Raw genomic sequence first — 230686 nt, 5'->3', positions numbered from 1 at the left:
GCCAAAGCTTTGAGTATGTCGGCGGCCTCCTGGTAGGCCTTGAAGTTGTTGTCCATCAATGCGCATCACCTCGCGTTTTTATATGTATCATTATATCGCAATATTACGATATAACAATATTGGATTGAGCAACTTTTTTTCATCTGCATCCGTCGGTAGTTTTGAAGGAGAATTCTGGAAAAGTAATGGAGGGGTTTAGTTGTTAGCGCGAAGTTCTATTATACCTATGCTTCTTTTGGCACTGCTCATGGCGCTGCAGGGCAGGGATCTCCAAGGGCAAAATGATCTCTTGGGCAAGTCCTATCCCGAGCAAATGTCGGCCCGAGAAGAGGACGACTTCCTAAAAGTGGAGGGCAGAGCCGTATTAAAAGAAGAGGGTACAAGTTATGAGCTGGAAGTTACGATCACTAACAAAACGGACACCATGGTTGACATCCTTGCCGATTGCGGCAGTTTTGTTACTTATGCCCCCGAATCGCCACCTCGAGAAGACTCGATGTGTGCGGCCGTTCATTCCATGGGAATCCGCAAAAATGATTCGGTAACGGAACAATATGACATTCCCCGCGAACATGTGCAAAACGGCACCTTAACCATCAAAGTAAGATATGAAGATGAAGGTGTTCGGGGGACCATCGAACTGCTTCTTAAATCGTCCGCGTCTCCGAAGATATAGTCAAACGGATAAATTTGAGAAAAAGACGACTATTGTGTGCGATCCCGCTTACAACTAGTCGTCTTTTTATTAAAGTCTGCAGCCTCAGATTTACGCCTACTTCGGCAGCTTTGCGGCCGCGGAGCTGATCGTTTGCGAGATTTTCTTCTCCCATTCGTATACTTTTCCCTGGGAAGCGTGAATTTTGTTCGTCTGATCGTAAGCCTCCTTAAGGCCGCTTACGGCCCCGATCGCGTCGCCGAGCTTAACGCTTGCTTTATAGCGTTTGTTCGCGGTTGTAACCGATTTTTTTGCCGCGGCAATCGTTTTGTTTTCCGCGGCAATCTGTTTTTTTAACGTCTGCACTGGGGCCAACGCTTCCTTCACGATTTTGGCTTTGGAGCTGGCCGCTTTTTTGGCGGCCGTCAACGCGTCTTTTTTGGCTTTGATTTCCGCTTTGGCCGACGTGGCCGATGGCTTGATTTTGTTGCGTTTTAATTTAAGCAAATCGGCGGTTTTTGTATTTTTGGCTTTGCCCGCGGCGGTAATCTGCTTGCCGAGATTGGAATACTGCTCGAGCAGTGCAGCGTGCTTACGCTGGACCGTTTCGGCTTCGGCGGACAAGCGGCTGATCAGGGTCTTGTCGATCGCTTTCACTTTGGCGTTCACCGCCTTCAACTCTGTGTTATTTTTCTTGCGAAGCTCGGTGATCGATGCGCTTTCCTGCTTAACGACGGCCTGCACCGCGGTGAGTCCGTCATAAACCGCGTCGATGCCGGACCAGGCCGCATCCCAGGAATCGGCCGCTTGGACCTGTACATTCCCCAAAAACATGAAGTGCAGGATCATGATCACAAGCAGCAGGCTACGCATTTGTTTCCGCATTTTCATACCTCATCAGCTCCTTAACTTTTTAATCATCTCCAGACACGCAAAAAAGCACCTCCAAGAAAGGCAGCAATTGCCTGTCTTGCGAGGTGCTTCACTCGCGAAACCTAATTCGATTTGGTGTATTTACTATAACCTTCCAGATGAAGAATGTCAACCTCTTTTTGCGAACTGGTGTTCCTGAACTACTGCTATTGAACGATATGGTGCTTACATCAGCCAGATTGAGGCCGATTTGGAATCAACACGGATGGAGGTGACATACTAAACCTAAACAGGGAAGGCTGGTGTACATCATGCTGCGCACAAACCTGAAACGTTTGCTGTTTGTCATTGGCGTTTGCTTGTTAACGATAAGCTGCCAAAGGCAGGAGGGCCCGAAAGAGCAAGATTTGCTCCGCATCCAAACCGCCGGAGAGCGGCAAGCTGCTCCGAAAAAAATCATTTTCTTTATGGTCGATTCCCTAATGGCACAGGCGATTGACCGCGGGATCCGGCAAAATGAGCTTCCGACCTTTCGATATTTAATTAAACATGGGCAGTATTTCAAAGATATGGTCAGTTCTTTTCCGACGATGTCTGTGACTATAGACAGCACCTTGCTCACCGGAGCCTACCCCGACGAGCATCGTTTGCCCGGATTAACCTGGTACCCGCAAGGCGGCGAAAAAGCGATCGGCTACGGCTCCGGACCGCTGGAAGTGCTGCTTCGAGGGACGCGGCCGGTGTTGATCAACACCTTGATTGAGATGAACGGGCGGCATTTGAACCCCTCGCTGCCGACGATTTACGAAGATTTACAGCGGCGAGGCGTGACCACCGGTTCGGTAAACGGCCTGATTTACCGGGGACTGTCGGAGCACCGTCTGACGCTGCCTGCTCCCGTATCGGGGCTAACCTCCTTGCCCAAGGAAATAACGGTTAAGGGACCGGATTTCCTGACATTTGGAGCTTTGTCGAACCCGCTGGCAGGACAGCTCTCTTTACCCGACGGACCGGCAAACCTGATGGGCTTTAACGACCGTTACGCGGTCGAAACCGTCAAGTATTTGATCCGGACGAAGCAGTTGCCTGACTTTTTGCTCGTTTATTTGCCGGAGCTTGATAGAAAGGTGCATAAACACGGACCGGCGGACCTAAGCGGGATCAGGGATACGGATCGCGAGCTGCGATCTATGCTGGAGGCTTTCGGGAGCATCGAGCAAGCGCTCAAGGAGGCGGTCGTTATCGTGGCCGGAGACAACGGGATGAGCCAGGTAGTGCCGAAGGAACAAGATCCGGCGATAGATCTGCCCAAGCTGCTAAGCCGATTTGAAGTGCTGCCTACGGGCGGAACCGTATCGGGGTCAACCGAGGTTGTTTTAGGCGTCAACGACATGATGGCCTATGTGTACAGTTTAAAGCCGGGGGCGACTTTAAAGGGGATCGCCGATGTTATAAGGTCGGACAAGCGGATCGATGCGGTAGCCTGGGAAGAGAACGGCCGGACGGTTGTTTATCAGGGCGGTTCGGCAAAAACGCTGGAGTTCCGGCAGGGAGGAGAGCTGACCGATCCTTACGGACAAACGTGGACCGTGAAAGGCGACGAGGATATCCTCGATCTGAAACGGGTGGACTCAGGCTCCGGGAAATCCAGGCTTACCTATGGAAAATATCCCGATGCGTTAAGGCGGCTGCGAGGCGCTCTGAACTCGCATCAGGGCCGTTTTCTGGTCGTCACCGCAAAACCGGGTTATGAGCTGACGGAAGCCGGTTCGCCGACGCATCCCGGAGGAGGAGCGCACGGCGGGTTTGATCAAGCGACCTCGCTGGTGCCGTTGATCATTTGCGGAACGGATAAGCGGCCGGAGCATTTGCGGATCATTGATTTGAAGCCCTTTTTGCTGGAACTGTCGGGTCAAGGAGGACGCGGCCGCCAGCGATAGGGAAAGCCATCAAGCCTTAAAACCTGCCGTCCCCCTCGTAAACGTAATGGCTTTCTTAAGCGGCGAAGTCTGCTATAATAGGAAAGATCAATCAAAGTTACGGGGTGTGTTATAGATGCGAAAATATTTGGACTTATTGGAAGATGTATTGAAGAACGGCACGCCAAAGGAGGACCGGACCGGGGTAGGGACCGTCTCCGTTTTCGGACGGCAGCTGCGGTTTGATTTAAGCGATGGTTTTCCGCTCGTGACGACGAAACGCATCCATTTGAAATCGGTTGTCCATGAGCTGCTATGGTTTTTGAAAGGCGATACGAACATTGCATATCTTAAAGAGAACGGCGTGAGGATCTGGGATGAGTGGGCCGACGAGAACGGCGATCTCGGCCCGGTTTACGGCTCGCAATGGCGCTCCTGGGAAGCGCCGGACGGGCGGAAGATCGACCAAATAGCCGCCGTGGTCGAGGCGATCAAGAAAAACCCGGATTCGCGCCGCCATTTGGTGAGCGCCTGGAATGTGGCGGAGGTCGACCGGATGAAGCTTCCTCCATGCCATTTTGTGTTCCAGTTTTATGTGGCGAACGGAAAGCTGTCCTGCATGCTGACCATGCGCTCCGTGGATACGTTCCTCGGATTGCCTTTTAATATTGCCAGCTATTCGCTGCTGACGCATATGATCGCCCAGCAATGCGATCTGGAGGTAGGCGAGTTCATCTGGTCCGGCGGGGATGTTCACATTTACAGCAACCATGTGGAGCAAGTCAAAACCCAACTGGAGCGCGAGCCTTTTCCGCTGCCGAAGCTGGTGATCAAACGCAAGCCGGATTCGATTTTCGACTACGTTTACGAAGATTTCGAATTTGTCGGCTACCAGCATCATCCGGCGATCAAAGCTCCGGTGGCCATATAGATTAGGAGGCAGGACGCGTATGAGCATAACGTTGATTTGGGCGATGGCCCAAAATGGAGTGATCGGCCGCAACAATCAGCTGCCCTGGCGATTGCCGGCCGACCTGAAATTTTTCAAAGCGCAGACGATGGGCAAAACGATGGTCATGGGCCGAAAAACATGGGAATCGATGGGGAGCAAACCGCTGCCGGGCCGCCATAGCGTGGTGTTGACGCAGGACATGTCTTATCGGGCCGAGGGAGCGGATGTCGTGCATACCGTCGAAGAAGCGCTGGGTTATGAAAAGGAAGGCGAAGAGCTTATGGTGATCGGCGGCGCAGGCGTATTTCGCCTCTTTTTTCCTATCGCCGATAAGCTGTTCGTGACCCGCATCAACGAGGACATTGAAGGGGATGTGCTTTTTCCTTCGCTGAATTGGGAGGATTTTGATTTAGTGCATGAACAGCAGGGGATTCGTGATGACAAGAATCCTTATGATTACCGTTTTTTGACTTACGAACGCCGCAAGTGATGTGAAGAATAATGCAAATTATCATATGATTAATCCATTAATATCGTTTCCCCCGGGTGCTAACATCAAGATACACTGACACGGAGAGTTAAAAAGTCCGCATTGATCAGTTTCAGGCTGTGAATAGCGGACTTTTTCAAGTCATAGCATCATTAGATAAGAACACGGATGGGGGAACGTATAGATGTCTACACCAACAGGATTCATGGAGTTCAAACGCGAGCTTCCGGGGGATCGCAGCCCGTCCGAACGGGTCCGGGACTGGGAAGAATTCCATAAACATATGTCAGAGGAAGAACTGCAGACGCAAGGCGCCCGCTGTATGGACTGCGGCACGCCTTATTGCCATACGGGCATCGACATGGCCGGCGGCACTTCGGGTTGCCCGGTGCATAATTTGATCCCGGAATGGAATAACCTCGTTTATCGCGGTTTGTGGAAGGACGCGCTGGATCGTTTGCACAAAACGAACAATTTTCCGGAATTTACGGGACGTATTTGCCCCGCGCCTTGCGAAGGTTCCTGCACCGTCGGGCTGATCGGTCAGCCCGTGACGATCAAAACGATCGAGCAGGCGATCATCGACAAAGGTTTTGAGGAAGGCTGGGTCGTTCCCGAACCTCCGGAGAAACGGACAGGCCGTAGAGTCGCCGTCGTCGGCTCCGGGCCGGCCGGATTGGCCTGCGCCGCGCAGCTCAACAAAGCGGGCCATGAAGTGACTGTGTACGAGCGTTCGGACCGCATCGGCGGTCTGCTGATGTACGGCATTCCGAGTATGAAGCTCGACAAGGCGGTCGTGCAGCGCCGCGTTGATCTGCTCGCCGCGGAAGGCGTGAAATTCGTCACCAATACGGAGATCGGCAAAGACATTAAAGCGCAGCAGCTTGTTGACGAATACGATGCGGTCGTGCTGTGCGGCGGCGCTACGAAACCGCGCGAATTCAACATCGAAGGCAGCGATTTGAACGGTGTTCATTACGCGATGCCTTTCCTGAACGGCACGATCAAGAGCTATCTGGATTCGGGCCTGCAGGATGGACAGTATCTGTCCGCCAAAGACAAGGACGTTATCGTGATCGGCGGCGGCGACACGGGCTCCGACTGCGTCGCCACGGCACTGCGCCACGGCTGCCGCAGCATCACGCAGTTCGGCACGCATGCCAAGGCGCCGCTGGAACGCGATCCGATCAACAACCCTTGGCCGCAGTTCCCGAACGTATACACGCTAGACTATGCGCAGGAGGAAGCCAAGGCGCTGTACGGCAGCGACCCGCGCGAGTTTTCGATCATGACGACGCGGTTTGTCGGCGATGAGAGCGGCAACTTGAAGGAACTGCACACGGTGCAAATCCGCCGAACCGTTGACGAAACCGGCCGCAAAATCTATGAGCCGATTCCGGGTACGGAGCGGGTATTCCCGGCGCAACTGGCGCTGATTGCCATCGGGTTCGATGGACCGGAATCGACAATCATAGGTGAGCTTGGCCTGGAAAAAGACCGCCGCACGAACGTAAAGGCGAAATACGGCCAATTTAAGACGAACGTCGATAAGGTGTTTGCCGCCGGCGACATGCGCCGCGGACAAAGCCTGGTCGTCTGGGCCATCAACGAAGGCCGTGCCGCCGCCCGCGAGGTCGATAAATATTTGATGGGCTCGACTGTTTTGGTGTAACTGGAAAATCTAGATTCTATTACGAGCAATAGTTGTGATATAATAGTAAAAGCTTACAAGAGCTGCGCGAAGCGCGGCTCTTTTTTAGGTGCTGCCCGTTTTCTTGTGTGGTGCGCGCTGAAATAACGGTAAAAAGTGTCGCTATCAGTGGAGAAGTTGCTTTTTTAAACGGCTTAAGGGAATTTTATGGCGTTATTTTTGAAGCCAATTGGGAAATAACGGCTTTTAAAGATGCGGCCGAAGAAATAAGGACATTAAATTCCTCTATTTCCTGCGGATGTGGCCAAAACAGTAAAATAACGTCATAAAATGCCGTTAACTCCCGATGCGGAGGTGATCATCCCACCACAAGCTTCGCTTATGATTTATGGTTGAATGGGCGAAAGTCAAAGTAGGGGACACCTGTAGAAAAAGAGACGGAAAGACAGAGAAAGAGGGACGTTCAAGCATGAAAACGCTCGTGATTGCCGAAAAACCGGATATGGGGCGGACGATCGCCGCCGTCATCGAACCGAAAGCGAAAAATAATCGATCCTATCTGGAAGGGGAACGGTACATCATCACGTGGGCGATCGGCCATCTGCTCGAACTTGCCGAACCTGATGCCTATGACGACAAGTATAAACGATGGAATTTCGGCGATTTGCCGATCATGCCGGAACGGTTTAAAATCGTGCCGAACCCGAGAACCAAAGATCAATTGAAGACGATCGGCGAACTGGCCAAACGCTGCGGCCAGATCGTTAACGCGTGCGACGCCGCGCGCGAGGGGCAGTATATTTTCGCTTTGATCCAGCAGCAGCTGCGCTTGTCCCAGCCGGTCAAACGGCTGTGGATCTCCGATTTGACCAGCGAGAGCATCGCCAAGGGTTTCGCGGAGCTGCATGAGGCTGCGGAGTTCGAAAACTTGACGCTCGCCGCCAGGGCGCGCAGCGAGGCCGATTGGCTAATCGGCATGAACGCTACGCGGGCGTTCACAACAAAGCATCGCGAGCTGTTGTCCGTCGGCCGGGTACAGACCCCGGTGCTGGCGCTCATCTATGACCGGCAGAAAGAGATCGAAAATTTCGATTCGCTGACGTATTACGAAATCAAAGCGGAATTTGAGCAGGAAACCCGTAAATACACGGGAACATGGCAAGGAGACCGCCTCACCGACGCGGAGAAAGCGGCGAAGATCGCGGACAAGGTGCGGGGGAAAACGGGCCGCGTCGCCGAATACGAAGTCAAAGAAACGAAAGAATATCCGTATAAGCTGTACGATCTGACGCTGCTGCAGCGGGAAGCCAACGCCAAATACGGCTATTCCGCCAAAAAAACGCTCGATCTGGCGCAGGGGCTGTACGAGCGGCATAAAGTCATTTCTTATCCGCGGACAAGCTCCAACTATGTGACGGAACAAAATATCGACGGCATGCACAAAGTTTTGCATATGCTCAAATCGACGCCGTATCAAACATTGGCCGAGGGCGGCAATCCGAAGCTGGTGCATGTGGGCAACAAATCCGTCTGCAACCCGGCCCGCGTGGAAGATCACCATGCGATTTTGCCCACGTTAAGACGGCCGGGCAATTTAAGCAAAGAGGAGCAAAATGTGTACGACCTCGTTGTCCGCCGGTTTCTGGCGCATTTTTATCCGCCGGCCGAGTACAAGCAGCATACCGTGTTGACCGAGGTGGAGGAAGAGACGTTCAAAACGAACGTAAAGGAGCTGCTTTCCCTGGGGTGGAAAGTGTGTCTTCCCGGCGACGAGGCCTCCAAGCCGAGCGGGCGCGGCAAGAAAAAGGACGAAGAGGAAGAGGCCGAGGAACTGGTCAGCGAGCCGTTTCAAATCGACCGGAACAAGCCGGCTCACTGCGCGGAAGCACAGGTTAAGGAGAAGGCGACCCAGCCGCCGAAGCACTATACCGAGGGGACGCTGCTCAAAGCGATGGAAAGCGCGGGCAAGCAGCTTGAGAACGAGGAGCTGCGCGAAGTGATGAAGGATGCCGGGCTCGGCACGCCGGCCACCAGGGCGGCGACGATTGAGCGGCTCAAAAAAGTCGGCTACATCACGATGCAGGGCAAAAAAATCACCGTTACGCAAAAAGGCCGGACGGCGGTGGAACTGATCCGCCGCGCCGGCGTCGAGCTGTTGACTTCTCCGGAAATGACCGGCCAATGGGAGAGACGGCTGTACCAAATTTCCCGCGGGGAAGCCACTCCGGACAAGTTCATGGACAATGTGCGGCGGTTTACGGTGTCGATCATCGATAAGGTGCGGACGCAGCAAAAAGCGGACGCCGCCTTGTTCGGCTCGGAAGACGAGGGTAAAACTGCGGGGCGCGGGCGCGGTAAAGCCGCAAAATCCGGCGCGGCAACCCGCTCCGCCAAGGCGGCGGGCGATCCGGCGAAAACGGCGGCTGCGCCAGGCTCCGCGGCCAAGCAGGCGGCCGGTCCGGGTCTGCAGCCGCTCGCCCCATGCCCGCGCGAAGGCTGCGGCGGCCAGATCATCGAAGGCCGCAAAGGCTACGGCTGCACGCATTACAAGCAGGGCTGCGGCTTCGTTATTTGGAAGGAGTTCAGCGGGAAGAAGATTTCCGCTTCCATGCTAAGCGCGCTCCTGACCAAAGGCCAGACCCAGCTGTTAACGTTCAAACAAGCGGGCGGAGAGGTAAAGGCGAGGATCGCTCTCGCCGACCGCAATACCGGAAAGCTCGCGCTGGAGCAGGCCGATAGTACGGCGGCCTCATCCGGTACATGAAGAGAAAAAACGCGACGAATAATGCCCTTCAGTTTAAAAGAACTGAGGGGCTTATTTTATGCACCTAGAAAACCAAACGGCAGTTTGCCTGATGTTACATTTATGCTTCCAGTAACTAGCAGTCCTCTTTATAAATACGGTTTAGGCTACGAGATTAGTGCTTGACAAAATAAATTATGACTTTGGACTAAGGTGGCTGTCTATAGCGTCCGTGTCTTGGTGTCCCTGTCTGCTTCCTTTGCACGATTATCCCTCTCGTTCAGGGGGGCAGGGGTTTGGGGCTAGTGTAAGGGATAAAGAAAAAAGAGATTTAGGAAAAGAGATGCGGAAAAAATGAGGCGGTTCAGGTGAGATTTATGGTTTGATCAGGGAACATATGTGCTTAAATTCTTGATTCAGGGGCGAGCGGACATGGAAGTCCATACCGTAACGGAGTCGGGCGAGCCGGAGCAGATCAAGATCCGCTTGGTGCCGCATAAACGGGGAAGCGAAAAAAGGGAAAACCGTCACGATCTAACCTCGTTCCTCAACGAGCATGTGGATGTCCGTACATCGGAGGTGCAGTCGTTCGCTCAAGCCTTTCGGCTGTGTGCGCTCGGTGCAGCCTGAATCCGTTTGCAGCAAGCACCTGCTGATTAAACGGGATAATCGTGCAAAGCGTCCGGACAGCGGATGTTGATCTGTCGACCAACCAACCTGCCTCCCCTGTCCTCTAATCAAAAGTGAAAACTTTATTTTGCAGGTGAACGGAATGAAGCAGGCGAGGCGGCCCACCGCCCCGGTTGATGTTTCCGGCAAAAACGGTTAGTGTATGCATGGAGAGTATTGAATGTACAGGAGAGGTAGAACCATGTCAAAAACGATTCTGCTTGTTGAAGATAAGCTGCTCTTGCGGGAGATTGTTAAAGATTATTTCCTTAACGAAGGATACGGCGTGCTGGAGGCCGGCGACGGGAAACAGGCGCTGGCGTTGTTCGGGGAGCATAAAGTGGATTTGATCATTCTCGATATCATGCTGCCGGAATTGGACGGCTGGTCGGTGTGCCAGCGGGTCCGCAAGGTGTCGGATGTTCCGATCATCATGCTGACGGCCCGTTCGGACGAGGACGATACCTTGCTCGGCTTCGAGCTGGGCGCGGACGATTATGTCGTCAAGCCGTGCAGCCCGCCTGTGTTGCTGGCGCGGGCCAAACGTTTCCTGGAACCCCGCAGCATTCCCGGACAAGAGAGGAACCTAATGTCGGGCGCCGGGATCACCGTGCACATTCCGTCCCGCTCCGTGACGATCGATGGGACGAGCCGCAGCCTCACATACACGGAATTCGAAATTTTGGCGTATCTCATGAAAAACAAAGGGATGATCGTGACCCGGGAGCAGCTGATGGCGAAAATATGGGGATACGATTTTCCCGGCGACGAACGCACGATCAACAGCCATATGCGCAATTTGCGGGCGAAATTGGGCGAAAAAGCCCAATGCATCGTGACCGTCATCCGCGCCGGGTACAAGTTTGAGGAACAGCCATGTTAAAGGGGATCGTCCTCAAGCTATTTTTGCTGACGACGGCGCTCTGCTTGTTTATGGTGGCGATAATTTTTGCCGTGCAAACCGTGTTTTTCAAACAATTTTATGTGCATCAAAAAGTGTCGGACGTTAAGGCGGACGTTCAAATATTCGAGCAGGATTACATGAAAACGGACGGTGAACCGAAAGCCGTGGCCGAACTGGAGCAGGAATTTTACCGGATGCATAACACCTGGATCGCGGCGTTGGACGAAATGGGCAATTTGCTGTACTCCGCCGATTTTGAGCTGGAGGTGCGGCTGGAACAGGGGGAAGGCGTTCCCGGACTCTCCGGCCAAACGCTGACGATTCCGCTTTACACCGTGGCTAATGTAGAGGATTTTAGTGCCGACAATCCGCTGTATGCTTTCGGCGGAACTTGGGTCCAGGAAGGCCAGTCGATCGCAATCGAGGGCCTGATGATGAAGGGGCGTTTGATTCCGCTGCGGGCGGCTAGGGGCATTTCCAATTTAAGAGAGGAAAATCGCTTGGAAAATACTCTTCTAATCAACAAGGAATACGAGGTTGTCCCTCGTTTCGAGAGTCCGGTGCAATATCATGAAAAGTATCCTTCGGCGCTGGTCCAGGGGACCATCACGAAACTTACGCTCCCTGAAGGAGGCGGCGTCTCCCGCTATACGAACCGTTTGTTTCTGGAGCGGGTCAAAGCTTTTCAGGCGAACCTGATGTACGGAGACTTCGCTCTTAATGGGGAGGGCGAGGTGATGGATTTTGCGGAAAACGACGTGAATTATAAGTTGTTCGTGGAACGTATCCAAGATCGGGAGGGTAAACCGTCTTACATCTTCGCCATGACGTCACTCCAGCCTGTCAGCGAAGCCGCAGCGGTAATGCGGAATTATTATGTTTATATAGTGATCGCCGCATTGCTGCTCGCAGTGCTGGCCTCATTGTATTTTTCCACCCGGATTGCCCGGCCTTTGCTGCGCATCAACCGGACCACGCAAAAAATTGCCCGCCTGGACTTCTCGGAGAAATTGCCGGTGAGCAGCAAGGATGAAGTGGGACAACTGTCCGGCAGCATCAACGAACTGTCCGAGCGGCTCAATTCCCATATCCTGCAGCTGGAGCGGGACATCGAAAAGGAGAAGCAATTGGAGCGCACGCGGAAGGAGTTTATCGCCGGGGTGTCGCATGAGTTGAAAACTCCGCTGAGCGTGATCCAAAGCTGCTTGGCCGCGCTGAAAGACGGGGTGGCCAGCCACAAACGGGATTATTATTTTGCGGCGATGGAAGAAGAGGTAAACCACATGATCGTGTTAACCGCGGATATGCTGGAGCTGGCGAAATACGAGTCGGGCACGTACAAAATGCAGCAGGAACCGTTTGAAATCAGCCAGGCTATTGAGCGGGTTTGCGGCAAGCTGGCCCCGGAGCTGGCGGCCAAGCGGCTGCAGCTGTCAACCCGGTTGGCGCAGGCCGAAGTCGTGGCGAACCGGCACCGCATTGAACAGGTTTTGGTCAATTTCCTGACCAATGCGATTCGTTATACGCCGGAAGGGGAATCCATCCTCATCACGGCTGACGTGGAGGATGATATCGTAAAGGTTAGCGTCGAAAACCGCGTGGCCCATATTCCGGACGAGCAACTGGAAAAAGTGTGGGACCGCTTCTACCGCGGAGAGCCTTCCCGGAATCCGGCGAGCGGCGGAACCGGGCTGGGCCTGGCGATCGCCAAAAAAATCCTGGAGCTGCACGGTTTGCCCTTTGGGGTGACGAATACAGCGGATGGAGTCGTTTTTTACTTTTACTTGCGTAAACAAGCGTAGAACTTCGGTTCTGCGCTTTTTTTAACTTATATTGATTGGGTCTGCACTTGATCTGCATTTCTCTCAACTATCCTATCTACGTGTGGAAGTCACAAAAGAACTGCAGAGGGGAAAGTGAACGAAAATGAGAAAGATGCTGGGCATACTGCTGACCGGGATTGCCGCCTTATCGCTTGCGGCGTGCGAGCAACAAGAAGGAGGATGGGAACCGGTTTCCGCCGGCCCGGCTCCGGCCGGACAAACGCAAGGGGGGATTGCCGCGGGTGCAACGCAAGCAACGTCCGCTTCGCTGTTTCAAAACAGCGTATTTCTGGGGGATTCCATTACGGAAGGCTTATCGTACCATGATGTGCTGGAGGAAGAAAACGTGCTGGCCGGGGCGGGAAAAACGGCGGAATTCGCGATGGAGGATATCGGCGAGTTGGCCCGGAGGAACCCGGAGCATGTGTTTATCCAACTGGGTTCGGATGATATCTTATGGCCGACTGACAACCCGCAGGAATATTCGCTTAAAAATTACGCCGCCTTGATTGAAGCGATCAAGAAAAAGCTCCCGCACGCCGATATCACAGTGCTGTCGGTAACCCCGGTTACGGACGAGGCGCTAGCAAAGGAACCTCGCTACCAAAACATCGGCGACTATAACGAAGGGCTAGAGGAACTGGCCGCTAAGGAGCAAATCATTTTTGCCGATCTGACGCCGGTCCTCACGGACCATCCGGAGCTGTACGATACGGACGGCATTCACTTTAAGCCGGAGTTCTATAGGCTGATGCTGGACGTTTTGAAGGACCGAGTGGAGTAATGGTATTTAGCAGCCTGATTTTCCTGTTTTATTTTCTGCCGGCTGCGATGCTTATCTATTATTTGTCGCCCAAACGGTTGCGAAACGCTGTCCTGCTCGCGGCAAGCCTAGTGTTTTACGCCTGGGGCGAACCGTTATATATCTTTATCATGATCTTTTCGACCGTGTTCGACTATGCCAATGGCTTGCTGATCGAGAAGTACCGGGGGCGTACAGCGCTCGCCCGGGCGATATTTATCGGCTCCATTGCCGGCAATTTAGGGCTGTTGTGCTTCTTCAAATACGCCGGTTTTGCCGTGGACAACCTGAACCAATTATTGCATATCCGCCTGCAGACGGCCGATCTTCCGCTGCCGGTGGGCATCTCCTTCTATACGTTCCAAACGATGTCTTACGTCATCGACGTCTACCGCGGCAAAGTTCCTGTGCAGCGAAATCCGATCGCTTTCGGCGCTTACGTGGCGATGTTCCCGCAGCTAGTGGCCGGCCCGATCGTCAAGTACGGCGATATCGCCCGGCAGCTCATTTCTCGCCGCATGACGCTTGGCCGGTTTGGCGCAGGAGCGGAGTTGTTTATCCGCGGTCTCGCCAAAAAAGTGCTGCTGGCCAACAATATCGGCCTGCTGTGGACGAATGTCAAAACGGCGCCGCCGGGAGAACTGAGCGTGCTTTCCGCCTGGCTCGGGATTACGGCATTTGCCCTGCAAATTTACTTCGACTTCAGCGGGTATTCCGATATGGCTCGCGGTCTCGGGAAAATGTTCGGGTTTGAGTTTATGAAAAATTTCAATTATCCGTATATATCCCGGAGCATTACGGAATTTTGGCGCAGATGGCATATTTCCTTGGGCTCCTGGTTCCGCGAGTATGTCTATATTCCGCTCGGCGGCAATCGGAAGGGCCTCTCGAAGCAGCTGCGCAACCTGCTTACGGTGTGGTTTTTAACCGGGTTATGGCATGGAGCGAGCTGGAATTTCATCGTATGGGGTCTTTATTTCGGCTGTCTGGTTACGTTCGAAAAGCTGTTTTTGCTAAAAGGGCTGCGCCGGCTCCCGCGTTTTGCCGGGCATGTCTATACGCTGGCGGCCGTTATCATCGGCTGGGTGTTTTTCGAATACGAAAACCTGGGGACCGCCGCCCATTTCATCGGGACGATGTTCGGATACGGCGCGCACGGTTTTGCCGATCGTCAGGCGCTTTACGCTCTGTCCGCCTATTCCGTCTGGCTGCTCGTGCTCACGTTATGCGCAACGCCGTTTCCGCGCCTTCTACTGCTGCGTTTCAGGAAAAGACGAGCGCGAGCGGGGGCCGCCGCAGCTTTGGGGACGTACCTGCTGCTGCTGTTTTTATCAACGGCGTATTTGGTCAATGAAACCTATAATCCGTTTTTATATTTTCGTTTTTAGCGTCGGGAAGGGAGGCGGAGAAACCTGAAATGGTATAAACAAGCCATGGCTGTTCTGCTGCTGGCATTTATATGTGCGTTGCCGGTCCTGAACTTTCTCACGCCGGACCGTGAGTTCTCCGCAGCGGAAAACCGGATGCTGGAACCGCGGCCCGATCTTTTGCTGCACCATCTGGCGTCGGGGAAGTTTATGGCCAATTACGAGAAATACGTGTCCGACCAATTTCCTTTTCGGGATTTCTGGGTTGGCGTGAAATCCGATACGGCCCGGGCGATGGGACGCAAAGAAAGCAATGAGGTCTATTGGGGGAAGGACGGCTACCTGATTCAGCAATTCAATCCACCGGCGGAAGGGGAGGTGGAGGAGAACGCGGAGGCGCTCCGTTCGTTTGCCGCTGCGGCGCCAGATCTGCAAACCTACGTCTTGCTTGCGCCTACTTCTTTAACGCTGAACCAAGACAAGCTTCCGGCATTCGCTCCGGCCGGCAACGAACTTGCCTTTTTGGACAAAATGCGGAAATCGCTCGGCCGCTTCATGCGCTTTGTCGACGTTTATCCGGCACTGTACGCCAAACGCCATGAGTATCTTTTTTACAAGACAGATCATCATTGGACGACCTTGGGCGCTTATTACGCTTACCGCGAGTTGTGCAAGCAAATGGGAATGGCCCCTCAAGCGGCGGATGGCTTCGATATCCGGCATGTCGCCGATGAATTTTACGGTTCGCTGTATTCGAAGAGCGGCTTCCGGCATATACCGCCGGATCAAATCGAGCTTTGGCTGCCGAAAGATCAAGAACACTATACCGTAGAATATACCGGCGAGCAGCAGACCGCGGATTCCTTATATGCGCTGGAGAACTTGAGCAAAAAGGACAAGTACGCCGTCTTTATGAACGGCAATCATGCGCTGGTGAAAATAACGTCGGCTCATCCGGCGGGGAAGAAGCTGCTGATCGTCAAAGACTCGTACGCCAATAGCCTAATTCCTTTTTTGACAGGGCATTTTAGCGAGATTTATGTGGTGGACCTGCGGTTTTATGACGGCGATTTGCTTGCGTTGATCCGGGGCCAAGAAATTCATGAGATGCTGGTGCTTTATAGTATCAATACGTTTTTTTCGGATCCATCCATCAAGAACTTATCGGAGATGATTGAATGAATAGATTAGGGCAAAGAAAAAGACCGTATGTGGCCGTTTTGCTGGCGCTCATCGTCTTGATGGGCATTGTGGCGGGATGTGCCGGCAGGGAAGGAGGAGCAGGGAACCTGACGGCGGCCAATGTGGGCGAGCGAATCCGCCAAGCGGCGAACTTGGAGAAGATGAAGCAAGGAGATGCCGAGAAGCTGCAAAAGCTGTATCATATCTCCAGCGAAGACATCGCGGATTTTGTGCTCTACACGGCGTCATCGAATGTGAGAGCGGACGAATTGCTGGTCATCCGGCTTAAGGATGAAGCTCAGGCGGACCGCGTCACGGCGAAAATCGAGGAGAGAATTGCCGCGCAATCCGCCAAATTCAAGGACTATCGTCCGGAGCAATATTACCTGCTCGAAAAGCATGTGCTGAAGACGAATGGCCGGTTTATCCTTTTTGCTGTCTCGGCCGGGGGTGAGCAAATGGAGTGGGCTTTCGACGCGGTGACTGACACCTGAGGACAACAAGGCAAAGGAGAGTGATTCCTTGCACTGCCAGAAGTAACGGTATAAAAGGGCCTTATTTGGGGATATCCGTGACTATAGGAAAAATAAGGGGCTTTTGGGGCCTTATTTTGGGGTGGAGGCGGAAAAAGCAGGGAATTTTATGGTTCCCAAGGAAAATAAGGACATTTTGTTCCTCTATATTTATCAAAAACACACAATTGGCCCAACTAAGGCCCAAAATTACCTTTATTTCGGTGGGTGATCAGGGACCGGGTGGCTGAGACTCGTTTCTGAACCGGCAACAACGGACCTTGTTATAGGGTCCGTTGTTGCCGGTTCATCTGATGGATGTGATCAAAAATGATTCGCGGCACTTCCTCGAGCGAGGACACCGTATGCATGTCCGAATTGCTCTCCTGCTGCAGCTCAACGATGTTATACAGCCATTCATTTGGAATTTTGATGTAAACGGCGTTGATTCCGGCGGATAGGGCGGGCATCACATCCGTGCGCAGACTGTTCCCGATCATCCAGGTGCTGGTCCGGTCGATAACGCGCGAGCGCAAAATTTCCTCCAGTGCTTCCGCGTTTTTGTGCTGGCGGATATAGATGCGGTCTTCAAAAAACTCGGCCAGCTTCATCTGGTCGATCTTCCGCTGTTGAATCGCGGCCTCGCCTCCGGTGTACAACAAGAGTTCATGCCCCTGGCTGCGGAGCAGATTCAGCGTTTCGACCATACCGGGATAAGGCTCGACCGGATATTCGTATACGCTGAGCCCCAGCTTCATCAGCCGCTGTTCTTCTTCCGGCAACGCCTTGCGGTCATAGATGCGGGAAAAGTAGCGGTACGTTTCGACAAGCGACTCCGGAAAATGGGAGCTGGCAAAGCCGATTTGATGCACGCCGGCCACATCGATTTCGATCTGTTTGTCGCGGATTTCCGCGGCGGTGACGGGGCTATCGTTAAACCAATCGGCGAGAAGCTCGGCAAATTGCTCCAGGATCAAATCGAAATATTTATTGCAATAAATCAAAGTATCGTCAAGATCAAAAATAAGGTGCTGACGCTTGGTCCGCGTGTTCACAGCAGGTCACTCCTTTATCCAATCAAACTCTCTCCGCTGCCGCCTGCATTACAAACGGATATAAGACTCCAGGAAAATCTGCAGCTCGGCGGCGCCGTCCGGGCGGATGCTGAACTTCTCGATATCCTGATCGACCAGATGGATGCGCAGCAGTCCGGCCACCCGAAGCCGCATGAGGTCATGCATCAAATCCTCTTTGCTTTCGTTTAAGTCATGCAGCATTTCATAGATCGATTTCGGTTCGTCCGCCACGTAGCGGAGAAGCCGCAGCCGCTCCGGCTTGGCGAGCGCCCGGGTCAGCCGCTTCAGTACGACCGGCGGCTCATCCTCGTCCACTTCCGGGATGTCCAGCGGGTATTGAATGAACAGGACATCGCGGTAGAAGACGTATGTATTGATCGGCCGGAAATGCGTCGACGGCGTCAGAACCACTTGGGAAACCGGCTTTTGCGGCTCCAGCACAAGACCGCCGGAAGCGTATTCGATCAGCGCGTCGGTGTCCATTTTTTCCAGAAGCGCGTTTTTCTCCGCCGCGTCTTCTTCCAGGAGCGGGAGCAGTTGCGGCTGCACGTCACTGAAATAAACCTGGTGCCACGTTTTTAACAAAGGGATATAATTGTCGCGAATCCGCACGATTGTCTCACAAGTCACATCGGGAATATAGGATTTTGTTCTCTGCCATAGCGCATTTACATCGGCTTCGGCCAAATCGTTCAAAAAGGCAAGGACATCATCCGCCGTCCCGCGTTCCAAAATCCAAACGAACAACACGTCGTAATCGGAAAAAGGGAATCCGGCGGCTTCCGCGAACTGTTGTCTGACCTCCGGCTTGAAGCGGTTCTGAATCTCTTCGATCCATTCCGCTCCGACATCGAGATTGTTCACCCATTTTCGCGTCGTATATATCATAAAGCTGCTGAGCAGTTCGTAGACCAGAGAGTAATCTACCTTCACATCATATGCCATGACAAGATACCTCCCAGAAATCTTTGCATACAAATTCATTATGGCTTGTTTGACGGGGGATTGTCTACTATAATGTTTAAGGATTCTTGAACAAATCAGCAAAACGGTGCGTAATCGTCAATTATTATTGGCGATTTTTCTTTTGTTTACAAATATTAAGATGCTGTAATGGATTTTCGTTGGCTTTTCCAATACACTTAAAGGTAGAGAATAAGCTAATGGCACTGTTCAAAAGGAGAATCGGACAATGATCAGAGTGAACCACTTGCACAAATCGGTGGATGGCAATAAGAAAAAAGTGCTTCGCGACATTACCGTCCAGTTTGAAGCCGGGGAAATGATCGGCGTGGTGGGGTCCAGCGGCAGCGGCAAAAGCACCCTGCTGCGCTGTTTGGCGCTGCGGGAGCGCTGGAACCGCGGGAATTATACGTGGGACGGCGACCCGGTCATTAGCGGCGGCGGCGGCGGTTCGCAAAAGTACCGTTCCAAATGCGCTTATCTGGAGCAAAACCCTTCGCTGTTTCCCGAGAAAACGGCGCTTAAAAACGTCCTGATCGGACAAGCCGGGCAAACGCCGCTGCTGCGCCGCCTGACCGGTATGGTGCGTTCGGACGATTATATGGGCGCGATGGACGAGCTGGAGAAGTTCGGCCTGCTGGACAAAGCCCATGTGAAAGCCGGTAAGCTGAGCGGCGGGGAACGCCAGCGCGTGGCCATCTGCCGGGCGCTCGTGCACGGCGCCGGTTTTATCGCGGCGGACGAGCCGGTTGTCGGGCTCGATCCGAAGTCGGCCGAACGCGTATTGGACACGCTGAAGGGGCTTTGCAAAGAGCAGGACAAAATCGTCGTGGCGGCGCTGCCGCTGGACTTGGCCGAACGCTTCTGTACCCGTATCTGGGGCATTCGCGATGGAGAGCTTAAAATCGACGTTTCCGGAAGAAGGCTTCTGCCGGATGAGAAAAGGTTGATCGATTTGGCATGAAAAGAGTGATATGATGTTGGCAAAACGATGGAGCGCCGTTTTTACGGGATTATTTTTGCTTATAGTTTTGAGCGGCTGCAGTTTTATCAGCGACCCGAAATCGCTTATGCAAACGCCGCAGTTGACTTCGGATAAGGCGTCCCTGATCAGCGTCATCAAATCGGAGCTGAAAGGGGGAGAAATCATCTCGCCCCGGGACGTCCGCAACAACAGCTCAATCCGCACCCCCGATCTGAACAATGATGGAGTCAAGGAGGCGGTGGTGTTCTACCAGACGCCGGATGAAGCCGTGCGGATTCACGGCATGATCCTGGAGCGCGAGGGGGATACCTGGGCGCTGAAGGCCCGCTTCGACGGCGAAGGCCAGGTATTGGAGACGTTTGACATCCTGGATTTGAACGGGGACGGGAACCTGGAGATTATCGCCGGCTTTTCCAGAGGGGGAGATGGCGATGAACAGCAAAAGGGATTAACCGTATATTCTTACAATGCCGGGAACGTTGAGAAATTGATGGCTTTGCCGTACGACTATTTCATGGTTGACGATCTCAATCAGGACGGTCAACCGGATATTACGGTGGTGAGTCTGAAGCGCGAGCAGTTCGCCACGGTGACGACTTACCAGTATGCGGACGGGTCCTTTCAGCAGCTCAGCCAGTTGGAGCTGGACGATCCGGTCAGCGAATACTACAACGCGGTGAGCGGGAATATTACGCCGAAACTCAAGGGGGTTATTCTCGACGCGTCCGTGGGGACCCATTCGGCCTTTTCCACCATCATCGTGATGAAGGACGGCCAGCTCGTGAACCTGCTGCCGTCGCAGGATATGACGCTGAAGGGGTATCCGATTTTGAGCGGAGACGTGAATAACGACGGCGTGCTGGAAGTCGGCATGCTTGAGAAGCCGAAGGGCTGGGAGTACATCTCTTTTGATGACATCCCCTGGCTGGTTACCTATTATCAATGGGATGAAAAAGACGGTCTGAAATCCGTGATGCAGCAGTATATGGATATGGCCGGCCGCTTTTATTTCAATTTCCCGAAGGAATGGCGCGGCAATGTGACGATCGACACCAAATCGGATAAAAACGAGCATCTCTGGTTTATCAAAACCGATACGAACGAGGTCGTGGCGGAAATTCGCTTCTTTACGCCTTCCGAATGGGAGAAGAACAAAGCGGATTGGCAGTACCTGGCGCGGGAGCGGGATACTGCTAGAGTGATCGGCTTCCTTAGCCATACGGATTTGAAGGTGAACAAAGGCGAGACGGAAATCAAGCGTTAAGCCGTTTTCGGATAGAGAGGGAGGTATTACCATTGAGCAAGGTATTGATTTTGGAGGATGAAGAATCGATTCGCAGCTTTATCGTCATTAATTTGAAGCGGAACGGTTTCGAGGTGCTGGAAGCGGCGGACGGCCACGAAGCGCTGAGCAAGCTGCAGAGCGTGCCGGATATCGACATCGCGCTGCTCGACGTTATGGTTCCGGGCATCGACGGGTTTGAAGTTTGCCGCCGGATCCGCGAAACCAACGAACGGATCGGGATCATTTTCCTGACCGCCAAAGTGCAGGAACAGGACAAAGTTTACGCCTTGTCCGTCGGGGCTGACGATCACGTCAGCAAACCGTTCAGCCCCACCGAACTGATCGCGCGGATTCATTCGCTGCTGCGCCGGGTCAATGTGTACCGGGAGAGCAGCGCCAAAGTGATGTTTACGTCGGGGCCGTTCACGCTGGACCTGATTTCCAAGCAGTTTAAGAAAAACGGGCAGTTGATCGAGCTGACGCCTACGGAATTTTCGCTCATTCAATATTTTCTCGAGAAGGAGAACATGCCGCTGAGCCGGGATGCCTTGCTTGACCACGTCTGGGGCAAGGAATACATGGGCGATCCGAAAATCGTGGACGTGAACATCCGCAGGCTGCGGCAAAAAATCGAGAGCAATCCATCAGAACCGGCTTTCCTGCAGACCGTGTGGGGGCACGGTTATAAGTGGAAAGGCGAGGGACAATGATCAAGAAAGGGATCGGAAGGCAAATTGTTCTGCATTATTTTATCGTCGTATTCGTGACGCTGTTTATGGTGGAGATTATATTTACGCTGACCATCCGAACGTATTACTACGATACGATTTATAATCATATGTACACCCATTCCATATGGGCATCGGACTATTTCCAGAAATTCGCGCGCTCGAACTCCGAACGCGACCCGGATTATTTTACCGAGATGCTGCGTTCCTTCGAGCTGGACAATACGGAATTGATGATTTTGGACCGGAACGGCGAAGTCAAAGCGAGCACGAATGCCTTCCAGGCCGACAAAGCGATTCAGACGGGCGATGTCCCGGTAGCGTTGGCCGGCGGCGTAGGGAAATGGGTCGGCCGGCAGCCGAGCACCGGCGAGCTGGTGATGGCGGTCTCCCGCCCGCTGCAGATTCAGGGCCAGACGCAGTATATTGCCCGATTCGTGACGTCGCTGGAGAGGGTCAATTCCAAACTGCTGAATTTGACCTTTCTCTCCATTGCGGTGGCTGCCGCCGTGCTTGCGATCGTGACACTGTTTAGCATCGGACTCGCCAACTCGATCGTTAAGCCCATTAACAATATTCGCGACGTGTCCGCGCAGATGGCCCGGGGCAAATTCGACGCGCGGATCAGGGGCAACTACAAATACGAACTGGGCGAACTCGCGGCAACGCTCAATTATATGGCGGAAGAAATCGTGCGCAGCAATCAGATCAAGGATGAGTTTATTTCTTCGATCTCGCATGAGCTTAGGACGCCTCTGACCGGCATTAAAGGGTGGAGCGAGACGCTCACGTCCGGGGGGTTCGATCCCGAGGAAACGAAGCTTGGCATGGGAATCATCGCCAAGGAGACCAACCGGTTAATCGGGCTCGTCGAGGAAATTCTCGACTTCTCCAAGCTGCAGCAAAACGAAATGAAACTGGTCATCGGCCAGGTCAATTTGAAAGAGCTGATTCAGGAAACGATGCTGAACGTATGGGCCAAAGCGGAGCAGAAACAAATCCAGCTGAAGCTGGAGGACCGTACCGAGCAGCCCGTCATCGTCAGCGGGGACGGCAATCGCTTGAAGCAAGTATTCCTGAATGTCGTCGACAATGCGATCAAATTTTCCCACGAGCAGAGCTGGATTCATCTGGTAATCAGCCTGAAGGAGGATGGCCGGGCGATGGTGGAAGTGGCCGATACCGGGATCGGTATCAGCGAGGAGTATTTGCACAAAGTGAAGGATCGCTTCTTCCAGGTCAATCACCAGGGAGGCGGGACCGGGCTTGGCCTGGCCATCAGCCAGCAGATCGTGGAGCTGCACCATGGGGAGATGGGAATCCACAGCGAGCTTGGCGTCGGTACGACCGTGACGGTGACGCTTCCCGTCGCGGAAGACGCGGAGTTGCCTGACGCTTCCGCGTCCGCCGCGCCGCAAGGCGACTCGTCTTCCGGCAGCGAGAATGCTGGACGTCTCGACCCGGAAAAGGATGATCAAGCTTAGGCGACAAAGAGAGATAAAACATAAAAGGGGCATCCCCGCAAGTTCACTTTCGTGATCTCTGCGGGGACAGCCCCTTTTTTCATGACGCACTTGCTTTCAAAAGTCCGTCAGGACAGCAAGCCTTCCGCCCGCAACCGGGCCGTATTTTCGTAAACCTCCTGCAGCAGCCTGGATGGCTGAGGCAGGACAACGGGTTTCGCCGATACGGTTTCAAAGGGCCCGATCACCGCGATTTCCGGCGAATTTCCCTTCACGGCCGCACCATCCTTGATAATGGCGCCTTCGCCGATAATAGCCCGCTCAATCATCACGTTTCGTCCGATTTTTACGCCGGGCATGATGACACTGTCCTTAATTCGGGTATTCCGTCCGATTTCTGTTCCCCCGAAAATGACCGAACGTTCCGCGTTGCCTTCCATCAGGCAGCCATTGTGGATTAATGTTCCGTACGGATTGCTCCGTTTTTTTGCCGGAGTAGAGCTTCCCGGCAGTTCCCTCGTGTACATCGGCCAGTTGGCGTTATGGAGCTTCCAATCCGAGTTTTCCTCCAGCAAATCCATATGGGCTTCCCACAAGCTGTGGACGGTCCCCACATCCCGCCAGTATCCCTGAAATTCGTAAGCATGCAGCGGATCGGTGCCGGCGAGCATTTTCGGAATCAGATCCTTCCCGAAGTCATGGCTGGAAACGGAATCTTCGGCATCCTCCAGCAAATGCCGCTTCAAAAACTCCCAGTTAAACAAATAAATGCCCATCGAGGCCAGGTTGCTTCTCGGCTGCTTCGGCTTCTCGGCGAATTCGGTAATACGGTGGCGTTTGTCTTTGGACATAATGCCAAAGCGATGCGCCTCTTCCCAAGGAACCGTCATAACGGAGATGGTGGCCTTGGCCCCATGGCTTAAATGAAAATCCAGCATCTGGCGGTAGTCCATATGGTAAATATGATCCCCCGAGAGAATGAGGACATGTTCCGGACCATACCCATCCACGAACGCAATGTTTTTATAAATGGCGTCCGCCGTTCCCGCATATTCCGCCGCCCCGGCTTTGGAGGACGGGAGCAGGGAAATTCCGCCGCCATCCGATCGCGGGAGCATCCAGGGGCCGCCTTCCCCGATATGCTCATGCAGCGACTCCGCTTCGTATTGAGTCAGTACCCCGATCGTATCGATGCCTGAATTAACGCAATTGCTGAGAGGAAAATCGATAATCCGGTAATGCCCGCCAAACGGCACGGCCGGTTTTGCCTGCTTAGCGGTTAACGGGGATAATCTTCGTCCTTCCCCTCCCGCGAGCAGCATCGCAATACAGTCCTTTTTCCTCATTTCGTTTCCCTCCCGTATGTTTTTAACCGTGTAGTACATACATTAAAGGATATAATGTAGTTGAGATAAATTATGGAAATAGAAAGAAAATATTACATGAATTTTTGGAAAAAACTCATAATTTTTCTTTATCGGGAGTATGCCTAGTTTCGTCCGCAAAATGTGAATGGTGGTGATGTTATGTCTGAACCGTCCTGTCGTGAGGCCGTTTCAAAAACCGATGTGTATCTGTTCCATGAGGGCACCTTGTACCAAAGTTATCGCACGTTTGGCGCTCATCTCACCGAAGAGAACGGCCGGGCCGGGGTTCGTTTTACCGTATGGGCTCCCAATGCATGTCAAGTCGCCATCGTTTCGGATTGGAACGGATGGAAAGGAGACCGCGATGTACTATATAAGATACCCGATTCGGGAATTTGGACTCGTTTTTTTCCGGGAATCGCGGATGGAACATTTTACAAATTGGCGATAACGGCAGCGGACGGCACGACGTTTCTGAAGGCGGACCCTTACGCGTTTCATGCGGAAGTCCGGCCCTGTACGGCTTCTGTCGTCACCAGTCTGGACGGGTATGAGTGGGGTGATGCGTCATGGACGGAAAGCAGAAAGTCCCCTTACCAAACGCCGATCAGCATTTACGAGGTCCATTTCGGAACATGGCGGCAAGGGGAGGCGGGCCGGTTTTACACCTACCGGGAAATGGCCGATCTCCTGATTCCGTACGTAAAGGAAATGGGCTACACCCATATAGAGATTATGCCGCTCGCCGAGCATCCATACGATTTATCGTGGGGGTATCAGGCGACCGGTTATTTTGCCCCGACCAGCCGCTACGGGAAACCGCTGGATTTGATGTATTTCGTGGATCGCTGCCACCAGGCGGGCATCGGCGTCTTGCTCGACTGGGTACCGGGGCATTTTGCCAAAGACGCGCACGGCCTGCGGCGGTTCGACGGAACGCCCCAGTTTGAATACGGCGATCCCGCCAAAGCGGAGAAACCGGGGTGGGGGACGCTCAGCTTCGATTTCGGCAAGCCGGAGGTACGGTCGTTTTTGATCTCGAGCGCGCTGTATTGGCTGGAGATGTTTCATTTTGACGGACTGCGGGTAGATGCGGTGACCAGCATGCTAAGGCTCGATTTTGAAAAAAGCGATGCCCCGCGCAACGAGTACGGCGGCACGGAAAATTTGGAGGCGATCGCGTTTTTGCGGCAGCTGAATTCGGTCGTATTCCGCTATTTCCCGCACGCGCTGATGATGGCCGAAGAGTCCAGCGCCTGGCCGATGGTCACGGCTCCCGCCCATGACGGGGGGCTCGGCTTCAACTATAAATGGAACATGGGCTGGATGAACGATACGCTGGATTACGTCGAGACGCCGTTTGCGGACCGTCCCGAACGCCATCATCTGCTGACGTTTCCGGTGTGGTACGCCTATTCCGAAAATTTCGCGTTGCCTTTATCTCATGATGAGGTCGTGCACGGAAAAAAATCGCTGCTGGACAAAATGCCGGGCGCCTATGAACAAAAATTTGCCGGGCTTCGCCTGCTGCTTGGGTATCAGTTCACTTTTCCAGGGAAAAAACTGATATTTATGGGCGGTGAATTCGGCCAATTTATCGAATGGCGCGATCAAGCCGAGCTCGACTGGCTTTTGCTCGATTACGAAGCCCACCGCCAGCTGCGCGGGTACAGCTCCGCCCTTAACCGGTTTTATTTGCGGGAACCGGCGTTGTGGCAGCTTGATCACGAACCGGAAGGGTATCAATGGATTAACCCGCATGATGCCGGGCAAAGCGTCATAAGTTATATGCGCAAAGGCAAACGGAAAGAGAATCAGCTGCTCGTATTGCTTAATTTTCAGCCGGAGGGGCGGCCCGTATACCGTGTCGGCATACCGCTGCCGGGGCGATACGAGCTTGTATTCAACAGCGATGACGCCGGCTTTGGCGGCTCCGGTTATCCGCTGAACCTGACGGCGGCCAGCGAACGGTCGCCCTGGCATGAACAGCCCTACAGCTTAGTCCTTTCGCTGCCTCCGCTCAGCATGACCGTGTGGAAGCGGAAGGTTTCGCCCAAACCGAAAAGGAGGGGAAGACGTTGAACATATGCTTTGCCGCCGCCGAAGCGGCCCCTTTTATAAAAACGGGAGGTCTGGCCGACGTGATCGGAGCGCTGCCCAAAGCTTTAACCGCCGCCGGGCATGACGTACGGGTCGTGCTGCCGAAATATCGGGACATCCCTGCGGAGTATAAAGAGCGCATGAAGCATCTTGGAGCGTTGGAGGTGCCCGTCGGTTGGCGCCGCCAGTACGGAGGGGTGGAAGCTCTGAATTGGGAAGGCGTGCCCGTTTATTTTATCGACAACGAATATTACTTTGGCCGGGAAGGCGTCTATGGCCATTGGGACGATGGCGAGCGTTTCGCCTTTTTGAACCGGGCGGTGCTGGAAATTCTGCCGCTGATCGGATTTGCGCCCGACATCATTCACTGCCATGACTGGCACACGGCGATGGTGCCGCTGCTGCTGCGGGAACATTATAAAGACAGCCTGTTCCACAAAGGCATCCGTACGGTATACACCGTTCACAATTTGCTGTACCAGGGGATATTTCCGCCGGAGGTGCTTGGCGATTTGCTTGACCTACCGCAGTCCTACCTGCATGCGGACGCCGTGGAATACTTCGGCAACGTCAGCTTTATGAAGGCCGGGCTCGTGTTTGCCGATCATGTGACGACGGTTAGCCCGACCTACGCCGAAGAGATTAAAACGGAGCATTACGGCTACGGCATGGACGGCCTGCTGCGCTCGCTGGGAAGCCGGCTGTCCGGCATCGTGAACGGGATCGACACGAGCGTCTACAATCCCGAAACCGATCTGGAGCTGTTTGCCCGTTACCGCAACAACCTGTCGCAAAAGCAGGCCAACAAGCCCGTGCTTCAACAGGAGCTTGGCCTGAACGTGGCGCCGCATATTCCCCTTGTCTCGATGGTGACCCGGCTGGTGGAGCCGAAGGGACTCGATCTCATCATACGGGTTCTGGACGAATGGCTGGAAAGGGATGAGGTACAGTTTGCCCTGCTGGGCACGGGGGATAAAGGATACGAGGATTGGTTCCGGGAAGCCGCACACAGGCATCCCGGAAAAATTTCCGCGCAGATCAAATTCAGCGACGCGCTGGCGCGCCGCATCTACGCCGGCAGCGATTTGTTTCTCATGCCTTCGCGGTTTGAGCCCTGCGGCATCAGCCAACTTCTCGCGCTTAGGTACGGGGCAGTACCCGTCGTGCGGGAAACGGGCGGGTTAAACGATACGGTGCGGGCTTACAACGAATTTTCCGGCGAAGGGAACGGGTTTACGTTCCGCAACTACAACGCGCACGATATGCTGTATACGCTGCGCAGGGCGGCGGCCTTTTACCGCGATCCGGAGCGCTGGAGCCAAATCGCCGCGAACGCGTTCGCCGGGGATTACAGCTGGAGCGCTTCGGCCGCCCGCTACGCCGATATTTACCGGCAGATAAAGGCGAATGATTAAGCCAACTGCTTTTTTCGGATTATTTTAAACGCCGGTACAAAATGCGGAAGCCATAAGGGTCGAGCGATACGTTCATGACCCCGCCCGCGGGCGCAACCGGCTCTTCGGTGAGTCCGTCGCGCCAATCGCTGGTCTGCATCGGATGGGTCAAGGTTCGCGGTTCGGGCGTATTGTTCATCCAAACCGTAAAATGCATCGTCTCGTCCAGGCGTTCATAAATGATGCACGGGTCCCCGGGTTCGGCGTGAAGAAAGCGGAAGCGGCCGTGCCGCAGAGCGGTGTGCTTTTTGCGGAGCGCGATCATCAATTTGTAGAAATCGTACAGCTCCCGGTCCTGCTTGCTGTGGTCCCATTCCATGCATTTCCGGCAATCCGGGTCCCCGTCGCCGGTCAGCCCGATTTCATCGCCGTAAAACACGCACGGCGTCCCGATGTAAGTAAACAAAAATACGACGCACAGCTTCAGCTTGCGTTTGTCGCCGCCGACCCGGGCCAGCAGGCGGGGGGTGTCGTGGCTGCACAGCATGTTGAACACGACTTCGTTCGTCTGCTGCGGATAACGCATAATCAGAGCGCCCATTTCATCCGAAAAAACGCAGCCGTCCATGCCCCCGGTAAAAAACTCCAGCACCTTGTCGGCAAACGGATAATTCATGACCGAATCGAATTGGTCGCCGAGCAGCCAGTTGAGCGAATCGCTCCAAACCTCGCCGATGAGGTAGGCGTCCGGATTGGCCCTTTTGACGACCTGGCGGAATTCCCGCCAGAAATGATGGTCGATTTCGTTGGCCACATCAAGCCGCCAGCCGTCCAGCTTGATCTCTTTGATCCAGTACTCGGCAACGCCGAGCAAATATTCCTTCAGCTGTGGATTGGCGGTGTTGAATTTCGGCATTTTTGGAAAAAAGCCAAACGTATCGTACGTAGGAACTCCGTTCTCCACGCGCGCCGGGAACTTGTTGACATGAAACCAGTCGGCGTAAGGGGAAGCGGCCCCGTTCTTCAGCACGTCCTGAAACGGCGGAAACTGCTCGCCGCAATGGTTGAACACGGCGTCGAGCACGACGCGGATGCCTCGTTCGTGGCAGCTTTCGACGACCTTTTTCAGCAGCGCGTTATCGCCGAAATGCGGGTCGACTTGTTTATAATCCATCGTATCGTATTTATGATTGGAGGGCGCGGCAAACAGCGGCGTGAAATAGATGGCCGTGATGCCGAGGTCGACCAGATCGTCGAGGTGATCGAGAACGCCCTGCAGGTCGCCGCCAAAGAAATTTTCCCGGGTCGGTTTTCCGCTCCAGGCCTCCACCGGCTTCGGATCGTTGGACGGATCCCCGTTGGCGAACCGCTCCGGCATGATTTGATAAAAGACCGCTTGTTTGGCCCATTCCGGAACTTTAAACACCTCGATCTCGTGGATATACGGAAATTCGAACAATTCGCCGGGCGGGGTGGGCTCCTCCGTTTGAATTCCCGAATCCTGCACGTACACCGTTTCGGCCCCGGACACCAGTTTAAAGGCGTATGACAGCCGCTTGAACTTCGGCCGGACGGACACCTCCCAATAGTCGAACATCCGGTCATGCGCCGCTTTTTCCATCGCCAGCTCCTGATAGGTGCCTTTCCAGTCGTATTTGTCGCCCGTGAGGGCGAAAACCCGTTCGACATCATCCCGTTTCGTGCGGAAGCGAAGATGAATCGTTGCCGGATCATAGGCGTAGGCCCATTTGTCCCGGGGGACATGGTAAAGCGCTTCAAGCAGCACGGATCGAGGCCTCCTCTTTCTCATCGAGTATTGGTTTCCATGGTCCCATTATTTGAACCGTTAATTAAATACGTTCAAAGGCTCCGTTTGTGTATGCGGAGTAAACGGGATAAGTCTGTCCTTTTTTAATAATCTTCATTTGCGCATAGAAATATGTAATCATGCAGAAAGGCAGCTCACTTTGCCTTTCTTTTTTTATTTTTATTTGACGGCGGCTTTCTTCAGCTAACCCTCTAATTCGAAAAAGGATGGGTCTAATGGCGGTCGAATATGATGCCCGGTTTGTCGAGATTCTCAAGCAGAAAACGGCAAATCAGCCCAATACCATCGTGATTCATCAAGATATTATGAAGATCCGCCTGCCAAAAGAAAAGTTTATTGTTGTCTCCAACATTCCGTATTCGATCACAACGTCCATTATGAAGCAGCTGCTGAACAATCCTGCGAGCGATGGTTCAATATGTGCCGCGCCATAAGTGGCCAAGAGTAAAGCGGTAATAATTGACCAAAGTATTATAAATGAAGGGGGCGCGGGAAAGCGGGGACCGGCTAAGTGTGAAAATCTGATGAATGGCATGAAAATCCTTTGCATATATATACAAACTGATTTATAATTAGCCCAGTAATGATCACCTTATAAATTGTGAAGAAAAGGACAGGAGAGAGACGAATGAAAAAATGGGGCATATTACTAACAGCTGTCTTGATGCTGACTTTCGTGTTGGCAGCCTGCGGACAGGGAAAAAATAACAGTGCAGGTCAGGCCGGCAATAGCGGAGGCCAAACCACACAAAACGGGGCGCAAGCGGCCGAACCGGATACAACCGAAGCTGACAAAACATTAACGATTGGCATGAGCGCGGATTTCCCGCCGTACGAGTTCCATATTAAAAACGAGCAAGGGGAAGATGAAATCGTCGGTTTCGACGTGGAGATCGCCAAGGAAATCGCCAAAGACATGGGCGCGAAGCTGGAGATTAAGGATTTGAAGTTCGATTCCCTGCTCAACGAGCTGGCGAGCGGCCGGGTGGATTTGGTCATTTCGGGGCTGAGCCCGACGCCGGAACGCGCCGAGCAAATCGATATGTCGAAAATTTACTACAAAGCCGAGCAGGCGGTAGTCACCCGTGAAGCGGACAAAGACAAATTCAGCACGATGGAGTCGCTGGAAGGCGCCAAAATCGGCGTGCAGCTTGGCTCCATTCAAGAGGAAATGGCCAAGAAGGTTCCGAACGCTAAACTGACTTCACTGGCCAAAATCAACGATATCATCATGCAGCTGAATACCAACCGTGTGGACGCGGCCATTCTGGAAGGCCCTGTAGCGGATTCGTTCGTCAAGAACGTCAAAGGGCTTGTCATAACCGACGCCAAACCGGAAAACGAAGACGAGGGTTATGTGATCGGCGTGAAGAAAGGCAACAAGGAGTTGCTGGATCAGGTGAATTCCACGCTGGACCGCCTGATCGGCGACGGCAGCATCGATAAATTCGTCGCTGAAGCGAGCGTGCTGGCCGAGAAATAATGGCGGATTGCAACCTGCAGAAAATAGCGAAGCCCATTTCGCTATTTTCTGTTTTTTTGCGTAAAGGTTTGAGGTAAACGAGGAGGAATGAAGGCCTTATGGATTTGATTTCGATGTTTATGGAGTATAAGGGCTACTTTTTGGCCGGCGTGCAGTATACGCTGCTGCTGGCGGCGATCAGCGTGGTCTGCGGTTTTTTCCTGGGGCTGATCATCGCCTTGCTGCGCATGTCGCCTTGGGGGATCGTGCGCTTTCTCGGCCATGCCTGGGTGGAATTCTTACGCGGCACGCCGATGATGGTGCAACTGCTGATCATTCACTATGGGTTTGCGTTTATGTTCGACATCAACTTTTCACCGATTCAGTCAGGGGCGATTACGCTGTCGATCAACAGCTCGGCTTATTTGGCGGAAATTTTCCGCGCCGGCATCCAAGGGGTAGACCGCGGGCAAGGCGAGGCCGCCCGTTCGCTCGGCATGACCAAAGGGATGGCGATGCGGCATATCATCATCCCCCAAGCGATCAAATCGGTGCTTCCCGCGATCGGCAACGAGTTCATCACGATCATCAAAGAGTCGTCCATCGTATCGATCATCGGCACGGCCGAGCTGATTTTCCAAGCGCAGTCGGTCGTGACCATTACGTACGACGGCATGACGCCGTATCTGATCATCGCGATCATGTATTTTATTTTGACATTCACGTTGTCCCGCATTTTGGGCGTGTTCGAAAGGAAGTTGAAGACCAGTGATCACCGTTAAAGGTTTGCATAAAAAGTTCGGCCAGCTGCACATTTTGAAGGGGATCGACCTGGAAATTTCCAAAGGCGAGGTCGTCGTCGTCATCGGTCCCAGCGGATCGGGGAAAAGCACGTTTTTGCGCTGCCTGAACCTGCTGGAGGTTCCGACCGAAGGCGAAATCCGGTTCGAAGGCGAATCGATTACCGGGAAGGGGCACAACATCAACAAAACCCGCGAGAAAATGGGCATGGTGTTCCAGCATTTCAACCTGTTCCCGCACAAAACCGTCCTCGACAACATTACGCTGGCGCCGATCCGCGTGAAAAAGCTCGACAAGGGCAAAGCCGAAGCGATCGCCGTGGATTTGCTGAACACGGTTGGTCTGGAGGATAAGCGGGATGCGTATCCTTCCCAGCTGTCCGGCGGGCAGAAGCAGCGGATTGCGATCGCCCGCGCGCTGGCGATGGAACCGCATGTGATGCTGTTTGACGAGCCTACTTCGGCGCTTGACCCGGAAATGGTCGGCGAGGTGCTGGACGTGATGAAGAACCTGGCGGAGCGGGGGATGACAATGGTCATCGTCACCCATGAAATGGGTTTTGCCCGCGAGGTCGGCGACCGGATTCTGTTCATGGATCAGGGCGTGATTCTTGAGCAGGGGACGCCGCAGCAGGTGTTCGGCGCGCCGCAGCACCAGCGAACGAAGGATTTTTTAAGCAAAGTGCTGTAGCGTAGATCGGTAATGCGATGTATTCAGGCCTTCCCTTAGCGGTAAAAAATGGTCTTATGGCCGGTCATTCATCGCTTCGGGTTGAAATAGCGGAATTTTTTGTACCTATTCTCGGGCAGATGCCGCCATAAGGCGGAATTTTCTTGCTCCGTTAAACAATAAGGACATAAATGCCCGCTATTTTTTGTTTGCCCGCCCATTTGGTAAAATAACGCCAAAAATGACCGCTATCCACCTCCAATTTTACCGATTTGTCATGATTTCTCAAACGAATTTACCGCATGGGAATGCGGGTTCACGCATTTTGGATACTATTTCCTGCTCAAATGGTTACAAAATTGTGATATATTCAGGTAAGCCAAAACCTGCCTCGGCAGGTGCGGGGGATGATTCACCGAAAAACGGAGCGTTTAACGGACGAGGCCGGGTTTCTTGGGGTGAAGCGCTGAAACAGGGCGCCGGGGATAATCCTTTTTCCCGAATCCGACAACTAACTCCGCAGGCGTATCAAAGGAGGACGAACAGATGAGAAATCGCATATTTACGAAGATCGCAAAAACAACGCTGGTGGCCGCAAGTTTGGCGGCGGTTTTGCAAACGGTACCTGTGCACGCAGAGGCGGTACATACGGCAGTGGAAGGAGATACCTTCTATCTTTTGGCCAAGAAATACAGGATCGGCTTGGAGCAGTTGATGAATGCCAATAAAGGGATTGATCCCGGCAATATATACGAAGGGTTGAAGTTGACGATTCCGGGAACGGAAGCTCCCGAACCGCAAGCTCCTGCGGCAAAGACGATGAAAGCCGAGGCGGTATCGGGGCCAAACGTATTGTCAACGGACAAAGTCGTCGAGGCCTGGGGCAAAACGTTTAATTATTCCCGCACGGTTCAAGTGAAAGCTTCAGCTTACTCGGCAGCTGCAGATGAAAATGGAAAATGGGGCGCGGTCGATTATTTCGGCAACCCGCTAAAGCTTGGCACGATCGCCGTTGACCCCAACGTGATTCCGATGGGAACGAAGGTGCTGGTCACCGGCTATGACCATGAAGGTTTGCCGAAGCAGGCGTTCGTGGCCACCGCCAGCGATCAGGGGGGCGCGATCAAAGGCAAGCGCATCGACATCTTTATTCCCGGCAGCAAGTCAGCCGTTATGACGTTCGGATTTCAGGATGTCACTCTCTACGTGCTGAAGTAAAGTTCATTTTTGGCAAACCAACTTAAAAAGCGCGAGCGCCAGGCCTATATGTCTGATGCTCGCGCTTTTTCATACTTTTTTACCTATACTTCACCGTATGCAGCAATTCGGCCAAATCGACAAACTGGTAGCCTTTGGCCCGCATCGTTTGAATAATGTCCGGCAATGCCTGAATCGTACCGTTTAAGTTAGATCCGACGCCGCCGCCGGCGTGGAAAAGAACGATCGAGCCAGGCCCTGCGGCGCCGAGCACGTTGGCTTCGACCTTGGCTTTGTCCAGCCCTTTCCAATCCAGCGAATCCACGTTCCAGTTGACGATGGTGCAGCCGTTTTTCTTAACCCATTGGATTTGGGTTTCCCGGATTTCGCCGTAAGGAGGCCGGATTAGCTTCGGCCGATACCCGACGGTTTGCTTAATGATTTTTTCCGTGCGTAAAATTTCCGTTTGAAACTGCTTAAGCGACCGTTTTCCGAAATTCGGATGGCTAAAGGAATGATTGCCGATCAGGTGGCCCTCATGGTGGATCCGTTTTACGAGTGCAGGGAATTTTTTTGCCCGGTTGCCAAGGACAAAAAAGGTCGCCTTCACGCCCTCCCTTTGCAAAACGTCCAAAACTTGCGGCGTAAATCTCGGGTCCGGCCCGTCATCAAACGTCAGCGCCACCTGCTTGACTTTAGGTCCGTGAAATTTGAAGGTTTCGGAATATTTGCGCTGGAGCTCTCCCAAATCGGCCGGCTTGGGCTTGGCGTTCGCCTCGATTTGTGCGGCGGCTGTGGCGCTTGCTTCCTTGTCGTTAGGCTGCAGCGCAGCTGCCGCAGCGTACGGGGTTTCGGAAGAAGCAGACACGATGGGCATATTTCCGCCCGATAAACCGGTCACCGCCAAAATGGAAGCGGAAATCAGCAAGTTTCTAAGCAGGGTAGACAACGAATTTTCCTCCTTCGTCCGGGTGTTGTTATGATTTGGTATGCCCATCTTTACCGGGATTTATCAAGACGTATGTTATGAAAAACATCACAGACGTTCTTCCCGAAAAATTGCATCCTTTGATGAAGCAGACGTAAGGAAGAGGTGGATTTGATGGCTATCGTGGTTAGCAACAGGCCGGTTGCCGGCGGTGTGTTTTTATTGACGGCGGAAGGCCGCTTTGCCGGGGAATCGGGCCAGTTTTATATGCTCCGCGCCGGTGAACGGTATCCTCTGCTGTCGCGGCCGATCAGCATTTTTGATTTGACGGAGGAGCGGATCGGGTTTTTGTACCAGGTTGCCGGCGAAGGAACAAGGCTGATCTCCCAGCTGAAGCCCGGTGATCCGCTCCAAATGGAAGGGCCATTTGGCAACGGCTTTCCCCCGCTAACGGGAAAAACGGCATTCGTCGGCGGCGGCATCGGCATCGCCCCGTTTTATTTTGCCCTGAAGACGGCGCCGCAGGCCGATGTGTATCTCGGCTTCAGCCGGGAAGCGTACATGGTGGAGGAGTTTCGCCAAGCATCTGCGGGCCGGACTTTCGTTGATGTGGGCGGAACGATACTCGACCGCGTCGATTTTGGCGCTTATGACACGATCATCGCCTGCGGACCGCATCCGATGCTGAAAGCCGTACAGCAAAAGCAGGCGAGCTCGGGAAGCCGGGCCAAGGTGTACGTGTCTCTGGAAAACCGGATGGCCTGCGGCATCGGCGCTTGTTTGGTGTGCAGCGTGAAATGCCGGGACGGCCGCAAAAAAGCGTGCACGGACGGCCCCGTTTTTCAGGTGGAGGAGGTGGTGTTTGCATGAGCGGGATCGACTTGTCTTGTTCCATCGCCGGAGTATTTTTTAAAAATCCGGTCGTCATGGCTTCCGGCACATTTGGTTTCGGGCGGGAGTACGGTTCGTTGTACGATATCAACCAGCTTGGAGGGATCTGCGGCAAAGGCTTGACCCTGCGCCCGAAGGCAGGGAACGACGGCCTCCGCGCGGCCGAAACGCCGTCCGGGATGCTCAACAGCGTTGGATTGGAAAATCCCGGAGTCGCCGCCTTTCTCCGCGAAGAATGTCCGTATTGGGAAAAGCTTGAATTGGCGCGAATCGCCAATTTGGGCGGGAACACGCTGGAGGAATATACGGAGGGCGCGCGCCTCATCGATGAGGACGCCGCCCGGCGCAAGCGGGAGGGGCGCCAGGCGGTCGATATGATCGAGTTAAATATCTCGTGCCCCAATGTGAAGGAGGGCGGGATGGCCTACGGGATCAAAACGGAGATCGCCCGCGGCGTCGTCCGCGAGGTGCGTGCGGCCACGAAGCTGCCGCTGATCGTCAAGCTGTCGCCCAATGCCGAAGACATCGCCGGGATGGCCGCGATGTGCCAGGAGGAGGGCGCGGACGGGGTCTCGCTGGTCAACACGTTTTCGGCGATGAAAATCGACATTCACCGGCGGCGTAGCGTATTCGACAATCTGTACGCCGGTTTGTCGGGGCCGGCGATCAAGCCGATCGCTTTGCGGATGGTCCACCAGGTGTGCCGGGCCGTTACGATTCCGGTGATGGGCATGGGCGGCATCAGCAGCGCCGAGGATATCATCGAGTTTATTATGGCGGGGGCGGCCGTCGTTCAGGTTGGGACCTACAATTTCGTGCAGCCGCGCGCGGGCGAGCAATGGGTTGCCGGGCTGACCGAGTTTATGCGCTCGGAAGGCATCCGAAATTTGGACGAAATCCGCGGAATCCTTTAAAATGTTGTTACATAGACAAAAGGAGGCTGCGGCATGTTGACATTTGACGACATCAAACTGGAGGCGATTCCGATGGGGCGCGATTTGCTGCTCACGATCGGCGGCGGTGAGGTCCATATCGGCGCGGCATCCACCGCTTATGTGGCGGAGGAGGGCATCGCGGTGCAAACCTCGGCCGTTCCCGGCCATAAAGAGCACACGCTTAGCGCGGATTTCGCCCGCCGGGCCGCTGCGGCGCTGAATCGGACGGTGACCGTGGTCATGGGAATCCATTATGATGATTTAAGCAAGGCGGAAATTTTGGCCGTTTCGCAAAAAGCCTCCGCTTTACTGGATGAATATTTGCAGGAGGTTAAACAATGACTACCGATTCAGGGCAAGACAAGTTTCGGCGCAAAGCGCTGCAGGTGCCGGACGCGCAAGCAAGGATTTTGCCTTATGCCCGCCGCCTGCCGGCAGAAATCGTTGCGCTGCCGGACGCGCAAGGACGTATTTTGGCCGAGCAGGTTACTTCTCCGCATCCGTATCCGCATTTTCGCCGCTCGGGGATGGACGGCTTTGCCATCCTCAGCCGGGATACGGCCGGCTGCGGCGCGAACCGCCCGGCACTGCTGGAAGTGGTGGACGAGATCCCCTGCGGCTTTTTGCCGTCCGTACCGCTAACGCCGGGAACCGCGGCGCGCATTATGACCGGGGCGAAGGTGCCGGACGAAGCCGATGCCGTGGTGATGTTTGAAATGACCGAAACGATCCGGCAGGACGGCAAAACGTATATCCGGCTTGTGCGGGAGATCGAGCCCGGCAAGAACATCACTCCCGTGGGGCTTGAGCTTGCCGCGGGAGAGGTGATTTTGGAGTCCGGACGTAAGCTTGGGGCTGGCGAGATTTCCGTGCTCGCAACGTTTGGGATCAACCAGGTAGCGGTGAGCAAACGGCCGCGGATCGCGATTTTTTCCACCGGTTCGGAGCTGCTGGGGATCGGCGAACCGCTGCAGGACGGAAGAATCCGCAACAGCAATGCGTATATGCTGGCCAGCCAGGTTCGGGAAGCGGGTGCGGAGCCGTTTATGCTGGAGGCGATTCCCGACGACCTGGAGCTGGCCCGCCAGCGGGTGCGGGCGGCATTTGCCGATTATGACGCGGTGATCACCACCGGGGGCGTCTCCGTCGGCGATTTTGACATAATGGCCGATCTCGTGTCCGGCGGCGAAGTCGAAATGCTGTTCAACAAAGTGACGATGCGTCCCGGCAGCGTAACGACCGCCGCCGTGAAGGACGGGAAGCTGCTGTTCGCGCTTTCCGGGAACCCCGGCGCCTGCTTTGTTGGCTTCGAGCTGTTCGTGCGCCCGGCGATTGGCCGGATGCTTGGCGCTTTGCAGCCGTTTTTGCCGGAAATGACCGCGGAGCTGGCTCGGCCGTACACAAAAATCAACAACTTTACCCGTTTCGTCCGGGGGAGACTGGAAGCGCGCGAGGGCAAGCTATATGCTTATCCGGCCGAGCTTGACGAATCGAGCGTGATGATCACGATCAAGGACAGCGACGCGTTGATCGTCATTCCTCCTTCCAGCGAACCGAAAGAAGCGGGGGAAATGGTCACCGTGTTGAAGCTTCCGGGCGGTTCTTTTTGAGCGTCCAGGACAAGGAGGGCAACGAAATGGCGCCGATCATCCAAATCGTCGGCTATAAAAACAGCGGTAAAACGACGTTAATCACCCGCCTGCTGGAGATGTTTCACGCCATGAATCTTCGCGTTGCCGTGATCAAACATGACGTCCACGGCTTTGAGGTTGACCGGGAAGGGACGGATACATACCGCCACCGTCAGGCCGGCGCTACCGCCGCCGCCATCGTCTCGCCATGGCGCACGGCGATCGTGGAAGAGCGGGAGACGCCGCTGGCGGGGCTGATCGGACATTTTCAGGCGTATGATCTTATCCTGGTTGAAGGGTTTAAGCGCGAGCCTTATCCGAAAATGGTGCTTATCCGCTCCGCCGAGGACGAGCATCTGCTGACGGAGCTTAGCGGGGTTTGCGCTGTGGTGCACAGGGAAGGGGAGGTCCCCGATCCGGAGAAATTAAAGCAGGCCGGGCTTCGCTGCTTTGAGCGGAACGATCTGGACGGGATTGCGGCGTTCCTGAAGCAAAATGTTCTAGGCTGAGCAAAAAAAGGACTCTCCAGCATAAATAAATGCGGGGAGTCCTTTTTGCGTACGGTGACCGGCGGCCGGCCTCCTTACGATCCGCCGCTAACCCGGCGCTCGATTGCTTCGGACATCGTTTTGTCGGTGAGATGGGCGTACACCTCGGTCGTTTCCGTCGAGGCGTGGCCGAGCTGCTCCTTCGTTTTATAGATGTCGTTTTGCAAATAATAGTCCGTGGCAAAGGAGTGGCGAAGCTTATGCACGGTCAGGTAAGGTTTGCCGAACCGCTTGGCGTATTTGATGATCATCGCCTGAATGGCCCGTTTCGTCATCCGCTTGCCTTCCTTTTGCCCGTTGGGGACGGCGACGAACAGCGCTTTTTCCCGTTTCGGCGTGCGGTAACGCGTGTACCGCAGCGTTAAGTAATGGGCGAGATCGTCTTTGGATTGCTCGCGGAAATAGACCGGCGTTTTGAACGTTTCGTCATTGTTCCCTTTGCGGTACACATAGACGAGCTTGTTGTTCAAATCCAGATCGTCGGCGTTCAGGTTCACGACCTCGGACACCCGCAGCCCCGAATTCAGGATCAGGCTGGCGATGCAGGCGTCGCGTTCTTTATTTTGCTCGTAAGCGTAAAGCGCCTGCTTATTACCCTCGATATCGTGGCCATACCCTTCGGCGATGTAGCCGATAAATTCGAGCAGTTCGTCCTCCTCGAGAATTTTCCCCTTGAGCTTGGCGGCCGTATCCTTCGGCTTGTGGATGCGTTTGATCTCCACCTTGGCCATAATGTTGCGTTTCAGCAGCGGGTAGAAATTTTCATCCTCGGCGATTTGGCTTAAATAATGGAACAGGGAGCGGAGTGACGACATTTTGCGCGATACCGTGATTTTCGAATTCGTCCCTTCGGTCCGGGTCGTCAAATGCAGACGGTAGCCGACGACGTCCTCCATGCGCAGCGTTTCCAGATCGGTCAGCGTGACTTCCCCGTTCGCTTCGGCCTTCGTTAATCCTTCGGCCCGCAGCCAGCCGAAAAACTGCTCGTAGTCCCGCACGTACTCCAGCAGCGTGGAAGGGGACAGGTCGGGCAGCTTATAATCGATGAACTGCTGCACAAACCAGGGCATAAGCGGCGTTTTTTCGTCCAGTTTTTTACGGTCGATCGCTTTTTGCACATTCACAGGCCGGCACCTCCAGCCCGCACCAGAAACACAAAGTCCGGATCGCCGTGGCTTTGCGGCACTTCCCGGATCTCCACGTTCCCGAAAAAAGCGTTCAGCCGCTCGGCGAACTCCGGCGAGGGGGTGGCGCTCCAAAAAGAAATGCATCCGTCCGGATTGATCCGCCGGCTGAGCGCTTGAAGTCCCTGGTTGTCGTACAATGACGCGTTGCCGTCGAACACCTTCCAGTCCGGGCCGTTATCGATATCGAGGCAAATCAGGTCAAATGTTTCGTCCGTCTCCCGAATCCAGGCGATCAGATCGGCGTGCACCAGCCTGGTTTTCGGATGCCGCAGGGCATCATCCGAAACCGGGGCCAGGACGGTCCGGTTCCATTCGATCACTTTCGCCTCGATCTCAACGACCGTAACCTCCCGTACCCGCTCGTCCCCCAGCGCTTCTTGCAGCGAAAAACCGACGCCAAGGCCGCCGATCAGCACTTTGCCGGGGGTTTTCGCTTGCTCCAGGGCGCGCCGCACCAGCAGGCGTTCCGACTCTCCGTTATAGGTGGCCATCAGAAACGTGCCGTTGCTGATGATTTCATAAAACTCGCCGCGCCGCTGCAGTTGGATTTCCCCGTGCGGAGTAGAGGCGCGTTCGATGATTTCGGCGGGATGATGGGTATCGTTCATAAATAACAACCTCCCATTTAGTTAACATAACAATAATTATGTATCTAGTTTTCGTTCAACTTTGAATGATCAAGTAGGGCCTGGTTAAATCTTTCCAAATACCGGCCAAATTGCTGGGTATCCTCGTCGGACCAATCTTTGAGCAGTTCGCTGATCCGATTTAACCGGCCCAGCTTGTAAGCAAGATACTCCGTGGTTCCCAGCTCCGTGATCTCCAAAAAATACGCCCGGCGGTCTTCGGGATCGGGCGTGCGCTTGACGTAGCCTTTCTGCTCCAGCGCGGCGGTCTGCCGGCTTACGGTGGAGATATCCAGTTGAAATTCGTCGGCCAACGCCTTGACGCCGATGGAGCCGAAGGAGCGGATGTGATGGAGCAGCAAATAGGCGGAGCGGTCCAGGTTGCCATTTTTTTTCGCCGCAGTCAAGAAGGTCATCCGGCGATATAAGATGGCGATTTCCAACTCGATCGTTTCCAGGGAATTTTGATCCATATTATGAATACCTCACAGCTTTTTAATATAATTTTATCGTAACATAACGATTGTGGAATTTGAAATGAAACCAGGCGGCGCAAGACTTGGGAGGGAATACGCGCGCCCGGCCGCAACCTTGACAAAATAACGAATAGTTGTATAATACAATTATATCGATTAGGGGGATTTGCATGCAAGCGCATGAAATTATGATCAAGCAGGTCTACAAAGTGAAAGAAAGCGATACGGTCCGTTCGGTGATCGAGCGGTTCATCGAGCATCGGATCAGCGGGCTGCCCGTCGTGAACGAACGAAACGAAATCGTTTCATATATCAGCGATGGGGATATCATGCGGTACATTGGCAAGCATCGCGATGTCGTCGTCGATTCGATCTATTATGTGGCCGTCTTCAAAGGGGACCAGGAAGCTTACGAGGAAAGAGCGCGAAGATTGCTTGACCTCAACGTCATGGAAATCGGCAAAAAGAAAGTCATTAAAGTTTCATGGGATGAAGAAATCGAGAACATTGCGGCGATATTGGGGAAAAAGCAAATCAAGAAGCTCCCCGTCGAGCGTAATGGGGTGCTCGTGGGAATCATCAGCCGCGGGGATGTCATCCGGCATTCCTTCAAATCTTTAATGTAAGACGAAAGGAAGATTGTATGCCATCATCTACATCATCGGCCCAAACCGCGCCGCTAAGCGGTACATCAAGTCGTTTGGAGCTTGGGGAACCAAGCTTGCTGAAACAACCTAAGTCCGTATGGGCTGTTTTTTTTGCCTCGATCATCGCTTTTATGGGACTCGGTCTCGTCGATCCGATCCTTCCGGCGATTTCGGCAAGCCTGAACGCTACCCCCAGCCAGGTTACCCTGCTGTTTACGAGCTATAACGCCGTGATGGCGGTAGCGATGCTGATCACGGGGGCGATTTCGTCCCGCATCGGCATCAAGTGGACGCTGCTCGCCGGCATCGTCGTCATCGCCGTCTTTTCGGCGCTTGGGGGGATGGCCGGCGATGTCTGGACAATCATCGGGCTGCGCGGCGGCTGGGGCCTCGGCAACGCCTTGTTCGTGGCCACGGCGTTGTCGGCCATCGTTACGCTGTCAAGCAGCGGCACGGGCAAAGCCGTCATCCTGTACGAAGCGGCGGTTGGCCTCGGCATTTCGGTCGGGCCGCTGCTCGGAGGGTGGCTCGGCGCCATATCCTGGAGAGGCCCGTTTCTCGGCGTCGCTGCGCTGATGGTCATCGCTTTCCTCGGCCTTATCCTGCTGATGCCCAAGGAGAAAAAAGGGGAAGCCACGCGCTCACGCACCTCGATCCTGGCCCCGTTTAAGGCGATGAAACACCGCTCCCTGGTCGTATTGGGGTTGACCGCTTGCTTTTACAACTTCGGCTTTTTCACGCTGATGGCTTACGCTCCGTTCGTCATGGGGCTCGATGAGCACGGGCTGGGCTACGTCTTCCTGGCCTGGGGCATTTTGCTGGCCATTACTTCGGTCGGCACCGCGCCCAAACTGCAGGAAAAATTCGGCACGCTCAAATCGATGTGCGCGATGTTGTTCCTGTTCTCTTTAGTGCTGCTGGCGATGGGCATTTGGACGGATTCGCCTTGGGTGATCATCGCCGCCGTTATTTTTGCCGGAGCACTGCTCGGCAACAACAACACCCTGATCACGACAGCGGTCATGAACGCCGCGCCGGTAGAGCGGTCCACCGCGTCCGCCGCATACAGTTTCCTGCGTTTTTTGGGAGGCGCGGTCGCTCCGTTTTTGGCCGGGAAGCTCGCCGAATGGTACAGTCCGCATGTTCCGTTCATCGTCGGGGCCGGTTTCGTTATGCTGGCGGTCGTGTTCATTGCGTTAAACCGCAAGCATGTCCAGCATGTCGACCAGGCGGAATCGGCGCACTAGCTGGATTCGTTTACCTTCGACAAAGCGTTTTCGCCGGTCAAGCTGCTGCAGCCGGAGCCATTTGAGGCGGTCGCGCAACGGATATTGAAGAAGAAGCCGGAAGAAGACGACAATTTGCCGTCTTTTTAAGGGGATAAAGAGAGTAATTAATTGGATGAACTATATTAATTAATCAAATTAAATGTCGAATACTGCAGGTTTAAAAAAGACCGCTCAACCGTTTCAATCAATCCACGGTGGGCGGTCTTTCCGTTTTAGAGCTCCAGGTTGGCGATTTCCGATTTCAGCTTGTTGGCCGAAGCTTGGAACTGTGTCAATTCCGCATCGCCCAACTGCAAATCAAGCACCTGGCGTACGCCGGTACGATCCACAATGCTCGGTACGCCGAGATATACGTCCGAAACTCCGTTGTAATCGGTTAGCAAGGTGGAGACGTTCAGCACAGAGCCTTCGTTTTGCAATATCGACACGATAATCCGGTCCAAAGCCAACGCGATCGCGTAGGAGGTGGCGCCTTTGGCGTTAATGATTTCATAAGCAGCGTTTTTGGTGCTGTTAAAAATCTCCTCGCGCTCTTGTTCATTAAACTCCAGGCCAATGCCGGCCACGTTCGCCAAGCTCCACAGCGGCACCTCGGAATCGCCATGTTCCCCGATAATGTGCGCGTGGATGCTGCGAGGGTTGATCTTTTTGTTCTGTCCGATCAAATAGCGGAAACGGGCGCTGTCAAGCAGCGTGCCGGAACCGATGACGCGGTTTGTCGGAAACCCGCTCTTCTTCAAGGTTACGTAAGAGAGGATATCGACCGGGTTGGTAGCTACCAGAATAATGCCGTGATTGTTGTACTTCACGATGTTTTGAATGATGCTGTCAAAAATGCCGGCATTGCGCTTGAGCAAGTCGATCCGGGTTTCACCGGGACGCTGGGAAGCGCCGGCGGCAATGACGATAATGTCGGCGTCCGCGCAGTCGCTGTAGTCGCCGGCCCACAGCTTGACTCCGCCGGTAAACGGCAGGCCATGGTTCATGTCGAGCGCTTCGCCAAGCGCTTTTTCCTTATTCGCATCGATCAGGACCAGCTCGGAAATCCGTTCCCTTAACAGGAGCGTGTACGCTGTCGTTGCCCCTACGGCACCGGTTCCGATAATCACGACCCGGCTGGAGCGCAGTTGTGTTTTCATCAAATCATCTCCTTATAATTTAGATTCCCGTTTTAGGATAGATTGCACCGAAGCCTGGCTTCTTAGACCCCCCTAAAGCGTATGTATCCATCCTCATTGTACATGAAATATCTAAAATTTAAAGAAAAATCTGCAGGGTTTTCATAAACTATAACTCAACTTTCGCAGAGCCAAAATCGGCTTAGCCGCTGATGATGTAAAGACGGAGTACGAATAAAACCTTGCCTTGACAAAAATAGCAAAACACCGCTGCCTATTTATTTCACCTGGTCGGAAGGCGGGCAAAAGATGCTTGACGGGCTTGGCTCTGACCATTAATTGCAAATCATACAACTAACCTTATATCCATTTACCCAATTATTCGTTTAATTGCATTTCATACAACTATCTCCTTGTCTTTTCGCCTTTTCTTCGAAAGATAGCGGAGTAATTGCAGGTTTTACACTTAATCAAGCGCTGTAGCAGCATTTCCGGATAAGTAACTGTACATTTTGCAACTATTCCATTCAACAATGGACCAAGAAACAAGAAAGCTGGAGTAGGAAGCATGTACGCTCGGGTGGGGCGATCGCTCAAATGGCCTCATTTGAAGACCGATAACGGCAGGTGAGTCCGTTAGAGCGGGAAATATCCGGGAAATGGACGATTAAGGTCATTCAGGTCCGTTAGGGGTTACACCAAGTCAAATTGGGTTAAGGCCTGCTGCCGAGTTTACTGTTTTTATGGAAGAAGGACGCCCGATGGGAGTAACTGCAAAAGTGCATTCTATTATCCGTAAACTGCCATTTTAGAGCGATTGAAATGCAAAAGCCCCACGGCCCCCTAATTGCATTGGAGTCCTGCCCTACAATATATTATTGTATTTCTAAGGGAGGACGAACAGTATGCGACGATCAAGCAAGCTATACGAGGAAGTGCGTATCGAAGTGGTGCGTGAAGCCATGTCCGGGATCAAGGTGGGGGTGTTGGCCCGGAAGTATAATCTCCACCCGGAAACGATTCGCAACTGGATCCGAACGTATCGGGATGAAGTGGACATCCACGAACTACCGCCGGCGGATCATCAGCTTCAAGAGCTGAAACGGCTTCAGGACGTGGAAGTGAAATATGAAAAAGCGATGAAGGTGCTGGGTGAAAAGGAACTCGAAATCGAGATCCTGCGAGAACTCCTAAAAAAGAAGAACCCTGCTTATCTGAAAAATTTGAAATAGCCGACCGCTTTATTAAGCAGGGGAACACCACAACTCTTGTGTTGCGTATATTAGGTCTGGCAGAATCCACCTACTACGAGCGCCTCAAACGCACGAAACAGTCCACAGGGACTTCTAACAACACGGGAAGAGGCCGCCCTTGTCCAGGGTACTCCTTGACGCTACAAGGTCGTAAAGTCAGCGACGAGCAGATCAAAGAGTGGCTGCTGGAGCTCATCGAAGGCGAAGAGCACATCTACGGCTACAAGCTTTTGGCTCAGTGTTTGCGCGACAAATACGACCTGGTTCTAGGAAAGTCAAAGGCCTACCGCCTCTGTAAAGAGCTAGGCATTCTTCAAAAGCAGAGAAAGCCCAAGTCCAAGCATCCACGAAGACTGGCTAGAAACCGTCTTGTCACCGGCCCAAACCAATTATGGCAGGCGGACATCAAGTACGGATATGTTCCCGGCCGCGATCGTTTTTTCTTCGTCTTTAGCATCATCGATGTGTTCGATCGCGTCATCGTCGCCTATTACAGAGGCACTGTTTGCGAAGCGACACATATCTGTCAGGCCTTGGGGCGGGCCATCTGGAGTCGATTGCAACCCGGAGAGACCATGCCCGTGATCCGCACGGACAACGGCCCTCAATTCCTGAGTGTGCTGTTTGGCGATACTTGTGAAAGCTGGGAGATGCTCCATGAACGAATCCCGCCAAAGACACCAAACATGAATGCGTACATCGAGTCGTTCCACAGCTCGATGGAACGCGACCTGCTCACCAAAGAATCGTTTGAGACCATGGAAGACGCGTATGCGGCTATTGACTGGTATATGGACTTCTACAACAACCGCAGAATGCACGGGAGCTTGAAACGCAAAGCGCCCACAGTGTTCAGCGAATGGGTCAAGCAACTGAAGGAAGAAGATCAAGCCAAATTCCATAGAACGCTGTAATTTGGTGAAAAAGTGAGCAATCGTACGACACACATTATTTTGACGGTGTGGACTCCGGAATTAGGGGGCCTAGCCGAAAGTACATCTTATTTGAGGCTATCCGATAAAAAAGCAGCTTTTGACCGGAAATGAACTGCAAATTTACATTTGAGCCACGGGTTTAGAGGAGTTTCGACAAAAACCGCCTGCACTTTTGCATTTCGCGGGGGTTCCCTCGATAAATAAACGTAACAATTGTTATGTTAACTTAATGATGTTAATCCATAAAATTCTGTAATGACTTTGTAACCTGCGATTAACGATTCTGTAAGGACGAATCGCTCATTTTATATTATTCTAGTAATAATGAAATGAGAGAGGACTTATTCATATGCCGTACATCAACAGAAGCACACAAAAGCATTCCACCCGCACCGCACGCGCCAAATCCATGCGGAAAACGAAATGGATCAAGGTGAGCGCGGTGTCGCTTTCCGTCGTATCTTTAACTTTAACGGGGGTTGCCGCATATTCGTATCTGAACCACCACAAGCCAAGCGCAGTAGTCAGACACTCCACAACAGCCGTCGTCTCCGCCAATCTGGCCGGCAAAAACGCAGACTCTGCCGTCCAGCCGTCGGGGCAAAAGCAGGAGCCGGCGACACCGGCTAAAACAACTCCGCAGGCCGCCACTGCAACCGACTCGAAGACAGCGAACCCTGAGGCCGTTAAACAGTCCGCCGTTAAGCAGCCGAAGGTGATTTATTTGACTTTCGATGACGGTCCGAGCAAGCACACAGAGGAAATTATGGATATTTTGGCTAAATATCAGATTCACGGCACTTTCTTTATGATCGGAAATCAGCTTTCAGGCCATGAACAAACCGTCAAGGACGCGGTTGAAGCCGGCAACTATGTAGGCCTGCACAGCATGAGCCACAACAAGAAAAAAATATACGACAGCGGAAATTCGGACAATTTCATCAAAGAATTCCAGCAGGAACAAAAGCTGATGGCCAAGATTACCGGAGTTTCGCCGACGCTGATCCGGGCGCCGTACGGCAGTAAACCGGAGGTCGGCAAACAATTCCGCGGCGATATCGCCGATGCGGGGTTTAAAATGTGGGACTGGACGGTCGATTCCCAGGATTGGCGGTATTCGGACAACCCCAAACGCATTTTGAAGGAGGTCAAACGCCAGGTACACCGGGATACCGAAGTGATTTTAATGCACGAAAAGGCGCAAACCGTGGAAATCCTTCCGGAGGTTATCGAATATTTGCAGAAAAAAGGGTACGCCTTTGCCGTCTACAAGCCCAATCAGCATGTCAGCGTCAATTTTGCCAAAGATCCGCGGCTATAATTCCGGTCCCTGAGGGCTTCGATCACGCTATGATATAATAAACTATCGGCATGTGGTTGAAAGTGAGGTTGTTTTTTTGAAATTATGGCGTTATGTTATCGTAGTTTCGCTATCCCTATGCCTGCTGCTGACGGCCTGTACGTCCGAGCAGCCTCCGGAAGTGAAGCAGGCGCAGCCGGAGCCGCCGGAAGAAAAAGGGCAGACGATCACCGTCATTAATCCCGATTCCTCCGAAAACCTGGGAGCGGAAACGAAAGCTCCCGCAGAGGATGGGAACAACAACAAATATCAAATTCAAACGCGCTTAACCGATTTTCAGTTGCTCAGCACGACTACCGGGCTGGCTTGGGGCTGCACTCAGAGCGAGCTGAGACTTTATCTTACTCGAGACAACGGGCAGACCTGGACGAATATTTCTCCGGCCGCTTCGGTGATGTTTCCGAGCACGCCGCGTTTCGGCAAAGAGATTTTTTTTATCGATCCGATGCACGGCTGGATTGTGCGCAATGCCGCCGGTTTGGATGACGCGATCGTCTTAAGGACGGAAGACGGGGGCGTCACTTGGAAAGTCTCTTCTTTTCCGCGAGCGGACCAGGTCGAGGGGATTTATTTTTCCAACGAGTCTAACGGCTGGGTATTAACCAGTAATACGAGCGACTCGGGGCGTAGTGAAAGAGTGCTCTACGCGACGGAAGACGGGGGAGCCACGTTTGATCCGATTATGGGGGCTCCGGACCCGAACAGCTTTGCGCTCAATCCACCAGCGCGATCAGGGCTGGGGCAGGGAACCCCAATGTCGATGGCCTTCGTCGATGAGCTGAACGGATTCGTCAGCGAGATTGAAGCAGGACAACCCGCACTGTATACCACGGATAACGGGGGAGATACATGGGCGAAAAAAGAGAGCTTCTTTGATGCCGAAAAATTCAAAACCTGTGATCGATTTATCGTTGGCAATGTCTCGCTCTTCGGGGATGGCAGTTCAGGCTGGGTCCCGGTCGGCTGCACCCGCGATGAAGCCACCAAGTTTAACGGTTACTTCACCCAAGATGCCGGAGCCACCTGGACGCTGGTCCCTTTCAATTTATCGTGGCAGACCGGATTCAATGAGGACTTGGCACCGACCTTTTTGACGCGAAACGAAGGCTGGACGATGATGGGCTCGACCGTTTACTATACTTCGGATCAAGGCAATCATTGGACGCCATTGCCGCGAAGCGCGAAGCTGGTTGATATCGTGGCCGATTATCCGGAAGTGGTGAAACTGCAGTTCTTTTCCTCCAGAGTAGGCTGGCTGCTGGTGGCCAAAGAAGATCAGAAACGTTCGTTGCTGCTGCAGACGAGAGACGGGGGAACGAGCTGGCATGTGCTGTAGGCCTGTCCGCGCCTAAGATGGCACGAATAACAAAAGTGAAAAAGTATGGCAATGTGGCCATGCTTTTTTATTTTTCATAGTTTGTGAAAATAATCACATATAAATTACGGACTTTGTGATAAATTTAACTTGCAAGGGAAACAGCAGCAAAACGGAGCGGCGCTCCAAATTCCATGGCAGGAGTGAATAGTGATGAAAACGACAACGCAAGACACGGTAACCCGCAATTATCTCCAATTTTGCTACACCTGCGAAGACGCTCATTTATGCACGACCGAAGAGATGTGCCGGGCTTGCTGGGCGGAGAAAGGGCTTTTGGATACCGAACCTGAAGCCGACGGCGCCGAAGAAACCCGCCAATTGCTGTTTGAATATTATGCTTGATTCTTATTCGCTGGCAGACCAGTTTGGCTAACCCTCCGGTTCGATTAACGAGCCGGAGTTTTTTTGTTATTTTGTGGGACAAGAGTGTCATAATTTACGCCGCAGGTGAATAACAAGTTTCAAGTTAAGCGGCATATACTTAGGAAAGAAAGGGGAGGGACAAAAGAAGCAGGCCATTGCCTCTATGAAGGAGGGCGAACCATGCAGTCATGGGTGGAGATGTTCGATATGATGGAAACCGCGCTGCCGATCCTGCTCGTTGTGCTTACGGCGATCGTCGTGATTTCGGCCGCGGGAGGGGTGTGGCGCTTTTTCGCCAGCAGCAGGCAACCCGTACTCAGCGTAAATTCGGTGATCGTCGGGAAGCGGACGGAGGTTTCCCATCGCCATGATACGGAAACATCGGTTAACCGGTCGGACACGAAATATTATGTTACATTTGAGGTCGAGAGCGGCGACCGGCTGGAATTTGCCGTCAGCGGCCTGGAATACGGCCAATGCGCGGAAGGAGACGAAGGGAAGCTGACGTTTCAAGGCCATCATTTCCACCGCTTTGAGCGGGTACGGAAAACGCATCGGACGGAAGTGCAGGAATTCCGGAAATACCGCAGTACGCTTTAAACTTTAAATCAGACCAGGAAAGGAAGTCGCCAGTTGAAAGGAAATACGTCAATAAAAAACAGAAGCAACGGAGCGCCATCATTCGGCTACTCGCGTTCGCTTCTGTTTTTGTTTCTGGTTCCTGCTAATGGGAATAGGCTTTAATCCGTACGGTATCCGCCAAAAGCGTCTGGGCTACGTTCCGCGCGCTGGAAAAAGCGCGTTCGGCGAGCTCGCCTTTGCCCGTGCAGCCGTCGCCGCAGAAGTAAAATGGCAGGCCGGCCAGGCGGTTCGGAAGCAGATTGTTCGTGTAGATGTTTTTGACGCTGGCCACCATCGCTTTTTTGGAAACGCGCTTGACTTCGACAAAATTCCGCCAATCCGGGTAATACGTGTCGAACAGGGCTTCCATCTGCGAGGTTTTCTGTTCCAGATATTGTTTCTTTTGCTCCTCATCCGTAAAGTCGTCATTCAAGTAGGCGATCCCCTGTAGCAACTGGCCGTGCGCCGGCGCCACCGTGTAGTCGGTTGCCGAGACGTCGCTGATGAATATTTTATGATCCATGTCGCTGATGTAATGGAAGGGGCGCGCGACAACTTTCGAGAAGCCGACGTCGTACACCAGCACCTCGGTAGAGGTGCACTCTTTATACGGCTCAAGCGCAGCGGACCAAGGCGAGTTTTCCAGCAGCTTGACGACCTGCTGTACCGGCATCGCAAAAACAACCTGATCGTATTCTAGCCGCTCCCGCGTTTTAGTGTTCAGCACAAACTTTCCGTCTTCCATCACAATCGACTCGACCGGTTCCTTCACGGAGATTTCCCAGTTTTCGTTGTCGCGGATCTTGTCGACCAACTGGCCGGTGATCGTCGCCCAACTGCCGAGAATATAGCTTACCGGCCGCTGGGAAAGGAACAGGTTATGATAGTACTCGGCGATGACCTCGCCAGGCACCTTCCTGGCTTCCTCCGGCGTAATGAAAAAATTGGAGCAGACCAGATGCGCCCACAGCTCTTTGACATCGGCGGAGGCGTGGGAATGCTCGAGATAATCGCCCAGCGTACGATGATGCTTCAACTGATGGATGTTGCCGATAACCGCGGCGATCTCGCTGACGAAACGCACCTTCTCCAGCGGAGTCAGGACACCCGTCTTGACGATGTTGACAAAATCGAGTGGAGCGGGCGTCAAACGCCCGTGCTTGGCGTACATCACTTTGCGTTTATCGACCTGTTTGCTTTGAAATTTAAGGTTTAGCTCTTCTTCCATATGATGGAGCGTGTGTCTGTCGATTCCGTAAACCGCATGCGCTCCGTAATTCAGCGTAAATCCCGATTTTTCATAAGTAAAAGCCCGGCCGCCAAGCTGTGGGCTCCGTTCAAACACCGTGCCGGCCGTCTCCTCGTTGCCCGATAAATATGCCGCTGCCGTCAACCCGGCCAAGCCGCCGCCAATAATCGCGATTCTCATGTGGGGAACCTCCTAAAAGGTGTTGTGAAGCAAAGCGTTTTATAAAGAAATCACCAAAACCATATAAAAAACATTTATTTACTTAACAGTATATGCTATTCGTGTAAGCGCGTCCATAGAAATAGCCACAAAATGTTCAATATTGTAATCGGATTCACAACGAAAAGTTGCCTTGAGCTATTGACAAGGCTATTTTCAGGGATTCTGACACCCGGATAGGCATTCGCACATACAATATAGCGTTAAGTAGGGAGGAAGGAGGGACGGGATTGGCGGTCATTAATACAAACTCGGAAGACGTCAAGCTGCTGGCGCGCCTGATGCGCGCGGAAGCGGAAGGCGAGGGAGTGCAGGGGATGCTGATGGTTGGGAATGTGGGCGTAAATCGGATATTGGGAAATTGCCTTGATTTTCGGGATATTCGCCTAATGAAACAGATGGTGTTTCAGTCGCCCGGCGGCTTTGAAGCGACACAAAAGGGATACTTCTACCAGAGAGCGCGCGACAGGGAGATCCGTCTAGCCCGGAGAGTGATAGGCGGGGAGCGGGTTTGGCCGGCGTCCAATGCGCTGTGGTTCTTCATGCCCGCCGGCAATTGCCCCGGGACGTGGTACAATCAGCAAAATACCGGGCGTTTCAAATCGCACTGTTTCTTTGCTCCCAGCGCGCAAGATTGCCCAGGGGTTTTTTAAGCATTAAGCATACTTAGGCACGGCAAAGAAAGCGAAACCTAAGCAAGTTAAATGAGGAGGAATCGATTCATGTTTACCCAATCTTACCGGCCGGCCGCGTACCCCGCCGGCTACAACGTCTCGCCTGCTCAAACCGGAGGGGCGGGTTTTATGGCTCCAATGGGAGGCGGGGCAGTCGTCCCGCCGCAAGTGCCAAGCGGCAGTCCGATGACGCTCGGCGGCACGGTAGTGCCATCGGCCATTCCAACGTTTGAGCAGTCATATATTGAAAATATTTTACGTCTTAATCTGGGAAAAGTCGGCACCTTTTATATGACATTCGAAAACAACCGCGAATGGAATGCCAAAATATTCAAGGGCGTTCTCGAAGCCGCCGGGCGCGACCATATCATCATCAGCGACCCGGCCACCGGCCGGCGGACCGTTCTGCTGATGGTCAACCTTGATTATGCAACATTTGATGAACCTTTGTTTTATCAATATCCCGGCACCATTGGCGCCCCGCCGCCTACCAGATAGACATAGGACTAGGACTCCCTCGCGAAAGGGGGTTCTTTTTCATTTTTGCGGCCGAATGTGCCAGTACCGCTGTCATACCGAAGCGTTTGACTGTGTAGTGTATAATAATATAATTAATAGTAAACACGGTTTATGCCGAAATATCCTGTAAGGGAGATGAATCCATTGGGAAGTTGACGCTGCACTATATAAATGAAAAATACAAAATGATGTACGATTCCATACCGCGAAGGAGGTGCACCTATTCACCGCTGGATAGGCGGGAATAGGAAACGTATTGAGTGACCCTTTACCGAGTCTTCTGCATGTAGGACTGATGGTGCTGCTGGTATTATTGAACGGATTTTTCGTGTCTGCCGAATTTGCGATCGTCAAGGTCCGAAGCTCTCGCATCGACGCGCTGGTGGAGGAAGGGCGAAGGCGAGCCGCGATCGTAAAAAGACACTTGAATCATCTGGACGGTTACTTATCGGCGTGCCAGGTAGGTATCACGCTCAGCTCGCTGGGGCTGGGGTGGCTGGGCGAACCGGTGGTGGCCCGGCTGCTGAATCCGCTGTTTGTATTGACGGGGTTGGGCGAAAAGCCGGCTTATCTCGTCTCGTTAACGGTTGCCTTTATTCTCATCGCCGTTCTGCATATCGTTCTGGGAGAGCTCTCTCCGAAAACGATCGCCGTCCACAAGGCGGAAACCATTACCTTATGGTTTGCCTGGCCTATGCTGCTGTTCTATCGCATCATGTACCCGTTCATTTGGATTCTGAACAACCTGTCATCCGGCCTCTTGCGTCTGTTTAGGATTTCGCCGGCTTCCGGGCAGGACTCCGTGCATACGGAGGAAGAAATCCGGGTCATGATGAAGGAAAGCAGCGAAAGCGGCTTGATCGACAGCACGGAGATGTCGCTGGTGGACAACATTTTTGAATTCGCCGATACGACGGCGCGGGAAATTATGATTCCCCGGACCGAAATGATTTGCCTGTATACCCAGCATTCGCTGGAGGAAAACCTGGAAATCGCCTTGGAAGGCACAAGAACCCGATATCCCGTATGTCATCAGGACAAGGACCATATCATCGGATTTATTCATATTAAAGATTTGATTCGCTCGAGTACCCGGAATTTACGCGACTTGATCCGGCCGATCATGGCGGTTCCGGAATCGACCCAAATCAGCGATTTGATGAAACGGATGCAGCGGGGAAGAACGCAGATCGCCATCTTGATCGACGAATACGGAGGAACCTCCGGCATGGTGACGCTTGAGGATATCGTCGAAGAAATCGTCGGCGAAATTCAGGATGAGTTCGACGAGGAACGCCCTGGAATCGAGCAGATTGAACCGGGTATCTATTCGGTGGACGGACTCATGCTGATCGATTCGATCAATGACCGGTTTGGTCTGGAACTCGACTCCGACGACTACGATACGATCGGCGGGTGGCTCTATTCCCGGATCGATATTTTACCGCCGCAGGTAGGCCAAACCGTGGAATACGGCGAATTTACTTACGTGGTGGAAGAAACCGACAACAAGAGAATTTCACGCGTCAAATTAATCCGGCAGCAGCTTCAGCCGCTGGAGGAGGCCGGCGCATAACATACACGAGGCTGCCCCTTTAGGTCCTTAACTTGACCTAAAGGGGCAGCCTCGTTTGTTTTCGTTACGTATGCCGGCTTCTTTCCCACTCGCGGTACAGCTTTTTCTTAATGCCTTCCCGGGTGCGAAACAGCCGCTGCCGGACGATATTTTCGCAAACTCCCAGCTTGTCGGCGATTTCCCTGTAGCTTAACCCAAGTCTCCAACGGTATTCGACCAGCATGCGGTACTCCGGCTTCAAGCGGCGCAAATACGAAACGATCGCTTCTTCCATCAGCTTCGTTTCCACCGAATCCTCAACCGAGCCGTCTTTCCAGGAGGATACGGCCAATTCGCCGATCGCGGAGGGCTGCTCCAGATTTTGCATATATTTTTTGTTTTTGCGCAAGTAGGTGATCGCCATATTGCGGGATACCGTTCTGAGCCAAGCCCGCATACTCGCTTCCGACTTAAAGGCGGGCTTCTTCAAAACAACTTTCAGAAAGGCTTCCTGGATGATGTCCTCCGTTGCCTGGTGATCTTTAACTATAAGATAGATGGTTCCATACACCCAATCATAAAAAGCTTCGTAAACTTGTTTTTGCTCATCCTCGTCCAGCTCCGAATAATTGGCGGATAGCAGGTACTGCAACCGGTTCTGCATGCGTTTCCCTCTCATCTCTACTAAAAACGATATTCTATGGATACTCTATTAATTTTACTCTATCAACGAAGGCATAGGAACTATTTACCATAAATAAAACAAACTTGTCATTTGTTCATGCTGCAGATGACGCCGCTTTAGGGAATCGATTACAATAGATGGAGTGTGCCCAAAAAATTTAACCTGCTCCGTAAGGACCGGGGCGGGGAAGCATCGTAATGCACGGAGGGAGAGAACATGAAACGATTAATATGGCTGGGATGCTGGTCTTACCTGCTAATCGGCCTGGCGCATGTCGTCGTCGGCTCTTTGATGCCGAATCTGCTGGAACAATACGGCAAAGATTACAGCGCGGGAGGCAGCCTTATTTTTGCCCAATTCGCCGGATTTTTGGTTGGCGTGCTCGTATCGCCGCTGCTGCTTGCCAAATTCGGCAAAATTTACGGACTGTTGATTGCGACGGGGATGCTATGTTTCGCTGAGGTTTGCTATTCGCTGCTGCCGCCTTGGGAATGGATGTACGCCATAGGGGCCGTGGCAGGGTTTGGATTCGGGATGATCGAGGCGGTGATCGGCACGATCATTCTCGTTGCGGTGACGGAAGGCACCGCGGTTGCCATGAGCCGGCTGGAGGTGTTTTTCGGGCTGGGCGCGCTGCTGATGCCGGTGGCTGCAGGATTTTTCATCCGCGCGGAGGTGTGGCGGTTTTCGTTCCTGGTCGTGGCGGGCCTGGCGTTCATTATGCTGTTTGCCTGGGGCAGGGGAAACTTCGGCGAATTCCGCGGCATGCTATATGCCAAAGGAAAGCAGCAGGATAAGAAGGGAGGTTGGCTGAAGCAGTACCAAGGCACCAGAGGACTAATGCTCGCCGTATTTATCGTGTTCTTCTTTTTTTATGTCGGCACCGAAATGAGCTTCGTCAACTTCCTGCCGTCGCTGCTGATTGAGAAGCTGGGCTTGGATAAACCGACCGCGGCGTTCAGCGTTACGCTGTTTTGGATCGCGATGACCTGCGGCCGCCTGGTTGCCGGCACACTTGCGGAAAAAATCTCATACAGCCGTTATGTGCTCTGGAGCTGCATCGTCAGCTTTGTGCTGATCGCGCTGTTTTCCTTGGCCGGCGGGCTGGCCGTTACGTATATTCTCATATTGCTGTTCGGTCTGTTTATGTCGGGGCTGTTTTCCATCGCGCTCGTATTCGCCAACAAGCTGCTGGTCGGAGCCGAGGAATCGACGCCAAGCCTTCTGATCGCGTCCGGAGGAGTAGGGGGAGCCGTATTGCCGTTGATCATGGGCAAAACGATGGATCTGGGCGGAGCTCACGCCTCGTCCTGGCTGCTGGCGGGCTTTCTTATGCTGCTCGCGCTCCTGAGCATCGTGGCTGTGCTCATTCAGCGAAGCCGGGGCAGCGCGCTGGCCGCTGCCGCATCGGCCGAAAGCAATGGATAGGGTTTTGCACAAAAAAAGCAGCCGCCGGCTGGAATGGATATTCCAATGGCGGCTGCTTTTTTGCGTACCCGGGTATTAAATGGCCCAGTTGCCTTTGGCGAAAATCGGTTCTTCTTTGCCGTCAGCGGTGATCCCGAAAATGTCCATCTCGGCCGATCCGACCATAAAGTCTTCGTGCGCCAAGCTGGAATTCAGGCCGCGCTGCTCCAACTCTTCCTTGGACATCGACTTTCCGCCCTCCAGATTGAAGGCATACGCGTTGCCGATCGCCAAGTGATTGGAGGCATTTTCGTCAAACAGCGTATTATAAAACAGAATGCCGGACTCAGAAATCGGGGAGCTGTGCGGCACCAAAGCCACCTCGCCCAGATAATGGGAGCCTTCGTCCAGCTCGACCAGCTGCTTCAATACGTCCTGGCCGACTTCCGCCTTGTAATCGACGATCCGGCCGTTTTCGAACGTCAGCGAGAAGCGGTCCACGATCGTGCCGCGATAGCTTAACGGCTTGGTGCTGGACACGGTTCCGTTGACACCGGTTTTGAGCGGAGCGGTGAACACTTCCTCGGTGGGCAGGTTGGCCAAAAACGTATGCCCCTTAGCGTTGATGCTTTCGGCGGCGACCCAGAGATGGCCTTCCGGAAGCTCGATGGTGAGATCGGTCCCGGGAGCTATGTAATGGAGCTTCTTATATTTTTTGGCGTTCAAATAATCGGATTTCTGCAGCAGATTGGCGATATGCTCTTTCCAGGCCGCGATCGGATCGGGACGGTCCAGGCGGACGGTGCGGAAAATAGCTTCCCAGAGCGCATCGACCTGTTGATCCGCGGGAAGATCGGGGAACACTTTGGCCGCCCACGCCTTGGAAGGGACCGCGACGATCGACCAGCTGAATTTATCGGACATCTGCATTTCCCGATATTTGCTCATCACTTTGCCGTAAGTTTTCTGGTGATTGGTTAACCGCTCCGTGGACACGCCGCTGAGCAAATCGGGATCCGAGGACATGACATGCAGGACGGCAGCGCCGTTCTCCACATATTCCAGCATCTCGCCCGCATACCATTTCGGTTCGTCCAGGAAAGATTCCTCCGCCGCCATATCGTATCTGAGGCGGGTGACGGTGTCGTCGCTCCAGTTGACCTTGACGAACCGGGCCCCGGTTTCGTAGGCTTTCTTCACGATCAGACGCACCAGCTCGGCGGAATCGATCGTGCAGTTAATGATCAAAGTTTGGCCTTGTTGAATATTAACGCCGACCTTTACGGCCAACTCAGCGTATTTTTCCAATTTCGTTTGAAAATCGGACATAGGGTTCTCCTCCGTTTTTACAATTTGGTTATTGTTTTATCATACATCATTTTTCACGATTTTAGTAATCGACCGGGGGCCTAGGCAGCTTAACCAATAATTATTTTCCCTTCGGGGTAACGCAGCAGCTCTTTTTTCGACTTCGACGTGAACGCATAAGCCAAGGTCAACGGCCCGATCCGCCCCAGGAACATGACAAAGCAAAGAATCCATTTGCTGATGTTCGTGAGCTCAGGGGTTAAGTCCAGGCTTAAGCCGGCGGTCGCAAATGCGGATGTCGCCTCGAACAGCAGCGGCAAAAAGGCGTGATCCTCCAGCGCGGAGAGCGCCATCGCCACAAAAACGACGAGAAACATGGCCAGCCAGGTTTGGGTGATCGCTTTGATGATCGACTCTTTGGACAGACGCTCGCGAAAAAAGACGATATCTTCTTTGCCGCGAATCATCGCATAAATGGCACCCAGCAAAATGGCGAACACCGTCACCTTGATCCCGCCGGCCGTAGAGCCCGGCGCCGCGCCGATAAACATCAGCAGGATGAGCAAAAACTGGCTGGACTGCTCCATATTCGCCACGCTGACAGTGCTGAGCCCGCCGGATCTCGCGCTGACGGAATGGAAAAAGGCGGCCATGATCCGATCCATCCAGCTCATCGGCTGCAGCGTATGCGAATTGGAGGATTCGATGGCAAGCATAATCAGCGCCCCGACCACCGTCAGAATCAAAGTCATGGTCAGCACGACCTTGGAATGCAGGGACAGCCGGCGCGTGCGGCGATAGTTCACTAAATCGGAAATGACGATGAAGCCGATGCCACCTAGAAAAATGAGCGCCATGACGACGATATTGATAAACGGATCGCTGGCATATTCCGCCAACCCGCTGAACGGGCCGTGGATTTTGCCGAATAAATCAAACCCGGCGTTGTTAAAGATCGACACGCTGTGAAACACTCCAAAGTAGAGGGCTTGGGCCAAAGGCATGTCCTGGGAAAATCTCGCGGTCAGGAGCAGTGTGCCAGCGGTCTCGATGCTGAAGGTATAGACGCAAATTTTAATGATTAACTGCAGCAGTCCTCCGATCGCGTTATAGTTCAGCGTTTCCTGCAGAACCAGCCGGTCGCGCAGGGAAATGCGGCGATTAAAAGCGAGCGAGATCAGCGTGCCGATGGTCGTGAAACCGAGGCCCCCGATTTGGACAAGCAGCAGGATCACAATTTGGCCGAACAACGAAAACTGCGTTCCTGTATCCACAACGGCTAGTCCGGTTACACAGGTGGCTGAGGTTGCCATAAAAAAGGCGTCCGTCAGCGCCAGTTTCTTGCCGCCGGCCGAAGCTGGCCCGAGCGAAAGGAGAAAGGCGCCGATAATGATCGTTAACGCAAATCCGAAGGTCAACACTTTTGCGGGAGTCAGCATGTTTTTTTTACGTTTAGACAATGGAATCCACCTTTACTCTTGTTGTACCGAATATTGATATTGACATAAAACATGGTACGATATTGCAGTAAGGTTGTACAGGCATTGCACAAGACAAAAAAACGAATCCGGGTAAAGGAGTACAAATGATGGAAGAATTGACGATTGTGGAAGCCCAAATGAAGAGACAGGAGGACGGATCCTACACCGGCAAAACCGTCTTTCAAGTAAGCTCCCACAAAGCGGGATATGAAATTACCTTTTACAGCAAGGACGGAGGAAATTGGGACTATAGCCTGCATTATGCGGGAGAACCCGGCATCGAAGCAGAGTTTATGGCCGTAGACGCCAGAATCGAAGCGGACGACGAATGGTTCGATGCGCTTCTGGATGCCGCTTGGGATACTTTGCCGGAGGAATGAGGCTAACGGATGCGCATATCTTCCTAAAAGAGAGGAGGGAACAACTTCTATGATGAAGCATCCTTTTTATCGGATTTCGCTGGGGATTATCATGCTGCTGACGATCATTTATTTGCTGTCCAAGGTCAGTTTCATCTTTAATCCTCTCGTTACCCTGGTGCATATTTTGATCGTGCCCTTGACGATTTCCGGGTTCCTTTATTATTTGCTGCGCCCGGTCGTGCAATTTCTGGAGCGGAAAAAATGGAACCGGATGCTGTCGATCCTGCTGATCTACTGCCTTTTTGCCGGAGTCGTTACGATCTTTTTTATGGTCGTTTGGCCGCCGCTGCAAAAGCAGCTGTTCGAGTTCATGAACAACGTCCCGAAACTTATGACCAGCTTGCAGGAGCAGATGAACGAAATCCGCAGCAACCGGTATTTTTCGATCGTTACAAACGAGGGCACTCCGGAAATCATGAACAAGGTGACCGAATACATCAATTCGGCCTTGAATACGGTCAGCGGATACGTATCGCATGTGTTTAGCTTTTTGAACAATTTTGTGATCATCGTGGGGACTGTACCGATTTTTCTGTATTACATGCTGAAACAAGATGAGCGGGTGACGCCTTCTTTGGTGCGGATGCTTCCGGCCCGTTACCGGACCGACGGCGAGCAGGTCATCCATGAGATCGACAACATGCTTAAGGGGTTCATCGCCGGCCGGATGATCAGCGCTATGATGCTGGCGGTTATGGGCTTTATCGGATTTTGGCTGGTTGGTTTGCCGTATCCGCTGCTGCTCGCCATCGTCATGGCCTTGTTTAACTTTGTTCCTTACTTTGGCGCGTTGCTTGGCGCTATCCCATGCGTCATCGTCGCATTTACCGTTTCGCCGTCGATGGTGCTTTGGGTCATATTGATCGTCGTCATCGCCCAACAGATCGAAGGCAACTTGATTTCCCCGTATATTTACGGGAAGACGATCAACATTCATCCGTTGACCACGATCGTATTGTTGCTGCTCGCCGGCGATTTCATGGGCATCCTGGGCATGATTTTGGCCATCCCGCTTTATATGATGCTGAAAATTGTCGTGATTAAAGCTTACCTGCTGTACATTGCTCAAAAGGTAGACCAGCTGCCGGAAGCGTGACGAATATCATATCTCCAGATGCCTTGCATGCGAGATGATTTTAACGTAACGAAACGATCATTATTTAGCTCGGGGGATGAGAGTATGGCAGTAACTGCCAAGTCCGGGAAGTATTTTTACGCGTGGAGCAAAGTACTTGCCGACGGATCGTTTTACCTGCCGGATCAAGCCCTGCAGGAGTATGGTATTCATCCGGATTCCAACATCATTTTAATGACGGGACGCAATACGGTCCGGGGCTTCAGCGTGGTGTGCAAGGAAATGATCGCAAATTCGCCGCTGGCGGCCGTTTTCGCCAGCATTCCCCAACTGCGGCAATTTGCCGTCCCTGAAGGGGAGACGATCACGTTTAAAGAACGTACGTTCTGCTGGGTTCATTTGAACTGTAACCGCTATTTTACGCTGCCGCCAGGGACGTGGGAGCAATTCGGCCTGAAGCCGGGGGATCGGCTGCTCAGTTTGCGGGCGACACATTTGGCGTTTAACAACTTACTGGAAGGTCCGTTCATCGAGCAAGCCAAACAAATCCCCGATCTAACCGCCTACGGATAAAAAGATACCGCCTTGGTCCCTTCATGAACGAAGGAGCAAGGCGGTATCTTTTTGGCGCTAACTTCCGTTTATTGTGCCTGGCGCACGGTACCCGCGGATTTGAGGATCAGTTGGCGGTACACTTCTTTTGGTCTCAGGCCGATCAGCTTCTCCACCGGCTCTCCGTGGCGGAACAAAATGACCGTAGGCATCGACATGATTCCGTATTGCGAAGCCAGTTCCGGATGATCGTCGCAGTTTATTTGGAGCAGGGGGACAACCCCTTGAAATTCCTCATGCAGCTCTTCCAGAATCGGTGAAAGCACCTTGCACGGCGGGCACCAGGGGGCGTCAAAATCGGCGAGCACCAATTCCGCGGACGCGCTTTCCCGGTTGAATTCGTTAGCATCGGCGATCCGTCTGATCGTCATGTTCCATCATCTCCATTTCGGGATTTTCTTCTAAAATGTAGTGAATCCGTTCTTCCAAGTTGGACTTGATCGTTTGCAGCAGCCCGATTTGCTCGGTAATCTCCTTCAGCTTGCTGCGGTACACCGGCATAATCTCCCGGCAAAACGCTTCTTTGCTCGTCATCACGCATTGCAGAAAACCGGCGATTTCCTGCGTGCTCAGGCCGAGGCTCAAATAAAATTGAATCGTTTTTACCTGTTCGGCGGTCAAGCTGTGATAATCACGATAGCCGTTGTTTAGCCGCTTTGAGGTAATCAGCCCTTGCTCCTCGTAGTATCTAAGGGAACGGATGCTGACGCCGGTCGCTTTCGACAATTCTCCGATCTTCATAGAACCTTACCTCACCTGCCTTCCGGATTCATTATAAACCCTGACATTAATGTGAGGGTCAATAGATTTCGCCGATATTTTTCGATGGGCGGCAGGAAGGATGTTTATGCAAGTCTTAATCTTGGGCTCGGAAGTGTGTATAATGAAAGGAATGCTTGACCCCAAAATGAGAGTTTGACGAGGAGGCACGCCAATGAAACCGGCTTTATTAATCATCGACATGCAGAAGGGCTTATTGACCGATCCGCGCCTGCAAAGCGAGCTGTCCGCAGCAAGCGAGTATATTAACGCCGTGGCCGATTTGTTCCGGGATGCCGGCAGACCGGTCGTGGTGGTTCAGGATACGGAAATGGGCGAACATTCGCCCGGATTTGAGGTCACTCCGGAAATTAAGCTTGCCGATTCGGATCTCCGCATTGCGAAGGAATGGAACAACGCTTTTTGGAAAACCGATTTGGAGCGGCTGCTGCGGGAACAGGAAACCGACTTTGTCGTCGTCTGCGGGTTTGCCGCGGAACATTGCGTGACCTTTACGTTTAACGGCGCCCGGGAGAGGGGATTTGGAGCGGCGATCCTGCAAAAAGGCATCCTCGGCGAACATCCGGATGCGGTGTCCGGCGTGTACCGGGACCGCAGCTTGATCAGCTATGCCGTCATCCATGCGTTGCTTAAAAGTCAATGATTAAGATTATTGACACCCCGGTCAGTTTGTAACTAATATTGTTACTGGCTCAACTTTTACAGCATGAAATTGGCAAGTAAGCCTTGATGTAGTATGGGAAATCCACTGTTTACCGGTGGAGTAGACGCTGAAAGCCGAGTTTATCGCCTTTTATGGAAAGAAGGGCGGCCCGCTGGGATCAACTGCAAAAGTGCATGCTATTTTCCCTAAATTACCATTTTAGAGCGATTGAAATGCAAAAGTACATCTCATTTGGGGCTATTGGATAAAAAAAGTAGCTTATGACCGAAAATGTACTGCACTTTTGCATTTGAACCATCGGTTTAGAGGAGTTTCGACAAAAACCGCCTGCACTTTTACATTTCATGGGATTTCTCATCTTCTTTCTATCGCACATGGCAGGGGTGGCATTTTGTTCCTTCCACAAGGTTTCAGCGCGTTTATGTTCCCGAATAGCGGTTCAAGCTCCGCATTCCATCGCTGGCAAACCCATGCTCCCCCTGCTTTTAAGTTGGTTTTCGTTCGGCAAAAGTTGAGTTACTGACGCTTGGAAAGGGGGATACACGCTTGACGATCAGCTCCAGATTTTCCGTGGCTATACACATTTTATCCCTGCTTGAAATCAACAAGGACGGGGTTAGTACATCGGAGTATATCTCCAGCAGCGTAAATACGAATCCGGTTGTCATTCGCCGTATTATGAGCATGTTGAATAAAGCCGGTCTGGTGGAGGTTCGCCCCGGTGTGGCTGGCACCAGGCTGGCGCGCAAGCTGTGCGACATTACGCTGCTCGATATTTACCGCGCGGTGCATGTCGTGGAAGAAGACGGATTGTTTGCGGTGCACGATCACCCCAACCCGGATTGCCCGGTCGGACGCAATATACAAACCGCGATCGAGCCGATCTTCTCCATGGCGCAAAAAGCGATGGAGAAAACGCTGGAAGCCGTTACGCTGCAGGATATCGTCGAGGATATTTCCGCGAAAACGTCGGCGGTGTAAGAACAAACTAAAAAGTGCATGTGTTAAATGCCCCAAGATTGGGGCATTTTTTTAACCGCGCCTATTTAATTCGCCAGGTCGGATGCCGGGCAAAAGTGTGCTTGATCGGCTCTACTGACCATTAATTGCAAATCATACAACTAACTTTATACTGTACATTTAGCAGCTATCCAATCAATAAGGCTAAGGGACTCCAGAGGCTCTATCTGCGGAAAAACAGAGGTTTGTAAAATGTAACGGACACAGATGCTCTTATTTCCCTCGAATCGGCCCGGATGAGCTCGTTTAGAGTGAAATAGAGTCGTGTGGGTCCGTTAGGCTGGGAAATACCCGGTAAATGGGCGGATAAGGTCGCTGGTGTCCGTTAGGAGGAAAGTTTACGGCCCGCCTTTAGAGTCATGTTCTACCTTTAAAGTAAGTTCCATGAGAACCTGACTCTAACAGCGGGTGGAACCCCAAACCCATCCCTCCCCTTGCATCCAACGTATGGGTTTGCACGATAATTCGTTGACACACGGCTCGCCTGTAACTATACTGATTACATAATATACATGTAACCGCTGTGGTTACATTATTGCTGCATTACGAGGTTATCCCAACCCATTCGATAGGAGGAGTTTCATTTTGTCTGAACATGTATCCATTCATCCCGCTGCCCGGATCGGCAGCGTCTATCTTAAAGTCCGCAATTTGGACCAGTCTATCGCTTTTTACCGGGAAGTGATCGGTCTGAGCGTACTGAAGCAAAACGGGAACGTCGCCGAGCTCACGGCCGACGGGAAGACCCCGCTGCTGATCCTGGAAGCTAACGAGCAGTATCGGGTGATGCCGGAGCGGTCGGTATCCGGCCTGTACCATTTTGCAATCCTTGTGCCGGATCGGACTGCGCTTGGTTTGGCGCTGCGCAATCTGATCAAATACCAAATTCCCGTTGGGCAAGGGGATCACCTGGTTAGCGAAGCGTTGTATTTAAACGATCCGGATCAAAACGGCATTGAAATTTACGCCGATCGCCCGCGGAGCACCTGGCAGCGCAACGCAAGCGGCGAATATATCATGTCGACCGATCCGGTGGACGTGGATGGTTTGCTTGCCGTTTCGGAAGGAGCCGAGTGGAAGGGACTTCCGCCGGAAACCCGGATCGGGCATGTCCATTTTCATGTTGGCGATCTGCGGAAGGCGGAGCAGTTCTATTGCCAAATCCTCGGCTTTGAAATTACCGCCCATTACGGCGGGGCGGCCTTGTTTGTAGCTGCCGGTGGATACCATCACCATATCGGCCTGAATACCTGGGCCGGCGCAGGCGCCCCGCCGTCGCCGGAGGATGCGGTTGGGCTGCGTTATTTCACGACGGCACTACCTGACCTTGCGGCCCTGCAGGCCGTGGAAAGCCGTTTGTCGGATGCCAAGGCGGCTTATGAACGGGACGAGCGGGGGCGGGAAATCAGACTGACCGATCCGTTTGGCATCGGCATTAGACTGGTGATCGACCAGGCCGAATAGATTTGGCTCTTTCAATAGGCAAGGTTCCTCACCTATAATATATACGACGTAATGTTATAGGAAAGGAGCGGTTGCCGTGAAGCTGTTCCCCCAGCTGGAGACAGAAAGATTTATTTTGCGCAAATTGACCGCGGAAGATGCTGAAGATCTGTTCCACTATTTTTCCAATGACGAGGTTACGAAATATTACGACTTGGACCGCTTTGAAAGTCTCAGGCAGGCCGAAGAGCTGATCCAAAACTGGAACAGCCGCTATTTGGAGCGACGCGGGTTTCGCTGGGCGATTACGGTCAAATCGGAAGAAGACCGGGTCATCGGCACGTGCGGCTTCCATAACTGGTCCCGAGAGCATTACAAAGCGGAAACCGGCTACGAACTGGATCAGGAATACTGGGGACAAGGCGTGATGAGCGAGGTGCTGCAGGAAATTTTGCGTTTCGGCTTTGAGGATCTGGGTTTAAACCGGATTGAAGCCTTTATCGACCCGGACAACATTCGTTCCAGATACCTGCTGGAGAAGATCGGATTTCACGAAGAGGGCTATTTGAAGGAGTGTTTCTTCGAGAAAAATCAATTTGCCGACGCCGTCCTGTTCGCTTTGCTGAAGAGGCAGTATCTGGTCAGGCTTGATCAATTTCATGGCAAACTGTTTAAAACTCCATAATTAAGGGAAAAGAGATTTGATCCGAGGAGGAGCAAGTCTCTTTTTTATATGCTAATGGAAATACCCATGGGATGGGCATGATAACGATGATTGAAGGAGTTGGGAATTTTAATAATACAAATTGGAGGAATCGCACGATGAAACTGGAGAACAAGGCAGCTATTGTCACGGGAGCCGCATCGGGAATGGGGCGGGAAATCGCCTTGCTGTTTGCCAGAGAAGGCGCCAAGGTCATGGTCTCGGATTTGAATTTGGAGGGCGCAAACGCCACGGTTGAACGGATTATAGCCGCAGGCGGGACGGCTGAGGCCGTCAAAACCAACGTCGCCGTGGAGGAAGATATTCAGCAGTTGGTGGACGCGACCGCAGGAGCATTCGGCACGGTAGACATTTTGGTGAACAATGCGGGGATCATGGATAATTTCGAGCCGGCCGGCGACATTACGGATGAGCAGTGGGAGCGGGTATTTGCCGTCAATACGACGAGCGTAATGCGCTCAACCCGGAAAGTGCTGCCGATCTTTTTGGAACAAGAAAGCGGCGTGATCGTCAACGTCGCTTCCGCCGGCGGGCTATACGGAGCGCGTGCGGGCACGGCGTACACCGCTTCCAAACATGCCGTGATCGGATTTACGAAAAACACCGGGTTTATGTACGCGCAAAAAGGCATCCGCTGCAATGCGATCGCTCCGGGCGGCGTGGAAACGAATATCGGGGCTTCGATGACCAACATCAATCCGTTTGGCGCGTCAAGGCAACAGCTTGGCATGGCCATTAACCCACGAATAGGGAGCGCTGACGAAATCGCCAAAGTGGCGTTGTTCCTCGCTTCCGACGATTCCAGCTTTGTCAACGGCACCGTCATCACGGCGGACGCCGGATGGACCGCCTATTAAGTGTGGTTTTCAAGATATTCCCGCTCATAAACCGTTTTGACCTTGTTCAGTACCTGTTGCGCGAATTCGGTGTAATTCAGTTCTTTAACTCGGCCTTTCTCCAAATACACGCCGGCAAGATCGCGGTGAGGTCCAAACGCCCCGTCGTACAACCGTCCTGCCCCGTAAGCCGGCGGCTGAAAAAACAGCTTCATCAGCGGTTTCACATACCACGGCAATCCGGATTTTTTGCTTTTTCGCGCGGTGTTGTTGCTGCCTGGGTCGACACTGCGGATTTTGATCCCTTCCTTGGCGAGCTCCGGAGAAACGGCCTGCGTCCAAAGCGACAACGCCAGCTTGGAAGCGCCGTAAGGACCCAGCAGCTTGCGGAACGTTTTCGGGCGGTCCAGCGAATCCGGATCGAACGGCTTCACCATATTAGTTACGGCGGACGAGGTGTTGATCACCGTTTTGTGGCGGCCGTTTTTTAAAAGCTCCTGCAATTCCATCAGAATAATATACGGAACGACCGTCATCAACTCATAATGGAGCTCGCGTCCTTGCCTCGAGAAGAGAAGCTCTGGAAAACTCCCGCCGGCGTTGTTGAACAACACATCGATGTAAGCTTCCCCCGTTATAATCTCATCCAAAGTTCGCTTTAAGCTGTCAAAGTCCGATAGATCCGCAGCTTGATAGATCCGCAGCTGCCCGCCGTTTGCCGCTTGCCCAATCAACGCATCGCCGGCCGGAAAACCGGACCGGATCAACGCGGCGACCTGCCAGCCTTCGGACAATAACTTCCGGGTAAGTTCCAGCCCGATACCGGCGTTTGCCCCCGTGATTAACGCTATTTTTTCCCGTTGCTTCGTGTTCATAATAATGCCTCCTATTGAGTCGGGATTTCGGAATCCCTCCGCTGATAGAGCACATTGTAGGACTTGGAGTCGGCTCCAAGTCAAGCCGGAATTTACAGAAATTTTTCAAAAAGACATATCAAGCTTGACTTGAAGCCAGCTCAAAGTTGTATAATTCAAGCAAACGCTTGAGCGACTGGAGGGGAACCGAATGAAGGAAGCCGAAGCTTTCTCGATTAAACAAGCCGCGGAGCAAACCGGAATTTCCGAGGACACGATCCGTTACTATGAGAAGATCGCGCTTCTCCCGCGAGCGGAGCGCAAACCAAACGGCCACCGCGTTTATTACCTGGAGGATATCGGCACGATCAAGCTGATTTCCTGCCTGAAAAAGACGGGGCTGGCGCTTGATGAAATGCGCCCTTTTCTGACGGTAAGCGCTGATGCGGATCCTGTGGATTATCCTGAGCTCGTACAGGACCTAATGAATCACCGGGAAAACATCGTCAGTCAAATCGCCTCCCTGCAGAAGGTGGTCGATTATATCGATTTGAAGCTGGAGCAGGGGGTGCGCCCTCCAGACTGCCTGGCCGAAGAGTCCGGCAAGCTGGCGGGCCGGGGCGGCAAAGCGGAACAAAAAAGGCCAAAATCGCTGGAGGAAATGAAGTTTTTTGCCGGTTAAGCAAGGAACAAACCAAGTTAATCAAAAGGGGAGACGTCGTTTGAAAGGAATCATTACGGTTGTCGGCAAGGACAAGGTTGGCATTATTGCGAAGGTATGTTCGTACTTGGCGGATCATAACGTCAACATTCTGGATATATCGCAGACCATCATTCAAGGGTATTTCAACATGATGATGATCGTGGACATTTCGGCCCCGTCGAAATCGTTTGAGCTTCTCGTCGAAGACCTGCAGCAGTTGGGGACATCGATCGGCGTAGAGATCAAGCTGCAGCATGAGGATATTTTCAACATCATGCACCGCATCTAAGCAACGGGAAGGGGAGAAAAACATGATTTCACGCGTGGAAGTGCAAGAAACGAACTCGATGATTCGGGAAATGAATCTCGACGTGCGTACGATTACGATGGGCATCAGCCTGATGGATTGCGCACATGAAGACATGGGCGTATTCAACCGGAAAATCTACGACAAAATTACCCGCCTTGCGGAGAAACTGGTCAAAACGGGCGAGGATCTGGAAAAACAGTTTGGCGTTCCGATCGTCAACAAACGGATTTCCGTTACGCCGGTCTCGATCGCCGCGGGCGGCCTCAAAACCCATACATATGTGCCGGTCGCCGAAACGCTGGACAAAGCGGCCAAAGAGGTCGGCGTCAATTTTATCGGCGGCTTTTCCGCGCTCGTGCAAAAAGGTTTCACGGCCGGCGACCGGCTGCTGATCGAAAGCATCCCGGAAGCGCTGGCCGTGACGGAGCGGGTCTGCTCCTCGGTGAATGTCGGCTCCTCCCGCAGCGGCATCAATATGGACGCCGTCAAGCTGATGGGCGACATTATCGTACGCACCGCCGAACGGACGGCGGACCGGGGCTCGATCGGCTGCGCCAAGCTGGTCGTGTTCTGCAACGCGGTGGAGGACAATCCGTTTATGGCCGGCGCTTTCCACGGCGTGGGCGAACAAGAATGCGTCATCAACGTCGGCGTTAGCGGGCCCGGCGTGGTCAAGCGGGCTTTGGAGGAAGTGCAGGGCAAAGACTTCGAAACGTTGTGCGAAACGATCAAACGGACAGCCTTTAAAGTGACCCGGGTCGGGCAACTGATTGCCCAGGAAGCGTCCAAGCGGCTGGAAGTGCCGTTTGGGATTATCGATTTGTCGCTGGCGCCGACGCCGGAAATTGGCGATTCCATCGCGGAAATTTTCCAGACGATGGGCTTGGAAGAAGCGGGAGCGCCCGGCACGACGGCCGCGCTGGCAATTTTGAACGATAACGTGAAAAAGGGCGGGGTAATGGCCTCCTCCTATGTCGGTGGACTCAGCGGCGCGTTTATCCCGGTCAGCGAGGACCACGGCATGATCGAAGCGGTGCAGCGCGGTGCGCTGACGCTGGAGAAGCTGGAGGCGATGACGTGCGTCTGCTCCGTCGGGCTGGACATGATCGCGATCCCCGGCAGCACGAGCAAAGCGACGATCTCCGGCATTATCGCCGATGAGGCGGCGATCGGCATGGTGAACAACAAGACGACTGCTGTGCGGATCATTCCGGTGATCGGCAAGGATGTCGGCGAGGTCGTGGAATTTGGCGGTCTGCTCGGTTATGCGCCGATCATGCCGGTCAACTCGTTTAACTGCGCGCCGTTCATCGAGCGGGGCGGCCGCATTCCGGCGCCGATCCACAGCTTTAAGAACTGATAGATGAATGGACGACTCGTCCGTAACCGAGGTGCATGGACGTTGAACAAAACGATCGGCCTGCTGGCCCATGTCGACGCGGGCAAAACGACTTTTGCCGAAGCGCTGTTGTATCACACGCGGGCGATCCGCAGCCGGGGGAGAGTGGATCACCGGAACGCCTTTTTGGACGGCCACGAGATCGAAAAGGCGCGCGGCATCACCGTGTTTGCCGATCAAGCGGAAATGACGTACGGAAATTCCGTCTATTTTTTGCTGGACACGCCCGGGCACGTCGATTTCTCGGCGGAAATGGAACGCGCCTTGCAAATATTGGACTACGCCGTCATTATCGTGAGCGCGGTTGAAGGCGTGGAAGGCCATACGGAAACGGTTTGGGAGCTCCTTCGCGCTTATGGCATTCCGGCGTTTTTTTTCATCAATAAAATCGACCGTACGGGGGCGGAGCCGGAACGCGTACTGGCGGATATTCGCCAGCAGCTGACCGATAACGCGCTGGATCTTGCAACCTTTGACCCGAACCACTGGGAGGATTCGCTGAAGGCCTGGCTCGCGGAACGGGACGAAACGCTGCTCGAGCCATATCTCGAGGGGACGTTGGATAACCGGGAGTGGACCGGACATCTGATCCGCTTGATTCGCGGCAGGCAGGTATTTCCGTGCATGCAAGGGTCGGCGCTGCTGGATGCCGGCATTGATGTTTTTCTTGAGCGCCTGGATGGGCTGACGCTCACTGCCTATGACGGTCAGCTTCCTTTTGCGGGCCGGGTTTATAAAATCCGCCACGACGAGCAAGGGGCGCGGATTACGTTCATTAAAGCGCTGCAGGGCGCGCTGAGGGTGCGAGGCGAAGTGGAATACGGGACGGAGGAAGCCCGTAAAGCGGAGAAAATTACGACCATCCAAAAAGTTAACGGGCCGCGCTACACGCAAACCGATTCGGTAAGCGCAGGGGAGTTGTTTGCCGTTACCGGACTAACCTCGGCGCTTCCGGGGCAAGGCGTCGGCGCCATCCAGGATGCCGCCTTGCCCGAGCTTGCGCCAACCTTGCAATCCAAAGTGCTGTTCGAACCCAAGCTGCATATCAAGGAAGTGCTGCGGGCGTTTCAAATGCTTGATGCGGAAGATCCGGCTTTGGGGACAAGCTGGGACGAACATCTGCAGGAGCTGCATATTCATGTTATGGGCAAGGTGCAGCTTGAAATTTTGCGGCAGGTGGTGCGGGCGCGCTTCGGTTTTGAGGTGTCTTTCGGGCCCCCCGAAATTCTCTATAAAGAGACGATTGCGGCGCCAGTATACGGCTGCGGCCATTTCGAGCCGCTTGGCCATTATGCCGAGGTGCATTTGCGGCTGGTGCCGGCGGCGCGAAACAGCGGCGTCGCGTTTGTGAATGCATGCCATCCCGACGAATTGGCGGCAGGCTATCAGAACCTGGTCGGCCAGCATGTGCTGGAGCAAGCGCACCACGGGCTCTTAACCGGTTCACCGCTCACGGACGTGCAGATCACCTTGCTCACCGGCCGTTCGCATAACAAGCACACCAGCGGGGGAGACTTCCGCGAAGCGTCCTTCCGGGCGGTTAGACAAGCCTTGGAGCAGGCGGAAAACGTGCTGCTTGAACCGGTATACCACGTAAAAATCAAAGTGGACACGGAGCATTTGGGCAAGGTGCTGACCGATATCCAGCAGGCTCATGGCCGGTTTGATCCCCCGGAGCTGACGGAGAGTTCGGCGGTGATCACCGGCGTCGTTCCCGCCGCTTCTTTTTTGGATTACAGCACGGTTTTGGCCTCCATGACGCACGGCAAAGGTTCCCTCTCGCTGAAATTCGGCGGTTATGAAGCCTGCCATAATCCGCTAGAAGTCATCCGCCTTAAAAACTATGATAAAAATGCTGATCCGGCTTACACCTCATCCTCCATCTTCTGCGCGAAGGGCCAATCCTATTCCGTGCCCTGGGCTGAGGCTGAACGGCATATGCATGTTCAGCTACAGTCCGGGCAAGCGGATACCCGAGGATAAATGCGAATCATTACATCGTGATAACCGCCCTATTTTCCGGTTCCGGGGCTTACAACCAATCCAACGCACCGGTGAAGTCATATGCTTAAGTAGATTGAAGCGAAGGGAGGAATCACTGATGTCGTGTTTTAGAGGCGGTTTTACGAGCACCGGAGTCATCCTTGTTTTGTTCATCCTTTTGGTTATTGTTTTGACAGCCTGGATCTAAATCTACTTAAACCAGGTAAGCGGATATAGCGGGATTTTGGCCTTACCGCCCGTGTGCGGGACACTTCGAAGCATTTGAAGCAGGTGTCCCGCATACGGGTTTTTTAGACAAAGAGGTGACTTCTGACAAATCAGAAGTCACCTCTGCTTGTTGATTTTTCTTGTGTTTACGGCCCGCCGGGGGCGTGTACTGCCTTTTCTTACGCTTGCCGTCGTCGCTTTGGGGAAAAATAATTTAATGAGCGGGAAAAACTGCTGGAACATCCCGACCATCTTTTGAACCTTGCCCATGGTGCTTAAGACGCCGTCCAATCCGCCTAAACCTTGCAAGAAGGATCCGCGCGAAGCGGCCGGTCCCGATGAAGACTGCGCCGGCCCGAAAATCCCCGGCAATTGCGGCCCGGGATTAAATAGTGTGGGGGAGAACGGATTTTGACTCGTTTGAGTTGGAGTGAATTGCTTCAGCTTTACTTTTTTCTTTTTTCGATTCATGGGGCTTCCATCTCCTTGGCATGAATTGAAAATCTAATGCAGTATATGTGTCAACAAGCCATCTGCCCCTCCGCGCATGCACAATTTCCGTAAGCGAGCGAGAAAAGCCGGTTGACAATGGCACTTGGGGTGCATATAATTACCTATAATTCCATATGGCAAAATGTGTTGATTAGAAATAGTAAAAGTGATCGGACCTTTCAGAGAGCCGTTGGTTGGTGAGAAACGGCAGCGCTCATCATTTTGAACTCGTCTATGAACAGCTGCCTGATATGTAGGGTAAGCCGGGATTCCGCCGTTACAAGGATAGATGGTGTCGGCCATCGAAAGAGATCATTTCAATGCGTGAAATGAATTAGAGTGGTACCGCGGGATAAACCTCGTCTCTATTGCAGAGACGGGGTTTTTTTGTTGATTAAAGTCCGGGTTTAATCAGCCCCGCTTCACATAGATTCCATAACCCATCAACCGAATGATCAAGGAGGAGTTTCAGATGATTCACAATCGCAAAATTATCGTACTCGATACGACTTTACGAGACGGTGAGCAGGTCCCTGGGGCCAAGTTGAACGTGCAGCAAAAACTGGAGTTTGCGCAGCAGCTGAAGCGCCTCCGTGTAGATATTATCGAGGCCGGGTTCCCCGCCTCATCGCAAGGGGATTTTCAGGCGGTTCAGGAAATCGCCCGCAGCGTGGGCGGCAGCGTCGGCATCACGGCGCTGGCCCGTGCGGTGAAAAACGATATTGACGCGGTTTACGAGAGCGTCCGGATCGCGCAGGACCCGCTGATCCATATCGTGCTTGGCGCATCAAACGTGCACGTGGAGAAAAAATTCAACCGCTCCAAGGATGCGGTGCTGCAAATGGGCGTTGATGCGGTCAAATACGCCAAAACACTGCTGCCGCAGGTGCAGTACTCGACGGAGGACGCCTCGCGGGCGGATTTCGAGTATTTATGGAAGACAATTGAAGCGGTCGTACGGGCCGGAGCCACGATGATCAATATTCCGGATACGGTGGGATATGCGGAACCAGAGGAGTTTGGCGAACTGATCCGGAAAATCCAAGACCGTTTGAAAAACTTGAGCGATGCGACCATATTGAGCGTGCACTGCCACAACGACCTTGGGCTGGCCACGGCCAACACTTTAAGCGCGGTCAAAAACGGCGCGAAAAAAATCGAGTGCACGATCAATGGCCTGGGAGAACGGGCGGGGAATGCCTCCCTGGAAGAAACGGTCATGGCGCTGAAGGTCAGGGAATCGCTGTACCGCTGCAGCACGAACATCGACACAACCGAGCTGCTCCGGACGTCCAGACTGCTGACTCATTTGACGGGGCTGGATGTACAGGCCAACAAGGCGATTACCGGCGAAAACGCGTTTGCCCATTCCTCCGGCATTCATCAGGACGGATTGCTCAAGGATAAACAAGTGTATGAAATCATGTCCCCCGAAGAGGTCGGGGCCGAGAGCATGGAACTGGTGCTGACCGCACGTTCCGGCAGACATGCGGTCAAGCATGCGATCGCGAAGCTGGGCTTCGATACGTCCGATGCCGACGCATTCGAGGGCGTGTTCCAAAAGTTCCTGACCCTGGCCGATGCGAAAAAAGAGGTTTACGATCACGATCTGTACTACTTGCTGAACGATCAGCGGGAACAACCGGAGCACGGGAACCGGCTGTTTGAATTGCGGTCGTTCCAGGTCGTAACGAATGATCTGTGCCCAACCGCGGCCGTAGTGCTCATGCAAAATGGGGAAGAGCTTAAAGGCAGCGCCGTCGGGGACGGACCGATCGATGCTTTGTACACGGCGATCAAAACGTTGACCGGTCTGGACGTTCATTTGACGCATTACAAAATCAACAGCATTTCCCGGGGGAAGGAAGCGGTGGGCCGGGTCAATATCCAGCTTGACTATCACGGTAAAATGTACGTCGGCCGGGCCATGGACACCGATATCATCAAAGCGAGCGGCCAGGCTTTTCTAAACGGCATTAACGCCGTTATTCTGGATCAGAAGGAAAGTGTTCAAGTTTTTTGAGTTGGGTGAAACACAGTTATCGGTCCGTTAATCTATTGGATTTTTTCCAATCAAAGCTGCCCTCCCTGTCTAATTTTAGGATGGGGGAGGGGGAGCGAAAAACATAGGGGCAAAAAAAGTCGTTATTCCAGCGATATACGCCCATTGGGGAGAAATAAAGGAAATTTATGTCGCTATTTTCTCGAATTACCTGGAGATGCCCGCGTCCAGGACCATTCCTAGGTAAATAAGGACAAAAAGTGCCGCTAATGGGGATGAACAGGTCCGCCTCCGGATAATAAGCACATAAAATTCCGCTATTTTGAAGGCCGATGGTTCGCCGTACCAATACTCGGCTATCAAGCACTGTTTTTAGAGGTTGCGCTCAAAAGGAGATTCAAAACCAACAGCGGCGCAAGTCAGAAGCAGTTCCTTCAAGCGAGGCCGTTATTCTCACGGTTGTGAGTGTCGCCACTTGCAAAAGTTACATAATTATAATTATGTTAACTATAATGAAACAAAACAGGAGGGATGCGTCACGCATCTCCTCCTGCAAACTAATGCTCGTGAAGTTGGGATAGAGCTACTTCCTTCTCTTGTTCCGGTTCGTCCAGAGGATAAATTCTGGCGGTTTCGTTTTTTTCATCCACATGCTGAATGTAGATCGGAACCCCATCGCAGGTTACGTTTACCATTGTCGGCGAAGCGACGATTTCTTTAGCGCGTTGACTGTTCATACTAAAGACCTCCTGGATTGCAAAATATCATAAACTTGGGGAATAAGTTTCAATCATACATAAGTTGCCCTTGCCATAGTGATGTTATGCAAATCCAAAACAAAAGACTTGACCTACCTACCGAAGGTATGTAAAATTTAAGATACCTACCGAAGGTATGGACTGTTTCAACCACACTCATGTAAAGAAAGGACTCCAATCAAGATGAACCATACGCGAAAAGAAATCATGATCACGTTAGCTGTAAATATCGTGCTTCCCTATCTGATTTACACCCTGCTCATTAAACATACCGGCAGCTTATGGGCGCTATCGGCGGCTGCCGTCGTCCCGCTTGTTGATTCGCTATATAGCCTGATTAAATCGGGCTTCCCCAAGCCTGCAACCATCGGAATAACACCGCTTATATATAATGGAGGTATTTGGCCATGCATGATAAAACGATAAATCCCACGCTCAAGCTGCTGCTGGAAACGGCGGAACAAATGATTTTGGAAAAAGGCTGCCGGGCGACCACGCTGCAAGACATTGCCGACCAAAGCGGGCTCACCAAAGGAGCCATTTATCATTATGTCAAAAGCAAAGATGAATTGTTCGCTTTGATCCTGGAATCCGGATTCGTGAAAACGAATGAGCTTTTTTTCGAATCGGTGTCACAAGCCGCCAGCAAGCCCGCCGATATACAAGGCCCCCTGAACCTATTGTCCGGAAGGATGCAGCACGCCGCCAGTCCGGACAGTGTTTCCAACCTGATCTTCATTTATTTGCTTAGCCAAAGAGATAAGCCCGCCGTGGACGACATTCTGCGGCGCTATCACGAAACCGCGATCCGAAATTCCGCAACTTGGATTGAAGTCGGCCAGCGCCATGGAGTGATTCCCGCGCATATCGACGCCAAAAAGGTCGCGCAGTTGTTTGCCACGTTAAAGTACGGCTTGCAGGTTCAACAAATCGTGACTCCCGATGACGAAGTATTAAGCGACCAGGATATCTATGGGTTTATGCTGAACGCGCTGAGTTGAGCGCTTTTGGAAATATCCCCCGCGCGAAGGCGGGGGAATGGATTAAAAGGCGTGATTGTTATTGATCATCAAATCCGCCGATATAAGCGTACTTTATTTCACGGACATGAATCCGCTGGGTTCCGTCCGGAACCTCCAAGACAAGGGGGGAATTGCATTCCGCACAAAGCAGCTGCCTGCCGATCGGGGAGATAAAAGAGATCCGGTTGTTGTCAGGATCGCTTTCCGTGGGGTAGACCACGGTGAACAAGTCCGTTGATCCGTCTTCCTCAAATTCCACTTTCACGCTGCTTCCGATCAGCACGACTTGATGAAGCTTTTCTTGAAGCGCAGTGTCTTCGTTCGCCAGCAAGGATATCAATCCGGCGGTGTATTTGCGCAAGAGAGCGTCCATCATTCTTCGATCGTGGTAGGTCAATCCCAATAGATAAGTATCCGCAAAAAACGGGTATTGTTCGTCAAAAAATACGAGTTGATTCACCAAATGCGTCCTGGTTCCATCGAGGGCTTTAAAACTAGGGTTCATAGTAGATATCACCCCCAACTTGTTTTTCCCAACCAAGCGTGACCATGTTGATGGTTCTCATACAAGCAGTCCTCCTTAAAGAAAATAAGCCCGCAAGGGGCTTGCATTCAGTATAGCATCTTTCCTGATTATGGTCATCCAGCGGGATTCGCATTATTTGTTTAAATTGTTTACACCCAACTCTATTAAACTTATATTTATTAATGTAATGCATTTATATGGGATGAGGAGGAATGGGTTTTATGCAGTTGGGGAACAAGTCATTCGCCAAGCTTTTTGCGGCCGCTGTGATTACGGCTGGGCTTGCGTCCGGTACGGCCTTGGGGACGCCGGTCAGCGCAGCCGAAAACGCAAGCGGATCAGGGGAGTTTCAGCTTAGGGTGTTACATACGAATGACACGCATGCCCATCTGGACAACATCGGCCGGCGTGTCACGGCCGTGCAGGAAGCCAGAACGGGGAATACCTTGCTCTTGGATGCGGGCGACGTATTTTCGGGAACGCTCTATTTTAATCAATTTAGCGGCCTGGCGGATCTGTATTTTATGAACGCAATGAAATACGACACCATGACGTTCGGGAACCATGAGTTCGATAAAGGTCCCGCGGCATTGGCCGAGTTTGTGAAGCAGGCCAAGTTCCCGTTCGTAAGCGCGAACGTCGATTTCGGCACGGAGCCGGCGCTCAGCGGCATGGCCAACAGCGAGCTTGGAAAACCCGGGGAAGATGGAAAGATCTATCCGGCCGTCATCAAGGAAATCGGCAGCGAGAAGGTAGGCATTATCGGCCTCACCACGCCGGAATCTTCGGTGCTGTCTTCGCCGGGGCCAAATATTAAGTTCAATGATGAAGTAGAAAGCGCGCAAAAGCAGGTGGACGCGCTGGAAGCGGAAGGCATCGACAAAATTATCGTATTATCGCACCTTGGCTATACGGTAGATCAGGAACTGGCGGAAGCGGTGGACGGCATCGACATCATCGTCGGCGGTCATTCCCACACGCAGCTAGATGTTCCTGAGGTGCATAACGCCGATACGGAACCGACGCTGATCGTTCAGACGGGTGAATATAACGAACATTTGGGCCAACTGGATGTAACGTTTGACGATAAAGGCGTGCTGACGGAATGGAAAGGCGGGCTGATCGACCTTAATGCGCAGGATGATGCCGACAATTACGTGATTAAAGGCGATGCGGAAGCGGTAGCCAAACTGGCCGAATACGCCGATCCGCTGGAAGAGCTGAAGCAAACCGTTGTCGGCGAATCGGACGTTGCCCTTGACGGCGAACGTGACAGCGTACGTAAGCAGGAGACGAATCTGGGCGATTTGGTAGCCGACGGCATGCGCTCGAAAGTGATGAGCATCGTCAAGGAACCCGATGTGAAAGGATATGTGACGATCCAAAATGGCGGCGGCATTCGCGCCTCGATCGACGCCGGCGATATTACGCTTGGCGAATTGCTGACGACGATGCCGTTCGGCAACAACTTGACCGCGCTTAAGATGACCGGTAATGAAATCATTGCGGCATTGGAGAACGGCGTAAGCGGCGTCGAAAACGGGGAAGGCCGCTTCCCGCAGGTGTCGGGATTGCGCTTCTATTATGATTCGACCAAGCAGCCTGAGGTCGTCGACGATGTAACCGGACAGAAAACGCAATCCGGACAACGCATCGTTAAAGTACAAATTCTAAATGAAGACGGCACATATTCCGACATCGATCCAAACGGTAACTACATCGTGGCCACCAACTCCTATATGGCCGGCGGCGGAGACTTCTACAGCTCGATGAAGCAAGCCAAAGACGCCGGGCGTTTCTATGAACTGAATCTGGTCGATTATGAGGTGTTCCGCGAATATTTAGACAAAGCAGGAACGGTAAACCTCAAAACGGAAGGCCGCATCACGGATTTGAAAGGAGCGGCGCTTCCGGCCGAAGCAGGAAGCAGTGGCGAGGCCGGCGGGCAAGCAGCGGAGAATGTCGCTTCCCGGTTTACGGATATCGCAAACGATCCCAATAAGTCGGCGATTGCCCGGGCAGAGTCCGCGGGCATCATCAACGGTTACGGCGACGGCACATTCCGTCCGGATGGGCTCGTAACCCGCGCCGAATTTGCGGTGATGGTGAGCCGGGCCTTCAATCTGGGCGACGCGGTAGCCGAAACCGGATTTTCAGATGAAGACAGTATCGGGCCATGGGCATTGCCAGCCGTTTCCGCGCTTAAGCAAGCGGGGTATACGGACGGCTTTGCGGACACCGCTTTCCGCCCTGAGCAGAACTTGACCGTTAAAGAGGCCGCATCCTTAATCTCCGCGGTGTCTGGCAAGGTTTTAAGCGGACTGGAACTGGAACAAACATCGCAAGTCACCCGCAGCGATTTGGTGCTGATGATTATGTCCGCGCTGAGCGAATAGGACCGGCACGTTCGATTAAAGTTCAAAAAACCGCTCCACATTTACTGTGGGCGGTTTTTTCGTTGTCTGCCATTTATGATGCATGATGATCCGTAACGAAATGACGCTTTGCTCCATATGATGAAGGGACCGAGGAAATGGTTACTTACCTAGCCCGAAAAACAGATCGGCTTTAAGCTGCGGGACGAAGTGGAGGAAGAAGGTGTTTAACTGATGCCTGCAATCGTTGGAAATGTAAAGATCATTAACATCAGTTCCGGTGGTGTGGTTCACTTTGGCGATACGCTGGTTATCTCCCCGCAAACGGCCACGAAAACATTTGCGGGCTCGGGATCGTTTAATACCGGGGATTTTCCCGTTACGAACAGCGGCTTGAGTACGACCCTAACCATTGACCCCGCTGTTGTCGATGGTTCGGTCACCAAGGGAGGGACCTTAGCCTAATGATACATGTTCAGCAGACCATTTCGATTCAGTGCATTCGGGTTAACGGAATTTCAAATTCTTCAGTTTTGCAAATCGGAACAGCCGGGATCATAAAATCGTTATCCAATCTGTACAATACCGGAGGGTTTACGGGTCCCGCCCCGGAGGCAGCCCCAACGGGTCCGGCTGCCTTGCCGGGTCCGGTGGTTCCATTTGGCGGGCGATGATAACCCGACGCTACATATGCTAAAGCGGAAGGTGTGAAAAGGGTGAACGAAAAAATTCGCTTGGATGTTACAAACGATAAAATTTTGGTGGACAACATTAAGATTTTGGCAGTGGGCAGTTCATCAGTCGTTTTGGTTGGGGATACCGGCTCCATTCGGCTCTCCTCCATATTCGATACTCCGCCGGAATCCCTCATTATTGGGCCGCTTGTTCCTTTTGCGAGGTAGACCATGATACGGACATCTTGTGTTAATCGGCTGAAAGTCACTTTCGTCATTTATTCTTCTTTTGTTCATGTGGGAGATGTATGGGGAATCTTTCCGGATTCGCAAGTTTTCGCCTTACAACGCCAAATCCCTGTCTTTTGGGGGGATGAGGGGAAATTGGAGAAGTTGCCCATATTCTTTCAACCGTTTCCCTCCCAAGAAATCAATGAGGAAGTCATTTTTACGCAAGAGAATAAAAGCCCCTGCATTGGCGTGAACAATCTTTATATCTTGGGGATTTCAACTTCCGCCGGGTTGCAGATCGGCAATACCGCGATACTTGACGCGAAGAACCGCACCAAGCACATCAGGCATCTTATACCAAGCGATTAATTGCCAAAGCGAGGTCTGGTGATTTTCCTCCCATGTACCTAATTCTTTGCAAGACATGCGATGGATTAGCATACATTGATAAAGAAAAAGAAAGGAGGAGGGGCTTTGTCGGGACATTACCCCAATCATTGGCTGGATCAGATCAATCATGCCTTACGCTGGCAATACGATAAATTGTTTCTATTGGAAAATGAAATGTCGGCGCTGAAGAAGCAACTTCAGGCCTTACAATCCATGCCGAGACAGCATGTCGAAAAAATAGACTACAATTTTGAGCAGTTGAAAGTAGAGAACCTCAACGGTACTCTGATCATCGGAATTAGTCCTAATGATCAAGGAACAATTGAAGATCTATCGGTAGCCGGCAAACAAACGGAGGACGTTTCACTAGGCCAGGACCCCGGCGATCCAACCAAATCGTCTATCCAAACCATCAAAATCGAAATGCAGCGATACATAAAAGAGGACATCGCCACCTTGCTTGCCGAGAAAGCAAATCATCGCAATTTGAACCTCACGGCCGATCAGTTGCAAAAAATCATGGACGATATGAGCCGGCAAATCGAGGACCGCCTTGCCTTCTATATGGCCCAATTGCAAGAGGACGCGAACGTTCATGATCAGCATGAGCAGGTTGAGCGGCGTTTAAAGGATGACCTGGTGCAAGCGACGGATAAATATATCGATTACTTTCACCAACTGGAAGGTTCGTAACCCAGCGGGGGGCCGGTTCGCCCCTGAAAACTGTGGCGATGCCGCGGGATGTCCTCTACGGTTTTATAATATTGGCCTCTAAATTCGAATGGTTCGTCATCCACAACGTCGTCAACCATATGAAAATGCGACCCGTCAGGCAAATAAACCGGCGGGCCGGTGTAGCCTTCAAACCGATGGAAATGTTGATTCAGGGCAAAAGTGATTCCCTGGAACCGATGAAAGTGGCAGTCTCCGGGGCCTCCATTAACAGGATAAGTAAAAAACCGGACGTTATGCCGATGGCCCAAATTGATGGATGTCGAACCATAAAACTCATGTGCATGCGCCTGACAATTTGTTACAGACATCGGTACGCTTCCCTTCATGTGCTCATATAATTTATTGATACGGGGAGAAGGGGGATTCTATGCGAAATTCGCCAACGGAGGACGCTCAAACGTTTGTAGCTCAGCATTATCCCGATTGCATGTTAGCGATATTGGGCGGCAGCGCCAGTATAAACCAGCATGATGCGGCTTCGGATTTGGATATCGTCGTTTTTGAAAAAGAGGATCCGGGTTATGTTCATAAAGTAAGCTCTTTTATGGATTGGATCATCGAATGTACTGTACTTACTCCGGAGAATTACAGGGAACACTACGACCAAGGATTGCAGGCGGCCAATCCCACTTTGCTGAGACTGGTGACCGGGGGCGTTGTTTTGGCTTCGCGGCAAAACGGCCTGAAATTTATCGAAGAAGCACAAAACGATCTGCAGTATGGCCCGTTGCCCTGGTCGCAAGCAGAGCTGGATTTCGCCAGATATACGATTTCCGACAAAATCGCGGATTTGCAAGGCCAAATTCCACGCTGTGAAACATGGTTTGTGGCCAGCAAGCTCCTCATATTATTAAGCGAGTTTATCCTGCGGGCCAACAACCAATGGCTTGGCGAGGGGAAACACTTATACCGTTTTTTGCAAAAGTACGCTCCCGAAACAGCGGCGGAGTTGGAGAAGGGGCTGGAAACGCTATATCTTCGGGATGATCCGGGCGAACTGGTCAGGGTTTGCAGCCGGGCATTGGAACCATATGGAGGAATGCTGCTTGACGGGTATGAGGAATGATGCTTTGATGTTCATTTAAAATAAAATCGGCTGGAGAACGCCCCGCTGCGGCTTTGCAGGCGGGGCGTGTTTTTCCTTCGTTTTTATTCCTCGTTTTCGCTTTCGATAAAGATATCGCGAAAATTTTGGGATTCCGGCAACTTGGGCATTTGGATTTCCAAAATTCCTTCCTTGTATTTTGCGCGGGACTTTCTAGGGTTCACTTGTTTTTTGAGCTGGATTTCCTGCTCCTCCCCGGACGGAAAAACAATCCGCAGCTTGTTGCGATTAACCGAGACTTTAGGTTGGTCTTGGGAGAAATGCTCCGAAACAGGCAATCGGACAATTAGATTGCGGTGTGTTTCGTAAAGGTTATAATTCACCGCTTTGTTATTGAAGATAGGGATATTGATATCGCTTGGCATGGACTTTTGAAGCTGCTTTTGGACAAAGTCGCCTACCCAGGATAGATTTCTGGCGGCATTTACCTGAGTGAAGTTCTTAGGCAAAAACGGAAATTGCTCCATCATATTCTTTTCGAATTCTTCCCAGCTTGTCAAACCGCCCTTATTTCGCATATGGCATCACCTACATCATTATATGTCTATGTTTATTCAGCAGAGCATGTTCATGTTCGAACGGTAGCAAGTGATGCGGAAAAACAGCGCGGACTTTTCCTTTATGCGGACCTTGCACCAAATGCCTATAGGCTGCATAGCCTAGGGTTGAATAGAGCGAGAGGGGAAGGTTAGTTTGCACTATGATTTCGATTTTTACGATCCGTTTCGCGTCTCTGCGGACCAAAATTTAATCCCTGACATCGTACGCGCCATAAACGGTGAATACAACGCGATCATCTGCTACGAACAATTGGCCGGCATGGCTCCGGATGAAGAGATAAAGAGGAGAATTATGGAAATCCGTCAAGACGAGATTCGGCACTACCACAGCTTCTTGCAACTCTATGCTTCGTTAACCGGCACGCAAGCGACTCCGCGGCAAACGGAACGGTGCCCGGCCGATTACCGGTCGGGAGTGATCGGCGCTTTTTTGGATGAGCAAAAAACGGTTGACCAGTACCTGGAAATCGCAGATAAAGCGCACGATCCCTATATCAAGGAACTATTTAAACGTACGGTTTCCGATGAACAAAATCATGCCGTCTGGTTTTTGTATTTTATGGTGGGCGGGAAAAAGTAAAAAGCGATATTAGAACCCGACTGGTATCAGGGAACTGGTCGGGTATTTATTTACAGGTTGCCGCATTTCAATGTAAGCGCTATACTATAAATACCCAGGGAAAATATTCCAACATCATAGCTCACAACTTCGTTCATATTTAAAATCGTTCTGGAGGTGTCTTATGAAAAAGAAGTCTTGTTTTACACTGGTGACCACATTTGCGTTTTCTTTGATTTTTTCTGTAAGCGCTTTTGCGGGGAATGTGTTCTGGGAACCATTAAGTTATTTTAATCCGAGTACATGGGAAAAGGCAGATGGGTATTCCAATGGGGGGGTGTTCAATTGCACATGGCGTGCCAACAATGTTAATTTTACGAATGATGGAAAGCTCAAGCTGGGCTTAACGAGTTCTGCGTACAACAAATTTGACTGCGCGGAGTACCGATCAACGAACATTTACGGATACGGCCTGTACGAGGTCAGTATGAAGCCAGCCAAAAATACAGGAATTGTCTCATCCTTTTTCACGTATACAGGACCTGCTCATGGCACACAATGGGATGAAATAGATATCGAATTTCTAGGAAAAGACACGACAAAAGTGCAGTTTAACTATTATACCAATGGGGTTGGCGGTCATGAAAAGGTTATCTCTCTTGGCTTTGATGCATCAAAGGGCTTCCATACCTATGCTTTCGATTGGCAGCCAGGGTATATTAAATGGTATGTAGACGGTGTTTTGAAACATACCGCCACCACGAATATTCCGAGTACGCCAGGCAAAATTATGATGAATCTATGGAACGGAACCGGAGTGGATGACTGGTTAGGTTCTTATAATGGAGCGAATCCGTTGTACGCTGAATATGACTGGGTAAAATATACGAGCAATTAATATGATTGCAGCTGGGCATGAGCTTTTTAGTCCAGCTGCAGGAGTTTTTATAATTACGTAAAATAATAATTTGACGAATAATTAAAAAAAGAATTATGCTTGGTTTAGGAGGTGCCGAGCCGAAATGGATAAAACGTTAAAAGCGCATTATATGAACCGTATCGATGAAAAGTTAAATGAACTGCCTTGGTACGTAACCGAATACATAGATAGCCGCAAACGCAAATTGTCGCCGACGACGCTGCTGAATTACTGTCATGATTTCATCATCTTTTTTGACTGGCTGATCGCCGAAAAGCTCGCAGCAGCAAGCCGCAAAGACGTTGAATTACCTAGCTTGGAAAAATTGACGGTTCGCGAGATCGAAAATTTTCTTTCCCATTTAGAGTACCGTTTGGGAAACAACAAATATACGATCAACCGCAAATTGTCCGCGTTAAAATCGTTGTTCGATTATTTGCAGAATAAAGCGGAAACCGAGGATTTAAAGCCGTATATTCAGCGTAATGTTATGGCCAAAATAGAATTTAATGCCGTTAAAGAAAGCCAGGAAACGATCGCTAACCGGATTGAAGGCAAAATTTTGCGGGATGATGATTTTGAGCGGTTCCGGCAGTTTGTGGCGTATGATTTTGGCGCGCAAAACAAAGACAACAAGCGGATTTTTCGTTTCCATGAGTTTAACCGCGAAAGAGACACCGCCATCGTTTCCTTGATTCTTGGGTCCGGACTGCGCTTATCGGAAGTTGCGGGAATCGACATCGGGAATCTGGATATGAACAAAGGATTGGTCCGGGTAATCCGTAAAGGAAATAAAGAACAATACGTGTATTTTAGTGAACAAGCTTTAGCGGACCTGGAAAATTACCTGAGCATCCGGGAAGCAAGATATGCGCCGGACAAATCGGAAAATTCCTTGTTTTTGGCGGCGCCGATCGGCCGTAAAGGCACAAACCGCCGGCTGACGCCAAGAGCCATTGAGAAGCTGATCGAAAAATATGCGGCAGCGTTCGGCAAACCGGCGCTAACCGTTCACGCGTTAAGACATTCTTTTGCGACACGTTATCATCAAGAAAACAACGACGTACCGAGACTAAAAAACCAATTGGGCCATTCATCAATCCAAACTACGATGATTTATACGCATTTAACGGATGAAGAGATGCGAAAAGCCGTGAATAATATGGATAAGTAAAAAGCAGATAAATCAGATCAAAGAGCCGGGTCGGGCCGGTTCTATATTTTAATAACAATACTTATTCACAAAACTCGTATTTTGTACATATGTCTTTGTGAAGACTAAAAGCAAGCCAATTATCTCCAGTATACTCTGCATTATCTCCAGCTTGCCAGCACTCATATTTTTCATGATGTCCATTAACAAAGAGTATCTACCCTGACTAGATTGAATTACGTATCTATATAAGTTATTTTTTCACTTTACGTTTGGGTCTCGTCAGGTCAAAACTATGTTTTACTATATCGTGAAGATCATCCTCCGGAAGGTCTCCATCTAAGATAATCGTATTCCAATGCTCTTTACTCATATGATATCCCGGCTTAACTTCTTTAAATGCGTTTCGAAGGAAATCAGATCGATCAGGATCACATTTCAGGTTAACGCATAGATGATCATCTTTTTCAAATATTAACGCAAAGATCTTCTTGTTTCCTTTGTGGCGTATAGCTGTCCAACCTTCTCCAAAAGGATGATCCTCATATGAGGCTGGATAAGATAAACAATATTCTACGATTTCTTCTAATTTCATTTTGGTATTCTCCTATCTGTAAAGCTATTCATGATTATTGTTTCTCTTGTGCCATGCTGCAATTTCTTCCATCCTTTGTTTAATTTTAAATTCAGACCCCTGTGTTGTCGGATGGTAATATTCACGTCCGATCAGGGAATCTGGCATAGTCTGCATCGTTGTTAGCTTTTCTTCTGTGTCATGGGCGTACTGATACCCTTTACCATAGTTCAGCTCTTTCATAAGCTTCGTTGGAGCGTTCCGAAGTTGCAAAGGAACAGGTTCATTCATGGAATGTAGGGCATCTTTTTTCGCATAGCGGTAAGCCAAGTAAGCGGAATTCGATTTGGGAGCCAGGGTCAGATATATAACGGCTTGTGTTAGATGCACATCGCACTCTGGCATTCCTATGAATTGACATGCCTGAAACACCGAAACAGCGATTTCTAAAGCCCTATTGTCTGCCAAACCCACGTCCTCACTTGCAAACCTAACTAGCCTACGAGCAATAAATAAAGGATCTTCACCTGATTCCAACATTCGAGACAACCAATAAATAGATGCATTTACATCACTATTTCGCATCGATTTATGCAATGCGGAAATAATATTATAGTGTTCTTCTCCATCTTTATCATACAAAAGTGATTTTCGATGAATAATTTGTAGCAGCCCTTCTTTGCTAATTTCAATATATTCACCTTGTTTCTCTCCGTTAAGCACAGCCATTTCTAAGGTGTTTAATGCCACCCTGGCATCTCCATTTGAATATTCTGCGATAGCAGAAAGTACGCCCTCTTCTAAACCTATCTTTTGTTCTCCGTATCCTTTAGGATCCAAGATCGCTTTTTTTAATAATTCAACAATATCTTCACTGCTTAGTTGGTGAAGTACAAAAACTTTGCTACGAGATAACAAGGCTGAGTTAACTTCAAACGATGGATTTTCGGTTGTCGCGCCGATGAGAATAATGCTCCCTTTCTCCACATACGGAAGAAAAGCATCCTGTTGTGCCTTATTAAACCTATGAATTTCATCAATGAATAATAGGGTTTTCTCCCCTAATTTCCTGTTTTCCTCAGCTTCCTTCATTATATTTCGGATTTCTTTAATACCGCTGGTTACTGCACTAAAATCAATAAACTTAGACTTGGTTTGATTGGCAATGATTTTAGCTAGTGTTGTTTTGCCGACACCTGGAGGACCCCAAAATATCATAGAAGATACTTGATCATTTTTGATCATATCGTGCAGAACTTTTCCAGGGCCAAGTAAATGTTTTTGACCTATAAAGTCTTCCAACGATTGAGGACGGACACGATTAGCCAACGGTCGATCATGTTCATTATCAAATAATGTTCCTTGGATCACAGTGTCACTCCCTTTTCTATAATGGTTAAACCAAATCCTTTTAGATGTATTCCCCAACCCTGTACTTTCGGAATGATTTAATTAAAGGTTCTGCTTTCGGAATTCTACAGGCGTATAGCCAGTTTCCCTTTTGAAAAATTTACTAAAGTGAGTAGTTTCTTGAAAGTTCAGCATTTCTGCAATGTCGCTAATCAAGTAATCTGTATGCATTAATAAACGTTTAGCTTCGAGACTAATTCGAGCTGATATGAAAGCTTTAGCACTTATTCCAACAGCTGCGACCGTAACCCGTGTTAATGTTTTTTCTGTGCAATTTAAAAGGGCGGCATAGTCACTAACATGATTTAACTTGGCATAATTTTTCTCCACTAATTCTTGAAATTTTAAAAACTTTTGTGAGACCTGAGAAGTAGTAGGGATATTTTTTTGTTTATGAATAATGTTGAGCCAAGTTACGAATGCATAAAGCTGATAGCGTAACAACATATGAACATCCTCTTTGGCTACTTGAATTAAAGAGTCTTGAACCATTTGCTCTATTAAAGTGATTGCCCGATGCAGCTCTGTATTATTTAAAGTTATACTATTAGGCGTTCTTCCAATATCAAACGTTAAATTCAGTTCACTCAATGTAAGTGAAGCAGGAAGAAGGAATTCTTCACGGAATAGAATAACCCATCCGTCCCAGTTTTCATCGTGTCCAAAATTATGGACTTGTCCTGGTGTTACTACTATCAGTGTTCCTTCCTTACAAGGGATGGGTTCAAAATCGATCCATTGAGTACACATTCCTTTCGTGACACAAATGAGCATATAAAATTCATAACGATAAGTAATTTTCATACGTTCCTCTGGTGTTCGCTCTTTGAGAGAAGATACACTAAAAATCTCCAGATCGTATGGGTAAGAAAGCACTGGTTTATATTTAAGAGGTCTTATATTATTTTCCTGTTTGAATGAATGAACGATTACACAAACCTCCTTTAAGAGTATTTGTTGAATTGAAATGTCCGTAAAGTATCATTAAATTTTCCCTTTTTGCCTTCATCGAATCTAATATATGACCTAAAATGATCATATCATAATAATTAGGACAAAACAAAATTGATCCGATAGTTCTTCAATTAATTGAGTATCAGCACCCAAAATGAGGAAGGATAACATGCAGGTTAATAGCATAATAGCAAAAAAAATCTTAACTGAAATGAAAGGAGATTCCACTGTTGGTTTCACACATTCATTAAATCCTTATAGTGGTTGTGCTTTTGGATGTAGGTATTGCTACGTTAGAGAAATGCCTATTCAAAGATACATTTAGTTAGCTCCCTTATGTGCCAGAGCTATGTAGATTTCAGATTCAATGTTTCCTGCGTTTTTAAGCCGACCGGATTGTTAAACGTTTCATCCAAAATGCCTCCAAATTTTCCAAAGCCCGTTTCCTTGGCGGCCTGGCGGTACGCAACCGTCGGATTTTTTCCTTTATGATGATTGTGCTGGTATCCATCTGTATCTGCGCTTCATTGACCACAGCCACTTTGTCGCCAATCTTCAAATCGATATGTGTATTGTCCTTCCACAGAACCAAATGTTTCTGGTCCCCGCTTCCCTCCCATTTGACGCCAAAACCCAAGGATTCCGCCATGAATCTTATTCAATACTACTTGACATGTGAATGGATTATCGGTATAGTGTGAATCAATTCATACCTCATATTAAGGAGTAACCTATGCCAAAAAATACTTTCTTTCGTTTAGATGAAGCAAGGCGCGAGGAAATATCTAATAGCGCTATGCATCTTTTTGTTGATCATCTTTACGAGGATATAACTATTAAGATGGTTTTGGATCGTTTGTCCATGCACCCCGGAACATTTTATCGGTATTTTGAAGACAAAGATGACCTTTATTGTCTCTTAATACGTAATGTGACCCAGAAAAGAGCTGCGTATTTTAATAACAGTAATGAAGATTCCCTTTTCCAGTTTTTCCTTACTGGCTTATTTGGTAACGTTAATGGCATTGTGACCGAGCCACTGAATGAGTTGGAAATCAAACTCACTGAAACACTTTTATACATTCCTGAGAACATTTTGCTTAAAATATATCTGAATGTGCTAAAGGGCGAGTCATTCCCCTTAATCAAGGACATTTTACGCCGAATGAGGGTTGATGGATATCTCCGACCTGATATTGACGACGACCTGATTTCTTTTATGTTTGAGTCAATGCAGTTTAATTTAGTCATGTTTTTTAGGGAATTCGATATTAAGGACTCTAAGCTGCAACATAAGATTAGCAAGTACTTTGCTGACTTTATGAGTCATGGGCTGCTTGAAGATCATAAATATTCTGAAATTGTTAGCGATCTCAAGAAAGGCAAGGAGTAGAAATATATGTATTTCACATTCGCCACTTTTATTAATTAAGGGGGAGCAAGAAAATGAAAACTTATGACGCATTTCCAGAACCAATTGGCGGCTATACTGTCGGTCGAACCCAGATGGATTTTGAGTACACGGCATCAGATCACTCAAAAAGAGAACTGACGGCGTTTGTGTACTATCCGTCCGACAGTAGCGAAGGTAAGACTACATCAACGTACATGTTTCCTGAAGTCTACGAAATGTTAAATGAGCAGCCACTTCTCACCGCGTTGAAGGATGCTTACTCTATAGATATCAAGACCCAGTGTTACGACGACCTTGCTCTCTCCGGGAAGGAAAAGCGCTATCCGGTGTTATTCTATGTTTGCGGCGGGGGCGGTTCTCCAGAATGGGGTACAGTGATCTGTACAGACTTGGCAAGTATGGGATATGTTGTGGTAAGCATCGGCCATCAGAACAGCACGATCTATAAGCGTAAAGATGGGCGCCTGTTTAATGTATCAAAGGATTTTTCGGATGTCATTACGGCGTTTTCTGAAGATCCGGAGATGCTGGCGTTGGCTGGTAAGATGGAGATGCGGCCTGACGATAAAACTGCCATTGAGATGTGCCGTAACGTGCTTACACTGCCGATACTTGCCAAGTTAACAGAGTATAGTGAATTACAGGCAGAAGATGTAAGATATGTAGCCGATTATCTTTACAAACTGGACTCTGGAGAGCAGAATTCCATCTTTAAGGGCAGATTGTTGCTTGACATCGGCATGGGCATAGTCGGACATTCTTTTGGAGGGGCTACGACGGCGATGGTTTGCCGGGACGACGACCGGTTCGCCTGCGGGATTGGCTTGGATAGCGGTGCGTTCGGCCTTCAGGGCAGCGACCTTAAGAAACCCTTCTTGCTGCTGTTTTGTGAACCTAACTATAACATGAATGCGATAATTGGCGCTAACAATAGCATGGAAACCTATTATTTCTCTGTTGATCGTGTTGCGCATTTAGATTACTGCGATATCGTGTTTACCAGTGTTAATGAGGAAATCAGAGGCGAACGGGATGCTATGGAAATGCGAAATCTTGTTACAGACTATACGAAGAACTTTTTTGATCATTACTTACTGCAGAAGGCTGCAAGTGTGGAAAGTCTGGCATACGATGGCGTGGACTTGATCAAGAAGACCAGCAATAAGTGACATAACCGAGAGGTTGCTGATAAACGCTTGTCAAAGAGCTAGCCGTACAGACACAGAGCCGATAACCCTATTACGCGGTTATCGGCTCTCTCATATTTCAGGCATTGTTTTCTATTTGAGATGAAAAGCGGTGTTTTCACCGTTGAAAAACACACTGAATCTAAAACATCTCATACCAACGTCACATAAGATCACACAGGGTTAATTCAATAAAGGGGGACTTTAGTACAAAAAGAGCTTATATCTAAGTGATACAAGCTCTTGTCTATTTGTGTATTCTTACGCAAAATAAGTTTTAAAAATGGTGCAATATAATCATGTTTACTACAGTTTTGCATTCTTTAACCAGCTACCAACAACTGTTAAATCATCGTAGAGACAATTACCGTTAAAACAAAAAAGCTCTAAAGAGGTGTCTTGTCATCATCAACTATAATATCCAATAATAATTTAACTTACACTTTGCCTGCCATCTCTTCGATCTGTCTCAACCAAGCCGTTCGCGTCGCTTCGTCGGAACCCGGTACGGACTCGAAAAATTCATGATGCAACACTTCTATGCCGCAATATTCAAATATCCCTTGATCGGAAGTCAGTAGTAGCGCCTTATCCATGCCGCTGGCAGCATACTGGGCATGCGATTTTCCTTGCGTGTTGATGATTATGGCTTTTTTGCCTTTCAGCAATCCTTTCTGCTCCCCATTCACGTAACGATAGGCAAATCCGTAAGTAAAGACCCGCTCAATATAACCTTTGACGATTGCAGGCAGTCCGGTCCACCATATCGGATAAATGAAAGTGATGACGTCCGCCCATTTTAAATATTCTTGCTCCTGTTCAATGTCTTCGCCAACTCCACCCAAAATTTCACTGCTACTGATGACAGGTTGAAACTCCATCGCGTATAAATCGCGTACGATGACCTCGTGTCCTTTTTGGCGAAGGGTTTGGACTGTAGTTTCTAAAATGGCATGGTTAAAACTCTCTTTTCTCGGATGGGCATACACAATCAAATGTTTCATAGGAATGTCTCCTTTCATTTTGCAAGCATTGTAATGTTTATTGATTGATCAATCACTAATAATGAAAAATTGAGTGGTCTCTGCCTACTCTGGTTTGAGATTTTGTGATTGATCAATCACTAATATGTTAATATTGTATGTTATCTTTTCTTATAATGCAACTCATATTTCATACATAGCTGTTCTTATTTTTTATTCCTTGTATCTACAAATGAAATGGGAACTTAAGGATGGAACTGTCCTTCTCACAGCTCCATCCTTTGCTTATCTATTAGCGAAATGTGCTTAATGTCCTTCAAAAAAATGAGATTTACCTGTTATAAATAGTGCGATCTTTTTGGCGACCTCCTCCTTACTCATAGTGATATTGCCGCTGGCCCATTGCACGGCTCCTTCATGGATGATTTGTGCAAAAATTGGCACAAACATATTCTTTTCGTTTTCCGTATAAATATGCTCCAAACTTTTCGACAAGAAAATCTTCAATTCGTTTAGTATTTTTTCTTTCATTTGAGGTAACATCAAGCCACCATAGCTACCGCGACATTCAATGTTCGGTTGTTGATAAAAATCCAATACCGCCAAAACAAGTTGATTTATACTGTCCTGATCAAACTTCACAATACCTGAAGTCCGATTATTGATAGAAACCGAGGCGAAATCCCCCATAAGGTACTCTATTAGATCGTATTTATCATTAAAGTGTGCATAAAAAGTAGCCCGATTAACTTGTGCTTCCTTTGTTATATCTGCTATTGTGATTTTTTCAAAATCCTTTTTAGAAACCAAGCTATAAAAAGCATTAATCAATGACTGTTTGGTATGTGTGTTACGTAAATTTCTTACTTTTGATGCCATTTTTCTCTCCTCTTTCCTGACAATATATCACTTTTGTCGTTATAGCAACATTCACACGTGATTGTTGATTGTTGTCTTATTTCAATGGAAGTATAGTTTATATTAAAGCAACAAACGTTACTTTAATATATCAGAGATAAGGAGTAAACGAAAAATGAAAACTATTGCCATTGTTGGTGCAGGTCCTGGATTAGGCTTGTCTCTCGCCAAAAAATTCGGAGAGAATGGATTTAGGGTAGCAGCCATTGCACGTAACCCTGAGAAATTAGCAATAATCGAGTCTGAACTTCGGAAATTAAATATTCAAACGCAGTCTTTTGTTGCGGATATCACGGACTTAGCTGCATTAAAACAAGCCATTCAATCAGCAAAAAAGGAGTTTGGTTCGATTGATGTGCTGGAATTTAGTCCCTATGCCAAAGGGGATAATTTCACAAACGTGCTAGGAACTACGCCACAAAGTGTGTCAGAATTAATGAACAGCTACTTGCTGCCTGCCGTTCTTTCCGTCAATGAGGTGCTACCGGATATGATAAATAACGATTCTGGTGCAATTCTGTTTACAACGGGTGTATCTGCCATGTTTCCTATCCCTTATGCTGGGAATGCGGGAATTGTTGGGGCGGGCATTCGTAATTATGCTGCAAACCTGCACAATGAATTGAAGGAAAAAGGCGTATTTATCGGACATCTTTCGATCGGAGCCATGATACAACCAGGTACAGCAGGAGACCCGGATGCTATTGCAGACACTTGGTTTAATTTATATGAGAGAAAGGACCATTTTGAAGAAATATTCCCTCACGGTTTTGATCCGGCTACGATTACCTAATTGAAATGTTCTTCTATTAAGAGGTTTTTGTCTGGGTCTATCCTATATTTTAATACTAGTTCGTTCAATCTGAGATTCTAAAACATCATATAGAGCAAGCTTATAATTTATTTTATCCAAGTTAAAATAGAGATCCCTTATGCTTCGCTCTATTTCTTTTTTATGATTGAGCATCATCAATTTTCGTTCTGAAATTGTTGAGTCCCCTTCTTTGTATAAGTAAACGTATTTCTGAATTTGTGCAATAGGCATTCCTGTTGCCCGAAGTGCTGTAACAAAGTGTATCCAACTTAAATCTTCTTCATCGTATAGACGCTTTCCATTATCGTTCCTTTTAACATGTGGAAGCAAGCCCTCTTTTTCATAATATCGAAGGGTGTGTGCGGCTATTTCCGTTATTTCAGTAACTTCTTTTATAGTCAGCATTATAACCTTGTAAGCCTCCTCTTAAAGTGTACTTTAAATAATTTCTTCAACTTTATAAATTGGATTCTCTGATTTCATGCTATAAAAGAAAAAATCTATTATTAAATCAGGGTTTTCCCTATTCTATTATACTGTTTTTATTTTTCAAAAAAAACCTTTGACTTGAAGTGAACTTTATAAACTATGATAGCAAGGTAATTAAAAAACGATTTTTGAGAGGAATGTATACGTTGGAAAATAAACTTTTAGCACATGAAGCTACACAGACCACTATTTCAATGGTCACTGGCGGCAGTCGGGGACTTGGTCGTAATACTGCCATTAGCATTGCACGTCATGGTGGTGATGTCATTTTGACCTATCGTAGCCAAGCAGAAGAGGCAAAATCAGTCGTTGCTGAGATTGAAGCTCTGGGGCGTAAAGCGGTCGCTCTACAACTCGATATAGAAAATACATCCAGCTTCGCTAACTTTGCTGAAACCGTTGGTTCTATTTTACAATCTAATTGGGGGAGTGCCACTTTCAATCATCTGGTGAATAATGCGGGTCATGGAGAAATGATCAGCTTCACCGAAACAACAGAGGCTCAATTCGATAGCCTGTTCAATGTGCATGTGAAAGGCGTATTTTTCTTGACTCAAGCCCTATTGCCGCTTCTTGCAGATGGTGGTCGTATTGTTAACTTCTCATCAGGCCTCACTCGTGTCTCATATCCAGGCTTCTCAGCTTACTCTGCAGCTAAAGGTGCAGTAGAAATTCTAACCATCTATATGGCAAAAGAGCTGGGCCACCGCGGTATCACCGTTAATACCGTTGCGCCTGGTGCGATTGAAACTGATTTTTTAGGCGGCGCTGTGCGTGACACGCCAGCTTACAATGATGCATTTGCTGCGATGGTTACCCTTGGTCGTGTCGGCGTGCCTGACGACATTGGTCCCGCAGTTGCCAGTCTACTCGATCCCGATAACCGCTGGGTTAATGCACAGAGAATCGAGATCTCCGGTGGTCAAAACATTTGATTTTTCGGCGGAAAAATGTTTGTCACACGATATGATTTCCACCACGCAACTTTTTAGATAATAATCTAATCGGAAATGACACCAAGTTCTTATCCTCGGTTAGGACAAGAACTTGGTTCTTTAAAACAAAAAAGCCACTAAAACAGAGCGACTTTGAATGGAACAGTGTTCTTGTCCCGCGACACAACATCCCAAAATCAACGAAGACAACAACTCCTAATCTCGTCATAGCGAGGTTACGAACTTCACTTCCGGAAAGCGGCTATCCGGTCCTTTCATTAAGATACCGCCCTGATTTTTCAAATACATATCAAAGAAATCCAGCATATAGGCATTGATAACGGAGTTCGCTCTTTCGGGCGCAATCGTTCCTGTAATACCCAGCATGTTGAAAACCGGAGAAATGAACTGTACATCGGCAAAATTCAAATGCTCCGTATTTTCAATATAGAGGACTTCCCCCCCTTCATCGACCGTTTCGCGCATCCGTTCAAGCTCCAACTTTTTATCTTCCGTTACTTGATCCTCCCACTCTCTTGTTGAGCCCATACGGTTAAGCTCTGCATCCGTGTATACCCGGTTATCCATCACCATTTTTAATTTTTCGAAATAGCTTTCCGAGTTGATGAACAAAAACGGCTTTCGCAGACCCTCTCTGTCACGCAGCCGATAAAGCCCTCCATCAAGGTCGATTCCAACCGCGATTCGCGGATCGTAAGAAGCGTCATAGGCCGTCGCTCCACCGATGGAATGGCCGAACACCCCGACATGACGAAGATCAATCCTCCCTTTTAGATGGCTTGGAATCTGCCCCGATTGGATGAGCTCGAATTGGTCCAGCGCAAACGCCACATCGCCGGTTAGAACTTCTCCCAACTTGTCGCGATTTTCTCTACTCGTCCGGTAATCTTGGCCCGGCGAGAATAAGTCGTTGGTTGTGCTGGTCGTGATTCGTCCGTCCGGAAACTCAGTTGCAAATGTATTGTAGGTGTGGTCGATCACGGCCACGATATATCCGTGACTCGCGAGATTTTCGGCTTGCGACGTGTGGAGGAACCTGGAAGAGCCGTTGCCGGGATTCGCAAGGATCAGCGGGTATGAAGTCTGCGCCGAAGAGACTTCGGCCCCCGAATAAGCATGACTGGATACGTACTTCAGGTGTTGAAAAGTAAACCCGGGAAGGCCATAGTCCGCAGCCATATAACGTAAAATCTGGAGATCGGGAACAAAGGGAGCGTACTTGCCGGTGCCGGCTTGAGCCGGATACCATACCTGAACCATCAATTCCCTCTTGCTATCTCGGGCTTCGTCGAAAATCTCTTCCCTGTTTGTATCCACGAAATGAAAAGTTTGCGTTCCAACCTTAAATTCGCCTGTCGGTTCAGGTAGTTTAAATACAGGAAAAGCATACATGAGACCCGCTGTTACGACCAGCATTATTGCTATAGCGGTATAAGCTGAACCCAATATGAATCGTGGGATTTTTTGGGGACCGTTTTTTTTAAAATAGCTATAACCTGAAATGGCTAAAAATATGATCGTGATGCAATATGGGAAAAATAGCTGAACTCTGTATCCTTCCACCGTCCAATGAATGACCAGTAAAAGTGTGGCGAACCCGCTTGCAACGGATACTGGAATTTTACGCCGTCCTTTTTTTAATAGAACGGTTAATGCAAACAAGCCGATGCTTGACAATAAGAGCAACAGTTCAAACAACCTCATCTCCATTCTCCTTTTAAAAAATTTCCATTTTTGTTCGTCCCAATCTAATCCTCCACGCTAGCCTTAGCCCCCCTCCTTTCGTTGCTTTAATATAAAGACGGTTTCGGAATCCAAAATGTATCAGTTAACGTCAATGTAATCTGCCCGTTAGCTTAACAAAAGTTAACCTGTTTACAAGATAACTAGCCAATCCCAAATTATGATATTTGGGTCTTGTGACATCAAATAAACTAACCACTTCTTCTCGTTTAACTCAGTTCAAATATAATAATATTAGACACGCACAAAACTTTAGTTAGCTTGATTTTGTTTACGAGTCACAATATTTTCCATTTGTGATTTTGCATGTATTTTGTCTCAAATATTACTCTTTAGTTACTATGTAACCAAAAAGTCTGTACTTTTCGTATTTACACTTTTGGTCCATAATGACTCTTGTGGCCACGAATACATTAAGAAATTTTAAAATATTAATCATTATTGAAATTAACAGTAATTACTGCCAGAATGCGGTAGTTCTTCTGAGCAATGGGAGATATAACGAATGGCAAACCTTGTTCGGCGGTATCGCCGCCCACGACCTGGTAGGCTGGATGGATCTCGTTCAACGAGACCAATCGATGTAAGCTTTCCGACCTTTTCATATATAAAAAATCACCCTCTATTTGGCCCTAGAGGGTGATTTTTTAGCTAAAATTCCATCTGATATTCAAACGTCTTAATGATCCGCCCCATGATTTACAGTTATTACGCCAGGTGTACTTGGTACTACGGGTACTACAATCACGCTAATTAACCCCAATGCGATCGCCATTGAAAAAAATGCTTTTTTCATTACTTAATTCCTCCTTAAGAGTATTATTCATAAATAGAGTGTACCGCTTCTGTTGAACTTCGTTAGCATGTTTTCTAAATGATTCGAACAATGCAGAAAACTTTTTAAAAGCGAATGTATCTTTAATTGTGTTAGATAATTCCAAACCTTGTAATGTTTTATCTATTGCAGCACTATACTGCTGACGAACAAAGTGATACAGCGACAATTTAAAGAATATTCTCATCAAGTACACTGTTCGCTTCTGCTTATAGTATTCGAGTGCTTTATTTATATCGCCTTCAAATAAAGTCAACACATCACCAATGTCAAAATCATGCTTTATTGCCGCATCGGTGATGTTGAGTATCCCAGGTATTAACTCTTCGATTCTTGCATCCTTTAGAAATTGAATATACGGGTCAAGGTACTCTAATCTGCCTGAGAGTAAATTGACTGCGAGCATGTTAGCTTTAGAGAACAATTTAAAGAACTCGACTTCTTCTTTTGCTTTTTTGCTCCCGTCATCTAGCCAAGAAAGATCACTATACTCTTCTACAAGGGCCTTTGATTCGCTGTATTGTCCCTTATTTTGAAGAGCTAATCCTTTCATTAACTTGCTGTAGCCAAAGTAGTAAATCGGATGTCTCTCACAAGCCTTGCTTTTAGTTGATCTTTCGCCTTCAAGCTCTAGGGCGGTCAAGTGAAGCTTGTCAGCTATTTCGATCATTTTGTCCCAATCTTCAAGGGTATATGTAGCCTTTAGCAGATCAACTAAGGAATCAATTTTCAAATCGTCCAGGCGTAGTTGATTCAATAAAATTCCCTCCAATCCCATTTAATTCCTTATCATAAGGATACGGAATTATTTACCATTAGTCAATTATTCTAAGTGTTTTTGTATATAATTGGGGCAATTATTGATCATTTTTTGAACAACTTAAATCAATCCTCAATAAATTCCTATAAACGACAAAATCGCCCCCTCCCTTTCGGGAGAGTGCGACAAATTATTTAGTCAGTTGTTTCTTTTGAAGCTTTCTTTCCAAGAACCTCATTCACAAGTTTTCCCGCGCCGCCCTAGTTCACGTCCTTCGTCTCCAGACGAAGCATCGAAGCCCCAGCAATCCCCAAGCCGGCGGCTCCAAGCGCCAGGTGGACCGCGACGATGGAGTTAATGGATACCAATGGTCCGTTAAAGCCGGAGCATACGATGAGCACTAGCAGAATGGAGGAGACCATGGTGGCTGTAACCGAATGCTTGCGCATGCCGAATAACAAAGGAATCAGGGCCATCGCGGCAGCCGACAGCGAACTGATGGTGTACTCGAGCAGCAGCACTTGTACCTGTTCCATCGTTAGTGAATCCGCAATAAAGGGATAGAAGTGATCCACGGCCACCAAAACGGAACCCATCAGCACGTCGGTGAACAGGATCATTCCGAACGTAAAAAAGAAGATGATGACCAATTTGGCAGCGATCAGCTTGCGGCGTTTGATCGGATACGTAAAGAGTACGCCGAGCGTTTTGTTTCTGTATTCCAAGGTAATCATTGTTGAGAGCAGCGCTCCGGCGAATATCATGAAGGTTGCCCTGACGAAGGTATCGATCAGCATGAACGATTCCGGGTAAGTGGAATAAGCGTAATCCTCGGCTCCATAATCGGTAATGCCTATCATGGTCAGAAACAGAAGGATCGCCAGGTCGGCCATGGCGGCATAGCCGATATGACGGGCGAACCGGTACTTACGGAGTTCCAGCGAGATCAGTTTAAGCAACGCCGCCATCCCCCTTCATCAAGTTCATGAAGTATTCCTCCAGAGAGTGCGTCCGTTTGAAGATCGATTCGATCGCAACGTCATGGCGAACGAGGCCCGCATTCAGCTCCGACGGAATCGCGCCTGGATCGTAAACCCTCATCGTATGCTCGCCCACCAGCTTGTAATTGCTTAGTCCGAGCAGATGCTCCATGACGTACGCCGCCTTGCGAACGTCGGTCGGCCGGAGCTCGATGTATTCGTTGTGTTGGCCGCGAATGCGTTCCATTGATACTTCCTCGATCAGCCGCCCCCCGCGAATGACGCCGACCGTATCGGCAATCTGCTCGATCTCGCCCAAAATGTGGCTCGAGACAAGCAGCGTGATCCGGTATTCGGCACTGAGCCGTTTAAGAAGATCGCGCAGCTCCTTGATACCTGCCGGGTCCAAACCGTTGATCGGCTCATCCAAAATGAGCAACTCCGGCGTCGTGATCAATGCGCGGGCGATGCCAAGCCGCTGCCTCATGCCGAGGGAAAATTCCCGGACGGGCTTCCTGCCCGTATCCTTCAGGCCCACCTGTTCCATCATGGCGCCAATGACCTTTTTGTCCGGAAATCCCATATATTCGCAGTGCAGCTCCAGATTCTCCCGGGCCGACAGGCCGTCATAGAAAAACGGATAATCGATCACGCTGCCCATGCGTTTCAGTACTTCGTACGAATGAGGCGTAAGCTTCTCCCCGAATAGTTCGATCTCACCAGCGGTCGGTTTGACCAGGTTGGTCAGCATTCTCAGCAACGTCGTTTTGCCTGCCCCGTTGTGCCCGAGAAATCCGTAAATTTCGCCCTGCCTGATGTTCATGCAGACGTCAGACACCACCTCCGTGCCCCCGTACACCTTCGTTACTCCAATCGTGCGCGCTATGTATGTCATCGCTCCGTGCTCTCCTTTGCTAGGTGGACTTCAGGACTACCGTGAACACGGTCCGCTCGCCGGGCACGCTTTGCAAGCCGATGGTGCCTCCCATACGCTCAACGAGCCGCTTCGTAATGGTCAAGCCAAGGCCGCTGCCTTGGTAGAGGCGATTTCGCGAATCCTCCAGCGTATACATTCGTTCGAAGACCCGGTCGTGCTCTTTCTCGGGAATACCTTTGCCTTTGTCCCACACCTGGATGGCAACCTTCCCTTCGTCCGACCGCTCCAGCGTCAATCCCAGCAGCTTGCCATCGGCCCCGTATTTCATCGCATTCGTGATCAGGTTATCCAGCACGCGATCCAGCGCCTCCGCATCGGCCATGACGTACAGGTCTTCGCCCGGCATGGACAGCTTCAGCTTCATTCCCAGATTCGCAAGCATGTCGTAAAAAGATAACAACTTCAAGCGGCACAGCTCGCTGGCATTCACGCGGGATAGCGCCATCTCGGTATCGCCCGCCTCCAGCTTGGCCAGGTCGAAGAAGGAATGCATGAGACGGAGCACCTCCTGCGCCTTGTCGTGGATATTGGCCGTCATTGCTTCCCGCTCGCGCTCAGCCAGTCCTCGGTCATGAAGAAGAATCTCGCTGTAGCCCAGCACCACCGTCAGCGGCGTTTTCAGGTCATGCGAGATGTTGGACAGCATGCGGCGAATCTCGATCTCCTGATTGGCGTAGCGCGCTCCTGCCCGATGCGCGCGGTCGAGCAGCCGGTTCATGTCGATCAAGATTCGCCCTACCTGAGCATCGCTGTCGAATAACAGCAGCCGCTCGTTCGTGCCTTTATCCAAGATAGAGTTCAGCTTCCCGTGAATATACGCCAGTTGGCGGCTTCGTTTGCGCTGGCGCGCCAAAAGCACGATCACGGCAATGCCGAGCAGCGCGATGGAAGTCACGAAGAACCAGATCATGACGGGTCCGCTTCCAGCTTGTACCCGAGGCCCCACAGCGTCTTGACGTATTGAGGATTGGACGGGTCCGCTTCCAGCTTCTCGCGCAAACGGCGCATATGCACGTTAATGATATTATCGTCTCCGATAAAGGTATCGTTCCAGACCGACGCGTAGATCTGGGCTTTCGTATACACCCGGCCCGGATGCTCCGCAAGCAGTCTCAGGATGCCGAACTCTTTGGACGTCAGCTTCACGGGCTGGCCATCCCGCTCGACGCCGTATGTCTCCAAGTTCATGACGATCCCCCCCACCCGGATAACCTCGTCTTGTTCCGGCGAATCCGAAGCCTGACCAGGTGGCAAGGTATAATTGGAGCGGCGAATGGCCGCTCGCACGCGGGCGGTCAGTTCGATCAGCGAGAAGGGCTTGCTCACATAATCATCCGCGCCCAATTCGAGCCCCAGTGCCTTGTCCACCTCACCGTCCTTGGCCGACAGGATAAGAACGGGCACCAAGCTGACGCTCCGGATCGCCCGCAGCACCTCTATGCCGCTTCTGCGCGGCAGCATAAGATCCAATATGACCAGATCGTACCGGAGAGGCTGCACCGCGAACAGGCGCTCTGCCTCCAGGCCGTCGTATGCATACGAGACGCGGTGGCCCTCTTTTTCCAGATAAGGCCCCACCATTCCGCTGATGGATCGGTCATCCTCAACAAGCAGTACATGTTCCCCCGACATGAATTTCCTCCGCAAACGTTTTGAATCTATTACCTCACAAATTTCGGCCGTTGGCAACCCGGCTTCCTTCCACCTTTTCATATGTAAGCTTTTTGTAAGGAACGATTAATAAAAAAGCAGGATTTGCACTCTACAATCAAGTTATATCGGTTGATAGTTTTCATTTCAGCGAGGAGGACAAAGATGAGTTTAACGAGGAAAATGCACAGCTTTAGGAAGTCCCTATTAGGGTTCATGGCATTATTGATTGTGATAGCGGGAGGTACAGGTACCGGTTATGCAAGTATTGAGCCTGCGACCAGGCAGACGCTGGTGCTTCAGCATGCGACGATCGTGGACGTAAGATCCGGAAAGTTAACCAACGATCAGACGATTATCATTACGGATAATAAAATCAGTCACATTGGAAACAGCAGTCAAACGGCCATCCCCGATTATGCGCAAGTACGGGATGCTACGGGCCAATACGTCATTCCCGGTTTGTGGGACATGCACGTCCATCTGGAAGATAACTATAAAGACGCTTTCCCGCTCTTTCTGGCTAACGGAGTGACCGGAGTAAGGGAGATGGGGGTAGCGCTTACAAACATCGATCTGTGGAAAACGAGCATCCAAGCCGGTATGCCGGCCCCACGCCTTGTCTATGCGGGTTCGACCCTAAATGGAGGTCCGGCTGACGAGGCTCCCCACATGTTCTACTTGAAAACCGAGGCACAAGCGCGCGAAGCCGTCCGTCTCAATGCGGCAAAAGGCGCGGATCATATCAAGGTCTACTCTTGGTTGCCGCGTCCCCTGTTTTTGGCGGTCATGGATGAGGCCCAAAAGTACGGTTTGCCGGTGGTCGGTCATTTGCCGGTAGAGGTACGGGCAAGCGAAGCCGCTCAACTGGGATTCAAGAGCATAGAACACCTGCACGGTTTGTTTATTGCCACTTCGAGCATCGAAGACGATATTTTCAAGAAAGCCGACATGAGCGATTTGCTCGGTTATTCGCTGGCAGAGATCGAGGCCTCCGAATCCTATGATTCCGTAAAGGCCAACAAGCTGTTCCGCAAATTTAAGGAAAAGGGAGTCTGGCCTGTACCGACTATTGTTACCTATTTGAATATGGCCAAAACCGAAATCGATCCGCGGTCCAAATACGTCCCGACTGCCGTGCAGAAGCAATGGGCCGAAGTGATTCGCGCCACTCCTCCCGAACAAACGGAATTAATGGCGGCCATCAATTCCTTAACGCCGGGCATGGTCAAAAAGTTGAACGATGCCGGCGTGCCTATGCTTGCAGGCAGCGATTCCAGCTTCGAAATGACTAACTTTATATACGGCGTTTCCTTGCACGATGAACTCGAATTGCTAGTTAAAAGCGGCCTCACCCCGCTGCAGGCCTTGCAGACGGCAACGCTGAATCCGGCGCGATATTTGGAGAGAGAGCAGGAAATGGGCACCGTAGAACAAGGAAAGCTCGCCGATCTCGTGCTGCTTGACAAGAACCCGCTGGAGGACATTCGAAACACGACAAGCATCTCCGCAGTTGTCTTGGACGGGAAACTGATGGAGAAGCAGACTTTGGACCGAGCGGTTAAAACATACCCCGTGATAAAGGTTGCCGATATAAAAGATGAGCCGGAAGGATCCGGGCCATCTGCCAATTAACACATCCTTCATAATCAATAATGCGGCCAGGCCCTTCCCTTCCCCAATAAGAAGCGGAAGGGCCTTGTTCATATTTCGGAACACCTACAAGGGAAACGACAATAAGAAGCTTGTTCCTTTTTTTAGGCCCTTATCCCCATGCACAACCGAGCTGCTGCGCTTTGAAACCGCTTTTTGAATTATTTTACCAAACCGGACCATTGGTGCGCATGTCCCGATTTATCGAGCTTAAACTGGATGCTACTGTTAACATTGCTAATAATATGGCAAAAATAATCCGTTAGACCTATGAAAAAATTCAGAAAAACCGACGAAAATATGATCATACCCATTCTCAAGTCGCAAATAATTCTTTTAATAGGGATCTACGACCTAAAGATTGGACACATCACTACGCGGGAGGTAAGGCCTAGAGTTTCATATGATCCCCAATCGTGTCGTCCGCTACTCCTAACCTTAATCACACATTTTTATTATCTTAAAGGAGTGTACATCTTCGTGAAAACTATCTCTTACCCCCGCAAATCCGCAATGCTTCTTGTACTTGTTTTGATATTGGCGCTTTTGGGCAATCCGGCCACCAAAGCCGCCAGCATTGAAGATAAACCCGTCTCCAAAGCCAGAACGACTTGGTTATGGCACACCGCTCTTATCCAATCTTCGTCCTCCGAGCTGTTGAACTTTACCAAGTCCCAAGGCGTCGGAATTATATACTTGCAAATTAGTACCAAAGTAGATCTTGCCTCCTACCGCAGCTTTATTCGCCAGGCCTCGGAAATGGGCATCGAAGTTCATGCTCTAAACGGAGCCCCGGACTGGGCCCTTGCCGCAAGCCGTCCGAAATTGGACGCTTTTATGAAATGGATTAACGATTACCAGCAGCAAGCCGCGCCGGAGGAGAAGTTAAAGGGAATTCATGTTGACATTGAGCCGTATTTGCTTCCGATCTGGAAAACGGACTACGACACCTTAGTAACTGAGTGGCAAGACAATGTCGATGCGTTGGTCCGACAGTCGGCTGACTTGGAACTTCCGCTGTCGGCGGCTCTTCCCTTCTGGCTCGATAATTATAAAGTACCGGACAGCGAACAAACCTTGAGCTCCTGGATGATCTCTCGCTTTGAATCCGTGACCCTGATGTCTTACCGCGATAGCGCCCAGGCCATTTACGATACGGCCAAAACCGAGTTTGCCGAAGGCGAAAGCATGAACAAGAAAATCTACACCGGTGTGGAAACCAAGCCCTCCAACGAAGGAAATTTCATCACTTTTTACGAAGAAGGCAGCCAAGTTCTGAATGAGCAGCTCGCCCTGTTGGAGCAATTGGGCGGAACGCAAACCTCGTTCGGCGGTATCGCCGTCCACGACCTGGTAGGCTGGATGAATCTCGTTCAACAAGACCAATCGATGTAAGCTTACTGGGGTCCCGCCAACATTTTAACGAAAATATACGCTAAGCCTTCGGAAAAAAATGAAACAAATTAAAACGAGGCCTGCAGGGATCAATCCTCTGCAGGCTTCGCTAATTAGTGTCAGTATAGCAATAATATACTTTCTTGACCTTCTTATGTATTTTCCCTAACCGCTTAACTAAATAATTTAGGCAATTTCAAATAATCCTAATAAGGAAGCACGATAGCTCTTAGAGACTTTCCCAAAAATTTTAGCACATTCCATCTAGATCAACCCTTGGAGTAAAAAATGCCTATGTATGAGGTTTGTTATGACAAAATATGTTATTTCTGTTTTAATGGATCACAGTAATAAATGAAATAGACAATGCAGTTGTGCCAATAATCCTCATAACTTTGCTTGTCATTCATTTAACCTTCTTCTCAATTTATTTTGTGAACCATAACATGACAATATATATTTTTGTAATTACTTCATCTCTTATCGCCAGTTTTGTGTATGTACATAATGCTTGTACACTTCCCCTTGCTCAAGGTCTGAAACTGTAGGACCAATTTGTACCCAGGTATTATTTCCTCGGTCGGTATAAACATAAGTGTTGCTTGGTTCATCCGCAAATGTAACATTAACCCATAATGCAGGCATTTTACCCCAATGTGCTTCAATCAGTGCAATATCATCCTCTTGATACTTTTTTTCATGAACAAGATACACCAAGAGACTGTCCTCGAGCCTGTTCAGTTTAGATTGGAGCATAAAGTACCCGGTCCCCACAATCAACAAGATAACGAGAATAACTGAGCATACAATTATTGTTTTTTTCAAAGGTAGCCACTCCCCTCATATAAACATAGTAAGATAAAATAGAAAAATGCTCCACTTTATTAAATGGAGCATTCATCATTTTTAAATAATAGAAATTCATCACTCCGCAAATCTATATACAGCCCGGAACGCAAATTCATGAAGGTCGCGGAAACGCCGGCCTAGCAACTCATACCCCTCGGCTCCGGGGTGCAGGCCGTCTGTTAGAAAGGCTTCATCCTCCGGGCCGAGCCAGTTCAGACCATCCTGATAGTAAACTTTACGATCGCCCCGTTCCCTAAGCAGCTCCACGGTCTCGCGGATGGCTTCACGCATCATGGGCAGCGTGAAGCCCAGCAAATTAAGCTCCGTTTCGCGGACGGTGCCATAAATCGGGGAAATGACAAGCAGCGGGGTCTCCCTGTGCTTGTCGCGTATCGTTTCCAGCAGTCCAATCAGCAGTGGCTTGAACATGCGCGGGCTTAAGGTGCCTGCACCATAGATATTCACGCCCGCACATAGGGAGATGAAATCGGCCGGCAGGTCGCGGATCAGCCGCCCGATCATCGGCTCCATGTGGCAGTTGCCGGAGAAGCCGAGATTGGTCAGGTTGAAGCCGCAGTTTGCGGCGGCAATGGCGGGCCAGGTGCGCGAGGGGCTGGAAGCCGCGACGCACTGGGTAATGGAACTGCCGTAAGTGATCCAGCGGGGCCGGGTGTCCGGCAGCGGGTCTCCGGCAGCTTCGCCGCCAATCCGCAGGCCGGTGACGGTCATTCCTATATTTTGCGGGAGCCAGATCTCCAGATCCTTGACTCCGCCCCCCAGTCCGCTGAACAAGGCTTCTGTTGCTCCGGCGGGCAGGCTGAGCGTTCGGAACAATTCCCCCCCTGCCAGGCAATCCATGGCGGCGGCATCCACTAGCGGTGTGAACGATACCGCCGCCTCTGCGGAATCCGTGCGCAGCCGCAGGCGGACACCGGCGCAAATCTCGGCTTTGCCCTCGATTCCCTCAGGCGGATACAGTTTGTAATCCAGGTAAGGAATGCGCCACGGCTTGATTCCATCCTCCCGGTGCTCCAGCGAAACGGCGCCGTGAAACCACTCATCCGTTAAAGGAAGCTGCTTCACGGCGCATTCCCTTCCTTCTTGCCCACGGCCACCTCAGCTGGCATGAAATCCTCTCCCAGCCATACATCCTGCTCCAGCAACCGCCGCTGAAGCTCGGCTACGGAAATACCACGGGAGCCGGTGCCGCCTTGCAGCGCCAATGCAGCCGCCGTCCCCGCGGCCTGGCCCATGGAGAAGCAGTTCGGCATCACCCGCAGGGAGCCTTGAACCGCACGGTCCGAGGACACGGAGCGTCCGGCGACCCAAAGGTTGTCGATGCCGACCGGCAGCAGGATCCGGTACGGTACGCCGTGTGAAACTCCCGGAGGCAAGTGGTTGAAGGTCATCTCGCTTTTGCTGTTGGCGAGATGGATGTCGATATAGTAGGCGTTGCGGGCAATGTCATCCGGAAAGGAGCGCGCAGCAAGGAAATCATCGACCGTCAGGATGTAGTCCCCTTCGATGCGCCGGGTTTCCCGGATGCCAAGCTGTTCACCGCTCGCCACCATATGGGCGTGCTCAAAGCCCGGCACATATCGGCGGAAGAACTGCAGCTGGCGTTCCGCCGTGCGGCGTCCTTCAATCGCCCCCCGCGTCAAATCCTCGGCAAGCGTACCGTCGACGCCGAATACATGGCCGAAGTTGACGCCAACTAGGTAGTCGCTGATCCAGGCAAGGCCGGAGATTGACTTGCGGCCCTCCGGCAGCGCTCCTTCGGCAATCGCCAGTTCCACCGTCTTATGCAGTTGGCCCGTATCCCCGCTTTCCTCCAGGAACCGTCTGAACTTCGGACGGTCCACATTCGCAAGCAGATAGCACATGCTGCCGGGCTGAAGTTCGCCCGCTTCCCCGCCCTTCTGAAAAGGAACTCCCGCCAGCGCGGCAATATCCCCATCTCCAGAGCAATCTATAATATACCGGCAGCTGATGAAAGAACGTCCGGTTTTGTTGACGACAACGACACCTTGGGCCGTCCGGCGGTCCTCAGACAGTACAACATCGTAAACAAAGGTGTGATACAGCGGCGTCACGCCGCTTTCCAGAATGGCATCGTCATAGACCCGTTTCAGCACCTCGGGATCGATCGGCACCCAATCCAGCAGCTCTTGATATTCCTCGCGGTACCCGGGATCGCACGCCTGTTTCATCCGCTCCATCAGCTGGAGGCCGAGACCGCGGATAATCGGCTTCCGCTTATCCGTAAAGGGACAGAATGTCGGGACGAGCGCAACGGTGCCCATGCCGCCAAGGAACCCTCGCTGCTCCACCAGCATCGTTTGCGCTCCCCCTTTCGCAGCGGCAATGGCCGCGGCGATGCCGGAAGCTCCTCCACCGATGACCAGCACATCCACCTCGCGGGCAACCGGAATGCTGGCGGAAGGCAGCGTAATATGTCTATCATTCATAGAAAGACCCTCCAAATCTGCATAGGTTTAGTGGCTCAACCTAAAAATCGTTGCTTGACAGGCGGTGATGGGAACGGGAGCGTCATCCTGGATCCGCTAAGGGACCGAGAAGACCTTATTGGCCTCAAAATACGGCGTTTTCAGTTTTAACGGACCGGAGAGACCTTATTTACCTGAAAATAGCCCAGAACATCACCAGCGTTGCATTAAATCTGATCTGACAAGATATATTTTCCAGCCACACAACTATTCTAACGGTTGCCACAAGCGCTATTTGCTCCATGAACGTTGATTTAAAATTGTAACGGTTGCCATGGCGCTTATTTCACTGAAATCCGGCTATTTTGCTTAGATTCAGGCAAATAACGGCGCTCACAACCGTTAAAATTTAGAAAAGGTCTTTTTTCGTAAAATAGCCACTGTTTCAACCGTTAGATTTCCGGGTAGCTTTTACGGGAAATCTGGAGCAAAAGTTAATGCAACGCTAGTGCCAGAACATGCTTCAAAAGGCCAAATAAGGTCCATAGAGTCCGTTCACCCTCCCAAAACGTATGATTTCGTCGAAATAAGGTGGTCATCTCGGTCCGTTAGGTAGGCCCCTCGTACTCCGGATCGTTTGCCCAGCCCCGGTCAAGCTGCGATTTCGTTTTTGAGCCGGTTTAATGTTTCATAATTGCTTATTTGACCGTACCTTCAAGACAAAGACGCAGCAGATCATCCACATGCGCGGTAGCCAGACATTCTACGGTATCGGCGGCGCCGTAGTAGATTTTGACTTCCCCGGAATCTTCCAGAATCATGCCCCCCGGAAAAATAACATGATTGCGGAAGCCCCCGCTAGTCTCATATTCAGCCTCCGGCGCAAGCAGCGGCGCCTCCGCCCTGCCGATGATCCGGCTGGGATCGGCAAGATCCAGCAGCATAATGCCGGCGGTATAGCGTTTCTTCCAACTGTCCTCCCAGCCGTTCTTGCCCCGGCTGCGGTCGATGTCCACGGCATGGAACAGGGTCAGCCAGCCTTTGTCCGTTTTGACAGGCGGAGCGCCCGGGCCTACCTTGTCATTGGCATAGGCTACATCTTCAACCGCCAGCAGCAGCTTGGAGTTGCCCCAGTATTTCAGGTCAGGCGAGTCGCTCATCCACATGTCAAAGCGGTCTATGCCGCCCCGGCTGTATACGGGCATCGGACGCTCCAGCCGCACATACTTGCCCCCCATCCGCTCCGGGAACAATACCATGTTGCGGTTGTCCGGCAGCGATAGGCTCAACACCTCGAAGGAGCTGAAATCCTCGGTTACGGCAATGCCGCCGAGCAGCCCATGCTTGGTATCGACCGCAAAGCACATATAGCATTGTTCGCCGATCACCGTCAGACGCGGATCATACACGCGGACGACCTCTTCATCATGCCAGGACCAGCATGGCTTAGGCTGCACCTCCCACTTGATGCCGTCATCGCTGAAGGCCAGTCCGAGATTGGTTGTATGATGAGGGGCAACAATCCCCTTGCGTTCATCGCCGTAGTCATTGCGGAAGACCATCACGTATCTGCCTTTAAATTTGGCGACCCCGGCATTAAAGACCATCGCCGGACCGTAAGGCACATCGCCCGGCGACAGAATCGGATTCGCTGCATGCCGGGCCATCACCGGGCTGGAAACCAAAGGTCCAACTGTAAAATCACTCATATGCATAACGCTCCTTTTATACGGAAATGAATTTAGCCTTTGACCGAACCCGCTGTCACCTGGATAAACGTCTTGTTTGCCAGAATATAGGCGAGCAGCATCGGCAGGATCGACAAACAGGCTCCCGCCATCATCAGATGGATCTGCATGGCCGCGGAAGAGCCGTAGCGGAGATTCGCCAGCCCGACGGTGAGCGTCTGCAGCTGCGGATTGGTCATCGTGAATACCAGCGGCAGAATGTATTCGTTCCACGCATGGCGGAAGGCGAACAGCCCGGCCACGCCCAGCCCCGGTGTCAAGAGCGGCAGGATAATCCGGAAGAAGGTGCGGATGAACCCGGAGCCATCCACCATTGCCGCTTCATCAAGCTCGCGGGGAATGGCTTTGAAGAAACCCTGCAGCATAAAAAACGTGCTGGAATGGGCGCTGATCAGAATCAGGATAACTCCCCACAGCGTGGTATTCAGGTGCAGGGCCACCATCAGATCAAACTGCGGGCGCAGCACAATGGCGCCGACGGATATAAACATCATCGATGCCTGCACCGTTACATACAGGGATTTGCCGGGAAAATCACGCCGGTCCACCACATAAGCCGCCATGGAAGCGACCAGCAGGGTGCCAACTGTAACCATAATGCTGACAAAAGTACTGTTCCAGGTATAGCGGGCGAAATTAGCCTGTTTCCAGGCTTCCGCATAGTTGGCGAATTGCAGCTTGGCCGGCAGCAGGCTGCCGCCGGCCATCATTTCGGCGCCGGTCTTGAGAGAACCGGATAATGTCATAAGCAAGGGAAACAAAGTCAGCATCGCCGTTATCAATAAAAACAGCCACATGACCGTGCGGGCCACAATTCGGCCTGCATGGCCGGAAATCGGGCGGGCTGCACTTTTTCCGCGACCGTCCGGCTGCGGGGATAACACCTGTTCGTTCATGGATGTACCTCCTGTACACTAATAGAGGTTGTTCAAAAAGTCATCTTTTGATCACGAAGTAAATCAGGGGGCGGACTCGACATCGAATCTTGAATTCAGCCGGGCCTAAGCGGATGCTTTCGAAGCATGTTTCCTTCGGAAACATTTCAGTTGCTCACGTACCCAAAACGTACGTTCCGTTCTTCCGCCCCTAGCTTCATCTAACTCAAGCGTTTTGAAAAAACGCACTTCGGAAGCATAGGCTTCGGTACTGAAAACCTGACTTTTTGAACACGCACTAATACACCTTGTTCATTTTACGGCTTAAGAAGAAATACAAGCCGGTGATCGCTCCGACGATAACAGCGCTTGCGAAGCCTACGGCACTGCCGTATCCAAGCTGCTGCGTTACGGGTGAACCCGTAGATACCGGGAATAGCAGTTTGTACAGATAGAGATACATGACCTCGGTTTTGCCGATCGGTCCGCCTTCCGTGATGACCATAATGCTCTCATAGCCTTTCAGGGATGCGATAATCGCCAGCATGATGACCATCTGGGCAACCGGGGCCAGCATCGGAAGCGTGATGCTCCAGAACCGTCTTCCGGCATTTGCACCGTCAATGGCCGCGCTTTCGTACAAATCCTGCGGAATACTCTGCAGCCCGGCCAGGAACAGCAACATATAGTTGCCGACCGCGCCCCATACCGCCACAAGAATAACCGTGAGCATCGCATGCTTCGGTCCGAGCCAGTCGATCGGCTGCGAGACCAGGTGCAGCTTCATCAGAACGGTGTTAACCATCCCGTTATAGGAATTAAAAATATTATAAAAAACAACGGATATGACTGCGGTACTGATCACCGTCGGCATAAAATAAATGCCTCGCAGCAGATTTCCGCCCCGCAGCTTGCCGTTCAGGATGACCGCCAGCAGCAGGGACAACGGCAGCGTCAGCAGCAGCTTGCCTCCGGCAAAGATAAAGGTATTGCCGACCGATTCCCAGAACAGTCCGTCGCGCATCAACCGGCGGAAATTGTCCAGGCCGATGAACAGCGCATCGCCGTACCCGGCATAATCATAGAACATATAGCGCAGCATCCAGAGCAGGGGATAAATGCCCAGGGCAGCCGTCAGAATGCTGCTCGGGACCAGAAATAGAGCATTCTCGCCCAGCCGTTTCCATTTAAAGCTCATGATTTGTTCCTCCTTCCATTTAAGTGCAAGTTCAAAAAGTCGGGTTTTCAAGACCGAAGCTTATGCTTCCGAAGTGCGTTTTTTCAAAACGCTTGAGTTGGATGAAGCCAGGGACTGAGTAGCGGAGCGTAGGGTAACCTACGTGAGCAACGGAAGGCCCGGCTGAGTTCAAGATTCGACGTCGAATCGACTTCTTGAACGGCTTCGTCATGGAAAGATGACTTTTTGAACAACCTCTTCAGGAAAAGAAAAGGGGCATCCGCCAAGAAGTGCGCGGCAGCCCCTTCCTTCCCGTTACTCTCCCTGCGGTTTGCTTGGATCAAAAGCAGGATCCGGCGTTACGGTAATCTCGCCTTTCTCCACGGCTTTGGACAAGGCGGCGTTGTATCTTGCGTTCAAATCCGCTGTGACCGCTTTCAAATCTCCCCCGTCGAGGATATATTTGAAGAAAGCATCCGCATAGGTGGAACCTTCCGGAGTGACGCTTGGCGCAGCAGGCCAGAGCGAGTCGTGTTCTCCGACCAGGAAGCCTTCCATGCCGCCTATCTCCGGGTTTTTGGCCTGTTCCACAATACTTGGCACAATGGCAATCCCGAAGCCTTTTTCATGATAGGTCTTCAAAACCTCGTCGCCGTACATATACTGCACGAATTTCCAGGCTGCGTCCTGATGGGCCGATCTGGCGCTGATGCCGAGCCAGGTTCCGGCGGACACGATTTCGGAAGTGCCCTTGATCTGTCCGTCCAGCGTTGGGGCCAGGGCGCCCGCCCAGTTGATTTCCGTCGGGAATTGATCCTTGTACACGCCCGGCTCCGTCGAGAAGGAAAGATACATGCCGATTTTGCCTGCTGCGAATTGGGCGCGCAACGGGTCGATATCCAGCGATTCCGCGCCGGGCAGAATGCTTCCGTCTTTATACATCTGCTTGAAATATTCGATGACCTGCGCGTATGGCGTGAAATCGAATTGGCCTGTTTTCAGATCAAAGCCAAGTCCCTGATAGCCGCTCAAGGAGAGAATCTCCCGGATGGAACGGTCAAATGCTTGCTTGGGATTTTTGAAGTTCAGCGCAAAGCCGTAGATGCCTTCGGACTTGCCGACTTCGGTGATTTTCTTGGCATCGTCCACCATTTCCTGCAGCGATACCGGAGGTTTCTCGATGCCCGCTTTGGCAAAGAGATCCTTGTTGTAGACCAGACGCATGGTGAGCCCGGTGTTAGCTAGAGAGTAAACCTTGCCGTCAAAACGGTTGACATTGTCGATCAACAGGCTGCCGAATTCCGTTTTCATGTCATCGGTAAGATAATCGTCAAGCGGCGCCAGATACCCTTTTTTGACGAACTCGGACGTATTGGCGCTCTTGAGACGCAGCACATCCGGCGCCTGGTTGCTGGAAAAGGCAATGTCAACGCTTTGCGTGTAGTTCTCGGACATCACCGTCAATTCCACCTGAATATTGTCGCCGTTCGTCTCATTAAACTTGTTGATCAATTCCTTGATATACTCCTGGTCGTGACGGTCGTCAGTCCAGTATTTCAATTGTATGGGTGCGCCTGTCTCGGCTGAGGGAGCCCCCGTGCTGCCGTCAGATTTTCCATTCCCCGCACCGCCATTGCCGTTGTTGCCGCTCCCGCCGCAGCCTGCGATTCCGGCGGCCAGGATGACGCTCAAGCCGAGGCCTAACCATTTTTTTCGCATACATTCTACCCCTTTGATTAGCATTTGTATTGTGAGCTCGCCTTTTATTATAGGCCCTCGCCCGCGGAAAAGGAGTGCGGCAGACTCACTCTCCAGGGACAGAATTCTATGGTCTCCCGCAGCACGCGCCTCACGCCTCCGGCCGGTCCGGGTGATAACCCGCCCTGAACTCCGACGGCGTCTGGCCGGTGATCTTTTTGAACATCTCGCTGAAATATCGGCGCTCCTCATAGCCTACAGCCGCAGCCACCTCCTGCACCTGCGCCCCCTCCACCAACAGCAGCTTCGCTTTCTGGATGCGTTCCGAGGTCGTATACTGGGTAACCGTCATCCCGGTCACCTTCTTGAACAGGCTGGAGAAGTAGCTGGCGCTGAGATGCACATGGGCGGCGCATTCGCCGACGGTGATATCCTCGGACAAGCGGCTCTTGATATAGCGGGTGGCTTCATAAATCACCCTCTGCCCTTCGGATAAGCTGTTCCGGCGCACCAGTCCGACTCCCTCCGTGCACAAGGCAAGCAACTGACGCTGCAGGGACGAAAGCGACAGCCCCGCTGTCCCTTGCACCGCCCTGAATCGCTGGATCAGCGGCTGAATGTCCGAATACGGAACCATCTCGTAAAAGGTGCGAATGGCTGAAGCGGCCAGCTCATCGTACAGACTGAGGAGGTAATCCGGATTTTGCCGGGAGATCAGGCTCTGCAGCGTTTCCGAAATCGCCGACAGAATGGTGCCCGTCCGGCTGACATTCCCGGAACGCAGAGCCAGCAGCAACTCATCCTTGTACTCCAGCGCCAGCGGCTCCTGGCTTCCGCTCTGGTGAATATCGTCGTACATAATGGCCGCATTGCCTTCGGTGAACAGGTGATGGGAGAGCGCCCGATGCGCCTGGCGGTAGGAATCCGGCAGCTCGCTGATCTCCTCCACTCTGCCGCCGACCCCGATCGAAACCGTAAACTTGGTATACCGCTCAATATTCCGGCAGCACTGCTCGGCAATTTCGATCGGACTGAACGGACGGGACACCCCTGTATCGTTCAATACGGCCAGGTACCGGTCATGACGGGCGCGGAAAACGACGCAACGCGCATAGTCGGCCAGCGTCTCCTGCATGATATTCAGCAGTGAGAAACGGATCAGCTCCATCTCCCGGATGGACAGCTCGGCAACCTGCTCCTGGAAACGGTCGATTTCGATCAGCATCACCACGAAGCCCCGAGGCTCCAGCTCAATATTGAGAAAATCCCACCGTCCCGAGGCCTCTTCCCATGAGGTGCGGTGACTTACGAGCAGCGTAAAGTATTCCTGCCGCAGCACCGGCATGCTCTCGCGGAGCTTATTCTCCATTTCCCTCAGACTTAAGCGCTTGGATCTCTCTTCCATAATCTCCGCCTTGGCCCGCAGCACCGTCGACATGATCTCTTCCTCTGAAAAAGGCTTCACCACAAAATCAAACGCTCCCAGCTGCACCGCCTGCTGCGCATATTCGAAGTCGGCATAGCCGCTGATCAAAATGACCTTGCAACTGCGGTTCTCTTCCAGAACCGCGCGCAGCAAGCTCAGCCCGTCCATTCTCGGCATCCGGATATCGGTAATGACCAGATCCGGCCGCAACCCGCCAATCAGCTTAAGCCCCTCTTCCCCATTGCTCGATACCCCTGCGACCCGAATCCCCTGTTCTTCCCAGTTGATCGCGGTCAGCCCGTCCACCACGCTTTTGATATCGTCGATAATGCAGAGACTGACCGCCTCAGGATTGCTCATCCGCATGCTCCCCCTTCTTGGGTAAAGAAATCCGTATTTCCGTTCCGCGTTCCGGCGCACTGTCCACATGAAATTCCGCACCTTCCCCGTAATAGAGCTGGAGCCTCCGAATCAGATTGGACACGGCATACCCCTTATCCGATTCCCGCCAAAAGAGTGCGCGCATCTGGCCTTCGTCCATGCCGCTGCCGTTATCGCGTACGGCAAGCATCCAGCGTTGCCCGTCTCCGGCAATTTCAATCTCGATCCGGCCGCCATTTTCCATGTCGCGAAAACCATGCAGTATGCTGTTCTCCACCAGCGGCTGTAAAATGATGCGCGGAATCGAAAGCGCGGACAGCTCCGGCTCGCGGACATGAATCTCATAGGAGAACAACCCTTCATAGCAGCTTGACTGCAGCTCCAGATACTGGCGCACATGTTCCAGCTCTTTCGACAATGTCGTAATTTCCTGGCCGTTGTTCAGCCCGAGCTGGAACAGCCGGGAGAGCGACATGACCATTTTTTGCGAAGGCCCGACCTGCTTCAAATTCAGCTTCCAGTAGATGGTGTTCAGGGTGTTGTACAGAAAATGCGGATCCATCTGCGCCGACAGCGCCTTGATCTCCGCAGACCGCTTATGCGTCTGCGCCTCCGTGACCTCTTCAATCAACACCACAATCTGCTCCAGCATCCGGTTGAACCGGAAGCCCACCTGGGCCAGCTCATCTCCGCTGCCGCTCGCAAAACGGGCGGACAAATCATTGTTCTCCACCCGTTTCATCACCTTCAGCAGCCCTTGCAGCGGCTTTAGCAGATAGCGCGTAAACGCGCCGGAAATCAGCGTTGTTACGATAAAAGCCGCCAGAGCAACCCCGGCGATCAGCCATTTCACATATACCATGTCCTTCAGCACGCCGGCCTGAGACTGGATGGTGGTCATTGTCCAATCCGCAATACCGAGCCGGGCATAATTGAGCAAATAAGCTTTGCCGTCCAGTTCAAAGGATTGACTGCCTTCCGGGCGGTTCATCAACTCCCGCAGATTCCCTGAGTCCACCGCCTGCCGAACCAGCGTCTCCTTCACGGGGTAGACTGTCTCGCCTTTAGCGTTCAACAAAAAGCTGGACGCCCCTGTCCCGGTGTCTCCCTGCACCAGCTTGCGGAAGCCGTCCTCGCGGATATTCACGACAATATAGACATCGCGGACCGGAATGTCAAAGATTGGCTCCAGAATCAGCGAGATGACGCGGTCCTTGCCAGAGAAAAGCATATCCTCATGGCCCTCCACCCAGAGGTTCTTTTTCTCCTGTTCGATGCGGTCATACAGAAAGGTATCCGCAAAAGCGGTGAGCCGGTTGCGGTTCATGGACGAAGGATAGAACTCGCCAATCGGCGTCGAAACGTAGATGGACTGTATCAGCGGCTCGGCGATCCGCGCCTGTGAGAAAACGTTGTCAAGATCGTTCAAATGCGTGTAATACCTGCTGGTGTCCCCGGAGGCGGCATCCTTCAGCATGTCGTGAAAAGGCTGGCTGATCATGAACGTCATCATAATCAGCATCAGCTTGTTCAGCTTCTCATCCACGATCTGCGCGGACCTGACCACTGTGTCCTGCGTGAGTTTCAGCGCGTTCTTTTCCAGGGTGGCGGCCGAAATATAATAAGACAGCCCGCCGGTCATCAGGACAGAGAGCACGATGATGGCCAGAAATGCGATTTTGAGTTTGTTGCGGAACGATTGCCTGCGGAGGTAATCCAAGCTTTTCACGCCTTCCGTTAAAGATCTCTATCCCTTCGATTATTTCACTGCAGTCCCCTATTCGACAATATTAAAAAACGAAGCTGTCCCAAGCAGCCATTTCATGGCTTAGGGGCAGCTCCTTCGTATGATCCCATTTAGGCTAGAACCAAAACATCGTCAAAATGGACGCCCGCTGAGGTAGTCCGGAATCCGATCCCCCCTGCTGTCAATTCCGTTACAGGATTGGTCCATTTCATCTTTAATTCTCCATCCACATAACAGGCGATTGTGTTCCCTTGGATGACCGCCTTAACCGTATACCACTGCTTCTCCTTGGCTGTGAATGGGGTACTGGTTACAGACGTCAGTTGTCCGTTCACGGATTTGTACAATTCCAGCTTTTTATTCGATGAATTGATCCGATACATATAATAATTATTTGCATCCTTTACCCTAAAGACAACGCCTGCATTTGCATCGGTGATGGGCATTTTCATTCTGGCTTCATACGTGTAATCCGTCCATGAGTTTCCGCTATTAGCGGTAATTAGGGATGTGGTTGTCTGGTTCCCGCTGGACAGCACTTTATTCGTGCCGACTGTGGGTACGTTCCAGCCGCCTGTGACAGACTTCCACCCCGCCGTATTTCCGTCTTCGAAATTGTCGCTGAACAATGGCGGCTTGGAATTGGAATTAGCAAAAATGATACCGTTTACATAATTGTTGGCGGTGGCATTCAAATCGTTCAGGCTTGTTGCGAGCTTGCCTCCAACATAAATATCTGTGAACGTGACGCCGTTAACCATTCCGCCTTTAGTGGCATTTCCGGCAAGCCTGGATTTCTGCGATCCCGTCTCGCGCACATTGATGTTCTTTAAGATAACATTGCTTACGTCGCCGGAAGTACTGGTGGAAACTCCAAGCCAATAGTTCCCGAATTGATTGATGCCAACTCGTTCGATATCGATATTTTCAAAGGTAATATCTTGAGCGTAACCTTCCTTTGGAAGCGTATTATGTTGGTAACCATGATCAACTAGCAATGCCCGGGCGCTTTGAAACACATACGAATTTCGGATCGTTACGCCGATCTGCGGCTGGGCTACGCCCATGCCAATCTTGAATGCCGCGCATCTTGTCCAGGCCAAAGCGTCATCAAAGACCACATCCTCCAAATGTTCAAGCGCGCCCGGCCACCCTTTGGACATCCCCGTCTGCAGCCAGGTTTTGGTGGAGTACGTGTCGTCATCCGATATGGCAATGGCATGCTTGACAAGCACGTGCTGACTTTCATTAATATCGATCACGTCATTTTCAATTTTGTATAAATCCTGGAATCCCTTAAGATTTTTGATGGTCACATGATCGGAACGAACCACCATAAACGACCAGAAACCGGCATCCCGCAATATTAAACCGTCAAACGTAAAATTTGTGGTTGCGATCGGCACGAGCAGGTTGTTCAGGAACCCTTCATTTTTATGCGGCGCCGGCATCTTGCGCTCCCGCATTGCGATGCCTTTGCCGTCAATGGTTCCCCGTCCCCGTATGGTAATATTGCTGGAGTTTATGGCAGTACGAATGAAATACGTTCCATCGGCATTTCGTGAATCCTTGCGAAAATCAATCGCGTAGTCTTCCCCCTTGCCTGTGCCGACAATGACGGCGCCTCCGGCCAGGTAAAAGGTCACATTGCTTTTTAATGTCAGATTCCCGCTTTTATAGACACCGGCCGGAACAAATACAACGCCGCCGCCCGCTTGATGAGCATCATCGATCGCCCGCTGAATCGCATCCGATGCCATCCGTGCCCCCGTGTTATCCGCGTTGTATGGCGACCGCGTCACATTATAGATCCCGGCACCTGTGGACGGGGGGATATCCGTCTCCAAGGGATCTGCTGCGATGACCATCTTCTTCTTCCAGTCATTGATTTTCACGATCACATAGGTGGAGGAAGAGAGCGTAAACGTCAGCTTGTTTCCGGTGACCGTACCCTTGATGTTTTTGGCCTGTGGACTGATGGAATAAGAGGTAATCGGCGCATTGGCAGTAACTTCGATCTTGACCGTGCCGGAAAAAGAAAATTGAGCGTAGTCATAGTCATCCAGATACTTAATAACAGGAATCGTTTCGTTATCCGCTTTCAATGTAAACACACTGGATGCGGTATAGATGGATGGCATCGGGTAATTTTGGATCGTGGCCGCAGCACCGGCGGTCTGTGCCAAAGATGCCGGATCGGCATCCATCGCGGTCGCACCAGCAGTTTGGGGTAAAAATCCTGTGATCATGACGGCAAGCACTACCAACAAACTAACTGCTTTTCTTGTAATGGTAAGCATAAAAAATACCTCCTCAAGATTATTCAGCTAGCAGCTCCACTTCCTGACGATCAAGCCCTCCCTCCATTAAAACTTTTCACTGTCAAGATGGATTATAATCCCTGCTCAAAAAGAAAGGAGTGGGGCAAGCCCACTCTTCAGGGATACATTTTAACTGTTGACAAACGAGCTATAAACCTTTAAAGTTTTCTCAGCGGTCTTTTAATGATAATGATTATCAATATCACAATTAGTGTAGTGAAAAGGGAGAGTACTAGAAATGAAGAAATTGTTGTTACCTCTGTTTGTCCTTACCATCCTGGTTATAAGTGCCTGCGGCAACAACGCAAACGATAACTCCGGCACAACTAGCAAGGCTTCGGAAGCTGGCGCAAGCGCTAATACCAGCAGCTCCGATACCATTACTTATCAATCCGAAAACGGACCGATTAAGGTCCCTGCCAACCCTCAGCGTGTTGTGGTCCTTTCCGGATATGCAGGCAACCTGCTAGCACTTGATATCCCCCTTGTTGGTGTGGATGCCTGGACCAAAGCAAATCCTAAATTCCAGGATCCATTGAAGAACGTCGCCGAAGTGTCCGATGAGAATGTTGAAAGCATCCTGAACCTTAAACCCGACTTGATCATCGCCATGTCAGATGTTAAGAACGCGGACAAGCTGAAGCAAATCGCACCGCTAGTTACTTATACATACAACAAGGTGGACTATCTGACTCAAATTCTGGAGATCGGCAAGGCCGTTAACCAGGAACAGAAAGCAGCTGACTGGATTGCCGATTTCAAGGAACGTGCCCAAACAGCAGGTGAAAAAATTAAAGCTAAAATCGGTGCTGACAGTACAATATCCGTTATAGAAGGCGATTCCAAGAATCTGTATACCTTCGGTAGTAGCTGGGGACGCGGTACGGAAATCATCTATCAGGCCATGGGATTGAAAATGCCGGATAAGGTTAAAGAAATGACGGCAAAAGACGGATATTACAATTTGTCATTAGAAATCCTGCCGGATTATATGGGTGATTATGTCATCTATAGTAAAGATTCCGCCGGTGATGCCTCCTTCCAGGAGACTTCAACTTACAAGGAGATCCCGGCCGTTAAAAATAACCATGTCTATGAAGTAGACGCCTCAACGTTCTATTTTAACGATGCCCTTTCTCTTGACTATCAGCTTGATTTTATTTCCAAGTCGTTGCTGGGAAATTAAGAACGGATGATCGAAATGAAGAAACAGTCTCCGCAAAAGTTGATAAACTCTTCTTTTGCGCTTAAGCTGCTTGTCAGCTTGGTTGTGTTTGTTGTCATGTTCGCACTAGCGATCAGGCTTGGCGCCAAAAATGTTTCCCTCTCCGACATTTGGAGCGCCATGTTTAACCCGCTCTTGACAGGCGGTGATATTTCCATCATTCGCGAGCTCCGTTTACCCCGGGAAGTCGGCGGCGTTCTGGTAGGGGCTGCACTTGCGGTTGCAGGGGCGATTATGCAGGTTCTAACCCGAAACCCGCTCGCCGATCCCGGATTACTCGGTCTGACTGCCGGTGCAAACGCTGCACTTGCGGTTACTTTTGCTTTTATCCCCGCCATCGGTTATTTCGGAACCATGATTGCCTGTTTTATCGGCGCAACTGTTGGCTTTATGCTTGTATTCGGCATTGCTGCTCTTCGGAAACAAAACATGTCTCCCCTGCATATGGTGCTAGCCGGTTCTGCAGTATCGGCTCTGCTGACGGCCGTGGCCGAAGGAATCAGCCTGCAATTTAAGATCTCCAAAAATGTATCGATGTGGACGTCCGGCGGACTGATCGGCACGACCTGGGGGCAAATTGCAGCGATAGCCCCGGTTATTATCGTTTGCCTCGTCATTTCTATCTTGCTGTCCCGGCAGCTGACGATCCTTAGCCTGAACGAAGGAACAGCCGTGGGTCTGGGGCTGAAGATTACTCATGTCAAGATAGCGCTTTACGTGTTGATCACACTTTTGGCAGGTGCCGCGGTTGCCCTTGTTGGTAACATTGCCTTCATCGGCCTGATGATTCCGCATCTCGTGCGGACGTTTGCAGGGACCGATTACCGTACCATTCTGCCTCTGTCCGCGATCGTTGGCGGTACTTTCATGTTGTTCGCTGATACGCTCGGGCGGATGATTAACGTCCCGTTTGAAACGCCGGTTGCAGCTATCGTGGCCGTGCTGGGCTTGCCATTCTTCCTGTTCATTGTCCGCAAAGGAGTGCGATCGTTCTCATGAAAACATCCCGTCTGTCTCATAAACAACCGTTTGTTATTTCGCTCCTCATGCTTCTTATCCTGGGGACCATCGTAGCCGGTATAGGTATCGGATCTTCCCCTGTATCGTATGGCAGGCTGATTCCGACAATCCTTGGGCACGGATCATTCGAAGATCATTTTGTGCTCTTCTCCATCCGCCTGCCCCGGATACTAATTACGCTGCTGGCGGGTATGGCGCTTGCGCTATCCGGTGCCATTCTGCAGGGAATCACCCGCAATGAGCTGGCAGATCCGGGAATCGTAGGCATTAATTCCGGAGCCGGCGTCGGAGTTACCGTATTTTTCATCTTTGCGCCAATTGATGTCAAATCCTTCGTGTACATGATTCCGCTTATGGCATTCGCCGGGGCTCTGGTAACGGCTGTACTGATCTATGCCTTCTCATACACCCGCAGCAATGGGGTGCAGCCGATCAGGCTGATTATCACCGGAGTCGGTTTCTCCATGGCCCTCTCCGGTATGATGATCGTGCTCATCTCTTCCGTTGACCGGACCAAAGTGGATTTTATCTCCAAATGGCTTGCCGGCAACGTATGGGGAACAGATTGGCCTTTCACCCTGGCCCTGCTTCCTTGGCTGATCATTCTGGTCCCCTATGTGCTATTCAAATCCAGAGCGCTGAATTTGCTTGCATTAAACGAGCACAGCGCTATCGGTGCCGGCATGGCGGTCCAAAGAGACCGTATCCTTCTGATGCTGGCGGCGGTTGCGCTGGCGGCCTCGGCCGTTTCTATGACCGGCGGGATCGCGTTTATCGGCCTGATGGCTCCGCATATTGCCAGAGCTTTGGTTGGAGCGCGGCATCAGCAATTTGTGCCGGTGTCCATTCTAATCGGAGGCTGGCTGCTGCTTCTGGCAGATACGATTGGCCGCAACTTAACTCAGCCGGACGGTACCGCAGCCGGAATCATGGTTGCGTTTATCGGGGCCCCCTATTTCCTTTATCTTTTGTCAAAAAAAAGATGGTAGGCGGATCTTCCGCTAGCTGGAGACCCGGCCGGGTTAACGAGGATGGAACGCGGGGGCTTGAAGCCGCTAGGAAGAGGGGGAAATTCCCACGAAATGCAAAAGTGCAGGCGGTTTTTGTCGAAGCCCCTCGAAACAGGTGGTTCAGATGCAAAAGTGCAGTTCATTTCCGGTCAAAAGCTGCTTTTTATCGTATAGCCCTAAATGAGATGTATTTTTGCATTTCAATCGCTCTAAAATGGTGATTTCCGGAAAATAGAATGCACTTTTGCAGTTGATCCCAGAGGATGGTAGCTTTCCCCAATTACGTATCGCTTTGTACGGTAGATAGTGAAACAAGAACCGGTCCGGCGAAATCGGAAGCTTCCTCGCCTTTTGGATTATGAAGGCGAAACAGAAAAGCGTCCCCTAGTTCTGATGTCCACACTATATAATCGCTTATGCCTTCCGCTGAGGAAGTTTGAAGGTAGAGTTCCGCGGAACCAAGCGGATGTTCAACCAACTCGCCGCTATAATCGGACACCTCTCCGACTTGACTCAACTCTTCCTTGCCCGCAGCTTCAAGCTGAGCCAAATCATAATCGGAAGGCAGCGGTTCAATGTCCACATAATAATCCGGATTGCTGCTTAACGATAAGCGGCCCGCAGCTGCATCAAATGCAAATTTCTCAAAGACATACAAGGAAAATCCTTCCCCCTGATGCAGTACCGCCTCTAGTGACTGATTTCCCTCAGCCGTCAACAAATCAAAGCTCTTGGTTTGTGGGCGAGTTGCTTCTACGGCCGGCTCCTGCCCGGATGAAGGAGGTGAAGCCGATTCAGCTTCTGGCGCTGCTGCTTTCGGGGGAGCAGAAGGCTCTGTTTCTCCTGTACAAGCGGAAAGTATGAAAACCAAGGCGACAATCGGAATGCTTATCCAAAAGGGATACCGATTCTTCAATATGATCGCTCCTTTCACCTTGACCTTACGGGTCTGGTATTCGATGTGTACAGTAAATTAACGATCTACTACTTCCTTATGTTGCAACGATATGTTATTACCCATTATGGAGAAAGCACACTCATACATTTTATATTCATAGCCCTCCAGTGGCTTACGGCAGCCTTGTGTATGTTACGGTCTAGTTGACACCGAAAACTAATTACCGGGCTGTTGGATGCCGCGCCAGCCGCTTACATCGCATTGGCCATATTCATTATCACCCACAGCCACCACCGTGCCATCCGACTTAAGCCCGACGGTATGACGCCAACCCGCCGCTATGGTATCTTTAGGCCACCGTTTCACCTTTAACGCTGCTTCAATCGGTGAAGTGTAATCCATGTTTTTCCTCCTTGAAAACATCTACCTGATGGCAATTCTGCAAAGGAGATGCACGATCGCTCCCGTAGATGCGCCTATCATCATACCCCAATCCTTCTTCCCCGCCGCAATTACTACATCCAGAATGTCATCTTTCAGGTTGAAGATGTGGCTACTCCAACATTAACACGATACCGGAAAGCTGCGCCAAAATAATGGACCGCTGAAACAACAAGAAGTTGAATGACCGGTTGGTCCGGACTATTGGGCTTAGAGTAAGAAAAAACGCTAAGCCGGCCATATCCGAAGGCTTAGCGTTTTGGTGTATTTACCCTAATTGGCGTTTAAATGCTTTACTGGCGAAGAAGTAAGCGATGACCATGATTCCAACACACCAGACAAGCGCGATCCAGATATCGTTGCCAACAGACCCTTCATACAAGAGGGCACGAATCGCATTCACGATTGAAGTCACGGGCTGGTTCTCCGCGAACGCACGGACAATCGTAGGCATGGTTTCGGTGGGGACAAAAGCCGAACTGATAAACGGCAGGAAAATCAACGGGTACGAGTAGGCTGTCGCCCCTTCCATAGACCCTGCTGTCAATCCGGGAATGACCGCCAGCCATGTCAGCGCCAGCATAAATAGCCCGAGTATCCCAGCAACCGCGAGCCAATCCAGAATATTAGCGCTGGAACGGAAGCCCATCAAGAGCGCGATGAGAATAACCACCACAACAGTAAGCGCATTGGAAACAAGCGAGGTCAACACGTGAGCCCACAATAACGACGAGCGCTTGATGGGCATGGTAATGAAACGCGACATCAGCCCGCTCTTTACATCCGTAAACAGCCGCACGGAAGTGTAAGCGACGCCGGATGCGATGGCCATCAGCAAGATTCCCGGCAATAAATAATTGACATAGTTGTCCGTACCTGTCTCTATGGCGCCGCCAAATACGTAGACAAACAGCATCATCATCATAATCGGCGTAATCGCCACCGTGATTATCGTATCCGGGCTGCGCATGATGTTGCGCATTAAACGCCCAAGTAATACCCCTGTTTTGCTTTTCATTTATATCTCCTCCTTTTTGCCGATGATCGCAAGGAAAATTTCTTCCAAGGTCGGCTGCTTCTCAATGTACTCCACTTTCGCCGGCGGGAACATCTCTTTGAGTTCGGTAAGGGTACCGGTTGTGATGATTTTCCCGCTATGCAGGATGGCGATACGGTCCGCCAGTTGTTCGGCTTCCTCCAGGTACTGGGTCGTCAGCAAGATGGTCGTGCCACTGCCGGCAAGCTCCTTGACGGTATCCCAAACTTCAATCCGCGCTTCGGGGTCAAGCCCTGTCGTCGGTTCGTCGAGAAAAATGACGGCTGGCGTCCCGATCAGGCTCATGGCGATGTCAATCCGGCGCTTCATCCCCCCGGAATATTTGTCTACCCGGCGGCCCGCCGCATCGGTCAGGCTGAATCTTGCAAGCAGATGGTCGGCGACTTGAGCAGGATTGGAAACTCCCCGCAACTTGGCGATCATCATCAGGTTTTCCCGCCCGGTGAGCATGCCGTCTAAAGCTGCGAACTGCCCTGTCAGGCTGATGCTCTGGCGAACATGATCCGGTTGACGCTGGACGTCAAAGCCGCAAATCCCTGCTTCGCCGCCGTCGGGCTTCATTAGCGTCGAAAGGATGTTGACCGTTGTCGTCTTGCCCGCTCCATTTGAGCCCAGCAGCGCGAAAATTTCGCCACGCCGTACCTCGAAATCCACCCCCTTTAAGACTTCCTTGTCTTTAAAGGATTTTTTTAACCCTTTTACAGAAATCGCTGCATGGCTCATCATTTTTCCTCCTTATAAAGAGTGCCTATCTTCTGCTATTTAGTCACACTGATAATCAGTATTACTTATTACCAGGGCAAAAATATATCTGAATAGCAAGGCGGCAATTTACATCTGTAACCGGCTAATCAGTTGGTGTTGCCTATTAAACAGTCGGTGTTACCTACTTAAATTTATTTTTTTCCCAATCGCTTCATGATACTCTGATTCAAATCTTCACGGTACTTGGCGACATAGGTTTTAGCGTTTGCGACGAGTTCGTCGGCAAAGGACGCCACGTCGTCCCCGGTGATTTCCAGCACTTGTCTGCCTTCCGCCGCACCGGCTTCGAACAACTCGATTAATTCATACTGCATGTGCAGCATATCCATCCCGTTGCCCGCTGAGAAATTCCACATGTAGTTTTGAATTTTCTTAAATACATACTGGTAGTCCTCCGGCAGAGCTTCAACCCGTGCCATCATCATTTTGTACTCTTTTTTATCACCAATCAATTTTTTGAACATTTCCATCATGTTATTTTTCCTCCTTTTTTAGGTGCGGAATATCTTATGAAGCTAGTTTGACTTCAAAATGTTGATTTTTGATGATACAAAATCCCATTTCTTCCAAAACAATTCAAGTTCCTGGCGGCCAGCCTCATTAAGTGAGTAAAACTTGCGGGGCGGCCCCATATCGGACGGTTTCTTTTCGATGTTCACCAGTTTTTTCTTTTCTAATCGCACGAGGATGGTGTAGACCGTCCCTTCCACGACTTCGGTAAACCCAAGCTCGTTCAGCCGGCGGGTAATCTCGTAGCCATAGGTTTCACGGCGGCTGATAATTTCCAGCACACAGCCTTCCAGCGAACCCTTCAGCATTTCAGTTAAATTCTCCATGTTCAAAGCCTCCTCGATTTTGCTCCTCCTCTATTTAGTCTGACTCATAATCAGTATTACATAGTACTAAGGGAAAATTTTACTTAATAGCTTTTGGGAAATCAGGCTATTAAGTATTACTCATTACATGTACATTGTATTACCGAGTAGCAGGTGTGTCAATTACTTTTTATAGTCAGCATGATCGCATACTACGAAGACATAAACTAAGAAAAACGCCAAACGGCGTCCTTTAATGGCTCTGACTTCTACTTTGGACGCTACTCTAACGGACAACAGCGACCTTATCCGCCCATTTCCCGGGTATTTCCCAGGCTAACGGACCCACATGCCCCTATTTCGCTCTAAACCCGTTCATCCAGGCCGATTTGCGGTGAATAAGGTCATCTGTGTCCGTTACATTTTGCAAACCTCCGTTTTTTCGTAAATAACGGCTCTGGTGTCCCTTAGCCCCCATATTCCTCTACTCCTTCCCTCTTTCCTGAGCATCGCCCTCTACCATGCCCGAAATTTTATAATGTTAAAAAAGCGTCAAAGAGACGCTTTTTGTCTTGTCTGCCAACCTTGTTGCGATCTGATCTCCTTTCTGCTGGCCAGTGCAATAGGAAAATCAAAATAGGTACTGGGATAGGGCTCATTTTTCAATGTATAATGCCACCATTCATAATCATAAGAGTTAAAGCCGCTGGACTCCATGATAGAACGCAATAACCGGCGGTTTTTAGTTTCAGCTTTAGTGATTCCCTTAGCTTCGTGATGGGAGATGACATCCATCAGATCAAAATCACCGCCCATCGGAACAAGAGCGCCGGTATCTAACCGATAAAGAGTCAGATCAATTGCACTGCCGCGGCTATGACCCGATTGAGCCGCTACGTAACCCTTCTGAATCATTTCGGAACGGTTGATATTAGGATAATGCTTAGATTTTGTAAGCCCATCTTCAGGCTCTTCAGACCACTGCAGAAAGCGATCCACAGCGCGTTGCGGACGATAACCGTCCCAGAGAAGCAAGCCATACCCAAGGACAGCTGCCTGCTCCTGTGCCACATGCAGCGCGGCAGCCAATTCATGGGTGCCGACAATACGATTGACTTCATAACCAGCGACCGGTTTTCCGGTGAAATTGTCCCAAGTGGCATACTTAGCATCCCAACGAATTCCGGGGAGAACTTCATCAAGGAACACAAATCCTTTTTCCATATTCTTATCCCTCCATCGCTAATGCAACCACGCGTTCAATCACATCGCCAAGCGTTAAGCCGGCGGCGGCCATCATTCTTGGATAGCGGCTGTATGAGGTACAACCAGGCATAGTGTTGACTTCATTGAGCACGACTTGCCCGTCTTCCTGTAGAAACATATCCACACGAGCAAGCCCGCTGCAGCCCAAAGCCCGATAAATCCGCTTCGCTGTTTCTTGTACCCGTTTCTTATCCTGAGCTGAAAGATCGGCCGGAACCTTGATCGTAGAGTTTTCAGAACCGTTCTCCGGATTTTTTTCTTGATGGATGCGGAAAAAGCCATGGGACAACTGGATTTGATCCACTTCACCAACAAACAAGTCGTCACCGGTTCCGAGCACTGCGCAGCCTACCTCGCTGCCGGAAATCATTTGCTCAATCAGAATTTTTGTGTCGTATTGGCTTGCGCTTTCGATGGCTTCCGGCAATTCGTCCATATTGCATACCTTTCTGACACCAAAAGACGATCCGGAACGGGCTGGTTTAACAAAGACTGGATAAACAAGTTGCTCCGCGTCCGGCATGTCACCTTTGTTGAATACCAAAAAATCAGGGGTAGCGATTCCTGCGTTTCTTACGATCACATAAGTCAAGGTCTTGTCCATGCACAGCGCTGAGCTTTGGATATCGCAGCCTGCATAGGGAATGCCGGAAAGCTCCAACAGTCCCTGCATTGCGCCATCCTCTCCCATTTTTCCATGCAACACAGGAAACACGATATCCAGGCGGATGATCTTGTATTCCCCCTGCCCCAGCACAATCAACCCGTGGACATTTCTGTCCGGCGACAAAATGGCGGGAAGGCAATTTCCGCTTTCCCAATTCGCCTCAGGATAATCGCAGAGCTTCCATTCACCGGCTTTGGTGATCCCGATGTAAAGCGGATCAAATTTCTCTGGGTCAAGGTTTCTGGCGATCTCCTGTGCGGATTTTATGGAGACATCATGTTCTTCTGAGCAGCCTCCGAATAAAACGGCAATCTTGAGCTTGTTCATTTATCTTGTTCCCCTTTCGAATTCTAAGCAATTCTGAATCGTGTTCTCTACGATATCTTGCAGCGCGTGATCTGTGTAAAAAGCGGTATGCGGAGTAACAATCGCATTTGGCAATTTTTGCAGCCGCGGCAGAAATTGATTATGGATCGGCTTGTTTGTACTGTCGTGATAGAAAATACCTTCTTCGCCTTCAACGACGTCCAATGCGGCGCCCCCCAGCCTCCCATTTTCCAGTGCCCAGAGCAGCGCCTCTGTGTCAATAAGTGAACCGCGCGCGGTGTTAATCATAAAGGCCCCGTGTTTCACGCTTTCGATTCGCTTCCGGTCAAGGATATGGTAAGTATCAGCGTTGAGCGGCATATGAAGCGTCAGGATATCACTTTGCCGCAGCAGTTCGTCCAGAGTAACAGATTCGGCCTTAGCTTGCGGATACAAGTTGTAAGCCAGAATGCGGCATCCGAAGCCGTGTAGCCGATCAATCACCGCCTGACCAATGCGGCCTGTCCCCAATACCCCCACCGTCATATCGCGCAGTTCCCGTCCCGGTACAGCGCAAAGATTGTAATCATGGACATCTGCCCTGCATAAAACCGACTTTGCATTTCGTATAGACATGAGTATCAACATCAAAGTATAATCTGCTACGCTGGCCGGCGAATAAGCTACATTACCAATAGTAATGCCAAGCTTTTCAGCCGCTTCCATGTCAATGTGGTTGCAGCCTATGCTTCTTGTGGATATATAAGCGACGCCGTTTTCTTTGAGGGCGCGAAGAGTAGGAGGCCCAATTTCCGTTTTATGGTTAACGCTTATATAGCAATTGCCTGATGCCAACGCGGCGTTGTCGGCGGATACCGCTGACTCAATGATCGTCGGTTCAACACCATAATGCGGTGAATACCTCCTGAACAGATCCGCTTCGCCCTTTTCACATCCGTAAATCGTGATCCCTGTTTTATCCATGGTGTCAACCTTTCTTTCTGCAAAATAAAAGCCTGTCTGCTTTGATAAACCCATGTTATCAAAAGCGAACAGGCCGTATTTTAATATTGAGTTGTTTAATTCCTAAGAAAATCCTAACATCAGATTGAGGTTTTCCTAATTCGTTACAGGTAAAGAGACCGTAAAGGCAACTGTGTTATCTTTGCTTTGGGCCACAATGGTTCCGCCGTGCAGGGTGACGATTTCTTTGGCGATGGACAACCCTAACCCGGAACCGCCAGTGCCCGCCGTGCGCGCTTCATCCAAGCGATAAAACTTCTCGAAAATAGCGTCCAGCTTGTCCGGTGGAATGGTGTTGCCTTGATTTTGAAAAACGATCTTTATATCACCCTCTATTTCCTCTGCGGAAATCACGATTTCCGTGTTTGGGCAGCTGTATGCGGCCGCGTTTTTCAGAATATTATTGAATACCCGCGCCAGTTTCACCGGATCGCCGTACACGGTCAAATTTTCGTCGGCATGAAGCACGGTGGTATTTCCTTTTTCGGAGAGGATCGGATAAAACTCGTCTGTCATTTGCACAAGCATGTAGTAAAGGTCTATCGTTTCCTTTTCCAGCATGATTTGCTGCAAGTTGTACCGGGTGATTTCAAAAAATTCGTTGATTTGTTGCTCCAAGCGATAGGCTTTGTCGAGGGTAATGTGAGTATATTTAGCTCTCTGCTCCACGGGCATATCGGGAGCCTCGCCCAATAAACTCAAGTAACCAATTACAGATGTAAGCGGAGTCCTGATGTCGTGGGCCAAATAAACGACCAAATCATTTTTGCGTTGCTCCGCTTCCTGAGCAGCCTTCTTCTGTCTTTTCAACTTGTCCTTTATGGTGTTCAGACGATTTTCCATGAATTCCATCTCCGGGGAGAGGGATATTCTATCCTCTGAATCTTCCACAAGCCGATCCATGCCGGAGCTGATTTCATCAAAATGTTTTGTGAACCAGGAGATCGTGAACCAAGAAAGGATGACCAGAAAAACCAGCGTCAAAAGAAGCAGAATGAGATCTATGTTATTGCGAAATAAATAATGATAAATGAGCAGTGCATCGGAGTTGTTCAGATTAAAAGTATAAATCAGGAATTGAACGATGCGATCTCCAATCTGTCCCCGCAAAATATCCCGCAACAAAAGGACGGTAACAGCAGCAATGATAGTAATCAGCAGCATCTGTAAAAAAGCTTTTCGCTTCAGCATTGCGTAATTGCCCTTCTTATTGCTTTTCAATTTTATAGCCGACCCCCCATACTGTTTTGATATACTTTGGTTTTTCTACAGTGTCGCCCATTTTTTCACGCAAGTGACGGATATGGACGGTGATCGTATTGTTGCTTTTGCTGTAATACTCGTCCTTCCAAATCTCAGAAAAAAGTTCCTCGGCACTCACCACCCTGCCCTTTCGCTCCAGTAAAATGCGGAGTATGGAAAACTCGGTGGGTGTCAGTTCAAGAGGTTGTTCATTCAGTAGGCACTCATGCGTGTTTACATCCATAACCAAACCTGAATGGACGATTACAGCCTCAGTAACAGGCGCAGACTGCGGCGTGTTGTATTTTTTATAGCGCCGCAACTGTGCTTTTACACGCGCTACCATCTCAAGCGGACGGAACGGTTTTGTGATGTAGTCGTCGGCACCCAAGGTTAGCCCCGTAATTTTATCCGTCTCTTCATCTTTGGCCGTCAGCATAATGATAGGATAGGTATGCTGTTCCCGTATTTTCCGGCAAAGCGTAAAGCCATTGATGTCCGGCAGCATAATGTCCAGAATGGCCAGATCAAGCTCCGCCCGATCAATGCAGGCAAGAGCTTCCTTTGCAGAGTAAAACTTGAACACTTCATAATTTTCATTTCGTAGATACACTTCTATTAAATCCGCTATTTCATGTTCATCGTCAACAACGAGAACTTTAGCGAACATGATTTTCAGCTCCTTTCAGACAGAACTCAACATCCTACTATTTTACTAAATTCGGCAACTATATTTATGACTTCTAGCTTGAGAAATTATTAAGATTTTCATAAGGACCCCAACTTCCTACAAGCCGCCGGGATGAACGGATTCAACAAATTCCCGAGGCTGGCGATAATTTGTGTGCAGGTGAACAGGGTGTGGGCGCATTGATCCGGGTTTTCCCGATAAGTAACCCAAGGCTTTTCCTCGTCAAAGAATTTGTTAGCCTTGCGAATATTTTCTTTCCCTCGAAACCTTCGACCGGTACGTCGACTCCCCAATCCAAGGAAATTTACCTCCTTTTTATAGAAAAACAACAAAAAGACTCCCATCCCTAAAGGGACGAGAGTCTTAGCTCACGTGGTACCACCCAGTTTCATAATGGATTTATCTAACCCCGCAAATTGAAACACGGCAATATCGAAGCCCCAAGGATTGAATATTGCCGTTTATATGATTTAGATGACCTCTTTTCTCTTATACAAATAAACGTATAAAATAAGTCCGGTTATTGCGCATAATGCTGCACATAATCCAATAAAGCTGTAGCCGGCTTGAAGTCCACGAAACAGGCTTGTGGGCGAATCTTCACCAACCATGTGTTTGACAAGCTCCGTGACTCCCCCGATGAGATAATTGCCGATCACACTGCCTAATCCCATCAACGTTACAGTGAATGTGATCGCCGTATCACTGCCCTTCGGATATCTCTTTGCGATAAAAGCCATCACTGTCGGATAAATCATCGCAATACCTATACCGGAAGCAGCAAACAGAAACGCGACACTTTCACCACCGAATATTGCAATAAATGTACATAATGCCGAAAACCCCGAGAAGATCATGAGAGATAATACAAAGCCTATCCGATCTGTTAGCGGGCCAAGCAATAGCCGGGCCAGCGCGAAGCATAAGAAGAAGATGGATAACATCCCGGAAGCATTAACGGTATCCCAGCTATAAGCTTTTTCCAGAAAATTAACGAGCCAGCCGCCAACGGCCAATTCAGATACAACACCAAACGTAAGCACTAGCACCATTAACCATAATACGCGGTCTTTCAGCAATGCCTTTAATGGGATACGATCATCGTGAGCGATGTCATCTCCCGGGAATGTACTGAACAAAGCAATCACAATCGGGATGACGGATAATAGCAGCATCACCAGATACATCCCGCGCCAATCCAGCGTGTGGCCAGCAATCGACACCTTCATCAGGCCAGTTGCAATTAGCGGAGCGACCGTTGAGCTTAAGCCGTAGAAGCCATGCGTCATATTCATCATCATGCCCGTGTTTTTCACGAAAATCCGCGCGCTAAGAATGGCCAGGCCAATTTCCAGCATCCCGTTGCCGATATACATCAGGAAATATGAAGTCGAGAACATCGGGTAATAATGGGAGAAGAAAATTAGGATACCGGATACAGCCATAGAGGCGAACGCGGCAACGGTTACCCATTTGATCCCCCATATTTTGGTCAAATAAGCTGTAAAGGAACAGGCGATCAAATAACCCAGGGCGTTCAAGGATAACAAAGTACCAAGTTGTGATTCACTTAGCATAAAATCGAATTGAATACGCGGTATCGCCGGTCCTTTAATATTTTCCGAGAACCCGAAGATGACGAATCCAATAAAAATGGTTGCCAGCTGCATGGCGTAAATTTTGTTGAACTTGCCTATACTTTTTTCCACTCTTTGTGTACTCCTAACTTGTTATCTATTCTGAGTAACCTGCAGCCGGTAAGTGAGACTTTCCAGCGTAGCTGTGACAAGGCCCGTCATGTATTCCAAACGAGTATTGTTCCGAATCATGAGCTGCGGCATATGCTCCTCGGGAATATCCTTTAAGCACCCCATATAAAGGTCTTCAAGTTGTGACTCACGAGGCAACTCGCCTGTAATCGCAATGGTTACCGGGTTAATAATGGCGATGATTGAGGATAGGGTCATAACAGCCAGCCGGATAAAGCCTTCTTCTGTATGCAGCTGCCGCAGCTGCTCCTCGCGGGAAATGCCAAACGGTAAGAAGGACACCTCCCCGCCAAATGTGGTGTTACCCGATAAGATCCTTCCATCTACGATAAAACCGGCACCGGGAAAATGGTTCTTGGGAAACGTCACCACGGCAAACGTCTTATCTTCGTCGAAATTTTGCAGATGGTAGAAGCCGTATACCGTCATGTTCATATCGTTCTCGATCGTAATTGGGATCCCATACTTTTCTTCCAAATAGGGTCCTAACGGCTGTCCAGCTAGATCCGGAACATCACATACGCCAATCACGCCAAGGTGAACGACGCCCGGGATCCCGATACCAATGGCTTGAACATTCTCGTTGTCACTGATTAATCCTTCAATCATTTGGTCGATAACATCCCTGTCGATATGAGACAGTTCCAATGTAGTTTCACTTATAGTCTCGCCAAGCAAATTCACGATGCTGCAGCTGATGGAATGAATGCCCCCTTCCGTCCTGACAAGAAGACAGATAATGCATCCAAAGTCTGCATTGTACTTATATTGCTTGGCTGGTCTGCCGCCATTTGAACCATCCGGTTCTAGTTCGATGACTTCACCTATGGCAAGCAGCTCGTTAAGTATCGTTCCGCAGGTGGCAACACTAAGCTTGGTCAGGCCTGCAATAGATGCTTTTGTAGCTATACCCTGAGCTTTCAGGGCATTTTTAACCAGCTCAATATTCATCTTCTTAACCTGAATCGTATTATACGTGTAAGTTGACATGCTCCAACTCCTTTTCAACCCTTTTTAAAACTGTTTTAATAAATGGAGTATAAAGTCCCCTAACGGCTAAGTCAACTAGAATTTGTTAAATTGAAAAACAAAAAAAGGCGTTATCCCCGCCTTTTTGTCACAAAAAATGACACCATTCTCCCCTGCTGCTTCCTTTAATATTCTCCTTTAATTACAAAGAACGAACCGCGAATGGTTCCAGCTAGTTTAGATTTCTGCCTAGCAAACTTAAACTTCCCTTCCAATTCCTTGGGTACCTCCATCCCCTCAGAAAGCTTTAAACCAACAGCCCGTTTCTTAGGGTCATCCATCGTATACATGACATTGAGCCCAAGACCATCCTCATAAAAGACGTAGGTAAATTGGATATTTTCCACTTGAAAACGCGACGTCTCTAAAGGTTTGGCCGCAAACTCAATATCCCGTTCTTCTTTCAAAATCCGGTTCACATAATCAAGGGCCTCCTGGCTTTCGCTGGCCGGTACAACCGTAAATTCATGCTTATATTTGTTCATAAAGTAACGGGCCTCATTCGCTCGTAAACCGGCAAGCGTTTCCGCTACAGGCGAAGACTCTAGACCAACCGTAGACACATTTTTAAAATCAACGATATAGGACATGCTCATCCCCCTTATGATCTCTTTATTTCCTAACCACAGGAATCCACATTTCACCAAATACTAAACCATTTCGCTGCCCCATCACAACCGATGTATTTGGCCCGCCAACATAGGCAAAATCTTTTGCTTCCGGCAAGGCTTGGCCAAAAGCAATGCCGGCAAGCGTATTATTTAGCTCTTCAGCCGACTTCCCTTCCCCTTTAACAACCAGGTATTCCCCCTTAGGAAATTGAATAACCCTGGTTGCTTCCGGTAGCGAGGCCTCGCTCATTACACCAGCATAATGCATCATCTTGTTATTCACCGCTTCGTTCACGGCAAAAATGTAGTCATTTTCGGCTACAGCCTTTAAAGTGTCAAGCGTTCCATCTTCTTTCACGGCCTGCCAAAAATCTGCCTTTTCCTTGTTTATGCCGGCATAATCCGTATAATCGCTTTTAAGCTCAGTCCCAATGCCTAAAACGGTAAAGCTGTCTTTTTCTTCAAGGGTATAATTTGCCATATTCAAAACCTTCCTCTTTTTTAAATTTATCAAATGATTTGTCTTTTCACTTGATGGGTTTATAATAACCATAAATCATGTCAAAAAATGATACTGTTTAGGGGAGCCCGATGAAAAAAGTTGAACGGATTAATACCATCATGCGATATATCAACAACCGCGCCCACTTTACCATTTCCGAAATCATGCAAGAATTCAACATCTCTCGTTCGACAGCGATTCGAGATATCCGGGAAATTGAAGCCATGGGGATCCCGCTTGTCGCTGAAGTTGGAAGGGATGGTGGTTATTTTGTCATGAACAACTCTGTCCTGCCCACGGTCCGCTTTACCAATAATGAAATTAAAGCTCTGTTTATTGCCTTTATGGCCACAAGAAATCAACAACTTCCTTATCTAAAGAGTCGTCAGTCTTTAGCTGAAAAGTTACTCGGCCTGATCTCGGAAAACCAGCAGGATGACCTGGTTCTTTTAAATGAAATATTGTTGTTTGAAGGGACCAACCCCCATAATCCCGACCTGCTTGATCTGTCAGACCTGCCCCATCCTATGTTGGAAAAGCTTATCCAAATCCTGCTTTTGGACAGCTATTTATTGGTTTCCACCGAAGAAGAGAAGGAAATAAAGTCGTATCCGATTTATCTCTTGCACCTTTATCGGGAAAAAAGCTTATGGTTAATTGAAGGCTTTGACTTAGAGGAAGAAAAGAGGCGGATTGTTCCTGTCGACAATCTCACCGACGTAGAACCCTACCCTGCGAAAAAAAGAGCAAGCAAGAAAAAGATTTTAGAACAATTAAGCAAGCAGGAAGAAGATATCAACCTTGTCATTGAACTTGGTCCCAAGGCGATTGCCCAGTTCAAAAAATACCATCCATTAAAAGTTTCACTTTCCTATACAAATCCTTACCAAACCACAGCCATCTTAAAGGCTTTTATCAATGTTCATCATTCGGAAGAATTAACCGAAATCATAAATTGGCTACTTTTCTTAGGTGGCGATATCAAGGTCAGGGAGATGCCGGAAGAAGTCTCGGAAGGGTTACAAGAGAGATTAAACTTATACTGCCCCTAGGCAGTGCCGGCCAGACATCAATCAATATCAAATCAAAATGTTAGAGAAGATGCCTGATGACCCGACAGCTCGTACAACTCCAATTGCAAGTTCTTGTCCACCGACAATTCCCCTCTCGGCGCACGATTATTCATATGCTGACAATGCCAACAGAGCGATGGTGATCATTTCTTCGAGATCTTCACGGCTGGCCCCGTTCACGGCCTGGACCGTCATGCCGGCCACGAGAGTTGAGACATATCGGGCCAGGGCGGCAGGGTTGGCGTGCTCGGGCAAATCCCCATCCTTCTTGGCTTGCTCCAACCGGGTACTTAGCGCTTGTTCGATTTGAACGCGTTGCTCGGTCAGCAATTGTTTGATCGGATCGGATTCCTCGCTGCCCGTAAGGGCTCCTTTGATTAATAAACAGCCTGGAGAATAATTGGGATTGACCACCGAATCCGCCGTTGCCCGAAGAAGTTTCTCGATGACCGATCGAGCTGTCGGTTCGTTCAGCGCAGTCACGGAAGCTTGAATGGGCGCTTCGCTCATATATAAATCAAACGCTATGTGAAACAGTTTCTCTTTGCTGCCGAAAGTGGCATAAAAGCTTGAACGGTTGATCTTCATGGCTTCGGTGAGGTCGGACAACGAAGTCCCTTCATACCCCTTTTGCCGAAAAACCTTCAGGGCACGCTCAAGCGCTTGTTTAATGTCAAATTCCCGTGGACGTCCGGCTGCCATAACCATCCCACCTTTTTTCGTATGTCAGATAAGTGATATTTTACTACACAGCTCGGAATTTGCAATGATTTCGGAAAATATGAAAAGATCCAAGCTGCCCGGAAAGATCGGCGGCAATCCGATCTCCTGACAGTTTGGATCATTTTGCTTACATCGTCTGTTTCTCGTTTACTCTGCCTTCGTTAAGAAAACGCTTGTGGTTAAACGCTCCCGCCCCCATCGACATTCAGGCTTGCTCCGGTAATATAACTGGATTCAGGCGAAGCGATAAAAGCCACCATACTGGCAATTTCGGATGCCTTTCCGTGTCTCCCTAGCGGAATCGCCTTTACGAATGAAGAATAGGGACCCTCCGCAGGATTCATATCCGTATCGGTCATTCCTGGTTGAATATTATTGACTGTAATGCCTTGAGGCGCCAGATCGCGCGCCAGCCCTCGTGTCAATCCGGCTACCGCGGCTTTGGTCGAGATATACAGGCTGTTTCCAGGGAATGGATTGCTGTCGGCGGCCACACTGCCAATATTGATGACACGACCGCCTTGTGTCATTTGCGGAGCGGCCGCTTGAACAGCAACGAATACCGCTTTCCAATTAACCGCCACCATTTGATCGAATTCTTCAAGGGTATATTGGTCGTATGGCTTCAAACCTGCAATGCCGGCATTATTTACAAGAATATCAATACCGCCAAAGGCTTGGATCGCCTCTTCGACGGCGCCTTTCACTGCCCCGGCATCGGCGCTGTCCGCGCGAATCGCCAAAGCGTGCCCATCTGCGCTTTTAACTTCTTGTACCAGCTCCTCTGCCTTGCTTTGCGCACTGACATAAGTAAAAGCCACCGACGCACCGTCTTCTGCGAGCCTTTTCACGATGGCTGCGCCAATGCCGCGAGCTCCTCCAGTGACCAATGCTTTTTTGCCAGCTAAGGGTTTATTCATTTTGCTTGTCGTATTCAAATGTAAAACTCCTCTCCATTCAATTTTGAACCTTTCGGTTCATAATTAAGCATGACATTATTATGTACCTTTTGGTTCAAAATTGCAAGAAGTAATTTTTATGCTCGTTAGCGGTCAAAGCTGCCGGGATCGCAATCGAGGAATAAATTAGCGAGGGAGAATTGCGTCACAATAAAATGACACAATTCTCCCACGTGCGATTTTGCTTACTTTAATATTTTTCACATCCACTCCTTAGCATGCTTTTTTATTAATGAAATCATGCTTTTCATGGATGGTGAAAGCCATTTATCTTTGTGGTAAGCAAGGTACGTTGAAACTGCGGTAAGATCAGATTCGACCTCTTCCCCGATTAATTTATGGCTTTCCAATACTAATGCAATATCGATATCTCCTGTTTGAAGACAAGCCATAATGTCTTGGAAATCAAGTGTTTTGAGGGATAGGTTCACATTCCGATATAATTTTTTGTACTCGACAAGAAGAGATGGGACGCGATGAATCATAAGTGATTCCGATACACCCAGCGTAAGATCACCTGCAGGTTCGTTGTCTGTCGATAAAACTTGATCGTATAATTCAATGATTTTTAAAGCGTACGGAAGAAACTGTTCCCCGTAGTGGGTTAGCACGACTTTTTTACCCAAGCGATCAAAAACGGGTTTTCCGATCTCGGCTTCCAACTCCTTGATATGTGTAGTGACGGAGGACTGGGCGTAACCTAGATGCTCAGCCGCTTTTTTAAATCCGCCTTTTTCAACATCGTTTTCAGGGTTATGAGATGACGAAGCTCCACGGTTTCACACCTTTGTATTTAAATTTATGACATTAAAACACTCTATAATAGTTCATTATTAATGAACGTTTAATTCTGATATATCAATTTTACTGCACATAAAACTCTGATTTATAATGTACCTGTCTGCAGACAACAATTCAACCTCTGTTTATCGGAGGATGTGATCTTGCCGGGAACCCGAACTCTACAAAGGAGCGTGAATTCAAAAATGGACGATACAGGCAAGAAAAAGTTTATTGAACACTTCCTCAACCTTTATGGGCAAGGTCGATGGGGTGACCCCCAGAACACGGAACCGTTGAACGCACTTCTCGATATGCTTACCGATGATGTCGAATGGTGGATGAGTGGACTTCCACACCCCGGGTTCATCACCAAGGATGTATTCCGATCGATGCTGGCCCCACTGGACGGCATTACTGACGGGCCACTTCAGATCTTCCCTACCGGTTGGACCATCCAAGGGGACCGTGTGGCAGTAGAGGCCTACTCAACGATGAAGTTGAAGAGTGGACGTCGCTATCAGAACCATTATCATTTTCTCTTTGAGCTCCGGGGCGATAAAATCGCTGTCTACCACGAGCACCACGACACGGCTCACGTTAACGACGTACTAGTCAATATCATGGGTGACGCCGAGAAATGAGCAAAAAGGATGAGTTTAGATCCACCGGTTGCCGAATGTGAATCTTGCTCATCCTTTTTTACATGCTACTGTTATTTTATATGCCGTCCATTATGACAAAGGCTCTTACTTGATGTATTCAACCTTTACAATATTTCGATGTACCCTTCTGTTCCATGCACGCGAATTCGTTGCCCGTCTTTGATCAGTTTGGTCGCATTCTCCACTCCGACAACGGCTGGTAAGCCATACTCACGTGCAATAACGGCTCCATGAGTCATCAGTCCGCCAACTTCGGTGACCAGGCCTTTTATGGATACAAACAATGGCGTCCAGCTAGGATCCGTAAAGGAGGTGACTAAGATATCTCCATCTTCCAGATCGGCATCTTCCAGACTCAAGATGACACGTGCTCGTCCCTCTATCACTCCGGAAGAAACAGGCAGACCCACAATAGCTGCGGCTGGGAGATTTTCTCGTTTGTACTCCCCTGCAATGATTTCACCATCAGACGTGAAAACACGTGGTGGAGTTAGTTTTTCGTATAATTTGTACTCGTCTTTTCGTTTGCTGATGATCTGGTAATCCAGTTGATTGGTGCGGACGGCTTCGTGAAATTCTTCAAAGGCGAGATAGTAGACATCTTCTTTTTCGCGAATAACTCCCGCTTGCGCGAGTTGTTCGGCTTCTTTGAGCAAAGCCTGCTTATAAACGAAGTAGCGATTAATATAACTATATTTTGGATATTCCCGATATCCAATGAGATTGCGGACTAGGTCGATCATTCGTTTTGTCTCTTTGGCTTTTTGTTCGCCATCCGGTAATTGCTTCAATTGTTCTAATAACGCTTGTTCTTTTTTCAAAGCTTCCTGCCGCCCTTGCTCAAACTTCCGCTTTCCGACATTAGGCTCAAAGTTTTTAATATTACCCAGAATCATAGGGACAAGTGTAATTGGTTTTTCGCTCCAACGGGTTCTGGTAATATCGATTTCTCCGGCGCATCGCATTCCGTATTTGCCCAGAAAAGCACAGATCGCGTCCCTAGCTTCCTGTCCGCCATTAAATTTATCCAGTTCATCCAAAAAGCGATCATCTTTTACATGTTGTAAATAATTAATGACTTCCGGATAAGGGCGTATCACATCTGCGACATCCATTAGAGCCAGACCCATTTCCGAAGTGATATTGTTTGGTACAGATTGAGACAGCGTATCTGCTGCGTTTTTTTCACCCAACCACTCCAGCATTTTTTCATTGATCCATGATGAAGCATTCATAGCAGTCATAATCACACCAAAGCTTCGTGGATCAGATACGCTCTTCCTCTCCCTTAATTCCTGGATATCTTCCAGGATAAAATCAAATAGATCGGCTCCTGATTTCGTTTGGATCTTATGTTTTAACTCCTCGATCGATGACTCACTTTGCTTAATCAACTCAGAAACGATTGTCGGATCGTAATCGTTTAGTGTTTGATAATCCGCAGGCGCCGGACCTTGATTGCTTTTTCCGTTAATCTGTTCTTTCTTATCATCCGGAATCGATTTTATAAAATTTCCCCGCTCTATGACGGTCGTCAATGCATCTTTTATGAGCGGATCGTTTTTTCCCAGGACATTTATTAAAGTTTCCCTGCCGGAAGGTGAAGCCAGCATAAGTGAAACATCAACAAACAACCTTCCGCCGGCTTTACGCATGGGCGCAGGAGTTAGCAACAGGTAAAAAGACAATCCCAATGGTTTCATGGGGTCTGTCATCATTTGTTGGTGACCGACGGATACATAAACGTGATTTTCCTGATCATTCGCCTCCGGGATCGGGTATAAAGTCGTGATTGGACGGCTCTGGACAATATAAAAAGTGCCGTCAGCCAAACACCATTCAATGTCTTGCGGCTGGCCGAAATAAGCTTCGATCTGTCTTCCGATGTGTGCCAGCTGTAAAATTTGCTCATCCGCAAGGGTTTGCGTCTTTTGCTGATCAGGATCGATCTGCTTTGTCTCTGTTCCGCCTTCTTGCCTTCCATAGATCGTCAATTTTTTGGTTGCGATCCTCTTCTCGACGATTTCCTCTTCCTGCACTTTATAACCATCGGCAGATACCAAGCCGGAGACCAGTGCTTCTCCAAGTCCAAAACTGGCATCGATGGATAGCTGCTTCCGGTTTCCGGTCATCGGATCAGCGGTAAATAAAATCCCCGAAGCCTGCGGGAAAACCATCCTTTGAACGATAACGGATAAATAAACCTGACGGTGGTCGAATCCGTTTTGCATTCGGTAGATGACCGCGCGATCGGTAAACAGCGACGCCCAACATTTGCGGATATGCTGCAAGATCGCATCGATGCCGGTAATATTTAAAAAGGAGTCTTGTTGACCGGCAAAAGAGGCATGCGGTAAATCTTCGGCAGTCGCACTGGAACGCACGGCAAAGCCAAGTTCCTCGCCAAACCGGGAGAGATAGTGACTCACTGCTTTCACAACATCGGAAGGAATTTCTACGTCCAAAATGGCTTGCCGAATCTTCTTGCTGATTTCGCCAATTTGATCTCGATCCTCTACTTTTAGCATAGTTAGTCGATCCAACAAAACATGATACGTTTCGTTTTGTTCGATGGCTTTTTGAAATCCCACGGTTGTAACACAAAATCCTTCAGGTACTTGGATTCCTTTTAGTTTTGATAACTCCCCTAAATTCAACCCTTTTCCGCCTACGAGCGAAAGCTGTGTTTTTTCGGTTTCCTTAAAGCCGAGAACCAACGAACTCATTCAACATCTCTCCTATGCATTAAATTGAGAAAAAAACATTTGACAAGAGTTTACCGGCATGTTATACTTAAAGTGTAAGATAAGATTATTGTATCCATTTATTTTTACACAGTCGTGATCTGATTATATCATCGTGTCTGTTTATATGCAATAAAAAGAACCTGGTAAAATTGCCCAGGTTCTTTTTTTGATTTCCCGCTATAAGTGGCTATTTCCAAAATGTAATCTTGTCAGATCCTAATCGAACCGACTCATACCCTTCTTCTTTGGCTTTTCCTATGGAAATAATCATCACTGGGGCGTAGCGTTCTTCATCTAAATCAAATGCTTTAGCTAACTGATCAGCTTCAAAGCCAGCCATTGGATTCGTATCATACCCATGTGCACGAGCTACTAGCATGAACTGCATGGCAAAAAGGCTGCTATCGATTTTTGCAATTTCAACCTTCAACCCTTGTGGTAAAATCGGATACATCGATAGAATTGTTCCGAGTTGACGATCTCGTACTTCAGCTGGCATTTTTCCTTGTTCCACAGCCGTATTGAAAATTTCTTCAGCATAGAAATAGCTTTGGGTATCACCAAAAATTAATAACATGGCTGATGAAGTATCATTTTGCAGCGTATTGAAACGCACAAGAGGTCTTAGTTTTTCTTTTCCTTCAGGAGTATCAACCACAACTACGCGCCAAGGCTGCATATTTGCGGAGGATGGAGCCAAACTGGCTTCCGAAATCATTTCGCTTATCTCTTCTTTCGATATTTTAACGTTCTCATCATACTTGCGGACAGAACGTCGTCCCTTGACTATATTTGTGAAATCGTTATTTTGAATATTGTTGAACATAGAATCTCTCCTTTTTGATAACATTGGATTTTTTGACATTGTGTATGTCGTTCGTTATCATATTCGTATTATGAACTATGAACCTAGGTTTATAGCAAGACATAAAGAGGTCGTATGATGAAAATAAATGAGGTTTCCAAACGAACTGGTCTGCCCATATCAACATTGAGATTCTATGAACGTAAAAAACTAATTCCGGATGGATTCGTTAAAAGAGATGAAAATAATTATCGGATTTATGCTGAGGAGATTGTTGAGTATCTAGATGATGTGAAGGCCCTTTTGTCCGCAGACTTTTCTATAGAAGAATTAAGTTTGCTGGTCAATCAACAACTTAACTTATCCTACGAGGTAAGGAAGAAAATGGTTGAGCAAAAAATCAAGGAAATTGAAGATATCCAGAAGCAATTAAGAAAGTCGAAAAAATTCTTGAGTGCAATTTTGGTTGGGAAAGTAAATTTTCGAACGAAATGTTAAGAACAATAAATTTCTTCAAAATATTAAAAAAGGACATTTCCGCTTCCCCTAAAACGGATGTCCTCATATATGGTGTGTAATAAAGCGCATTCCCCTATGCTCCGGATTACCCCGTAAATTCCTGCACCCATTCGCTATTGTAGTAAGCAACACCGATTTTGGTATAGGAGCTGTTTAAAATATTGGCTTTATGCCCCGGACTGTTCATCCAATCGTTCATCACTTGAGTAGGGCTGCTTTGCCCCTTGGCAATATTTTCACCGGCTGAATTGTAGGTAATTCCGAACTCCTTCATCATATCGAATGGGGATCCGTGTGTTGGGGAATTATGATCGAAGTAGTTATTGTTATACATGTCTTGTGCCTTGACCATAGCCATATTGGCCAACTCAGGACTCATGGTGAGAGCGCCTAAACCCGCTTTGCTTCTTTCCTTATTGACCAAATCCAGTACTTGCTGCGCAAATTGGGAGGAATCCTGAGCTTGTCCTGTAGTGCCTGTAGCAGGTGAAGGCGTTGAAGGTGTCGGATTCGTTGGTCCTGATGGAACTTGATTGGTCGGATTGGAAGGTGCCTGGTTTGCCGGATTTCCAGCAGGTGGAATGAAATTCCCTCCATTAGATGGAAATCCATTGGGAGCTTCTTTTATCCTAACTGATCCGTGAGCCTGAGTCGATGTAGCTATTGAAGACGCCTGTGTGGTGACAGGAGTTGGTGCGGCCGTATGAGCTTTCATTGAAGGATTCTTTCCCACCGCGTTGTTTCCCACCGTATTGTTGCCGGTCGAACAGCCTGATACCAGCAATATTACTGCCAATAAAATATACTTTGCCATATTCCAATCTCCTCTGTTCGTTAATGTAATGAATAACTGAAATTAATTTTTCCTGCGGGGGCTCGATTTATTCTTACTACAAAAATTAACCTTGGCCGACTAACGGCCAAGGCTATTTGCATCGGGAGGTCTTTACTTTCTAGTCATTGAGCTTTCTCATACAAATTCGCAGGCAATGGCTGCACGAACGGCGACCAATCGCTCGTCGTGTAAAGCTGAAGCCGGTGCATGGCCCGCGTACACGCCGTATAAAGAAGCTTGCGATCGTTTTCCCGGCCGTAAGCTTGAGATGAAGCCTCATAAATCAGAACGGCGTCAAACTCAATCCCCTTGGCGAGATATACGGGAATCACCATCACTCCTTTTTCAAAGGCGACCGTCTCCTTCGTAATGAGCTGCAAGGCTTCGCCCCCTTGAATCATCCGTAATGATTCAAAGGCTGTGCGGCTTTCGGCCGCGGTCTTCGTAATGACGGCAATCGAGTCGAAGCCTTCGGCTTTAAGTGCCGCAATGTCTTTCAGCATTCGCGCGTCACGCTTCTCTCCGCCTTCTATCGTCGCAAGAAGAGGCTTCGGTCCGCTCCTTGCAAAGGGTACGATTTCCGACCCATCAGTGAGCAGTTTCTTCGTAAATTCCACAATCTCCCGCGTTGAACGATAACTGCGCACCAGACGGATCAAGTTTGTCTCGGATTCGCCATAAAGCCGAACCAGCGGCGAATCGTCCCCCTGCAGCTTTGTAGCCTGCGTGAAGATCGCCTGCCCGAAATCGCCGAGCACCGTCATGCGGGCGCGAGGAAACAGTTTTTTGAGATACTCATATTGAAACGGCGAATAATCCTGCCCCTCATCGACGAAGACATGCCGAATCTCCGTGTTCGTCCGAACGCCTTCGAGCAGTTCTTTTAAATACAAATACGGAGTCGCATCCTCATAGAATAATTCGAGCCGGTCCAGCTTTGCTTTGGTTTGTTTGCAGATTTCAGGCCATAAAACAGGGATCTCAGCCTCATTCGTCTTCTCCCGGTAAGCAGCTTCATCGCCAAACAGTTGGGTGTATAGGCCTTGGACATCGATAAACGATAATTTCCTTACGCTTTGCCTTAATGGTTTGAAGCTCATCTTCACGATCCTTTGGCTGAGCAAATCTTCCTCCCGCTCGGCGAAGTCAAAGTCGCCTTCATCTCCCCGGCGCTTCTTGCTTATTTTTTCGTAAACTACGGCGTAATGTTCGGCAATGTCAAAGACTTCCCTGTCCTTGTGCAGCTCGCCGAAAACTTCCGCATATTGCTCGCTGTCGAGATATTGGAGCTCCTCCTCTACCCAGGACGCTTTGCGTTCCTTGCGTTCCAGTTGTGACAGTTCCTTCAGAAGCCACTTCTGCAGGAGATCGACACGATTGGCCAAGCGCAAGGAGGGGTCGTAACTGTAAAAGTGCGATCTCATTTGCTCCGCGGTGATCAGATCACGATCCCGAAACCGAATGCCGTTGAAAAGCATGCCTTCCCGCCCCAGCCACTGCGCATAGTTCTCCAGGGCTCTCAAGAAAGCCTCGGACGCCTTGTACTTCATCCCCTGAAGGCGCGCCTCATAATTGGGAGTTGATTGTGCGGTCAGCACATATTCGATCTGATCGAAAGGATCCTCCAGACGCAAGGATGAACCAAGCCAATATTCGAGATATTCCTGTAAAGTCGTCTGCTGCATGTTCTCCTCGCCGAGCTCGGGAAGGACGGAGGACACATAACTGTTAAAAATCGGATTCGGCGAAAAAAGAACGATCTGGTCAGCCTTAAGCGAATCGCGGTTTTTGTACAGCAAATACGCCACACGCTGCAAGGCCGCAGAGGTCTTTCCGCTGCCGGCCGCCCCCTGCACGATAAGCAGCCGGCTATCATCGTTTCGGATGATGGCGTTTTGCTCCTTCTGAATAGTGGATACGATACTTTTCATATGCGAGTTCGCGCCTTTGGCCAGCATTTGCTGGAGCAGTTCATCGCCGATCGTTACGCTCGCATCAAACATATGACGGATTTGTCCTCCCTGAATCTGATACTGCCGTTTCAGCTCCATCGTACCCATGATCCGCCCGGCCGGCGTGACGTAAGAGGCCGCACCGGGGGAATGGTCATAATAAAGGCTCGCGATCGGAGTGCGCCAATCATACACCAGGAAGCTTAATCCATCTTCGTCGACGAAGGAAGATACGCCGATATAAATCTGCTCGCTCTGGTTCAGGCCTTCCTCCAGAAAATCAACACGTCCGAAATAAGGAGACGGGAACAGCCGATTTAAGCTTCTCCATTGTTGCGTCAGAAGCTGGTGACGGCGCTCCCGTTCGGATAACACCGCGGCCTGTTGTTTGATCGTATAGAATGTTTCTTCAAAATCTTCGTCCGAGCTCGTGTTGACCGTAACTTCTTCCCAAAACCGCCTGCGAATCTCAGCAGCCTGATCGTGCAGCCCGGCAACCTCCGGTTCCAACTCGCCCATTCTCGCTTTCAGCTTTTCCCTAACCTGATCCAGCCGTTCTTGTTCTATCCGCCATTCTTTCGCTTCCATGTTTTTCTGAACACGCTCCTTTTCAGTTTCGTCTGAATAAAAAGAGCATTGACAAATCAGAGGTCACTGGTGTAAAATAAAATTAGGATAAGTAATTTGAATGCCAGTTTTAACATGATTTTCAATCGCGCTACCGATTATAACATAGCGCTTTTTTGTGTTCAAATATTTTCTTGTGCTTCTTGGCCTATCTGCCAAGCTTTTTTTATTTTTTCGCAAAATACGAACTCCTTACTAATATTACTTTCATATTCTCAGCGTCTTTCCTCCCCTTCTATAGTGCAATGGCGCATTGCCCGTGACCGCCTTGAACACTCGGCCGAAATGCGTCACGCTTCCAAAGCCCACCTTCCTCGCGATCAAGTTCACCTTCATGGAAGAGCTCTCGAGCAGCTTCTTGGCTTCCTTGATCCGCACGCTGTTCACGTACTCTACGAACGCGAAGCCCGTCGCTTCTTTGAAGGATCGGCTCAAATAATACGGACTGATATAAAATTTGTCCGCCAGCAAATGTAGCGATAGATCCTCCATGTAATGCTCGTTGATATAGCGGACGATCTCCGATATTCGTTCGTGCATGGGACTTGGCGATGCCGGCAACTCCGCATCCTGTTGCCGGAAGTGCCTGCAGCACATGATGAGCAATTGCACGGCGAGCGTTTGGGCAAACAATTCGAAGCCGCTTCCGCGCTCCCGCATCTCCTGAATAATCGCTCTGGAAAGTGTTTCAATCGGCTGCCTATTGCGCAAGGAACCGTTCATGATCAAGTAATCCCTTTCAAGCAAAGGCTGAAGCGCTTCCTTATGAGAACCATCCGGCGAAAAATACCGCTCATGCATATTGATAATAAGCCGCTCATGCTTCGGCCGCTCCGCATTGGTCGTACGATGCAGAATATTGGGAGCGATAATGACGACATCGCCTTCGTTAATGGCAATCGTCCGGTCTTGAATAAAAATTTCCCGCTTGCCGGACATCAGATAATAGATTTCGTAAGTGCTGTGAAAATGGCTCACCGGCATATGGTGGCTTAACGCTTTCCGGTGGGATATCTGGAAAGTGCCCGTGTTATTTTCGAAATAAAGATCTCCCAAGCTGCTCCCCTCCCCTTTCGTACCTGTTGTTTATTATACCGCAAGAAATAAGAAGAAAAGGAGATATTCCGCAAAACATGTACATATTCCAATGCTAGAATAGGAGTACAAACAACCTAGGAGGTAGGATAGTATGCAAACCGCTTCATCTCTTATGACCCCGATTCAATGGGCGCTAAAAGCCTGCGAAGCGTTAATGCACAAATTCGAGCCGGAAAAACTTCCGCCAGACCGGTTCCACTATCATCAAGGCGTTTTTCTGTCCGGCATGGAGAAATGCTGGCGGCAGACCGGAGAACAAAAACTATACGACTACATGAAACGTTGGGTGGACAGCCAGGTTCTCGAGGACGGCAGCATCAAGAAGTTTAAGTCCGACGAGCTCGACGACATTCAGCCCGGCGTGCTTCTATTCACCCTCTACGAGCAGACGGGAGACGAGCGGTACAAAAAAGCGCTCCACACGCTTGTGCCCTTGCTGAAGTCTTGGCCGACGAATCCGTCCGGCGGATTCTGGCACAAGGGACATTATCCGAATCAAATGTGGCTGGATGGCTTGTATATGGCCGGTCCCATTGCCGTGCAATTTGCCAAAACATTTGGAGACAGCGAATATTTCGACTTGATGGTCTTCCAGGCGCTGCTCATGGAGAAGCATACGAAGGACCCGGCCACCGGCTTGCTGTACCACGGCTGGGACGAAACCAAAAAGGCCGATTGGGCCGATCCCGTCACCGGTCTCGCGCCGGAGTTCTGGGGCCGCGCCATTGGCTGGTATCCCGTCGCCTTGCTGGAAATGTTCGAATACATGCCGGAGGATCATCCGGATAAAGCCAAGCTCGCAACCATTGTACAGGATCTGCTTATCGCTCTGACGAACTATCAGGATCCCGCCACCGGATTATGGTATCAAGTCGTCGACAAAGGCGACCGCCCGGATAATTGGCATGAAAACTCCTGTACGTCGCTGTTTGTTCATGCCATTGCCAAAGCCGTCCGGTTCGGCTATCTGGACGCCAAGTACATGGAGTATGCCTGGAAAGGCTACCAAGGCGTCATCGATACGCTGAGGTTCGACGAAAACGGCAACGTCGTGATCGGCAACATTTGCATCGGCACGGGAATCGGCGACTACGCCCACTATATCGCCCGCCCAACCAGCGAAAACGACCTGCATGGCGCAGGCGCCTTCATTCTTATGTGCGTAGAGATGAATCTGGCGGCGCGAAATGAAGGCAATTAAACCCAACGTGTAAAAACAGATCACTTGATGGGCAATTGATACCACGAAGTGATCTGTTTTATCTTGTTGGGCTATTTCACATCTAAAGTGGATTTGATGATTGCGTCAAATATCTTCCCGTGATCGACTGCTCCGCATGGATGATCTGTGAAGGCGTGCCCTCGAACACCACCTGGCCGCCCTTGCTGCCTCCGTCCGGCCCCATATCGATGATCCAATCCCCTTGGCTGATCACATCAAGGTTGTGCTCGATGACGATCACCGTATTGCCGGCATCCACAAGGCGGTTCATGATCGCAAGCAAGTGGCCGATATCCGACATATGCAGGCCGGTCGTCGGCTCGTCCATCACGTAGATGCTGCCCTTCTTATGCAGCTCGCTGGCCAGCTTGATGCGCTGGCATTCCCCGCCCGAAAGCGTGCTGAGCGGTTGGCCGAGCGTAATATAGTTCAGCCCCACATCGCTCATCGCTTGCAGCTTCTTCACCACCTCTTTTTGCTCGAAAAAATCCAAGGCCTGCTCCACCGTCATCTCCAGCACTTCCGCAATGGACTTGCCGTTCAGCTTGTACGCAAGCACTTCTTCTTTGAACCGTTTGCCTCCGCACACTTCACATGGCAACTTCACGCTATCAAAGTAGGAAATGTCGACATAGACAACGCCCAGCCCCTGGCAGTTCTCGCATGCCCCCTTGGAATTGAAGCTGAACAACCCTTGATTCACCTTGTTGGCGGAAGCAAACGCCTTGCGCACATCATCCATAATGCCCGTGTAGGTCGCGGGGTTCGAGCGTGTGGACACTCCAACCGCCGATTGGTCGATGACGATCGCATCCGGATGCTGGCTGAGGAATACTTCGTTAATCAGCGTGCTCTTGCCCGAGCCGGCGACGCCCGTAACGACGGTCAGCACGCCGGTTGGAATATCTACACTGACGTTTCGGAGGTTGTGCAGCCGGGCATCCTTGATGGACAGTTTGCCGGATGGCTGCCTTGAGTCGTGCTTTAGCTTAAGCGGCCGCTTCATATGATTGCCTGTCAGCGTATCTGCCTCCAGCAGACCTTGGTAACTTCCTTCATACACGATGGTGCCGCCGTGGCTGCCGGCGTGAGGCCCCACGTCGACGATATGATCCGCTACCTTGATCACATCGGGATCATGCTCGACGACAATCACGGTATTGCCCTTGTCGCGCAGCTTCTGCAGCAATTCGTTTAACCGGTGTACATCACGGGGGTGCAAACCAACGCTGGGCTCATCGAAAATGTAAGTGACATCCACCAAGCTGCCGCTCAGGTGCTTCACCATTTTGACCCGCTGTGACTCGCCTCCGGACAATGTGTCCGTCTCGCGGTCCAGCGTCAAATAGTCAAGTCCGATATCCACCAGATGCTGTAGCCGCTCCGTCAGCGCCTTCACGATCGGCGCGGCGGCAGCCATGTCAATCTCCCGAATGACGCGGATGAGCTCTCCAACCTCCATGGAGGACATCTCCGCAATATTGAGTCCATTGATCCTGCAGCTAAGCGCGGCCTGACTGAGTCTCGCGCCGCGGCAGCTGGGACAGGGACCCTCGAAAATGTACGGCGCAACAGTTTGTTGTGTGCGCTCGGACTTCGTCTTCACATCCTGCTTGATATATTTGTTGGTGAACTTCTCGATGACGCCTTCCACAGTAATATTCATGGCCTTGCCGGCGAAATCCATCTTTACTTTCCTTGCTTTGGCGTGCAACAGTTGCTCCAGTTCCTCATCCGAATAATCGCTCAGTTGCTTGTCCGGATCAAAGTCCCCCGACTGTACGATCATATTCCATTCCCAGCTATCCACCGTATATCCCGGCAGCATAATGGCTCCTTCATTCAGCGACTTTGACATATCCACCGCCTTGCTCATGTTTACGCCAAGCTTGCGGCCGATCCCGTTGCACTCGGGACACATGCCTTGCGGATCGTTAAATGAGAACATGTGCGCTTCTCCAACGTAAGGTTGACCCACTCGGGAGAAAAGGAGACGGAGAATGGGCGAGATATCGGTTATCGTGCCCATCGTGGAATGAGAACCACCGCCCAGCCGCTTCTGATCCACAATAACAGCCATGCTCAAGTTCTCGATCGCGTCCGCGTCCGGCTGCGGAACACGCGGCAGAAAGGTGCGAACGAACATGCTGAAGTTTTCATTCAGCAGACGCTGGGATTCGGCGGCAATCGTATCGAAGACGATCGATGATTTGCCGGATCCGGATACCCCGGTGAAAATCGTGATTTTCCGCTTGGGGATGCGCAAGGATACGTTCTTGAGATTGTTTTCGCGCGCAGCCGAGATGACGATATACTCCTGGTTCGATTCGCTCATTCTTTTTCCTCCTCCAAAAGTTGAGTTAAACGCAACAAATTCGTGCTCCAGAACTTGCTGCAAAAAACCATTGTAGGACATCTTTTGGTGTCGCGTCAACAATGCTTTTAAAATTTTAAATATCTACATGAAGACGGTCGGCCAGCAATGTGCTTCAGTTATTTAGTTTACGCCGTACTCTCCATTTTTGAATCCAATACCCGATTACCGAGATGATCATGATCAACGCACCGAGGCCTACTTCCGCTGCCCCTAAGAATCCGGCACCCAGCGCCCCCATTCCTTCAATCTGTCTTGCTTTGTAAATATGACAACCACCCAAACCGATCATCAATAAACCAATGTATAGAAAAATAACCAATAACAGCTTCATCTTGGATGTCCTCTCTGCCTTTAAAAAATAAAGGCAGTCCCAAAAGGTCACAAGCTGACCTTAGGGACTGCCTCCTTTAACTTTTAACGCTACTAAGTTATCGCTTGCGTTGCATCCGGCCGAATACGCCCAAAATCGGAAGCAGCAATATCGCTGCTGTCAGCAAGGAGGCTCGGATAGAGAAACGGCTTCCGATCCATCCCACGGCCGGCCCTCCCGCAGTCTGGCCCAGCGCGTCCGACTGGCTGACCATCGACAGCACCGTGGCCCGGCTGTCGCTGCGCAGATTCATATTCAGCCATGTCGCATAGATCGGCTCGCTCACGGTAACAACTACGCTTACGGCCAGCACGGACGCCAGCGCCCAGACGAAGTTCGTCGCCAGGAAAAGCGAGAGAATGCCGGCAACGCGAATGAAAGTCAGCATAAATAAGGCCGCGGATACGGTCCGCTCGCTGCTCATGTTCAGTTTTTTCTCGGTGAAACCTACCGCCAGCATTCCCAAAATCGTGGAGGCCGCGCTGATCAGGCCAAACCATACGGCCACTTTCAACGTCCGGTCCGGAAAGCCGATTTCCTGGATCAGATGAATCTCCCAAAGCCGGTCATAACCTTCCGAGGCCGCGCCGCTAAACAACGTGACGAACATGATAAGCAGCAGCAGCGGACTGCGGGCGATCACCTTTGCCCCGCTTTTCCAGGTCCGGGTCATCTCTCGAAAATGAGAGACTCTTTCGCTGCGCGGCGGCCGGACAAAGCCTGTCTCCTTCATCTTGCGGATCAGGAGCAGGCCGAGCATAGCATACATCAGGCCTCCCGCTAAATACGGCAGATTCGGCGCCAGCACGGAAAGCCCCACGCTCACGCCGATTCCCAGCAGAGACGCTGTCAGAGCCACGCGTTTGGCGCGAATAAAAATGGTCCCGGCGGCGGATTCCCCCGCCTCATCGACAATCCAGGCGCTGTCCGCCCCGCTGATAAAGGTATGGCCGATGCCGAACACCACCTGGGCCAGCATCACCCAAACAACGAGCGGGATCGCCAGGCCGAGCCCCTGAAACCAAATGATGCTGCCTTCAAACGTAAACCCCGCGCCCAAAATGAACATGCCGATAATGACCGATAGTCTGCGGCTGTATGTATCGGCAACCACGCCGGTAATCCCCTCAAAAATCAGCACAGTTAATTCCAACACGGTCCCGATCAGCACAAGCTCAAAGGGATTCAGGCCGAGCTGTGTGACATAATAAATGCTGTAGGTCGTAAATATCGTGCTGCTTGCCAGCGAAGAAATAAAATTCATCAAATAAAATACTTTTGCCGCTTGAACGTTATGCAAAACGGATTCCGCCTTTCAGGTAGGCGGCGCGTCATTCTTGGTCCAGAAGGTAAAATTCGCTACTCAATTATTCGCTAATCACAATCCATACCGCAACATGCGGCCGCTTACCGTTTTTCTTTTTTGATTCTGATTTACTCCGGTTCGTTGGTTGGATTGAAATTGGCTTTTTTGCATATTAAGCACCTCCAAAATAATTAAAAGAAACGTCTGATAGTTAATTATACCAGTATTACACTTTCAGAACACTTCAAAAATTTGCAGCAATCCATTGCCGGAGTTGACGCTGAATCGGAGACGGACAGTGTCTTCCCGGCTTTTTGGGCTACTTCGTTGTTCAAGAGTATGGGAGATCCCTTGTAAAACGTGCCGGTGGCATGGCTTGTCTTGGTATCTTGTGTCCCTGCTTGCAGCCTTTGCACGATTATCCCTTTCGTTCAGGGAGCAGTGGAGATTCTCAGCTTGATAAGGGAACGTACGTTTGATATAATAAAATAAATCGAACACACGTTCTTGATTTCTTGATTCGGGGGCGAGCGAACATGGAGGTCAATACGGGAACGGAACTTCAACCATTCAGCAGCCGTTATAACAGCGAGCAGACCTGCATGGAGGCGCTGATCGCGATGAAGTGGCGAAGCGGCTTCGTCTGCCCGCGCTGCGCTCACACCCGGTGCAGTCGTCTGACTTCCCGGCATATCCCCTTGTTCGAGTGCGGAAAGTGCAAGCATCAAACGTCGGCTTTGGTCGGCACGATTTTTGAAGGAACGCATTTGCCCCTGCTCAAGTGGTTCAATGCGCTGGAGTTGTTCCTGCTTGAGGACGGCATCTCGGCGTTGCGGCTGAGCCAGGTGATCCGGGTCACCTACAAAACCGCCTGGTTGATGCTGCACAAAATACGCCATGCCGCCCTAGAATTCGATGCCCGGGAGCTGCTCTGCGGAGACGTGAAAGTGAACAGCGATCTGTATGGGCGTAATCCGTCCCAGCTTCAGTTTTCGCATCCGTATGCCTCGGCAGTCGTAGCGGGATGCACGGTCACGGAATCGGGCGAGCCGCAGCAGGTCAAAATCCGCCTGGTGCCGCATAAGAGAGGAGACGGACAAAGGGCAAACCGTCTCGAACTCGCCGCGTTCATCAACGGGCATGTGGATGTCCGTACATCGGCGGTAGAGTCGTTTCCTCTAGCCTATCGGCTGTATGCGCCCTTACGGAAAGTGGTGAGAGAGGCGTGGGAATCGCTGAAGAGTACGTATGTAGCCTTGGGACTGAAGCATCTGCAGGCGTACCTGAACGAGTACACCGTACGCCGCTCGCTGCGCCGGCCCGGAGCGGAAGAAACGATGCGGCAGAAGTTGCTGCACATGTGTGTGGCGATTCCGGCGATCCCTTACCGCTGGCTGATCGCACGCCAACCGAACCAGCCCCTTGTGGCTGCGGCCTGATCGAGACGCTGGAACGGCTGGGGAGTTTAACGCAAATCAACTTAATGGGTAGGGCTTAGCATGAACAGTCCGGGCGTTGCTGCAAATGGAAGGGTTCGGGCTACAGCAAAATCACAGTCTTTTCGTTTCCCTCGCGTCTTGTCCTTGATCTACTGTCTTGATCTCTTGTCCGGTCTGTTTCACCTCCCCTAAACCTGATTCCTTCTCCTAAGCCCGTCTAAATTATCTCGAACCGATCTGCTTCTCCACCAAATATTTTCTTCTCCCGAGCTTGTCTGTTTCTCTACCACCCTGATCAAACGGGATAATCATGCAAAGCGACCAGACAGTGAGTGTTGATCTGCCGCCTCCCCCACCCTACTCCACTTCCCTATCCTCAAGATTCAACGCCAATTTGCCTGAATCTAAGCAATATTAGCCGGGTTTAAATGAATTAAGCGCCATGGCAACCGTTAGAATCGTTGTGTGGTTTCGGCGAATAGATCGTTGTAACGGGGGACATTCTCCGCATGGTTGCAGCAGCGCAAAAAGGAAGCGGAGATCCCCCGCTTCCTCAAATTTCCCTATTAACTCCGCCTCAAATTGGCGCTCGCTGCCGTGGTTACTGCAATTGCCACAATGCAGGCACGTTTGCCGGCTCCCAGCCCGGGAGCGAGGTGTGCGCCTGAATGCACGCGTAGATGCTGCCGTTATAGGACACCAGGTCATTTATACTGTAAGCAACCCACGGCTCCCAAGGCTGAGCTTCACCTTCACCCGGATCATCCACCACCGTCGTTGCTCCCTGAACGGAAGCGGCCGCGGAGACATTGCCGGCGGCGTCTTTAGCAGTTACCGAAAAGGTGTAAGTCGTATTTGGAGACAGGCCGCTAACGGTTGCCGCGGTTCCGGTTGTATTCAAGCTGCCGGTATCATAAGCAATAGTGTAGCCGGCAACGCCCACGTTGTCCGTGGAAGCGTTCCAGGCGAGACTGATGCTTGTCGGCGTGGCTCCCGTCACGCGTAGTTGGCCGGGAGCGGTTGGCGGTGTGGTATCCGGTTCCGGATCGGGATCAGGATCAGGATCGGGATTGCCGCCGCTGCCCAAGCTGTCCAGATAGGCCAGGTGACTGCCGGAGAAGGCGTAGTTGGCCGCTTTATCCCAGTTGATCGACCAGGTCATCAGCCCTTTGAAGCCGGGATAGCCTTCGGGATTGCGCAGCGTGTAGCTTCCGCCAAACGGTTGCCCTTTTACAAGGTAATCCAACGCTTTGTGCACTTCGGCCGGCGCCGTATATCCGCCATTTGCCGCGGACTGTGTCGCCGGAAGCCCGATGAGCACTTGATCCTGGCGCAGGGCGGGAAAATGGTTGTTTGCATTGCCGCCAACGTCAAATCCCTGCAGCAGCATCTCGGCCATAGCCACTTGGAAATCCGCCGTTCCCTGGGCATAGGATTTCCCGTCCAGACCGGTCATCGATCCGGAGTTGTAATGCTGCACGTGCAGATAGTCCAGTGAATCGCGCAAAGCGTAAATGACCGGCAGATACGCGCCCCACGGACCGCCGTAAGCAGCGTATCCGCCTTGTACGTACGCCGTTTCCGGCGCCATGGTCAAGACGAAGCCGGAACCGTAGCTGTTCACGATCTCTCGTACGGCGGAAATCAGGTTGACGATTTTAGGCGTCGTCGGATTGCGAAAATCCGTGTCGCCCGGATTCAAGGACAACGAGCTTCCTTCCAAATCGATATCCAGGCCGTCAAAGCCGTACGTATCGATAATGCCTTTCATGGTGCTGACAAATTTCTGTTTGGCCTGGTCGGTGGACAATTCCACGGCTCCGTTGGCTCCCCCGATGGAGATCAGCACCTTTTTGCCCTGGCTTTGCAGTTCCCGGATGTCGGCTTGGAATTCGCCGATCGAGGCGTTATAAGGCTGGAATGCCATATCTCCGCTCGCTGCACCACCCGAAGGCTCCGCAAACGCAACCTGGATCACATCATAGCTCGAAGAAACATCGCGCAGCCGGATATTGCTGGACCCGTTGTCAAAGTTGTGCCAGTAGCCGACGATGATTTTATCACTGTTCGCGGCAGCGGCCGCCGCCCCCTCCTCGCTGAATGCGGCGAGCGAAAACAATGGAACAATAAGTGCGGCAACGAGCAGCCAAATGCCCGATTTGCCGAATATTTTGGCATGTTTCAATTGGATTGTCCTCCTTGCAAAAAATAAGATGATGACTGTCTGTTAAAAACCGAACCTGAACTGCTTAAATCAACCTATCATCTGCCTCCTTTTCTAAATAGGGTCAATCTCCTAAAATAAGACAAAAAGAGATTGCTAGAGTAACTATTTTACATAATCCCCCATTAATCCTGCTATATTTTTCAACATATTCTTTGATTTGATAGAAATATGGCAAAATCGTGTAGACCCATGCACAATTGCATGGGCCTCTCACGCAAAAAAAAGACTGCCGGCAAATTCCGCCGACAGCCCTTCTCTTTCAAGTAGTATACTCCTCAATCCTATTCGCTGGACAATTCTTTTAGCGATTTGATTTTACCATGGGGATGCTGTTCTTGCTTTCGTGACTTCCAGGCAGCTTCCTTCCTTCTCTTCTGGTGAGCCATAACAGATATCCTCCTTTGGACATTGTGATGTATACCACTTCCTTAACTTGTCATTTCTCGGCTCTGTTCATTCATCAGCATTTTGGCGTTTTTTTGCTATAATAAAATTGCATTAAATGTATGTTTAATGCAATTTCGATTGTAAGCGATTGGATAGGTGCGATATGACAATGTATACAGATATTTTGGAGCAATATGAGCGTGAAATTAACCTTTTTTTGGTATATATGAAGGATCGTGAATATTCAAAGGAGACACAGAATGGTTATCTCCACGACATAAAACACTTTCTCACAGGACTGAACGGTAAATCGGTTACCGATGTAACCGACATTGACGTATTGCAACATCTTACACGAGTTCGTGAATCCGGCGCCGGCGCCCGTTATAGAAATCGTTGCCAATCCGCGATCCGCTTGTTCTATAAAGTTCTGGTTCGATTTAGAGTATCCAACCACAACCCTGCGATGGATATTGAAAAAGCGAAAATCGAGAAAAATCGCCACCCGGCCTATCTTCAAAAGCAATTCCTTGACGCGTGCCTTCAACTTGTAAAAGGCAGGTATATCGTTCGCGACGTTACCATTATCGCCTTGATGGCTTATGCAGGGTTACGGGTAAGCGAAATCGTCCGACTGAACATAACTGATTTTGATCATTTCGGATCCAAAATTGGGGTGCTTGGAAAAGGAGAAAAATGGAGATATATCCCCCTTCCGGAGGAGCTGCGTTATCTACTGCAGTTGTCGTTGGATAAACGAATTAAGCCGCGGAACAAAAAAGACGAGCCTGCCTTTTTCATTTCGCAATTCGGTCGCCGCATCAGTAAACGCATGGTTCAAACCATTGCTGATAAGACGTTCGAAGCTCTAGCTGAAAAATATCCTCAATTTAAGGGCATCCCCCTTTCAGCCCACAAACTTCGTCATTCTTTTGCTACAGATCTGCTTCGGAATGGCGTTGATTTGCGCGCCGTCCAGGAACTGCTTGGCCACGAGAACATTGCTACGACTCAAATATATACACATGTGATGGATGAAGTTAAAGAACGCGCCATGAATAAAATACGACCGGCCATTCCCTTTATAAAAAACTCAGAGGAGCCATAAGTTGCTCCTCTTTGCCCCGATTTCCTGGAACTCTTCTATAAACTCAACCTCTGCTGGAGAAATACCGCCAGTTCTTCAACGGTATCCCAAACGATTGGACGGATTTCCTTTATTTTTACAGGGAGTGTATCGGCATCGCTGCTGTTCACGGTCCAAATTAGGGGGATGTTCAAACCGAGCGCATACCCCGCCGCAAAATACACTTCAGGAGATTGACCCGTTAAATCCGCTATAATCAGTTTACTGTCCGCTATCATTTCCAAAGAATACTTTTCACTGTTCTGCGTTTTCGTATGTGTAAGCAAGCGCGGCAGATAACCGTGCTGCTCGATTTTAGGCAACAGCCTAGCCAGCCATTCCGTGCGCAAATCTTCCTCATCCGGGATAAGAACGGAGCATGGCTTTAAGTTTTTTCTTTCGGCAACTGCTTCTTTCCAGCCTTTTTCAGTTAACTGAAAGGTTAACCCTTCCCTGGTGAGTAAGTGCTCGTTTCTCAGCTTATCAATGATATATACCAGCTCTTGCAGATTTGGAGAATACGTCAAGTTATAGTTGCTGGAGAGCGGATGAATGACAACCGGTTCTCCCGGACCATTGGAATGTCTATACAAATACTGGAGTAACCGATTTCCTTTATCTTCTATGGTCACAGGAATGTCGGGTGAATTTGCAATGGATTCCAAATCGTTGACGGATAGAGCGACCTTTTCATTACAATCCGTTTGCTCCCGGATATAGGCCGATACAATATGAAACAAGTCGCGTTTCTTTTGGTACGGGAACGAATTTATAGCATCATAGCTGTCTATCAGCAGGCTATAAAACCCCTCGGGTGAACAGCAACAGCCCATGTATCTATCGTAGTCGCCCTCCTGTTTAGTGAAGACAATCTTATCGCAGAACAAACAGCGTTTTTTCCTCATGACAAATCATCACCTCTTATGGATTGCTCTCCTCCTACCTTACCAAGATTTTTTTGAAAAATAGACAAGAAAATATTTCCGCCAACGGCCATGCTTGAATAATTTTCCTCCTTTGGCAAACAATAAACATAGTCATATAGGAGGCTGATGTTTCATGTGTCAACGCTTTTCCATGGCGGCTGAGCTCGAGGAGGTTCAGGAGCATTTTCAGATCGAACGGGTGATGTACTACTACAAAAACCGCTACAACATTAGCCCAACGCAGCAAATGCCGGTCGTGCTGCAGCAGCGCGGGGAGCGGATTCTGGATGAGTTCCGTTGGGGATTCATTCCCTACTGGGGAAAAGATGCGATCAACGCGGATCTCAGGAATGTGCATCGGAATCCGACGTACCGCAGAATGGTGGACAAGCAGCGGTGCATTATCCCGTGCAACGGATTTTACTATTGGAAAAATGAAGGCAAAAAGTCATATGCGGTGCGGGTCGTCATGAAAAACCGCGCCATCTTTGGGGTGGCCGGTCTATACGAAATCTGGCGGGATACGCGCGGGGAACCGCTCCGCACCTGCACCCTGGTCATGACGGAAGCTAACCCGTTGATCGGGGAATTTGAGAGCCGGATGCCGGCGATTCTCTCTCCGGACAACATGACCCGGTGGCTTGATGAGGAGACGAACGATCTGGATGCGTTAGATCCGATCCTGCAGCCCTATTCGGCGGAAGAGATGCAAGCGTATGCGGTGACGCCGCTGATTGACATCGAGGGGCACGACACGGCCGAATGCATTCGGGAGATGGATTTGGAGCGGGCGTGGGTAAAACGCTGATTTTTCCCGGCACACGGAGATAAGCATCCCCGTGGCCGGTTTTTTCTTTAAGCGTACCAAGCGCACTTTTTTAACAGGTCGTCCCATTCCGGCTTCGGGAGGATCAAGTTTCCGCCCTTTAGTGAGCATTCGCATGACGATGGCCCCCTGCTGCCTCTCCCTTTTTGAAAACCGCACGCTCGATCCAAACCTTCAACTGTGCAAAAGCATAGACAACGGTGAAGGAGCATGTTACTGTCGTCAGAAAAACCAAAAGCAGAACTGAGAAGAAGGGAAGCTCGTCGAGCAAACCTCCAAACAGGCGCAGCACGATGGTCAAAATGAACACGTTCGCCGTAAATGCCCGGTACGCATAAGTAGAGAGCCATTTATAATACGGAAGCGAACGCGAACCCAAGCGAATCAAGTGTCTGGCCAGCATGTAGATCAGAAAGATGATAACCAGGCTGTACAAAGTCATAGACGGCTTCAAATAAATCAGGTTGCCGAATGACATATCATTAAATCCAAAGCCGAAGAATTCCTGGTTTGTCCAAATAAGCAGCAGCAACGCCACCGGAATGAGCAAAAACTGAATCCGGCGCAGCACCCCGTCGAACCGGTCCTTGTAAACCCAGGCAATTCCACCCAGCAGGGCATAAATAAAGTAACTGACGAAAAACCGGTCCAAATAACGCAGGCTGATTTCGTAGGTGCCGTGGAATACATAGGTATCGTAGAACCACAGCCAGGCCCCGAAGGCAATAAAGCTCACGACCAGCGTTGGGATGACCCGCGAAGGCTTGGACAGAAACTTGTAGCAAACATAGATAATGACGGGCATCAGCACCTGAAACTGCAGCATCATAACCGTGTACCAGTATTGCGGCGATGAATTGCCGACCACATAGGATTCGACCAGTGTCCAGAAGGAAGTGACAGAGCAGTTCACTTGCAGGTCGGGGAAAAATATCAGACTGGCGGTCGCCCAGAGAAAATACGGGATAACGAGCTCGCTGAATTTTTCCTTGTAAAAATGGGTCGGTTTCGTATGTTGATTCCCTTTCACCATGCCGTATACGATGGCAAAAATAAAGACAGGCGCCGTGTACTTCACCAAGTTATATAGGACGCCAAGCAAGGCCATATCCATCTCGTTATGGGCATGTTTCAGGAGCACCCCCAGCACGCTTTGCATAATCGCGCCGCAGACGGCAAATACCTTTAAAATATCACTTTCATTGATATGGATATTTTGCTCCGCTTTTTTTTCCATAAAATGCACTTCACCTTCATTTCCAAGGATTGCGGACGAGCTTTGGGCCTGAGGGGCAACGCAGCACCACCGTGCTTGTCCGCCTGTCGATGATTTCGCGCAGGACATAAGCTCCGTCCTTCGTTTCCAATTGGATATCGATGCGGACCTCCAGCTGATCCAGCCTCCGCAGCAGGTTTGCGGCTTCCGCATAATCCACGGCTTCCGGACGGTCAATCACAAGGTCGAGATCGCTGGTGACTTTCAAAGACGGACAACCCGTCGCCATTTCAAAACCCGCACTGCCCGCCGGGCCCCAGCGCCAGTCCGCCATTAGCTCCGCAACCTTGTCCATGACCCGGATCACGGGTAGATCCCGCCTCTCCACAGACACGGCGTTCCACATCCGGCGCTCGGCAATCTCATAGGGCGTGACAATCCGTCCCGCTCCCTCTGGGGCAAGCAGCGCGGCTTCCCGCTGGTTCCGCTCCGTTCCCCGAATGCCTACGGGAATGCGGCTATCCGCCGGCGGGCTGGCCCGCCGGACCACTACATAAGGGGCATGCCTCAGCGAAGCGGCGGCCCATTCCTTATCTTCATTCATAGAGAGACAGCTCAAATCGGCGACCTCGATCAGATCGTGAGGCCGGACCGTCATTACCATTGCTCGGACAACGCCTTGCGAACCTTAAGCGTTGCCGCGCGTCCGCCGGCCAAAGCTTCCTTGGTCTCCAGGCGGAAGCCGAGATCGCGGGGTGCGTCTTTTGTGCTGTCGATCGCTTCGGAAATGGTCTGTTCCACGGTTGCCACGTCGCCGCGTTGCGGATCGTCCGCCTGGATGCCGGCCAACAGCCGATATAGCGGCCCCAAAGTACTATAGCTGCGAACGTCATAAGCCATGGCCGGAACCTTCTTGGTTGCTTCATCCAGTTCGGCGATGGTCCGCTTCGTGATCCGCGCCGCGGAAGCCTTGGACATGGCCTGAATATTGATTTTGCCGTCGTCCAAGGCGATCAGCCGGTTCGACTGAAGTCCATGGGCGAGGAAACCGCCGGAGATCGCATTGCCGACGATGACGCCGATCACGGGATGGCCCTGCAGTCTGGCCGTCGCGTATGCGTCCGCGCTTGCCGCGAGCGCAAGGCTGATCCCAACCATCTCTTCCTTATAGCCGTAAGCCTGGCTGGGAACGTCGATCACGGCGATGATCGGGCGTTTGACTTCACTGTTCTCGTCCTGAAGGATAGCGTCTCTGACGATCTGAGCCACCGTCCACCCTTCCATCATCCCGACCTCGCCTTTTCTAACGCGCGGGAAGCGGCTTTCGGCATCCGGAACGATGGAAATATATCTGCACAATTGCCCATTCTTCTCCACGTCGGCCGCCAGCACCGTAGGAACGTCGCTAACCGGATGGGTTATGCCCGTAAGCAGGGAGAACCAGCGGTAACCTCTGCCGTCACTAGCGTCGGCCGCCCCTTCTTTGGCCAGCGGTATAGGCTGCTTGACCGGCTGTTGCTGCTTGTAAAATTCACGGTAACGCTCAGGCGTCCACGACTCGGTCGGATCAAGAGCTTTAAGCAAGGTCAGATAGAAATCGGTTTGCTCGGTTTTGGCCGGTTTGACCGGCGCACCCAGCGCGGCGTCGACCGCCTCGATCACCGCGCCTGTGGTATCTTCCACCACATCATCGATCAATCCGGTATGCTGCCGCTGATTTGCTCCGATAGTGCTCCAGATCAACGCCTTGTCACTGGAATCGAACTCCATCACGCCTGCTTCCTGTTCGATGACTTCCGGGCCGTTCAGGCCGAGGCGGGCTTTTTTTGTGGCGATCAAGGTGGTGAACAGCTCGGCCGTGATCGACATCCCGCCGAACGCCCCCACGCGGCCGGGAATCAGTCCCACTACAGGAACGTATTTGCGCAGGGCTACGACCTGGGCGCCGATTTCCGAAATCGCCAGCAGCCCGTAGTTCGCTTCCTGCAGCCGAACGCCGCCCGTATCGAAGATCATGATCGGATACAAGGTGTTTCCCTTTTTGTTCTCTTCCAGCGCCAGTTCCAGCGCGCCGGAGATTTTCGCTCCGCTGACTTCGCCGATGCCCCCGCCTTGAAAAGCACCTTCCATCGAGATGATCAGGACTTTCCGCTTGCGGATTTCCCCGACGGCCAAAATGATCCCGTCATCGCTCTGCGGGACGATTCCCTGCGGCTCAAGATGCGGAGATTGCAATTTGTCCAGCGGTCCAAGCAGTTCCCGGAAGGTTCCTTCATCCAGCAGCGCTTTGGCGCGATCGCGTCCGTTCAGTTCCACAAAACTATTCAGCATAATCGAGCACCTCCAAAACTTGCGTAAATCTTAACATCACTACACCCGGAGTGGCTCCAAAATCATGAACCGTAAAATTGGCGGTAATCGGATAACGGTTGAAAAAGCGGGTCAGCACGTTCTGCCAAACCTGTCCGAAACCATCGCTGCCGGTCAGAATACTGACATTGGACGTTTGCCCCTCCACCGGCTCCACGATGATCTCCAAATCCCCCGAACCGACGACTCCGATGTGCGCGGCCTTGCGGATCGGCTGCGAAGTTTGGTATTGAAACTGTAATTTTTCCATCCTTAAGGAACACCTCCATGATATGTGTCAATCGATAAGAAAAAGTGTAGCGGCGAGCAAATCGGCGCTGCCTCCGGGAGAAAGCCGCTTTGCCTCGCAATACTCGGACAGGCGGTGAAACAGCTTTCTCCCCGTCCGGGTTCTAAAACCGTCCGCGGCCAGAAAAGCCCCGGACATCCGTTTGATCGCCAGAAGATCCGGCCAATCGCCGCGGTGCAGGATGCAGGTGTCGTCGACCGCCGCCATCAAAGCCAGTAAAGCCTCAATGCGGGCTTCCTCCTCCGTCTTCCCGCAAGCTCTGGCCCGCAGTAAGGCCGGCAGCGCCGCTTCCCGGATATGGGGAAAGCCGAGCTGCGCTTCCTCCGCAGCTCCCATCACCGCATACTTCCGCTTGACCGCCTGCCCATGGGTGCGTTGTTCCGGGCGAAACCGGTCAGGGAACGAAGCGATGGTCCCGGCGGCGTTCATGATCCGCTGCGGGTCCCGTTCCTCCGGGAAGGCGGCTCGTGCGCTGGTAAGAAGGCCCAAGGCCCAAATCGCCCCTTTATGCGTGTTGACGCCATTTGTGGCGGCGAGCATCGCTTTCTCGCCTTCCCGCCCGATGAAGGCGATTTGTTCGCGTAAAGACTGGTCCACCGGATGAAGGTAGGAGACCTGGGCGATTTCCCGGAATGTTCCTTCCAGAGCCTTCGCTGATATCAGCATAAGCTCGAGGGACATGTCCGTATGGGAACCGTTGTCTCTGGCATCCACAAGCCCTGGCTTGGGCGTAAGCAAGGCCTCGTCCACGAGCGCCTTCACGGCTTTGCCGGCCAAGGCCGCCCCGAACCCCGCATGAGTTGCCGTCAGCATGGCTTTAAGACCAGCTGCGGAATTTAGCCGGCGGCTCGTACAGCCCGTCCGACCAATCCACAAGGTCGTTGATCGTCTGCGCCGCCAGCAGCGAACGTTTAGCTTGTCTGCGCATGATGCCGAGATCCTCCGGATAGGCCACAATACCTCTGTCGCGCAACCCGCGCACATCGCTTTCGCTGCTCTCCATGCCCAGGGGCGATACGCCGGCAATTGCCGCGAGCGCCTGCTTTCTTTCCTCGACACTGTCCGTTTTGTAAAGGTAAGCGATGCCTTCCTCGGTGACGACGTGGGTGACATCGTCGCCGTAAATCATCACCGGCGTAATCGCCAGGCCTGATTCTTCCTTCACCTTGACGGCGTCGAGCGAATCCACGAATACCGGCTTTTTGTTGGCGCCATAGGTTTCCACCATCTGTACGACCAGCTTGCGTCCTTTGACGAGCTCGTGCGGATGTTCGATCATGTCGAGCCATGCCTTTGTCGCATGCCGGCGTCCGCGGGGATCATGGCCCATGTTCGGCGCGCCGCCGAAGCCGGACAATCTGCCGGAAGTCACGGTGGACGAGTTGCCCAGCGGATCGATCTGCAGCGTCGAGCCGATGAACATGTCCACGGCGAATTGCCCCGCCACCTGGCCCATCGCCCGGTTGGAGCGCATCGTGCCGTCCTTGCCGATGAAAAATACGTCGGGACGGGCTGCGATATATTTTTCCATGCCGACCTCGCCGCCGAAGCTGTGGATGCTTTCCACCCAGCCGGATTCGATCGCCGGAATCAGGGTCGGGTGAGGGTTCAAGGCCCAATGCTTGGCAATTTTGCCTTTCAATCCGAGTTCTTCACCGTAGGTTGGCAGCAGCAGCTCAATCGCCGCGGTATTAAAACCGATGCCATGGTTCAGCGACTGCACGTGGTGTTTGCCGTAAATACCTTTGATCGCCATCATTCCCATTAGAATATGCAGTTCCGTGATGTTTTGCGGGTCGCGGGTAAACAGCGCCTCCAGCGCATAAGGCTTGTCGGCTTTGACGATCACGTCCACCCAGGAGGCCGGAATATCCGTTCTCGGCAGTTCGTCCGCGATTTCGTTGACCTGCACGATGACGATGCCGTCCTTAAAAGCCGCCGCTTCCACGATCGTCGGGGTTTCTTCCGTGTTGAAGCCGGTATAAAGGTTGCCCTCGCGGTCCGCTTTGTCCGCCGCCACCAGCACAACGTCCGGAATCAGGTCGATAAAAAGGCGGCCGAACAATTCTAAATACGTATGGATGTCGCCGAGCTTCAGCGTCCCATCCTCGATCATTTGCGCAACGCGCAGGCTTTGCGAGCCGCTGTAGGAGAAATCCAGCTTCCCGGCGATGCCTTTTTCGAAAATATCCAGGTGCTCGGGTCTGGAAATGCTGGACATGATCATATGCAGGTCATGCACCTTGCCAGGATCGACTTCCAGCAGCTTCTGGGACAGAAAAGACGCCTGCTTCTGGTTATCCCCCTCCAGGACAACCCTGGCGCCCGGCTCGATCAGCGCCTCCAGGATATCGACGATCCGGGAGGCATCGACGTATTTTCCGTTCAGCCACTTCTCTACCGTATTTAATTTTTCCAGTTTTTTATCGCGTTTTTGTGACCAGGAACGCAGCACTTTGCTCATTCTTCTTGCTCCTTCCATTTTCTAATCAGATATTCGGCCGCTTCCAGACCAACCTCGTCTACGGCAATCTGCCGGGTGTCGTGGTGGGCCTGCTTGACGAGGCGGGAAAGCGTGTGGCCCGGAGGCATTTCGATAAAGCAGTCGGCTCCGGATTCGACGCAGACGGCCGCCATATCGATCCAGCGCACGGGATAAGCTACGTTTAGGGCCAGATCCTCGGCGATTTTGTCTTTCGCCCTGAGCATTCTCCCCGTATGGTTCGCCATATAAGGGATCGCAGCTTCCTGCAAAGGAAAGGTCCGTACCAGCTCCAATAACTGCTCGGATATACCTGACATCAAAGGGCAGTGCGATGGAATCGGCACCTTCAACAGCGCGGTTTTGCTTGCCCCCAGTTCTTTTGCCTGCTGAAAAGCTCTGTTGATCCCTTCCAATGAGCCGGAAAGGACGATTTGCTGTTCGGCGTTCATATTGGAGAGGTAGACGGGCGCCGCCTCACTGTGGGAGCGATCCACGGCTTGCTGAACTTCCGCTTTGGTAAGCCCGATGATGACACCCATTCCGTAGCCTTCAGGGTAAGCCTCTTCCATTAGCTTGGCCCGGCGCCACACGAGCCGAAGCGCATCCTCGAACGAAAGGACTCCCGCAATGACCGCGGCGGGAAAAGCGCCGATGGAGTGCCCGGCCACGAATTGAGGGCGGATGCCCCGCCCGATTAGCCGGTATGCGAACGCGGTCTCCTTTACGAAAAGCGCCGCCTGAATCCAGACCGTCGAGTCCATCGCCACCTCATCATCCCGCAAGGGGGTCCCTACTATCTTTGCTGCCTTTTTCACATACTCTGGCACATCCTGCAGCATACCGGGAGTTTGCGCCCCTTGACCGGGAAAAGCAAATACGATGTTCAGAATCTCACCACCTTTAGCGGATTCGTCTTCGTTACACTGTTCATTGTAAGAAGCCCGTAAAAAACTGTAAAATATATATATTCACATATGATCGATAACCGGACGGTTATAAGAGGAGACGTACGATAAAGGGGATGGATTCAGCATGGACTTTCTGCAGCTTAAATATTTTCAAGTCACCTCAAAACATGAAAATGTAACGCGGGCCGCCGACGAGCTGTTTATCTCGCAGCCTGCGCTCAGCAAAATGATTCGGAACCTGGAGACGGAATTGGGGGTGCAGTTGTTCGACAGGGAGGGTAAGCATATCGTGTTGAACCAATACGGCAAAAAGTTTCTGAAACGGGTGAACCAGTCGCTGTCCGCTCTGGAGCAAGGCGTGTCCGAGATTAAGGAAATGCAGCAAGAAAAAATTGAAATCATCACGCTGTATGTCGCCGTAGGTTCCATGCTGCTGCCAAGTCTTGTCCAACAGTTTCGCGGCCTGTACCCGAAAATCCGGTTTAACCTGACCCAGCATCCTATCCAGATCAAGAAAGAGCTGGCTTACGATTTCGCGATCACATCCGAGGAAATAGAAGGCAATGAACATACCGTTCTGCTTGAGGAGGAAATATGGCTCGGTGTGCCGGCGGTTCATCCGCTCGGTTCCCTTGATTCCGTATCTCTAAAAGACCTGGAGCATGAGAAATTCATCAGCCTGACGACGAGCCATCCGCTGCGAAGAACGACCGACCGCTTCTTCGCGCAACTGCCGTACGAACCGGACATTGTCTTTGAAAGCGATGATCCGGCCACGGTGCGGGGGCTGATCCAGACGGGCATCGGTGTCTCCTTCATCCCTTCGATCCTGTGGAGCAAGGTCGTCACCGAAGACATCAAGCTGCTTCACATTAGCGAGCCCCGGTGCAAGCGAACCATCTATTTGTCCTGGCCCGCCGGGCAGCGGCTGACCGACACGGAGAATTCATTTTTCGAGTTCATCCTTCAGTTCTTCCGGAATATAGGACGGATCCAATTAAAAAGCGGCAGCCTCGGACAGGAATAAAAGTCCTAGACTGCCTGTGGTCGAAAAGGGGTCTGCGGTTAAACCAAATTCAGCTCCCGCTTTAAACGGTCCAGCTGCAGCAGATGATGCCGGTAATGCATCTCGATCAGCAAAAACCACTCTTTGGCGTTTAACGGGCCGAGTCTGGGATGCGGCATCTTGTTTCGTTCGGGCGCCTGGCTCAAAGCAGATTCAGTACGTTTCATCCGCTCCACTACACCTCGCAGCCCTTTCGACAGCTGCTGCTTGCTTTCCGGCTGCTGCGGGGTGTAGTGCGGCGAAGCCGGGACCTGAATCCGAATGGGCGGAAAGCTTCCCAGTTCAAATACGGCCCTGCCCTGCTCCGTTTTTTCCCCGGTGTGGACTAAACTCGCTTCACTTTCGGCCAAACATTGGTCGATATGGTTCAGATGCATGAATTGCGCCGATTGAATCAAATGCATATACATTTGCCCGATAGACCATTCCTCCTCATTCGTTTTTTTTAGCAGCTGCTCCATATCAAGGTTTTCCAGTTCGCTCAAATACCTTTCCACCGTTGCTTCAAACTCTTGCAGCGCCTCGTCCGTACTTCTCATCATTAATAACAACTCCTCTTTTAATCATGGGTATAATCCCATTATCCAAAAACGCTACTGACAACAGCGTGTCAGTAGCGTTTTAAAATTTTTTCGGCCTCTTCCCGAATCCGGCGGCGAAATGACTCCGGTTCCAGTACCTCGACATCCCCGCCCCAGCCGAGGACATAAGGCTGCAGTTCCTCTGTCCGCCGGACGCGGAAGGTAACCAGAAGACCGTCCTCCTGCTCCTCAGTCTCTTCTACAAAAAAATTAACGGTCTCGGCGATTTTGTCGGCGATATCGGGGTTCACCCGAACCAGCACCCGCAGGTTACGGTCATCCGGCGGGCGGTAACGGCTTAGGTTAAACCCGGGCGGCATGGAAAAGCGTTCCTCCAGCACGGCAAGCTCCGTCATCCGCGACAAGCGGAAATGGCGGATATCCTGCCGCAGATCGCAGCGCGCGATCAGCATCCAATTCCCCTGCACGAGCGTCAGTCCATATGGGGAGACCTCCCGCCTGCTCTCCCTGCCCCCGTCCGCTTCCGGGATTTTTTTCAGATACGTAAAGCTTAATTTACGCCGCTCCAAAATCGCCCGCCGTACTTGGCCGAGATAGTCTTTCTCCTTCCGGCCGGTTACCGGTTCGCCGGCGTGAAGAAGACGCATCGTTTCCCGCACACGCGCCGCCTCGCCGCGCACCGGCTCCGGCAGAATCGCTTCGATTTTGCGCCTGGCCGCCTTGGCCACGCTCCCGTAATCGCCATCCAGCCTCTGCTCGATAAAATCCGTTCCCATAAGCAAAGCCACGGCCTCTTCCGCCGTAAAACCGACCGGCGGCAGGAAATACCCTGCCATCAAGGAATATCCCTGCCCGGGAGCCCCGACAATCGGAACCCCCGCTTCGCTCAAGGCTTGAATGTCGCGGTATATCGTCCGCACGCTTGTCTCGAATTGAGCCGCCAAATCCTCCGCTCGGAGCACTTTGCTCCGCTGCAGTTCAAGCGTGATGGCAAGCTGCCGTTCGGTTTTGTTCATGTTCTTTTACCCTCGCCTCGAATAATTAAACGTTGTCACGGAAAACGAACTCCGCGTTCCGCTCATATTCAACTACACTATAAAACATGACGTTTAGTCAAGTTCAAGTGTTTAGGCTTTTTTTGAAAAAGCCTTGCGAATAATCTTTGGCGATATTGTGTAATGTAAGCTTGAGGCTATTACCAACTAAAGGAGGATAAAGCTTTATGCCATCAAGCAGAAATCATCAAGGCGCGCACGGAATCGGACAAGCCGAGGAGCAGTTGAACGATCAAGCCGAGGCGGCCGTTAATATTCAAGGCCAAGCTGAAATCGATCGCCACATCAAACAAGCCGCTAAACGTCCATACAAGGCATCCGAGGAAGAGACAGAATAAGTTTAAACTTAATTTACAAGCCTGAAAGTTGCATCCTGTTTATCCTGATCGGTGCTGATGGTTTGAAGCTTCAACTCATAGCCGATATGTCTGATGTACATGGTGGGGTAGTTATAGGATTGAAGCGAGGTCCAGGATGAATTCTTTAAGCCGGCTACTTTCTTGAAGGTGGCATCTGCCTTGAACTGAGTCGTTCCATTATCCTTTTCCAACACAAAATCGAAGCTGTTATGCCGAAGATAATAACCGGGAAAATACACCGATTTGATAGACACGTAGTCGGTGCCGTTGTTGGCTAGTCCCGGTACGATCTGCCAATATTGGTCCGTGGACGGTGAGACATTCTCGTCGATCCGGGCGTCATAGTTTTGATGTCTGACGTACATGTTGGGGAAGTTATAGGACTGGATCCGGTTCATGGTTCCGTTCACGCCCGTAGAGGTAGGCTGTAGGGTCGGAATGGTGCCGTCGGAATTGTAATTAAACTTCTCGATGGCCACCGAGCGCCTATAATCTCCCCCTGTCGGCAGAGCGCCGTTGTGGTAGATGAAATAAGCCTGACCCTTGAATTCTATGATGGCCTGGTGATTTGTTCCACTATGGGCCGTCGGCTCCATGATAACCCCTCGATACGTCCAAGGACCGGTGGGACTCTGGCTGGTAGCATAGGAGATGGATTCCGGCCAGCCTGAAGCATAGGATAGATAATAGATTCCGTTCCGTTTATGGAGCCATGGAGCTTCGGTGAAGTTCGGCAGGGACACACTGGTGATCGAACCGCTGATAGATACCATATCGCTGTTGAGTTTCGCGTACATCAATACACTGTTGCCCCAATAGAGATAGGCCTGCCCGTCGTCATCAATAAAAACGGCAGGGTCAATATCATCCCAATAACTGGAGCTGAACTTCGTCATATCGTTCGTAATCAGCGCACGTCCCAATGCATCCCTGAAAGGACCGGTCGGGCTGTCGGATATCGCAACACCAATGGCTTTCCCCGGTATGGTTTTGTGCTCCGCGCAGATATACCAATAAAATTTGCCGTTGCGCTCAATGACTTGGCTTGCCCAAGCATCTCCCTTCGCCCAACTGAATGCGCTTACAGATAGCGGTGTACCATGATCCGTCCAATTTACCATGTCCGTTGAAGAATAGACCTTCCAATCCTTCATGACATATCCTGTTCCGTTGACGTCTGCCTCATCATGGCCCGTATACAGATAGACCCTGTTATTATAAACCATGGCTGCCGGATCAGCTGTAAAAGTATTGCCGATTACCGGATTGTCTGCAAAACATACTGCAGCGGACATCCATAATAAGACAAGAACCAGGGATACTTGCACGAGACCTTTTTTCATGAATCGTTAGCCTCCAATCTTTTATTCATTCAGGTTTTGTTTCGTAACTTGCCCATTCTCATGATTGTCGCCCCTTCCTCTCCTACCTCTTCGGGTCCATCTCTGTTCCACCGGCTGTTTATAATAATCGACTCTCTAACAGCAGAAGTTATCACCCCCCTTCTTAAAAACGATAGAACATTTACTTTTTTTCATTAACATCTGTGTTAACTTAATACTGTATAACTTAAGGTATTATTGATTAATATAAGCGCTTTCAAAATGGATGTAAAGAATTATTGCGCACACTTCTCTTGCTTCAACCGGTTGAGGCCTTTAGATAAAAAAGGATGCTAACAAAAATAAACGAACTCAAGCGCTTATGCGCCGAGTTCGTCCATCTTTTGTTCAGGCAATCTCTTTCAATATTAATTGAAGCCGCCGTTTACGCGAATCGTTTGTCCCGTGATCCAGCGGGCTTTGTCGCTGACGAGCAGCTCGATCGCATTTGCGATGTCCTCCGGTTCGCCGAGCCGTCCAAACGCGTTCATGCGGCGATACGAATCAATCAGCTCATCCGATTTGCCGTTCAAGAATAACTCGGTGGACACTTGCCCTGGCGCAATGCAATTAATGGTGATGTCTTTAGGACCGAACTCTTTTGCCAATTGGCGGGTCAACTGCTCGACCGCCCCTTTGGTCGCCGCGTATACGCTGTACGTCGGGAGCATGGCGCCAGACACGGAGGTCGATAAGTTGATGATCGTCCCGCTTTTTTCCATATGCTTCATTGCTTGCTGGCAGGCAAAATAAGTCCCTTTCACGTTAATCGCAAAATGCCTGTCAAACATCTCCTCCGTTACATCCTCTATTGCCTTGTACTCCATGATGCCGGCATTATTAACGAGAATATCCACACGCCCATATTTATTGAGCGTCTCGGAGAACAACGCTTCGACTTCGTTGATGTTGCCGACGTTGCCGCGGATTGCGGCCGCTTCCCCGCCGGACTGCTCGATTGTTTTTACGACCTCGTCCGCTTTGTCCGGATTCGAAGAATAATTGACAATCACCTTCGCCCCGGACTGCGCTAACTGGATGGCGATTTGTCTTCCAATTCCTCTGGACGCCCCGGTGACGATGGCAACTTTTCCATGTAAAGTCATTTCCATTCTCTCCTTTTTTTGTTTTTGGCTGAGCGATTATCGCCGGATTTGACCTTGCAAGTTCATTATAATAAGTACTTGAATGATCCCGTTAGAACATATCTGTTCGATCCTTGCCTAATTCTCTTCGGAATTTGTTCCCTAACTTAAAATATTTAGGACTGCTCAATAAGGAGCAGTCCTAACATAGTTTAAAAAGTTATAATTGCTCTCCAAGTCCCTCCGCCTTGAGTACAACTAAAAGTGCCGGTAACCGTTCGGCCGTCTCCAGCAATGGTGCCGATGTAGTCGCAGTCATTTCCATCGCTGCTGTTTCTCCGTAAAACCTGGACGTTGTTGCCGAATATGTTGATCGTCAATACGGCCGTTACATCCTGCGCCCCGGGCATCGTCCACCTTGCATCGAAAATGTTGCTGTTTCCCCGGCGCCGCCATACGCCACTCCAGCCCCCTTCTTGTTCAAACCAGACCCTGCCTAATCTGAATCTCTCGCGCCGAATGATCGTAGCAGTCCACGTGCCTCCGCCTCGGGTACATCTGTAAGTCCCGGTTACAGTACGGCCATCTCCAGAAAGTGTTCCAGTATAGATGCAATTATTTCCGTCACTGCTGTTTCGCCGCTGAACAAATACAGAACTTCCAAAAATAAAAATTGTCAAAACTGCTGTTATTGGTTGAGCTCCAGGCATTGTCCACGTGGCATCAAAGGTGTTGCTGCTTCCTCGCCTGCGCCACACCCCGCTCCACGGGCCTTCTTGTTCGTGCCATTCAATGCCCAAATCCTGCTGGCGAAATGTGGAATCGGGTATTTCATAAGGGGCGTAACCTGATGGAGCGTAATTGTATTGATACATGATTATTCTCCTTTATTGTATCTATTTGCTATATATTATGGTGGGATTACGCCCATGTTACCTACAAACGCCTATTTTGGGCGCTCGGCCTATCCAATGAATCCCGGGTATTCGCCGGTATCCAACCTGCCAGCAGCGCTCCCCCTTCGGAATGGTTGCTTGCGGTAAGTTCACCTCCATGCCGCCTGACGATTCTTTGTGAAATGGTCAGCCCTAATCCGCTGCCTCCAGTGGAACGGCTTCGGGATGCTTCCCCGCGATATAGAGGTTCAAAAACGCGCTCCAGTTCTTCCGATGAGAAGCCCGGCCCCGTGTCACGAATCGTAAACCTTACTTTATCGCTCTCTTGATAACTTTGGACAACAATTTCACCGCCAGTAGGGGTATGTCTGACGGCATTATCCAACAGATTGTTTATGGCGCGCTCCAATAGGTGTGCATCACAGCTAATTAGCAAATCGTCCGCACCACGGTTTGAGATCGAAATCTGCTTCTGCCGGGCGAGCGGGCTCAGACTGTCCATCGACCTCTGGAGTATAATTTTAAATTCAACCGTTTTGTTGTTCAGTTCCGTCTCCAAATACTGCATCTTTGTAAAGGTGAACAGGTCCTCGACGAGCCGGTCCAATTGCGCCGATTTTTCCTTGCAAACCGCCAAATATTTTGCCATTTTCTCCGGCGATTCAGCAATTCCTTGCTCCAAACCGTCCAAATAACCGCGTAACGCGAACAGCGGTGTCCGTAAATCATGCGCAACCGCGGAAATCACGAATCGGCGTTCTTCTTCCAATTCCGCTTGTTTCCGATACGACTTCTGCAGCCCATGAACCATCACTTCAAATCCGTCGCGGACTTCAGCGATTTCCGTAATCCTCGACCGGGGCAACCGCACATCCCAATCACCTGCGGCAATTTGTCTGGCTGCATTGCCCATCTTCTCGAGCGGCTTAAGCAGGAACCTCCGCATTTCAACGGCGATAATAAAGAAAGCCAATAAAAATCCGGCAAACGCCGAAATCATTTGAATGGTATTGGACTTGGGCAGGTAAATGACTACCCTTCCCAGCAAACGGCCGTCCTTGATGATGGAAAACTGTTCTGTGGCCCGCATAGAGCCGCGGCGCTCCGGGTTAGACCGGTAAATCTCCTGATCCGACGCCGATAAAATAGCCGCATCCATGTTCGCTTTCCGCAGTTCTTCATGCAACTTTGTTTGCCAAATGGGATCCTTCCACTTGTCCGAACCGCTTTCAATCCTATGAATGATACCGGTTAATTGGCTTTGCAGGGCTTTATTTTGCAGCCCGCTGTTTGCGATGCTAAGCGTTTTGGTTTCCATAAAGTGAGCTGTCAGAAAGAAGACCCAAGGCAATGAGAGGATGAACAAGAAGCAAAGCAAAGTAAACGTACGGATGCGAAGTGTTCTCATTTTATCCTCCTTCAAAGCGATAGCCTACCCCCCATACGTTTACCAGGTATTCCGGATCGTTCGGATTGGATTCGATCTTTTCGCGCAGCCGGCTGAGATGAACGCGAATCGTATGGCGATCGCCCACTCCATCCCAAAATTTTGCCAGCAATTGCTCATAGGAAAACACATGTCTCGGGTGCTCGGCGAATAGTCGCAACAGGTCGTATTCCTTTGGCGTAAGCACGACGTCCTTCCCCTCCACCAACACTTCTCTGGTGGACAAATTTAACTTGATGCGGCCATAATCGAGGATTCTTCCGTCCGCTTGCCGGCCCGATGCGGTACGCCGCAATACGGCTTTTACCCTGGCCACGATCTCCCCGGGCGAAGCGGTTTTGACGATATAATCATCGCCGCCGAGCGTCAGGCCGCGAATCTTGTCCACATCATCGCTGCGCGCGCTAAGGAACAGGATCGGCACATTGCTCTCCGCCCGGATCCGGCGGCACAGCTCAAATCCATTTTGCCCCGGCATCATGATGTCAATAACGATACAATCGATGGAATTTTGCTCAAACAAAGCCCATGCTTCAGCGGCGTCACCCGCGGTGATGACTTGAAATTGGTCGTTCTCCAAAAAATCCCTTAATAGTTCAACGATACTTTGGTCGTCGTCTACAACGAGTATCGTATGTAATGCACTCATGAATATCCCACCTTCATCCCCCAGTTTATCATTTTTTCTCAAAGAGCTGACAAATCCCTATGTTTTGTGATGGATTGTTTATTGTTTTGTGACTTTTTTACAGCTTGGTTTGAGATATTCGTCTGTTAAGATTTTATTTACTTTGAACTAGGAGGATTTTCTGATGCTAACCGTGCAAATTGTGTTGTTTGACGGGTTTGACCTGTTGGATGCTATCGCGCCTTACGAGGTGTTTAACGCCGCTGGCATGCATGCCGAAAAAGCGGTAAGCGTAGAGTTCGTCACCGCCGAAGGGCCGAGATCCGTTACCAGCGGCATCAACGGATTGAAAATTGAAGCCAGCGGCAGTTTGAATCCGCAGCAGGCGGGGATCATACTCGTACCCGGCGCGGCAGGTGCCGTCGAAGGTGATGGCCCTGATTCGATCCCGGCGATTTTGAGCAGAGCGGCGCAAACGGAATTGATCGGGTTGATGGAGCAAGCCCTCGGGCAAAAAGACATCGTCGTCGCCACGGTATGCGGGGGCTCCCTGCTGCTGGCCATGGGGGGGCTGCTGGAAGGCCGGCGGGCGGTAACCCATCATATAGGCATGGATGTGCTTGGAGCAACCGGAGCGAATCCCGTCCCGGCGCGGGTCGTGGATGACGGCAACCTCGTTTCCGGCGGCGGCGTAACTTCCGGACTCGATGTAGCGCTGTACCTGGTGGAACGTGAGCTTGGACCGCGTATCGCCCATGCGGTAGAGCAACTGTTTGAATTTGAACGGAGAGGGACGGTTTGGAAAGAAACCGGACTTGCGCCCGGCGGGCAGAAGCAGAAGGCATCCGACGAACCGGACATCGCGGCGGATAAAGTGAAAGCGGCTTATGCCGCCGAGGATAACAAAATCACACAGGCATCGGTCTTCGACGGGGATTGGGATACGACGATCGCTACGCCTGTGGGGAAAATGCAGATAAAACTCTTCATCTCAACAAGCAACGGAATAATCCAAGGTAACGCAATTCAAGGGGATGAGACAGTCCCGTTCTTGGACCCTTTACTGCAGGACAACAAACTTACCTGGTCGCTGCGAATCACAAAACCGATGCGCTTAAATCTGAAATTCGAAACGGTCGTAGACGGAGATGCTATGAGCGGTGTCGCCAAGGCCGGCATGCTGCCGTCGTCCAAACTAACCGGAAAGCGGATTTCTTGAGCCGGGGGATCATATGAACAAACGGAAAACATTATACGGACTTTTGGCCGTGGTCAGCACCCTGTTCATCATTCACTCCTTGGTGGAAAATTATTGGATCGATCCGGGGGCCACGGCATTTTTAAGCCATAAAACCGGTCTGAAACGCGAGCTTAATCTTCCCGTCTGGTTAAACGTGATGTATGTTCATGTTGCCTTTGCCTGCATCGCCATGTTGGCAGGGCTGCTCAACTTCTCCAATCGAATCTTTGAAAAAAGCCGCAGGTTCCATCGCATAAACGGCTACGTTTATATCGTGTCCGTACTGCTTGTCGTGCTGACTTCCGGATACATGGCGCCTTACGCCACCGGCGGAAGAATCGGCAGCATGGGATTTAATGCGCTGAATTTGATCTGGCTGTTCATCACGATGATGGCGCTTGTCCAAATCAAAAGAAAACAGATGGGCCGGCACCGGAACTGGATGATCCGAAGTTACGCCTTTTGTTTTACGAATATGTTGATTCATCTCATCACCACCCTTTTTCATCAGGGATTCGGTCTTGTATACGTAACCAGCTACACCATTGGCGTTTATGGCTCCATAGTGCTGCTGCTGATCATTCCCGGCATTATCATTAGAAGGAATCGCTAGGGTTTATATGGTGGATGAACCGTAATCCGTGATCGTTAATTGAATGTCAAAGGTCACCGGCGTTTGACTGAAGACGTCGTCCCAGCGGTCCTCCACCTTTTTCCAGTATTTCGGTTGCTGAATCTTTAGCTTTTCACCGAATCCGGCCACTTCGACTTTGTATTTTGACTGCATTTTTTGCAACGTCGTCTCGAGCATTTGGGACAACTTTTTTTCGAATATCTTCTTCACCTTCTCCTGATATTCGATTTTGGACGGGTTCTCCAAAACATCCCAATTTTCGATGATCCGCCCTTCCGATTCGAGCTTTACATGAAACGAAAGCTGATTATCCCGTACCTCAGAGGTTATCTTGCTCTTTATGGATTCAACCTCATACGTGATCGGTTCATTTCGCCAGTCGTAGCTTTTAATAGCCCCTCCCTGTACCTCGCCTTTAATCCAGGAGATACTCTCCACATCCGTTTGGTCCAGCGAACCGATCCATCTGCCGGTCTCCCCTTTTATAATGCCTGCTCCCGAAAATTCCGTTTCGCCATCGCCCTTGACAACCTCCTGCAGGATAAAGCTCCGCTTGGAGCCCATCAAACTATCCAGCGTGGTCAGATTAACCACCTTCAAGATTTTACCTGTTCTAAAGTGGCCGCGCGGCAGATCCTTCAACTTGAAGGCCGGGATATCGCTGGGCTGTCCCGCTTCAAACGTATCCCTCGCAAGCCCTTGGCTCAAAAGCACAATACAGCTTGGACGAATATCGTTATCGCGAAGCACGAACTCCAGCAGTTTGTCCAAGTTTTGCTTTTGGACCAGCTCGGTCGATATGACGATCACCTTCAGATGGTGGCCGATAACCGCACGCTCCCGGCGAAGCGAATACTGCCGCATAATCTCGAATACAGAGTCCCCTGTTTCTGATGTGTTCAGAAATTCCGGCCCCTGCCCTTTCCCCTCTTGTTGTTTGCCGCCGCCGGAAGATTTCATCGGAACAATCTGGATAGTGGCCGTAATCAGATTCCGCTTAGGATAACTTCCCCCTTGCTGCTCCAGCTGCTGTTCAATGGCTGTCGGCTTCCCTGCGTCCAAAGCCAATCCGACGTACATGCTTAAATCTTCAATTTCTTTACTGCTCCAGCAACCCGTTTGCGTCACAAGCAATCCGGCGGCAACAAACAGGGTCAGAATTCGTCGTCTACGCATGCTGCTTGAGTCCTTTCTTCCGGATGAGGTATATGACGGATAACGGCATCGTCACCAAAACGAACACGATGACGCTCATGATCCCGTTTGCTTCGCCAAGTCCAAGTAAGTCGTTTATGCTTTTGGGCAAGAGAGCCGCGATAAAAATCACCGGCATTAGCGTAAATAGGACAGCAGGGAACTTAATGCGGAAAACCTTCGATATGCCTAAGGATGCGACGAAAAAATTGCTGGTGAAATTGCAAAACATCTGCATGATCCAGATCACCAAAAACGGAAATTCAAACCGTTCGAAAAACAATCCGCTGATTTCAAAGCTTCGCAGAAGATCAAGCGTCGGCCAGGTGCTTCTTAGCACAGCGTCAATCGACATGCCTCCCACAACCATCACGGTCGTGCAAAGATACAGTGCAATCGGAATGCCCATCCCGGCCAGCAGTATTTTGACCGCTTTCTCGGGATGCTGCAGATGTCCGACCAGAATCAGCACGACTTCGAAGCCCGCAAAGCTGAGGAGCGTTGATTTCAAGCCCTTGATTACAGGGGGCAAGCCTTCCCCGAGCATAGGACGTAAATTGTCGATATCGAACAGCCTTAGGCTGAGAAACAGGCTTAGCACCAAAATCAGGATACTCACGGGGAAAATAATCTGGAACAAGCGGGCAATGCAGTTGATTCCTCCGGATATCAAATAGGCCGCCACCCATATAAAAGGAATGATAATGGCCCAAATGGGAGTGTCCTCGAGCAAATAAAACAAGGTTACCTCCGCCAATATGCGGATCTCAAAAATGGCCATCATCATAAAGAAAACAATCAGCACTGCAGACAAAACACTGCCCGGGATGGTGCCGGCGATTTTTTGGGAGAATTCAAAGACCGTGTTCCCCGGAAACTGCTGGCTCAATTTAATCATGATAAACACCACCAGCAGCGCAAGAACGCTGGCCAGCAAAACGGATAGCCAGGCATCCGGGGTTTGCACTTCTTCGGTAGCGCTCCTGGGCAATGTTAGAATGCCGGCCCCCAGGAGACTGTCGGTCAAAAATACGACCGCTTGCGATGGCGTAATTTTATCGTCAGAGCGTGTAAACACATGGGCCCCTCCTGATTTACCAGTTTAGGATCTGCGTTGTGGGCGAATCGTCTTCAGCATCGCAGGTCTGCGCTTCATAAGCGTCAGGGGCGCGCGAATGAACAAATCTGTCCAGTCGCGGAGCCGAATTGGCGAAACGGGGGTTACATAAGGCACCCCAAAGCTTTCCAGCTTGGTCAGATGGCTGCAGAGCAGCAGAAAAAACAGAATCGTTCCGAAAATGCCCAGCACAGCGGCAAAAAACATTCCCGCAAAACGCAAAATACGCAGTGTAATCCCCGCGCTGTACATCGGGATCGAAAAGGAAGCGATGGCGGTTACCGAGACAACAATGACCAGAAACGGGCTGACAATCCCTGCCTGAACGGCCGCCTCTCCGATGATCAAGCCGCCGACGATGCCCATCGCCGAGCCAATCGGCTTGGGCAGCCTAACCCCTGCTTCACGCAAAATTTCAATCGAGACTTCCAGGATCAGAACTTCAATAAGCGAAGGAAAGGGAACACGCTGACGCGTCTCGATAATCGTGATGGCCAATTCGGTCGGAATCAACCCGGGATGAAAAGAAATAAATGAAATATACAGCGAAGGAATCATCAGGGACATAAACGCGGTGAAAAAACGCAACATCCGCAAAAGCGATCCGCCCATCCACCGCTCGTAGTAATCCTCCGGCGACTGCAGCAGCATGCTGAAGGTCACCGGAACAATGAGCGCAAACGGCGTCCCGTCCAGAAGGAGCGCGATTCTTCCTTCCATCAGGGCGCTCATGACCCGGTCCGGGCGTTCCGTATTTTGCGCCTGCTGAAATGGACTCAACATATCATCTTCGATCAATTGCTCAATATAACCGGACTCGGCGATATAATCCAGATCAATTTTGGAGATCCGTCTCTCCACTTCCTGCAGCAAATCGGGATTCACAATGGTTTTCATGTAGACGACTGCCAGGTCTTTTTTAACGACGTTGCCGACGACGTATTTTTTAATTTCCAGCAGTTCCGTTCGTCCCTGGCGCCGCAGCAACGACGTGTTATCGCTCAATACTTCAGTGAACCCCAATCTTGGACCGCGCAGCAGCGCTTCCGAGGTGGGCTCCTCGATGGATCTGGTTTTCCCCTTCGGCGCACCGACAAGCAAAGCCTGAGACATCCCCTCCACCAGCAAAGCCGTATATCCCGTCAGGATCGCTTCGCCAAGGCTGCGGGTCTCGGTCACTTCGGTAATTTCGCTGATCGGCAACATTTTTTCCTTAAAATACGGAGCAAGCTCTTCAGGAGGACGTTTGGTTTTTTGTTCCGCATCTTGAGCGGCGCCTGACATCAACACCTGCAAGACATGGGTATCGATCAGCTGTTCCTCCTGCATTCCGTCAACGTAGATCAACACCGCCCGCGCGCCAAATGGCGAGATCTCATATTCACGAAAATGCACGTCGTCATTGCCGCCGATCGTCTCTTGAATCGACTTGAGATCGGCTTCATAATCTCCGGATAATGGCGGGCCGGAACTTTCCCGGGATGCCGGCGAATCGGCGGCGGATGCTGCTCCGTTCCCTTTCCCGGAATGTTTTGGCTGACCCGATATGACCGAACGGAGCCAGCGGTGCAAGACATACATGACGATAGGAATGAGCAAGGTGAACCCCGCCTGCACAAAAGTCGTCCAGTCAGGGATATAGGCTGCGATTTTGGACCACACGAGAAACACCCTTAGGAAAATGATTTTCCTTAATCTGCCCAGAAATTAGAAATAATATAAAAGAAAATCCGATCCTTTTTGGGGAATCGGATTTTCAAACTGGCAAAAATACATCTCATTTGCGGCTATTGGACCAAAAGTAGCTTATGATCGGAAATGAACTGCATATTTGCAGTTGAACCGCCCTTTTCGAGGAATTTCGACGAAAATCGCATGCACTTTTGCATCTCGAGGGATTCCCCTCTTCCTTTTTAACTAGTCCCTCTTAGACCGTGGCTATTCCACCGGCGGGTCCGTATGAAGGTCCCGGTCCTGCTCGGCGAACGCCCAGCGGGTAAACGTAACCTCCAGGCCGTCCCGAGTTGGCGAACACGTGAAGGGGCCCGCTTGATTGCCGGAAAGGTACGGGAAGCGAGCCACTCGGATGGTGCGCCAGGCATGCTGCTCCGTGCGTGCGCGTATAATGACGGCATCCTTCATGACGGAAGCGCGAATGGTTACCTCTTCTCCGTTCCATTCGGGTACGGCCGTTAAGGACCAGTCCGAATACCCGTCCGTTACTACGGCAGACAACTGAGGAATTCCATCGTTGATTTCAATGCCCGCTTTAATCCACTGTTCCGGACCGTGATACAACAAGATCCCGGCTTGGTCATACAGCTCGGTGAACGTGGTCAGCAAAAACGACACCTCCACCGCTTTGTCCGTTTGCCAGTCCGTTAACAGCGCCGCACCGTCTTCAAATTCGAAACCGTACAGCGTCTTTTTCCAAAAATCCTTGCCTTTTTCCGGAACAACCTTTAGCCGGCTGCCCTCCTGCTTCACGGACAAAGGCGGGTTCAACCACTTCCCCTTCTCCCAATTCAGTATGTTGTTGTTCACTTCAAAATCTCCTCTCTGAAAAGTACTCAACGCTTTACTATACCAATTCTCGTTGGCCTTCAAAATCCCCTGCTCTCCGGCGAACATGACTTTACAGACTTTTTAATCAGGCCTATTAAGGGTATACTTGAATACGCAGAAATTGATGGGAGAATAGGAAGGGTTATCTATCATGCAAAAGATGTTCCAACGATTGAAGACTGTTAAACTCTTTACGACGCTGTACCGTTTAAAAATCGTACAAATCTTGATTCCTATCGTCATTATCGGATTGATTATTTGGGCCGGCCAGGCCGAGTTCCGCCGCATTGACTGGACCGCCACCCTTCGTGTGCTGCATAATCTGGAGCCGCCGAGGGTTCTGCTGCTTATCGCCATATCCCTTGCCGCCGTCGCCTCGGTAAGCGGCTACGAATTCGTGCTTCGGCACCATTTTCGGCTCCCGATCGGCCGGTGGGCAACGTTCCGCTTTGCGTGGATCGCCAATACTTCAAACAATGTCATTGGGTTCGCCGGGATAGCCGGCGCGGCTTTGCGGACATATCTGTACCGGAGCCGCGGGATTTCCGTTGCGACCATCACAGCTTCCGTCGCTTTCCTGTCCACCATCACCATTACGGGCATATCTCTGATGGCTTGGGGAGATCTGGCCGGCCTGTTTCCGATCGATGCCGTCACCCGATCTCACCCCTGGACACTGTATGCCGTCTGGGCGCTTGCGCTTTACCTGCCCGGCTACATACTATTTCAGCGCTCGTCCTTTTATACCAAATGGCTGAATCGTGATCTTCCGCGGATGAACTTCTCCACGATCGCCGCGTCCGTGGCCGTCTCCTTGGTGGAGTGGGTATTGTCCGGCATCGCCTTCTGGATGATTGCTTCGACTCTGCTGCCGGACCTATCGTTCCGCACCGGGCTCGGCATTTATACCATTGCCGCCGCGTCCGGTCTGGTGAGCCTGGCGCCCGGCGGGATCGGCGGTTTTGACCTGATTGCGCTGCTGGGGCTTCAGGCGCTCGGCTACGCGCCCGAAAAAACCGCCGCCGTGCTCGTTTTATTTCGGATGATGTACTATATCATTCCTTGGCTGATCGGCCTTGTCATGGGAGTAATCGAGTATGCGAACGAACGGCGCAAAGCGTCGGAGCCCAAGTACGCAAACGGTTGAAAAATCGCTTTGAATCGCTTTTGCATCGCTTGCCCCAAGGCATGATATGGCGGCCGAAGAACGGCCGCTAGGGCAATTTGAATAAAAAAAGCGTCGTCCCATGAGAGCAGTCTTGCCCTTCTTGGGATGACGCATTTCCTTTATGCGGAACAGCGATCTTCTGGGGAAGCGCTATTTACGTCGCGAGCTTACGTTTAACGACACGTTCTATTTCATGGTTTAACAGATAAGCATTCCGCCGATGAAAGACGCCCCAGCACCGAAACCACGGCCTGATGAATTTCTTCGTAACCCGTACACCGGCAGATGTTGGATTGCAGCCAATCCGTGATCGTCGCCTGATCGGCATCGGGATGAATTCGCGCCAGCGCATAGATATTCATAATAAAGCCGGGGGTGCAGTAGCCGCACTGGAAAGCGAACTTTTCCACGAATGCTCTCTGAACCTCCGTGTCGTGAAGGCCTTCGATGGACGTTACTTTTGTTCCCGCCGCCTCAACGGTAAGCATAAGGCATGATTTCATCGGCATACCATCGACGAGCACCGTACAGGCGCCGCAGTCTCCGTTCCGGCAGCCCGGTTTGGTACCGGTCAGACCGAAGGAATCCCGCAATGTATCCAACAGCAGGTCTGCAGGACGGATGGCGGCGGTCCGCGTCTCGCCGTTTACATTCAGATCCAGCACCATGCCGTAGCGTTTCGTATCCGCCATATTATTCCGCTCCCAACGCTTTCAATATGTCTTCCAATGCAAGCCTCAGGATAAGCTCGCGATATTCCGCCGAAGCTTTAATGTCACTCAGGATAGGCGCCGGCAACAGCGTAATGGCCTGCTCGATCCTTTCTTTCAGAGGGATGTCCCGGAGGTTTAAACGGGCTTCAATTGCTTCCGAGCGGAAAGGAAAAGCGCACACCCCGCTGAAAGCAACGCGAATCCCGGAGCCCGCGCGAATCGCGGCCACGGTGACGACCGGATAATCGATCGCGGCTACTTTTCGTTTCTTTATGGTCATATAGGGCAGTTTCGTATAACCCTCATCCGTAACCGTCTGCACCAGAAACTCCCCTCTCCCAAGCTGAAGGGTTTGTTCGAACGCTTGGGTAATCGGTGTTTGTCTTCCCCCTGCCGGGCCTGCGATTCGCACTTCGCTATCGGTTATGAGCAGTGGGAGCACCGCTTCACGGTATATGAATTGCCCGCAAATGTTGCCGCCAAACGTAATTTTATTGCGGGAGGTGCGGTCGGCAACGCCGCCTCCGGTTTCGCCAAGCAGAGGAAACACCCGGGAATCGTAGAGTTCGGACAATGTCAGCGCGGAACCGAGAATCAGCTTATCCTCCCGAACCGACATTTCGCGGCATTCGGGGATCGCTTTCAGATCGATAACGGCTCCGGTAATCACTTGGTTAAGCCGGCCCAAGGTGATGATTTCGGTGCCGCCGGACCAATAGCGCGGCTGTTTGCCCTGTCTGTCCAATTGCTGAAACAGGTTTACGGCTTCATAAACAGAGGCCGGCCGGTAATATTCGAAGTCATAGGGAATCATTCGGATCCCCCCCTTCTTGCCCTCCAGATCGTTTCCGGGAAAAGCGGCAATTGATTCAGCTGCACTCCCGCCGCGCGCGATAAGGCGCTGGCCAAAGCGGCGGGCATGCCGATCAGCCCGTGTTCGCCCAGCGCGCGGCTGCCGTACGGCGCATCCAGGCACGGGCTTTCGATAAATTCGACCACATATTCCGGATTTTCGCCATAACGGATTAAAGGGTAGTCGCGAAGCGTCGGATTATAGACGGCGCCGCTGGCGCTAAACAAAAACGTCTCTCGATTGGCAAAGCTGAGCCCCATGGACATCGCGCCCATCACTTGGCCCAGCGCCGCTTTAAGATTCAGCACCTTGCCCGCGTCGTTGACGGAAACCGCTTTGATCAGCCTGTAGGAATAATCCCTGGTGTCCAGCTCAATTTCCACGGCTTGGGCTCCTACGTTCCATTCCGGTCCCGGCGTGCCTTCCCCAGTGTCCGGGTTCATCAAGTTCATCCGCCGCTGGATATAGTTTCCGCGGCCTATGATTTGGCCGCCAATGGAATTTCCGTTTGGATATTTGTAGCCATAGCAAATCGCTTTGACTAAGACGTACAAGTTCGGGTCAGCCCGGACGTACACGCGTTCCCACCCCAGCTCCAAATCGTCCGGGTCCGCCCTGAGCACACATGCGGCGATTTTCAGCAGTTGCTTGATCGCGTCGTCCGCCGCATTGAGCACCGCGCGTCCAGCCAAAAAAGTGCCGCGGCTCGCCACCGTTTTCCAGTGCTCCGGGGTAATTTGGGTATTCACTTTAAACTTCACGTGTACTTTATCGGGACTCATTTTCAACCGCTGCGCCAGGATTTGAGCCAATACCGTTTTGGTGCCGGTACCGATCTCCACAACCCCGGTTTCCAGATTTACGCTGCCGTCCTGATTGAAGGAAATGATCGCCCCCGAGCTGGCATCCGGGTCCATGGAGGAATTTTTCCAGAAGCAGCTGATTCCCTTGGCCCGCATCTTGTTCGCATCCACCTGCCTCACCTGCCATTCGTCCCAGCCGGACAGCGTGCGCAAACGGTACATGCAGGTTTTCAAGTCGCCCAGACTGCTTTCCGTCAGCACATCCCTGGTGGGCGCGGTGTCGCCGGGCACGGCAACATTCCGCATGCGCAGCTCCCAAGGGTCCATGCGGAGCTTTTCCGCCAGCACGTCCATCGCCCGCTCGATCGCAAAAGTCAGCTCCGCATGCCCATATCCCCGAAATGCCGAAGCATAAGGATGATTCGTATACATCGTAAAGCAGTCGCAGTACAGAGGCTCGATTGCATAAGGCCCGGAACAGTCTATCACGGCCGCCCGGGCAACGTCGCTGGATTTATCGTTGTAGGCGCCGCCGTCGAACCGGTACACGATATACGCCGCGGTGATTTTGCCTTGCAGCGTGCTGCCCAGCTTGACCGTGGCGTCAAGCCCGATATGCCCCGGTGAGGTCAGCATATCCTCTTCCCGCGTGTTGATGATTTTAACTTTGCGGCCGCCCACCGCCCGTGAAGCGATATAAGCGATCAGCTCCAGTTGAATCGCCGCCTTGCCGCCGTAACCGCCACCGACGAACGGAGTAGTCACCACAATCCAACCGGGATCGATCTTAAAAAACAGGCCCAAATATTTTTTGATCGCAAAAGGAGCCTGTGTCGACGATTCGATGTGGACATGGCCATCCGGCTTAATCTCTGCGATAGCACTTCGCGTTTCCATGGCCGCATGGTCCGACGGCACGAACGAAACCGTATTTTCGATAATGATTTCACTCATTTTCCAGCCTTCGTCCAGATCGCCCTTGCGAACCTTAAGCAGACTGGCTACGTTGGTTCCGGGGATGGGCCTAACCCCCACCGCCGCTTCATATTCCCCCAGCTTCTCGTGAATGAGCGGAGCGTCTCTTCGTAAGGCGTCCACCGGCGAGTTCACTACCGGCAGCGGCTCGTAGCGAACCCGGATCAAATCCGCCGCGCGCTGGGCCTGCACTTCCGTATCGGCGACCACTACAGCCACGGTTTCCCCGTAAAACCGTACACGGTCTTTGGCGATGATAGGTCGGTCGCGGATTTCTTCTCCCGTAAGCACATCGCTGTAATCCCCTGTCAAAACGGCGCGGACCCCGGGCACTTGCCGGGCCTCGTCCGTGTTGATCTCGGCGATCCGCGCATGGGCGTACGGGCTTATCGCCATACGGGCATAGAGCATTCGCGTATCGGTTTGATCCCCCGTGTATAAAGCGGCACCCGTCACTTTATCCCAGGATTCTTTTTTCGGAACGCTTCTGCCGATGACCTCCAAAGTTGTCCTCTCCTTTCGAATTGCTCCGCACGGTTTCCACAAATTACTGCATTATACGAATCGGGACAAAACGATATGCTCCTAAAGCGCAAAAAAAGACACCCCATAATAAGGAGTGCCGAAATTAAGTCATCCGCTGAAGTTGTTTAAGAAGCATGGACGTGTCCGTATAAATGGCTGACGAATACCTTAGAGGCTCGTCTGGTGCACCCCGTATCTGGCGCAGCTCAAGTGACGAAACGGAGAGATCTGCCGATTTGGGACTTGGAGGTCAAAGCACGCCCTCCGTTTTACCAAAATTTCGTTAAATGTCATATGTAGAATGCGGCATCCGCACCGTTTTTATGTAATAAAATAAAAAGCACCCGCCACTTTTGATCGATCGATCATAAGGTGCGGGTGCTGTCGAATCAATATTCCTGCGCCAACTGCTTAAAAGCTTCCAATGAGCGCTGCACTTTTTCGGTGGGAATGCAATATGCCATGCGGAAATATCCGGGACACCCGAAGGTATCTCCGGGAACAAGCAGCAAGTTGTATTTAAGGGCCTTTTTGCAAAAGGCGACCGCATCCTCCTCCAGAGCTTTAGGGAACATATAAAACGTTCCGCCGGGTTTGACGCAGGTAAAGCCGAACTCCGTCAAAGCCCGGTACAAAATATTGCGGTTCGTCTCATATACGGACAAATCGCTGACCAAATCGATCACTTCCGCCACGGCCAGCTGAATGATGGAAGAAGGACAGTTGTGGCCGATCCCCCGCGAAATTTGGCCGCACATATTGACGATCGTCTCCGCCTCCTTGCACTCCGGATTCACCGCGATGTAACCGATTCTTTCGCCGGGCACGGACAAGGATTTGCTGAACGAGTAGCAGGTAATCGTGTTCGCGTAGTATTTGGCGATATAAGGGGCCTGCTGCCCGTCAAACACAATTTCCCGGTAAGGCTCGTCGGAAATCAAAAAGATGTCGTGCCCGTATTCCTTCTCTTTGGAGCGCAGGATTTGCGCCAGCTTTTCGATCGTTTCCGCAGAGTACACAGCGCCGGAAGGGTTGTTGGGCGTATTGATCAACACCGCGGCCAGTTTGGGAGTGATCATGTTTTCAAATTCCGCAAAATTGATTTGAAAATCATTGGTGTTCGGCGGCACGATTTTTAGTACGGCTCCGGTCGTATTGACGTAAGGCATATATTCGGGAAAATAGGGCGCGAACGTTAACACTTCGTCACCGTCCGTGGTAACCGCTCTAAGCGCATGGGCCAGCGCCCCCGCCGCTCCCGAAGTCATAAAGATATGCTCTGTGCGGTAATCTACCGCAAACCGCCGCTGCAACGAAGCGGCGATTGTTTCGCGCACCGTCGGAATCCCCAGGCTGGGGCTGTAGCCGTGAACGGCCCCAGGGTGTTCGCTTGCGGCCAGCCGGATTAATTGCTGCGTGAACTCGTCCGGGACCGGAACGCTGGGGTTGCCCAGGCTGTAATCAAAAACTTGATCATAGCCGATCTCCTTGGCCTTTTCGGCCCCGTACTCGGAAATTTCGCGAATGACCGATTTTTGCCCCAGCATCCGTTTGTATTTTTCTGAAATCAACCTGCTTCTTCCTCTCCGCATCAAGATATTCCTTGTTTTTATCACCCATCATAACTGCAATCTCTTGCTGCGTAAACCTTTTTTAATGACTCTAGCCCTTCAAAATCATTTTCTTATCCTCGATTTGATATACCATATCGGCTACGTTCTCCAATAAATGCACATCGTGCGAGATGAAAATAATAGTACCTGCGTAGCTCTTCATCAATTGCTCTAATGCTTCGACTGCAGGTAAATCGAGATAATTACTCGGTTCATCCATAAGCAAGATGTTATACCGCCCCAGAAGCATTTTGGCCAGCTGCAATTTAATCATTTCGCCGCCGCTTAAAACCGATAACTCTTTCCGTACATCATGTTGAGAAAACCCCATCGAAGCCAATACAGCTCGAATTTCCGCTACCTGATAATCACAGTTTTCCAGCATAAACTCCATAACCCCCTGGCTGCGGTCAAACTTGTAACCGGTTTGAGCGAAGTAGCCGATTGAGGCTTTAGGTGATAGGGTGATGCCGTCTTCACCATCAAGTATCATTTTGAAAAGCGTGGTTTTTCCCGCCCCGTTTGCACCCGTTATCGCAATCTTGGCGCCTAGCGGAAATTGAAATGACGCTCTCTCAAAAATGATTTTTTCCCCATAACGCTTACTGATGTCTTTTCCGGTGATCGGAAACGGATTGTGAAGCTCCAGGGCTTTGCTCTGCCGGAATTGGACGGAACGATTCACTTCAGGAGGTTTCACATCGCCAAGCGCTTCAATTCTGCGCTCCATATTTTTGGCGGCATTATGGAGTTTCTTCTGCTTGCTGCCGACCGTTTTTTGATGGCTAAGCCGTCCGCCGCTTTCGGAACTGTTTTTGCTTGAAGCCCCTTTAACCTTTTGGTCCATTTTCCGGGACTGATTCATTTTTTCAGCGATTGCTTTCTCCAGCCGGTCTCGTTCGGCAACAAACTGTTTATATTGTACGGCCTGATTTTTCCTTTCTTCTTCTTTTTGGGCCAGGTAATCGGAGTATCCTCCCCAATATTCGGTAATCTTTCCCTCTTTCAGCTCCCAAATTTTGTCCACGACCTGATCGAGGAAATAACGGTCATGACTGACGATAAGCAAAGCCCCCGAATAATATTTAAGCTGGTTAACCAAAAAGTCTATGCCCTGACGATCCAGGTGGCTCGTCGGCTCATCGGCAAAGATACCATGTACCTCTCCCGACAGAGCTTGGGCAATTTTTAACCGTGTTTCCTCACCGCCGCTTATATTCACCGCTGTCAAACGGTCAACTCCCAACTTGCCCATTAAAGCATAATCCTTTTCCTCTTGTACGATTACATCATCCAATTGTGGAATATAGCTGATGCTGCCGTCCCTGACAATTTTACCGTGCGGTAAAGGCGTTGCTCCCAGCAACAGTTTCAACAAAGTGCTCTTGCCTGCTCCGTTCGCGCCTACCAAACCAATGCGATCATAATCATAAATTTCCAACTCTTCCATGTCCAAGACATCCCGGCCCATATATTCCACATGAATATCTTTAGCTTTTATCAATAACGTCATTGTCGTACCTCCTTTCTCCTTTTATTTGTCTAAATGCCGGATCGACGGAAGCAACATGCATAGAAGCGCAATGCCGATGATGCCAATTCCCGAAAACGTAAACCAATGATGAATCCCGATTCGATCCGCAAAAATACCGGACGCGATTAACCCCAGCGGCATAGCAAAAGATGTTATGCTGCCCAACAGGCCAAATGCCCGCCCAAGAAACTCCGGCTGAATTTTCTCTTGAATGAGGGCCGCTTGCACACCGCTAAAGAATGGACTTGAAAAGCCCATCAAAATACTGCATAGAACAAAGAAGAGGAACCCATTTACCGGCAATAATCCGGAAACTGCAAGAGCAATCCCCATCAATGAGACGGAAAAAATTATACTCCATGCCCGGTTTTTGAATCCGCCCCAAATGCCAAGCAGCAAGCCGCCAGCCAACATTCCAGCGGCAAAGACGGTTTCGACGATAGAAGCATGGGTTGCCGTTCCTCCGAAATACCTCATACTCATTAAAGGGAACAGGGCGCTGATTGGCATAAACACAAATGCATATAACGCACTGATCCAAAGCAGCGCAAATAATCCCTTCGATGCTTTAAATGTACGGTAACCTTCTTTTACCTCTTCGAAAAAGTTGCTATTAACACTATCGACTTGCGTCTTTTGTTTGGGGATAGCAACTAGCGCTACAGTTAAACAGGCGATCAACGCCCCGACCACATCAATCGCAATAATTGCGTTAAGATCCCATGCCGCATATAGAACACCGGCTATTACAGGGCTTAGAATATAGCTTACCGACTGCACCGATTGACTGTATCCTGCGCACTTCGTCAGTTGATCTTCCGGCACCAGCAAAGGGGTTACCGCACTCAAAGCAGGTGTATGAAATGCCGTTCCGATACTGCGAATAAACAAAACGACCATCACGACCCATATCGGCAAGTCGATGGTAAGCGCGACTACAGCCAAGGCTGCACCTGCGGCCGCAATGATAAGGTCCGCTCCGATCATAACCAGTTTCCGGTTCCAACGGTCAACCAATACGCCAATCATCGTTCCCAAAACAGCTTGCGGTAAAAAACCAACCATGGTTGCAATCGAAAGCACCATCGCAGACCCTGTAGAATCTGTTAGATACCAAATGATCGCCATTTGCAGAACAGCGCTGGTAATTAGCGAAACCGCCTGTCCTGCCCATATTGTAAAGAAACTGCGTTTCCAATTTTGTTTTGTCATGTTCATTTCTCCCTGTATTTTTTATTGTCTGGTTGTTTTTGGGCAATAAAAAATACAGATCCAAATCCACCATGCGGGCAGTTGGTCTGCATTCATCACGAATAAGAACACGGCGATTCAGGCATGGCAAAAAAAACCATCCTTATCGCAATCTATGTCTACACGCGCAAAAATAAGCAGCACAAAAAAGCCCAGAGTAGTGGAAACTAATCTGCTTTTTTATTGCCGGCTTATCGAATACGCATGGAGTGTAGCATAGATAACGTGCCTCCTAATATTTAATGTAATCCATATTAACATTGACGTCTCCAACTGTCAAACTCGCATGGTTTACTTTTCGATACCTTGTTTAAATAAAGTGCCTAATTGTTCGCACAAGCTCAATGCTTTATGATGCAACTTAAGTTCTTAAAAAAAGAGGAGTGAACTTGCATGAATATTGCTTTGTGGGTTGTGCAGATCTTATTGGCATTGCTTTTTTTGGCAGGCGGGGGCATGAAAGTCTTTCAATATGACAAAACCTACGGGATGTTACCTTGGGTAAGAGACTCATCAAAAGCGTTTGTGACATTTGTCGGTTATATGGATCTGTTGGCGGGGTTAGGTTTCATCTTGCCTGAATTAACGGGAATGCTCCCTTGGCTTACACCTTTAGCGGCGCTAGGGGCTTCCGTGATTTTGATTCTCGCCGTCGCGCTTCATATCAAGAGAAACGAGATCAAAAACGCGATCCCCAATATTGCTTTTTTAGCGCTGGCTATATTTGTCATGATCGGACGTTTCTATTGATCGGACTCTTCCCCATATAGTTCAGTCAAATGCTTGCCATGAGCCATTCCCCACTCGTTCATGGCAAGCAACACAGGCAGCAAACTTCTTCCGTAAGCCGAAATGGAGTATTCAACTTTCGGGGGCACTTGCTGATAGACCTCGCGATGGACGATATCGTGATACTCCAATTCTCTTAAATGATGCGTCAGCATCTTTTTGGTAATGTCCGGAATGGCTTTTTGCAGCTCGCTAAATCTCATCGTGCCATTGGAAAAGAGATTAAATAAAATCACGGTTTTCCACTTGCCAAAAAGTACTTCCAACACCGCTTCGTATTTACAATTTAAAACCATTTCATCACCGATCCCAGGTGTATATTAATATTAGGCGCACTCCTAAATTATCGTCCAGCTTCTTCCTTGATGTCAATTCAAGTATAACCACGTAATAAAAAAGTCCGCTTTCGCGGACGCGTTTTGCATTGTGTAATAACATTAGGATCGAAGCGATGCCGTTACGAGTTCACTCTTTTGCTTTAAAAGCTCTAATAATCCCGTACTCGAGATACTCTTTATTTTCGATAATGATGTTTGAGGATCGGGATGCGCACTCCATCAGTTTAAAATCCAGAAAAGACCCTTCATCAATAATTTGATGATCATCGGGGTGTTCGTATTGTTGCCCCAGTTTGTCATCCCCTAACCCGCTAACTTCGAGGAATTCGACCAGAGTGAAGCCGCGTTCCGTTAATATAGCGCTCCACTCATCCCGACTCATGATCGAAGGCATGGGGAAAAATGATTTTAGCTCCGTTACGATTTCTGCAGGGGCTGAATGCCGGACAAACATCTCACGATCGTAAAATACCCCGCCGGGTTTCAGCACCCGATAATACTCGGATAAGGATTGCTGGGCTTGCGTGAAATTGGTGACGGATTCCACCAGAACGGCATCGAAGGTTTCATCCGGAAAAGGCAAGGCATGGGCATCTGCGAGCTGAAAATCCACTTCCAACCCCATTGCGGACGCTCGCTTTTTCGCCTTATCCAAAATGTCAGGATGTATATCGACAGCAACGATCCGATATCCTTGTTCGGCTAAATAACACGCCGTTCTTCCCGTACCGCAGCCGATCTCCAGAATGGTCCCATCCGCCGACGGCTTATACTTATTGAACTGCTCGATGGTTGCGGCAAATCCGCCGGGATGCGCACTCCCTTCGCCCAATCGAGACAACATTTCAAAATAATGCATGAATAATCAAATCACCACCTTTGCCTTATAGTCTAGTTTAACGTATTCAAATCGATCACGGGCTGCTTGGGCAGATGCCGATTAAAGTTAATGCCGTCTACGATGGGAAGAGTCAAGCCATACCGGTATCCAAGCCTGTTCCCGATCGTACTTTTACGGAGTTATTTCCGCTTCCTCCGAAAATACAAGTAAACGAGCCCCACGATCCCAACCGCGGCCATCATCGGAAGACAAGTACGTCCCAAGGATCGCCCGAGGTGGAGTAAAGACATTTCTTGAAAAGCAGAGGCCGAGACGATTAAGCAGCCCAACCCCATTCCCATGATCATGATCACGATGAGCCATTCCGTTTTTCTCATGCCGGTTCCTCCTGCTGCTCGAACGCAAAGCGGAGCTCGAATCTCGCCCCCTGGCCAACCTCGCTGCTAACCAAAAGTTCCCCTCTCTGCAGCTCCGCCATTCTTTTGGCGATCGCCAGCCCGAGTCCCGTGCCTCCATGCTGCCGCGAACGCGATTTCTCCACGCGGTAGAACCGGTCGAAAATACGCGGGAGCTCGTCTGCGGGAATTCCGATGCCGGTATCCTGCACGGCCAAAAATACATATTCCGGGGTATGGTCCAGCTCAACGGTGATGCCGCCCTTTTCCGTATAACGCACCGCGTTTTCCAGGATATTAAGCACAATCTGCTCCGTCCTCAAGCCGTCTCCGTAGACCAAAGGAATGCCGTTATTAATTTTCGTCCGCAGCTGCAGCCCTTTGCCGGCCGCCTTCAACTGCACTTTGCGCACCGCGTTATCGGCAATTTCCGTCAAATCGATCCACTCCAGGGACAACGCGATTTTCCCTGCTTCCATTTTGGCCAGCTCAAACAAATCATTGACCAAATGCTCCAAACGAAGCGCCTCTTCGTGGATAATATCCAAATACCGGTCCTTTTCCTCTTCCGTATCGTATAGCCGGTTTTTGAGGACTTTTGCGTATCCTTCCAAATAAGTGATCGGAGTCCGCAACTCGTGGGATATGTTCGCAAAAAACTCCTGCCGCGTATCCCGGTACCGCTGAAGCTCCACGGCCAGATGATTGATGGAATCCGCCAGCATACCGATTTCATCGTTCCGCTGAATCGCTAATCTCGTTTCCAGCTCGCCGGCGGCAATGTTGCGGGTCGCGACCTGCATTTGCACTAGCGGCCTGGACAAAAGCCGGGCCATGATCCAGGCGATTCCCAAGGCAAGCAGAAGCGCCCCCGCTCCCGCCAGAACCAAAACACCCCGTACGGCCGAAAGCGATTCATCCATATGTTTGGTCGAAGACAAAACGTAGACGGCCGCCGTTATATTTTCCCCGGTTGCGTCAAATACCGGTTTGGCCGCGATAAAATACCGCTCCCCGCTCGGATCGGTATGTTCCGATTCGAGCGTCCGCCCGGCGAACAACAGCTTCACGTCCATTGGTTTAATAAACGTGCGCTCCGCCGTATCATAGGGCCCGGAATTCGCCAGCACGGTGCCTTGCCCGTTAATATAGAGGACGCTGACATTGGAAAAATCGGCGAATTTCAGCATGGTTTCTTCGGATAGCATATCCGGCGGTTCGCTCATCGCGGTAAAGTGGGTCGTTAGTTCGTTGACCTCCGTTCTCATTTCCGCAGTATAGAAATTCGCAAACATCCGGTCAATGGCCAGCCCCAGCGAGATAATCACCACGACAAAAGCCGCGAGAATGACGAGGCCGAGCTTAAAGCCTATTTTATTCCCGCTCATTTGGAAGTGCCCGCTCCGTTCCATTTATAGCCTACTCCCCACACGGTTTGAATCGGATTAAACCCGAGCTCCGCTCTGTGGGTCTTCTCCCGGATATTTTTGATATGCGTGTCAACAACCCGGATCTCCCCCTCGTATTCGCTTCCCCAAATCAAGCCCACCAATTCCTCACGGCTAAATGCGCGCTGCCCGTTTTTAGCAAACGTCAGAAACAAATCGAACTCTTTCAGGGTGAATTCCACCGGGGTGTTATGGATATAAACCTCCCTGCCTTCAGGCAGGATTCGAAGATGGCCAAACTCCAATACAGGCTCCTGTTTGACGGCAATTTGCGCGATCGCCGAACGGCGGATTAAAGCGTAAACCCGTGCGAGCAATTCCTCCTGCTCGAACGGCTTGGTCAAATAGTCGTCCGCGCCGATGCCAAGCCCATGCACTTTATCCTTGGTTTCGGAACGCGCGGTGAGCATCAGAATAGCAACGTTGTCATTTTCCCGGATCTTTTTGCAAACTTGCCACCCGTCCATATCCGGCAGCATAATGTCCAGCAAAATGACGTCAAATTGATGTTTCGCCGCCATGGCTAAAGCTTCGTAGCCATTCGTGGCCTCTTTCACCTCAAATCCTTCTCGCGTCAAATAGATGCGCAGCAAATTGCGCATATTCCATTCATCGTCCACAACCAGCACCTGTAGCTTTGACACTGCGGCACCCCCATTACATATACACATACATGATATTATAGCTTAAAAACGTATTGGCAGGACGCCAGATCGAACCTAACGCAAAACGCCCATTGGAAAAAATCCAATTGATTGACGGACAACGGACGCAATTTGGGACTCTAATTGGAAAAAATCCAATAGATTTCTCTCAAACCGCTCATTTTGCGCCCTGACGATCCTTATCTATTGGAAATATCCAATCAAGCCGCTGTAATTACCATCTATTTTCCATTTCTATTGGATATTTCCAACGAGGCCGTTCTTACGCGTTCTTGTAAGAACTCCTTTACCGGGACAGCTTTTGGAGCGCTTGCTTTATTTGTTCGTTCTGCGATTTAAGCTCGTCCAGTTCCGCCCGAATCGCTTGTTCGTTTGCCGAATGATGCGCCTGATCCCCTCCCCCATGACCATGCCCGTGTCCCTTCATACCAAACATCATAAAAATCATCATCAGCGGGCAAACCAGCACCAGCAACCAAGACCAATCCATTTTGCCTTCCTCCTTCATTGTTTCAACCTATGATAAGTTCATTCTACAAAAGGAATGTGTAGAAACGATGTGGAAAAAGCGAATAAACAAGCAAACACGGTTCAAAAGAACCGTGTTTGCGCCAAAGCAGCTGCATATTTCAATGGCTCGTTCCGTGCATATTTCCGTGGCCTTCTCCCGACTTGGCCGTGATTTCCAGCATCGAATCGATTTCTCCCTGCGCCTTCTCGCTAATCGTTGCCGCCGCCCCCGTCAGCCAGGCATGATTGTAGGGGCCTTCCGTCGGGGTCTGATCGTAAGCCGGCTGAACCGACATCACGTAGGACATCACCGATTCAGGCATCCCTCCTTGATCGGTCCACAGTAATGGAGCGTGTTTTCCCAAGTGGGAGAAAGGGGCGGCCGCAATAGCCAATGACGGCGAATCGACGTTCACAAAAGAAAAGTTATGTCCCGGCGTGGTGATCCCCCACCCGAACCCGGTTGTCTCATCTTTATATTTGGCAAAAGCGACCGCATTGGCATATGGATCTTCTCCGGAGATGCGCACCGTATTGCCGAATGACTTTAATTCACTTTCAACCTTGGCGGAAATCACGGATTCGGGGCCCAATATGTAAATATTCGCCTTGCCTCCCCGCGTTTGCAAAGCCTCCTTGGTTTCCTGAGGGATTTCGTCCTGCTTGACATACAGCAGCGGTTCGGGCATATGCGCGATCCAGTTGATGGCCGGCATGGTGTACTCTTGACTGTCCATGGAACCGATGATGACGGAGGATGGGTTTTCCCCGGCCACTTTCGCGTAATAGGCATCGATCGCCTTAGCCAAGGCAGCGGGATTGTCGGCCGCTAGTTTGTCCGTGTTGAAGCCCAACTCCTTCACCTGATCTTCAACGCCTTGTCCAAGATCCCCCACCAAAATCACTTGAACGCCCTGGTTGGATGCCACACCGCTGGGCTGGAGTCTTTTTAGTTCATTTGCCGTGGCTTCGGGAACGCCGTCTTTGTTCACAAACAAAATCGGGCCATTGCTTGGATGATGGATCAAATCGGCGCTGACCACGGCATTTTGCCAATTCTCCGCAGAGGTGAGAATGACGCTTCCGGGCCGGTTATCTTCACCGGTCGCCATCCATAGCGAACGGGAAACCGCTACCGCTGCTGCCACGGGATCATCGGTGTTGATCCGGGTCGTATTTTTGGAGGCAATCCATGGAACGGCCGCCGCGGTCCCACCCGCTTTGGTTTCATCCGCGGTTTGAACGGCGGTTCCTCCCACCTTCGCTTCATCCGCTGCCTCCTTGCCGCCCGTATTGGTACATGCCGACAACACCAACATCGCAGCCAAAACCGCCGTGCCAAGCTTGACAGATTTCTTCATGCAAACCTCCTGCAAATTCTCATTATTACCTAATTGGTATTATTAGGTGATAACTATTTTAAACAGAGAAGATGAAGAAAGTGTGTGGTTTTTATGGAGATTAAACGCTTGGCAAATGAATCCGGAACAATGTCGGATAGTCCGCATCACTCACAAGTTCCATGGCGCCTTGGTGACGCTCAATGATTTTTCGGCATATCGCCAGCCCCAGGCCCGTGCCCTCCTTCCCGGAAGCAGTACCGCGTACAAATTCCTCAAATAGCCGCTCCCTTTCCTGCTCCGGGAAGCCTAACCCGCTATCCCCGAGCCACAGGATGGCTTTTCCGTCCTTTTCCTCGCATGACGCATAAAGTTCGGTTCCCCGCGGATTGTACTTCAGCGCATTTCCGATCAGATTGGCAACTACGCGGTCCATATGCACCAGGTCCACCATGACATACAGCGGAGTTTCCGGAATTTCTGCGCGCAAGCGGAAGCCGTGATGTTCGATTTCGGGGTAAAATTCCGCGATTTTTTGCTGGTACCACTTCGTCAGATTCACTTTTTGCAGATTAAGCTTCAGTTGCTCGTCATCCAATTTCGCCAGCTCAAATAAATCCAGGATCAATTTACTCATATAGGAGGATTTATTGAGAATGTATTGGACATATTTCCGCCGATCTTTTTCGTCCGCCGGCGGGTTGTCCAGCAACAGCTGGGAGTAACCCAATATCGATGTAATCGGTGTTTTCAGATCGTGAGACAGGTGCAGCAGCAGATTCTGCTTGTTCTTTTCGGCCGTTTCTTTGGCCGCGGACGCCAGCTGCAGACGTTCGGCCATGTCGTTAAAAGCGTCGCGAATTTCCGCAAATTCCTGTTCGGCGTCAAAATGGAGCCGCTTCTCGTAGTGGAACCGTTGCATCTCCCCGATGCCTTGGGCGATTTGCTGGAGCGGCTTCTTCATTTGCCGGACGGAATACCGCGTGTAGAAGAACAGAGCCCCCATCAGGAACACGAGCAGGGAACTCGCAAAAATACCGACGGCAAGAAGCATCTTATCGTTTAGTTCGGGGGTTTTCCATAATAGGACGTACCGCTCGCCATTTGGTCCTTCCACCAAATAAGGATGATAGGTAATAAAGTGATCATTGCGGTACATGTCAATTTCGGCAAAAAGCCGGTCTCCGCCGTAGGCAGCGATATCGTCCTGTTTCTGCCCTTCCGTGGCGATGACATTCCCCTCTTCATCCAAAAGCTCCAGCCAGCCGCTGTACCGGTCGAGCAAGGTTCCATTTAAAGTCCCGTCCGCTTCGTACAGATCGGCCGCGCTGATTTGCTTAAAATCCGGAGTTTTGTCGAAAAAACGGTTCATCAGGAAATCCATATTGAGCAAAGCCAAGATGATCGACGCTAGCACAAGGCCAGTAATCGCTGTATAATTCAACAGAAACAAACGCTTGAGCGGCCGCTTGCCGGCATTTCGGTTATGCTTTTTCAAAACGGTAGCCGAGCCCCCTAATCGTCACGAGATGCACGGGTTTTCTCGGGTTGTCTTCGATCTTTTCGCGGATTTTGCTGATATAGACCATCACCAGATTTTCATCCCCCATATATTCCTCGCCCCATACCTGCTCGTAAATATGCGCTTTTGTAAAAACCCGTCCCGCGTTTTTCATCAGCAGCGCCAAAATTTTAAATTCATAAGAAGTTGTCTCCTTGTACTCTCCCCGCTTGTACAGCTTGCAGCTCAGAAGATCCAGGGCGACGTCGCCGATTTCGATAAACTCCCGATCCCGCTGTTCCGGCGTCTGGTACGATTCCGCACGGCGAAACAAAGCCTGAACCCGGCTGACCACCTCCAGCGGATTAAAGGGCTTGCCGATATAATCATCCGCTCCGAGCTGGAGCCCGTTAATTTTGTCCATATCGTCGGATTTGGCGGAAATAAACAGAAAAGGGATATGGGAGTCCTGCCGCATTTTCCGGAGCAATTCAATGCCATCCATTTCGGGCATCATCACGTCGGCCAGGACCAAATCGATCCGCTCCCTTTGAAAAAGTTCAAGCGCTTCCTGCCCGTTTTCGGCTTCAAAGGTGCCATAACCGTAATTTTTCAGATAGATCCCCAGCAGCTCGCGGATTTCTTTTTCGTCGTCGATGATCAAAATCGCTTTAATTCCCCTCACCCCGTAAACGTAAATGTGCCCTTTTGTTCACAGAGGCGGCTCTGCAAACAAAAGGGACTTGATTATCCTATCCTAGTATAAGTTATCCGCGAACTTCGACAATAGCGCGGCCGCTTCTTGCCGGAGCATCGGCTCCTGCGACCGGTAGTCGAGTCCGCTGCCTGGCGATCCTGCGATCTCCGGCCCATATAATCCTTTCGCCACGACATAACGAACTCCTTCAAGCGCCCACGGACTGGTCGTCCCGCTTACCTTCGCCTCCATGGGAGCCGCATGCAGGTAAGCGGCAGCCATATTCCAAACCAGGTTAGCCGCCTCTTCCCGGGTGATCGGTTTGGACGGATGGAATTTGCCATCGCCCGTCCCCTTGATGATGCCGAATTCATAAGCGGCTTGAATTTCTTGGGCATAGGGGCTGCCTTCGATATCCGCGAATACCGGATTTTGCCTTGACGGAGCAATCCCCGTCCAGCGGATGAACCAGCCGATGAACTCGCCTCTGGTTATCTGTTCTTCGGGCCGGAATGCCGCCTCTCCGCTTTCCCGGCCGATAATATCAAGCTGGCGCAGGTGGCTGATATATGCGGCATAAGGGTGGTCCGGGCCAATATCCGGATACTTCCGGGGTTCGGGCATTTTTTGCGACCAGCTGTCCGATTTTTGATCGTAATATAAAGCCCGCACCGTGTTGTCGTCATTCAGCTTAAACGCGGCTTTCACGCCGTTTTCGTCTTCAAACAGCAGCGGCTCGATCGCGCGAAGCCGGTGTTCGCCCAGCGGATCGGTTGCGATCAGCAGGCCGCTTTCGGCGCGAATGCGGGTCGTCCACATCCGGTTCCGCAGGTCGCTATACACACCTTCGAATTGCTTCAAGGACTGCTGATCGGTGGTGATCGGCTGCTCTCCGGCAGCGGTTTTTTCCGGATAATAATGATCCATAAAGGCTTCAAACAACGGAATCCGGAAGTCAAAATCCTTGTTCACGTTGACGTATACGCCGACGTTTTCCTCCGGCAGCAGCCACATTCCACTATGGTATCCGTCCATATCCCCGCCTTTTTCCACCACATAACGCCCGTTATAGATTTGGCGGTTGGAATATTCGAACCCGTACGCCATGTTCGGCAGCTTCGCATGGATAGCAAGCTGCGGACGATGCATTTCCGCGGCCGACGCCGTATCCAAAATCTTGGCATCCCCCAGCTTGCCGCCGTTCAGATGCGCCATCATGAATTTCGCCATATCGGAGCCGGTTGAAAACATGCCGCCGGCGGGAAGCACGGTCGGAACGGTGGCATATTGCGGAATAGGTTTGCCTGTCACATCGTAGGGTACAGCTAACTGCTCGTTGATTTGCGGCGTAAAACGAAAGCCGCTGCTTGTCATCCCAAGCGGTTCAAAGATATGCTCCCGGACGTATTCTTCAAAAGGCTGGCCCGCTACCTGCTCAACGGCATATCCCTGCAGCGTAAAACCGAGGTTGTCATAACGATAGTATTTGCCGGGCTCTTTGACGACGGTTGGGACATTAGCTTTAATGAAAGACTTTAAAGAAACCTCCCGCTTCAAATCCGGCGATGTTAGCTCGGAAGTATCTCCGTAGTCGAACCCGGTGCTGTTCGTTAATAAGCTTTTCATCGTCAGCGGCGTGTTCGTTTTATTGGGGATGCGGACGCCGCCCAAATAGGGCGTTATGTCCTCGTTCAAGTCGATTTTCCCTTGATCCGCCAGCTGCATTACCGCCGTAGCGGTAATCACCTTTGAAACCGAAGCGATCCGAAATACGGTACGCTCCGGATCCACGGGCAGCTTCTTCGCCGTATCCGCGTATCCGTACCCTTTTTGGGCCAGGACTTGATCGCCCTTCACGACCATGACCACAGCCCCGGCCATATTTTTGGAAATTTCAGGATCTGCGAAAAATTCATCGAAAAACCGCCCCACTTCTTCGGGATCGCTTGGTCCCTCCGCCGCTGCGGAAGCGGTATTGTACAATACGCTATTGCCGCCGCCTCCGATAGCGCCCGTGATCATCACGATCCCCAAGGCAACGGCCGCTTTGGTGCGGAACGCTCGCCACATGTTCATTGACTAATCTCTCCCCTCGCTATTTAAGTACATTACAAGGGTAACCGGGCAATCTTAATCCGGTTTCTATGCAACCTTAATGTAATCTTAAATCGTCATTTACCCAATCAACGCTATAGTTCGACAACCTTGGTGGCAATATGATCGCAAAATTCGCGGTCATGCTCTACGAAAAGTATGGTCGGCGCGTATTGCAGCAGCAGTTCTTCGATTTGCATCCGCGAAATGACGTCGATGAAATTCAGCGGTTCGTCCCAGACCAGGAGATGGGCCTGCTCGCAGAGACTTTTCGCGATCAGCACTTTCTTTTTTTGACCGCCGCTAAATGCCGCCATGTCCTTTTCGAACTGAATTCGGGAAAAATCCAGCTTTCTTAAAATCGCCTTAAACAGGCTTTCATCAATTCCTTCGCCCCGGGCATAGTCCGTTAAGTTGCCTTGGAGGTGGGAAGTATCTTGGTTGACATAAGATATTTTAAGTTTACTTCCTACTCTAACCGTTCCCGTGTAGCTGATATCCTCGCCGCAAATGAGTTTCATGATGCTGGATTTGCCGGACCCGTTTTTCCCGGAAAGCGCAATCCGCTCCCCCTGCTCGATCGTAAAGCTGATATCCTCGCAAACCGTCTTCTCCCCGTAAAAAATCGAAACATGCTCAAGCTGGGCCAGCCGGGAGTTATGAAAGGCGAGCTGCGTGATCTTTAAACTCTCCGACGTTTCAATGTTTTTCAGCAGCTTGGACTTTTCTTCAATGGCGGATTGCTGCCGTTGTTCCATCGATTTGGAGCGCTTCATCATCTTGGCGGCTTTGTGGCCGATATATCCTTTATCCACCTTGGACCCGGAGTTTCTCGTACCGTTTTTCGTTTTTTCCACTTCGTGCGACCAGTTGTTTGTCCGTTTCGCCGCTTCCGACAAGCGTTTGATATCTTTTTTTAGCTTATCGTTTTCGGCAAGCTCATAATTATCCTGCAGCTGTTTGTTTTCCAACCAATCGGAAAAATTGCCCTTCTGAATTTCGATATTCGTCCTATTGATGGACAGGATATGATCTACGCAATTGTCCAAAAACGCCCGGTCGTGCGAGACCAGAATAAAACCGCTTTTGCCCGCCAAATAATCACTCACGAGCCTTCGCCCTTTCATGTCCAGATGGTTGGTCGGTTCGTCGATGAGCAGAAAGCGGTTTTCCTTCAAGAATAATGCCGCAAGCATCACCTTTGTCTGCTCACCGTTCGACAAGGATTCAAACGGCCGGTACAACACATCTTCTGACACCTTCAGCAAGTTCAGCTCGCGCATAAGTTCCCAGTTGACATAGTCCGGAAATATTTCGCGGACGACATCCAGGGTAAGATATTCCGGGTGGTTGATATGGAAAGGGAAATACTCAAAACCGACATCAGCAGAAATATGACCGCTGTATTCGTATTTACCCTGAAGCAGGTTCATAAACGTCGTTTTGCCCCTGCCGTTCCTCCCCGTAAATCCAAGTTTCCAATCGGTATCGATTTGAAAGCTGACGTCTTCAAAAATGTTATCGTAACTGCCATCATAGGCAAAAGTCAGATTCGTCACTTTAATTAATGACATGAAATGATCCTCCTGCAAAAAAAATTTGAGCCGCAAGAAAGTTACTTTCCGCAGCTCAAATAAATACAGCAAATCCGCGCCCACCTCGGACGTCAGATCAGGATATTCCGTTTGAGCGAAAAGGATAAGCAACTTTCTTGCATAGGAAAAATAAAACAGGCGAAATGATTTCGCTTTGTTGTTTTATGATTCTTAGCAAGAAAAATCCATTATCCTCTTCAGCTCCTGTCCTTTAAATTATGTGTATTTTAACATACCCGTTTTTAAAATTCAACCATTCAACGCCAGGATGGCCAACAGGCCTTGCTTGATCACTTTAAGGGTTGTCCGCTATAAGTTTTTATATCCAACGGTTCGGTTAAAAACTGACCCGCCTTGGCCACGAATGAGGTGAAATGTTCACTGGAATTATGGGAAGCCACTGCGGCCGAATCTTCCCAAACTTCAACCATCGTAAACGCATGTTCCTTTTCCGTATCTTTATACAGCCGGTACGATATATTACCAGCTTCATTTCTCGAGGCTTGTACAAGTGGCGCAATCTCCTCCAAAAAACTTGCTTCCTTCATTGGGTCTACTTGAAACCCGGCATGAATAATAATCACCTTTTCCATCCCTTTCTGTTTTATACGGTCTCTTTATAGTATTACATTTTCAAAAAAACAGCAAAAAATTCCAAAAAACCGGCACGGACTAGAGGAATTCCTTAGCCCATGCCGGCTTGACGATACCGTTATTTTAAAAATTGTACGTTAGAAAACACGGACGTATTATATTTTTCCGTTGCATTGTTCACTTCGGCCGCATCAGCCACCAGGCCGACGTACACTCTTTCGGGCAGATCAACGTTGACTATCCCTACCGTCGTCCAGGTGCTTCCGTCTGCTGAGATCATCGAGGTGAATTGATCCCCTTCACGGACAAGCTTGATCCAATAGGGCAGTTGGAACTCCTCTTCCGGTTGAATGACAGAAACCTCTCCTCCCTCGGCAGCACGGCTAAGCGTGACGCCTCTTTTGCCCGTCCGAATATACGGAACGACAAGCGAGACAAATGGGGCGTCTTCAGTCAGGCTTTCACGAAACATTACGCCCGCTTCCGCTCCTTCATTCGTAGGAGTAATGCTTTCAACTTTGGCGATGATCTCCATGTCTCCTGTGTGTTTCTGATAGGCAAAATGAAAGGAGTCCTTCGTGCCGCCGATATCTCCAGCGGATTTGACTGTTAGTTCGCCGGGTGATTCACCAAGTTGAGTGTGCCCCGGTATGCCTGGACTGCCGACGTCAGCAGAATCCCATGGCTTGATTTTTGTTTTGGTGTTCACGTGAACCACCACGTTCGTTGAGAAGGCAGAAGTACCTGTATCATCGATTGCTTTCGCTACCCAATAATGGGTTCCGTCCACAGCATCTTTCCATCTGAAGCGGTATGCCTTGCGGTCATCTTCACCCATTTTCTCACCATTGAGATAAAACTCCACCTTTGAAACAGTACCGTCCTTATCGGAAGCGGCCGCTTCGATCGTGATATCCTTACCGGCTTTGTCCCGTCTCCCGGAGCCGTTTGGCCGGCAATGGTCAGATTATCCCCGATGATCTTAAGCGGTGATTCCAGCCGGATCACACCGCCGACCTTGAATACAACCGTCCGATTGCTCTCACTGACAGCGTCTCGAAGTGAACCCGGACCCGAGTCGGCCAGCGTCGTTACTTCGTACACATCGCCGCCCCGGCCGCCTGTCGTATATTTACCGCCTCCTTCAGCACCCGGGAATGCAGGGGGCCGGGTAGCGTTTGACGGTTCTGCGGATTCCGATGTTACTTCAGCCTGTACCCCGCTTGCAAAGCTGGTGGACAACAGCGCAACGATGAGCAGTTGTTTCAACCATTTTGTTGTTTTCAAGTGCATACCTCCTCTTCAAATTGGGTTACAGAATAGCGGATTTTTGAATGATGGTGAATGTCTTTCCTGAGCCGGCCGGAAATTCAATTACATTGCCATGTTGTTCTACTGTTACTTCCCGTAGGATTCTTTATACTCCTTCGCGATCTGATCTCCGCCGCTCTCCCTCCATCTCTTCACCGCAGCCTGCCAACCGGCTTCGTCAATCTGGCCCATAATAAACTTGGTTTGGGCATCGGTAATGATCTGCTCCAATTCTCCGCCGCGTTCATTGTAAGTTTCCGACTTCAGAGTCAGAGCCGGATTCGGAACGATGTAATTTTCATTCTCGTATACGATTTTTTTGTTCAAGTCGAATAGCGCCGTGCCTTTGGGCTTCTTCTCCATGTTGTATAAATCGCCCCGCTGCGGCAAAGTATCCCGGTAAGGCTTGACTTCCTGCACATCTTTATCGGCGTCAATGGTCACGGTGTAATCGCCTTCAACTTTATAGTGAACGCCTTCAATCCCTTTGTTGATCAGATTCACCATCTCGGGATCGAGCAGCTTATCAACGAATGTCAGCACTTTATCCAGCTCTTCTTCAGAAGTAACCGTCGATTTGGGGATTGCCAAAAAACCGGTATTTCCGCTTTCCCCCGGCACCCGTCTGCCTTCCGGGCCTTGCAGCGGCGATACGTTCACAACCGCTTTGGGATCTACCTTTTCCAGTTTCGTTTGCAAAGATTGGCCGTTACCGCCGGAGATGCGGATATTTGCCCGGCCCGCTTCGTACACCTTATTGAGCTCCGAGGAATCTACAACGGCGAAATCCTGATTGATCAATTGTTTTTCATACAATCTTCTGAACAGTTTCATCACTTCAAAGAACTGCGCGGATTCAAATTCCGGATAGAAATTTCCTTGTTCATCGATCCCCCACTTGTTGGGGGCACCCTGGGATACGGCCAGCCGGGTCAGTGTCGATGCAGTCCCCTGATTGTAGGCTTTGTCCAGCATCATCCCGTAGGTATCCCTTTTGCCGTTTTGGTCAGGATCCTCTTCCGTGCTGTACCGGATAATTTCATACCAGTCGTCCAGCGTCACCGGCGCTTTGAGTCCGGCAGCGTCCAGCCAGTCCTGGCGATAGCTGACGATCGCCCGGCCCATGTCCCGGAACAGCGGAATCCCGTAAACTTTGCCGTTTACTTTGATATTATCGTAATAGGCCTGCGGTTGTGCGGCCAGGTTCGGATAATTTTGCAGTTTGTCCGTAATATCCCAGAACAGATCGGCTTCAAGCGAGCTGATCGTAGTAGGCGTATAATTCAGCTTAATCAGTTTGGGAAGCTCGTTGGAAGCGATCATGACGTTAATCTTCTCGTCGTACGCGGAGTAGGGAATCCACTGAATGCGCAGATCCGTATGGGTGTATTCGCGGATTTTCTCTTCGATCGGATTGTTCGGGTCCGGTATTTCCCCTACCTGATTGACCACCAGCGAAAGCGGATAAGGTCCATTACCTTCCGCCGCGCCTCCTCCGGTATTGCTTCCGCAAGCCGTCAGGATCATCATCCCCGCCAACAGCGTCAGGGCGGTCTTCATCCATTTCCTCTTCATGTTTACCCCTCCATAATCGTTGTTTATTTGAACCAAATGATCAGCCTTTCACGGAACCCAACATAACCCCTTTTGTAAAGTGTTTTTGCAGAAACGGATAGACAAGCAAAATAGGTATGGTGGCAAAGACGATAACCGCCATCCGGATGGTCAACGGTTGCACATTCATCTCATCGAAATTCGTATCTCCCACCCGGCTCTGTGCCAGAATAACGATCTCTCTAAGCAGCACCTGAATCGGCCATTTCGAATTATCATTGATATACAAGATGGCATTGAAAAATGTATTCCAATGCGCGACCGCATAAAACAAACCGAAGGTAGCCATAGCCGGCAAAGACAACGGAATGACAATGCGAAGCAGAACCCCCAGATCGTTGCAGCCATCGATTTTGGCCGAATCCTCCAGCCCGTCGGGGATTTGCTGGAAGAAGTTTTTAAGCACAATCAAGTTGAACGCACTGATGGCATTCGGAATCATTAATGACCACAGCGTATTGGTCAGATTCAGCGCATTCACAACGAAGTAGGTTGGAATCATTCCCCCGCTGAACAGCATGGTAATCAACACGCCAAGCAGGATGGGATTCCTGCCCCGAAGATTGGCCTTGGACAACGGGTACGCCATAAGCGAAGTAAACGCCAGATTAATAAGCGTCCCTGCCACCGTAATGTATATCGATACAAGCATGCTTCTCGGCAACGTATCCGAGGAGAAAATGTACTGATAAGATACCAATGACCATGCTTTGGGCCATAAGATCAGCCCCCCTCTGGCGACTTCTGCCGGACTGGCAAAGGAAACCGCCAAAACGTAAAGAAATGGCAGCACGCACACAATGGCAATGATAAATAGAACCGAATAGTTGATGATGTCAAACAGACGATTGCCCCACGTTTTGTCTTGACGCACATTTTTTCCCTCCTTCATCTTCCGATTCAAACATCAGCATTCCCCTGCTAATAAACGCCTTCTTCCCCGAATTTCTTGGCCAGCCAGTTCGAGCCGAGCACCAGCACTAATCCAACGAAGGATTTGAACAATCCGACGGCGGCGCTGTAGCTATACTGGGCTTGAGTCATGCCTTTCGTGTATACATAGGTGTCAAACACCTCGGCCACTTCCCGGTTCGTTGGCGTAATCATCAGGAAGATCTGTTCGAACCCCGAGTCGAGGAAGTTGCCTAGCCTCAGAATCAGCAGAATGATAATCGTGCTGCGGATGGCCGGAAGCGTGATATGCCACAGCTGGCGCCAGCGGCCAGCCCCATCGATGCGGGCGGCTTCATATTGCTGCAAGTCCACACCTGCCAGAGCGGCGAGAAAAATGACGGTGCCCCACCCCACTTCCTTCCAAATGCTCTGTGACACAATCATCGTCCTGAACCAATCCGCCTCAAGCAGGAAGGCGATTTTTTGGCCTGTCAGTTGATGGATGAGTTCATTAACAATGCCGTTCTCTGTTGTAAACAAAATATAAAAAATGCCAACAACGACGACCCAGGATACAAAATGCGGAATATAGATCAGCGTCTGGACAAAGCGTTTGAAGCGTTCTCTGCGAAGTTCATTCAACATCAGCGATAAAATAATCGGCAGCGGAAAGAAAAAGATCAAATTATACAGGGCCAGGATAAGCGTGTTGCGGAACAGCATCCAAAACTGTGGTTCGCTAAAGAAGCGGACAAAATGTTTAAAGCCGACCCATGGACTCCCGAAAAAACCAAGATGAGGCTTGTAATCCTGAAAAGCCATGGTCACCCCGTACATTGGAACATATTTGAAAATGAGAAAATACAGCACACCAGGCAGAAGCATCAGATACATCCACCTGTCTCGGATCAAATCATGAACCAGTTGCTTTCTCTTCTGCCGGCGCACTTCCTTTTTCAATCGCGGGCCTGCCGCCGCCAGAGTTGGATTTGACTTCATAGACTCCTCTCCTTCTCAAATGAGAACTTGAAACCAAATTCTTGTATGCGTTTTCGCGATTTCATTATTCATCGCAGCCTTCATAAAAATCTATACTCCGTTCATGACTTTCCGTGCCAAACCGCGAAAAAACGCGGTGTTTATCAGGGACGAAGGGCTTGCATCCTTTCTTCGCGTATGCCGGATTCCACCCGTTGTATGCCGATTATGACTTCCCATCGTACACCGTTATCGTTGCCGCACATAGGCTGAACAACAAGAGCCGAACGCTAGCGTCCGGCTCTTGTTTCTTCTTCATTGTACAACTGTTCACGATACTGGCCGGGAGTCATACCGAATGTCCGGCGAAACGTGCGAATGAAAGCGCTGATGTTGGTGTAGCTGACCTTTTGACCGATACCCGATATTTTCATATTTGTAGTGGCAAGAAGGTGCTTGGCAACATTCATCCGGTACTCGCTCAAGTATTCACTAAAAGAAACGCCCATTTCTTTTTTGAATACCCGGCTCATATAAGCGGGGTTAAAGCTCATGACAGCGGCACAATATTCGAGCGAAATGTCTTGATCATATTGCTCATGCACGATCTCGACGATCCTGCGGGTAATGTTCACGAATTGCTTATCAGCCATCTCTTCCAAAATCCCGGCAAGGGGCGTAAACAATTTACTAAGGAACCAGCTTGAAATCTCGGTTCTTGTCTGCAGCCGGAACAGATGCTTCAGCTCTTCCTCTCCATTCCACAACTGCCGCATGGACAATCCATGCTCTTGAACAATCCCCATCGTCCTGGAAGCCAGCTGCAGCAGCAATAAGTGATGCTCCTGATGGAATCCGTCCTGGCACATGAGTTCATCCAGATAACGCTGGAACAGCTGCTCCACTTTTCCAAGTTGCCGCTCCTCCAGCGCAAGCATGATCTGATCTTCGGTCAGTCTCAATTTCGTGTAAACCGTCTTCTCGGTATTGCTTCGATTTTCGATGTCAGCATATTGTACGATGATGTTCGGCCCGAGTACAAAACGCAATTTGAGTGCGGCAGTACTTTCTTTGTATGCGCGTTTCGTATCGGATAACCGCTTAAACGGATGGCTGATGCCAATACTGCATTCCAAGCCCAGACATCCCTGAACTTTGGTTTTAATCTGTTGAGCGGTCTGCAAAAACAAAACCTGCCCGGCTTCGCAAGTTTCTTCTTTGCAGGTGAGCAGCGTGACCTGGGCATGATTTAATACGATTGGACTGAAGCGGTCCTCCACAGGCACGATTTCCGAGACCATATTGTTGACAGCGAACAGCAGCAGTTCGCGGTCCTGTTCTTGAAATCGGGACAAATGGAAATTATCCAGCTCCAATGTCAGTACGCCAAGGCTTTTCCAGCCATCCGGAAATCCGTACCGTTCGGAAACATATTTGCCGTCTTCTCCCGGCATCTGTTCGGAAAACAGTTTCAGGACATAAAATTCCCGCAAGTGCACAGCCTGCGATTTCATTTGTTTATCCAGTTCGTTTCTGGATACGGCAAGGCTAGACAGACTCTCACGAATGAACTCAAATTCATCTTTCCGATTGTTACCGGCTTGCCGCTGCAGCTGAATACCTGTGGCAAACTCGTGCAGTTTTCGTATCGGGCTGTACATCTTCCGGCTGCCAAACAGGGAGACAATCAGGACGGCGGCCATAGTGACTAAACAAGCGGCGGCTGTAATCAGCGCAATGCTTCCTGTCTGATCGGTGACTTTATCCAGCGGTACAACGGAAACATACGTCCAGCCATTATAGTCGGATCTTAAATACAGCACACTTACCATCTTTCCTTCGCTTTCCGCGTGAAGTGCGCCTTGCGGCGGCCCGGACTGCTGAATCCTTTCCACGATTTGGCCGTTGATGGACTGATAAGCCTCACGATCTTGAGGCGGCGACAAAAACGCTTCTCCCTGCTCGTTCAAAATATATTGTGTGGCCCGCAAGTTATCGGGCTCCAGCATATTGCGGATATCCTTGGCGGAAATTTGCAGGATCAGAATCCCCTTGGGAACAGCGTTTTTGGATAACAGCGGCATTTTATGCACCAGCCGAAGTGTCGTTGCCGTCTCTTGCCGGCTGGTCCAATTATCCTGATCCGTAACGTTGGAGGGATTAAACACTTCTTCAGTTCCGGTTATCCAAAAGATGCGGTCCGTTTTATCCAAGTATCTGTCCAAGTCCGATGGATTCAATTCCATATTGTCCATACCATCAAGCGGCTTTAACGAATTCAGATCCACAACCCACTCATGTTTTAGATTGACCACATAAACCTGGTTTAGGATCGTCTGGGTCTGCAAATGAAACATTTCGTTCATCAGTTCCCGAACCTTGATGAAATCCTGCGCACTTAATTTGCTGTTCATTACGGAGTTAAGTAAGGAAGAATTCTCAAACTGCAAGGCAGTTCGTTGCATCGAATCCAAATTTTGCTCCACTCTCATCCGGGTCTGATTAAGGAGGTGCATATTGCCCTCGTTCACTTTCTCCTCCACATCTTTCGCGGCTATAAAATAAGAAAACAAACCGATAAGAATGGTCGGCACCAAACCCAGCAACAAACTGTAAATCAGAATGTTAAGCCTGAATTTGCTCAATTTCGTTTGCTCCCCCTTGGGTAGGGTCGATTTTTCTGAAGATTAGACTTGTTCATCAAATTGTTAGCGCTTGCAAAACAACCTGTTTCGCTGTGTTTGATGAACTTTGGTATCAGCTTAACCACGGCGGACCTATTTTTCAAGCTAATCCCATGCCCGTTCCGCTTCATTTTTATATTTTTTTGCTCTTTTTCCCGCTCAAAACCAAAATCGGGGCTGGACAGGGGCTGGACAAAACTATTCGGAGTACACGAGGTGAGCTAACGGACTGAAATAACCTTATTTCGTCGAAATCAAGCGTTTTAGGAGTGCTAACGGACCCTATCGACCTTATTTGCCCTTTCCAGACCCATTTTGGGCTGTTTTCGGACAAATAAGGTCTTTCCGGTCCGTTAAAAAATAAAACGCCGGCTTTTTCGGCAAATAAGGGCGCTCCGGTCCCTTAGCAAGTCCAGGATGAAGTCCCACGTTCCCATGGCCGGCCGTCAAGCACCGATTTTTAGGTTGAGCCCTTCCTCCTGCAAAAAGTTAAGCCGCAAGAAGTTTACTGTCCCGCAGCTTAAATAGATACACAAATTCTAGCCCGAACGACTTCCCGACAGTAGGGTTCCAGCAGTTCATAGGAAAAAGGATGCGTTGTCGCCTTTCTGTTTTTCAAAAACCCGGCTGCCCCCAGCAGCAAGGAGCTCGTACATACCGATACAATGTATTTCGCCTCCCGGGCCCCTTTGAGCCAATCGATATATTCGTAAAGCTCTAGTCCCTAGGCCCCCGGGAACAAACAGCATATCGTACGTTGAAAGATCGGGGTTCACTTGATTTACTTTCACCGTCATTCCCCGTTCATCCGTGACCTCTTCTTTTCGTCCGCACAAATCCCAGGATACATCCTTTGTTGCTTCGAAATGTTTCAAGCGGGTCATCACGTATATACAAGCTATACGGAAAACTCCAGATAAAAGCTATCAATAAAATAAGACTCCGGGACAAAAACAGCGATTCGTTTAATAATCCCTAACGATGACTTTTCGGGTATCCGCGTAACGTCCGGAGCTCCTCTTCCGAAGCAACAATTTCATTAAACACCGATTCTTTCATTTAAAGCTCCTTGATATTGATTTCTTCAATCGATCTTACTATAAAATCAGCCGCCGACAGATCTTGATTCCCGGAGTTTGGATTCACAAATCCGATGCATCTCATGCCAGCGCTTTTCGCTGCCGCCACCCCGTGTTTGGCATCTTCCAGGACACAGCAATGCTCCGGCTCCACATTCATCGCCCGCGCGGTCTCCAAATAGACGTCCGGCGCGGGTTTCCCCTTGGGAACCTCCTCGCCGCTCGTAATGCATGCGAATTCATGCAGCAAATTGAATTTGCTCAACACTTTTTCAATAAATATTCTGGGGGACGATGAAGCCAGACCGATCGGAACGTTAACTTCACGCAGCTCTTGAATGAGCTCGCTAATCCCGGGAATGGGTTCCATGTCCGTTTCATCCAAATATGCTAGTTTTTTCGTTAATTGCAGTTGAATCAATTCTTCAACCGAATGCGGCAATTGATATTCTTCCTTGATTAATCTCCACATTTCGGGATTGGTCATGCCTACGTATTGCTCCAGTTTTTCTTTACTGCTGGCAACACCGATCGAAGTTAACGTGTAAAGATCCATTTCAAAATGCATCGGTTCACTGTCAATGATGACGCCATCCATATCAAAAATAAAAGCTTTTAGCATGCCTGTACCCCTTGTGCTCGTATTTTTACTGCCTTATGTTCTTCCATGATTATACATTGGACCCTATTCATCAGGAATGTCAAGGCCCGCCTGTTCGGCAAGCGCGATATGCTGCCGTGCTAATTGTTCATCCCTAAAATCCTCTTCGTTCCCATATATCCTGGCTAATTCGATATGACCATATAGATACGATCTTTCAACCGCGGCTTTAAAATAGGTTATGGGCTTGGCGATGTCAATGGTTGTTCCAACCCCCTGACTATAACAGATGCCTAAATTAAAAGCCCCTATGCCACTGCCATCCTCATAATCCCGCCAGTAATAGCGGAAAGCTCTTTCCGGATTCCCTTTCATTTCGTGTAAATAACCCAGCCAGCCGTTGTCCGGCGAACCCCATGCCTCACCCTGCTCATAATAGTAAAGCGCGGCATCGATATCTTGAGGTACCAATTGACCCTCATAGTACACGCTGCCCAAGTTGTTGTATGCCAACGCGTTGCCATTGTCCGCAGCTTTGCCTAGCCAATATAACGCCTTTTCCGCATCAGGCGCCGTCCCTACACCGGTTTGGTAGCAAACGCCCAAGCCGTTCATCGCATAAGTGTAGCCGGCCATAGCCCCCTTTTCGTACCAGTAAAAAGCCTTATCGTCATCAAGGTAACCGTCGACAGTGTAGTAAAGATTGGCCAGGTTGTTCATGGAAGAGGGGTGCCCCTTTTCGGCGGCAAGCGTGTCGTAATGGATGGATTTTTCAAAATCCCCCGTCTCGTAGGCAGCCAGGCCCAGGTTGTACAAAGTCTCTACCGATGTGTATTCATCCACGATGACATCGTCAGGGCTAGCCGCTGCTGCATAAGTCAGCAGGCGTTGGCGTGCGTCGTCATCAAAATAATAGTTATAATATTGATCCTGAGCATCCTCCATCACGAGATCTTTGTCGGCTCTCGCCAGCCCGTACTTGCTTCCCACATAAACTTCGGGACCTATAAAGGCATAAGCGAATCCGTTTACGGGCACTTTCCGCACCACAAGATCAAATTCGAAGCCGCTGATCAGGTTCTCGGAGGTATAGCCGATGCCCCATAACCCGCCGCGCCGCAAAGCAAACGCATTATCGTACAGCCAGCGGATAGATTCGTAATCATCCAAAGGAAATAACCATGAAGGGTGATCGGTGTCCCCGTCAAATATCCCTTTTTGTCCATCTTTACGCGCCAGCACCCAATTGCTTGCCCCGGAAGCCTGTATTTCAATCAGCGCATCATATTCATACGGCAGCAGCAAGCTTTCCTGCGCTAAGCCAAGGGCGCCATGCTTCTTCCCTTTGCGTAATAAAAGCAGATTAGGCAAGCCGGTTTGCCGGTTGATTTTGTCGAAGCCCGCGGCGAGAATCGTTCCGTCTTTTTTGTACAACGTGTTGTGACTGGCATGCTTGTGCGGTTTGACCAGGATAAGCCCATTCCCGATAGGTTCCAGGGCGCTTAGCGGATATTCGCCGATATATATGAAGTCCTCATTAAATATCTTGCGGTTTTTTTGCCCTTTCACAGCCGTATGGTAAAATCCGTTGCCGCTATCAAACGCTTCGTCAAATTCAAAATCTATCATTACGAAACTGCAGTCGTTCAACACGCCCCATTTCCCGTCTTTTTTTGCGGTAAAATAACCGCTGTAATCCAGCAATTCCAAACTTTCGTATTGAGCAGGGGCGACCATTCTGCCTTGGACGTCAATCAGACCGAATTTATCGTTCAGTTGGACGATCGCCAATTCGGTGCCATATTCAAAATCAAAAGCATCATCCCATATGAGAGGAATGGCAATTCTCCCCGATTTATGTACATAACCATACTTACCGCCTAAAGTGACCACGGCAAGATTCTCCGCGGCAAAACCATAAAATTCATCAAATTGCGGGGCAAGCAATAGGTTTCCATCCTCGTCTTTAAGGCCCCACAAACCATTTTCCTCAAAAATTTCCACTTCGTAATCTTCTTCGCCGGACTGCCAGATGTGCGCCCAGCCATATTGATAATCTTTATAGTTGAGCAACTCGGCAAACGACTTGAAAGCAGGGTTCACGTCCTGCAAATCGGCATAACGCAGCAGTGAGATATCGCCGTTTTCCATGGCATTTGTGATCAATTCGTTGTTGCGGGCAATACTCACCAGCCAAGTTTCCGCCTGTTCGGCATGGGGGATATCGTCCATGTTGAACACGTCCCAGGCATCCAGGTGGAAATATGGGAGTTTCAATTTTTCAAGATAGGCCACAAGTTTGTTTTTGGCTTCGGCAAAGGCGGCTTTATCCTCGATCAACAGCGGCTGCTGTTCCAGAAAATCATAGAACCGTTTCAAGTTTTCGATGCCTGCTTGGGCATCGTAGTACAACCCGGCATTGCCGGGCTCAGTATGATGATTATAGTTATTGCCGGCGATCTTCCCGTTTTTGAGCAGTAGCGGTTGTAATAAAAGGGGCATTTCATAGCCCCATTCCATCATCATCTTATCGGCATTGTGCGATTGAGAAGGCATGCTCACGTTATATAGATAAACTCTGTGCGACATTCATGTTATCTCCTTCTCTGAACTAGTTTCTTGGCGAAAGCCCCACGTCTTAGCTGGAATACAAAGAGCAGTAAGTATTCATGAAATTCCCCGCGCCTCCACCTTCCCGTTTTTTCTATAGATGGCCGCGAGCACGCGATCCAAAAATCTTTCTTCTATAATAATACCTAATATTCGCAGCCTTCCCTACCTACTAAAGTCCCAATAGGAACATATATTCTTATTTGTTTTCACAAAAAAAGAACCCAAAAAATGAGTTCTTCTTCATTTGTTTACGTGTGCTTCCTGGAATAAAATTCGGACTGATTTTAAACTTACGAATTTGAAGCCGCCCTTAACGGGTACGGTTTCTTGGTTTCGCGGTCGGCTACACTGACCATCACCGATTCAGGCTTGACCCTGGCGATCAAACCCATCGCCTCAATTCGACCAACCATTTCCGAAAGATAGGCTGCCGTCTGGTTCTTGGCCTCGCGGCCGCCATCAATATCGACCATAAAGCGAATGTCCGCCCCTTGATCGAGATAAGGAAGGATCAGGTTTTCGAGGCTGATCCGCTCGGCCACCCCGAATTGCGCGGCAATTTCTTGGCTGTATGACGTTTCCAAAGACAATTTTTCGCGAACCGAATAAATTTCCCTGGGAAGAATCACTTGGCGGCTGCACAGCCATGCCCCTCTTCCTACACGATACACTACAATGTAGCTGACGAACTTGGTATGTCCCGGGTGGGTCTGTGCGTCGGTCGTAATCACGAGGTCGTATACGCCCCGCGGATCGCTTGCGATGAACCGGGTTATCCGCTCCATCACATCGCTAAACTCAAGGTTCTGTTCCGTCGTATTCCGAAATGTCGTCTCATGAATCAATGGGTACTGTCGTCTTTTACTTTTCATGGGTTTCACCTGTACTGCAAGGTTGGCTTCTTCCTTTCGTTTTGGAATTTTTCGGGCCGTAAGCTCCCTTTTCATAATATGTCTTGATCACCGCTGCTTGATCACAAGTGTGCCGAGCCGGATTCGAACCAGCGCGCTTTTTACAGGCCAGATTTACAGTCTGGTGGTTTCAACCACTCACCCATCGGCACATATAATCATGGTGCGAACCCCAAAATGAAATGGAGCTGCCCACGCACAGCTTTCATCCAGCGGAGATGAAATTTGGAAGGGGTATCCGGATTCGAACCGGAGCTGCGGGAGTCAAAGTCCCGTGAATTAGGCCGCTATTCTATACCCCTATAATTTGGCAGGGGGCGTGGGAATTGAACCCACCACAGTTTGCTTTGGAGGCAAACTCGCCGTCCTAGGAACATGGACCCCTACAGGATGAATAAAGATGACGTGGACGGGGCTCGAACCCGCAAATCCCGACGTGAAAGGCCGGTGTGTTCATCCATTTTCACCACCACGCCATGCTAAAGACAGAACTGGATTACGGCAAATCCTTGCTAAGAGCGGGTTAATCTCCCACCGATTTTTTACAGCTTGTGTTTCGTTGAACCACAATATTGAACCCTGTCAAGTGACCCACTCACACTTTGCGAACCGTAAAGATATGTACTTTTAATTGGGGAGATCGACCGGAATCGAACCGGTGCAGTATCAGGGCCACAACCTGACGTGTTATCCACTTCACCACGATCTCCGCGAAAATAAGTGACGCATGCCGGATTCGAACCGAGCGATTGCAGGATTGAAAGTCCTGTGGCTTTGACCGCTTGCCTAATGCGCCATGAAAAAAAGACTACCTTCCCCAAAGCGGCACCATTCGCTTCACTTGCCTTTCCCAAATCCTCCGGGCAGAAACAAGCACAAATGGACCACTTGCCAGGGTGCAAGTAGCCTCTTACGTACTGTATATGTATCGACGGAATTGAAACCGGAATTCAGAACGGTCCGTGATTCACAATCACGCTAGTACCGTTCCTCCTCCTTTAAGGATTTTACGGACTAAGCGTGGTACGTAAAAGCTACTGGCGATCGGATCGAGATAGGATGGTTCGCCGCTCTCTCGCCAAATATTTGCCTGTTGGTTATAGCTTTTCTCCAGAAAATCTAATGTATGGTGCTGTTTCATTTCCTATCCCTTCCTTTCTTCGTAGATTTACGAAACGCATCGTCGCGTTAACGCTTTAATGTTTTACCTTCTTGATGTTTATGATCTTAGCATGCTGTTTTAGGGATGTCAACCCTTTTTTTATATTTTTTTCAACATTCACCCATAATAGCCAAAAAGAAAACCGCCGAGTCTCCTCAGCGGTCTAATATCCGAACAAATTCGCATGTTACAAACAACGTTAATTTGTATACATCCTTCCCTAAGGAAGAGAATGTTTGGATATATTGCAATGGCCGCATGACGAGAATAAAAAGGTTTCGGCATGATCAAACAAGCGGTTGTCCTCCAGAAGGCACCACTGCTCCATGTTCTCATACCCAAATGGATGCATCGCCAATTTCATCCCCGTTCACGCTCCTTTCATTCATTTTCCTAAATTTTCATCAGCTTAATTCATCTTATCGTTATTTGTCAAGGAAAAATTTTTCTCTGTCAAAAAAGGATTATGCCCCTTTCCTTTGCCTGACGGCATCGCGCCCGGCACCCCATCCGCTTCCAGCAGCGGACGGACGACGAGCTTCACCGGCCATTCCCCGCTCTCGAAAATCGCCCGGTGCAGCGCGGCGCGGTCGGCTTCCGGCAGCCCGGCGGCCAGCAGCGCTTCCTTCCATGCTTCCTCTGTAATCGCCCACAAGCGGGACTCGGGAATGGCGTACACGCCGGACAGGGCTTCCATGATCGAAGCCAGATTCACCTGCGTGCCCAGCGATTGGACATAAAAAATCAGCTTCTCGATCGTCTCATTGTACAGGCTGTTGGAATAGCCGGGGCGAATGCGGTAGCCCGGGTCCCCAATACCATGCCTATCCAAATACGGCTGATGCAGGCGCACCGAATCGTGGTCGCGGAACAGCAGTCCGCTCACTTGATTTTGCTTCAAAACGAGACAGCAGTTTTGTCCGTGAATTTCCGGCACAATTCCAACCTTGAACAAACGCATTACCACATCGTAGAACATGCCGGCCAGATCGGTGTAGAAGCTTATGACCTCCTCGGCGGAAAGCGGCTTGCCCATCATTTCGGACAAAAAATGCCGGCCGCCCAAATCCACGCCAAGCGCGGACATCGGGATCACCTTGCACCCTTCCTCAAACAGTTCCGGCGGGTAAAGACGGAGCTGGGCGGCCAGATGGCGCGGGTGGTCGTCGAACAGCCCCATCGTCGCCGGCATGTAGCCCCACCAATGGCGCTCCTCGCATAGATAAACCCGGCCGCGCAGCGTTTCGTCGCGAGCCACCGCTTGACGCAGCAGCTTCTCTCCGGCCAGGCCGTTAAGCAGCTTCACCACGGGCAAATAGCGGGCGGCTCCTAGTGACAGTACACTGACCGGTAGCTTGAGCATGGCCGATGCAAACCCGGCACCGGCACCAGCCCCGGCTTGCGGCGCCATGGAACGCAGCGAAGAGGTGGACAGGAAATCGCCGGCCTCCGCATCCAGCACCACGATCGTCCCGTCCTTTATCTCCTGAGTGAAACGGGGCACGATCACATGCTCAAGCTGCCAGGGGTGGACAGGCATCGGCACGTACTCGTCCGCTCCCATTCTCCGCCGCTTCAATGCTGCCTCAACCAAAGCACGCTGCTCGGCGTTCAATACATCCAGGCAGGACAACTCTTCCTCCTCGCAGCCCCGCTCGATCGAATCCCTGCGCACCGCCACCCAACGGAGGCGGATCGGGTTGCCAAACTCCGCCGCATACTGCAAGCTGTCGGATCCGGTGAAGCCGATTTTGGCTTTGGCCGTCGGATGGAACGGGCGGTCCCGCAAAGCGGCGATCTGTTCCCCTTTGATGAACCACTCGTAAGCCGTGGCCGGAGCGAACGCCAGCAACGGCTCCATACGCTTCGGACTTAGGCCGAGCGCTAGCTGCTGAACCGCCGTCCCCACAGCGGCCAAAAAGTCCGCGACGCCCGGCCGCGCATAAGCTTCCACGGACAACGCCGAACGCAGCACGGCTTCCGCCAGCTCCGACGCAGAGCCTAAGCCCAACCAGCTTCCGTCCGCATTCTTTTTATAGATAGGGGAATCCTGCACCCACTGAACTCCCAGCCGGATGCCAGGCTCAACCAAAAACGCCATTTCCCCGGCATATACCTTGGTCTCGTCCCCATAGTCTCCGTATAACCCCCGAATCTGCTCCGGCGCAGCCGCCAGCGGCCTCAGCGTATCCTCTTCCAACCGGAAAAACCGCTCCGTCAAAAAAGCATTCATCAAATCGGCGGTAATCCGCGACTCAGCCGCCCGTAGGCCGAGCTGTATTGTCGATGTATGCATGACCATTTCCTTCCGTCAAATAGTAAAATTCCGGGTGCGGGTGGCCGAGAAAATCATGGTGGGAGATCGTCCAGCAATAGGCGCCGGACTTCTCAAAAATAACAAGGTCGCCGACCCGCAAACACTCCACTTCGGCATCCGTGTGCAGCCGGTCTTTCGGCGTGCACAGCTCGCCGACCAACGTCACTTTTCCATGCTTTACTTCCGGTCTGGCAAAAGGGTACGCCCACTTGTCCGCCGGCATAATGACAAACGGATGATTGTGCCCCCAGGAAGCGGGCAGCCGGTTATGGTGGGTACCTCCCCGCAGCACGGCAAAGTGCTGATCATGCGCTGCTTTGATGTCAATCACCTCGGCCGCATAATAGCCATGCTCGGCCACGATCAGCCGGCCCGGCTCGAACCACAGCCGCACCCCGGCAAGCCGGTTCCTTGCTTCACTTTGCGCGATCAGGGAAGTAAACAGCGGCCAGTCGAACGCCGGCGCAGCATCGTAGGAGACGCCAAAACCGCCGCCCGCGTTGACGATCTCAATGTCCAGATTGTAGCGCTCTGCCCACTCCTCCGCCTTCTGCAAATACAGTTCAATCATCTCGGCATGCAGCTCCGCCCGTAAATTGTTCGACAGCGAGTGAAAATGAAAACCGCATAACCGGACCGCCCCCTGGCCCTCCTCCCGGATGATGCCAATCGCTTCTTCGATCAACAACTCATCCAGCCCAAAAGGAGTAGGGCGGCCCCCCATCGCAATCTTGGTCTGCGGCAACGCAGCCGTTCTCAGGTTGATGCGCAGCAAAATGCGCACCGGCTGGCTCCGCCCCTGGGCCAGCCGGATGATCCGCCTCAGCTCCAGCAGGCTTTCCACGTGGATATAAGTGACATTGTGCCTGATGGCCAGTTCCAGCTCCGCTTCTTTTTTGCCCGGGCCCCCGAACAAAATCCGAACGCTCTCACAAACTTCCCTGACTTTGAGCAGTTCGCCGGCGGATGCCACCTCAAAGCCGTCCACCAGCGGCAGCAGACACTCGATAATACGCCGATCGGGGTTGGCTTTGATGGCGTAGAACAGCCCTGTCCCCTCCGGCATCACCCGCCGCATCTCCCGGACATGCGCCTGAATCCCCGCCAGGTCATACAGGTAGGCGCATAGCGGCTCCCGGCTCTCCGCCCGCAATCGGTCTATCGCTTCCCATACGTTTGTGTTCATATCCATCCTCCCGCGTCCCGATAGTCATTTCGCTTTTGCATATACGCGCGGAATGCCGTGTTCCTGTCATCCCCCAGCACATAAATGCGTACGCCTCGCTCCGCCCACAGCCGCATATCCTCCCTGCTTCTGGCCACCGCCGCGTATGGAACCCCACAGCGCTGCGCTGCCGCATGCAATTGCTCCAGCTGCCGCCGCACTTCGGGATGCCCGGTTTGCCACGGCAATCCCAGCGATTGCGACAGATCCGCCGCCCCTTCCAGCACAAAGCCGATCTGCGGATGGGACAAAATGGCTTCACTTTGCCGGATACCTTCCGTACTTTCTATCATCGGCACAATCATGATGGCTTCATTGGCTTCGCGGATGTAGTCGGCCAGCGAATATTTGGCGAACGCGCCCGGCCGGCCGCTGTTCAGGCTGCGCATTCCGAGCGGATGGTAATACGCCCAGCGGACAGCCTCCTCCACCTGCTCGCGCCGCTCCACATGGGGGATGATGATGCCCTGGGCGCCGCAGTCCAGCACTTTCAGTATTTCGGTGCGTTCTACGCCCGAAACACGGACAAGCGGGGTTACGCCCGCCAGCTCGGCCGCGCGGATTAGTTCCTCGACGCGCTCCATATTCGTGGAAGCATGCTCGTAATCAATGATGACAAAATCATATTCGGCCTGGCCGATCAGCTCAACAACAATGGGATGCGGAATGGAGACAAACAGTCCGAATACCGGCTGCTTCCGGTTTATTTTTAATTTCAGCGTATTCGGTCTCATGACAGTGATAAACTCTCCCTCGCCAGCCGCAGCGGATTGCTTGTTTTACGGAAATGCAACTCGCCGTCACCGTACAGCCTCCGTTTGGTCATCTCCTCGATCAGCGCATCCGCCGCAAACAGGTCAAACCATTTAAACCTCTCCCTATACTCGGGAAACTGCCGCTGATATTCCGCAATCGTCGCCGTACACAAGCTCCAGAACTCTCGCTCCGGCAAGCCGAACCTTTCCAGGGTCAGAGCGATCTCCGTCATGCAGATGAAAAAGAAAGCGTCATACGTGTAATCCCGCACCTCCGACACCTCTTTGGCATGGATGAATGAATACCGGTTGAACCGCCGGTGCGTTTCCGGCTCAGGGTACAGCTTGGGCGCCAGCTCCGGAAACAGCAGCTTGTCCGGGACAAAACGCACGCCGTCATGCAGGTCCTTGACGATGATCCGCACCGGCAGCCCATCCTCCAGCACCAGGATGATGTTCTGGGCATGCGCCTCCAAAGCGATGCCGTGCGCGTAGAGCAGATGAATCATCGGCAGGGTCAGCGTTCGGACGAGCGCTTCGCTCCACCGCCTGATTCCGTGCCGGCCGATGACATCCCGGATGAACGGCTCGCCGTTGTTTTGCACCAGCATCAATGCGTTCAGCGGCCAAGCCTCTTCTCCTTCCCGCAGGCGGGCGGACACGTTCTCCCTCCAGATTGCTCCCAGCGTGCCGTATGCGCTGCGATACTGAACCCTGGGCAATCCCTCGTATCGGAAGGACAGCCCCATAACCTCTTTGAGTATGCCGAACCGCTCCCGCTGCAGCAGCTCGTCCTGCCGGATCAGACCGTCCAGCCAGTCGCTGATCAGCGGGGCATTTTGCGTTGTATGATGGGCCAAAATACGGCTGGTTGAGGTATTGGTGATGCTGAGCGACAATTTGATGTAAGCAGCCTCCGCATGATCTCTGTGCGATAACGTGCGGATCGATTGCTGCGCCCGGTAGTTGCCGTCCGAAATCCCCAGCGGAATCAGTTCCCGGCACAGCCGCTGGCGGGTGAATACGGTTTCAAGCTGATGTTCCCATTGCCAGGGATGGACAGGGATCAGCACATACGCGCTCCCATCGCCCTGCTCCTTCAGAATGCGGCCGAACCTCTGCCGATCATTTTCCGTTAAATGCTTTCCGTAAATTTCCTCCGCCGAGCAGCCGGCGGAAAGCGCCATATCGGTAAGCTCCTGTTTGACGGCAACCCAGTGCAGACGAATGTTCCGATTGAATTCGGGGCCGTACGCCAGATTGTCCTTTAAAGTGAAGCCAAGTCTGGACTTGTAGCTCGGATGGTAAGGATGCCCGTCCGTCATATGGCTTTCCAGCGCATCGTAGTGTCTGTCACTGTCCGGAATGCACTCGGGGAGCTCGGCCCGGCACTGGTTATCCTTAGCCAGCGTTTCCAGCAGCTCCTGGATGAAGGAGGCGATCCGCTCCCCTTGCAGGTTGCCCAGCACCAGTTCCTCCAGAAACAGATATAGGTCGGTGCAGGGTTCGTTTTCTCTTTGGATGGAGCCCTTGACGATTTTCACCCGGCCGAATGAATATTTTTCCTCCGCCTCGCAAGTATAGGCGACCGGCTTTCCATCCCTTCCTACTCCGTCTGTCCGCCAAACTCTGTTGGTTTCACTACGGTTCAAGATGCCATCAAACCATAAAGCCTCCAGCGTCTGGCGCATGATTCTCTCCTGCACGTCATGGTAGGCGGCCGCCTTCGGGTCGGACAAGTTAGACAAACTGCTCATGGTTCCCACTCGCTTCACTCCCCCGTTTTTTTCATCAAATTGCCGACCGGCACATAAGCAGGCATCTCGCCGTTTCCTCTTAAGCAGCTCAGCATGTTCCGCTTGGCATAGAACGTATCGGCCGTCAGCAAGTGTTTCGCAAAAGCATTGCCGGAGCCCTCATATTCCTGCCGGAGCGATTCGCGAACGATCGTCCAAAAATGCGCTTCGGGAACGTCCGCATCCCTGGCCATGGCATGAATAAGCGAGCCGAGATGATTTACGATAAAATAGTACGATGTCCGCGCCCACGCCTGCTCTCTTGAATAGAACAAGGGACCGGACAGGTCCTGCCCCCGGGCTGCCCCCGGCCCTTCCCCCGCCTTGCCGGACTCGACGCTCACGCCTTCCAGATCACGAATAATGAAGGCGTCCGGCATGCCGTCCCGCAGGGTCAGCAGCGTGTTCTGCAAATGGGCTTCAAAATGAATGCCCTTCTCCCACGCAACACGCACGATCGGCAGCAGCGACAGCTCCAGATAGCGTGCAAACCAGCGGTCCGCCTGTCCGTTCTGTCCGCTGCCGCCGCCCAGCATCGACATCAGGCGCGAAGGCCTTCCCGGCTGCGGAGCTTCCACCAGGCTTGCCAGCACATAGGTGCATGACGGGTCAAATTCAACCGGACGGTAGACCACCGTGAACAGCCGGGTCAGCTCCTCTTCCGCAAACCGGCAGGTGCCAACGCCCGTCTCATAAGCGATCCGGGTAGGCGAATCCGGACCAAAGCAGCCATGCCGCAGCAAATAGCGGGAGGCGTCCAGCGTCCTGCGCATTTGTTCGTCACTGTTAGTGCGGATCAAATTGGTGATCTGCATGTTTAGGGGCAGCTTAATATTGCAGTTCATGTCGGGCACAAATACCGTGCGCACGGAGGTTGTCGGAAAGACAAGCGGCCCCAGACTGCCTAGGGGAACTATTTTCCCTTCGCGAACATAATCCTGAACCTCGGCTAGACCCAGCACATGCTTGTATTGCCACGGATGAACCGGAAGCGGAGCGTATTCGCCGCTTTTGTCCCCCAGCGTATGCCGGAGATGCGCCCGCACGCTCTCATGCGGCGGTACTTTTTTGTCCTCGGCCACCCACTCTTCCCGGTACACATCCTTGCTCACGGCAAAATACCCGAGCTGAAACGAGGTGCGCAGCTCCGGGCTGTACATTCGTACATCCCGCTCGGAAAATCCCAGCGAATTTTTGGGAAAAGGGTGGAACGGATGCCCGTAAATCAGCGATTGCTCCGATGTACGGTAGTCATACACGTCAAGCTCCGCCGTCCGCTCGATAAACAGGGCGAGGTTGCGGCAGCTATTGTCCACCTTTTCCGCAAAACTGCGCACCTGTTCAGCCGTAATCGGGTTTTCGCTCGGCAGCTCCCGGATGATCCAGCGAACCAGATCCCTGTATTCCACATGGCCATTCGCTCCGTTCGCGCCGGACCGCCTGATGCTGTCGTATTCATGCTCTCCGGCGGCGGAAAAATAAGCCAGCTTCCCAAAAACCGTAACCCTGCTGGCCGGGAAAGCGATCGTATAGTCAAGCATGTCCGCGTTCAGCGTAATGTCATTCTCTCTCTCCTGCGCCAGCTCCCGGATGTAGCAGTTAAGCAGCAGCTTGCACGTGTGCCGGTTCGCCTGCTTCAAGCTTTCGGAACGAGGCTTGCTCTCCATCTCCAGCAATGATGCCAACCCTCTTTCTCGATATGGATAATTTGACCGGCTGCTTGCTCAGCCTGAAACGGAAGTTACGGGCAGCGCGGCCAGCGCTTCGGCTACCGACTTTTCGAAGATCGCAAGCACATCCGCGGCTTCGCGTTCGGTGATCGTCAGCGGCGGAAGGAAGCGGATGACGGCGGAGCGGCGACCGCCCACCTCTACAATCAAACCGTTGTTGAAGCAGCTCCGCTGGATAGCGGCTGCCAGTGCCCCATGCGGCGGATAATGGCCCAAACGATCCTTGCGGCCGGCGGTGTCCACCATCTCCACCCCGATCATCAAGCCGCGGCCGCGAACATCGCCGATGGCCGCGAATCTGTCTTTCAGAGCGCCGAGCCAGGTCATAAACTGCTCACTGCGTTCCTGTACATTGTTAAGCACATCCTGTTCCCGGATGTAACGCAGCGTTGCCAGCCCGGCAGCCATCGCCAGCTGGTTGCCGCGAAAGGTGCCGGTATGCGCGCCCGGCGGCCACACATCCAGCTCTTCCTTGTAGATAACAAGCGACATCGGCAGGCTGCCGCCGACCGCTTTGGAGCAGACGATGACATCCGGGACGATCCCGGCATGCTCAAACGAAAACATGCGGCCCGTGCGCCCGATCCCCGTTTGCACTTCGTCAATGATCAGCGGGATGCCCCTTTCGGCCGTGATGCGCCGCAGCTCCCTCAGCCATTCCAGATCGGCGGGGATCGCCCCTCCCTCTCCCTGTACCGTCTCCACAATGACGCCGCAAGGAGCGGCAATGCCGTTTTCGCAGTCATCAAGCAGGTTTTCGATATACTGCGCGCTCAGCTTGGCGGTCATATCGCCGCCCATACCGAATGGACAGCGGTATTCATAGGGAAAAGGGAGAAAATGCACATCCGGCAGTAGACTCTGCAGATGCTCCTTCTTGCTGAGATTGCCGCTCATCGCCATCGTCGCCTGCGTCGACCCATGATAGCCGCCTTGAAAGGCAAGAATAGACCTGCCTTGGGTTGCGCTTTTCACCAGCTTGATCGCGGCTTCAACCGCATCCGCCCCGGTCGGGCCGCAGAACTGGATTTTGCTGCTGTTCCTGATTTCTTCGGGCAAAATCGAGAACATCTCCTCCATAAAAGTCAGCTTGAGCGGTGTGGCCAGATCAAGGGTGTGAAGCGGAATTTGCTGCTCAAGCACGTCGCGAATCGCCTCCACCACAACCTCATGATTATGGCCCAGCGCCAGCGTGCCGGCACCGGCCAAGCAGTCATAGTACGTGCGGCCCTCCGTATCCGTCACCATCATTCCTTTCGCCCTGCCGATGACCAGCGGAAAATGCCGGGGATACGCGCGTGCATTGGATTCCTTTTCTTCCTGCAGCCTCAAATATTCGTTCTGGACATTATGGACCTTTACCGACATATCCCTCCAACGCTCCTTTGATTTAGTTATGGGATGCAGAAAGTGATTCTTCAAACAGATATTCCAGGTACATGCGGGTGACATCGCGTGAAGCGCCTTCATATGAAAAAACATGATACGTAAAATCAGGCAGGGCATTGACCTCCAGGATGCCGCCGGATGTCCTCGTTATGGGCCGGCCGATATCCGGGCAGCGCATATCGATGCCGGCGACATCAATCTGCAGCGTTCGCGCGGCCTCGATGGCCATTTCAGCGTTGGCCGGGCAGACGGAATCCGTACGATCGGCGTAAATTTCACTGATCTCGCCGGCCGGAGCATTATGAAGTTCAAACAACTCCAGCTTCGCTCCCGCCGGAATGACATCATCAAGTGTTGCCCCCTGCTTGTCCAGCACCCCTGCCAGCCGTGGTGAATCTGCCTGGATTTCGGCAAACGCCTCCATTTCTCCGATATCACTCCGTCTAATCCTCGTCTCATTCAACTGCCAGATCAATTCCCTTACCGATGAGGAGCCGTCCCCTATGACAAAGGCAGGCCGGTACTCGGTGACCGCCGCCACCTTGCCGCCTATGACCAGGACGCGATAATCGGCGCCCGGCACAAACTGCTGAATCAAGATGCTCCCGCTGTATCGGCCGGCTCTTCGGATGGCCTCATCAAGCTGCCCCTTGGTCCGAATGTCCAGCGTGACACCGGCGCTGCCGCTGGCATCGAGCGGCTTGACCACCACTGACGCGCAGGTCTCCAGAAACCGGGCGGCCTTCTCCCCCATATCCGGGACCACAATAAACGGTGGCACCGGCAGCCCCCGGCGCTGCAGCAAATGGTTCGCCGCTTCTTTGTTCTTCGCCAGCAGCCCCGCAATCAATGGCAGACGATGGGATCTCGTTTTGTTGATCACGATGCTTCTGCCCTTGTAGGTAAGCTCCAAAAAATCCTCACACCCGGCAATCAGCTGCCGGCAGTCCATGCCCATTTCCTCGGCTTTGCTCATAATCAGCCGGTTTTGCAAATTTTGGCTCCCCGCCCCGTGCACTAGAGCTCCTCCCATCCCCGAAAAAGCTGCGGTTATTTCTCTTGATTCTGATAATATCGAAGAATCAATATAATGATAATGATTATCAATATCATATGTAATCATCTTACAGGAGGTCTGTTTAAATTGTCAATTATAAACTTTTAAGGAAATATAAGTTTTAATAAGGCGTTATGGGCGTTTACAATATTCGGAGGATAGGAATAGAAAAAGGATTCCAAACGAGAGGTATGAACTAGCAGAGGTGATGAAGGTTGAGAATCGGCAGCGTGGAGCCAGCATTATGGGTAAGGGTTGAAGGCCATGATTACGGCTACGGTCCGGCCATACTGTCGAGACCTAAGGCCATATTGCCGAGAGATGACCGTATTACCATGAGCCGACCTATTATCTGGGATGCCGGCCGCGGTGCCGTACTTCCGTAATGCCGACTTGCCGCCCCTAACGGACCCCAGCGCCCTTATTTCAGTGAAATCAAGGGTTTCCAGAATGTAACGGACACCATGGACCTTATTTGGCATTTCAGTGTTCCTTTTCGACCATTT

The 230686-nt window shown here is 50.8% G+C and carries 213 protein-coding genes, 5 tRNA genes, 5 pseudogenes, 1 riboswitch and 1 other annotated feature (1 of these 225 cut by a window edge); of the genes and pseudogenes, 89 read left to right on the top strand and 134 right to left on the bottom strand.

Features of this window, described 5'->3' with window-relative positions:
- Nucleotides 1–56, bottom strand: partial view of an ArsR/SmtB family transcription factor gene (locus EHV15_RS25500; protein WP_128633703.1) — the beginning only. The gene continues 232 nt to the left of window position 1, outside the view; 56 of the gene's 288 nt are visible here — the first part of the coding sequence; the start codon lies at nucleotides 54–56; its stop codon lies beyond the left edge, outside the window.
- A 143-nt stretch (nucleotides 57–199) separates the two neighbouring features.
- Here EHV15_RS25500 and EHV15_RS25495 point away from each other — a divergent pair, with 143 nt between their 5' ends.
- Complete coding sequence (locus EHV15_RS25495) at nucleotides 200–676, top strand: hypothetical protein (RefSeq protein ID WP_128633702.1); 477 nt, start codon at nucleotides 200–202, stop codon at nucleotides 674–676.
- Nucleotides 677–772: 96 nt separating this feature from the next.
- Here EHV15_RS25495 and EHV15_RS25490 read toward each other — a convergent pair whose 3' ends face one another.
- The gene (locus tag EHV15_RS25490) at nucleotides 773–1546 is read right to left on the bottom strand and encodes a hypothetical protein (RefSeq protein ID WP_128633701.1); all 774 of its coding nucleotides are present in this window, start codon (nucleotides 1544–1546) and stop codon (nucleotides 773–775) included.
- Between the two features lie 293 nt (nucleotides 1547–1839).
- On the opposite strand from EHV15_RS25490, the gene EHV15_RS25485 reads away from it, so the two are divergent.
- The 12 genes from EHV15_RS25485 (at nucleotide 1840) to EHV15_RS25425 (ending at nucleotide 16524) form a co-directional block, all read left to right on the top strand.
- Nucleotides 1840–3468: an alkaline phosphatase family protein gene (locus EHV15_RS25485; protein WP_128633700.1), complete on the top strand. Its 1629-nt coding sequence runs from the start codon at nucleotides 1840–1842 to the stop codon at nucleotides 3466–3468.
- A gap of 115 nt (nucleotides 3469–3583) precedes the next feature.
- On the top strand, nucleotides 3584–4378 hold the full coding sequence (gene thyA, locus EHV15_RS25480; protein ID WP_128633699.1) for a thymidylate synthase: 795 nt from the start codon (nucleotides 3584–3586) through the stop codon (nucleotides 4376–4378).
- Nucleotides 4379–4397: 19 nt separating this feature from the next.
- On the top strand, nucleotides 4398–4889 hold the full coding sequence (locus EHV15_RS25475) for a dihydrofolate reductase (protein ID WP_128633698.1): 492 nt from the start codon (nucleotides 4398–4400) through the stop codon (nucleotides 4887–4889).
- A gap of 184 nt (nucleotides 4890–5073) precedes the next feature.
- Entirely contained in the window at nucleotides 5074–6561 is a 1488-nt protein-coding gene (locus EHV15_RS25470; protein WP_128633697.1) for a glutamate synthase subunit beta, read from the top strand.
- 448 nt (nucleotides 6562–7009) lie between these two features.
- A complete protein-coding gene (locus EHV15_RS25465) occupies nucleotides 7010–9304 on the top strand; it encodes a type IA DNA topoisomerase (protein WP_128633696.1) in 2295 nt (764 codons plus the stop codon).
- A 411-nt stretch (nucleotides 9305–9715) separates the two neighbouring features.
- Nucleotides 9716–9913 (top strand): hypothetical protein, encoded by a 198-nt coding sequence (locus tag EHV15_RS25455; RefSeq protein WP_128633695.1) that lies wholly within the window; start codon nucleotides 9716–9718, stop codon nucleotides 9911–9913.
- A gap of 241 nt (nucleotides 9914–10154) precedes the next feature.
- A complete protein-coding gene (locus tag EHV15_RS25450) occupies nucleotides 10155–10835 on the top strand; it encodes a response regulator transcription factor (protein WP_128633694.1) in 681 nt (226 codons plus the stop codon).
- Complete coding sequence (locus EHV15_RS25445) at nucleotides 10829–12658, top strand: sensor histidine kinase (RefSeq protein ID WP_128633693.1); 1830 nt, start codon at nucleotides 10829–10831, stop codon at nucleotides 12656–12658. The genes EHV15_RS25450 and EHV15_RS25445 overlap by 7 nt, the downstream gene beginning before the upstream one ends.
- Before the next feature lie 124 nt (nucleotides 12659–12782).
- Nucleotides 12783–13463: a GDSL-type esterase/lipase family protein gene (locus EHV15_RS25440; protein ID WP_128633692.1), complete on the top strand. Its 681-nt coding sequence runs from the start codon at nucleotides 12783–12785 to the stop codon at nucleotides 13461–13463.
- Nucleotides 13463–14869 carry an MBOAT family O-acyltransferase gene (locus EHV15_RS25435; protein WP_128633691.1) on the top strand — a complete coding sequence of 469 codons (1407 nt, stop codon included), beginning with the start codon at nucleotides 13463–13465 and terminating at the stop codon, nucleotides 14867–14869. The genes EHV15_RS25440 and EHV15_RS25435 overlap by 1 nt, the downstream gene beginning before the upstream one ends.
- Before the next feature lie 45 nt (nucleotides 14870–14914).
- Nucleotides 14915–16030, top strand: a complete 1116-nt coding sequence (locus EHV15_RS25430) for a DHHW family protein (RefSeq protein WP_128633690.1) — start codon at nucleotides 14915–14917, stop codon at nucleotides 16028–16030.
- Entirely contained in the window at nucleotides 16027–16524 is a 498-nt protein-coding gene (locus tag EHV15_RS25425) for a DUF4358 domain-containing protein (RefSeq protein ID WP_128633689.1), read from the top strand. Before EHV15_RS25430 ends, EHV15_RS25425 begins: the two co-directional genes overlap by 4 nt.
- Before the next feature lie 302 nt (nucleotides 16525–16826).
- On the opposite strand, the gene EHV15_RS25420 is transcribed toward EHV15_RS25425, so the two are convergent.
- Together EHV15_RS25420 and EHV15_RS25415 are read right to left on the bottom strand one after the other, a co-directional pair.
- Entirely contained in the window at nucleotides 16827–17597 is a 771-nt protein-coding gene (locus EHV15_RS25420; protein ID WP_128633688.1) for an HAD family hydrolase, read from the bottom strand.
- 48 nt (nucleotides 17598–17645) lie between these two features.
- The gene (locus EHV15_RS25415) at nucleotides 17646–18563 is read right to left on the bottom strand and encodes an ArsR family transcriptional regulator (protein WP_128633687.1); all 918 of its coding nucleotides are present in this window, start codon (nucleotides 18561–18563) and stop codon (nucleotides 17646–17648) included.
- A gap of 247 nt (nucleotides 18564–18810) precedes the next feature.
- Between EHV15_RS25415 and EHV15_RS25410 the strand changes: the two genes are divergently transcribed.
- From EHV15_RS25410 to EHV15_RS25395, 4 genes are read left to right on the top strand one after another with little or no spacing between them, the layout of a single operon-like run.
- Complete coding sequence (locus EHV15_RS25410; RefSeq protein WP_128633686.1) at nucleotides 18811–19545, top strand: phosphonate ABC transporter ATP-binding protein; 735 nt, start codon at nucleotides 18811–18813, stop codon at nucleotides 19543–19545.
- A gap of 55 nt (nucleotides 19546–19600) precedes the next feature.
- Complete coding sequence (locus EHV15_RS25405) at nucleotides 19601–20830, top strand: hypothetical protein (RefSeq protein ID WP_246061777.1); 1230 nt, start codon at nucleotides 19601–19603, stop codon at nucleotides 20828–20830.
- Between the two features lie 32 nt (nucleotides 20831–20862).
- Nucleotides 20863–21561, top strand: a complete 699-nt coding sequence (locus EHV15_RS25400) for a response regulator transcription factor (protein WP_128633684.1) — start codon at nucleotides 20863–20865, stop codon at nucleotides 21559–21561.
- Nucleotides 21558–23063: a sensor histidine kinase gene (locus tag EHV15_RS25395; protein ID WP_128633683.1), complete on the top strand. Its 1506-nt coding sequence runs from the start codon at nucleotides 21558–21560 to the stop codon at nucleotides 23061–23063. Before EHV15_RS25400 ends, EHV15_RS25395 begins: the two co-directional genes overlap by 4 nt.
- Before the next feature lie 107 nt (nucleotides 23064–23170).
- Here the strand turns inward: EHV15_RS25395 and EHV15_RS25390 are convergent, their stop codons facing one another.
- A complete protein-coding gene (locus EHV15_RS25390; RefSeq protein ID WP_128633682.1) occupies nucleotides 23171–24388 on the bottom strand; it encodes a glucose-1-phosphate adenylyltransferase in 1218 nt (405 codons plus the stop codon).
- Nucleotides 24389–24568: 180 nt separating this feature from the next.
- Here EHV15_RS25390 and glgB point away from each other — a divergent pair, with 180 nt between their 5' ends.
- Nucleotides 24569–26491 (top strand): 1,4-alpha-glucan branching protein GlgB, encoded by a 1923-nt coding sequence (gene glgB, locus EHV15_RS25385; protein ID WP_128633681.1) that lies wholly within the window; start codon nucleotides 24569–24571, stop codon nucleotides 26489–26491.
- Nucleotides 26488–27924 (top strand): glycogen synthase GlgA, encoded by a 1437-nt coding sequence (gene glgA, locus EHV15_RS25380; protein WP_128633680.1) that lies wholly within the window; start codon nucleotides 26488–26490, stop codon nucleotides 27922–27924. The genes glgB and glgA overlap by 4 nt, the downstream gene beginning before the upstream one ends.
- Before the next feature lie 19 nt (nucleotides 27925–27943).
- Here glgA and EHV15_RS25375 read toward each other — a convergent pair whose 3' ends face one another.
- Nucleotides 27944–29689, bottom strand: a complete 1746-nt coding sequence (locus tag EHV15_RS25375) for an alpha-glycosidase (RefSeq protein WP_128633679.1) — start codon at nucleotides 29687–29689, stop codon at nucleotides 27944–27946.
- Between the two features lie 257 nt (nucleotides 29690–29946).
- On the opposite strand from EHV15_RS25375, the pseudogene EHV15_RS25370 reads away from it, so the two are divergent.
- The 5 genes and pseudogenes from EHV15_RS25370 to EHV15_RS25350 form a co-directional block, all read left to right on the top strand.
- Nucleotides 29947–30138 (top strand): annotated as a pseudogene (locus tag EHV15_RS25370) (rRNA adenine N-6-methyltransferase family protein); the annotation flags it as partial.
- A gap of 221 nt (nucleotides 30139–30359) precedes the next feature.
- Complete coding sequence (locus tag EHV15_RS25365) at nucleotides 30360–31214, top strand: transporter substrate-binding domain-containing protein (protein WP_128633677.1); 855 nt, start codon at nucleotides 30360–30362, stop codon at nucleotides 31212–31214.
- 98 nt (nucleotides 31215–31312) lie between these two features.
- Nucleotides 31313–31975 carry an amino acid ABC transporter permease gene (locus EHV15_RS25360; RefSeq protein ID WP_128633676.1) on the top strand — a complete coding sequence of 221 codons (663 nt, stop codon included), beginning with the start codon at nucleotides 31313–31315 and terminating at the stop codon, nucleotides 31973–31975.
- Nucleotides 31962–32684: an amino acid ABC transporter ATP-binding protein gene (locus tag EHV15_RS25355; RefSeq protein WP_128633675.1), complete on the top strand. Its 723-nt coding sequence runs from the start codon at nucleotides 31962–31964 to the stop codon at nucleotides 32682–32684. Before EHV15_RS25360 ends, EHV15_RS25355 begins: the two co-directional genes overlap by 14 nt.
- Before the next feature lie 346 nt (nucleotides 32685–33030).
- A riboswitch (cyclic di-AMP (ydaO/yuaA leader) is annotated at nucleotides 33031–33205 on the top strand.
- Between the two features lie 4 nt (nucleotides 33206–33209).
- Nucleotides 33210–33881, top strand: a complete 672-nt coding sequence (locus EHV15_RS25350; protein WP_128633674.1) for a 3D domain-containing protein — start codon at nucleotides 33210–33212, stop codon at nucleotides 33879–33881.
- A gap of 79 nt (nucleotides 33882–33960) precedes the next feature.
- Here the strand turns inward: EHV15_RS25350 and EHV15_RS25345 are convergent, their stop codons facing one another.
- Nucleotides 33961–34809: a polysaccharide deacetylase family protein gene (locus tag EHV15_RS25345; protein WP_246061776.1), complete on the bottom strand. Its 849-nt coding sequence runs from the start codon at nucleotides 34807–34809 to the stop codon at nucleotides 33961–33963.
- Nucleotides 34810–34962: 153 nt separating this feature from the next.
- Between EHV15_RS25345 and EHV15_RS25340 the strand changes: the two genes are divergently transcribed.
- Genes EHV15_RS25340 through mobB form a run of 5 tightly spaced genes read left to right on the top strand, consistent with a single transcriptional unit; the run spans nucleotide 34963 to nucleotide 38754 of the window.
- Nucleotides 34963–35658 carry a dihydroorotate dehydrogenase electron transfer subunit gene (locus EHV15_RS25340; RefSeq protein ID WP_128633673.1) on the top strand — a complete coding sequence of 232 codons (696 nt, stop codon included), beginning with the start codon at nucleotides 34963–34965 and terminating at the stop codon, nucleotides 35656–35658.
- Nucleotides 35655–36593, top strand: coding sequence for a dihydroorotate dehydrogenase (locus tag EHV15_RS25335; RefSeq protein WP_128633672.1), 939 nt, complete (start codon nucleotides 35655–35657; stop codon nucleotides 36591–36593). The genes EHV15_RS25340 and EHV15_RS25335 overlap by 4 nt, the downstream gene beginning before the upstream one ends.
- A gap of 33 nt (nucleotides 36594–36626) precedes the next feature.
- Nucleotides 36627–36956: a prenylated flavin chaperone LpdD gene (lpdD, locus tag EHV15_RS25330; protein ID WP_246061775.1), complete on the top strand. Its 330-nt coding sequence runs from the start codon at nucleotides 36627–36629 to the stop codon at nucleotides 36954–36956.
- The gene (locus tag EHV15_RS25325) at nucleotides 36953–38224 is read left to right on the top strand and encodes a molybdopterin molybdotransferase MoeA (RefSeq protein ID WP_128633671.1); all 1272 of its coding nucleotides are present in this window, start codon (nucleotides 36953–36955) and stop codon (nucleotides 38222–38224) included. The genes lpdD and EHV15_RS25325 overlap by 4 nt, the downstream gene beginning before the upstream one ends.
- Before the next feature lie 26 nt (nucleotides 38225–38250).
- Nucleotides 38251–38754 carry a molybdopterin-guanine dinucleotide biosynthesis protein B gene (mobB, locus tag EHV15_RS25320; RefSeq protein WP_128633670.1) on the top strand — a complete coding sequence of 168 codons (504 nt, stop codon included), beginning with the start codon at nucleotides 38251–38253 and terminating at the stop codon, nucleotides 38752–38754.
- Between the two features lie 74 nt (nucleotides 38755–38828).
- On the opposite strand, the gene xerS (EHV15_RS25315) is transcribed toward mobB, so the two are convergent.
- Genes xerS (EHV15_RS25315) through EHV15_RS25305 form a run of 3 tightly spaced genes read right to left on the bottom strand, consistent with a single transcriptional unit; the run spans nucleotide 38829 to nucleotide 41079 of the window.
- Complete coding sequence (xerS, locus tag EHV15_RS25315) at nucleotides 38829–39917, bottom strand: tyrosine recombinase XerS (protein WP_128633669.1); 1089 nt, start codon at nucleotides 39915–39917, stop codon at nucleotides 38829–38831.
- The gene (locus EHV15_RS25310; RefSeq protein ID WP_128633668.1) at nucleotides 39914–40588 is read right to left on the bottom strand and encodes a spermine/spermidine synthase domain-containing protein; all 675 of its coding nucleotides are present in this window, start codon (nucleotides 40586–40588) and stop codon (nucleotides 39914–39916) included. The genes xerS (EHV15_RS25315) and EHV15_RS25310 overlap by 4 nt, the downstream gene beginning before the upstream one ends.
- 44 nt (nucleotides 40589–40632) lie before the next feature.
- On the bottom strand, nucleotides 40633–41079 hold the full coding sequence (locus EHV15_RS25305; protein WP_128633667.1) for a MarR family winged helix-turn-helix transcriptional regulator: 447 nt from the start codon (nucleotides 41077–41079) through the stop codon (nucleotides 40633–40635).
- A gap of 173 nt (nucleotides 41080–41252) precedes the next feature.
- Between EHV15_RS25305 and EHV15_RS25300 the strand changes: the two genes are divergently transcribed.
- Both EHV15_RS25300 and EHV15_RS25295 read left to right on the top strand, forming a co-directional pair.
- On the top strand, nucleotides 41253–41708 hold the full coding sequence (locus EHV15_RS25300; RefSeq protein WP_128633666.1) for a CBS domain-containing protein: 456 nt from the start codon (nucleotides 41253–41255) through the stop codon (nucleotides 41706–41708).
- Between the two features lie 17 nt (nucleotides 41709–41725).
- A complete protein-coding gene (locus EHV15_RS25295) occupies nucleotides 41726–42976 on the top strand; it encodes an MFS transporter (protein ID WP_128633665.1) in 1251 nt (416 codons plus the stop codon).
- Between the two features lie 254 nt (nucleotides 42977–43230).
- Here EHV15_RS25295 and EHV15_RS25285 read toward each other — a convergent pair whose 3' ends face one another.
- Nucleotides 43231–44157: an L-lactate dehydrogenase gene (locus EHV15_RS25285; RefSeq protein ID WP_128633664.1), complete on the bottom strand. Its 927-nt coding sequence runs from the start codon at nucleotides 44155–44157 to the stop codon at nucleotides 43231–43233.
- Nucleotides 44158–45041: 884 nt separating this feature from the next.
- Here EHV15_RS25285 and EHV15_RS25280 point away from each other — a divergent pair.
- The 6 genes from EHV15_RS25280 (at nucleotide 45042) to EHV15_RS25255 (ending at nucleotide 50025) form a co-directional block, all read left to right on the top strand.
- The gene (locus tag EHV15_RS25280) at nucleotides 45042–45368 is read left to right on the top strand and encodes a transposase (RefSeq protein ID WP_128629969.1); all 327 of its coding nucleotides are present in this window, start codon (nucleotides 45042–45044) and stop codon (nucleotides 45366–45368) included.
- 38 nt (nucleotides 45369–45406) lie between these two features.
- Complete coding sequence (locus EHV15_RS25275; protein WP_246061774.1) at nucleotides 45407–46303, top strand: IS3 family transposase; 897 nt, start codon at nucleotides 45407–45409, stop codon at nucleotides 46301–46303.
- Nucleotides 46304–46673: 370 nt separating this feature from the next.
- Nucleotides 46674–47645 (top strand): polysaccharide deacetylase family protein, encoded by a 972-nt coding sequence (locus EHV15_RS25270; protein ID WP_128633662.1) that lies wholly within the window; start codon nucleotides 46674–46676, stop codon nucleotides 47643–47645.
- A 76-nt stretch (nucleotides 47646–47721) separates the two neighbouring features.
- The gene (locus EHV15_RS25265; protein WP_128633661.1) at nucleotides 47722–49020 is read left to right on the top strand and encodes a WD40/YVTN/BNR-like repeat-containing protein; all 1299 of its coding nucleotides are present in this window, start codon (nucleotides 47722–47724) and stop codon (nucleotides 49018–49020) included.
- A 192-nt stretch (nucleotides 49021–49212) separates the two neighbouring features.
- Nucleotides 49213–49404, top strand: a complete 192-nt coding sequence (locus EHV15_RS25260; protein ID WP_128633660.1) for a hypothetical protein — start codon at nucleotides 49213–49215, stop codon at nucleotides 49402–49404.
- Nucleotides 49405–49605: 201 nt separating this feature from the next.
- Entirely contained in the window at nucleotides 49606–50025 is a 420-nt protein-coding gene (locus EHV15_RS25255) for a DUF2500 domain-containing protein (RefSeq protein WP_128633659.1), read from the top strand.
- A 124-nt stretch (nucleotides 50026–50149) separates the two neighbouring features.
- Here the strand turns inward: EHV15_RS25255 and EHV15_RS25250 are convergent, their stop codons facing one another.
- Entirely contained in the window at nucleotides 50150–51475 is a 1326-nt protein-coding gene (locus EHV15_RS25250; protein ID WP_128633658.1) for a phytoene desaturase family protein, read from the bottom strand.
- A 269-nt stretch (nucleotides 51476–51744) separates the two neighbouring features.
- Between EHV15_RS25250 and EHV15_RS25245 the strand changes: the two genes are divergently transcribed.
- From EHV15_RS25245 to EHV15_RS25235, 3 genes are all read left to right on the top strand, one after another.
- The gene (locus EHV15_RS25245; RefSeq protein ID WP_128633657.1) at nucleotides 51745–52167 is read left to right on the top strand and encodes a cell wall hydrolase; all 423 of its coding nucleotides are present in this window, start codon (nucleotides 51745–51747) and stop codon (nucleotides 52165–52167) included.
- 69 nt (nucleotides 52168–52236) lie between these two features.
- Nucleotides 52237–52686, top strand: a complete 450-nt coding sequence (gene gerQ / locus EHV15_RS25240) for a spore coat protein GerQ (protein WP_128633656.1) — start codon at nucleotides 52237–52239, stop codon at nucleotides 52684–52686.
- A gap of 277 nt (nucleotides 52687–52963) precedes the next feature.
- Nucleotides 52964–54283 (top strand): hemolysin family protein, encoded by a 1320-nt coding sequence (locus EHV15_RS25235; protein WP_128633655.1) that lies wholly within the window; start codon nucleotides 52964–52966, stop codon nucleotides 54281–54283.
- Between the two features lie 64 nt (nucleotides 54284–54347).
- On the opposite strand, the gene EHV15_RS25230 is transcribed toward EHV15_RS25235, so the two are convergent.
- Nucleotides 54348–54926, bottom strand: a complete 579-nt coding sequence (locus tag EHV15_RS25230; RefSeq protein ID WP_128633654.1) for an RNA polymerase sigma factor — start codon at nucleotides 54924–54926, stop codon at nucleotides 54348–54350.
- A gap of 237 nt (nucleotides 54927–55163) precedes the next feature.
- Here EHV15_RS25230 and EHV15_RS25225 point away from each other — a divergent pair, with 237 nt between their 5' ends.
- Nucleotides 55164–56375, top strand: coding sequence for an MFS transporter (locus tag EHV15_RS25225; RefSeq protein ID WP_128633653.1), 1212 nt, complete (start codon nucleotides 55164–55166; stop codon nucleotides 56373–56375).
- 75 nt (nucleotides 56376–56450) lie between these two features.
- On the opposite strand, the gene EHV15_RS25220 is transcribed toward EHV15_RS25225, so the two are convergent.
- Together EHV15_RS25220 and EHV15_RS25215 are read right to left on the bottom strand one after the other, a co-directional pair.
- On the bottom strand, nucleotides 56451–57683 hold the full coding sequence (locus EHV15_RS25220; protein WP_128633652.1) for an aminopeptidase: 1233 nt from the start codon (nucleotides 57681–57683) through the stop codon (nucleotides 56451–56453).
- Between the two features lie 89 nt (nucleotides 57684–57772).
- On the bottom strand, nucleotides 57773–59101 hold the full coding sequence (locus EHV15_RS25215) for a TrkH family potassium uptake protein (protein WP_128635529.1): 1329 nt from the start codon (nucleotides 59099–59101) through the stop codon (nucleotides 57773–57775).
- A 149-nt stretch (nucleotides 59102–59250) separates the two neighbouring features.
- Here EHV15_RS25215 and EHV15_RS25210 point away from each other — a divergent pair, with 149 nt between their 5' ends.
- The 3 genes from EHV15_RS25210 (at nucleotide 59251) to EHV15_RS25200 (ending at nucleotide 61213) form a co-directional block, all read left to right on the top strand.
- Complete coding sequence (locus EHV15_RS25210; RefSeq protein ID WP_128635528.1) at nucleotides 59251–59523, top strand: hypothetical protein; 273 nt, start codon at nucleotides 59251–59253, stop codon at nucleotides 59521–59523.
- Between the two features lie 49 nt (nucleotides 59524–59572).
- On the top strand, nucleotides 59573–60661 hold the full coding sequence (locus EHV15_RS25205) for an AI-2E family transporter (protein WP_128633651.1): 1089 nt from the start codon (nucleotides 59573–59575) through the stop codon (nucleotides 60659–60661).
- A gap of 84 nt (nucleotides 60662–60745) precedes the next feature.
- Nucleotides 60746–61213 (top strand): hypothetical protein, encoded by a 468-nt coding sequence (locus EHV15_RS25200; RefSeq protein WP_128633650.1) that lies wholly within the window; start codon nucleotides 60746–60748, stop codon nucleotides 61211–61213.
- A gap of 68 nt (nucleotides 61214–61281) precedes the next feature.
- On the opposite strand, the gene trxA is transcribed toward EHV15_RS25200, so the two are convergent.
- Nucleotides 61282–61623: a thioredoxin gene (gene trxA, locus EHV15_RS25195; protein WP_128633649.1), complete on the bottom strand. Its 342-nt coding sequence runs from the start codon at nucleotides 61621–61623 to the stop codon at nucleotides 61282–61284.
- Nucleotides 61595–61993, bottom strand: a complete 399-nt coding sequence (locus EHV15_RS25190; protein WP_128633648.1) for a MerR family transcriptional regulator — start codon at nucleotides 61991–61993, stop codon at nucleotides 61595–61597. Before EHV15_RS25190 ends, trxA begins: the two co-directional genes overlap by 29 nt.
- Before the next feature lie 193 nt (nucleotides 61994–62186).
- On the opposite strand from EHV15_RS25190, the gene EHV15_RS25185 reads away from it, so the two are divergent.
- The 5 genes from EHV15_RS25185 to EHV15_RS25165 all read left to right on the top strand — a co-directional run bounded on the left by EHV15_RS25185 (nucleotide 62187) and on the right by EHV15_RS25165 (nucleotide 66740).
- Nucleotides 62187–62675 (top strand): cysteine hydrolase family protein, encoded by a 489-nt coding sequence (locus EHV15_RS25185; RefSeq protein WP_128633647.1) that lies wholly within the window; start codon nucleotides 62187–62189, stop codon nucleotides 62673–62675.
- A 567-nt stretch (nucleotides 62676–63242) separates the two neighbouring features.
- A complete protein-coding gene (locus EHV15_RS25180) occupies nucleotides 63243–63677 on the top strand; it encodes an Rrf2 family transcriptional regulator (protein WP_128633646.1) in 435 nt (144 codons plus the stop codon).
- Nucleotides 63678–64301: 624 nt separating this feature from the next.
- Nucleotides 64302–65180 carry a VOC family protein gene (locus EHV15_RS25175; RefSeq protein WP_128633645.1) on the top strand — a complete coding sequence of 293 codons (879 nt, stop codon included), beginning with the start codon at nucleotides 64302–64304 and terminating at the stop codon, nucleotides 65178–65180.
- Nucleotides 65181–65256: 76 nt separating this feature from the next.
- Nucleotides 65257–65844: a GNAT family N-acetyltransferase gene (locus tag EHV15_RS25170; protein WP_128633644.1), complete on the top strand. Its 588-nt coding sequence runs from the start codon at nucleotides 65257–65259 to the stop codon at nucleotides 65842–65844.
- Between the two features lie 137 nt (nucleotides 65845–65981).
- Nucleotides 65982–66740: an SDR family oxidoreductase gene (locus tag EHV15_RS25165; protein ID WP_128633643.1), complete on the top strand. Its 759-nt coding sequence runs from the start codon at nucleotides 65982–65984 to the stop codon at nucleotides 66738–66740.
- On the opposite strand, the gene EHV15_RS25160 is transcribed toward EHV15_RS25165, so the two are convergent.
- The gene (locus tag EHV15_RS25160; protein ID WP_128633642.1) at nucleotides 66737–67594 is read right to left on the bottom strand and encodes an SDR family NAD(P)-dependent oxidoreductase; all 858 of its coding nucleotides are present in this window, start codon (nucleotides 67592–67594) and stop codon (nucleotides 66737–66739) included. The genes EHV15_RS25165 and EHV15_RS25160 overlap by 4 nt on opposite strands.
- Nucleotides 67595–67784: 190 nt before the next feature.
- On the opposite strand from EHV15_RS25160, the gene EHV15_RS25155 reads away from it, so the two are divergent.
- The 5 genes from EHV15_RS25155 to EHV15_RS37595 all read left to right on the top strand — a co-directional run bounded on the left by EHV15_RS25155 (nucleotide 67785) and on the right by EHV15_RS37595 (nucleotide 72176).
- Entirely contained in the window at nucleotides 67785–68255 is a 471-nt protein-coding gene (locus tag EHV15_RS25155; RefSeq protein WP_128633641.1) for a MerR family transcriptional regulator, read from the top strand.
- A 40-nt stretch (nucleotides 68256–68295) separates the two neighbouring features.
- On the top strand, nucleotides 68296–68565 hold the full coding sequence (locus tag EHV15_RS25150; protein ID WP_128633640.1) for an ACT domain-containing protein: 270 nt from the start codon (nucleotides 68296–68298) through the stop codon (nucleotides 68563–68565).
- A 22-nt stretch (nucleotides 68566–68587) separates the two neighbouring features.
- On the top strand, nucleotides 68588–69946 hold the full coding sequence (locus EHV15_RS25145; RefSeq protein ID WP_128633639.1) for a PFL family protein: 1359 nt from the start codon (nucleotides 68588–68590) through the stop codon (nucleotides 69944–69946).
- A 42-nt stretch (nucleotides 69947–69988) separates the two neighbouring features.
- Nucleotides 69989–71968, top strand: coding sequence for a GTP-binding protein (locus EHV15_RS25140; RefSeq protein ID WP_246061772.1), 1980 nt, complete (start codon nucleotides 69989–69991; stop codon nucleotides 71966–71968).
- A 118-nt stretch (nucleotides 71969–72086) separates the two neighbouring features.
- Nucleotides 72087–72176, top strand: coding sequence for a sporulation protein YjcZ (locus EHV15_RS37595; RefSeq protein WP_128633637.1), 90 nt, complete (start codon nucleotides 72087–72089; stop codon nucleotides 72174–72176).
- A 137-nt stretch (nucleotides 72177–72313) separates the two neighbouring features.
- Here the strand turns inward: EHV15_RS37595 and EHV15_RS25130 are convergent, their stop codons facing one another.
- Nucleotides 72314–72667, bottom strand: a complete 354-nt coding sequence (locus EHV15_RS25130) for a hypothetical protein (RefSeq protein WP_128633636.1) — start codon at nucleotides 72665–72667, stop codon at nucleotides 72314–72316.
- Between the two features lie 159 nt (nucleotides 72668–72826).
- Nucleotides 72827–73058: a binding site (T-box leader), on the top strand.
- 102 nt (nucleotides 73059–73160) lie between these two features.
- On the opposite strand from EHV15_RS25130, the gene EHV15_RS25125 reads away from it, so the two are divergent.
- The gene (locus EHV15_RS25125; protein ID WP_128633635.1) at nucleotides 73161–74711 is read left to right on the top strand and encodes a 2-isopropylmalate synthase; all 1551 of its coding nucleotides are present in this window, start codon (nucleotides 73161–73163) and stop codon (nucleotides 74709–74711) included.
- A gap of 536 nt (nucleotides 74712–75247) precedes the next feature.
- Here EHV15_RS25125 and EHV15_RS25120 read toward each other — a convergent pair.
- Nucleotides 75248–75427, bottom strand: a complete 180-nt coding sequence (locus tag EHV15_RS25120; protein ID WP_128633634.1) for a small acid-soluble spore protein H — start codon at nucleotides 75425–75427, stop codon at nucleotides 75248–75250.
- Nucleotides 75428–75855: 428 nt separating this feature from the next.
- Between EHV15_RS25120 and EHV15_RS25115 the strand changes: the two genes are divergently transcribed.
- Nucleotides 75856–76449: a TetR/AcrR family transcriptional regulator gene (locus EHV15_RS25115; protein WP_128633633.1), complete on the top strand. Its 594-nt coding sequence runs from the start codon at nucleotides 75856–75858 to the stop codon at nucleotides 76447–76449.
- Nucleotides 76450–76507: 58 nt separating this feature from the next.
- Here EHV15_RS25115 and EHV15_RS25110 read toward each other — a convergent pair whose 3' ends face one another.
- Nucleotides 76508–76930 carry a GreA/GreB family elongation factor gene (locus tag EHV15_RS25110; RefSeq protein WP_246061771.1) on the bottom strand — a complete coding sequence of 141 codons (423 nt, stop codon included), beginning with the start codon at nucleotides 76928–76930 and terminating at the stop codon, nucleotides 76508–76510.
- 287 nt (nucleotides 76931–77217) lie between these two features.
- Here EHV15_RS25110 and EHV15_RS25105 point away from each other — a divergent pair, with 287 nt between their 5' ends.
- The 6 genes from EHV15_RS25105 (at nucleotide 77218) to gerPC (ending at nucleotide 81359) form a co-directional block, all read left to right on the top strand.
- A complete protein-coding gene (locus tag EHV15_RS25105; protein ID WP_128633631.1) occupies nucleotides 77218–79392 on the top strand; it encodes a 5'-nucleotidase C-terminal domain-containing protein in 2175 nt (724 codons plus the stop codon).
- A 213-nt stretch (nucleotides 79393–79605) separates the two neighbouring features.
- Nucleotides 79606–79836, top strand: a complete 231-nt coding sequence (locus EHV15_RS25100) for a spore germination protein (protein WP_128633630.1) — start codon at nucleotides 79606–79608, stop codon at nucleotides 79834–79836.
- Nucleotides 79836–80045: a spore germination protein GerPB gene (locus EHV15_RS25095; RefSeq protein WP_128633629.1), complete on the top strand. Its 210-nt coding sequence runs from the start codon at nucleotides 79836–79838 to the stop codon at nucleotides 80043–80045. Before EHV15_RS25100 ends, EHV15_RS25095 begins: the two co-directional genes overlap by 1 nt.
- Before the next feature lie 42 nt (nucleotides 80046–80087).
- Nucleotides 80088–80273, top strand: coding sequence for a spore gernimation protein GerPD (locus EHV15_RS25090; protein ID WP_425464451.1), 186 nt, complete (start codon nucleotides 80088–80090; stop codon nucleotides 80271–80273).
- 3 nt (nucleotides 80274–80276) lie between these two features.
- On the top strand, nucleotides 80277–80645 hold the full coding sequence (locus EHV15_RS25085; protein ID WP_128633628.1) for a spore germination protein GerPE: 369 nt from the start codon (nucleotides 80277–80279) through the stop codon (nucleotides 80643–80645).
- A gap of 105 nt (nucleotides 80646–80750) precedes the next feature.
- Complete coding sequence (gerPC, locus tag EHV15_RS25080; protein ID WP_128633627.1) at nucleotides 80751–81359, top strand: spore germination protein GerPC; 609 nt, start codon at nucleotides 80751–80753, stop codon at nucleotides 81357–81359.
- On the opposite strand, the gene EHV15_RS25075 is transcribed toward gerPC, so the two are convergent.
- Nucleotides 81338–81709 carry a YmaF family protein gene (locus tag EHV15_RS25075; RefSeq protein ID WP_246061770.1) on the bottom strand — a complete coding sequence of 124 codons (372 nt, stop codon included), beginning with the start codon at nucleotides 81707–81709 and terminating at the stop codon, nucleotides 81338–81340. The genes gerPC and EHV15_RS25075 overlap by 22 nt on opposite strands.
- Before the next feature lie 59 nt (nucleotides 81710–81768).
- Between EHV15_RS25075 and EHV15_RS25070 the strand changes: the two genes are divergently transcribed.
- Entirely contained in the window at nucleotides 81769–82467 is a 699-nt protein-coding gene (locus tag EHV15_RS25070) for a nucleotidyltransferase domain-containing protein (RefSeq protein ID WP_128633625.1), read from the top strand.
- A gap of 83 nt (nucleotides 82468–82550) precedes the next feature.
- On the opposite strand, the gene EHV15_RS25065 is transcribed toward EHV15_RS25070, so the two are convergent.
- On the bottom strand, nucleotides 82551–83024 hold the full coding sequence (locus EHV15_RS25065; protein WP_128633624.1) for an Hsp20/alpha crystallin family protein: 474 nt from the start codon (nucleotides 83022–83024) through the stop codon (nucleotides 82551–82553).
- Nucleotides 83025–83199: 175 nt separating this feature from the next.
- On the opposite strand from EHV15_RS25065, the gene EHV15_RS25060 reads away from it, so the two are divergent.
- From EHV15_RS25060 to xerS (EHV15_RS25050), 3 genes are all read left to right on the top strand, one after another.
- Nucleotides 83200–83646 (top strand): ferritin-like domain-containing protein, encoded by a 447-nt coding sequence (locus EHV15_RS25060; protein ID WP_128633623.1) that lies wholly within the window; start codon nucleotides 83200–83202, stop codon nucleotides 83644–83646.
- A 163-nt stretch (nucleotides 83647–83809) separates the two neighbouring features.
- Entirely contained in the window at nucleotides 83810–84523 is a 714-nt protein-coding gene (gene bglS / locus EHV15_RS25055) for a beta-glucanase (RefSeq protein ID WP_128633622.1), read from the top strand.
- A 124-nt stretch (nucleotides 84524–84647) separates the two neighbouring features.
- On the top strand, nucleotides 84648–85718 hold the full coding sequence (xerS, locus tag EHV15_RS25050) for a tyrosine recombinase XerS (RefSeq protein WP_128633621.1): 1071 nt from the start codon (nucleotides 84648–84650) through the stop codon (nucleotides 85716–85718).
- A gap of 232 nt (nucleotides 85719–85950) precedes the next feature.
- On the opposite strand, the gene EHV15_RS25045 is transcribed toward xerS (EHV15_RS25050), so the two are convergent.
- The 3 genes from EHV15_RS25045 to EHV15_RS25035 form a co-directional block, all read right to left on the bottom strand.
- Nucleotides 85951–86292: an MmcQ/YjbR family DNA-binding protein gene (locus tag EHV15_RS25045; RefSeq protein ID WP_128633620.1), complete on the bottom strand. Its 342-nt coding sequence runs from the start codon at nucleotides 86290–86292 to the stop codon at nucleotides 85951–85953.
- Nucleotides 86293–86316: 24 nt separating this feature from the next.
- Complete coding sequence (locus EHV15_RS25040; protein WP_128633619.1) at nucleotides 86317–87642, bottom strand: replication-associated recombination protein A; 1326 nt, start codon at nucleotides 87640–87642, stop codon at nucleotides 86317–86319.
- An 81-nt stretch (nucleotides 87643–87723) separates the two neighbouring features.
- Nucleotides 87724–88485, bottom strand: coding sequence for an AraC family transcriptional regulator (locus tag EHV15_RS25035; RefSeq protein WP_246061769.1), 762 nt, complete (start codon nucleotides 88483–88485; stop codon nucleotides 87724–87726).
- Nucleotides 88486–88804: 319 nt separating this feature from the next.
- Between EHV15_RS25035 and EHV15_RS37590 the strand changes: the two are divergent.
- Nucleotides 88805–88954, top strand: a pseudogene (locus EHV15_RS37590) (radical SAM protein); the annotation flags it as partial.
- A gap of 63 nt (nucleotides 88955–89017) precedes the next feature.
- On the opposite strand, the gene EHV15_RS38420 reads toward EHV15_RS37590, so the two are convergent.
- A complete protein-coding gene (locus EHV15_RS38420; protein WP_128633617.1) occupies nucleotides 89018–89284 on the bottom strand; it encodes a stalk domain-containing protein in 267 nt (88 codons plus the stop codon).
- A gap of 84 nt (nucleotides 89285–89368) precedes the next feature.
- Between EHV15_RS38420 and EHV15_RS25015 the strand changes: the two genes are divergently transcribed.
- A complete protein-coding gene (locus EHV15_RS25015; RefSeq protein ID WP_128633616.1) occupies nucleotides 89369–90028 on the top strand; it encodes a TetR/AcrR family transcriptional regulator in 660 nt (219 codons plus the stop codon).
- A 53-nt stretch (nucleotides 90029–90081) separates the two neighbouring features.
- Nucleotides 90082–91218, top strand: coding sequence for an alpha/beta hydrolase (locus EHV15_RS25010; RefSeq protein ID WP_128633615.1), 1137 nt, complete (start codon nucleotides 90082–90084; stop codon nucleotides 91216–91218).
- Nucleotides 91219–91673: 455 nt separating this feature from the next.
- Here EHV15_RS25010 and EHV15_RS25005 read toward each other — a convergent pair whose 3' ends face one another.
- Both EHV15_RS25005 and EHV15_RS25000 read right to left on the bottom strand, forming a co-directional pair.
- The gene (locus EHV15_RS25005) at nucleotides 91674–92240 is read right to left on the bottom strand and encodes an NAD(P)H-dependent oxidoreductase (RefSeq protein WP_128633614.1); all 567 of its coding nucleotides are present in this window, start codon (nucleotides 92238–92240) and stop codon (nucleotides 91674–91676) included.
- A 285-nt stretch (nucleotides 92241–92525) separates the two neighbouring features.
- A complete protein-coding gene (locus EHV15_RS25000) occupies nucleotides 92526–93098 on the bottom strand; it encodes a TetR/AcrR family transcriptional regulator (protein ID WP_128633613.1) in 573 nt (190 codons plus the stop codon).
- Nucleotides 93099–93252: 154 nt separating this feature from the next.
- On the opposite strand from EHV15_RS25000, the gene EHV15_RS24995 reads away from it, so the two are divergent.
- Nucleotides 93253–93930 (top strand): SDR family NAD(P)-dependent oxidoreductase, encoded by a 678-nt coding sequence (locus EHV15_RS24995; RefSeq protein ID WP_128633612.1) that lies wholly within the window; start codon nucleotides 93253–93255, stop codon nucleotides 93928–93930.
- A gap of 42 nt (nucleotides 93931–93972) precedes the next feature.
- On the opposite strand, the gene EHV15_RS24990 is transcribed toward EHV15_RS24995, so the two are convergent.
- Nucleotides 93973–94356, bottom strand: coding sequence for a MerR family transcriptional regulator (locus EHV15_RS24990; protein ID WP_128633611.1), 384 nt, complete (start codon nucleotides 94354–94356; stop codon nucleotides 93973–93975).
- Nucleotides 94357–94586: 230 nt separating this feature from the next.
- Here EHV15_RS24990 and EHV15_RS24985 point away from each other — a divergent pair, with 230 nt between their 5' ends.
- Nucleotides 94587–95375 (top strand): SDR family NAD(P)-dependent oxidoreductase, encoded by a 789-nt coding sequence (locus tag EHV15_RS24985; protein WP_425464450.1) that lies wholly within the window; start codon nucleotides 94587–94589, stop codon nucleotides 95373–95375.
- A 225-nt stretch (nucleotides 95376–95600) separates the two neighbouring features.
- Here EHV15_RS24985 and EHV15_RS24980 read toward each other — a convergent pair whose 3' ends face one another.
- From EHV15_RS24980 to EHV15_RS24955, 6 genes are all read right to left on the bottom strand, one after another.
- On the bottom strand, nucleotides 95601–97100 hold the full coding sequence (locus tag EHV15_RS24980; RefSeq protein WP_128633609.1) for an alpha/beta hydrolase family protein: 1500 nt from the start codon (nucleotides 97098–97100) through the stop codon (nucleotides 95601–95603).
- A 788-nt stretch (nucleotides 97101–97888) separates the two neighbouring features.
- Nucleotides 97889–98731 carry a hypothetical protein gene (locus EHV15_RS24975; protein WP_128633608.1) on the bottom strand — a complete coding sequence of 281 codons (843 nt, stop codon included), beginning with the start codon at nucleotides 98729–98731 and terminating at the stop codon, nucleotides 97889–97891.
- Nucleotides 98732–98994: 263 nt separating this feature from the next.
- The gene (locus EHV15_RS24970; protein ID WP_178075952.1) at nucleotides 98995–99693 is read right to left on the bottom strand and encodes an ABC transporter permease; all 699 of its coding nucleotides are present in this window, start codon (nucleotides 99691–99693) and stop codon (nucleotides 98995–98997) included.
- Nucleotides 99686–100609: an ABC transporter ATP-binding protein gene (locus tag EHV15_RS24965; RefSeq protein WP_128633606.1), complete on the bottom strand. Its 924-nt coding sequence runs from the start codon at nucleotides 100607–100609 to the stop codon at nucleotides 99686–99688. Before EHV15_RS24965 ends, EHV15_RS24970 begins: the two co-directional genes overlap by 8 nt.
- 19 nt (nucleotides 100610–100628) lie before the next feature.
- On the bottom strand, nucleotides 100629–101561 hold the full coding sequence (locus tag EHV15_RS24960) for a sensor histidine kinase (protein WP_128633605.1): 933 nt from the start codon (nucleotides 101559–101561) through the stop codon (nucleotides 100629–100631).
- Complete coding sequence (locus EHV15_RS24955) at nucleotides 101558–102283, bottom strand: response regulator transcription factor (RefSeq protein ID WP_128633604.1); 726 nt, start codon at nucleotides 102281–102283, stop codon at nucleotides 101558–101560. The genes EHV15_RS24960 and EHV15_RS24955 overlap by 4 nt, the downstream gene beginning before the upstream one ends.
- 183 nt (nucleotides 102284–102466) lie before the next feature.
- Between EHV15_RS24955 and EHV15_RS24950 the strand changes: the two genes are divergently transcribed.
- The gene (locus tag EHV15_RS24950; RefSeq protein WP_128633603.1) at nucleotides 102467–103936 is read left to right on the top strand and encodes an amidohydrolase family protein; all 1470 of its coding nucleotides are present in this window, start codon (nucleotides 102467–102469) and stop codon (nucleotides 103934–103936) included.
- A 498-nt stretch (nucleotides 103937–104434) separates the two neighbouring features.
- Nucleotides 104435–105349 carry a hypothetical protein gene (locus EHV15_RS24945; RefSeq protein WP_128633602.1) on the top strand — a complete coding sequence of 305 codons (915 nt, stop codon included), beginning with the start codon at nucleotides 104435–104437 and terminating at the stop codon, nucleotides 105347–105349.
- A gap of 480 nt (nucleotides 105350–105829) precedes the next feature.
- On the opposite strand, the gene EHV15_RS24940 is transcribed toward EHV15_RS24945, so the two are convergent.
- From EHV15_RS24940 to EHV15_RS24895, 10 genes are all read right to left on the bottom strand, one after another.
- On the bottom strand, nucleotides 105830–106174 hold the full coding sequence (locus EHV15_RS24940) for a DUF3139 domain-containing protein (RefSeq protein ID WP_128633601.1): 345 nt from the start codon (nucleotides 106172–106174) through the stop codon (nucleotides 105830–105832).
- Nucleotides 106175–106273: 99 nt separating this feature from the next.
- Nucleotides 106274–107281, bottom strand: coding sequence for an SGNH/GDSL hydrolase family protein (locus EHV15_RS24935; RefSeq protein ID WP_128633600.1), 1008 nt, complete (start codon nucleotides 107279–107281; stop codon nucleotides 106274–106276).
- Entirely contained in the window at nucleotides 107278–108666 is a 1389-nt protein-coding gene (locus EHV15_RS24930; protein WP_128633599.1) for an FAD-dependent oxidoreductase, read from the bottom strand. Before EHV15_RS24930 ends, EHV15_RS24935 begins: the two co-directional genes overlap by 4 nt.
- 677 nt (nucleotides 108667–109343) lie before the next feature.
- Nucleotides 109344–110354: a glycoside hydrolase family 130 protein gene (locus EHV15_RS24925; RefSeq protein ID WP_128633598.1), complete on the bottom strand. Its 1011-nt coding sequence runs from the start codon at nucleotides 110352–110354 to the stop codon at nucleotides 109344–109346.
- A gap of 32 nt (nucleotides 110355–110386) precedes the next feature.
- Entirely contained in the window at nucleotides 110387–111289 is a 903-nt protein-coding gene (locus EHV15_RS24920; protein ID WP_128633597.1) for a carbohydrate ABC transporter permease, read from the bottom strand.
- Between the two features lie 277 nt (nucleotides 111290–111566).
- Entirely contained in the window at nucleotides 111567–112466 is a 900-nt protein-coding gene (locus EHV15_RS24915) for a carbohydrate ABC transporter permease (protein WP_128633596.1), read from the bottom strand.
- Nucleotides 112467–112760: 294 nt separating this feature from the next.
- Nucleotides 112761–114164, bottom strand: coding sequence for an ABC transporter substrate-binding protein (locus tag EHV15_RS24910; RefSeq protein WP_128633595.1), 1404 nt, complete (start codon nucleotides 114162–114164; stop codon nucleotides 112761–112763).
- Between the two features lie 130 nt (nucleotides 114165–114294).
- Nucleotides 114295–115929 carry a response regulator gene (locus EHV15_RS24905; RefSeq protein ID WP_128633594.1) on the bottom strand — a complete coding sequence of 545 codons (1635 nt, stop codon included), beginning with the start codon at nucleotides 115927–115929 and terminating at the stop codon, nucleotides 114295–114297.
- Nucleotides 115916–117679: a cache domain-containing sensor histidine kinase gene (locus EHV15_RS24900; protein WP_246061768.1), complete on the bottom strand. Its 1764-nt coding sequence runs from the start codon at nucleotides 117677–117679 to the stop codon at nucleotides 115916–115918. The genes EHV15_RS24905 and EHV15_RS24900 overlap by 14 nt, the downstream gene beginning before the upstream one ends.
- A gap of 128 nt (nucleotides 117680–117807) precedes the next feature.
- Entirely contained in the window at nucleotides 117808–119997 is a 2190-nt protein-coding gene (locus EHV15_RS24895; protein WP_246061767.1) for a 3-keto-alpha-glucoside-1,2-lyase-like domain-containing protein, read from the bottom strand.
- A gap of 259 nt (nucleotides 119998–120256) precedes the next feature.
- Between EHV15_RS24895 and EHV15_RS24890 the strand changes: the two genes are divergently transcribed.
- From EHV15_RS24890 to EHV15_RS24880, 3 genes are read left to right on the top strand one after another with little or no spacing between them, the layout of a single operon-like run.
- Nucleotides 120257–121204 carry an iron-hydroxamate ABC transporter substrate-binding protein gene (locus tag EHV15_RS24890; RefSeq protein ID WP_128633593.1) on the top strand — a complete coding sequence of 316 codons (948 nt, stop codon included), beginning with the start codon at nucleotides 120257–120259 and terminating at the stop codon, nucleotides 121202–121204.
- A 15-nt stretch (nucleotides 121205–121219) separates the two neighbouring features.
- Nucleotides 121220–122242: a FecCD family ABC transporter permease gene (locus EHV15_RS24885; RefSeq protein WP_128633592.1), complete on the top strand. Its 1023-nt coding sequence runs from the start codon at nucleotides 121220–121222 to the stop codon at nucleotides 122240–122242.
- Complete coding sequence (locus EHV15_RS24880; protein WP_128633591.1) at nucleotides 122239–123252, top strand: FecCD family ABC transporter permease; 1014 nt, start codon at nucleotides 122239–122241, stop codon at nucleotides 123250–123252. Before EHV15_RS24885 ends, EHV15_RS24880 begins: the two co-directional genes overlap by 4 nt.
- Nucleotides 123253–123553: 301 nt before the next feature.
- Here the strand turns inward: EHV15_RS24880 and EHV15_RS24875 are convergent, their stop codons facing one another.
- The 16 genes and pseudogenes from EHV15_RS24875 to EHV15_RS24805 form a co-directional block, all read right to left on the bottom strand.
- The gene (locus EHV15_RS24875) at nucleotides 123554–124189 is read right to left on the bottom strand and encodes a hypothetical protein (protein WP_128633590.1); all 636 of its coding nucleotides are present in this window, start codon (nucleotides 124187–124189) and stop codon (nucleotides 123554–123556) included.
- Nucleotides 124190–124405: 216 nt separating this feature from the next.
- Nucleotides 124406–124573 (bottom strand): annotated as a pseudogene (locus tag EHV15_RS24870) (RCC1-like domain-containing protein); the annotation flags it as partial.
- A 307-nt stretch (nucleotides 124574–124880) separates the two neighbouring features.
- Entirely contained in the window at nucleotides 124881–125630 is a 750-nt protein-coding gene (locus tag EHV15_RS24865; protein WP_128633588.1) for an ABC transporter permease, read from the bottom strand.
- Nucleotides 125631–126392, bottom strand: a complete 762-nt coding sequence (locus EHV15_RS24860) for an ABC transporter ATP-binding protein (protein WP_128635525.1) — start codon at nucleotides 126390–126392, stop codon at nucleotides 125631–125633.
- A 173-nt stretch (nucleotides 126393–126565) separates the two neighbouring features.
- Nucleotides 126566–126907, bottom strand: coding sequence for a DUF1048 domain-containing protein (locus EHV15_RS24855; RefSeq protein ID WP_128633587.1), 342 nt, complete (start codon nucleotides 126905–126907; stop codon nucleotides 126566–126568).
- A 42-nt stretch (nucleotides 126908–126949) separates the two neighbouring features.
- Entirely contained in the window at nucleotides 126950–127270 is a 321-nt protein-coding gene (locus tag EHV15_RS24850; protein WP_128633586.1) for a PadR family transcriptional regulator, read from the bottom strand.
- 531 nt (nucleotides 127271–127801) lie between these two features.
- Nucleotides 127802–128473 (bottom strand): D-Ala-D-Ala dipeptidase VanX, encoded by a 672-nt coding sequence (gene vanX / locus EHV15_RS24845; protein ID WP_128633585.1) that lies wholly within the window; start codon nucleotides 128471–128473, stop codon nucleotides 127802–127804.
- Nucleotides 128474–128477: 4 nt separating this feature from the next.
- Nucleotides 128478–129509 carry a D-alanine--(R)-lactate ligase gene (gene vanA, locus EHV15_RS24840; protein WP_128633584.1) on the bottom strand — a complete coding sequence of 344 codons (1032 nt, stop codon included), beginning with the start codon at nucleotides 129507–129509 and terminating at the stop codon, nucleotides 128478–128480.
- The gene (locus EHV15_RS24835; RefSeq protein ID WP_128633583.1) at nucleotides 129510–130472 is read right to left on the bottom strand and encodes a D-isomer specific 2-hydroxyacid dehydrogenase family protein; all 963 of its coding nucleotides are present in this window, start codon (nucleotides 130470–130472) and stop codon (nucleotides 129510–129512) included.
- A gap of 135 nt (nucleotides 130473–130607) precedes the next feature.
- Nucleotides 130608–131702, bottom strand: a complete 1095-nt coding sequence (gene vanS / locus EHV15_RS24830) for a vancomycin resistance histidine kinase VanS (protein ID WP_128633582.1) — start codon at nucleotides 131700–131702, stop codon at nucleotides 130608–130610.
- A 16-nt stretch (nucleotides 131703–131718) separates the two neighbouring features.
- Nucleotides 131719–132423, bottom strand: a complete 705-nt coding sequence (vanR, locus tag EHV15_RS24825) for a VanR-ABDEGLN family response regulator transcription factor (protein WP_128633581.1) — start codon at nucleotides 132421–132423, stop codon at nucleotides 131719–131721.
- Nucleotides 132424–132521: 98 nt separating this feature from the next.
- Nucleotides 132522–132788 carry a hypothetical protein gene (locus EHV15_RS37585; RefSeq protein ID WP_246061766.1) on the bottom strand — a complete coding sequence of 89 codons (267 nt, stop codon included), beginning with the start codon at nucleotides 132786–132788 and terminating at the stop codon, nucleotides 132522–132524.
- Nucleotides 132789–132914: 126 nt separating this feature from the next.
- Nucleotides 132915–134114: an MFS transporter gene (locus tag EHV15_RS24820; protein WP_128635524.1), complete on the bottom strand. Its 1200-nt coding sequence runs from the start codon at nucleotides 134112–134114 to the stop codon at nucleotides 132915–132917.
- A gap of 60 nt (nucleotides 134115–134174) precedes the next feature.
- Nucleotides 134175–135203, bottom strand: a complete 1029-nt coding sequence (locus EHV15_RS24815; protein ID WP_128633580.1) for an ROK family protein — start codon at nucleotides 135201–135203, stop codon at nucleotides 134175–134177.
- 164 nt (nucleotides 135204–135367) lie between these two features.
- Nucleotides 135368–135832 carry a phage tail protein gene (locus EHV15_RS24810; RefSeq protein ID WP_128633579.1) on the bottom strand — a complete coding sequence of 155 codons (465 nt, stop codon included), beginning with the start codon at nucleotides 135830–135832 and terminating at the stop codon, nucleotides 135368–135370.
- Nucleotides 135833–135854: 22 nt separating this feature from the next.
- Entirely contained in the window at nucleotides 135855–136334 is a 480-nt protein-coding gene (locus EHV15_RS24805; protein WP_128633578.1) for a GyrI-like domain-containing protein, read from the bottom strand.
- A gap of 110 nt (nucleotides 136335–136444) precedes the next feature.
- Between EHV15_RS24805 and EHV15_RS24800 the strand changes: the two genes are divergently transcribed.
- The gene (locus tag EHV15_RS24800; protein WP_128633577.1) at nucleotides 136445–137407 is read left to right on the top strand and encodes a helix-turn-helix transcriptional regulator; all 963 of its coding nucleotides are present in this window, start codon (nucleotides 136445–136447) and stop codon (nucleotides 137405–137407) included.
- Between the two features lie 126 nt (nucleotides 137408–137533).
- Here the strand turns inward: EHV15_RS24800 and EHV15_RS24795 are convergent, their stop codons facing one another.
- The 3 genes and pseudogenes from EHV15_RS24795 to EHV15_RS24785 all read right to left on the bottom strand — a co-directional run bounded on the left by EHV15_RS24795 (nucleotide 137534) and on the right by EHV15_RS24785 (nucleotide 139885).
- On the bottom strand, nucleotides 137534–138130 hold the full coding sequence (locus EHV15_RS24795) for a TetR/AcrR family transcriptional regulator (protein ID WP_128633576.1): 597 nt from the start codon (nucleotides 138128–138130) through the stop codon (nucleotides 137534–137536).
- Nucleotides 138131–138330: 200 nt separating this feature from the next.
- Nucleotides 138331–139089, bottom strand: a complete 759-nt coding sequence (locus EHV15_RS24790; RefSeq protein WP_218571246.1) for a 3-oxoacyl-ACP reductase family protein — start codon at nucleotides 139087–139089, stop codon at nucleotides 138331–138333.
- Nucleotides 139090–139310: 221 nt separating this feature from the next.
- Nucleotides 139311–139885 (bottom strand): annotated as a pseudogene (locus EHV15_RS24785) (LysR family transcriptional regulator).
- A gap of 211 nt (nucleotides 139886–140096) precedes the next feature.
- Here EHV15_RS24785 and EHV15_RS24780 point away from each other — a divergent pair.
- Nucleotides 140097–140534, top strand: coding sequence for a nuclear transport factor 2 family protein (locus tag EHV15_RS24780; RefSeq protein ID WP_128633575.1), 438 nt, complete (start codon nucleotides 140097–140099; stop codon nucleotides 140532–140534).
- 125 nt (nucleotides 140535–140659) lie between these two features.
- On the opposite strand, the gene ppsA is transcribed toward EHV15_RS24780, so the two are convergent.
- Together ppsA and EHV15_RS24770 are read right to left on the bottom strand one after the other, a co-directional pair.
- Nucleotides 140660–143281, bottom strand: coding sequence for a phosphoenolpyruvate synthase (gene ppsA, locus EHV15_RS24775; protein ID WP_128633574.1), 2622 nt, complete (start codon nucleotides 143279–143281; stop codon nucleotides 140660–140662).
- 208 nt (nucleotides 143282–143489) lie between these two features.
- Nucleotides 143490–144128 (bottom strand): nitroreductase family protein, encoded by a 639-nt coding sequence (locus EHV15_RS24770; RefSeq protein ID WP_128633573.1) that lies wholly within the window; start codon nucleotides 144126–144128, stop codon nucleotides 143490–143492.
- Between the two features lie 114 nt (nucleotides 144129–144242).
- Here EHV15_RS24770 and EHV15_RS24765 point away from each other — a divergent pair, with 114 nt between their 5' ends.
- The gene (locus EHV15_RS24765) at nucleotides 144243–144605 is read left to right on the top strand and encodes a MerR family transcriptional regulator (RefSeq protein ID WP_246061764.1); all 363 of its coding nucleotides are present in this window, start codon (nucleotides 144243–144245) and stop codon (nucleotides 144603–144605) included.
- A gap of 106 nt (nucleotides 144606–144711) precedes the next feature.
- Here the strand turns inward: EHV15_RS24765 and EHV15_RS24760 are convergent, their stop codons facing one another.
- The 3 genes from EHV15_RS24760 to EHV15_RS24750 form a co-directional block, all read right to left on the bottom strand.
- Nucleotides 144712–145440 (bottom strand): CAP domain-containing protein, encoded by a 729-nt coding sequence (locus EHV15_RS24760; protein WP_178075951.1) that lies wholly within the window; start codon nucleotides 145438–145440, stop codon nucleotides 144712–144714.
- Between the two features lie 143 nt (nucleotides 145441–145583).
- On the bottom strand, nucleotides 145584–148001 hold the full coding sequence (helD, locus tag EHV15_RS24755) for an RNA polymerase recycling motor HelD (RefSeq protein ID WP_128633572.1): 2418 nt from the start codon (nucleotides 147999–148001) through the stop codon (nucleotides 145584–145586).
- A 246-nt stretch (nucleotides 148002–148247) separates the two neighbouring features.
- Nucleotides 148248–149096 carry a helix-turn-helix domain-containing protein gene (locus EHV15_RS24750; RefSeq protein ID WP_128633571.1) on the bottom strand — a complete coding sequence of 283 codons (849 nt, stop codon included), beginning with the start codon at nucleotides 149094–149096 and terminating at the stop codon, nucleotides 148248–148250.
- A gap of 133 nt (nucleotides 149097–149229) precedes the next feature.
- On the opposite strand from EHV15_RS24750, the gene EHV15_RS24745 reads away from it, so the two are divergent.
- Nucleotides 149230–150339, top strand: coding sequence for a glycoside hydrolase family 88/105 protein (locus EHV15_RS24745; RefSeq protein ID WP_128633570.1), 1110 nt, complete (start codon nucleotides 149230–149232; stop codon nucleotides 150337–150339).
- 82 nt (nucleotides 150340–150421) lie between these two features.
- On the opposite strand, the gene EHV15_RS24740 is transcribed toward EHV15_RS24745, so the two are convergent.
- The 3 genes from EHV15_RS24740 to EHV15_RS24730 form a co-directional block, all read right to left on the bottom strand.
- Nucleotides 150422–152695: an ATP-binding cassette domain-containing protein gene (locus EHV15_RS24740; RefSeq protein WP_128633569.1), complete on the bottom strand. Its 2274-nt coding sequence runs from the start codon at nucleotides 152693–152695 to the stop codon at nucleotides 150422–150424.
- A 154-nt stretch (nucleotides 152696–152849) separates the two neighbouring features.
- Nucleotides 152850–153068, bottom strand: coding sequence for a hypothetical protein (locus EHV15_RS24735; protein WP_128633568.1), 219 nt, complete (start codon nucleotides 153066–153068; stop codon nucleotides 152850–152852).
- 97 nt (nucleotides 153069–153165) lie between these two features.
- Entirely contained in the window at nucleotides 153166–154407 is a 1242-nt protein-coding gene (locus tag EHV15_RS24730; RefSeq protein WP_342774047.1) for an MFS transporter, read from the bottom strand.
- Nucleotides 154408–154949: 542 nt separating this feature from the next.
- Here EHV15_RS24730 and EHV15_RS24725 point away from each other — a divergent pair.
- Entirely contained in the window at nucleotides 154950–155852 is a 903-nt protein-coding gene (locus EHV15_RS24725; RefSeq protein ID WP_128633567.1) for a transposase, read from the top strand.
- Between the two features lie 601 nt (nucleotides 155853–156453).
- Here EHV15_RS24725 and EHV15_RS24720 read toward each other — a convergent pair.
- Complete coding sequence (locus tag EHV15_RS24720; protein WP_178075950.1) at nucleotides 156454–158037, bottom strand: carbohydrate-binding protein; 1584 nt, start codon at nucleotides 158035–158037, stop codon at nucleotides 156454–156456.
- Between the two features lie 323 nt (nucleotides 158038–158360).
- Nucleotides 158361–158465, bottom strand: coding sequence for a DUF6254 family protein (locus tag EHV15_RS37580; protein WP_015735743.1), 105 nt, complete (start codon nucleotides 158463–158465; stop codon nucleotides 158361–158363).
- A 170-nt stretch (nucleotides 158466–158635) separates the two neighbouring features.
- Between EHV15_RS37580 and EHV15_RS24715 the strand changes: the two genes are divergently transcribed.
- On the top strand, nucleotides 158636–159574 hold the full coding sequence (locus tag EHV15_RS24715; RefSeq protein WP_128633565.1) for a tyrosine-type recombinase/integrase: 939 nt from the start codon (nucleotides 158636–158638) through the stop codon (nucleotides 159572–159574).
- Between the two features lie 35 nt (nucleotides 159575–159609).
- Here EHV15_RS24715 and EHV15_RS24710 read toward each other — a convergent pair whose 3' ends face one another.
- Entirely contained in the window at nucleotides 159610–160497 is an 888-nt protein-coding gene (locus tag EHV15_RS24710; RefSeq protein WP_128633564.1) for a hypothetical protein, read from the bottom strand.
- A 154-nt stretch (nucleotides 160498–160651) separates the two neighbouring features.
- On the opposite strand from EHV15_RS24710, the gene EHV15_RS24705 reads away from it, so the two are divergent.
- Nucleotides 160652–161326: an SOS response-associated peptidase gene (locus EHV15_RS24705; RefSeq protein ID WP_128633563.1), complete on the top strand. Its 675-nt coding sequence runs from the start codon at nucleotides 160652–160654 to the stop codon at nucleotides 161324–161326.
- Between the two features lie 118 nt (nucleotides 161327–161444).
- On the opposite strand, the gene EHV15_RS24700 is transcribed toward EHV15_RS24705, so the two are convergent.
- The 7 genes from EHV15_RS24700 to EHV15_RS24670 are packed head-to-tail and all read right to left on the bottom strand — an operon-like array spanning nucleotide 161445 to nucleotide 168519.
- Nucleotides 161445–162581: an acyltransferase family protein gene (locus tag EHV15_RS24700; protein WP_128633562.1), complete on the bottom strand. Its 1137-nt coding sequence runs from the start codon at nucleotides 162579–162581 to the stop codon at nucleotides 161445–161447.
- 16 nt (nucleotides 162582–162597) lie between these two features.
- A complete protein-coding gene (locus EHV15_RS24695) occupies nucleotides 162598–163224 on the bottom strand; it encodes a malonate decarboxylase holo-ACP synthase (protein WP_246061763.1) in 627 nt (208 codons plus the stop codon).
- A complete protein-coding gene (gene mdcD, locus EHV15_RS24690) occupies nucleotides 163218–164891 on the bottom strand; it encodes a biotin-independent malonate decarboxylase subunit beta (protein WP_128633561.1) in 1674 nt (557 codons plus the stop codon). Before mdcD ends, EHV15_RS24695 begins: the two co-directional genes overlap by 7 nt.
- Complete coding sequence (locus EHV15_RS24685) at nucleotides 164881–165180, bottom strand: malonate decarboxylase subunit delta (protein WP_128633560.1); 300 nt, start codon at nucleotides 165178–165180, stop codon at nucleotides 164881–164883. Before EHV15_RS24685 ends, mdcD begins: the two co-directional genes overlap by 11 nt.
- 27 nt (nucleotides 165181–165207) lie before the next feature.
- Nucleotides 165208–166032, bottom strand: a complete 825-nt coding sequence (locus tag EHV15_RS24680) for a triphosphoribosyl-dephospho-CoA synthase (RefSeq protein ID WP_128633559.1) — start codon at nucleotides 166030–166032, stop codon at nucleotides 165208–165210.
- Nucleotides 166033–166036: 4 nt separating this feature from the next.
- Entirely contained in the window at nucleotides 166037–167683 is a 1647-nt protein-coding gene (mdcA, locus tag EHV15_RS24675; protein WP_128633558.1) for a malonate decarboxylase subunit alpha, read from the bottom strand.
- Nucleotides 167680–168519, bottom strand: coding sequence for an ACP S-malonyltransferase (locus EHV15_RS24670; protein WP_246061762.1), 840 nt, complete (start codon nucleotides 168517–168519; stop codon nucleotides 167680–167682). Before EHV15_RS24670 ends, mdcA begins: the two co-directional genes overlap by 4 nt.
- 217 nt (nucleotides 168520–168736) lie before the next feature.
- Here EHV15_RS24670 and EHV15_RS24665 point away from each other — a divergent pair, with 217 nt between their 5' ends.
- A complete protein-coding gene (locus tag EHV15_RS24665; protein ID WP_128633556.1) occupies nucleotides 168737–169639 on the top strand; it encodes a LysR family transcriptional regulator in 903 nt (300 codons plus the stop codon).
- 38 nt (nucleotides 169640–169677) lie between these two features.
- Here the strand turns inward: EHV15_RS24665 and EHV15_RS24660 are convergent, their stop codons facing one another.
- Nucleotides 169678–170217, bottom strand: coding sequence for a DinB family protein (locus tag EHV15_RS24660; RefSeq protein ID WP_128635518.1), 540 nt, complete (start codon nucleotides 170215–170217; stop codon nucleotides 169678–169680).
- A 71-nt stretch (nucleotides 170218–170288) separates the two neighbouring features.
- Nucleotides 170289–171236 carry a helix-turn-helix transcriptional regulator gene (locus tag EHV15_RS24655; RefSeq protein ID WP_128633555.1) on the bottom strand — a complete coding sequence of 316 codons (948 nt, stop codon included), beginning with the start codon at nucleotides 171234–171236 and terminating at the stop codon, nucleotides 170289–170291.
- A 206-nt stretch (nucleotides 171237–171442) separates the two neighbouring features.
- Here EHV15_RS24655 and EHV15_RS36655 point away from each other — a divergent pair, with 206 nt between their 5' ends.
- On the top strand, nucleotides 171443–171613 hold the full coding sequence (locus tag EHV15_RS36655; protein ID WP_178075949.1) for a hypothetical protein: 171 nt from the start codon (nucleotides 171443–171445) through the stop codon (nucleotides 171611–171613).
- A gap of 8 nt (nucleotides 171614–171621) precedes the next feature.
- Here EHV15_RS36655 and EHV15_RS24650 read toward each other — a convergent pair whose 3' ends face one another.
- From EHV15_RS24650 to EHV15_RS24630, 5 genes are all read right to left on the bottom strand, one after another.
- Nucleotides 171622–172977 (bottom strand): family 43 glycosylhydrolase, encoded by a 1356-nt coding sequence (locus EHV15_RS24650; protein WP_128633554.1) that lies wholly within the window; start codon nucleotides 172975–172977, stop codon nucleotides 171622–171624.
- Between the two features lie 407 nt (nucleotides 172978–173384).
- Entirely contained in the window at nucleotides 173385–174122 is a 738-nt protein-coding gene (locus EHV15_RS24645; protein WP_128633553.1) for an SDR family oxidoreductase, read from the bottom strand.
- 191 nt (nucleotides 174123–174313) lie between these two features.
- Complete coding sequence (locus tag EHV15_RS24640; RefSeq protein ID WP_128633552.1) at nucleotides 174314–174976, bottom strand: hypothetical protein; 663 nt, start codon at nucleotides 174974–174976, stop codon at nucleotides 174314–174316.
- Between the two features lie 61 nt (nucleotides 174977–175037).
- Nucleotides 175038–176405: a sensor histidine kinase gene (locus EHV15_RS24635; protein WP_128633551.1), complete on the bottom strand. Its 1368-nt coding sequence runs from the start codon at nucleotides 176403–176405 to the stop codon at nucleotides 175038–175040.
- A gap of 1 nt (nucleotide 176406) precedes the next feature.
- Nucleotides 176407–177093 (bottom strand): response regulator transcription factor, encoded by a 687-nt coding sequence (locus tag EHV15_RS24630; RefSeq protein WP_128633550.1) that lies wholly within the window; start codon nucleotides 177091–177093, stop codon nucleotides 176407–176409.
- A 163-nt stretch (nucleotides 177094–177256) separates the two neighbouring features.
- Here EHV15_RS24630 and EHV15_RS24625 point away from each other — a divergent pair, with 163 nt between their 5' ends.
- Together EHV15_RS24625 and EHV15_RS24620 are read left to right on the top strand one after the other, a co-directional pair.
- Nucleotides 177257–178291 (top strand): DJ-1/PfpI family protein, encoded by a 1035-nt coding sequence (locus EHV15_RS24625; RefSeq protein ID WP_128633549.1) that lies wholly within the window; start codon nucleotides 177257–177259, stop codon nucleotides 178289–178291.
- Between the two features lie 13 nt (nucleotides 178292–178304).
- Nucleotides 178305–178925, top strand: a complete 621-nt coding sequence (locus EHV15_RS24620; protein WP_128633548.1) for a DUF2306 domain-containing protein — start codon at nucleotides 178305–178307, stop codon at nucleotides 178923–178925.
- A gap of 3 nt (nucleotides 178926–178928) precedes the next feature.
- Here the strand turns inward: EHV15_RS24620 and EHV15_RS24615 are convergent, their stop codons facing one another.
- From EHV15_RS24615 to EHV15_RS24600, 4 genes are all read right to left on the bottom strand, one after another.
- Nucleotides 178929–180122 carry a Ger(x)C family spore germination protein gene (locus EHV15_RS24615; protein ID WP_128633547.1) on the bottom strand — a complete coding sequence of 398 codons (1194 nt, stop codon included), beginning with the start codon at nucleotides 180120–180122 and terminating at the stop codon, nucleotides 178929–178931.
- Entirely contained in the window at nucleotides 180115–181218 is a 1104-nt protein-coding gene (locus EHV15_RS24610; protein ID WP_128633546.1) for a GerAB/ArcD/ProY family transporter, read from the bottom strand. The genes EHV15_RS24615 and EHV15_RS24610 overlap by 8 nt, the downstream gene beginning before the upstream one ends.
- Before the next feature lie 24 nt (nucleotides 181219–181242).
- On the bottom strand, nucleotides 181243–182919 hold the full coding sequence (locus tag EHV15_RS24605) for a spore germination protein (protein WP_128633545.1): 1677 nt from the start codon (nucleotides 182917–182919) through the stop codon (nucleotides 181243–181245).
- 276 nt (nucleotides 182920–183195) lie between these two features.
- Nucleotides 183196–183801, bottom strand: a complete 606-nt coding sequence (locus EHV15_RS24600; RefSeq protein WP_246061761.1) for a DUF1349 domain-containing protein — start codon at nucleotides 183799–183801, stop codon at nucleotides 183196–183198.
- Between the two features lie 172 nt (nucleotides 183802–183973).
- Here EHV15_RS24600 and EHV15_RS24595 point away from each other — a divergent pair, with 172 nt between their 5' ends.
- Nucleotides 183974–184969 (top strand): lysylphosphatidylglycerol synthase domain-containing protein, encoded by a 996-nt coding sequence (locus EHV15_RS24595; RefSeq protein ID WP_128633543.1) that lies wholly within the window; start codon nucleotides 183974–183976, stop codon nucleotides 184967–184969.
- Nucleotides 184970–185181: 212 nt separating this feature from the next.
- Here the strand turns inward: EHV15_RS24595 and EHV15_RS24590 are convergent, their stop codons facing one another.
- The 6 genes from EHV15_RS24590 to EHV15_RS24565 all read right to left on the bottom strand — a co-directional run bounded on the left by EHV15_RS24590 (nucleotide 185182) and on the right by EHV15_RS24565 (nucleotide 193218).
- Entirely contained in the window at nucleotides 185182–185682 is a 501-nt protein-coding gene (locus tag EHV15_RS24590) for a (2Fe-2S)-binding protein (RefSeq protein ID WP_128633542.1), read from the bottom strand.
- 1 nt (nucleotide 185683) lies between these two features.
- A complete protein-coding gene (locus tag EHV15_RS24585; RefSeq protein ID WP_128633541.1) occupies nucleotides 185684–186517 on the bottom strand; it encodes an FAD binding domain-containing protein in 834 nt (277 codons plus the stop codon).
- Complete coding sequence (locus EHV15_RS24580; RefSeq protein WP_128633540.1) at nucleotides 186514–188838, bottom strand: xanthine dehydrogenase family protein molybdopterin-binding subunit; 2325 nt, start codon at nucleotides 188836–188838, stop codon at nucleotides 186514–186516. Before EHV15_RS24580 ends, EHV15_RS24585 begins: the two co-directional genes overlap by 4 nt.
- A 410-nt stretch (nucleotides 188839–189248) precedes the next feature.
- A complete protein-coding gene (locus tag EHV15_RS24575) occupies nucleotides 189249–190430 on the bottom strand; it encodes a pyridoxal phosphate-dependent aminotransferase (RefSeq protein WP_128633539.1) in 1182 nt (393 codons plus the stop codon).
- 91 nt (nucleotides 190431–190521) lie between these two features.
- Nucleotides 190522–191985 carry an Msr family ABC-F type ribosomal protection protein gene (locus EHV15_RS24570; RefSeq protein WP_128633538.1) on the bottom strand — a complete coding sequence of 488 codons (1464 nt, stop codon included), beginning with the start codon at nucleotides 191983–191985 and terminating at the stop codon, nucleotides 190522–190524.
- 21 nt (nucleotides 191986–192006) lie between these two features.
- The gene (locus EHV15_RS24565) at nucleotides 192007–193218 is read right to left on the bottom strand and encodes an MFS transporter (RefSeq protein WP_178075948.1); all 1212 of its coding nucleotides are present in this window, start codon (nucleotides 193216–193218) and stop codon (nucleotides 192007–192009) included.
- Nucleotides 193219–193650: 432 nt separating this feature from the next.
- On the opposite strand from EHV15_RS24565, the gene EHV15_RS24560 reads away from it, so the two are divergent.
- Nucleotides 193651–194007, top strand: coding sequence for a DoxX family protein (locus EHV15_RS24560; RefSeq protein WP_128633536.1), 357 nt, complete (start codon nucleotides 193651–193653; stop codon nucleotides 194005–194007).
- On the opposite strand, the gene EHV15_RS24555 is transcribed toward EHV15_RS24560, so the two are convergent.
- From EHV15_RS24555 to EHV15_RS24400, 34 genes and pseudogenes are all read right to left on the bottom strand, one after another.
- Complete coding sequence (locus EHV15_RS24555) at nucleotides 194001–194342, bottom strand: winged helix-turn-helix transcriptional regulator (RefSeq protein WP_128633535.1); 342 nt, start codon at nucleotides 194340–194342, stop codon at nucleotides 194001–194003. The two genes, EHV15_RS24560 and EHV15_RS24555, sit on opposite strands and share 7 nt — an antisense overlap.
- A gap of 169 nt (nucleotides 194343–194511) precedes the next feature.
- Nucleotides 194512–195243: a class I SAM-dependent methyltransferase gene (locus EHV15_RS24550; RefSeq protein ID WP_128633534.1), complete on the bottom strand. Its 732-nt coding sequence runs from the start codon at nucleotides 195241–195243 to the stop codon at nucleotides 194512–194514.
- 161 nt (nucleotides 195244–195404) lie between these two features.
- Entirely contained in the window at nucleotides 195405–195602 is a 198-nt protein-coding gene (locus tag EHV15_RS24545; RefSeq protein WP_128633533.1) for a hypothetical protein, read from the bottom strand.
- Nucleotides 195599–197032 (bottom strand): sensor histidine kinase, encoded by a 1434-nt coding sequence (locus EHV15_RS24540; RefSeq protein WP_246061760.1) that lies wholly within the window; start codon nucleotides 197030–197032, stop codon nucleotides 195599–195601. The genes EHV15_RS24545 and EHV15_RS24540 overlap by 4 nt, the downstream gene beginning before the upstream one ends.
- Nucleotides 197005–197739, bottom strand: a complete 735-nt coding sequence (locus EHV15_RS24535; RefSeq protein ID WP_128633532.1) for a response regulator transcription factor — start codon at nucleotides 197737–197739, stop codon at nucleotides 197005–197007. The genes EHV15_RS24540 and EHV15_RS24535 overlap by 28 nt, the downstream gene beginning before the upstream one ends.
- A 280-nt stretch (nucleotides 197740–198019) precedes the next feature.
- On the bottom strand, nucleotides 198020–198223 hold the full coding sequence (locus EHV15_RS24530) for a DUF2933 domain-containing protein (RefSeq protein WP_128633531.1): 204 nt from the start codon (nucleotides 198221–198223) through the stop codon (nucleotides 198020–198022).
- A gap of 139 nt (nucleotides 198224–198362) precedes the next feature.
- Nucleotides 198363–199604: a cell wall-binding repeat-containing protein gene (locus EHV15_RS24525; protein WP_128633530.1), complete on the bottom strand. Its 1242-nt coding sequence runs from the start codon at nucleotides 199602–199604 to the stop codon at nucleotides 198363–198365.
- Between the two features lie 100 nt (nucleotides 199605–199704).
- Complete coding sequence (locus EHV15_RS24520; protein ID WP_128633529.1) at nucleotides 199705–201081, bottom strand: HAMP domain-containing sensor histidine kinase; 1377 nt, start codon at nucleotides 201079–201081, stop codon at nucleotides 199705–199707.
- Entirely contained in the window at nucleotides 201068–201760 is a 693-nt protein-coding gene (locus EHV15_RS24515; RefSeq protein ID WP_128635516.1) for a response regulator transcription factor, read from the bottom strand. The genes EHV15_RS24520 and EHV15_RS24515 overlap by 14 nt, the downstream gene beginning before the upstream one ends.
- Nucleotides 201761–201841: 81 nt before the next feature.
- Nucleotides 201842–203857, bottom strand: coding sequence for a serine hydrolase domain-containing protein (locus tag EHV15_RS24510; RefSeq protein ID WP_128633528.1), 2016 nt, complete (start codon nucleotides 203855–203857; stop codon nucleotides 201842–201844).
- A gap of 113 nt (nucleotides 203858–203970) precedes the next feature.
- The gene (locus tag EHV15_RS24505) at nucleotides 203971–205449 is read right to left on the bottom strand and encodes an Lsa family ABC-F type ribosomal protection protein (protein WP_128633527.1); all 1479 of its coding nucleotides are present in this window, start codon (nucleotides 205447–205449) and stop codon (nucleotides 203971–203973) included.
- A gap of 311 nt (nucleotides 205450–205760) precedes the next feature.
- Nucleotides 205761–206054: a putative quinol monooxygenase gene (locus EHV15_RS24500; RefSeq protein WP_128635515.1), complete on the bottom strand. Its 294-nt coding sequence runs from the start codon at nucleotides 206052–206054 to the stop codon at nucleotides 205761–205763.
- Nucleotides 206055–206182: 128 nt separating this feature from the next.
- Nucleotides 206183–206929 carry a DUF1349 domain-containing protein gene (locus tag EHV15_RS37575; RefSeq protein WP_246061758.1) on the bottom strand — a complete coding sequence of 249 codons (747 nt, stop codon included), beginning with the start codon at nucleotides 206927–206929 and terminating at the stop codon, nucleotides 206183–206185.
- A 65-nt stretch (nucleotides 206930–206994) separates the two neighbouring features.
- Nucleotides 206995–207357 (bottom strand): annotated as a pseudogene (locus EHV15_RS37570) (Ig-like domain-containing protein); the annotation flags it as partial.
- A 105-nt stretch (nucleotides 207358–207462) separates the two neighbouring features.
- Nucleotides 207463–208950 (bottom strand): extracellular solute-binding protein, encoded by a 1488-nt coding sequence (locus EHV15_RS24490; RefSeq protein ID WP_128633526.1) that lies wholly within the window; start codon nucleotides 208948–208950, stop codon nucleotides 207463–207465.
- Nucleotides 208951–208990: 40 nt separating this feature from the next.
- Complete coding sequence (locus EHV15_RS24485; protein ID WP_128633525.1) at nucleotides 208991–209863, bottom strand: carbohydrate ABC transporter permease; 873 nt, start codon at nucleotides 209861–209863, stop codon at nucleotides 208991–208993.
- A gap of 47 nt (nucleotides 209864–209910) precedes the next feature.
- Complete coding sequence (locus EHV15_RS24480) at nucleotides 209911–210882, bottom strand: ABC transporter permease (protein ID WP_128633524.1); 972 nt, start codon at nucleotides 210880–210882, stop codon at nucleotides 209911–209913.
- A 269-nt stretch (nucleotides 210883–211151) separates the two neighbouring features.
- Nucleotides 211152–213506 (bottom strand): helix-turn-helix domain-containing protein, encoded by a 2355-nt coding sequence (locus tag EHV15_RS24475; RefSeq protein ID WP_128633523.1) that lies wholly within the window; start codon nucleotides 213504–213506, stop codon nucleotides 211152–211154.
- A 1098-nt stretch (nucleotides 213507–214604) separates the two neighbouring features.
- Entirely contained in the window at nucleotides 214605–215246 is a 642-nt protein-coding gene (locus tag EHV15_RS24470) for an HAD family hydrolase (RefSeq protein ID WP_128633522.1), read from the bottom strand.
- 63 nt (nucleotides 215247–215309) lie between these two features.
- Nucleotides 215310–217814, bottom strand: a complete 2505-nt coding sequence (locus EHV15_RS24465) for an SEL1-like repeat protein (protein WP_128633521.1) — start codon at nucleotides 217812–217814, stop codon at nucleotides 215310–215312.
- Nucleotides 217815–218128: 314 nt separating this feature from the next.
- A complete protein-coding gene (locus EHV15_RS24460) occupies nucleotides 218129–218710 on the bottom strand; it encodes a ribonuclease H-like YkuK family protein (RefSeq protein ID WP_128633520.1) in 582 nt (193 codons plus the stop codon).
- A 108-nt stretch (nucleotides 218711–218818) separates the two neighbouring features.
- Nucleotides 218819–218901: transfer RNA gene (locus tag EHV15_RS24455), tRNA-Tyr, on the bottom strand.
- Between the two features lie 74 nt (nucleotides 218902–218975).
- A tRNA-Gln gene (locus tag EHV15_RS24450) sits at nucleotides 218976–219051 on the bottom strand.
- Between the two features lie 99 nt (nucleotides 219052–219150).
- Nucleotides 219151–219225 (bottom strand) — tRNA-Glu (locus EHV15_RS24445).
- 156 nt (nucleotides 219226–219381) lie between these two features.
- Nucleotides 219382–219458: transfer RNA gene (locus EHV15_RS24440), tRNA-His, on the bottom strand.
- A 12-nt stretch (nucleotides 219459–219470) separates the two neighbouring features.
- Nucleotides 219471–219545, bottom strand: a tRNA-Glu gene (locus tag EHV15_RS24435).
- Between the two features lie 177 nt (nucleotides 219546–219722).
- The gene (locus tag EHV15_RS36650) at nucleotides 219723–219890 is read right to left on the bottom strand and encodes a hypothetical protein (protein WP_178075947.1); all 168 of its coding nucleotides are present in this window, start codon (nucleotides 219888–219890) and stop codon (nucleotides 219723–219725) included.
- A 430-nt stretch (nucleotides 219891–220320) separates the two neighbouring features.
- On the bottom strand, nucleotides 220321–222207 hold the full coding sequence (locus tag EHV15_RS24430; protein WP_128633519.1) for an IucA/IucC family protein: 1887 nt from the start codon (nucleotides 222205–222207) through the stop codon (nucleotides 220321–220323).
- Nucleotides 222167–223414 (bottom strand): type III PLP-dependent enzyme, encoded by a 1248-nt coding sequence (locus EHV15_RS24425; protein ID WP_128633518.1) that lies wholly within the window; start codon nucleotides 223412–223414, stop codon nucleotides 222167–222169. Before EHV15_RS24425 ends, EHV15_RS24430 begins: the two co-directional genes overlap by 41 nt.
- Entirely contained in the window at nucleotides 223411–224187 is a 777-nt protein-coding gene (locus EHV15_RS24420; protein WP_128633517.1) for an HpcH/HpaI aldolase family protein, read from the bottom strand. The genes EHV15_RS24425 and EHV15_RS24420 overlap by 4 nt, the downstream gene beginning before the upstream one ends.
- Complete coding sequence (locus EHV15_RS24415) at nucleotides 224184–225965, bottom strand: IucA/IucC family protein (RefSeq protein ID WP_128633516.1); 1782 nt, start codon at nucleotides 225963–225965, stop codon at nucleotides 224184–224186. Before EHV15_RS24415 ends, EHV15_RS24420 begins: the two co-directional genes overlap by 4 nt.
- 14 nt (nucleotides 225966–225979) lie before the next feature.
- Entirely contained in the window at nucleotides 225980–227689 is a 1710-nt protein-coding gene (locus EHV15_RS24410; protein WP_246061756.1) for an IucA/IucC family protein, read from the bottom strand.
- 39 nt (nucleotides 227690–227728) lie between these two features.
- Nucleotides 227729–229102, bottom strand: coding sequence for a diaminobutyrate--2-oxoglutarate transaminase (locus EHV15_RS24405; RefSeq protein WP_128633515.1), 1374 nt, complete (start codon nucleotides 229100–229102; stop codon nucleotides 227729–227731).
- Between the two features lie 22 nt (nucleotides 229103–229124).
- Nucleotides 229125–230141, bottom strand: coding sequence for an ATP-grasp domain-containing protein (locus tag EHV15_RS24400; protein ID WP_246061755.1), 1017 nt, complete (start codon nucleotides 230139–230141; stop codon nucleotides 229125–229127).
- Nucleotides 230142–230686: the final 545 nt, after the last annotated feature.

Source organism: Paenibacillus oralis (assembly GCF_003863965.1).
Lineage (GTDB): Bacteria > Bacillota > Bacilli > Paenibacillales > Paenibacillaceae > Fontibacillus > Fontibacillus oralis.
Note: the sequence above shows the minus strand (reverse complement) of the source record. Positions and strands in the feature narration are given on the sequence as shown.

Bases quoted from the DNA above. Each gene is read 5' to 3' on its own strand.
- EHV15_RS25490 (WP_128633701.1), bottom strand. From the start codon at position 1,546: ATGAAAATGCGGAAACAAATGCGTAGCCTGCTGCTTGTGATCATGATC.
- EHV15_RS25485 (WP_128633700.1), top strand. From the start codon at position 1,840: ATGCTGCGCACAAACCTGAAACGTTTGCTGTTTGTCATTGGCGTTTGC.
- thyA (WP_128633699.1), top strand. From the start codon at position 3,584: ATGCGAAAATATTTGGACTTATTGGAAGATGTATTGAAGAACGGCACG.
- EHV15_RS25475 (WP_128633698.1), top strand. From the start codon at position 4,398: ATGAGCATAACGTTGATTTGGGCGATGGCCCAAAATGGAGTGATCGGC.
- EHV15_RS25470 (WP_128633697.1), top strand. From the start codon at position 5,074: ATGTCTACACCAACAGGATTCATGGAGTTCAAACGCGAGCTTCCGGGG.
- EHV15_RS25465 (WP_128633696.1), top strand. From the start codon at position 7,010: ATGAAAACGCTCGTGATTGCCGAAAAACCGGATATGGGGCGGACGATC.
- EHV15_RS25455 (WP_128633695.1), top strand. From the start codon at position 9,716: ATGGAAGTCCATACCGTAACGGAGTCGGGCGAGCCGGAGCAGATCAAG.
- EHV15_RS25450 (WP_128633694.1), top strand. From the start codon at position 10,155: ATGTCAAAAACGATTCTGCTTGTTGAAGATAAGCTGCTCTTGCGGGAG.
- EHV15_RS25445 (WP_128633693.1), top strand. From the start codon at position 10,829: ATGTTAAAGGGGATCGTCCTCAAGCTATTTTTGCTGACGACGGCGCTC.
- EHV15_RS25440 (WP_128633692.1), top strand. From the start codon at position 12,783: ATGAGAAAGATGCTGGGCATACTGCTGACCGGGATTGCCGCCTTATCG.
- EHV15_RS25435 (WP_128633691.1), top strand. From the start codon at position 13,463: ATGGTATTTAGCAGCCTGATTTTCCTGTTTTATTTTCTGCCGGCTGCG.
- EHV15_RS25430 (WP_128633690.1), top strand. From the start codon at position 14,915: ATGGCTGTTCTGCTGCTGGCATTTATATGTGCGTTGCCGGTCCTGAAC.
- EHV15_RS25425 (WP_128633689.1), top strand. From the start codon at position 16,027: ATGAATAGATTAGGGCAAAGAAAAAGACCGTATGTGGCCGTTTTGCTG.
- EHV15_RS25415 (WP_128633687.1), bottom strand. From the start codon at position 18,563: ATGGCATATGATGTGAAGGTAGATTACTCTCTGGTCTACGAACTGCTC.
- EHV15_RS25410 (WP_128633686.1), top strand. From the start codon at position 18,811: ATGATCAGAGTGAACCACTTGCACAAATCGGTGGATGGCAATAAGAAA.
- EHV15_RS25395 (WP_128633683.1), top strand. From the start codon at position 21,558: ATGATCAAGAAAGGGATCGGAAGGCAAATTGTTCTGCATTATTTTATC.
- EHV15_RS25390 (WP_128633682.1), bottom strand. From the start codon at position 24,388: ATGAGGAAAAAGGACTGTATTGCGATGCTGCTCGCGGGAGGGGAAGGA.
- glgB (WP_128633681.1), top strand. From the start codon at position 24,569: ATGTCTGAACCGTCCTGTCGTGAGGCCGTTTCAAAAACCGATGTGTAT.
- EHV15_RS25365 (WP_128633677.1), top strand. From the start codon at position 30,360: ATGAAAAAATGGGGCATATTACTAACAGCTGTCTTGATGCTGACTTTC.
- EHV15_RS25360 (WP_128633676.1), top strand. From the start codon at position 31,313: ATGGATTTGATTTCGATGTTTATGGAGTATAAGGGCTACTTTTTGGCC.
- EHV15_RS25350 (WP_128633674.1), top strand. From the start codon at position 33,210: ATGAGAAATCGCATATTTACGAAGATCGCAAAAACAACGCTGGTGGCC.
- EHV15_RS25340 (WP_128633673.1), top strand. From the start codon at position 34,963: ATGGCTATCGTGGTTAGCAACAGGCCGGTTGCCGGCGGTGTGTTTTTA.
- EHV15_RS25335 (WP_128633672.1), top strand. From the start codon at position 35,655: ATGAGCGGGATCGACTTGTCTTGTTCCATCGCCGGAGTATTTTTTAAA.
- lpdD (WP_246061775.1), top strand. From the start codon at position 36,627: ATGTTGACATTTGACGACATCAAACTGGAGGCGATTCCGATGGGGCGC.
- EHV15_RS25325 (WP_128633671.1), top strand. From the start codon at position 36,953: ATGACTACCGATTCAGGGCAAGACAAGTTTCGGCGCAAAGCGCTGCAG.
- mobB (WP_128633670.1), top strand. From the start codon at position 38,251: ATGGCGCCGATCATCCAAATCGTCGGCTATAAAAACAGCGGTAAAACG.
- EHV15_RS25310 (WP_128633668.1), bottom strand. From the start codon at position 40,588: ATGAACGATACCCATCATCCCGCCGAAATCATCGAACGCGCCTCTACT.
- EHV15_RS25305 (WP_128633667.1), bottom strand. From the start codon at position 41,079: ATGGATCAAAATTCCCTGGAAACGATCGAGTTGGAAATCGCCATCTTA.
- EHV15_RS25300 (WP_128633666.1), top strand. From the start codon at position 41,253: ATGCAAGCGCATGAAATTATGATCAAGCAGGTCTACAAAGTGAAAGAA.
- EHV15_RS25295 (WP_128633665.1), top strand. From the start codon at position 41,726: ATGCCATCATCTACATCATCGGCCCAAACCGCGCCGCTAAGCGGTACA.
- EHV15_RS25285 (WP_128633664.1), bottom strand. From the start codon at position 44,157: ATGAAAACACAACTGCGCTCCAGCCGGGTCGTGATTATCGGAACCGGT.
- EHV15_RS25280 (WP_128629969.1), top strand. From the start codon at position 45,042: ATGCGACGATCAAGCAAGCTATACGAGGAAGTGCGTATCGAAGTGGTG.
- EHV15_RS25270 (WP_128633662.1), top strand. From the start codon at position 46,674: ATGCCGTACATCAACAGAAGCACACAAAAGCATTCCACCCGCACCGCA.
- EHV15_RS25260 (WP_128633660.1), top strand. From the start codon at position 49,213: ATGAAAACGACAACGCAAGACACGGTAACCCGCAATTATCTCCAATTT.
- EHV15_RS25255 (WP_128633659.1), top strand. From the start codon at position 49,606: ATGCAGTCATGGGTGGAGATGTTCGATATGATGGAAACCGCGCTGCCG.
- EHV15_RS25250 (WP_128633658.1), bottom strand. From the start codon at position 51,475: ATGAGAATCGCGATTATTGGCGGCGGCTTGGCCGGGTTGACGGCAGCG.
- gerQ (WP_128633656.1), top strand. From the start codon at position 52,237: ATGTTTACCCAATCTTACCGGCCGGCCGCGTACCCCGCCGGCTACAAC.
- EHV15_RS25230 (WP_128633654.1), bottom strand. From the start codon at position 54,926: ATGCAGAACCGGTTGCAGTACCTGCTATCCGCCAATTATTCGGAGCTG.
- EHV15_RS25225 (WP_128633653.1), top strand. From the start codon at position 55,164: ATGAAACGATTAATATGGCTGGGATGCTGGTCTTACCTGCTAATCGGC.
- EHV15_RS25220 (WP_128633652.1), bottom strand. From the start codon at position 57,683: ATGTCCGATTTTCAAACGAAATTGGAAAAATACGCTGAGTTGGCCGTA.
- EHV15_RS25215 (WP_128635529.1), bottom strand. From the start codon at position 59,101: ATGCTGACTCCCGCAAAAGTGTTGACCTTCGGATTTGCGTTAACGATC.
- EHV15_RS25210 (WP_128635528.1), top strand. From the start codon at position 59,251: ATGGAAGAATTGACGATTGTGGAAGCCCAAATGAAGAGACAGGAGGAC.
- EHV15_RS25205 (WP_128633651.1), top strand. From the start codon at position 59,573: ATGATGAAGCATCCTTTTTATCGGATTTCGCTGGGGATTATCATGCTG.
- EHV15_RS25200 (WP_128633650.1), top strand. From the start codon at position 60,746: ATGGCAGTAACTGCCAAGTCCGGGAAGTATTTTTACGCGTGGAGCAAA.
- trxA (WP_128633649.1), bottom strand. From the start codon at position 61,623: ATGACGATCAGACGGATCGCCGATGCTAACGAATTCAACCGGGAAAGC.
- EHV15_RS25190 (WP_128633648.1), bottom strand. From the start codon at position 61,993: ATGAAGATCGGAGAATTGTCGAAAGCGACCGGCGTCAGCATCCGTTCC.
- EHV15_RS25185 (WP_128633647.1), top strand. From the start codon at position 62,187: ATGAAACCGGCTTTATTAATCATCGACATGCAGAAGGGCTTATTGACC.
- EHV15_RS25165 (WP_128633643.1), top strand. From the start codon at position 65,982: ATGAAACTGGAGAACAAGGCAGCTATTGTCACGGGAGCCGCATCGGGA.
- EHV15_RS25160 (WP_128633642.1), bottom strand. From the start codon at position 67,594: ATGAACACGAAGCAACGGGAAAAAATAGCGTTAATCACGGGGGCAAAC.
- EHV15_RS25155 (WP_128633641.1), top strand. From the start codon at position 67,785: ATGAAGGAAGCCGAAGCTTTCTCGATTAAACAAGCCGCGGAGCAAACC.
- EHV15_RS25145 (WP_128633639.1), top strand. From the start codon at position 68,588: ATGATTTCACGCGTGGAAGTGCAAGAAACGAACTCGATGATTCGGGAA.
- EHV15_RS37595 (WP_128633637.1), top strand. From the start codon at position 72,087: ATGTCGTGTTTTAGAGGCGGTTTTACGAGCACCGGAGTCATCCTTGTT.
- EHV15_RS25130 (WP_128633636.1), bottom strand. From the start codon at position 72,667: ATGAATCGAAAAAAGAAAAAAGTAAAGCTGAAGCAATTCACTCCAACT.
- EHV15_RS25125 (WP_128633635.1), top strand. From the start codon at position 73,161: ATGATTCACAATCGCAAAATTATCGTACTCGATACGACTTTACGAGAC.
- EHV15_RS25120 (WP_128633634.1), bottom strand. From the start codon at position 75,427: ATGAACAGTCAACGCGCTAAAGAAATCGTCGCTTCGCCGACAATGGTA.
- EHV15_RS25115 (WP_128633633.1), top strand. From the start codon at position 75,856: ATGCATGATAAAACGATAAATCCCACGCTCAAGCTGCTGCTGGAAACG.
- EHV15_RS25105 (WP_128633631.1), top strand. From the start codon at position 77,218: ATGCAGTTGGGGAACAAGTCATTCGCCAAGCTTTTTGCGGCCGCTGTG.
- EHV15_RS25100 (WP_128633630.1), top strand. From the start codon at position 79,606: ATGCCTGCAATCGTTGGAAATGTAAAGATCATTAACATCAGTTCCGGT.
- EHV15_RS25095 (WP_128633629.1), top strand. From the start codon at position 79,836: ATGATACATGTTCAGCAGACCATTTCGATTCAGTGCATTCGGGTTAAC.
- EHV15_RS25085 (WP_128633628.1), top strand. From the start codon at position 80,277: ATGATACGGACATCTTGTGTTAATCGGCTGAAAGTCACTTTCGTCATT.
- EHV15_RS25075 (WP_246061770.1), bottom strand. From the start codon at position 81,709: ATGTCTGTAACAAATTGTCAGGCGCATGCACATGAGTTTTATGGTTCG.
- EHV15_RS25070 (WP_128633625.1), top strand. From the start codon at position 81,769: ATGCGAAATTCGCCAACGGAGGACGCTCAAACGTTTGTAGCTCAGCAT.
- EHV15_RS25065 (WP_128633624.1), bottom strand. From the start codon at position 83,024: ATGCGAAATAAGGGCGGTTTGACAAGCTGGGAAGAATTCGAAAAGAAT.
- bglS (WP_128633622.1), top strand. From the start codon at position 83,810: ATGAAAAAGAAGTCTTGTTTTACACTGGTGACCACATTTGCGTTTTCT.
- xerS (WP_128633621.1), top strand. From the start codon at position 84,648: ATGGATAAAACGTTAAAAGCGCATTATATGAACCGTATCGATGAAAAG.
- EHV15_RS25045 (WP_128633620.1), bottom strand. From the start codon at position 86,292: ATGAAATTAGAAGAAATCGTAGAATATTGTTTATCTTATCCAGCCTCA.
- EHV15_RS25035 (WP_246061769.1), bottom strand. From the start codon at position 88,485: ATGAAAATTACTTATCGTTATGAATTTTATATGCTCATTTGTGTCACG.
- EHV15_RS38420 (WP_128633617.1), bottom strand. From the start codon at position 89,284: ATGGCGGAATCCTTGGGTTTTGGCGTCAAATGGGAGGGAAGCGGGGAC.
- EHV15_RS25015 (WP_128633616.1), top strand. From the start codon at position 89,369: ATGCCAAAAAATACTTTCTTTCGTTTAGATGAAGCAAGGCGCGAGGAA.
- EHV15_RS25010 (WP_128633615.1), top strand. From the start codon at position 90,082: ATGAAAACTTATGACGCATTTCCAGAACCAATTGGCGGCTATACTGTC.
- EHV15_RS25005 (WP_128633614.1), bottom strand. From the start codon at position 92,240: ATGAAACATTTGATTGTGTATGCCCATCCGAGAAAAGAGAGTTTTAAC.
- EHV15_RS25000 (WP_128633613.1), bottom strand. From the start codon at position 93,098: ATGGCATCAAAAGTAAGAAATTTACGTAACACACATACCAAACAGTCA.
- EHV15_RS24995 (WP_128633612.1), top strand. From the start codon at position 93,253: ATGAAAACTATTGCCATTGTTGGTGCAGGTCCTGGATTAGGCTTGTCT.
- EHV15_RS24990 (WP_128633611.1), bottom strand. From the start codon at position 94,356: ATGCTGACTATAAAAGAAGTTACTGAAATAACGGAAATAGCCGCACAC.
- EHV15_RS24980 (WP_128633609.1), bottom strand. From the start codon at position 97,100: ATGAGGTTGTTTGAACTGTTGCTCTTATTGTCAAGCATCGGCTTGTTT.
- EHV15_RS24965 (WP_128633606.1), bottom strand. From the start codon at position 100,609: ATGACATACATAGCGCGCACGATTGGAGTAACGAAGGTGTACGGGGGC.
- EHV15_RS24960 (WP_128633605.1), bottom strand. From the start codon at position 101,561: ATGATCTGGTTCTTCGTGACTTCCATCGCGCTGCTCGGCATTGCCGTG.
- EHV15_RS24955 (WP_128633604.1), bottom strand. From the start codon at position 102,283: ATGTCGGGGGAACATGTACTGCTTGTTGAGGATGACCGATCCATCAGC.
- EHV15_RS24950 (WP_128633603.1), top strand. From the start codon at position 102,467: ATGAGTTTAACGAGGAAAATGCACAGCTTTAGGAAGTCCCTATTAGGG.
- EHV15_RS24930 (WP_128633599.1), bottom strand. From the start codon at position 108,666: ATGAATGATAGACATATTACGCTGCCTTCCGCCAGCATTCCGGTTGCC.
- EHV15_RS24925 (WP_128633598.1), bottom strand. From the start codon at position 110,354: ATGAGTGATTTTACAGTTGGACCTTTGGTTTCCAGCCCGGTGATGGCC.
- EHV15_RS24920 (WP_128633597.1), bottom strand. From the start codon at position 111,289: ATGAACGAACAGGTGTTATCCCCGCAGCCGGACGGTCGCGGAAAAAGT.
- EHV15_RS24915 (WP_128633596.1), bottom strand. From the start codon at position 112,466: ATGAGCTTTAAATGGAAACGGCTGGGCGAGAATGCTCTATTTCTGGTC.
- EHV15_RS24910 (WP_128633595.1), bottom strand. From the start codon at position 114,164: ATGCGAAAAAAATGGTTAGGCCTCGGCTTGAGCGTCATCCTGGCCGCC.
- EHV15_RS24905 (WP_128633594.1), bottom strand. From the start codon at position 115,929: ATGAGCAATCCTGAGGCGGTCAGTCTCTGCATTATCGACGATATCAAA.
- EHV15_RS24895 (WP_246061767.1), bottom strand. From the start codon at position 119,997: ATGCTTACCATTACAAGAAAAGCAGTTAGTTTGTTGGTAGTGCTTGCC.
- EHV15_RS24890 (WP_128633593.1), top strand. From the start codon at position 120,257: ATGAAGAAATTGTTGTTACCTCTGTTTGTCCTTACCATCCTGGTTATA.
- EHV15_RS24885 (WP_128633592.1), top strand. From the start codon at position 121,220: ATGAAGAAACAGTCTCCGCAAAAGTTGATAAACTCTTCTTTTGCGCTT.
- EHV15_RS24880 (WP_128633591.1), top strand. From the start codon at position 122,239: ATGAAAACATCCCGTCTGTCTCATAAACAACCGTTTGTTATTTCGCTC.
- EHV15_RS24865 (WP_128633588.1), bottom strand. From the start codon at position 125,630: ATGAAAAGCAAAACAGGGGTATTACTTGGGCGTTTAATGCGCAACATC.
- EHV15_RS24860 (WP_128635525.1), bottom strand. From the start codon at position 126,392: ATGAGCCATGCAGCGATTTCTGTAAAAGGGTTAAAAAAATCCTTTAAA.
- EHV15_RS24855 (WP_128633587.1), bottom strand. From the start codon at position 126,907: ATGATGGAAATGTTCAAAAAATTGATTGGTGATAAAAAAGAGTACAAA.
- EHV15_RS24850 (WP_128633586.1), bottom strand. From the start codon at position 127,270: ATGGAGAATTTAACTGAAATGCTGAAGGGTTCGCTGGAAGGCTGTGTG.
- vanX (WP_128633585.1), bottom strand. From the start codon at position 128,473: ATGGAAAAAGGATTTGTGTTCCTTGATGAAGTTCTCCCCGGAATTCGT.
- vanA (WP_128633584.1), bottom strand. From the start codon at position 129,509: ATGAACAAGCTCAAGATTGCCGTTTTATTCGGAGGCTGCTCAGAAGAA.
- EHV15_RS24835 (WP_128633583.1), bottom strand. From the start codon at position 130,472: ATGGATAAAACAGGGATCACGATTTACGGATGTGAAAAGGGCGAAGCG.
- vanS (WP_128633582.1), bottom strand. From the start codon at position 131,702: ATGCTGAAGCGAAAAGCTTTTTTACAGATGCTGCTGATTACTATCATT.
- vanR (WP_128633581.1), bottom strand. From the start codon at position 132,423: ATGTTCGCTAAAGTTCTCGTTGTTGACGATGAACATGAAATAGCGGAT.
- EHV15_RS37585 (WP_246061766.1), bottom strand. From the start codon at position 132,788: ATGGGAGTCTTTTTGTTGTTTTTCTATAAAAAGGAGGTAAATTTCCTT.
- EHV15_RS24820 (WP_128635524.1), bottom strand. From the start codon at position 134,114: ATGCAGCTGGCAACCATTTTTATTGGATTCGTCATCTTCGGGTTCTCG.
- EHV15_RS24815 (WP_128633580.1), bottom strand. From the start codon at position 135,203: ATGTCAACTTACACGTATAATACGATTCAGGTTAAGAAGATGAATATT.
- EHV15_RS24810 (WP_128633579.1), bottom strand. From the start codon at position 135,832: ATGTCCTATATCGTTGATTTTAAAAATGTGTCTACGGTTGGTCTAGAG.
- EHV15_RS24805 (WP_128633578.1), bottom strand. From the start codon at position 136,334: ATGGCAAATTATACCCTTGAAGAAAAAGACAGCTTTACCGTTTTAGGC.
- EHV15_RS24800 (WP_128633577.1), top strand. From the start codon at position 136,445: ATGAAAAAAGTTGAACGGATTAATACCATCATGCGATATATCAACAAC.
- EHV15_RS24795 (WP_128633576.1), bottom strand. From the start codon at position 138,130: ATGGCAGCCGGACGTCCACGGGAATTTGACATTAAACAAGCGCTTGAG.
- EHV15_RS24780 (WP_128633575.1), top strand. From the start codon at position 140,097: ATGGACGATACAGGCAAGAAAAAGTTTATTGAACACTTCCTCAACCTT.
- ppsA (WP_128633574.1), bottom strand. From the start codon at position 143,281: ATGAGTTCGTTGGTTCTCGGCTTTAAGGAAACCGAAAAAACACAGCTT.
- EHV15_RS24770 (WP_128633573.1), bottom strand. From the start codon at position 144,128: ATGTTCAACAATATTCAAAATAACGATTTCACAAATATAGTCAAGGGA.
- EHV15_RS24765 (WP_246061764.1), top strand. From the start codon at position 144,243: ATGATGAAAATAAATGAGGTTTCCAAACGAACTGGTCTGCCCATATCA.
- EHV15_RS24760 (WP_178075951.1), bottom strand. From the start codon at position 145,440: ATGGCAAAGTATATTTTATTGGCAGTAATATTGCTGGTATCAGGCTGT.
- helD (WP_128633572.1), bottom strand. From the start codon at position 148,001: ATGGAAGCGAAAGAATGGCGGATAGAACAAGAACGGCTGGATCAGGTT.
- EHV15_RS24745 (WP_128633570.1), top strand. From the start codon at position 149,230: ATGCAAACCGCTTCATCTCTTATGACCCCGATTCAATGGGCGCTAAAA.
- EHV15_RS24740 (WP_128633569.1), bottom strand. From the start codon at position 152,695: ATGAGCGAATCGAACCAGGAGTATATCGTCATCTCGGCTGCGCGCGAA.
- EHV15_RS24735 (WP_128633568.1), bottom strand. From the start codon at position 153,068: ATGAAGCTGTTATTGGTTATTTTTCTATACATTGGTTTATTGATGATC.
- EHV15_RS24725 (WP_128633567.1), top strand. From the start codon at position 154,950: ATGGAGGTCAATACGGGAACGGAACTTCAACCATTCAGCAGCCGTTAT.
- EHV15_RS37580 (WP_015735743.1), bottom strand. From the start codon at position 158,465: ATGGCTCACCAGAAGAGAAGGAAGGAAGCTGCCTGGAAGTCACGAAAG.
- EHV15_RS24715 (WP_128633565.1), top strand. From the start codon at position 158,636: ATGTATACAGATATTTTGGAGCAATATGAGCGTGAAATTAACCTTTTT.
- EHV15_RS24710 (WP_128633564.1), bottom strand. From the start codon at position 160,497: ATGAGGAAAAAACGCTGTTTGTTCTGCGATAAGATTGTCTTCACTAAA.
- EHV15_RS24705 (WP_128633563.1), top strand. From the start codon at position 160,652: ATGTGTCAACGCTTTTCCATGGCGGCTGAGCTCGAGGAGGTTCAGGAG.
- EHV15_RS24700 (WP_128633562.1), bottom strand. From the start codon at position 162,581: ATGGAAAAAAAAGCGGAGCAAAATATCCATATCAATGAAAGTGATATT.
- EHV15_RS24695 (WP_246061763.1), bottom strand. From the start codon at position 163,224: ATGGTAATGACGGTCCGGCCTCACGATCTGATCGAGGTCGCCGATTTG.
- mdcD (WP_128633561.1), bottom strand. From the start codon at position 164,891: ATGCTGAATAGTTTTGTGGAACTGAACGGACGCGATCGCGCCAAAGCG.
- EHV15_RS24685 (WP_128633560.1), bottom strand. From the start codon at position 165,180: ATGGAAAAATTACAGTTTCAATACCAAACTTCGCAGCCGATCCGCAAG.
- EHV15_RS24680 (WP_128633559.1), bottom strand. From the start codon at position 166,032: ATGCTGACGGCAACTCATGCGGGGTTCGGGGCGGCCTTGGCCGGCAAA.
- mdcA (WP_128633558.1), bottom strand. From the start codon at position 167,683: ATGAGCAAAGTGCTGCGTTCCTGGTCACAAAAACGCGATAAAAAACTG.
- EHV15_RS24665 (WP_128633556.1), top strand. From the start codon at position 168,737: ATGGACTTTCTGCAGCTTAAATATTTTCAAGTCACCTCAAAACATGAA.
- EHV15_RS24660 (WP_128635518.1), bottom strand. From the start codon at position 170,217: ATGAGAAGTACGGACGAGGCGCTGCAAGAGTTTGAAGCAACGGTGGAA.
- EHV15_RS24655 (WP_128633555.1), bottom strand. From the start codon at position 171,236: ATGAACAAAACCGAACGGCAGCTTGCCATCACGCTTGAACTGCAGCGG.
- EHV15_RS36655 (WP_178075949.1), top strand. From the start codon at position 171,443: ATGCCATCAAGCAGAAATCATCAAGGCGCGCACGGAATCGGACAAGCC.
- EHV15_RS24650 (WP_128633554.1), bottom strand. From the start codon at position 172,977: ATGAAAAAAGGTCTCGTGCAAGTATCCCTGGTTCTTGTCTTATTATGG.
- EHV15_RS24645 (WP_128633553.1), bottom strand. From the start codon at position 174,122: ATGACTTTACATGGAAAAGTTGCCATCGTCACCGGGGCGTCCAGAGGA.
- EHV15_RS24640 (WP_128633552.1), bottom strand. From the start codon at position 174,976: ATGTATCAATACAATTACGCTCCATCAGGTTACGCCCCTTATGAAATA.
- EHV15_RS24635 (WP_128633551.1), bottom strand. From the start codon at position 176,405: ATGAGAACACTTCGCATCCGTACGTTTACTTTGCTTTGCTTCTTGTTC.
- EHV15_RS24630 (WP_128633550.1), bottom strand. From the start codon at position 177,093: ATGAGTGCATTACATACGATACTCGTTGTAGACGACGACCAAAGTATC.
- EHV15_RS24625 (WP_128633549.1), top strand. From the start codon at position 177,257: ATGCTAACCGTGCAAATTGTGTTGTTTGACGGGTTTGACCTGTTGGAT.
- EHV15_RS24620 (WP_128633548.1), top strand. From the start codon at position 178,305: ATGAACAAACGGAAAACATTATACGGACTTTTGGCCGTGGTCAGCACC.
- EHV15_RS24615 (WP_128633547.1), bottom strand. From the start codon at position 180,122: ATGCGTAGACGACGAATTCTGACCCTGTTTGTTGCCGCCGGATTGCTT.
- EHV15_RS24595 (WP_128633543.1), top strand. From the start codon at position 183,974: ATGCAAAAGATGTTCCAACGATTGAAGACTGTTAAACTCTTTACGACG.
- EHV15_RS24590 (WP_128633542.1), bottom strand. From the start codon at position 185,682: ATGGCGGATACGAAACGCTACGGCATGGTGCTGGATCTGAATGTAAAC.
- EHV15_RS24585 (WP_128633541.1), bottom strand. From the start codon at position 186,517: ATGATTCCCTATGACTTCGAATATTACCGGCCGGCCTCTGTTTATGAA.
- EHV15_RS24570 (WP_128633538.1), bottom strand. From the start codon at position 191,985: ATGACGTTATTGATAAAAGCTAAAGATATTCATGTGGAATATATGGGC.
- EHV15_RS24565 (WP_178075948.1), bottom strand. From the start codon at position 193,218: ATGACAAAACAAAATTGGAAACGCAGTTTCTTTACAATATGGGCAGGA.
- EHV15_RS24560 (WP_128633536.1), top strand. From the start codon at position 193,651: ATGAATATTGCTTTGTGGGTTGTGCAGATCTTATTGGCATTGCTTTTT.
- EHV15_RS24555 (WP_128633535.1), bottom strand. From the start codon at position 194,342: ATGGTTTTAAATTGTAAATACGAAGCGGTGTTGGAAGTACTTTTTGGC.
- EHV15_RS24550 (WP_128633534.1), bottom strand. From the start codon at position 195,243: ATGCATTATTTTGAAATGTTGTCTCGATTGGGCGAAGGGAGTGCGCAT.
- EHV15_RS24545 (WP_128633533.1), bottom strand. From the start codon at position 195,602: ATGAGAAAAACGGAATGGCTCATCGTGATCATGATCATGGGAATGGGG.
- EHV15_RS24540 (WP_246061760.1), bottom strand. From the start codon at position 197,032: ATGGAACGGAGCGGGCACTTCCAAATGAGCGGGAATAAAATAGGCTTT.
- EHV15_RS24535 (WP_128633532.1), bottom strand. From the start codon at position 197,739: ATGTGTATATGTAATGGGGGTGCCGCAGTGTCAAAGCTACAGGTGCTG.
- EHV15_RS24530 (WP_128633531.1), bottom strand. From the start codon at position 198,223: ATGGATTGGTCTTGGTTGCTGGTGCTGGTTTGCCCGCTGATGATGATT.
- EHV15_RS24525 (WP_128633530.1), bottom strand. From the start codon at position 199,604: ATGAAGAAATCTGTCAAGCTTGGCACGGCGGTTTTGGCTGCGATGTTG.
- EHV15_RS24510 (WP_128633528.1), bottom strand. From the start codon at position 203,857: ATGAACATGTGGCGAGCGTTCCGCACCAAAGCGGCCGTTGCCTTGGGG.
- EHV15_RS24505 (WP_128633527.1), bottom strand. From the start codon at position 205,449: ATGTCATTAATTAAAGTGACGAATCTGACTTTTGCCTATGATGGCAGT.
- EHV15_RS24490 (WP_128633526.1), bottom strand. From the start codon at position 208,950: ATGAAGAGGAAATGGATGAAGACCGCCCTGACGCTGTTGGCGGGGATG.
- EHV15_RS24480 (WP_128633524.1), bottom strand. From the start codon at position 210,882: ATGAAGTCAAATCCAACTCTGGCGGCGGCAGGCCCGCGATTGAAAAAG.
- EHV15_RS24470 (WP_128633522.1), bottom strand. From the start codon at position 215,246: ATGCTAAAAGCTTTTATTTTTGATATGGATGGCGTCATCATTGACAGT.
- EHV15_RS24465 (WP_128633521.1), bottom strand. From the start codon at position 217,814: ATGTCGCACAGAGTTTATCTATATAACGTGAGCATGCCTTCTCAATCG.
- EHV15_RS24460 (WP_128633520.1), bottom strand. From the start codon at position 218,710: ATGAAAAGTAAAAGACGACAGTACCCATTGATTCATGAGACGACATTT.
- EHV15_RS36650 (WP_178075947.1), bottom strand. From the start codon at position 219,890: ATGAAACAGCACCATACATTAGATTTTCTGGAGAAAAGCTATAACCAA.
- EHV15_RS24430 (WP_128633519.1), bottom strand. From the start codon at position 222,207: ATGCATACATCGACAATACAGCTCGGCCTACGGGCGGCTGAGTCGCGG.
- EHV15_RS24425 (WP_128633518.1), bottom strand. From the start codon at position 223,414: ATGAACACAAACGTATGGGAAGCGATAGACCGATTGCGGGCGGAGAGC.
- EHV15_RS24420 (WP_128633517.1), bottom strand. From the start codon at position 224,187: ATGAGACCGAATACGCTGAAATTAAAAATAAACCGGAAGCAGCCGGTA.
- EHV15_RS24415 (WP_128633516.1), bottom strand. From the start codon at position 225,965: ATGAGCAGTTTGTCTAACTTGTCCGACCCGAAGGCGGCCGCCTACCAT.
- EHV15_RS24405 (WP_128633515.1), bottom strand. From the start codon at position 229,102: ATGTCGGTAAAGGTCCATAATGTCCAGAACGAATATTTGAGGCTGCAG.